The organism is Dielma fastidiosa, assembly GCF_003475485.1.
Taxonomy (GTDB): Bacteria; Bacillota_I; Bacilli_A; order Erysipelotrichales; family Erysipelotrichaceae; genus Dielma; species Dielma fastidiosa.
This window is the reverse complement of record NZ_QRQL01000003.1, coordinates 114,351-345,036: the sequence shown is the minus strand read 5'-3', so window position 1 is coordinate 345,036 and position 230,686 is coordinate 114,351. Positions and strand designations below refer to the sequence as shown.

At 40.3% G+C, this 230,686-nt stretch carries 203 protein-coding genes, 1 tRNA gene, 1 pseudogene and 1 riboswitch (1 of these 206 running past the window's edge); of the genes and pseudogenes, 56 read left to right on the top strand and 149 right to left on the bottom strand.

Going from position 1 to position 230,686, the window contains the following annotated elements; translation table 11 throughout:
- The first annotated feature begins 77 nt into the window (after positions 1-77).
- A complete protein-coding gene (locus tag DWZ33_RS09610) occupies positions 78-440 on the top strand; it encodes a tyrosine-type recombinase/integrase (RefSeq protein ID WP_220452422.1) in 363 nt (120 codons plus the stop codon).
- A 19-nt stretch (positions 441-459) separates the two neighbouring features.
- Here DWZ33_RS09610 and DWZ33_RS09605 read toward each other — a convergent pair.
- The 4 genes from DWZ33_RS09605 to brnQ form a co-directional block, all read right to left on the bottom strand.
- A tRNA-Glu gene (locus DWZ33_RS09605) sits at positions 460-535 on the bottom strand.
- 128 nt (positions 536-663) lie between these two features.
- Complete coding sequence (locus tag DWZ33_RS09600; RefSeq protein ID WP_118454657.1) at positions 664-2,028, bottom strand: MATE family efflux transporter; 1,365 nt, start codon at positions 2,026-2,028, stop codon at positions 664-666.
- 89 nt (positions 2,029-2,117) lie between these two features.
- Complete coding sequence (locus DWZ33_RS09595; RefSeq protein ID WP_118454656.1) at positions 2,118-3,107, bottom strand: asparaginase; 990 nt, start codon at positions 3,105-3,107, stop codon at positions 2,118-2,120.
- Between the two features lie 376 nt (positions 3,108-3,483).
- Positions 3,484-4,794 (bottom strand): branched-chain amino acid transport system II carrier protein, encoded by a 1,311-nt coding sequence (brnQ, locus tag DWZ33_RS09590; RefSeq protein ID WP_118454655.1) that lies wholly within the window; start codon positions 4,792-4,794, stop codon positions 3,484-3,486.
- A gap of 293 nt (positions 4,795-5,087) precedes the next feature.
- Here brnQ and DWZ33_RS09585 point away from each other — a divergent pair, with 293 nt between their 5' ends.
- Positions 5,088-5,963, top strand: coding sequence for an MBL fold metallo-hydrolase (locus DWZ33_RS09585; protein WP_118454654.1), 876 nt, complete (start codon positions 5,088-5,090; stop codon positions 5,961-5,963).
- 92 nt (positions 5,964-6,055) lie between these two features.
- Here DWZ33_RS09585 and DWZ33_RS09580 read toward each other — a convergent pair whose 3' ends face one another.
- The 35 genes from DWZ33_RS09580 to DWZ33_RS09415 all read right to left on the bottom strand — a co-directional run bounded on the left by DWZ33_RS09580 (position 6,056) and on the right by DWZ33_RS09415 (position 45,189).
- Positions 6,056-7,951, bottom strand: coding sequence for an FAD-dependent oxidoreductase (locus DWZ33_RS09580; RefSeq protein WP_182425623.1), 1,896 nt, complete (start codon positions 7,949-7,951; stop codon positions 6,056-6,058).
- 267 nt (positions 7,952-8,218) lie between these two features.
- Positions 8,219-8,686 (bottom strand): MarR family winged helix-turn-helix transcriptional regulator, encoded by a 468-nt coding sequence (locus tag DWZ33_RS09575; RefSeq protein WP_118454652.1) that lies wholly within the window; start codon positions 8,684-8,686, stop codon positions 8,219-8,221.
- 67 nt (positions 8,687-8,753) lie between these two features.
- Entirely contained in the window at positions 8,754-10,367 is a 1,614-nt protein-coding gene (locus DWZ33_RS09570) for an FAD-dependent oxidoreductase (RefSeq protein WP_118454651.1), read from the bottom strand.
- A gap of 1 nt (position 10,368) precedes the next feature.
- Positions 10,369-10,932: an alkyl hydroperoxide reductase subunit C gene (ahpC, locus tag DWZ33_RS09565; protein ID WP_022937887.1), complete on the bottom strand. Its 564-nt coding sequence runs from the start codon at positions 10,930-10,932 to the stop codon at positions 10,369-10,371.
- Between the two features lie 232 nt (positions 10,933-11,164).
- Complete coding sequence (locus tag DWZ33_RS09560; RefSeq protein ID WP_118454650.1) at positions 11,165-11,665, bottom strand: YjbQ family protein; 501 nt, start codon at positions 11,663-11,665, stop codon at positions 11,165-11,167.
- A complete protein-coding gene (locus tag DWZ33_RS09555; RefSeq protein WP_118454649.1) occupies positions 11,662-12,390 on the bottom strand; it encodes a triose-phosphate isomerase in 729 nt (242 codons plus the stop codon). Before DWZ33_RS09555 ends, DWZ33_RS09560 begins: the two co-directional genes overlap by 4 nt.
- 11 nt (positions 12,391-12,401) lie before the next feature.
- The gene (locus DWZ33_RS09550; RefSeq protein WP_118454648.1) at positions 12,402-13,229 is read right to left on the bottom strand and encodes a class II fructose-bisphosphate aldolase; all 828 of its coding nucleotides are present in this window, start codon (positions 13,227-13,229) and stop codon (positions 12,402-12,404) included.
- 16 nt (positions 13,230-13,245) lie between these two features.
- A complete protein-coding gene (locus DWZ33_RS09545; RefSeq protein ID WP_118454647.1) occupies positions 13,246-14,652 on the bottom strand; it encodes a PTS transporter subunit IIC in 1,407 nt (468 codons plus the stop codon).
- Between the two features lie 16 nt (positions 14,653-14,668).
- A complete protein-coding gene (locus DWZ33_RS09540; protein WP_118454646.1) occupies positions 14,669-14,947 on the bottom strand; it encodes a PTS sugar transporter subunit IIB in 279 nt (92 codons plus the stop codon).
- A 68-nt stretch (positions 14,948-15,015) separates the two neighbouring features.
- The gene (locus DWZ33_RS09535; RefSeq protein WP_182425621.1) at positions 15,016-15,348 is read right to left on the bottom strand and encodes a PTS sugar transporter subunit IIA; all 333 of its coding nucleotides are present in this window, start codon (positions 15,346-15,348) and stop codon (positions 15,016-15,018) included.
- Positions 15,345-15,470, bottom strand: a complete 126-nt coding sequence (locus tag DWZ33_RS18425; RefSeq protein ID WP_276330533.1) for a hypothetical protein — start codon at positions 15,468-15,470, stop codon at positions 15,345-15,347. Before DWZ33_RS18425 ends, DWZ33_RS09535 begins: the two co-directional genes overlap by 4 nt.
- Before the next feature lie 249 nt (positions 15,471-15,719).
- Entirely contained in the window at positions 15,720-17,441 is a 1,722-nt protein-coding gene (locus tag DWZ33_RS09530) for a BglG family transcription antiterminator (protein ID WP_182425619.1), read from the bottom strand.
- A 304-nt stretch (positions 17,442-17,745) separates the two neighbouring features.
- Positions 17,746-18,267: a YjbQ family protein gene (locus DWZ33_RS09525; protein ID WP_118454643.1), complete on the bottom strand. Its 522-nt coding sequence runs from the start codon at positions 18,265-18,267 to the stop codon at positions 17,746-17,748.
- Positions 18,268-18,285: 18 nt separating this feature from the next.
- A complete protein-coding gene (locus tag DWZ33_RS09520; RefSeq protein ID WP_118454642.1) occupies positions 18,286-19,461 on the bottom strand; it encodes an iron-containing alcohol dehydrogenase in 1,176 nt (391 codons plus the stop codon).
- A 195-nt stretch (positions 19,462-19,656) separates the two neighbouring features.
- Positions 19,657-21,261, bottom strand: a complete 1,605-nt coding sequence (locus DWZ33_RS09515) for a sulfatase family protein (RefSeq protein WP_118454641.1) — start codon at positions 21,259-21,261, stop codon at positions 19,657-19,659.
- A 375-nt stretch (positions 21,262-21,636) separates the two neighbouring features.
- Positions 21,637-22,746, bottom strand: a complete 1,110-nt coding sequence (locus DWZ33_RS09510; RefSeq protein WP_118454640.1) for an ADP-ribosylglycohydrolase family protein — start codon at positions 22,744-22,746, stop codon at positions 21,637-21,639.
- Between the two features lie 184 nt (positions 22,747-22,930).
- Positions 22,931-24,265, bottom strand: a complete 1,335-nt coding sequence (gene rlmD / locus DWZ33_RS09505; RefSeq protein ID WP_244925868.1) for a 23S rRNA (uracil(1939)-C(5))-methyltransferase RlmD — start codon at positions 24,263-24,265, stop codon at positions 22,931-22,933.
- A 51-nt stretch (positions 24,266-24,316) separates the two neighbouring features.
- Positions 24,317-24,898 (bottom strand): TetR/AcrR family transcriptional regulator, encoded by a 582-nt coding sequence (locus tag DWZ33_RS09500; protein WP_118454639.1) that lies wholly within the window; start codon positions 24,896-24,898, stop codon positions 24,317-24,319.
- Positions 24,899-25,009: 111 nt separating this feature from the next.
- On the bottom strand, positions 25,010-26,797 hold the full coding sequence (locus DWZ33_RS09495; protein ID WP_118454638.1) for an FAD-dependent oxidoreductase: 1,788 nt from the start codon (positions 26,795-26,797) through the stop codon (positions 25,010-25,012).
- A 246-nt stretch (positions 26,798-27,043) separates the two neighbouring features.
- Positions 27,044-28,261: a phosphopentomutase gene (locus tag DWZ33_RS09490; protein WP_022937907.1), complete on the bottom strand. Its 1,218-nt coding sequence runs from the start codon at positions 28,259-28,261 to the stop codon at positions 27,044-27,046.
- On the bottom strand, positions 28,258-29,415 hold the full coding sequence (locus DWZ33_RS09485) for a YhfX family PLP-dependent enzyme (RefSeq protein WP_118454637.1): 1,158 nt from the start codon (positions 29,413-29,415) through the stop codon (positions 28,258-28,260). Before DWZ33_RS09485 ends, DWZ33_RS09490 begins: the two co-directional genes overlap by 4 nt.
- Positions 29,406-30,506, bottom strand: coding sequence for an aminotransferase class V-fold PLP-dependent enzyme (locus tag DWZ33_RS09480; protein WP_118454636.1), 1,101 nt, complete (start codon positions 30,504-30,506; stop codon positions 29,406-29,408). The genes DWZ33_RS09485 and DWZ33_RS09480 overlap by 10 nt, the downstream gene beginning before the upstream one ends.
- Positions 30,506-31,495, bottom strand: a complete 990-nt coding sequence (locus DWZ33_RS09475; RefSeq protein ID WP_182425617.1) for an amidase family protein — start codon at positions 31,493-31,495, stop codon at positions 30,506-30,508. Before DWZ33_RS09475 ends, DWZ33_RS09480 begins: the two co-directional genes overlap by 1 nt.
- A gap of 2 nt (positions 31,496-31,497) precedes the next feature.
- Complete coding sequence (locus tag DWZ33_RS09470) at positions 31,498-32,376, bottom strand: phosphotriesterase family protein (RefSeq protein ID WP_118454634.1); 879 nt, start codon at positions 32,374-32,376, stop codon at positions 31,498-31,500.
- Positions 32,377-32,445: 69 nt separating this feature from the next.
- A complete protein-coding gene (locus DWZ33_RS09465) occupies positions 32,446-33,753 on the bottom strand; it encodes a YhfT family protein (protein WP_022937912.1) in 1,308 nt (435 codons plus the stop codon).
- A 3-nt stretch (positions 33,754-33,756) separates the two neighbouring features.
- Positions 33,757-34,125: a DUF2620 domain-containing protein gene (locus tag DWZ33_RS09460; RefSeq protein WP_022937913.1), complete on the bottom strand. Its 369-nt coding sequence runs from the start codon at positions 34,123-34,125 to the stop codon at positions 33,757-33,759.
- 18 nt (positions 34,126-34,143) lie between these two features.
- Entirely contained in the window at positions 34,144-34,485 is a 342-nt protein-coding gene (locus DWZ33_RS09455; protein WP_182425616.1) for a PRD domain-containing protein, read from the bottom strand.
- Between the two features lie 234 nt (positions 34,486-34,719).
- Positions 34,720-35,643 (bottom strand): GntR family transcriptional regulator YhfZ, encoded by a 924-nt coding sequence (gene yhfZ / locus DWZ33_RS09450; protein WP_022937915.1) that lies wholly within the window; start codon positions 35,641-35,643, stop codon positions 34,720-34,722.
- Positions 35,644-35,722: 79 nt separating this feature from the next.
- Positions 35,723-36,634 (bottom strand): hypothetical protein, encoded by a 912-nt coding sequence (locus DWZ33_RS09445; protein ID WP_022937916.1) that lies wholly within the window; start codon positions 36,632-36,634, stop codon positions 35,723-35,725.
- Positions 36,635-36,681: 47 nt separating this feature from the next.
- Positions 36,682-38,106: an Asp-tRNA(Asn)/Glu-tRNA(Gln) amidotransferase subunit GatB gene (gene gatB, locus DWZ33_RS09440; protein WP_118454632.1), complete on the bottom strand. Its 1,425-nt coding sequence runs from the start codon at positions 38,104-38,106 to the stop codon at positions 36,682-36,684.
- A complete protein-coding gene (locus tag DWZ33_RS09435) occupies positions 38,103-39,521 on the bottom strand; it encodes an amidase (protein WP_118454631.1) in 1,419 nt (472 codons plus the stop codon). Before DWZ33_RS09435 ends, gatB begins: the two co-directional genes overlap by 4 nt.
- The gene (gatC, locus tag DWZ33_RS09430) at positions 39,521-39,814 is read right to left on the bottom strand and encodes an Asp-tRNA(Asn)/Glu-tRNA(Gln) amidotransferase subunit GatC (RefSeq protein ID WP_022937919.1); all 294 of its coding nucleotides are present in this window, start codon (positions 39,812-39,814) and stop codon (positions 39,521-39,523) included. The genes DWZ33_RS09435 and gatC overlap by 1 nt, the downstream gene beginning before the upstream one ends.
- Positions 39,815-39,828: 14 nt before the next feature.
- Positions 39,829-41,010, bottom strand: coding sequence for a CamS family sex pheromone protein (locus DWZ33_RS09425; protein ID WP_022937920.1), 1,182 nt, complete (start codon positions 41,008-41,010; stop codon positions 39,829-39,831).
- Entirely contained in the window at positions 40,997-42,991 is a 1,995-nt protein-coding gene (ligA, locus tag DWZ33_RS09420) for an NAD-dependent DNA ligase LigA (protein ID WP_118454630.1), read from the bottom strand. Before ligA ends, DWZ33_RS09425 begins: the two co-directional genes overlap by 14 nt.
- A 14-nt stretch (positions 42,992-43,005) precedes the next feature.
- Positions 43,006-45,189: an ATP-dependent helicase gene (locus tag DWZ33_RS09415; RefSeq protein WP_118454629.1), complete on the bottom strand. Its 2,184-nt coding sequence runs from the start codon at positions 45,187-45,189 to the stop codon at positions 43,006-43,008.
- 198 nt (positions 45,190-45,387) lie between these two features.
- Here DWZ33_RS09415 and DWZ33_RS09410 point away from each other — a divergent pair, with 198 nt between their 5' ends.
- Complete coding sequence (locus DWZ33_RS09410; protein WP_118454628.1) at positions 45,388-46,956, top strand: LCP family protein; 1,569 nt, start codon at positions 45,388-45,390, stop codon at positions 46,954-46,956.
- A gap of 111 nt (positions 46,957-47,067) precedes the next feature.
- On the opposite strand, the gene DWZ33_RS09405 is transcribed toward DWZ33_RS09410, so the two are convergent.
- Positions 47,068-49,854: an InlB B-repeat-containing protein gene (locus DWZ33_RS09405; RefSeq protein WP_118454627.1), complete on the bottom strand. Its 2,787-nt coding sequence runs from the start codon at positions 49,852-49,854 to the stop codon at positions 47,068-47,070.
- A 283-nt stretch (positions 49,855-50,137) separates the two neighbouring features.
- Between DWZ33_RS09405 and DWZ33_RS09400 the strand changes: the two genes are divergently transcribed.
- Positions 50,138-52,003 (top strand): LCP family protein, encoded by a 1,866-nt coding sequence (locus DWZ33_RS09400; RefSeq protein ID WP_118454626.1) that lies wholly within the window; start codon positions 50,138-50,140, stop codon positions 52,001-52,003.
- Positions 52,004-52,086: 83 nt separating this feature from the next.
- On the opposite strand, the gene DWZ33_RS09395 is transcribed toward DWZ33_RS09400, so the two are convergent.
- The gene (locus tag DWZ33_RS09395) at positions 52,087-52,692 is read right to left on the bottom strand and encodes a hypothetical protein (protein WP_022937926.1); all 606 of its coding nucleotides are present in this window, start codon (positions 52,690-52,692) and stop codon (positions 52,087-52,089) included.
- Positions 52,693-52,729: 37 nt separating this feature from the next.
- Complete coding sequence (locus DWZ33_RS09390) at positions 52,730-53,893, bottom strand: alanyl-tRNA editing protein (RefSeq protein WP_022937927.1); 1,164 nt, start codon at positions 53,891-53,893, stop codon at positions 52,730-52,732.
- Between the two features lie 141 nt (positions 53,894-54,034).
- On the opposite strand from DWZ33_RS09390, the gene DWZ33_RS09385 reads away from it, so the two are divergent.
- A complete protein-coding gene (locus tag DWZ33_RS09385) occupies positions 54,035-54,910 on the top strand; it encodes a class I SAM-dependent methyltransferase (protein ID WP_022937928.1) in 876 nt (291 codons plus the stop codon).
- Between the two features lie 48 nt (positions 54,911-54,958).
- Here DWZ33_RS09385 and DWZ33_RS09380 read toward each other — a convergent pair whose 3' ends face one another.
- The 17 genes from DWZ33_RS09380 to DWZ33_RS09300 all read right to left on the bottom strand — a co-directional run bounded on the left by DWZ33_RS09380 (position 54,959) and on the right by DWZ33_RS09300 (position 71,447).
- On the bottom strand, positions 54,959-56,314 hold the full coding sequence (locus DWZ33_RS09380) for an MATE family efflux transporter (protein ID WP_118454625.1): 1,356 nt from the start codon (positions 56,312-56,314) through the stop codon (positions 54,959-54,961).
- Between the two features lie 51 nt (positions 56,315-56,365).
- Complete coding sequence (locus tag DWZ33_RS09375) at positions 56,366-57,790, bottom strand: glycoside hydrolase family 1 protein (RefSeq protein ID WP_118454624.1); 1,425 nt, start codon at positions 57,788-57,790, stop codon at positions 56,366-56,368.
- A 13-nt stretch (positions 57,791-57,803) separates the two neighbouring features.
- On the bottom strand, positions 57,804-59,063 hold the full coding sequence (locus tag DWZ33_RS09370) for a PTS sugar transporter subunit IIC (protein WP_118454623.1): 1,260 nt from the start codon (positions 59,061-59,063) through the stop codon (positions 57,804-57,806).
- A gap of 36 nt (positions 59,064-59,099) precedes the next feature.
- Positions 59,100-59,402, bottom strand: a complete 303-nt coding sequence (locus DWZ33_RS09365) for a PTS sugar transporter subunit IIB (protein ID WP_118454622.1) — start codon at positions 59,400-59,402, stop codon at positions 59,100-59,102.
- 2 nt (positions 59,403-59,404) lie between these two features.
- Positions 59,405-59,731 carry a PTS sugar transporter subunit IIA gene (locus DWZ33_RS09360; RefSeq protein WP_118454621.1) on the bottom strand — a complete coding sequence of 109 codons (327 nt, stop codon included), beginning with the start codon at positions 59,729-59,731 and terminating at the stop codon, positions 59,405-59,407.
- 363 nt (positions 59,732-60,094) lie between these two features.
- Positions 60,095-62,725 (bottom strand): PRD domain-containing protein, encoded by a 2,631-nt coding sequence (locus tag DWZ33_RS09355; protein WP_182425614.1) that lies wholly within the window; start codon positions 62,723-62,725, stop codon positions 60,095-60,097.
- A gap of 333 nt (positions 62,726-63,058) precedes the next feature.
- Positions 63,059-63,598 (bottom strand): LemA family protein, encoded by a 540-nt coding sequence (locus tag DWZ33_RS09350; RefSeq protein ID WP_022937937.1) that lies wholly within the window; start codon positions 63,596-63,598, stop codon positions 63,059-63,061.
- An 11-nt stretch (positions 63,599-63,609) separates the two neighbouring features.
- Positions 63,610-64,500, bottom strand: coding sequence for a DUF3137 domain-containing protein (locus tag DWZ33_RS09345; RefSeq protein ID WP_118454619.1), 891 nt, complete (start codon positions 64,498-64,500; stop codon positions 63,610-63,612).
- Between the two features lie 74 nt (positions 64,501-64,574).
- A complete protein-coding gene (locus DWZ33_RS09340; RefSeq protein ID WP_118454618.1) occupies positions 64,575-65,309 on the bottom strand; it encodes a sugar isomerase domain-containing protein in 735 nt (244 codons plus the stop codon).
- Between the two features lie 173 nt (positions 65,310-65,482).
- A complete protein-coding gene (locus tag DWZ33_RS09335; RefSeq protein ID WP_118454617.1) occupies positions 65,483-66,175 on the bottom strand; it encodes a Bax inhibitor-1/YccA family protein in 693 nt (230 codons plus the stop codon).
- A gap of 129 nt (positions 66,176-66,304) precedes the next feature.
- Complete coding sequence (locus DWZ33_RS09330; RefSeq protein ID WP_118454616.1) at positions 66,305-66,958, bottom strand: DUF1905 domain-containing protein; 654 nt, start codon at positions 66,956-66,958, stop codon at positions 66,305-66,307.
- A 58-nt stretch (positions 66,959-67,016) separates the two neighbouring features.
- Positions 67,017-67,523, bottom strand: a complete 507-nt coding sequence (locus DWZ33_RS09325; RefSeq protein WP_118454615.1) for a YcxB family protein — start codon at positions 67,521-67,523, stop codon at positions 67,017-67,019.
- 42 nt (positions 67,524-67,565) lie between these two features.
- On the bottom strand, positions 67,566-68,171 hold the full coding sequence (locus DWZ33_RS09320) for a DUF5052 family protein (protein ID WP_022937943.1): 606 nt from the start codon (positions 68,169-68,171) through the stop codon (positions 67,566-67,568).
- Positions 68,172-68,180: 9 nt separating this feature from the next.
- Complete coding sequence (locus tag DWZ33_RS09315; protein ID WP_022937944.1) at positions 68,181-68,624, bottom strand: GNAT family N-acetyltransferase; 444 nt, start codon at positions 68,622-68,624, stop codon at positions 68,181-68,183.
- Between the two features lie 89 nt (positions 68,625-68,713).
- A complete protein-coding gene (locus tag DWZ33_RS09310; protein ID WP_022937945.1) occupies positions 68,714-69,514 on the bottom strand; it encodes an ABC transporter ATP-binding protein in 801 nt (266 codons plus the stop codon).
- On the bottom strand, positions 69,514-70,428 hold the full coding sequence (locus tag DWZ33_RS09305; RefSeq protein WP_022937946.1) for an ABC transporter permease: 915 nt from the start codon (positions 70,426-70,428) through the stop codon (positions 69,514-69,516). Before DWZ33_RS09305 ends, DWZ33_RS09310 begins: the two co-directional genes overlap by 1 nt.
- Positions 70,429-70,436: 8 nt before the next feature.
- Positions 70,437-71,447 carry an ABC transporter substrate-binding protein gene (locus DWZ33_RS09300; RefSeq protein ID WP_022937947.1) on the bottom strand — a complete coding sequence of 337 codons (1,011 nt, stop codon included), beginning with the start codon at positions 71,445-71,447 and terminating at the stop codon, positions 70,437-70,439.
- A 201-nt stretch (positions 71,448-71,648) separates the two neighbouring features.
- Between DWZ33_RS09300 and DWZ33_RS09295 the strand changes: the two genes are divergently transcribed.
- Entirely contained in the window at positions 71,649-72,605 is a 957-nt protein-coding gene (locus tag DWZ33_RS09295) for a D-2-hydroxyacid dehydrogenase (protein ID WP_118454614.1), read from the top strand.
- A gap of 35 nt (positions 72,606-72,640) precedes the next feature.
- On the opposite strand, the gene DWZ33_RS09290 is transcribed toward DWZ33_RS09295, so the two are convergent.
- The 11 genes from DWZ33_RS09290 to DWZ33_RS09240 form a co-directional block, all read right to left on the bottom strand.
- Positions 72,641-72,961: a hypothetical protein gene (locus DWZ33_RS09290; RefSeq protein WP_118454613.1), complete on the bottom strand. Its 321-nt coding sequence runs from the start codon at positions 72,959-72,961 to the stop codon at positions 72,641-72,643.
- 22 nt (positions 72,962-72,983) lie between these two features.
- Positions 72,984-73,652, bottom strand: a complete 669-nt coding sequence (locus DWZ33_RS09285) for a CPBP family intramembrane glutamic endopeptidase (protein ID WP_182425613.1) — start codon at positions 73,650-73,652, stop codon at positions 72,984-72,986.
- A gap of 55 nt (positions 73,653-73,707) precedes the next feature.
- Positions 73,708-74,424, bottom strand: a complete 717-nt coding sequence (locus DWZ33_RS09280; RefSeq protein WP_118454611.1) for a hypothetical protein — start codon at positions 74,422-74,424, stop codon at positions 73,708-73,710.
- Positions 74,417-76,669 carry a M1 family aminopeptidase gene (locus DWZ33_RS09275; RefSeq protein WP_118454610.1) on the bottom strand — a complete coding sequence of 751 codons (2,253 nt, stop codon included), beginning with the start codon at positions 76,667-76,669 and terminating at the stop codon, positions 74,417-74,419. Before DWZ33_RS09275 ends, DWZ33_RS09280 begins: the two co-directional genes overlap by 8 nt.
- Before the next feature lie 2 nt (positions 76,670-76,671).
- Positions 76,672-77,523 (bottom strand): ATP-binding cassette domain-containing protein, encoded by an 852-nt coding sequence (locus DWZ33_RS09270; RefSeq protein WP_118454609.1) that lies wholly within the window; start codon positions 77,521-77,523, stop codon positions 76,672-76,674.
- A 95-nt stretch (positions 77,524-77,618) separates the two neighbouring features.
- The gene (locus tag DWZ33_RS09265; protein ID WP_118454608.1) at positions 77,619-79,079 is read right to left on the bottom strand and encodes a sensor histidine kinase; all 1,461 of its coding nucleotides are present in this window, start codon (positions 79,077-79,079) and stop codon (positions 77,619-77,621) included.
- Positions 79,063-79,725 (bottom strand): response regulator transcription factor, encoded by a 663-nt coding sequence (locus DWZ33_RS09260; RefSeq protein WP_022937955.1) that lies wholly within the window; start codon positions 79,723-79,725, stop codon positions 79,063-79,065. The genes DWZ33_RS09265 and DWZ33_RS09260 overlap by 17 nt, the downstream gene beginning before the upstream one ends.
- A 93-nt stretch (positions 79,726-79,818) precedes the next feature.
- Positions 79,819-80,196 (bottom strand): DUF2500 domain-containing protein, encoded by a 378-nt coding sequence (locus DWZ33_RS09255; RefSeq protein ID WP_022937956.1) that lies wholly within the window; start codon positions 80,194-80,196, stop codon positions 79,819-79,821.
- A 76-nt stretch (positions 80,197-80,272) separates the two neighbouring features.
- Positions 80,273-80,623 carry a DUF2500 family protein gene (locus tag DWZ33_RS09250; protein ID WP_182425611.1) on the bottom strand — a complete coding sequence of 117 codons (351 nt, stop codon included), beginning with the start codon at positions 80,621-80,623 and terminating at the stop codon, positions 80,273-80,275.
- A 22-nt stretch (positions 80,624-80,645) separates the two neighbouring features.
- Positions 80,646-81,218 carry a hypothetical protein gene (locus tag DWZ33_RS09245; RefSeq protein WP_118454606.1) on the bottom strand — a complete coding sequence of 191 codons (573 nt, stop codon included), beginning with the start codon at positions 81,216-81,218 and terminating at the stop codon, positions 80,646-80,648.
- Between the two features lie 60 nt (positions 81,219-81,278).
- Complete coding sequence (locus DWZ33_RS09240) at positions 81,279-81,701, bottom strand: TFIIB-type zinc ribbon-containing protein (protein ID WP_022937959.1); 423 nt, start codon at positions 81,699-81,701, stop codon at positions 81,279-81,281.
- A 173-nt stretch (positions 81,702-81,874) separates the two neighbouring features.
- Here DWZ33_RS09240 and DWZ33_RS09235 point away from each other — a divergent pair, with 173 nt between their 5' ends.
- Positions 81,875-82,393 (top strand): hypothetical protein, encoded by a 519-nt coding sequence (locus tag DWZ33_RS09235; RefSeq protein WP_118454605.1) that lies wholly within the window; start codon positions 81,875-81,877, stop codon positions 82,391-82,393.
- Positions 82,394-82,442: 49 nt separating this feature from the next.
- On the opposite strand, the gene DWZ33_RS09230 is transcribed toward DWZ33_RS09235, so the two are convergent.
- The gene (locus DWZ33_RS09230; RefSeq protein WP_118454604.1) at positions 82,443-83,822 is read right to left on the bottom strand and encodes a glucosaminidase domain-containing protein; all 1,380 of its coding nucleotides are present in this window, start codon (positions 83,820-83,822) and stop codon (positions 82,443-82,445) included.
- Between the two features lie 185 nt (positions 83,823-84,007).
- Between DWZ33_RS09230 and DWZ33_RS09225 the strand changes: the two genes are divergently transcribed.
- The gene (locus DWZ33_RS09225) at positions 84,008-85,501 is read left to right on the top strand and encodes a glycoside hydrolase family 10-like protein (protein WP_182425609.1); all 1,494 of its coding nucleotides are present in this window, start codon (positions 84,008-84,010) and stop codon (positions 85,499-85,501) included.
- A gap of 184 nt (positions 85,502-85,685) precedes the next feature.
- Here the strand turns inward: DWZ33_RS09225 and DWZ33_RS09220 are convergent, their stop codons facing one another.
- Together DWZ33_RS09220 and DWZ33_RS09215 are read right to left on the bottom strand one after the other, a co-directional pair.
- A complete protein-coding gene (locus DWZ33_RS09220; protein WP_182425607.1) occupies positions 85,686-87,719 on the bottom strand; it encodes an InlB B-repeat-containing protein in 2,034 nt (677 codons plus the stop codon).
- A 691-nt stretch (positions 87,720-88,410) separates the two neighbouring features.
- A complete protein-coding gene (locus DWZ33_RS09215) occupies positions 88,411-91,029 on the bottom strand; it encodes an N-acetylmuramoyl-L-alanine amidase family protein (protein WP_118454601.1) in 2,619 nt (872 codons plus the stop codon).
- A gap of 483 nt (positions 91,030-91,512) precedes the next feature.
- Here DWZ33_RS09215 and DWZ33_RS09210 point away from each other — a divergent pair, with 483 nt between their 5' ends.
- Complete coding sequence (locus tag DWZ33_RS09210; RefSeq protein WP_118454600.1) at positions 91,513-92,043, top strand: GNAT family N-acetyltransferase; 531 nt, start codon at positions 91,513-91,515, stop codon at positions 92,041-92,043.
- A 462-nt stretch (positions 92,044-92,505) separates the two neighbouring features.
- On the opposite strand, the gene DWZ33_RS09205 is transcribed toward DWZ33_RS09210, so the two are convergent.
- The 4 genes from DWZ33_RS09205 to licT all read right to left on the bottom strand — a co-directional run bounded on the left by DWZ33_RS09205 (position 92,506) and on the right by licT (position 98,242).
- Positions 92,506-93,849 (bottom strand): MATE family efflux transporter, encoded by a 1,344-nt coding sequence (locus DWZ33_RS09205; protein WP_118454599.1) that lies wholly within the window; start codon positions 93,847-93,849, stop codon positions 92,506-92,508.
- A 198-nt stretch (positions 93,850-94,047) separates the two neighbouring features.
- The gene (locus tag DWZ33_RS09200; RefSeq protein WP_118454598.1) at positions 94,048-95,454 is read right to left on the bottom strand and encodes a glycoside hydrolase family 1 protein; all 1,407 of its coding nucleotides are present in this window, start codon (positions 95,452-95,454) and stop codon (positions 94,048-94,050) included.
- A 2-nt stretch (positions 95,455-95,456) separates the two neighbouring features.
- On the bottom strand, positions 95,457-97,289 hold the full coding sequence (locus tag DWZ33_RS09195) for a beta-glucoside-specific PTS transporter subunit IIABC (protein ID WP_182425605.1): 1,833 nt from the start codon (positions 97,287-97,289) through the stop codon (positions 95,457-95,459).
- Between the two features lie 107 nt (positions 97,290-97,396).
- A complete protein-coding gene (licT, locus tag DWZ33_RS09190; protein ID WP_118454596.1) occupies positions 97,397-98,242 on the bottom strand; it encodes a BglG family transcription antiterminator LicT in 846 nt (281 codons plus the stop codon).
- A 445-nt stretch (positions 98,243-98,687) separates the two neighbouring features.
- Here licT and DWZ33_RS09185 point away from each other — a divergent pair, with 445 nt between their 5' ends.
- From DWZ33_RS09185 to DWZ33_RS09145, 8 genes are all read left to right on the top strand, one after another.
- On the top strand, positions 98,688-99,527 hold the full coding sequence (locus tag DWZ33_RS09185) for a PRD domain-containing protein (protein WP_118454595.1): 840 nt from the start codon (positions 98,688-98,690) through the stop codon (positions 99,525-99,527).
- A gap of 60 nt (positions 99,528-99,587) precedes the next feature.
- Positions 99,588-100,982, top strand: a complete 1,395-nt coding sequence (locus tag DWZ33_RS09180) for a PTS transporter subunit EIIC (protein ID WP_118454594.1) — start codon at positions 99,588-99,590, stop codon at positions 100,980-100,982.
- Between the two features lie 8 nt (positions 100,983-100,990).
- Positions 100,991-101,431 (top strand): PTS sugar transporter subunit IIA, encoded by a 441-nt coding sequence (locus DWZ33_RS09175; RefSeq protein WP_118454593.1) that lies wholly within the window; start codon positions 100,991-100,993, stop codon positions 101,429-101,431.
- Between the two features lie 51 nt (positions 101,432-101,482).
- Positions 101,483-102,223, top strand: a complete 741-nt coding sequence (locus DWZ33_RS09170) for an amidohydrolase family protein (protein ID WP_118454592.1) — start codon at positions 101,483-101,485, stop codon at positions 102,221-102,223.
- A gap of 243 nt (positions 102,224-102,466) precedes the next feature.
- Positions 102,467-103,306 (top strand): MBL fold metallo-hydrolase, encoded by an 840-nt coding sequence (locus DWZ33_RS09160; protein WP_118454591.1) that lies wholly within the window; start codon positions 102,467-102,469, stop codon positions 103,304-103,306.
- Positions 103,307-103,748: 442 nt separating this feature from the next.
- Entirely contained in the window at positions 103,749-104,921 is a 1,173-nt protein-coding gene (locus DWZ33_RS09155; RefSeq protein WP_118454590.1) for an iron-containing alcohol dehydrogenase, read from the top strand.
- Positions 104,922-105,075: 154 nt separating this feature from the next.
- Positions 105,076-105,663, top strand: coding sequence for a flavodoxin family protein (locus DWZ33_RS09150; protein WP_118454589.1), 588 nt, complete (start codon positions 105,076-105,078; stop codon positions 105,661-105,663).
- Positions 105,660-107,105, top strand: coding sequence for an aldo/keto reductase (locus tag DWZ33_RS09145; protein WP_118454588.1), 1,446 nt, complete (start codon positions 105,660-105,662; stop codon positions 107,103-107,105). The genes DWZ33_RS09150 and DWZ33_RS09145 overlap by 4 nt, the downstream gene beginning before the upstream one ends.
- A 104-nt stretch (positions 107,106-107,209) precedes the next feature.
- Here the strand turns inward: DWZ33_RS09145 and DWZ33_RS09140 are convergent, their stop codons facing one another.
- The 5 genes from DWZ33_RS09140 to DWZ33_RS09120 form a co-directional block, all read right to left on the bottom strand.
- Entirely contained in the window at positions 107,210-108,748 is a 1,539-nt protein-coding gene (locus DWZ33_RS09140) for a nitrite/sulfite reductase (protein ID WP_118454587.1), read from the bottom strand.
- 72 nt (positions 108,749-108,820) lie between these two features.
- The gene (locus DWZ33_RS09135; protein WP_118454586.1) at positions 108,821-110,101 is read right to left on the bottom strand and encodes a DEAD/DEAH box helicase; all 1,281 of its coding nucleotides are present in this window, start codon (positions 110,099-110,101) and stop codon (positions 108,821-108,823) included.
- Positions 110,102-110,248: 147 nt separating this feature from the next.
- Positions 110,249-111,019, bottom strand: a complete 771-nt coding sequence (locus DWZ33_RS09130; protein WP_022937984.1) for a hypothetical protein — start codon at positions 111,017-111,019, stop codon at positions 110,249-110,251.
- A gap of 30 nt (positions 111,020-111,049) precedes the next feature.
- Positions 111,050-114,073, bottom strand: coding sequence for an AAA domain-containing protein (locus tag DWZ33_RS09125; protein WP_118454585.1), 3,024 nt, complete (start codon positions 114,071-114,073; stop codon positions 111,050-111,052).
- A gap of 90 nt (positions 114,074-114,163) precedes the next feature.
- Entirely contained in the window at positions 114,164-115,006 is an 843-nt protein-coding gene (locus DWZ33_RS09120) for a hypothetical protein (protein WP_118454584.1), read from the bottom strand.
- 293 nt (positions 115,007-115,299) lie between these two features.
- On the opposite strand from DWZ33_RS09120, the gene DWZ33_RS09115 reads away from it, so the two are divergent.
- The 3 genes from DWZ33_RS09115 (at position 115,300) to DWZ33_RS09105 (ending at position 117,651) form a co-directional block, all read left to right on the top strand.
- Positions 115,300-116,016 carry a GntR family transcriptional regulator gene (locus DWZ33_RS09115; RefSeq protein WP_022937987.1) on the top strand — a complete coding sequence of 239 codons (717 nt, stop codon included), beginning with the start codon at positions 115,300-115,302 and terminating at the stop codon, positions 116,014-116,016.
- A gap of 98 nt (positions 116,017-116,114) precedes the next feature.
- Complete coding sequence (locus tag DWZ33_RS09110; RefSeq protein ID WP_022937988.1) at positions 116,115-116,600, top strand: RNA polymerase sigma factor; 486 nt, start codon at positions 116,115-116,117, stop codon at positions 116,598-116,600.
- Positions 116,590-117,651: an SHOCT domain-containing protein gene (locus tag DWZ33_RS09105; protein WP_118454582.1), complete on the top strand. Its 1,062-nt coding sequence runs from the start codon at positions 116,590-116,592 to the stop codon at positions 117,649-117,651. The genes DWZ33_RS09110 and DWZ33_RS09105 overlap by 11 nt, the downstream gene beginning before the upstream one ends.
- A 102-nt stretch (positions 117,652-117,753) precedes the next feature.
- Here DWZ33_RS09105 and DWZ33_RS09100 read toward each other — a convergent pair whose 3' ends face one another.
- Complete coding sequence (locus DWZ33_RS09100; RefSeq protein ID WP_118454581.1) at positions 117,754-118,620, bottom strand: AraC family transcriptional regulator; 867 nt, start codon at positions 118,618-118,620, stop codon at positions 117,754-117,756.
- A gap of 224 nt (positions 118,621-118,844) precedes the next feature.
- Positions 118,845-119,546, bottom strand: a complete 702-nt coding sequence (locus DWZ33_RS09095; RefSeq protein WP_118454580.1) for a hypothetical protein — start codon at positions 119,544-119,546, stop codon at positions 118,845-118,847.
- 122 nt (positions 119,547-119,668) lie between these two features.
- Between DWZ33_RS09095 and DWZ33_RS09090 the strand changes: the two genes are divergently transcribed.
- Positions 119,669-119,860, top strand: coding sequence for a hypothetical protein (locus DWZ33_RS09090; RefSeq protein ID WP_022937992.1), 192 nt, complete (start codon positions 119,669-119,671; stop codon positions 119,858-119,860).
- 101 nt (positions 119,861-119,961) lie between these two features.
- Here the strand turns inward: DWZ33_RS09090 and DWZ33_RS09085 are convergent, their stop codons facing one another.
- The 4 genes and pseudogenes from DWZ33_RS09085 to DWZ33_RS09070 form a co-directional block, all read right to left on the bottom strand.
- Positions 119,962-121,236: an ATP-binding protein gene (locus tag DWZ33_RS09085; protein ID WP_118454579.1), complete on the bottom strand. Its 1,275-nt coding sequence runs from the start codon at positions 121,234-121,236 to the stop codon at positions 119,962-119,964.
- A gap of 78 nt (positions 121,237-121,314) precedes the next feature.
- A pseudogene (locus DWZ33_RS18525) lies at positions 121,315-121,548 on the bottom strand (TnpV protein); the annotation flags it as partial.
- 170 nt (positions 121,549-121,718) lie between these two features.
- On the bottom strand, positions 121,719-122,561 hold the full coding sequence (locus DWZ33_RS09075; protein WP_118454578.1) for a coiled-coil domain-containing protein: 843 nt from the start codon (positions 122,559-122,561) through the stop codon (positions 121,719-121,721).
- Positions 122,562-122,655: 94 nt separating this feature from the next.
- Positions 122,656-123,510, bottom strand: a complete 855-nt coding sequence (locus DWZ33_RS09070; RefSeq protein WP_182425603.1) for a gamma-glutamylcyclotransferase family protein — start codon at positions 123,508-123,510, stop codon at positions 122,656-122,658.
- A 141-nt stretch (positions 123,511-123,651) separates the two neighbouring features.
- Here DWZ33_RS09070 and DWZ33_RS09065 point away from each other — a divergent pair, with 141 nt between their 5' ends.
- Positions 123,652-124,989, top strand: a complete 1,338-nt coding sequence (locus DWZ33_RS09065) for an MATE family efflux transporter (RefSeq protein WP_118454576.1) — start codon at positions 123,652-123,654, stop codon at positions 124,987-124,989.
- Between the two features lie 22 nt (positions 124,990-125,011).
- On the opposite strand, the gene DWZ33_RS09060 is transcribed toward DWZ33_RS09065, so the two are convergent.
- Entirely contained in the window at positions 125,012-127,417 is a 2,406-nt protein-coding gene (locus tag DWZ33_RS09060; protein ID WP_118454575.1) for a hybrid sensor histidine kinase/response regulator, read from the bottom strand.
- A gap of 231 nt (positions 127,418-127,648) precedes the next feature.
- Here DWZ33_RS09060 and DWZ33_RS09055 point away from each other — a divergent pair, with 231 nt between their 5' ends.
- From DWZ33_RS09055 to DWZ33_RS08965, 16 genes are all read left to right on the top strand, one after another.
- Entirely contained in the window at positions 127,649-129,112 is a 1,464-nt protein-coding gene (locus DWZ33_RS09055) for a GntR family transcriptional regulator (RefSeq protein ID WP_118454574.1), read from the top strand.
- A 72-nt stretch (positions 129,113-129,184) separates the two neighbouring features.
- Positions 129,185-131,644 (top strand): EAL domain-containing protein, encoded by a 2,460-nt coding sequence (locus DWZ33_RS09050; RefSeq protein ID WP_118454573.1) that lies wholly within the window; start codon positions 129,185-129,187, stop codon positions 131,642-131,644.
- A 636-nt stretch (positions 131,645-132,280) separates the two neighbouring features.
- A complete protein-coding gene (locus DWZ33_RS09035; protein WP_000420682.1) occupies positions 132,281-132,595 on the top strand; it encodes a YdcP family protein in 315 nt (104 codons plus the stop codon).
- Between the two features lie 15 nt (positions 132,596-132,610).
- Complete coding sequence (locus DWZ33_RS09030) at positions 132,611-132,997, top strand: YdcP family protein (RefSeq protein WP_000985015.1); 387 nt, start codon at positions 132,611-132,613, stop codon at positions 132,995-132,997.
- Positions 132,998-133,025: 28 nt separating this feature from the next.
- Entirely contained in the window at positions 133,026-134,411 is a 1,386-nt protein-coding gene (locus DWZ33_RS09025; RefSeq protein ID WP_000813488.1) for an FtsK/SpoIIIE domain-containing protein, read from the top strand.
- A 177-nt stretch (positions 134,412-134,588) separates the two neighbouring features.
- Entirely contained in the window at positions 134,589-135,794 is a 1,206-nt protein-coding gene (gene mobT, locus DWZ33_RS09015) for a MobT family relaxase (RefSeq protein WP_000398284.1), read from the top strand.
- A 42-nt stretch (positions 135,795-135,836) separates the two neighbouring features.
- A complete protein-coding gene (locus DWZ33_RS09010) occupies positions 135,837-136,058 on the top strand; it encodes a hypothetical protein (protein WP_001009056.1) in 222 nt (73 codons plus the stop codon).
- Positions 136,059-136,174: 116 nt separating this feature from the next.
- The gene (locus tag DWZ33_RS09005) at positions 136,175-136,672 is read left to right on the top strand and encodes an antirestriction protein ArdA (RefSeq protein WP_000342539.1); all 498 of its coding nucleotides are present in this window, start codon (positions 136,175-136,177) and stop codon (positions 136,670-136,672) included.
- An 88-nt stretch (positions 136,673-136,760) separates the two neighbouring features.
- Complete coding sequence (locus DWZ33_RS09000; RefSeq protein WP_000723888.1) at positions 136,761-137,153, top strand: conjugal transfer protein; 393 nt, start codon at positions 136,761-136,763, stop codon at positions 137,151-137,153.
- The gene (tcpF, locus tag DWZ33_RS08995) at positions 137,137-139,584 is read left to right on the top strand and encodes a conjugal transfer ATPase TcpF (RefSeq protein WP_000331160.1); all 2,448 of its coding nucleotides are present in this window, start codon (positions 137,137-137,139) and stop codon (positions 139,582-139,584) included. The genes DWZ33_RS09000 and tcpF overlap by 17 nt, the downstream gene beginning before the upstream one ends.
- 2 nt (positions 139,585-139,586) lie before the next feature.
- Positions 139,587-141,764 (top strand): CD3337/EF1877 family mobilome membrane protein, encoded by a 2,178-nt coding sequence (locus DWZ33_RS08990; protein WP_000804748.1) that lies wholly within the window; start codon positions 139,587-139,589, stop codon positions 141,762-141,764.
- Positions 141,765-141,766: 2 nt separating this feature from the next.
- Positions 141,767-142,762, top strand: coding sequence for a bifunctional lytic transglycosylase/C40 family peptidase (locus tag DWZ33_RS08985; protein WP_001842741.1), 996 nt, complete (start codon positions 141,767-141,769; stop codon positions 142,760-142,762).
- Entirely contained in the window at positions 142,759-143,691 is a 933-nt protein-coding gene (locus tag DWZ33_RS08980) for a conjugal transfer protein (RefSeq protein ID WP_001224318.1), read from the top strand. The genes DWZ33_RS08985 and DWZ33_RS08980 overlap by 4 nt, the downstream gene beginning before the upstream one ends.
- 274 nt (positions 143,692-143,965) lie before the next feature.
- Complete coding sequence (locus tag DWZ33_RS08975) at positions 143,966-144,052, top strand: tetracycline resistance determinant leader peptide (RefSeq protein WP_012386611.1); 87 nt, start codon at positions 143,966-143,968, stop codon at positions 144,050-144,052.
- Between the two features lie 15 nt (positions 144,053-144,067).
- A complete protein-coding gene (gene tet(M) / locus DWZ33_RS08970) occupies positions 144,068-145,987 on the top strand; it encodes a tetracycline resistance ribosomal protection protein Tet(M) (protein WP_000691736.1) in 1,920 nt (639 codons plus the stop codon).
- Between the two features lie 118 nt (positions 145,988-146,105).
- Positions 146,106-146,273: a cysteine-rich KTR domain-containing protein gene (locus DWZ33_RS08965; protein ID WP_000336323.1), complete on the top strand. Its 168-nt coding sequence runs from the start codon at positions 146,106-146,108 to the stop codon at positions 146,271-146,273.
- Between the two features lie 59 nt (positions 146,274-146,332).
- On the opposite strand, the gene DWZ33_RS08960 is transcribed toward DWZ33_RS08965, so the two are convergent.
- Entirely contained in the window at positions 146,333-146,686 is a 354-nt protein-coding gene (locus DWZ33_RS08960; RefSeq protein ID WP_001227347.1) for a helix-turn-helix transcriptional regulator, read from the bottom strand.
- A 504-nt stretch (positions 146,687-147,190) separates the two neighbouring features.
- Here DWZ33_RS08960 and DWZ33_RS08950 point away from each other — a divergent pair.
- The 4 genes from DWZ33_RS08950 (at position 147,191) to DWZ33_RS08930 (ending at position 149,803) form a co-directional block, all read left to right on the top strand.
- A complete protein-coding gene (locus tag DWZ33_RS08950) occupies positions 147,191-147,613 on the top strand; it encodes a sigma-70 family RNA polymerase sigma factor (protein WP_000804885.1) in 423 nt (140 codons plus the stop codon).
- Positions 147,610-147,840, top strand: a complete 231-nt coding sequence (locus tag DWZ33_RS08945) for a helix-turn-helix domain-containing protein (protein WP_000857133.1) — start codon at positions 147,610-147,612, stop codon at positions 147,838-147,840. The genes DWZ33_RS08950 and DWZ33_RS08945 overlap by 4 nt, the downstream gene beginning before the upstream one ends.
- A gap of 460 nt (positions 147,841-148,300) precedes the next feature.
- Entirely contained in the window at positions 148,301-148,504 is a 204-nt protein-coding gene (locus DWZ33_RS08935; RefSeq protein WP_000814511.1) for an excisionase, read from the top strand.
- Positions 148,505-148,585: 81 nt separating this feature from the next.
- Positions 148,586-149,803: a tyrosine-type recombinase/integrase gene (locus tag DWZ33_RS08930; RefSeq protein WP_001291561.1), complete on the top strand. Its 1,218-nt coding sequence runs from the start codon at positions 148,586-148,588 to the stop codon at positions 149,801-149,803.
- 173 nt (positions 149,804-149,976) lie between these two features.
- On the opposite strand, the gene DWZ33_RS08925 is transcribed toward DWZ33_RS08930, so the two are convergent.
- The 8 genes from DWZ33_RS08925 to DWZ33_RS08890 all read right to left on the bottom strand — a co-directional run bounded on the left by DWZ33_RS08925 (position 149,977) and on the right by DWZ33_RS08890 (position 157,864).
- Positions 149,977-150,795, bottom strand: coding sequence for a MerR family transcriptional regulator (locus DWZ33_RS08925; protein WP_118454572.1), 819 nt, complete (start codon positions 150,793-150,795; stop codon positions 149,977-149,979).
- Positions 150,796-150,946: 151 nt separating this feature from the next.
- Entirely contained in the window at positions 150,947-151,318 is a 372-nt protein-coding gene (locus tag DWZ33_RS08920) for a YjdF family protein (RefSeq protein WP_118454571.1), read from the bottom strand.
- Positions 151,319-151,506: 188 nt separating this feature from the next.
- The gene (locus tag DWZ33_RS08915; protein ID WP_118454570.1) at positions 151,507-151,893 is read right to left on the bottom strand and encodes a PTS sugar transporter subunit IIA; all 387 of its coding nucleotides are present in this window, start codon (positions 151,891-151,893) and stop codon (positions 151,507-151,509) included.
- A gap of 12 nt (positions 151,894-151,905) precedes the next feature.
- Positions 151,906-153,012: an SIS domain-containing protein gene (locus tag DWZ33_RS08910; protein WP_118454569.1), complete on the bottom strand. Its 1,107-nt coding sequence runs from the start codon at positions 153,010-153,012 to the stop codon at positions 151,906-151,908.
- Between the two features lie 22 nt (positions 153,013-153,034).
- Positions 153,035-153,856 carry a PTS system mannose/fructose/sorbose family transporter subunit IID gene (locus DWZ33_RS08905; RefSeq protein ID WP_022938004.1) on the bottom strand — a complete coding sequence of 274 codons (822 nt, stop codon included), beginning with the start codon at positions 153,854-153,856 and terminating at the stop codon, positions 153,035-153,037.
- On the bottom strand, positions 153,849-154,586 hold the full coding sequence (locus tag DWZ33_RS08900; protein WP_022938005.1) for a PTS mannose/fructose/sorbose/N-acetylgalactosamine transporter subunit IIC: 738 nt from the start codon (positions 154,584-154,586) through the stop codon (positions 153,849-153,851). Before DWZ33_RS08900 ends, DWZ33_RS08905 begins: the two co-directional genes overlap by 8 nt.
- Before the next feature lie 19 nt (positions 154,587-154,605).
- Positions 154,606-155,076 carry a PTS sugar transporter subunit IIB gene (locus tag DWZ33_RS08895; RefSeq protein WP_022938006.1) on the bottom strand — a complete coding sequence of 157 codons (471 nt, stop codon included), beginning with the start codon at positions 155,074-155,076 and terminating at the stop codon, positions 154,606-154,608.
- A gap of 61 nt (positions 155,077-155,137) precedes the next feature.
- Positions 155,138-157,864 carry a sigma 54-interacting transcriptional regulator gene (locus tag DWZ33_RS08890; RefSeq protein ID WP_118454568.1) on the bottom strand — a complete coding sequence of 909 codons (2,727 nt, stop codon included), beginning with the start codon at positions 157,862-157,864 and terminating at the stop codon, positions 155,138-155,140.
- 387 nt (positions 157,865-158,251) lie between these two features.
- Between DWZ33_RS08890 and DWZ33_RS08885 the strand changes: the two genes are divergently transcribed.
- Positions 158,252-159,001, top strand: coding sequence for a 6-phosphogluconolactonase (locus DWZ33_RS08885; RefSeq protein ID WP_118454567.1), 750 nt, complete (start codon positions 158,252-158,254; stop codon positions 158,999-159,001).
- A 53-nt stretch (positions 159,002-159,054) separates the two neighbouring features.
- Here the strand turns inward: DWZ33_RS08885 and DWZ33_RS08880 are convergent, their stop codons facing one another.
- Entirely contained in the window at positions 159,055-159,672 is a 618-nt protein-coding gene (locus DWZ33_RS08880; RefSeq protein WP_118454566.1) for a flavodoxin family protein, read from the bottom strand.
- 82 nt (positions 159,673-159,754) lie between these two features.
- On the bottom strand, positions 159,755-160,615 hold the full coding sequence (locus tag DWZ33_RS08875) for an aldo/keto reductase (RefSeq protein WP_118454565.1): 861 nt from the start codon (positions 160,613-160,615) through the stop codon (positions 159,755-159,757).
- A 111-nt stretch (positions 160,616-160,726) separates the two neighbouring features.
- On the opposite strand from DWZ33_RS08875, the gene DWZ33_RS08870 reads away from it, so the two are divergent.
- From DWZ33_RS08870 to DWZ33_RS08855, 4 genes are all read left to right on the top strand, one after another.
- Positions 160,727-161,110, top strand: coding sequence for a MerR family transcriptional regulator (locus tag DWZ33_RS08870; RefSeq protein ID WP_235696038.1), 384 nt, complete (start codon positions 160,727-160,729; stop codon positions 161,108-161,110).
- A gap of 98 nt (positions 161,111-161,208) precedes the next feature.
- A complete protein-coding gene (locus DWZ33_RS08865) occupies positions 161,209-161,619 on the top strand; it encodes a helix-turn-helix domain-containing protein (protein ID WP_118454564.1) in 411 nt (136 codons plus the stop codon).
- 168 nt (positions 161,620-161,787) lie between these two features.
- A complete protein-coding gene (locus DWZ33_RS08860; protein WP_022938013.1) occupies positions 161,788-162,318 on the top strand; it encodes a hypothetical protein in 531 nt (176 codons plus the stop codon).
- 8 nt (positions 162,319-162,326) lie between these two features.
- Positions 162,327-162,536 carry a helix-turn-helix domain-containing protein gene (locus tag DWZ33_RS08855; RefSeq protein ID WP_022938014.1) on the top strand — a complete coding sequence of 70 codons (210 nt, stop codon included), beginning with the start codon at positions 162,327-162,329 and terminating at the stop codon, positions 162,534-162,536.
- 68 nt (positions 162,537-162,604) lie between these two features.
- Here the strand turns inward: DWZ33_RS08855 and mgtA are convergent, their stop codons facing one another.
- On the bottom strand, positions 162,605-165,334 hold the full coding sequence (gene mgtA, locus DWZ33_RS08850) for a magnesium-translocating P-type ATPase (protein WP_220452421.1): 2,730 nt from the start codon (positions 165,332-165,334) through the stop codon (positions 162,605-162,607).
- Between the two features lie 240 nt (positions 165,335-165,574).
- A riboswitch (M-box (ykoK) riboswitch) is annotated at positions 165,575-165,746 on the bottom strand.
- A gap of 371 nt (positions 165,747-166,117) precedes the next feature.
- Complete coding sequence (locus DWZ33_RS08840) at positions 166,118-166,879, bottom strand: MBL fold metallo-hydrolase (protein WP_118454562.1); 762 nt, start codon at positions 166,877-166,879, stop codon at positions 166,118-166,120.
- Positions 166,880-167,430: 551 nt separating this feature from the next.
- Between DWZ33_RS08840 and DWZ33_RS08835 the strand changes: the two genes are divergently transcribed.
- From DWZ33_RS08835 to ftsH, 5 genes are all read left to right on the top strand, one after another.
- Complete coding sequence (locus DWZ33_RS08835; RefSeq protein ID WP_220452420.1) at positions 167,431-169,884, top strand: efflux RND transporter permease subunit; 2,454 nt, start codon at positions 167,431-167,433, stop codon at positions 169,882-169,884.
- On the top strand, positions 169,868-173,221 hold the full coding sequence (locus DWZ33_RS08830) for a coiled-coil domain-containing protein (protein WP_118454560.1): 3,354 nt from the start codon (positions 169,868-169,870) through the stop codon (positions 173,219-173,221). The genes DWZ33_RS08835 and DWZ33_RS08830 overlap by 17 nt, the downstream gene beginning before the upstream one ends.
- Positions 173,222-173,291: 70 nt before the next feature.
- A complete protein-coding gene (locus DWZ33_RS08825; protein ID WP_118454559.1) occupies positions 173,292-173,825 on the top strand; it encodes a TetR/AcrR family transcriptional regulator C-terminal domain-containing protein in 534 nt (177 codons plus the stop codon).
- A 127-nt stretch (positions 173,826-173,952) separates the two neighbouring features.
- Positions 173,953-174,378, top strand: coding sequence for a hypothetical protein (locus tag DWZ33_RS08820; RefSeq protein WP_118454558.1), 426 nt, complete (start codon positions 173,953-173,955; stop codon positions 174,376-174,378).
- Positions 174,375-176,186: an ATP-dependent zinc metalloprotease FtsH gene (gene ftsH, locus DWZ33_RS08815; protein WP_022938025.1), complete on the top strand. Its 1,812-nt coding sequence runs from the start codon at positions 174,375-174,377 to the stop codon at positions 176,184-176,186. Before DWZ33_RS08820 ends, ftsH begins: the two co-directional genes overlap by 4 nt.
- A 30-nt stretch (positions 176,187-176,216) precedes the next feature.
- Here ftsH and DWZ33_RS08810 read toward each other — a convergent pair whose 3' ends face one another.
- The 20 genes from DWZ33_RS08810 to DWZ33_RS08715 form a co-directional block, all read right to left on the bottom strand.
- Positions 176,217-178,523 carry a diguanylate cyclase gene (locus DWZ33_RS08810; RefSeq protein WP_220452419.1) on the bottom strand — a complete coding sequence of 769 codons (2,307 nt, stop codon included), beginning with the start codon at positions 178,521-178,523 and terminating at the stop codon, positions 176,217-176,219.
- A gap of 132 nt (positions 178,524-178,655) precedes the next feature.
- Complete coding sequence (locus DWZ33_RS08805) at positions 178,656-178,982, bottom strand: PTS sugar transporter subunit IIA (RefSeq protein WP_022938027.1); 327 nt, start codon at positions 178,980-178,982, stop codon at positions 178,656-178,658.
- On the bottom strand, positions 178,982-179,284 hold the full coding sequence (locus tag DWZ33_RS08800) for a PTS sugar transporter subunit IIB (protein ID WP_022938028.1): 303 nt from the start codon (positions 179,282-179,284) through the stop codon (positions 178,982-178,984). Before DWZ33_RS08800 ends, DWZ33_RS08805 begins: the two co-directional genes overlap by 1 nt.
- A gap of 2 nt (positions 179,285-179,286) precedes the next feature.
- Positions 179,287-180,549 carry a PTS sugar transporter subunit IIC gene (locus tag DWZ33_RS08795; protein WP_022938029.1) on the bottom strand — a complete coding sequence of 421 codons (1,263 nt, stop codon included), beginning with the start codon at positions 180,547-180,549 and terminating at the stop codon, positions 179,287-179,289.
- Complete coding sequence (locus DWZ33_RS08790) at positions 180,546-181,337, bottom strand: tyrosine-protein phosphatase (RefSeq protein ID WP_220452418.1); 792 nt, start codon at positions 181,335-181,337, stop codon at positions 180,546-180,548. The genes DWZ33_RS08795 and DWZ33_RS08790 overlap by 4 nt, the downstream gene beginning before the upstream one ends.
- A gap of 12 nt (positions 181,338-181,349) precedes the next feature.
- The gene (locus DWZ33_RS08785) at positions 181,350-183,233 is read right to left on the bottom strand and encodes a BglG family transcription antiterminator (RefSeq protein ID WP_022938031.1); all 1,884 of its coding nucleotides are present in this window, start codon (positions 183,231-183,233) and stop codon (positions 181,350-181,352) included.
- An 89-nt stretch (positions 183,234-183,322) separates the two neighbouring features.
- Positions 183,323-184,795 (bottom strand): family 1 glycosylhydrolase, encoded by a 1,473-nt coding sequence (locus tag DWZ33_RS08780; RefSeq protein ID WP_118454555.1) that lies wholly within the window; start codon positions 184,793-184,795, stop codon positions 183,323-183,325.
- Between the two features lie 247 nt (positions 184,796-185,042).
- Complete coding sequence (locus tag DWZ33_RS08775; RefSeq protein ID WP_118454554.1) at positions 185,043-185,792, bottom strand: nucleotidyltransferase domain-containing protein; 750 nt, start codon at positions 185,790-185,792, stop codon at positions 185,043-185,045.
- Position 185,793: 1 nt separating this feature from the next.
- Positions 185,794-186,996, bottom strand: a complete 1,203-nt coding sequence (locus DWZ33_RS08770) for an RtcB family protein (RefSeq protein WP_118454553.1) — start codon at positions 186,994-186,996, stop codon at positions 185,794-185,796.
- Between the two features lie 2 nt (positions 186,997-186,998).
- Positions 186,999-188,096, bottom strand: coding sequence for a slipin family protein (locus DWZ33_RS08765; RefSeq protein ID WP_118454552.1), 1,098 nt, complete (start codon positions 188,094-188,096; stop codon positions 186,999-187,001).
- Positions 188,097-188,537: 441 nt separating this feature from the next.
- The gene (locus DWZ33_RS08760; RefSeq protein ID WP_118454551.1) at positions 188,538-189,479 is read right to left on the bottom strand and encodes a WYL domain-containing protein; all 942 of its coding nucleotides are present in this window, start codon (positions 189,477-189,479) and stop codon (positions 188,538-188,540) included.
- Positions 189,451-190,695 (bottom strand): WYL domain-containing protein, encoded by a 1,245-nt coding sequence (locus DWZ33_RS08755; protein WP_118454550.1) that lies wholly within the window; start codon positions 190,693-190,695, stop codon positions 189,451-189,453. The genes DWZ33_RS08760 and DWZ33_RS08755 overlap by 29 nt, the downstream gene beginning before the upstream one ends.
- Before the next feature lie 82 nt (positions 190,696-190,777).
- A complete protein-coding gene (locus DWZ33_RS08750; protein WP_022938040.1) occupies positions 190,778-191,383 on the bottom strand; it encodes a bifunctional 4-hydroxy-2-oxoglutarate aldolase/2-dehydro-3-deoxy-phosphogluconate aldolase in 606 nt (201 codons plus the stop codon).
- Positions 191,384-191,397: 14 nt separating this feature from the next.
- Positions 191,398-192,258 carry a D-amino-acid transaminase gene (dat, locus tag DWZ33_RS08745; protein ID WP_118454549.1) on the bottom strand — a complete coding sequence of 287 codons (861 nt, stop codon included), beginning with the start codon at positions 192,256-192,258 and terminating at the stop codon, positions 191,398-191,400.
- A gap of 28 nt (positions 192,259-192,286) precedes the next feature.
- Positions 192,287-193,114: a PTS system mannose/fructose/sorbose family transporter subunit IID gene (locus DWZ33_RS08740; RefSeq protein WP_118454548.1), complete on the bottom strand. Its 828-nt coding sequence runs from the start codon at positions 193,112-193,114 to the stop codon at positions 192,287-192,289.
- On the bottom strand, positions 193,114-193,869 hold the full coding sequence (locus DWZ33_RS08735) for a PTS mannose/fructose/sorbose/N-acetylgalactosamine transporter subunit IIC (RefSeq protein ID WP_022938043.1): 756 nt from the start codon (positions 193,867-193,869) through the stop codon (positions 193,114-193,116). The genes DWZ33_RS08740 and DWZ33_RS08735 overlap by 1 nt, the downstream gene beginning before the upstream one ends.
- Before the next feature lie 104 nt (positions 193,870-193,973).
- Complete coding sequence (locus tag DWZ33_RS08730; protein WP_118454547.1) at positions 193,974-194,465, bottom strand: PTS sugar transporter subunit IIB; 492 nt, start codon at positions 194,463-194,465, stop codon at positions 193,974-193,976.
- A 60-nt stretch (positions 194,466-194,525) separates the two neighbouring features.
- Positions 194,526-194,957 carry a PTS sugar transporter subunit IIA gene (locus DWZ33_RS08725; protein ID WP_118454546.1) on the bottom strand — a complete coding sequence of 144 codons (432 nt, stop codon included), beginning with the start codon at positions 194,955-194,957 and terminating at the stop codon, positions 194,526-194,528.
- 27 nt (positions 194,958-194,984) lie between these two features.
- A complete protein-coding gene (locus DWZ33_RS08720) occupies positions 194,985-195,407 on the bottom strand; it encodes a threonine/serine exporter family protein (protein WP_118454545.1) in 423 nt (140 codons plus the stop codon).
- Positions 195,398-196,204 (bottom strand): threonine/serine exporter family protein, encoded by an 807-nt coding sequence (locus DWZ33_RS08715; RefSeq protein WP_118454544.1) that lies wholly within the window; start codon positions 196,202-196,204, stop codon positions 195,398-195,400. The genes DWZ33_RS08720 and DWZ33_RS08715 overlap by 10 nt, the downstream gene beginning before the upstream one ends.
- Before the next feature lie 165 nt (positions 196,205-196,369).
- Between DWZ33_RS08715 and DWZ33_RS08710 the strand changes: the two genes are divergently transcribed.
- Positions 196,370-198,277, top strand: a complete 1,908-nt coding sequence (locus tag DWZ33_RS08710; RefSeq protein ID WP_118454543.1) for a BglG family transcription antiterminator — start codon at positions 196,370-196,372, stop codon at positions 198,275-198,277.
- A 211-nt stretch (positions 198,278-198,488) separates the two neighbouring features.
- The gene (locus DWZ33_RS08705) at positions 198,489-199,586 is read left to right on the top strand and encodes an InlB B-repeat-containing protein (protein ID WP_118454542.1); all 1,098 of its coding nucleotides are present in this window, start codon (positions 198,489-198,491) and stop codon (positions 199,584-199,586) included.
- 78 nt (positions 199,587-199,664) lie between these two features.
- Here the strand turns inward: DWZ33_RS08705 and DWZ33_RS08700 are convergent, their stop codons facing one another.
- Positions 199,665-203,078 carry a right-handed parallel beta-helix repeat-containing protein gene (locus DWZ33_RS08700; RefSeq protein ID WP_118454541.1) on the bottom strand — a complete coding sequence of 1,138 codons (3,414 nt, stop codon included), beginning with the start codon at positions 203,076-203,078 and terminating at the stop codon, positions 199,665-199,667.
- Positions 203,079-203,143: 65 nt separating this feature from the next.
- Positions 203,144-203,713, bottom strand: coding sequence for a bactofilin family protein (locus DWZ33_RS08695; RefSeq protein WP_118454540.1), 570 nt, complete (start codon positions 203,711-203,713; stop codon positions 203,144-203,146).
- A gap of 252 nt (positions 203,714-203,965) precedes the next feature.
- On the opposite strand from DWZ33_RS08695, the gene DWZ33_RS08690 reads away from it, so the two are divergent.
- Positions 203,966-205,861 (top strand): sensor histidine kinase, encoded by a 1,896-nt coding sequence (locus tag DWZ33_RS08690; RefSeq protein WP_118454539.1) that lies wholly within the window; start codon positions 203,966-203,968, stop codon positions 205,859-205,861.
- Between the two features lie 4 nt (positions 205,862-205,865).
- On the opposite strand, the gene DWZ33_RS08685 is transcribed toward DWZ33_RS08690, so the two are convergent.
- The 17 genes from DWZ33_RS08685 to DWZ33_RS08605 form a co-directional block, all read right to left on the bottom strand.
- Entirely contained in the window at positions 205,866-206,585 is a 720-nt protein-coding gene (locus DWZ33_RS08685; RefSeq protein WP_118454538.1) for a LytR/AlgR family response regulator transcription factor, read from the bottom strand.
- Positions 206,586-206,606: 21 nt separating this feature from the next.
- Entirely contained in the window at positions 206,607-207,170 is a 564-nt protein-coding gene (locus DWZ33_RS08680; RefSeq protein ID WP_022938054.1) for an SWIM zinc finger family protein, read from the bottom strand.
- A gap of 566 nt (positions 207,171-207,736) precedes the next feature.
- Positions 207,737-208,216 carry a QueT transporter family protein gene (locus tag DWZ33_RS08675; RefSeq protein WP_022938056.1) on the bottom strand — a complete coding sequence of 160 codons (480 nt, stop codon included), beginning with the start codon at positions 208,214-208,216 and terminating at the stop codon, positions 207,737-207,739.
- The gene (locus DWZ33_RS08670; protein ID WP_244925866.1) at positions 208,213-208,920 is read right to left on the bottom strand and encodes a radical SAM protein; all 708 of its coding nucleotides are present in this window, start codon (positions 208,918-208,920) and stop codon (positions 208,213-208,215) included. The genes DWZ33_RS08675 and DWZ33_RS08670 overlap by 4 nt, the downstream gene beginning before the upstream one ends.
- A 342-nt stretch (positions 208,921-209,262) precedes the next feature.
- A complete protein-coding gene (locus tag DWZ33_RS08665; protein WP_118454537.1) occupies positions 209,263-209,916 on the bottom strand; it encodes an HAD family hydrolase in 654 nt (217 codons plus the stop codon).
- A complete protein-coding gene (locus DWZ33_RS08660) occupies positions 209,917-210,807 on the bottom strand; it encodes a DMT family transporter (protein ID WP_118454536.1) in 891 nt (296 codons plus the stop codon).
- Between the two features lie 29 nt (positions 210,808-210,836).
- Positions 210,837-212,081, bottom strand: coding sequence for an RNA polymerase factor sigma-54 (gene rpoN, locus DWZ33_RS08655; protein WP_022938060.1), 1,245 nt, complete (start codon positions 212,079-212,081; stop codon positions 210,837-210,839).
- Between the two features lie 36 nt (positions 212,082-212,117).
- The gene (locus DWZ33_RS08650) at positions 212,118-213,308 is read right to left on the bottom strand and encodes an amidohydrolase (RefSeq protein WP_244925865.1); all 1,191 of its coding nucleotides are present in this window, start codon (positions 213,306-213,308) and stop codon (positions 212,118-212,120) included.
- 10 nt (positions 213,309-213,318) lie between these two features.
- Entirely contained in the window at positions 213,319-214,137 is an 819-nt protein-coding gene (locus DWZ33_RS08645) for a PTS system mannose/fructose/sorbose family transporter subunit IID (RefSeq protein ID WP_029474453.1), read from the bottom strand.
- Entirely contained in the window at positions 214,137-214,886 is a 750-nt protein-coding gene (locus DWZ33_RS08640) for a PTS mannose/fructose/sorbose/N-acetylgalactosamine transporter subunit IIC (protein WP_022938063.1), read from the bottom strand. Before DWZ33_RS08640 ends, DWZ33_RS08645 begins: the two co-directional genes overlap by 1 nt.
- Positions 214,887-214,909: 23 nt before the next feature.
- Positions 214,910-215,401, bottom strand: coding sequence for a PTS sugar transporter subunit IIB (locus DWZ33_RS08635; protein WP_022938064.1), 492 nt, complete (start codon positions 215,399-215,401; stop codon positions 214,910-214,912).
- A gap of 5 nt (positions 215,402-215,406) precedes the next feature.
- Positions 215,407-215,811, bottom strand: a complete 405-nt coding sequence (locus DWZ33_RS08630; RefSeq protein WP_022938065.1) for a PTS sugar transporter subunit IIA — start codon at positions 215,809-215,811, stop codon at positions 215,407-215,409.
- Between the two features lie 110 nt (positions 215,812-215,921).
- Positions 215,922-218,705: a sigma-54-dependent transcriptional regulator gene (locus tag DWZ33_RS08625; RefSeq protein ID WP_244925864.1), complete on the bottom strand. Its 2,784-nt coding sequence runs from the start codon at positions 218,703-218,705 to the stop codon at positions 215,922-215,924.
- 291 nt (positions 218,706-218,996) lie between these two features.
- A complete protein-coding gene (locus tag DWZ33_RS08620; protein ID WP_118454535.1) occupies positions 218,997-219,815 on the bottom strand; it encodes an alpha/beta hydrolase in 819 nt (272 codons plus the stop codon).
- Between the two features lie 10 nt (positions 219,816-219,825).
- Positions 219,826-220,641, bottom strand: a complete 816-nt coding sequence (locus DWZ33_RS08615) for an alpha/beta hydrolase (RefSeq protein WP_118454534.1) — start codon at positions 220,639-220,641, stop codon at positions 219,826-219,828.
- Between the two features lie 13 nt (positions 220,642-220,654).
- Entirely contained in the window at positions 220,655-222,079 is a 1,425-nt protein-coding gene (locus DWZ33_RS08610) for a PTS transporter subunit EIIC (protein WP_182425601.1), read from the bottom strand.
- 129 nt (positions 222,080-222,208) lie between these two features.
- Entirely contained in the window at positions 222,209-223,042 is an 834-nt protein-coding gene (locus DWZ33_RS08605; protein ID WP_118454532.1) for a PRD domain-containing protein, read from the bottom strand.
- A gap of 397 nt (positions 223,043-223,439) precedes the next feature.
- On the opposite strand from DWZ33_RS08605, the gene DWZ33_RS08600 reads away from it, so the two are divergent.
- The gene (locus tag DWZ33_RS08600) at positions 223,440-224,336 is read left to right on the top strand and encodes an aminoglycoside phosphotransferase family protein (protein ID WP_118454531.1); all 897 of its coding nucleotides are present in this window, start codon (positions 223,440-223,442) and stop codon (positions 224,334-224,336) included.
- 337 nt (positions 224,337-224,673) lie between these two features.
- Here DWZ33_RS08600 and DWZ33_RS08595 read toward each other — a convergent pair whose 3' ends face one another.
- The 8 genes from DWZ33_RS08595 to DWZ33_RS08555 form a co-directional block, all read right to left on the bottom strand.
- The gene (locus tag DWZ33_RS08595; protein ID WP_022938073.1) at positions 224,674-225,303 is read right to left on the bottom strand and encodes a DUF4310 family protein; all 630 of its coding nucleotides are present in this window, start codon (positions 225,301-225,303) and stop codon (positions 224,674-224,676) included.
- Between the two features lie 11 nt (positions 225,304-225,314).
- On the bottom strand, positions 225,315-226,058 hold the full coding sequence (locus DWZ33_RS08590) for a DUF4311 domain-containing protein (RefSeq protein ID WP_022938074.1): 744 nt from the start codon (positions 226,056-226,058) through the stop codon (positions 225,315-225,317).
- Between the two features lie 12 nt (positions 226,059-226,070).
- Positions 226,071-226,373 carry a DUF4312 family protein gene (locus tag DWZ33_RS08585; RefSeq protein WP_118454530.1) on the bottom strand — a complete coding sequence of 101 codons (303 nt, stop codon included), beginning with the start codon at positions 226,371-226,373 and terminating at the stop codon, positions 226,071-226,073.
- Positions 226,363-226,728, bottom strand: coding sequence for an SFCGS family glycine-rich protein (locus DWZ33_RS08580; protein ID WP_118454529.1), 366 nt, complete (start codon positions 226,726-226,728; stop codon positions 226,363-226,365). Before DWZ33_RS08580 ends, DWZ33_RS08585 begins: the two co-directional genes overlap by 11 nt.
- Positions 226,710-227,090, bottom strand: coding sequence for a PRD domain-containing protein (locus DWZ33_RS08575; RefSeq protein WP_182425599.1), 381 nt, complete (start codon positions 227,088-227,090; stop codon positions 226,710-226,712). The genes DWZ33_RS08580 and DWZ33_RS08575 overlap by 19 nt, the downstream gene beginning before the upstream one ends.
- Entirely contained in the window at positions 227,050-228,192 is a 1,143-nt protein-coding gene (locus DWZ33_RS08570; protein WP_118454527.1) for an amidohydrolase family protein, read from the bottom strand. Before DWZ33_RS08570 ends, DWZ33_RS08575 begins: the two co-directional genes overlap by 41 nt.
- Before the next feature lie 165 nt (positions 228,193-228,357).
- Entirely contained in the window at positions 228,358-230,274 is a 1,917-nt protein-coding gene (locus tag DWZ33_RS08565) for a PRD domain-containing protein (RefSeq protein ID WP_118454526.1), read from the bottom strand.
- A 365-nt stretch (positions 230,275-230,639) separates the two neighbouring features.
- On the bottom strand, positions 230,640-230,686 hold the 3' portion of the coding sequence (locus DWZ33_RS08555) for a hypothetical protein (protein WP_022938080.1). 160 nt of this gene lie beyond the right edge of the window; 47 of the gene's 207 nt are visible here — the last part of the coding sequence; the start codon falls outside the window, past its right edge — the gene reads right to left on this strand; it ends in the stop codon at positions 230,640-230,642.

The window sequence follows — 230,686 nt, the reverse complement described above, 5'->3', positions numbered from 1 at the left end:
TGTAAAAACAAATACCTCTAAAAGAGAAATCGTTTTACCTCACAACCTTATCATATCAATGAATGAACTCCTTGAGCATGAAAAAAAAGAAGGAGGGATTTGAAGAAACATGGTTCATTTTTCCAACACCTTTATCCCATTCAATCTTACGAAGAAGGGCTGATGATGCTATGTTGGCAGTTGGTCTCAAATACATCACTATATATGGTTTTCGACATTCTCATGCTTCACTTTTAATTAATGGCAACATGAACATCAAACTTAAATCATCAAGACTAGGCCATTCTGATGTGCCAGAAACCCTTAATACTTACACGCACATGTTTCCTGATCAGCGTACAGTTTGTGTCAACTACCTGGATTCAATTATTAAAAATAACGAAAAAACTGGACACAAATTGGACATTGATAGCACTAAGCATAAAAAAAACGCCTTGTAATAGGCGTTTATTTATAATTTGGTGACTCGTACGGGATTCGAACCCGTGAATGCTTGCGTGAAAGGCAAGTGAGTTAACCGTTTCTCCAACGAGCCAGAACTGCAGTATCAGCAGTGCTTTTAGATTATAGCAAATACCCATAGATGCCGTCAATACTTTTTTTAAATTTAAGCTTACTTTCCTGAACAAATCAATTGTTAACATAGTAAAACAACCATTAGATTCATTTACTTTCAGCCGTCTGCGGCAATGCCCGGCTTACCTTTTGCCTCCACACTCCGCTGATGAAACGCAGAATAAACACACCGGCTCGAATCAACTCATCGGCTGCCATCGCAATCCAGATGCCAACCAATCCCCAGCCCCACTGCACACCTAACAGATAACCCACTCCGACAGCAATTCCCCATGCCGACAACACGCCGGCAATAACCGGCACATTCACATCATAGGTTGCGACTAACGTGCGGGTCATTGCAATGTTCACTGACCGGCCCACCTCCAAGGCAAATTCCACAAAAACAATTTGTTTCGACAATGCAAGAATTTGCGGATCATTTGTAAAGATGCCAAAAATCAAATCAGAATTAAAATAAATAATGCCCGTTAAGCCAACCGATACTGCAATCGATATAAATACACAGTTCCATACTTTGCGGCCAACCTCATTCAGCCGCCCGGCACCTACTAAATAACCAATGATAATTTGGGTAGCCTGAGCAATCGCCATTGAATAAATATAAGCTACATTCGCCATCATGCTGCAATACACCTTTGTCGCAATCACTGCCGTACCCATCATATTAATAAATTTCATGATGATCGTCTGTGACAAATTATAGGACAATGCCTCCGCACCTGAAGGCAGTGATATATACAGCAGCTTTTTACATGTCTCAACAGGAAAAGGCTTCAAATAAGACAGCTTCAGCTCAGCATAGCCTCTGAAACGAAAGAGCATGAATACCAACACCAAACCGATCAGCTTACTGAAATTGGTTGAAATCGCCGCCCCTACGATGCCTAATCTTGGGAAAAAGAAATAGCCATTGATCAGCATCGCATTGCCGATGATATTCAGCACATTCATCACCACCGATATAGTCATAACTTGCTTCATCAGTGCATAACTGCGCAAAATTGCTGAAAACGTCAAATACAATCCCTGTACTAAAATAAAGCTGCCGACAATCAAAAGATAAGAAGCCGCTTCATTGAAAATTTCTTCCGGTATTGAAAGCAGCTGGAAGACCGGCTTATAAAACAGAAACAATACAACCGTGAGCGCAACACTGAAAAAGCCCATAACAGCCAGAGACACATTACATACTTCAGAAACCTTATGCTCATCCTTAGCACCAATATATTGCGAAATCATGATCGTAATGCCGACACTTGTCATATTTAAAACAATGATAATCAAATTCATTATCTGATTGCCATTACCGATTGCTGCCACTGAATTTTGAGAAAACTGCGACAGCATAATCTGATCGACATTGCCAACCAGCATCTGCAGCAAAAGCTCGATAAAAATCGGCACCGACATCATAAAAACTTTACGTGAATCATATTTTTCTGACAGCATAAACAAGTCCCCTTCGCATTAAACATGTTTATGATACAGCAATTTCACTAAATGTAAATAATCAAATCAGATGATAACGCTAACACTTTTTAAAGACTTACTTCACCTACATAATTCACCTCAAAAATAGCCTTCACCACCTGCGGATCTAAGGTTTTACCAAGCGCCCACATCAGTTTTGTAACCGCTGCTTCACTGGTCATGTCAAAGCCTTGAATCACACCTTGCTTCAGTACCTTCTGACCAGTCTGATAGATAGAAAAATCGCTTCGCTCATACAAGCATTGAGAACATACCACAACACTGATGCCATGATCTACCAATAACTGCAGCTTAGCAATTAAATCACGGCGGATAAAATGCAGCCCACCGGCACCAAAGGCTTCAATGACAATGCCCTTATAGTGCATTGATACAAGCAGATCAAAGAAATCCGGATTAAAGCCAGGTGTCAATTTAATTAGAATCACTTCACTGCATAAATCAGCCTCCAGCTTAAAATCACCAGTACGCTTAGGCAGCAGTTCACGATGAATCGTTAAGCCACGGGCATCAACACAGCCTACGGGCTCACAGTTAACACTTTCAAACGCGTCAAAGCCCATCGTTCTCACCTTTACAGAACGCGAACCAAGAATTATTTTACGATTAAAAGCGACAAACACACCACAGCTATCACTGGCAGCCATCGCAATCGCACAGCGAATATTATCATACCCATCGCTTAACGGATGTGACAAAGGCAGCTGAGACCCTGTCAATACGACGGGAATCGGCAGATTGCGCAGCATAAAGCTTAAAGAAGAAGCGGTATATGCCATCGTATCTGTTCCGTGCGTCAGCACGATACCATCAACCTCATCAACATGGCGGGCAATTTCTCTGGCAATCACCTGCCATTCCTCCGGCTGCATATTAGAACTGTCAATCTTCATCAGATCAATGCAGTCAATACTAATATCGGATTGCGGCGGCAGAAATTCAAGCAATTGTGAACTGGTCAGTTCAGGCTCAAGTCCCTCCTCACCTTTAGCGGATGCGATGGTACCGCCCGTAGTAATCAATAATAATTTTTTCATAAACCTCGTATTATCAATATAGGAATCGTCTATATTGATTTTTCCTTCCTAGACCGAACTTTAATAAGTATATCTTACGGCCATCTGATATATTTTTAAGACACTGTGAATATTTTCTATAAATTTAAAGCTTAACGGTTACAATGAGCATCCTGCCACAGTTCTTTTCTAAAGCTGATTCGTTGATTAACAACTTGATGTTTTATAAATAACATATTTATTTGAACTGAACATAATGTGGATATTATCAAGCAGTTCCATTTATAAGGTAGTGTCATCATGACATCCTTTATTGGCATTGATTTTACCAAATATAAGCATGACTGTTTTATCATGAATCATAAGGGTGAAGTTATTCATGACTCTCCTTATTTTTTTATTTGCCAACCGCAGGCTTTTCAGACCGCACAAAATAACCGACCACACAACCTATTATGGCCGGTATCAGCCAACCCAGACCAAGATTAAACAAAGGCAATGATGATGCCCACGTGCTGATGCCAGGAAGCAGAATTCCCGCGTTCTTTAAACCATCAAGCAAAGAAAATGGAAATACACAAAGCATACCGCACAGCATGATTCGATTATGATTTTTCAGCCATGGATCAAGCAATGAAACTACAATCAGCACAACTACGATCGGATATAAAACAATCAATACCGGCAGCACGATTTGAATCAGCATGCTTAAGCCCACATTAGAAATCACAAAGGAAAACATGCATACACCCGCCAATACCCAGCGGTAAGCCAGCTTTGGAAAATGCGAACAAATAAAATCAGCGAAAGAAGTGGACAAACCAATGGATGTGGTAAGACAAGCTAAAACCACCGCGGCGCCAAGAATAAATCCGCCAAAACCGCCAAATAAAGCTCTTGAAGCATAACTCAGCAAAGCGCCGCCATTGGCAAATAAATCCATCGATGATGTTTGCAGGCCAATCAGCGCTAATGCCGCATAAACAAGAATCAGCAGCAAACCCGCCAGACAGCTGCATAAGAATGCCGATTTCACCATGGTTTTATGATCGGTAATCTGAAACTGCTTCAATGCCTGATAAACAAGAATAGCAAACACTAAACCAGCAAAGCCGTCTAATGCCAGATACCCCTCAATGATACCCTTAAACAGCGGAATCTCCAGATACTCACCGCGCGGCATTCCGATACTGCCCAGCGGATTCATTAACGCCGCGATAAATAATGCCAGAATGGTAAGCAGCAGAATCGGTGTCAGCACTTTACCGACAATATCTACAATTTTACCTGGTCGAATACTTAAAAGAAAGGTCAGGCCAAAGAATACTGCAGTAAACAATACTGAAAATAGCATCGGCTGATTGTTTATGTAAGGCAGCAGGCCAATTTCAAAGGATACTGACCCGCATCTTGGCAATGCAAAGAGCGGACCAATACATAAATACACAGCAAAAGACAGAAATAATGAGAATTTCTTTGAAACCCTTGAGGCCAGCTCATTCATTGAAGTTCCAGCGATAACGACAGCCATAACACCCGCTACCGCAATACCTACATCGCTTAAAACAAAACCTAAAAGGGCAATCGGCGTACTGCTGCCCGCAAGCTGAGCCATAGATGGTGGAAATATCATATTTCCAGCACCAAAAAAGATAGCAAAAATCATACAGGATAATCCTGCAATTTGTGATAAACTCAATTTTTTCATAATCGTCTCCCTCTCTTTAATTATATTAATTCAATCCAGCTTAGAGGCAGACTCGCACAAGAAAAGGATAACAGACGCTGACCGCATGCTTATAGGATATTATCGATAAATTTTTATGTAATTCATGACTCATGCCATACGTCCTCCGCTTTACTAATCATTATAGCATAAAAAGATTCCTATTCACTACAAATCATAATTTTATGTGTGCTGACTAGGGCATAAATGGTTCAGATTTTCTTTAAATTTATGATGAATATGCTATGATAATACCAAAAGAAATGAGGAATTGTATGAAAACCCAATTAGTTTTATTAGGCTGCGGAACTCCCAATGCATGCCCTAACGCATCTGGTCCTGCTTCCGCTGTAACCTATGGTGAAGACAGCTATCTTTTTGACTGTGGTCCAGGTATTGTCAGACAGGCAGCAAAGGCATATCATCAGGGAATTGATGCATTAAGAATGGATCGTTTAAAGTATGTATTTATCACCCATCTGCATTCTGATCACACGCTTGGCTTAAATGATCTAATCCTTACACCCTGGGTGCTTGAACGTCATGAGCCGCTGCATATTTATGGGCCTAAAGGTATTAAAGCGATGGTTAATCATCTGATGCTGGCTTATCAGGCTGATATTGAGCTGCGGATACATGGTTTTGAAAAAGCGGATGCGAAGGCATGCCAGCCAATCGTTCATGAGATTGAAGCCGGTATTGTCTTTCAGAATGACACGGTCAAGATAGAAGCCTTTAAGGTCAGTCATGGCGCATGGCCTTGCTATGCATATAAAATCATTACCCCAGATAAAACGATTGTCATCAGCGGTGATACTTGTCCGTTAGACTTAATGATTCAAAAAGCTGAAAACTGCGATATCCTGCTTCATGAAGTATATTATGCCGCCGGTCTTGCGCAGCGGACACCCGCGTGGCAGAAATACCATGCTTCGATGCATACTTCTTCCTACGCGCTGGCAAAAATTGCGCAGGCTGCCCATGTCAAATTATTAATTACTTATCATCGCATCTATCACATGAATATCCAGGATAACCATGAGGATATCACGATTAAAATGCAGGAACGCGACAAACTTATCGAACAGGAAATCAGAGAAATATACGACGGAGCTTTGGCTATGGGCAAGGATCTTGATGTATACGAATAACCACCAGCACATAGAAAAAAGGAAGCCTTAAAATCATTATAATGAATTAAAGCTTCCTTTTATTGTATGAGCTATTGCTCAGCTTATTAAACTTATTTAGCTAATGCTTCTTTAGCAGCATTCATACCGCCTAATTTACCTGAATTCAAGGCAAATCCTGTTGCCAGACCTTCATATGAAGGATAAGATGTAATATTGCCGTAGAAACCGCCAGCATCATTACCCACTACATATAATCCCTTAACTGGTTCAAGATCAATATTAACTGCCTGTAATTTTTCATTAACGCGTACACCGCCTAATGTACCTAAATTACTGATCTGCATCTTAACAGCATAGAAAGGACCGTCGCTTACCGGATAAACCAGGTTTTCAGCACTCTTGCCGAATGGATCCGCTTTAGAAGCGCATGCGGCATTGTATTCTTCGATGTTAGCAGCGAAACGTTCAGGATCCATACCAGTATTTTTTGCCAGTTCTTCTAAAGTTTCACCCTTAAATACATTTCCTTGCTTAACACCTTCTTCAGCTAATTCCACAAAATCAGCCAGATCAAAATTAGCGCCGCCAACCGCTGGGTCAGTCACTAAATGCTTGCCTTCTGTATAAGCATTTAAAGTCGCAGTATCGACAACGATATAATAGATACCACCCACTGAATAGCCCAGATTTGATGTATACGCTGTATCATAAACAGCTTCTTCATTACCAAAACGGTTACCTGAACGGTCAATCCATAATAATGGTGAACGCACAATCTGATTAAATGGTGAAGAAGCTAAACTTACTTCTGTTGGATTAGTCGCAGCTACAATACCTGAACCATGCAGCAGTGAAGATTGAATATCCCATTTTGCAGCACCGGCATTCCATGCCATCTGTACACCGCTGCCTGTTTCACCCCATGTAGAGATGTATGGTGTATGATAATATTCACTCATCATATCAGCATTGCCTGCAAAACCACCAGTGCCCAGCACTACTGAATCAGCATGTACAATTAATTTACTGCCATCTTCTTTAGTAGCGATAATGCCCTTAACAACACCGTCTTCGATGATTAATTCATCACATGTAGTATTCATTCTTAAATCAAGACCAGCCGCTACCATGTTATCTCTTAATACATCACTTGCGGAAATATCCGTAGGTGCATAAGAGAAAGTATCAAACCAGTGATAGATCCGCCATCTCAGACCATCTGCCTGATGAGCCAGCTGCGGTGCTTCTGGATTGACATGGAAAGTCAAACCATAGCTCTCTAAGAATTCAATCGTATCCGCACTTGTTTCAATAATTTCTTTTGTTAATGGCGCGTAATTAATAAAATGACTGTAATCATTTAAAGTTTGGAATAACTCTTCTGTCGTAATAGCCGCATATTCACCGCCAGCTTCTTTCTGCAAGTGACTTTCTACCGCAAAAGGTCCGCCGGAGAAGAATTTACTGATACCGCCGACATTGCTTGTCTTTTCAACACATAATACATTAGCGCCTTCTTTTAAAGCCGCTCCGGAAGCTGATAAACCAGATAAACCAGCACCAACTACAACTACATCGACAGTGATTTCTTCATCATCCGCCTTTACAACTTCTTTTTCTTCAACATCGACACCGGCTTGTTTCAAACAATCTTTACTGGCTTCGATGATAGCTTTGCTTGTCATTGTCGCACCGGATACCGTTTCTACTTCAACCGTATTGCCGTCAATGATTGCCTGCATAACTTCTGGTGCAGCTACTTGACCGATTTTATCGGTTTCAGTTGTGGCATTTACCTTGCCGTCAGTAATCTTTCCATTTTCATCAATCGTTAAGGTTACTGTTACATCACCGCCGTAACCGGCTGCCGCTGCTGTATATTCACCAGCCGTAATCTTACCTTCAGGCTGATCAGATGGTTTGTCATTATTGGCAGTACATCCGCTCATAACCATGAAGATTGAAAGTGAAAGCGCCGTCAACACTTTCCATGATTTATTCTTCATATGTCCCTCCATTTTTGTTCTGTTACCGAACAAATACACTAATAATTTAACAATTTCACATTAAAATGTCAATAAAATTTTGATATATTTTTCACATTTTAGTATGATATACGAACATTATAATTAATACACACATAGGTTGATGATGTGAACATACTTGTATTATGATTCATCTTACAAAATGGCATGGTATTATGAAAAACGTTGATACTAACAAAGCGCATTGCATAAAGCAAGACTGCACTCAATGTCCTGAATGCAGTCTTGTTAGTTTTTATAATTAAATTTAGTTATCAGCTTCTGAAAAACTTCAATCTCTTCTTCACTGAAATTCTTATAACAGCGGGCGCAGTATTCATCAAAATATGTTTTGATAGCGGCCGCGGTTTCACTTCCTTTAACAGTCAAATAGATGCGGGACACACGTTTATCACTGGCATCTCCGCGGCGTTCAACAAGCCCTGCTTTGACCATTTCCGTAATAATTTCTGAGGTGGTTGAACGCTTCATCATAGAAACATTGGCAATCTCCTGTTGGGTAATTCCCTCATGATCAGCAATCAGATGGATAATTTTCGCATGTGTTTCTTTAATCTTTAACGCGTCGATTTCCATTTCATAATATGTATAAAAACGGCGTACAACATCGGAAAAGCCAATCAACAGATCAGGCTGTATTGCGGTATACATCAGCATCACTTCCTTATACCAGCATTTTATCACAATCAGTTCCATTTTGCATTACAATCCGCTCAGTCTATTTGATAAGATAAAAGGTACTGGTTCTCAGACCAATACCCATTTACAGTAATTCAAGGATTTCTTTTAATGATTTCTTACCAAAATGTACCTTTTCATCATTGATTACCATACACGGAACACTCATGATTTTATATTTCTCTTTTAATTCAGGGAAATGCGCAAGATCATAGATTTCCGTATCAACATGATGATTTTCCAGTGCGATTCGCTGGGCAGATTGGACTACTTCCGGACACATCGTACAGGATAAGGATACCATGACTTTGATGTTCTGCTTAGCTGTCATTTTTTGAATGGCTTCTAAGAGACTTTCATCAAGCGGCTGCTTTGGGCCTGCGGCATTATAGACTGCCAGCGCAAAGGATGTGAACTCATGGCCGCCGGGAACCGCATGATAGATCAAGCCCAGCGGTTGTTTATCAGCATCACAGAACACAAAGCAAGGCTGTGAATGTGCGGCATCAAGCGGCTGCTTAGTCACCTTGATGTGGGGGCTTGTCTGAACAAATTCATCGATGAAATTACTCATCTCCAACCCAAACTTACTCTCATCAACATAACAGCTGATCCATACATCTTTATCCAGCTTTTGGTAAAGTGTTTTGAGCTGGGCAGTCATATCACTGCTGATAAAGCTGTCTGCGGATGCCGCTGCTTCAACAGTATCTGCCAATGTATTTGCTTTTACTTTCAGTTTTTCAGTTTTCAAGCCATGCTTTTCCACCACTGCCTCAATCACCCGTTCCAGTGAGGTAGCAGCGATGGCGCCATCACTCACTGCCGTTACCACCTGACGCAGATTTTTTTCACAGATATCACCCGCCGCATAAACACCATCCAGGGAAGTTTTGCGGTTCATATCAGTGATGACATTACCAACTTCATTAAGCTTAACCTGATCCTTAAATAAGGCATTGGCCGGTTCATAGCCGGCAAAAACAAAGATACCAAAGCTTTCATTTGCTTTTGCTTCATAAGTCCATGTTTCTTTAGTTTCATTGTTGATGAAGACAGCCTTCTTCAAAGAGCCTTCACCGCTGGCCTCAATGATTTCAGTGTTGGTATAAACCGTGATATGCTCATTGGCACGTGCTTTATCAGCGATCGTCTTGGCGCATGTGAAATCTGGTTCACGCACAATGATATTTACATGACGAGCATATTTAGTAAGGAAAATGGCTTCCTCAGCTGCCGCAAAGCCGCCGCCGATGACAAAGACCTCCGAACCGGTGAAGAACTCGCCGTCGCATGTAGCGCAATAGGCGACTCCGCGTCCCTGAAACTCTTTTTCACCTTTAAAACCAAGCTTGCGCGGACTTGAGCCGGTTGCCAAAACGATGCCTGCGCATTGAAAAGTACCTTTGTCTGTTTTAACGGTTTTGATTTCATCCTCAAGCTGTAATTCTTCAACCTCAGCCAGCAGGAATTCGGCGCCAAACAGACTCGCCTGTTCCCGCATTTCCGCTGTCAGTTTTTTTCCGTCGGTTTTAATTACCCCCGGATAGTTAACCACTTCTGAAGTAATCGTTATTTGCCCGCCGAACTTTTCTTTTTCCAGTACCAGTACACTGAACTTGGCACGCGCCAGATAAATTGCCGCCGATAAACCAGCCGGCCCGCCGCCAACGACGATAGCATCGTAGGCTTTATTCATATTAGATAATACCTACCAGATCTAAAGATGGTTTTAATGTATCAGCACCTGGCTGCCACTTAGCCGGACATACCTGATCACCGTGTTCATGAACAAACTGAGAAGCCTGAACGCGTCTGAATAATTCATCAGCGTTACGGCCAACATTACCAGCGATTACCTCATAAGCTACGATCTTTCCATCTGGATTAACGATAAAGCTGCCTCTTTCTGCCATACCGTCAGCTTCGATATAAACCTCGAAATTTTTTGCTAAGAGAGCTGTTGGGTCCGCAAGCATTGGATACTGAATCTTTTGAATTGTCTTAGAAGCATCATGCCATGCTTTGTGTACAAAGTGTGAATCACAGCTTACTGAATAAATTTCACAATTAATTGCTTTGAATTCTTCATATTTGTTGGCTAGATCTTCTAATTCAGTTGGACATACAAATGTGAAATCCGCTGGATAGAAGAAGAAAACACTCCATTTACCTAATACATCTTCTTTACTTACTTCTTTAAATTCATTATTTACATAAGCCTGAACTTTAAAATCTTCAATTGTTTTACCGATTAATGACATATTTTATATCCTCCATTGTCGTATAGTCTATGAATATGAAGCATAAACCTCATGAATCAAAGCACCCTTATTAGCATGCTTCGACTTTATGCTATTATTCATTAGTTAGTCTTAACTAACTGTATACAGGATACCATGGCTGTCGACATCACGCAACTTTAATGCTCTGGGTTAAAAGAAAAAATCTCTGACTGATGTCAAAGACTTTTCTCAAAGTGATTCTACTTAGTTTTCATTCACCGTTAATACAGAGAACACATTTCCTTTTTCTTGGCCGTGTCGTATCAAAATCAACAAACCAGATGGAACCAAAGGGGCCGCTTTGCAAAACACCTTGATCGATTACAAAGGTTTGACTTGCACCAATCATTGTAGATTTTAAATGCGCAGGCCCATTTAGACTTATGCCTTGAAAATCAAAGTGCGGACGGCCTTCGCGATTCATATGCTTAGGTCCCGGATAATAATAGTTGTCATTAAATGCAACCTCATCGGGAAATATTTTTCTTAAACAGCGGTTCAGATCCAGCTGCAGATAATCGGTGCCATTCGGATCTTCATCATGCACATATTCTTCAAAGAATACCGCGCACGTCGTATGCAGCGACTGAACTGTAACAGTGCCATTAGAAATCCCTGATTCAGCAATCCGCGCTTTTATTTCATCGGTAATATTAAAGAAATATATTTTAGGATAACGGGTTTCAAGCTCAATATAATTTATTTTTATCATGCTTCATCATCCTGTACGATTCTTGAGCCAAAATCTTTTCTGGCTTTAAGAATGCCGGTTAAAAAATCATCAATTTTTGCCAGCGGATCATCGCTGCAGAAAATACCTGAAGCGCCGCCGCCTGATTCCGAGCCATATTTGATATTATGATAAATATCCTCGCCATTTTTAATGCCGGCTCCCTGTAAGACCATGATATTGGCATCATAGTCCTTAATGGCTTTCGTTGTCGCTAATAGATAATCTTCAGAGGCCACTATACCGGTGCCGATCAGTTTTGATTGTTCGCAGATAATGCCGGTTGGATGCAGTGATGCGATAATCAATGCCTCCTCAACCGAATCAGCACACACAAAGGTATACAATCCTGCTTTTTTAGCCAGCTCGATGGATTTGATTAATTGACTTAAGGTTATCGGTTTGGCGGATGCATGATTGAGAATCACACCATCAGCGCCAGCCTGTGCCAACGCCTCAGCAAGCACGCCGCCCATCGTACCGCCAGGTTCAATTGGGTCCATGAACTGAGCATTGATGATTACATGGGGGGCCGCCTGCGCAATGCAGTAGATATCAACGATAGGTACATTCAATGTCACTGTTACATCATTATCAACCGCAATCTTTTCGCAATATTTCGCAATTGTCAGCAATTCCTCTCCCCACATATAAGCTTTCGCATTTACTCCCAAAGTAGGTGTTTTAATCTGTTTTTTATGTTTCATTTCACAACCTCCTAATCACAGTTAAAGACGTGATAATAATGTTCAAGAACAGCCTTGATTGCCTTATCGGCGGTACTCATCATCTGCTTATAATTATTTGCATGCTCCTCATTGATTGCCTGCGCGCCGGCTGTGCAGAAATCCGTGAAAATATTAATCTTGCTGATGCCTGATTCAGCGCATCGCCGTAAGTTTTCATCACCGGTCGAAGAGCCGCCATGCAGCACTAATGGAATCGATACCGCGGCTTTCAGCTCAGCTAAGCGGTCAAAATTAATCTTGGGTGTTCCCTTATAGAAGCCATGAGCGGTGCCGACGGAAACAGCAACTGAATCAATGCCGGTCGCATTCACAAACTCCACCAGATCAGCCGCTTCAGTATAGACAGAAGCATCCCCTTTTTCTTCTTCATAATTGATTCCCGCTCCCACATGGCCGATTTCTGCTTCTACACTCACATTACGCGGATGTGCATAATCAACGATAATCTTGGTTTTTCTGATATTCTCAGCAAGCGTATCGGCAGAGGCATCAATCATAACAGACGTAAATCCCAAATCGATTGCTTGCTTCACAAATTTAATAGATTTGCCATGATCAATATGCAAAGCTACTTCTACATTGGCTTTTTCAGCATAATAGCGGCCGATAAAATACGCATCCTCCAAAGAGAGTACTGACTGCATCGCTTCACTATATGCTAAAATTACCGGTCTGCCGACAGATTGCGCGGCTTCAACATACGCTCTTGCCATATTCATGTTGCAATAATCCGGTGAAGGGATTGCATAATTACTGTCATTAGCCGCCATCAGCATGGCTTTTGTATTTACGAGCATATCTTACCCTTCTTTCCTAATCATCCTGTTTTTCAGCCTTGGCAAGCTCAGCTGCTGACTGCATTTTCTTCTTGAAATAGATTTTTTGTAAAACAACACAAGCGATGATAATTGCTAAACAGCAGACTGCCCCTATCGTAGAATTGATATTAAACAGCAGAAACAGCGGGAAAGTTGACCATAAGGTACCTGATATAGCTGAAATCAGCGTATACTCACTCTGACTCCACGTATAACCGCTGGATAAGGCAACCTCCGTGATTTTCGGTGCCATGAAGGAAGCGATCACTAAGGTTAAGGCTAAAAATATCGTACAGGATAACAAGGTTCTGCCAACCTTGCCGCGATGCACAACATTCAGCATGGAACAATTGTAACCGCAGGCCGCCAAGGAAGCGATTGGAATGATTCGATTGCCTGGCACGATCGCACATAACGCGACACAGACCGGAATCGCAATTACTGAAATCAGCATTACGGTTGTATGTCCTAAACCAACAGCATTATCCATACCAATATATAATTCACCGCTCTTATTCTTCTCAGCCATAATCTTACTGCATGCCTGAGAAATCGGTACTAAGCCTTCCATTAAAATCTTCACCATTCGCGGGGTTAAATATAATAAAGCAGCCATTGCCATACCTGTTGTAAAAGATGTTTTCGCATCCTGACCGCCGATAAACGCAATCACGGTACCTAAGATAAATCCCAGATAAATTGGATCTTTAATGACCTTTAATACCGGATTATCCTGCAGCTTCTTAGCATTTGTCTGACTGATTGTTTTCTCTTCACCCGTTTTCCCTTTGCCGAGTAAATTATATAAAGGCTCAAGAATAAAACCGACAATCCACTGACCAAGACAGCCGCCATGCGGAATTGAAATCCCCGGAATACCGATAACCTCCTGAACGCGTTTTGCTGTTCGATCCGCAATTAAGAAGATAACAGCCGCGTGCGCCAGCGCTGCCAGTAAACCAAAGAATAAATTATTCGTAATGACATAAATCAATGAACCAGTTAACGCATAATGCCAGAAATTCCAGATATCGATATCCATTGTTTTCGTTGCGCCGACAGCTAACATGATTAAATTAAACGCCAGCATAAGCGGAATGATGAAAGCACCGATTTCTGTGCCATAGGCAATCCCCGATAAAGCGGTCCAGCCTACATCGATGACATCAAGATTCAAATTAGCTTTACCGACCAGTCCAGTTGCTACCGGCCCCAGATAATTAGAAACAATGGACAAGGCTAAATCCAAGCCAAATAAACCAATACCAACGGTTATACCACCCTTAACTGCTTTATTAACATTACACTTGAAGGCAATACCGATCAATGCAACCATTAATGGAACCATCAAATATTTGCCTAAGCCAGAAATCGTACTGAAAAATGTACTTAGAAATTCCATAGAATCCTACCTCCTTTTATTTATCTAAGATTTCTAACAGTTTACTTGCCGCTTCTTCTGCCCCTATGCCGGAAATAAACCCAATACCCATGACCGACGGAATTGAATATTCATTTTGTAACTGAGTGGAACTGACAATAACATCACCGCGGTCTTCATAGCTTTCAATCTCATTAATGCTGCATTGAATAATTTCATGAGAAATATTATGATCATCTAACAATTCATCGATCCGCATGGAAATCATCGTCGAAGTAGCAATGCCACTTCCACATGCTATAATTACAGTCTTCATCTACGCTGCCTCCTTTCTTTTTTTTATTTTTCAATCATAAAAACCTAAAAATAAACTGCCGGATAAAACTACTCAGCTTCAGCCTGCTTAACCAAAGCCACTAATTCCTCCTTACTTTTCACAGACAAGACAGCATTCATGAATGTCTGATTGAACCAGAGCTTTGCCAAACTGGAAATGGCTTGAGTATGTACCGATATATCTTTGATCAGCAGCATAAATACAATCTTTACATGGATCTGCTCATCAAGCTTATCCATCCGCACATAATTGATCGGATGGTTTAATACAGCGATGATTAAAGCGTTTTTCTTCACATGCACAGCATCGACATGCGGCAGAGCGATGTTGTAACAGGTGGCGATAATTCCCGTTGGAAATTTTGCTTCCCGCTCTTTCAAGGATCCTGCACATAATTTTGCGCATATAAATCATCTGCCAAATACGCATATAAATCATCTCTGCTTGTGAAATCACAAAAGTAAACCTTGCCATTTTCAATTAATTCACTGATATGTACCATTCTCATTCTCCTAACTTTCAACGATTATAAGCCTTCCTTTCAGCTTATTAAGTGTAATCATATACACAGCTGTATTTATTACTTATACTCTTTAATAAAACGAACAAATTTATCATATGTGTTGATATAGCTGTGATGCGCCATCCATCTTGATGATGAAAACATCTCAATTAATTGTTTTAAAATCTTTAAAAAATTATTCTTATCCTTCTGTGATACTGAAAGCAGGAAAATGATATTAATATCATTCTACCGCCAGCGGAAAGGTTTTTTAAATATACCAACCGTTATGAACGTACTCTTTTCATCACACTGAATGGGATGCAGCACCGCGATGTTCAGATATTCTGAGGGTGATATTTCCTCTCTGATCATGACACGCTTCAAAAAATCATCATCCAGCTCTTTATGTGCCGCACATAGCTGCTTTATTACTTCTTCATAATTCTTTGCATGTTCAAAGTAACAGAAAGTACCATCAAAATATTGCAGCAGTGAATCATTCTCCATCATGCGTTTCTTCTTGATATCACTGATAGCCGCAAAAATATTTTCGATATCCTTTTGTGAAATAAAGACGGTGACATCAACAATCTCACAAGTGTAATAGCCTTTCAGCGGCATTGTAGTCAAAATTAAATCGATGTTTTTACTGCCGATTTTCGCTAGTTCACTTTCATCAGAAACCATTGTGATACTTAGATCATTCAGAAAATTTGTTTCCAATTTCGAGTAAATCAGGGCATTTAATTTCAGATATTCCGGATTGATGACTACCGTCTTGATTTTTGTCAGTGTCTGCTTTTCAATTTGAGCGCCGACATGCAGGGCAATATAGGAAATCTGATGATCATTCATATCGATGCCGGCATATTGATCCTGAATTCGCTTGGCTATAAATACCGATATTTCATAAATTGTCGGATAAGAATCTTTAATGCTGGTCAATAATGGATTGCGCAGTGACATTTTACGGTTAATGATGTTATTTAAATGTAATGCGAAATTGGAAATGAATTCATCATTGTCTAGGTTGATATAGTATTCATTGTAAATTTCCACGATTAATTTCTTAACAAAGCTAATAATTGATGGTTCCACAAATTCATTCAGCCGTGCATAGTTTTCCTTTACACCTATTTTTTTCATACTTATCAGCAGAAACGCATAGATGCTGTCAAAATCATTTCTGCTAGCCTTAAAATCATATTTATCCGTTATCCGCGCTAAGATTTGAGCAGCACATTGAGAAGGTGAGTCAGCGTCAAGCAGCGCTGGATTCATTTCAAAAAGTTCTGGCTGAAGCTCATACTTATTACGGTCAATGATGATGCATACATGCAGGACGATGTTGTTTAAGGCAAAGTCATTGATTTCAAACTGCTGTTCACTGATGATTTTAAAAATGGTATTTTTTATTTCAAAGACATCAATATCCACGAAGAAAGCATTGAGAATGGCGGTATTTAAAATGCTGTTTTCAGCTTCTTTATAAACCATGTCACAGAACAGACGGCGGATGTTTTTCTCAGTCCCTTTCAGCGCAAGTGTTGTCTTACGGCGGATAATAGTAACTTCATAGGGTGCAATGATTTTCTTTAATGCGGTGATTGAGGTCAGCAGTGTCTGTTCACTGATAAATAAGGAGTTGGCTAAATCAAAGTAATCGAGAGGCTGTTTACTGATTAATAATTCCTTGAGGATGATTAATTCACGATTATTTTCATCAAGGTTTTCTGGCTGATCTCTATCCTGAAGCAGTTCTTCAATTTCTTTCGTCTTTTTAATAATCCGATACCCTTGATTCGACGAAAGAATATAGCTGCCTGATGTATTGATGTTTTTGACATCGCTGCGCAGTGTTCTTAATGATATGCCGAAAAAGGATACAATTTCATTGGATGAAACCCAGGCATCCCTTTGCGACAGATATTTGATTAACTTTTTTTCTCTTGATGTGAAAACAGACATAATGGTTCCTCCAATCACACGGTGACAATCTAACTTATAATAAGCACTAAATAGGGTTTTAAGTTGGTTCAGCATATCGTTGATCCTAATTATGAAATTACTTCCCCTTTGATGAGCGGCTGAGCCTTTCTTATGAGATCGGTTAAGCGGCTGCTTATTTTAAAAAGATGACATGAATATTGTGCGTTGACTGAATTCTGAATATACTGTTTTAAATGTTATAATTCCTTGACTGGCTGGGCAAGGCAACGATATTCTTGCTGAATCATATTCTGTTTTCTAAATTGTTTTTGTATGATGCTTTTTAGATACCCATGGCGCAAAGATGGCAGTTTCTTTTGCGGGAGCGGTTGCCGTCATAGTCAACAAAGTAGATATAGCCATAGGTGCCGGTCAGGATTTCACCATTTTTGATAATGAAGGTTTTATCTGAACCTAATAATGTAGCTTTGCAGTGGGCATCGCCATTTAATAGGCTGGCCGGACGTGTGGCCATGGCGCCGCCATTGTCTTTGGAGAATTGACGATGGAGCGGGCCTGGATATTTATAATCGTCATCGTAAGCAAGCTGTTTTGGAAACAGTTTATTGAGACCTTTATTTAAGTCAGCCTGCAGATATTCATCACCGAGTGCATCAAAGTCATGGACCATTTCTTCAAAGAAGACAGCGCAAGTGGTATGCGGTGACTGTACGACAAGGATGCCATTTTGGATTCCTGTTTCATTGACAAAGTCGCGGCAGTCTTGACGTATTTCAAAATAGGTGGCCTTATTCCCCTGTGTTTCAAAAGTCAGCTGTTTATGATAGATGTGAAATTCATTCATAGTATCCCTCCTTTTGGTCTACAGACATTCGTTGAGTATTTGAACAATGTCTTGTTTAGATAATTTGCGATAGCCACTCGTAAAATAACCGTGGTCTGAGGCAAGCTTGGCAGCCATTTCATCAAAGTATCGGTTGTCGATGCCTAATGCCGATAAATGTGATTCAAGTTGCAGCTGTTCATAGCAGAAGGCTTCAATCGCTTCAATGGTTTTCTCAGCCAAGGTGATATCGTCATTTTCACAGCTTAGGCCGAAGGCATTGATGCCGAGATTTCTAAAGCGTTTTAGGCTTTTCTCATCAATGATGTGACGAAGATAACGCGGCATAATAATTGCAAGTCCTAAACCATGAGTGATGTCATAGTAGGCTGAAATTTCATGTTCAATGGGGTGCATCGTCCAGTTATTTTCTTTGTCATAGCGTAAAAAGTCGTTGATTGCCCATGGAGCGGCCCACATCAGATTGGCTCTTGCTTCATAATTATCAGGCTGTGCATAGGCTATTGGCGCATATTGAATCACGGTACGGACTAAGCCTTCCATAAAGGTGTCAAGCATGAACATGCAGTTATCACTGGAAAAGTAAGTTTCAAGTGTATGACAAAGAATGTCAACGGAGCCGCAGGCCGTTTGAAATTGCGGAACGGAATAAGTATATTCAGGATTCAAAAAGGTAGCCTTAGGCCGTTGGCTGGGTTTGCGCAGGCCCAGTTTATCTTTAGTTTCAAGATTGGAGATGATAGCACCGAAGTTCATTTCAGAGCCTGTGGCAGATACCGTGGAAATTGTGAGTAATGGCAGACTGTTTTCCACTGGATATTTACCTAATACGACATCCCAGATGGGGGCGTCGATCAGCACACCTGAAGCGATTGCCTTGGCACTGTCAATAGCGGAACCGCCGCCGGCAACAAGAATTAAATCACATTGTTCTTGACGGCAAAGGTCGATGCCTTCCTGGACATCGCTATGACGCGGGTTGGGCTGAATCTTGGTGAATTCAACAATTTCAAAGCCGTATTCTTTACCAGTGCTGATGACTAAATCATAGATGCCCAGCTGTTTGATAAAGTCTCCTTGATAAATGAAGAAGAGTTTATGACCATAGCGTGTGATTTCCTGTCCCAGCGAGGACTTATCAACAGGGCCGAAATATACTTTCGTACCAATATCATAGACAAATTGCTTAAACATGTGATCCCTCCTTAATGTTGATGGTGTATCAACCTTTTTCTTAATTTCATTATCATGGAAATAGGGGGATAAAAAAAGTTAATAATTGCACAAAGTCATGCAACTAATCTTTACCTGTTAATAAATGGAAGGCATGAAAAGCGCTGAAATAAAAAATCTTCAGATTGCTCCAAAGATTTTTGTGTTAAAACATATTTATTTTTTGACAGGCTGATTGTCATTGGCATGTTTCAGCAATTCTTCTTTATTTAAAACATGGCGTGTGGCAAAGTAGTCCAGATCAAGCTTGTTTAGATCTACAACTGGTTCGTCCTTGATTGCTGCCAGCAATTCTTTTTCCAAGGGCCATAGCTGTTGGCATTCTTCTTCATGAGCCAGATGGGATGGAAAGAAAGGCGGATTGCATTCACGATAGAAGTTCAGTGTGAAGTCTGGATAAGACACAAAATCATCATTGACGATGCAGCCTTCAAGTCCCCATTTTTTCTCATGGGCAATCAAGTCACGCCGCAGTTCAAGACGTTTGGCATTATATGCTTCAGGCTTTGTTTCCAATAGGTTCTCTGTTTCCTGAGGGTCATTTTGTAAGTCGAATAATTCCTCACGCGGGCCGCCATAGTAGTAATTGTATTTGAAGCTGCCTTTGCGCAGGCTAACCCAGCGGCGGGCTCCATGCTGATGTTCGACGTATTGCATGCTGCGGTCTTTCTCGTTTTTAAGCAATGAGGCACCCGGCAGTTCTTTATTTGATGGATAAGGGACGTTGGCGGCATCAAGGAAGGTTGGCAGGATGTCGTTGAGATCCACAAAGTCATCGCAGAAGGTGTTGGGTATAACTTTTCCTGGATAGCGAAGAATCATTGGTACGCGGCAGGAAGGGTCATAAGGCAGGAATTTTTGATATGTACCCAGATCGCCCAGCATTTCGCCATGATCGCTGGTGAAGAGGATCAATGTATTGTCAAGTTCACCCATGGCTTCCAGCTGGTCGAGAATCAGGCCAATGTTTTTATCAACAAAACTGATGGAAGCATAGTACAGCTCCCTTGCACGCATGAGCGTTTCCATGTCAGGATAATCGGCGATATTTTTGTTTTCTTCTGCAAGTGTTGAAAGTGTGGTTTTGGTGATGGAAGGCTTAGGGATTGCTTTACCTTTGTACATTTCAGCATAAGATGCCGGTACGTCAAACGGCGGATGTGGTGCGATGAAGCCAGCCCATAGCATGAAGGGTTTATCCTTGCTCTTGTTTTTGAGGTAGTTGATGGTTTCTTTGGCTACCCAGCTTGAGCCGTGATCTTCTTCTTTGACTAAGGATTGCTGAGGCTGCATGTACAGCGCGTGACGGACACCGTGCAGGCTTTGCAGGTGCGGATATTTTTCTTTTAGATAGAGTGCGTATTCATCATCTTCTCTGAATCTTGGTATTTCATCCATTAAGAGCAGGCGGTGGAAGCCATTGTGTCGGCGATAAGGCTGAAAGTGCATTTTACCGACAGCGATGGTGTCATAGCCGGCGTCGCTTAAAATCTGCGCGAAGGTAGGCAGGTCATAAGGGATTTGATGGGAGTCATCGAAATAGTTGTCGTCAAAGGTGTGTTCTTTGCATGGCAGGCCGCAGAGGATGTTGTGACGAGCTGGGATGCAGACGGGGTTTGGTGAAAAGGCGTGCGTGTAGCTGCAGCCTTCGTGTGCCAGGCGGTCGAGGTTTGGCGTATGCATAAATTCATAACCGTGAGCGTGGATGGTGTCGTAGCGCTGCTGGTCGGTTGTGATAAATAAGATGTTTGGTTTGTTCATGAAAAAAAGCCTCCTGATATGAGTACATCATAGCATATTGGAGGCGTGGGGGAAAGGGACTGAAAAATTTATATTGATTTTTGGAAAAAATTATTAAGCTGATATTAAGATCTCATATCGTTATAAGTTGGTAGAACACATTTAAACGATAAGTTAGGTAAAAAAGCCTTTAAATCGAGAGTGGAACTGATGGCTAGGTCATTTGTTCTTACTTTTGAATATTGTTTATTTGTAAGTAGCATTTTACCATTTTATGTATATTTAAAATCATAATTTAAATTTGCATATTATTTAAACAAATTAATTAATAAAGATAAGTTTTATTTAGAGTTTACCTCACAAGTATTATTTACCAATTACTAATTATATTTTGTCCTATTTTGAAGGATATTGGCTGTAGATATATTTTTGTTCCCAAATTTCATCATGATAATGCGAGAATTCTGAAATTTTACAATCATTATACAAATCATCTGCCAGCTCAATGATAATATCTTTTAATTCAAGATTGTCTAAATATTTCTGTGGAATGGCTTTTAGCCCTAAATAGGCTCCTAATATGTTTCCAGTGACTGCTCCGGTTGAATCACTATCACCGCTATGATTCACAGAGGCAATAAGTGCTTTATCAAAGTCATCACTATATTTTAATGAACAATAAATAGCAATCGCTAAAGTTTCCTCAGCTACCCAACCTTCACCTATTTGCTTGATGGCATCCAAGTCATTAATATCACTTTTTTGAGATAATTCGATAGCTTTATCCACTAAATCAAGGAAATCTTGTAAAAACATTTTATCAGAAAATAGTTGAGCAATAACTCTTTTCATATCTTTAACCGCATCTATAAGTGATATATCATCATTATGAGCAACAAGATTAATAATGTGAACCAATCCTGCTGCAGGAATGTAGCCCAGCGGATGTCCATGTGTTAAAGCTGCAACTTCAGCTCCAATCATATCAACCTTTTCGCTACTCCATTTTTCACTAAAATATAGACCAACAGGAGCGACCCGCATCACACCGCCACAACCTTTGCTTTTATTGAGCGGTCTATTTATTGTCCCGTTTATGCCATTTGAAATTGTAGAAATACATGTATAGCCAGGATCTCTGCATACAAATAATTCAGGAATATCTACTAACCAAGAAGTGTGTTGTTCCTTTGGCAAAGGATAACGCTCAATTTGGGTTCTATACCAATCTTTATAGCTTTCAAATACATAGTTAGGATAACTCCCCATTATGCCTCGAGTCATTCCTCTTGTATGACCATATAAAAGACCTGTAGCGGTAAATAAGGTCATCTGGGTATCATCAGAAATTTCAGCAACACCATTCTCAAGCGAATATTCAGTAATGCCATTATTCCCGTATTTTGAAAAGATATCAGAGTCTTTCATAAACTCCACGGGATAGCCTAAAGCATCACCAGCAGCACCGCCAATTAAGCAACCTCGATATTTGTCAATGTCCTTCATTACAACACCCTCCTTTTAGCTTAACGTCTTCTATATCTAATTGTAAATCTAATTCTATTCTCTTTAACTCAGAAATGTTTAATTTGCATTATCTGTAATTTTCAGCAATTATCAATCACTGTAATTAATTTGTTTTCAATGATTTTATTTCATAATGAGCATAATTATATGCAGGCATAACCATTCATTTTTCTCTTCTTAAAAGTACAACGGTCTCCACATGATACGTCCACGGAAACATATCCACCGGCTGCAACCGCTCCACCCCATATCCTCGCTCCCCCAAATACTTCAAATCCCTCGCCAGCGTCGACGGATCACACGACACATACACAATCCGCCTCGGCGCCATCGTCAGCATCGCCTCCAGCGTCCGCTCATCACAGCCCTTACGCGGTGGATCCACACAAACCACATCCACCCTTTCCCCGCTATCCGCAATCCGCGCCGCATACTCTCCAGCATCCGCGCACACAAAATCCACATTCACAATCCCATTCCGCGCCGCATTCCGTTTCGCATCCTCAATCGCCGCAGCCACAACCTCAACCCCCTGCACATGCGCTGCCTGCCTTGCCATAAACTGCGTAATAGTCCCAATTCCGCAATACAGATCAACCACACGATCATCCTTCGATAATCCCGCAAACGCCACCGCCTGATTATACAGCTTTACCGTCTGCACCGGATTCACCTGATAAAACGACTTCGAAGAAATCTCAAAACGCAGCCCATCCAACTCATCTACAATCGTCGGCCGCCCATAAAGCAGCTCCTCCTCATCCCCCAAAATCACATTATCCGCACGCTGATTCAAATTCAAAATGACACTCTTAACCTCTGGTACCTCAGCCACCAGCACGTTTGCCATCTTCTTCAGCTCAGCAACCCTTTTCTCCCTAACAATAAAAACCACCATTACCTCGCGGGTACTGAACCCCACCTTCACCAACAAATGCCGAAACACCTCCGCGTTGCCAAACTCCCCAATAAGCCGCTTCATGCACTGCACCGTCTTATTAATCAGCTCATGCTGAATCAAACACACATCCATATCGATAATATCATTGCTGTTGATCCGATAAAACCCACACACCGTCTTCCCAGCCTTATCCACACCAACCGGCACCTGCCCCTTGTTGCGGTAATACCAGCCATCCTCCATCATCAGCGCATCCTCAACATGACAATCCAAACCGCCGATCCGCTCAAGCGCATCCTTCACCCGCTGCGTCTTAAATCGCTGCAGCTCCACCAACGAAAAATGCTGCAGCTGACAACCGCCGCACTGCTTAAAAATCTTACAAGGCGGTGCTGCCCGCTCAGGACTCGCACTAATCAGCTTCATCAGCCTGCCGTAGCCAAAATTCTTCCTCACCTGCGTAACCACAATCTCTCCGCATTCACCAACCAGCATATCCTTCACAAAAAGCGGAAAACCATCCACCTTCACAACTCCGAGACCTTCAAAAGTATAATTCAGGCACGTCCCTGTAACACGATCATTTTTCTTCATCATCAACACTCACTCTCATCATTAATTATCACCATTATAACATAAAAAAGCCGCCTAATTTTCATCAGGCAGCAAGTTCGGCAGCAGATTTTTAATATTCCTCAAATTCGTAGAATCCTTACTGATCCAGCAGGAAATCAAATTTCCATGAATCAGCGTCAGCAACATCTTCGAATACTGATCCGCATGCATCTCATCATAACCGCACGCCATCAGTTTCTCACGATACAAAACCTCCCACTTTCGATACACTTCCTTTGAAGCCGCATCCAGCTCCTCACTGATATAAGTAGCCTCAATCCCCATAAACGTGATAATCAGCGACTTCAGACCTTCCCTGCCATTTTCAATATCTCTGGCAAGACATTCCGCCATCCAGCAAAAAACCTCCACCGCATTATCAGAGACTGAAAATATATTCTTGCGAATCCCCATCTCCATCTTATCATAAGCGTCATGAACAACAGCCACCGCCAGCTGATTCTTACCGCCAGGAAAATAATGATAAAAAGATCCTTTGGGAATATCACATGCACTTACGATCTCATTGATACCAACACCAAAATAACCCTTCTGCGAGAATAATGTAGACGCCTTTTCAAGAATCATCTCCCGCTTTTCCGCACTGTGATTCATACTGCCACCACCCTTACAATTAAATATATAATAAAGGGGCTGACTTCTAATATCAACCCCTTATTTATAAAATTTTCGCTTATTTCTTCTGCTTTTTTACATTCACAAGCATTATTTAATCATTGAAGAAGCAGACACACCAGCATTTCTACCGCTAGTCATAGCCCAACCGAACAATGAACCGCCATAATAGATATCGCCTTCAAGACCGCCGACAACCTCACCGGCAGCAAACAATCCATCAACAGCCTCCTGCTTCGTATTCAGAACCTGCATCTGATCATTAATATGCAAGCCGCCTAATGTTGCATAATAACGCAGCCACATCTGCACTGCATAATAAGGACCATCATTGCTGATTTCAACCGTTAGCTTTCTGCCGAATTCATCAGTACCTGCAGCCACATCAGCATTATACTTCTCTGCCGCAGCAGTTAATGAACCTTCAGGCAGATTCAATGTCTTCGCAAGATCTTCAAGCGTTTCACCCTTGACCATCACTGGATTTGATGAACCATTATTTTCAAGCCATTCCTTAACATTCTCTTCAGTATAAATTGCACTGCCGATCATTCCCTTATTGAAGGCATCAAAAGAAGCCTGATCAAGAATTAAATAATTAGTCTTATTCTGTTTCATAGCCTGAATCAGATCATAAGCCTTACCTTGTTCATTCGCAAAACGAACACCGTTTTCATTTACTAAGAATGCACCGCTTGTCGCATAAGCACCGCCGACACCTGGATTGCAGTATTGACCTAATCCGCTAGGCATCACAATACTGTTAGGCTGTACATTCACAAATTCCATATTGATCAAATCAGCATCAACAGCTTTAGTCATTTCAATTGCATCACCTGTCGCACCAGCTGCACCGGCATAAACAAATTCCTGATATTCAGCCGGAACTAACTCGTCATTAGCACCAAAGCCGCCAGTCGCTAAAATAACAGCCTTCGCATTAATTGTATAAATCTTATCCTTGCTTTCAGCTTTAGCACCCACAACCTTGCCATTTTCAATAATCAATTCAGAACCTGCAGTATTCAAATAAACTTCACCGCCGGCATCCTCTACACGCTGAAGCAATGTCTTAACAACACCAGCACCGCGTCCAACACCTGAGTAAGTACGTCCCGGTTCAGAATTATCGTATTCAACATTAGCGCCTTCCGGATCAACCAACCAGTCAAAAGCAGCACCTACTGTATTTACGAAAATATCCAAGGTAGCTTCATCATTATAATTATGTCCATTAGCCAGCATATCCGCCTTCAGCATTTCAGGACTGTCTTCATAACCTGATTCAATCTGCCATTTACTGCCTGTCGCCGTCGTTCCAGCGCCAGCCATTGATGACGCACCACCGGCAAAAGACATCTTTTCTAATAATACAACTTTATTACCTTCCTGAAGGGCTGATAATGAAGCTGTCAAACCAGCACCACCGGCACCAATTACCAAGATATCCGTTGTTAATTCAACTGTTTCCTTCTCAGTATTGCCAGTTACAGCCTGGCTCATCTTATCCAGATCAGCACCAGCCTGAGTCAGTGCATCCTTTAATGCTTCAATAAAGCCATTGCTTGTTACTGTAGCACCGCTAACCGTATCAATCGCAATACTTTGACTATCCAGCACTTCCTGTACCAAAGTTGGCAGTGCCGCACCGCCAATTGCTTCAGTTTCTGAATTCTCTAATACATCAATAGCCGTGATCTTATCAGCATCCACAGTCACCGAGATCTTTAAATCACCGCCAAACCCTTTTGCTGTTGCTTCATATGTTCCAGCTGTCATCCCTGTTTTGTCATCGACAGGTGCATCGCTCTTAGGCGCACAACCGGAGAACAACATTGCTCCAGCTAAGCATAAACTCAATAATTTAGCCTTTTTCATAGTTCCTCCTATCCCGTTTGCATTTTACTAGACGAACGGTCTACTATTAGTATACCTGAAGTTGCTTCAATGTCAAGACAGTTTTGTGAATTGTTTAGCTTACAAGCATCAATAATCACTTGTGGATTTATTATCCCTTACATGTAATGTCATCATAGATCTATCAAAAACTCAGCTCCACTTACAAAGAAAAAGAGAAATGCATAATACATTCCTCCACAAAAAAGCCCCAATTTTTCGAACCTATTATTTCTGCTTCAGCAATCCCATAAACGAGCTGCCATTCTGCGGCGCCGCCACTCCAAAGAAATCGCAGACGCTCGCACCCACATCCGACAATGACTTCCGCAAGCCTAACTCAACGCCATGCACCTGCCCATGCCATACCAACAGCGGCACATTTTCACGCGTATGCTTATTATGACCGATATCCGGATCGTTGCCATGATCTGCCATCACGACCAGCACATCCTCATCATTCAGCAGTTCAATGATTTGAGCAATCTTCGCATCCGCCAGCTTCAGCAATTCCATATACCACTTAGCATCCTGACTGTGACCGGCAAGATCGGTCTCCTGCACATTGGTACAAATAAAACCATGCTTCATAGACTTCACGGCATCCAGCGTCAGATCCAGCACTTCACCGGTATCCACACAGGAAATCGACTTGCCATCATCATTTGCGACAATATCTGCCACCTTACCAAGCAGCGTTACTTCAATCCCTGCCTCACTCAAAATCGTCGGTGCCTGAACGCTCTTATCCACACCATAACCAAGATGGCGGCACATATAACCTTGTTCATATGACTTTGACTTCACGGCATGAATCCCGATAAAACGATCCTCACGCGTCTCCTCGGCAGCCAGAATATCCTTAATCGTATTACCTGTACCGCCAAAAGGAATCACCCGGTTGACCGTTACTACCTCTCTGACCTGCCGGGCCAGCTCCAGCTCTTTTTCAAACGGCATGACATCCAGCGGCGCCGTACAATTATACGCCATGCCAAAATCTGCATCAATATTATCCGCCACCGTACACGCATCATCCACTAACAGATAACGCAGCTTGCCGCGGCTGATAACATCAACCTTATGACCCAAGGAAAGCAAATGCTCAGCAACCTCATCCACCTTATCCTGAAAAGGCTGTACCTTTGGAACCTTTGGCAAAGTGCCCATAATTTCCTGATGTCCCATAAACGTATCAGCGCCAAAATGCATCAACTCACATTTCCCAAAATTAGCTTCCTTGCTGAAATGCATATTTTTGCTTGTCTTGCCAAACGCATTCATCAATCCCAGCCGTTCCAATGCCGGCAGCTTTAAATCCGGATAATCATTCAAAATACTGCCTAATGTAGAGCTGCTTTCATCGCCGGGCCGCGCCGTTGCCGCATCACTCATCGCGCCGATGCCAAAACCATCCAGTACAATGACTACAAATCGCTGATTCATTTTATTTCATCTCCCAAGCTGTTGTAAATTCCAAGCAGCTTCATCTCGCCTGTATGGATGCCTTCAACAACCGCTACATTGCTGCGCGTCACAAAAATCTGAAAACGGAAAGCCATCACCACTGTATCACTCACCGTACAAGGCTGATCCAATTCAAAATAATAATCAATACTTTCCAGACTCGGCGGTTCTACATGGTACAGCCTTGCATGATCCGCGGACTGACCAACCAAAGCATTCGCAACATGAGAACGGCGATAAAAACCACCGCCATAACAATAGGAACGCTCATCAAAATTATGCGATATCTCACTGACATAAGTCACGCAGGGAATCTCCACACACTCCTTATGCGCATGAAGCGGCGTTGTTCCACTCAAGCCATGCCCTGGTTCACCGCTGTTTACCGGATAGCCCTTCATTTCATTCAAGGTAAAGGTACAAGTCGCTGACGGCGCATTCACATTTTCAATCTCGATGCCATGTTCTGCCAGCATTTCCTGTGCCTTCAGCAATGATTCCATATTCGGTGTCGGTGCAATCGTATCCTTTTCTTCATCATAAAGAAAGCATGGGAACGAAGTCACACCGGCAATTTCAATCGCTTCAAGTTTTTTTAATTCCTCAATAACCGCCGGCAAAACATCTAAGCGAAAGCCCGCTGTCTGGCCGCTGTAAATCATATCCCTTGGACCGACAACTTTCAGCAAAACCTTTTGCCTGATACCAAGCGCTTTCGCACATTTATTGATTTCATGTGCCTTTTCCACAGAAAATATAGTGAAATAATGACAGCCATAGGCTACTAATGCTTTAAGCATCGCTTTCGGTGCCTGAACCAGATGACCGACATTGGCGATTGGTATCTGATGATCCATCATCACCTTGGCTTCTTTAAAGTCTACCACCACAGCTCCTTCAAACCCTAATTCAACAAGCGCCTTCGCAATCAAAGGATTACGGCCCAGCTGTTTCAGCATAAAGTACAAAGCGATATGCTGCTGATTTGCAGCCGCCAGCATCTGTTTCGCATTCTTTTTTAATGTATCAAGATCTACCACATACGTATCCGGCAAAATAAGTCCCTGCTGATGAAGCTGAAACGATGCCTCGATAAGTTCACGGTTTCTTCTTAACGTAGAGCTTAAGAACATTCTTTCACCTTCCTTATACTTTCCTTTAAAATCCGCAGAATAGTCTCACTGCCGCCGCGCATTGGATTGATACGAATCATTCGTTTTTTCAATGTCGGATCGTTTTTAAGGAAAGTTCCCGATACCCGATAAAACATCGGTACCACTTCATATTTAGATTCAGCACCAACCGGATTTGGCGCCGCACCCAGTTTTTGCGCTTCTTCTAGTACAGCTTCCGCAATATCTTCCCTAAATTCAACCAAAAGTACCTTTGATTGGGCATTTGCCAAGAAGGCATCTTTGATTTCCGGGATTCTGCCATCATTCAATGCATGTACGATTCGTTCATTTTCCCCTGCCTGAATCGCCAGAGCTACCGGAGCATAGACAAGCATTCTCAGCAGCTCCATCGCCTGCCAGCCCTGTACCTTACTGCCGCCGGAATAATTATTGCGTTCTACCTCATCAATGAGTTCAGCCTTGCCAAGCAGGATGCCGACACCTTCCGGGCCCAGCAGTTTGAATGCTGAGAAAGCACTTAAATCCGCCCCTAATTCAACACCGATTTTGCTGACCTTCATCGCTGCGTAATTATCATCAGTGATAATTGGAATATCCTTGCACGCTTTAATCGTATCAATGACCGCCTGCATTTCATAGCTGTCGTCAGGCTTCTGCCTTGTGTACTGCACAATGGCTCCATCGACATCCTGTTCCTGCATCACTTTGCGAATATTCTCTAAATCATTAAAATCAGCCTCTATCAAGGTCGCATTCAAACCATTTAAAGAAGTCAGCGTAGTTGGATAAACCGGTGCTTTATGTACCAGCACACGGCTGTTTGGCTTCAGCATTGCGGTTAAGCCCCAGCGAATCGCACCAGTACCGGCACCGGTTACCAGAATTGCTTTCTCCGCATGGAAAAAACGTGCCAGCACCCGTTCAGCTTTTCCCGCATAGGTTGGCTTATTACCTGGCTGAACAACACCTAAATCACCCAGATTCAAAAATTCTGCGCCTTCAAATTCACGGCATATTTCATCAACCAAAGCAAATTGCTTTTGTTTAGCTTCCTCCAAAGAAATGGAGTGCAGCGGATATGTTTTCATCATCTTTCCTCCTCGCTGAGATAACCTTTTGAAAAATACATTGATAGATTTTGGAAATAGCGGTGTACCATCACATCTGGTTCCCCCGCCAGCTGACCTGCCAGTGCCAGCATTCCCGCAATCTTTGTTTCTTTACTTTCACATATTAATACAAACCCACAGCCCAATGCCGAAGAAGGTACGCACAGCGCTGTAGCATTTACCATATTGACAACCCGGATCAGCCCTTTTGAGGCTGCCTTTTGAATTGCCTGCGACCGTTTATCAAAATGACCGAATAACGTATCGCCATACCCCTCCAAATCAATAGGACCTTCGTAGGAAATCAAACAATCGCATGTTGGCAGCACGCTATTCAAAAAATCAATCAAATCCAAGCGGCTGCCGCCAAGATCAGGAAAGGAACAAGATCTAACTGCAAATGGATAGTTCTGCGAATCCCTATCGCTGATTAAAATATCGCTTTGCGTTTCTGCCTCAGGCAATGGATAAGCATCCTTTACAACCTTGATCATGGTCTCATAATCTCGGGTCATGAAACCGATAGAAGGGGTAAATGAAATTCCATCCGTTGATTGCTTCATATATCGCTTCATACTTTCCGCCTCAATCAAGGGGGAAATAAAACCAAACAAATTCACTGACATAGCCGGAGCCAGCACAGAACCGCCGCCATCAGTCCCAATTCCCACATCATTAATATAAGTTAGCACATTGATGGCTGTACCGCTTGAACTGCCGCTCATCCACCGCCCGCTGATTGGATTAATCAATTGAAGATCAACCGCTCGGCCGCCCAATGCATGAGCATCTAATGTATGCAGCGCATAACGATCCTTGCTCTGCAGACGCTTTAATAAAGAAGCAGGGATTTGTTCAACATTTTTAATACCCACCAAGAGTTCATTATGATGCACTTCAAAACACTGTTCCACCGAATGATAAGGATTTAATTCAGCTAACGCATGACGCTCTTCAACATCAGGCATCATCATTCTCCAAAAATCCTTTGCGGATTATGAATCAGCATCTGATCCAGTGAAGCCTTAGATAAACCAGCTTCAAGCAGCTTGGGAATAAAGCTTTCAAACAAGTAGCAATAACCGATGCCGCCTTTATATTTCAGATGGGATTTGCGGGTCAGATCCTCCGACAGCACCACCTGATTCAGCAAGCCGTCTTTTTCTAACGCAAGCAGGAATTCAATTCTTTTTTCATCTGGGAGATAATTATTTTTGCCAATTGTGTCAAAGCCAACTGTAACCCCGCATGCTATAACGGAACGGATCATATCAAGATCACCGCTTAAATCAACATGCCCAATTACAACCTTATTTGGATCTGCGCCATGATCAACTAAATATAATGCCTGATCTTTTGCCAGTGTAGCCAATGTAGTATGGGTATAAATGGGTTTATGTGTTTCCTTATGGGCGATTAATGCCGCTTCAAACAATTTGTGTTCATTCGCTGTCCATTCATTTTTACTTGTTCCTATCTCACCGATGGCATCTGCTTTAACTGTACTTCCATCAATGCCTTCCATGATCTCTTTAATCATGAAATAAGCCAGCTCTTCTGCTGTCAGCCGATTCATCGCCTCTGGAATAAAAGGATCCTTATAGCAGCCGGTAGAGATCATAAAATGAATGCCTGATGCCTTTTCCAGTTTTAAAATCGTATCTACATCACGGCCCATGCCAACATTAGTAACTTCCCAAATATTGCGTACCCCATAAGCATAAAGCTGTTTCAATTCAGCACAGATTTCATCAAAACAGTCAAGACAGCAATCCTGATCTTTTTTCACACCGGATAAATCAATATGCATATGCTCATGCATCATCGTATAGCCATCGTTTAATTTCATTATTCTTATCCTTTCTTAAAATAAATGACGAGCAAGTGATTGTCACTTTACCCGCCATTTTCATGAAATTTAAGCTGCCAGTGTTACTAATTGAATAACAACCAGCAGGTTAATCAAAATACCATAGAGAATACAAGCAACCGGTCCAACGGCAAGTTCAACAATCGGTTTCTTGGAAACACGGTTCAGCAGCAGACAGCCGATTACAAATAATGCACCGATACCGCTCAACCCAACTGCCGCAGACATAGCTTCAGCTGATGCGACAGCACCAACAAGTAAGGCAACCTCTAAGACTTTATTCATTGAAGTACGGATATGCTCACCCATGTCTTTTACACCTGGGAACTTATCCATGCCTTTTGCGAAAACATTGATCAGCAATAATTCAATAATCATAACCGCCGCGCCGGCAATCATTGCAACTAATGGATTATTAAAGAATAACAGACCCATAACGAAGACAAATGTACAGCCTGCCGGACCATAAACACCAGTAACGATTGCTGTTGTGAATACCAAAGGAATGAAACCAATAGCCCGTGCCGCCGCAGCCATAGCTGCTTCAGAAATTGCGCCATTGCTTACTAAAGCTAATGAAATTGGGTCACCGGCAATCATTGCCATACTTGTACCGCAAGCCAGCAAGCCGCCCATGATAGCAAGCAAGAACCAATTCTTTCTGATTTTAGCTACTTTTTCTGAGAACACATTTACCAGATCCGTATTGGCCGTACCTGCTTCTCCCTTTACAGAAGCCGCGAAAGCCAGCATCGCAATCGTACCTGCGAGCATTGCCATACCCTCGCCATTTAACGCGATACTAACACCTTCACCAAGTGTAATAACACCAAACTTTTTAATCAGGAAATAAACGGCAACCACAATACCTGCCGTAATCGCGCCTTTTTTAAAGCCATGCTGATAAGCAACCGCGAGAGCTGGGAAAATGGCAAACGCAACTGTTACATATTTAGAAACACTGCCTAATGCATCAAGGAAATTATATGGCAGATAACTAAATGCTGTTACGACAAAATCAAGTCCGACCAGAATCAGCAAACCATACAGAGCACCGATTACACCAGCCATGATTGTACCCTTATTATTATCAGGACACCATGTACCAATGATATCCGTAGTCAGAAGCAAACAGTGAATTAATATAATTGTAGCCGCAATTGAGGTTGGAATACCAAAACCAATAACTAAACCAAAGCTAATTGCGAAACTCATGGTAGCCAGTTCTTTACGTGAAATCTGACCATCAAAATACTGCGGAACGATGGGTCTGAAACCATCATTAAACACCGCAATCCCCTTGTTCGCCAGAATTGATGCCAACGCACCAATTGCCGCGATGATAATGTACTTCATTTTCTAGTCCTCCATTTTTTCTAGAATAGCCTTCATTAATACTGGCAGCACCTGTTCAGCATGCTGGGCTGTAAAGCCAAATGCCTTTTTGCCCTCTTTCACTGCCGCGATGATTTCCTCATCAGGGAAAACCTTGCCCGGCATTGAAATCGTCTTGCATTGATTCTGTCCCAACAAAGCAATTGCCATTGCCAACGCACCGCCGCCGCCCGTATTACAGGCACCTACATAATAATCAAACTTCCCCATCTTTAAAGCATTTACTGCGTCCAGATCATTCTTAACAGCTAATTCAATGCCTTCATAATTTTTTTGAAGAAAGTCATGAATCTCCTGCTTATTGATCTGACCGCCAACTACGATTCTCACCATCCCGCAAATCCTCCTTTCTTATTGATATAGATTGCATAGATGCATCAGCAGAAAGCGTTTCTCACCTTCCGGGAAAGTACAAGGCGACTTTTCCATCAATGTTTCATAAAGCTTTTCTGCCTGATGAATACCCGAACTATTCACTACCTCATTCCAGATGCTCTCATCTAATGTTTCTACTTCCTGACCTGTGCATATCCGTTGGGCAGCCATTGCCAAGTGAGTCGTAAACATTTCAAGAACACTTTCTTTATCCATGAATGCCACCAGATCCTCATCGATGACTTGGTTCACAAACTCTGCAACTTCCGCTGAGATAACTCCTGCATTTTCTAAAATTGATATACGCTCCTTCAGCATAACTCCTCCTCTAATATACATTTTTTTGTATATTGATTGAATGAATAAGATTTGCATGATGCAAATCAATATTTATAATTTCCAATATACATTTTTTTGTACAAATAAATTATAGACTGATTCCCAATGAATGTCAACCCTATTATTCGCAAGTATTCACATTCACATTAATAACTGTATGCTAATAAAGTAAAAGGCAACGTAATACCGTTACCTTTAGTTAGATTTCAAAAATTAATAGCTTGGTGTGATCTTCCCTTCCAGTACCAGCTTCTGATTATCCAGTACGATCTGTACATCAATCAACTCACTCAGCAAGCCAGCCATTTCACGCCGCCGTGCATTCACTACCATAACAGCTTCCGTATCATCAATGTTATCGGATGGCAGCGATACATAATTGATATGCAGATGCTTATCAGTAATTTCATCTTCGTTCCAAATCGCCGCATCAAGCTCACCGCTGATAATTTTCTCAAGGATTTGGTTATATTCCACCTGAACAAACTCCACCTGCCTGCCTTCACATGCATGCTCGGTCAATACCTTTTGGTCAATAGAATCATTATCGATACCAATTTTCATGCCATTTTCAATTGCCTTGCATTTGGCATCATGAAATACAATCACATGCTCCGACAAATAAGAATGTCGGCCAAAGGCTTTCACAATCTGTACGGAATCATTCTTCTTCATAATATTATTCGCCGCATAGCGGGATATAATCGCAAAATCATACCGATCCGCAAGCAGCATCGCGATACGGTTGGTCGCTCCGCGCATATAGGCCATGGATGCCGGTAAATTATACTGGTTTTCCATCGCCACAATCAAACCCGTCGCAAATCCCTCATAGCGTTTTGAATACGGCAGCGGCATAACTCCGACAATCGATGTAATGCCGGCAAAGGCCAATAAGATCGCCGTGTTCTTCGCTATCAGAAAGGTTCCCAGATGTCCCTTAGATTCAAGTTTGATTGCACCATTTTCCTGAAGGAATTTAATTGAATTTTGAATTGTCCCCCGTGCAAGTCCTACTTTCTCTTTTAGATCAGAAACGGTTGGTATCTTCTCCCCAAGCTGCCAAAATAAAAACTCCTTCGCTAATGTCATTGTTGAAAGACCGTTTTTACTCAATAATTTCTGATGGTAATCCATCCCCTCACCTGCTTCCTCTTATAATTAATTTTAATCAGCAATTGGCAAGAAAAACCCGGATCACTCCAGGTTTCACTTATTAATTGCTGTCGGCTTGATTAACAACCGACCAGTCCGCGGCATCAGCCATCTTTGCCTTTACATAATAGATCTGCGGCAGATCATCTGATCCCTCCGCTATATTATAAACATGGACCTCAAGATTCATATTCTTAGCATCTTCCGCATCTGAGAAATATGTTTCGATCGGCAATACTGAAACAACCTTTTCAGCGGCATCATTTAAAAGCCAAAGCAGATCATCTTCGCCAATGTTATCATTAGCGTCAATGCTGACCCGCAGAAGATTGTCTATAACACTGACCCGAACACTATCGACATTGTCATAGCTTAATGCAGCCTTCACATTTTCAATATCGGTATCTGTAATATTGGGATCAAGAATTGATTTTGCCAATTCAGGATTTTTGGCCACGGTATAATTATCAATGACCCAATCCTCATTAGCCGCATTCTTTGTTTTCACATAATAAATCTGCGGCAATGCTTCACTGCCCTTGGTTGTGTTATATACATGAATTTCAAGATCATACATCTTGGTCGCAGCACTGTTTGTGAAATAGGTTTCTATCGGCAGTACCGCAGCTATTTTATCAGCAGCATCGTTTAAGATCCAAAGAAGATCTCCCTCTGCCATATCATCACTGGTATTAATCATCACTCTAAGCGTTGCGCTGATCAGATTTACTTCCAAATTATCGATATTGTCATAATTCAAATTACTTCTGATACTGGCAAGATCAGTTTCGGTAATTGCCGGATTCAACTCGTTCTTAAAACGATCCGCAACCACTGGTTCACGGCTGTTTTCTAATGAGTTCATCAGCACGACACCAAGGATGATACATGGTACCAATACAATGATAATGCCCAGCCACAAGATAACGTGCGGCTTTTTCAGCTTAACGGGATTCGATGTTTTTTTAGCCATCAACTCACTCCTTCACGTACTATTGTACTTCAAATTATGCTGTTTGGCTATCTTTTCTTAAGCTCTTCCTGAACCATCTTATTGGTCATAGCCGGATTAGCAGTACCCTTGCTGGCCTTCATAACCTGACCAACTAAAAAGCCGACTGCCTTATCTTTACCATTTTTAAAGTCTGTTACTGACTGCGGATTGGCTTCAATAGCGGCAGTAATCAATGCCAGAATTGCAGACGGATCACTCATCTGCTTCATGCCCTTCGCTTCCGCAACCGCTTTTGGATCTTTACCCTGCATCATTTCCTCAAAGACAACCTTAGCCTGCTTGCCGGAAATCTCACCCTTAATGATCATATCAATCATTACTGCAAGATGTTCTGGCTGCAGCTTATTTTCTTCAAAGCTGATGCCTTCCTTATTCAGATAAGCTACCATCTCAGTAGTCACCCAGTTGCTGGCAAGCTTATACTCATTAGTATGCTTGATTACCTCATCATAGAAATCAGATAATTCCTTCGTAGCAGTCAAGGTAACGGCGTCATAATCACTCAAGCCATATTGATTCATATAACGCTCTTTGCGCTGTTCAGGCACCTCATTCAAGTTCTCCTGAATACTCTTAATCCATGCCTCATCAAGCTGAATCGGGAAAATATTAGGCTCTGGGAAGAATTTATAATCGACATTGCCTTCCTTTTTACGCATTGAAATGGTCGTTTTGCTCGCTTCATCAAAACGGCGGGTTTCCTGAATCACCGTACCGCCTTCAAGATAGATTTTACTTTGCCGCTGGATTTCTTCATCCACTGCTTTCTGTACGTTGCTTAATGAATTCAGATTCTTGATTTCCGTTTTTGTGCCATAGCCGTCATAGCCATAAGGGCGCAGGGAAATATTTACGTCACAGCGCATGCTGCCCTCTTCCATCTTACAATCTGATACACCCAAATAATAAAGCATATTGCGCAGCTGTTCCACATAGGCAGCCGCTTCCTTACCGCTGCGGATATCCGGTTCTGAAACGATTTCCACAAGCGGCGTACCGGCACGGTTGAAGTCGATCATCGTACCATTAGCAGTATGGAACTGCTTAGCCGTATCCTCTTCCATATGAATGCGGTTAATGCGGATCTTTTTCTTACCGGCTTCTGTATCGATGGTTAGATAACCATTGCTGCCGATTGGGTGGAACTGCTGAGTAATCTGGAAGCCCTTTGGCAAATCAGAATAATAGTAATTCTTACGATCAAATTTAATCAATGGATCAATCGTACAGTGAGCGCCGCTGCAAGCGCGGATTGCTAATTCTACCGCGTGCATATTTAAACATGGCAGCGTACCCGGCATACCCAGATCAATTTCATTGGTACAAGTGTTCGGCGCCGCACCAAAGCGTACCGGTCCGGCGGAGAACATCTTGGTATTGGTTTTTAATTCACAGTGGATTTCAATCCCGATGATGGTTTCAAAGTTCATGCGTTTACCTCCACAGTCTTTCCTTCTAATCCTGTTTCTTCTTCAATTGCTTTTGCGATATTCAATAAATTCTGTTCATCAAATGCCTTGGCTGTCAAATTCACACCGATTGGCAGACCTTCCACAAAACCGCACGGCACCGTAATACTTGGATATCCGGACAGATTGCCCAGCACCATATGGTTTTCAGCAACCAAATAAGTATCTGACATCTTTTCATCATTCGATTCATCCGGTTTCGGTGCTGTTGTGCTGGCAGCACTTGCCAAAACCACATCATAATCCTTTAATACATCCGCATAAGCATCAACGATTACACGGCGTACCTTCTGAGCTTTTCTGAACAATTTCTCCTGGTTTTCTACAAACAGCGACCAGCTGCCTAAAACAAAACGCTTGCGCACTGCGGATGAGAAGCCCTTGGTTCTGGAATTGATCATGATTTCTTCCAGATCAGCACCCTCTTCACGCATACCAAAACGCACACCATCAAGGTTAGAATGGTTTGCACATGCCTCCGCATTCGCGATAATCAAATATACCGGCAGCAGGGTTTCTAAGAGCTCATCATTCATTTTAACCTTTTCGACGATCGCGCCGCGGGCTTTAAGCTTTTCACATAAAACGTCAAAGTTTTTTAAGATAGCCTCATCCTTGATGGAATCCATCACATTGGCAAGCACCGCAATACGTTTTCCTTTTAAATCACTGTTTAACGCTTCAGCATAATGTCCGACTGGTTCATAGGAAGAAGTCATATCCCGATCATCTCTGCCCGCCAGCACTTCTAAAGCGGCAGCCGCATCTTTAACACAGGTTGTGAAACAGCCGACATGGTCTAAAGAAGAAGCATATGGAATGACACCATAGCGGGAAATACGCCCATAAGTAGGTTTAAAGCCAACAACCCCACAATAGGCTGCCGGTTTACGAATCGAGTCACCGGTATCGGTTCCCAGTGCTAACGCAACAACACCCGCTGCGGTCAATGCCGCGCTGCCGCCGCTTGAACCGCCCGAAATACGTTCAAAGTCATATGGATTATTCACCTTACCGGTATAGGCATTCAGATTAGTTCCGCCCATACCCAGCTCATCCATGCTTGTTTTCACAGCAACAACGGCCCCGGCCGCTTTCAGCTTCGCAATGACATGGGCATCAAAAACCGGCACATAGTTATCTAAAATTCTTGAAGAAGCAGTGGTACGGATACCCTTTGTGGAAATATTATCCTTAACCGCCACCGGTACACCATAAAGCGGTAAATTCTGATCCAGCTTTTTAACTTCTTCAATCTGCTTTTCACAATCGACAAAAGTAACAACCGCATTCAGCTTATCCTGACTCGCGTGAGCCTTAGCCAGCACACATTCTACATTTGCTTCAACATTCTTTCCTAAATCATTCAGCTTCATTATTTCACCACCTTTGGCACTACAATATGATTCGCTGCCACCCGCGGAGCATTCGCCAGCGCATCTGCCGCGCTTAATGCATACTCATGCTCATCATCACGGATAAATGTTGTAGGTGTTTCAAACGGATATACCATTTCCTCTACATTTTCCGTATCTATGCGGTTTAACAAATCCATCTGCCGCACATAAATCTCAAACTCTTCCTGCAATTCGCTGATTTCCTGATCATTTAAATCAAACATGACATCATTGGCCAGTTTTTTCAGCATTCCTTTTTCAAATTTCTCCATCGATCTTCCTCCTGTTAATTCAGCATAATATCGATATTGCTGCTCCCCTTCTGCCTCGATAAAAGAGCAACTGTTTCATCATCCGATTTGATATCCACCTGAATAGAATAATTCGTATCGGTAAATAACGAACATAATTGTACCACATATTGAATCAGACTTTGCGTTTCAACGTAAGTTTTAGCCTGCATATTCACACTTAATTCAAGCTTGCTTAACGCGCTGTCCTCAAACAGCCCCATGCCAAACAAGCCGACATCTGTTGGGAAATGCTGAAACAATGACTGCTTCATCTGATTAAACTGAGAAGCAATTACCCCGTTGATCGCGTTGGCATCATCACTTGGAAAGTAAATCCATTCCTGATTGATCGGCGTATAGGATGATGAACGGTCAGTCACATAAGACTCTCCGATTACCACTCCCGGCGTTTTTGAATCAGCCGCCGGTGCCATATAGAGCACTACATGAATCGGCAGACTGCCGACTTCCGGGTGATTGTTGCGCAGATAATTAACCAAACGCTGCCCCGCCTCTACACTGCCGTATGTATAAAGCTGTTCCTTCGATACCTGAGTGGTCTGACTGCCGCCTTTTAAAAGCGTCTCACCATTCTCATCTGTTTTCACACTGCCGTCATCATTCAATTCTGCCTCACGATAAGACACATAACTGTTTAATACAATCACAAAGGTAAAACCGGCATAATCATACTGACCGTTTTCCTGCTTCATAAAATCAATTTCATACAGATCTGAAATCAGAATCGGATTATACATATTGGTACCGAATCCATTTGAAATAGCAATTCCTTTTTCCGGATTCAAGCCTTCGGTGTTTTCGGTTGATTTAAACTTCAAAAGTCCGCGTGCCGAGCCGTCAGTTTCATAGCGTTCAAGCTCTAAAGCACTGACAATCTGACCCTCCTTCACCAAATACTCACCCGGATCAAAATATTTCTTGGCCAGCTGCTGGGCAAGATAGCCCATCGACAGCGGATCATATTTTGAGGAGCGATAGCTGTTATGCACAATTCTTGTGTCACTGGCTTCATAATCCAAAACATAACCATATTCACCGCTGATTACCGGTTTAATCTCAGTGATTTGATCCTGATCGTCGATCTCCTGCTTCGTACATGCACTGCCAAAAAGCGCGGCACAAAGCAGCAGCACTGCCGTTTTATGTAGTTTCATAGCGGTTCACCTCGCTTATAAATGAGACTTCATCCATTGTTTCTATGTTTAATTGTAATGCTTTTTGCAGCTTACTGCCAGCGTTTTCGCCATAAATAACCAGATCGGTTTTTTTGGAAACGCTGCCGGAAACATTGGCGCCGTATTTTTCAAGCAGGTCTTTCGCTTCATCTCTTGTCATTCGTTCTAAGGAACCTGTCAGGACAACCGTTTTATTCGTGAAATAGCTCTCCACTTTTTCAATTTGATCACTGTCCATACGAAGCCCTTCATGCTTTAATGCTTCAATCAGCTGCTGATTCTTTTCTTCCGCAAAGAAAGCCAGTATCGCATCAGCGGTAATTTCACCGATATCATGAATCTTAGTCAGCGTTTCTTTTTCCGCGAGCATTAGCTTATCCATCGTCTGAAATTGCTGCGCTAAAATTTTCGCCGCCTTTTTACCGACCTGACGGATTCCTAAACCAAAGATCAAATCCTCCAAAGGATTCTGTTTACTGTCTTCAATCGCATTTAACAGCTTATCTACTGATTTTTCTTTATAGCCTTCACATTGCAGAAGATCCTCACGGTGATTTTTCAGCTTATAAATATCTTCAACCGTATTCAGCCAGCCATGGTTATGTAGAAATTCAACCTTTTTATCACCCAGCGTATCAATATCCATCGCATCACGGGAAGCGAAGTGAATGATGCTTTCCACAACTCTGGCCGGACAGTCCTGATTGATGCAGTAATGATTCGCTTCATCTTCAAAACGGACTAATTTAGAACCGCAGATTGGACAAACCGTTGGGAATACATAAGGCTTTGAATCAGCCTCACGGCGTTCAGGCAGCGCTCTGACCACCTCTGGAATAATGTCGCCGGCCTTGCGGATTACCACAAAATCATTTACCCGCACATCCTTGGCGTTAATCATATCTTCATTATGCAACGTTGCCGCTGACACACTGGTACCCGCAACTCTTACCGGTTCCAGTACCGCATTAGGGGTGATTTTACCGGTACGGCCTACGGTAATCATAATATCATGCAGCTTTGTAATAACTTCTTCAGCCGGGAATTTATAAGCAATCGCCCATTTAGGTGTTTTAATGGTAGCCCCCAAACGGCGCTGATCAGCGAGTGAATTTACCTTCAGCACCATGCCGTCAATATCAAAAGCCAGATCATTGCGCTTTTCTGTCATTTCCTGAATATAGTCCCAGGCATCCTGAATTGTTTTACACACGCGGCGTTCCTCATTGCAGTGAAAGCCCAATTGCGCAAAGCGCTCTAAGCATTGTTCATGCGTCGTCATGCCATCATTTTCCGCATTGACATAAGTATACCAGAAAGCGTCAAGCTTACGGCTGGCCGCGATTCTGGAATCAAGCTGACGGATTGAGCCGGCAGCCGCATTACGCGGATTCGCAAATTCATCCTCACCGCGTTCACGGCGAATCGCATTCAGATGCTCAAAGCTGGCCTTGGGCATATACACCTCACCGCGCAGCTCCATCGGCCCTTTAAACTCAATAGTTCTTGGAATTGATCGAATCGTTAACACATTATTTGTCACATCTTCACCCACTGTACCATCACCGCGGGTAACCGCCATCTGCAGCTTACCTTCATCATAAATCAAGCTCATCGCCAAACCATCGATCTTGCATTCCACAACATATTCCACATTGCCGACTTCATTGCGCACCCGCTCATCAAAAGCCTGCAGATCCTCAAAATTATAAGCATTGCCTAAAGAAAGCATCACTTCTTTATGAGCTACCTTATTAAAGCCTTCCAATACCTTGCCGCCAACCTTTTGAGTCGGTGATTCAGAATCATATGCCTCTGGATACTGATTTTCTAATTCAATCAGCTCCTGCATATAACGATCATATTCCTGATCACTGACACTAGGCGCATCCAGTTCATAATATTCACGGGACAGTCTGCGTAAAATATCCCGCAATTCATTAATTCTCTCTATGCTCATACCGATACCTCTCTTTATTTTTTAGTGATTGAAGGATGATTCGCCATGATCTTGCGGATGCCGAATTTATTATTGAAAGCAATTTTCCAGACACCCTGGGATGTATCAAGCACGACACCCTCCCCAAAACTAGTATGTACCACTAAATCACCTTTACGGATGCGGCCCGATGTTTTTACCGGCGCATGACCTTCTTCATCCACATAGGTGAGCGCTTTGGCAGCTTGACCGGAAGGCAGCTCTTCCTGCCGGGAAGCTGTATGCTGAGTCGCATCCTGCACACCAAAATGTTCAATCGTATCCGGATCAATCTCTTTGATAAAACGCGATGGCAGTTTAATGCGGTCCATAACATAACTATACCCCTGCGCATCAGATATAAACAGCTGCTTACGCGCTCTGGTAAAAGCCACATAAGCCAAGCGCCGTTCTTCCTCAAGCGCCGTTCTTCCGCCTTCACTGATAGCTTTCTCACTTGGGAAAATACCATCACACATACTGTAAACAAACACAATATCAAATTCCAGACCCTTGGCCGCATGAATTGTCATCAGCTGCACAAACTGACCGTTATTTTCCTGTTCCTTATCGGTATACAAAGCAATCTGCTGGAGATATTCATCCAGCGTACCATCAGGATTGGCGGTTTCAAAATCCTCGATATCATTAATTAATTCCTTAACGTTCTCAATTCGCTCAGTTTCCTTATCATCCTCAAGCATCTGCATATAGCCGCATTCATCCATTAAACCCTCAAGCAGCATCGAAATAGACATTGAATTTACTAAATTGCGATATTTCTCTATCAGCTTAATAAAATCATTCAGCGCCGTCTGCGCTTTGCCGCGGGCTACATCATGATTTTTAATCACTTCATACATATTCATATTCTCACTGCGTGAATAATCTTCAATCGTCTCTACCGTCTTATTGCCGATACTGCGCTTAGGCACATTGATAATACGTTTTAATGCCAGGTCAATGGCCGCGTTATCATGTATCAGCATTCTTAAATAAGAGAGTGCATCCTTGATTTCCGCACGGTCATAGAATCGTACACCGCCATAGATACGGTAAGGAATCCTTGCTTCAAGCAGCTGTTTTTCTAAAGAACGCGACAGATAATTGCTGCGGTAAAGCACCGCGATGTCACGATAAGCCGCGCCGCTTTGAATGCACTTATTGATCTGCTGGCAGACCCAGGCTGGTTCAAGCGCTTCTTCAAAAGCAGAATAATGAATAATTTTATTATCCTCCTGCCTTGATGTATACAAATCCTTATCAATACGATTCTTATTATTTTTAATTACGCTGTTGGCACCCTTAAGAATCGACGGGCATGAGCGGTAATTCTCATTCAGCATCACGGTATGAACAGGCGCAAAATCTTTCTCAAAATTCATGATGATATTTACATCCGCCCCGCGCCATGTGTAAATCGTCTGATCAGGATCTCCAACCACACAAAGATTGCATGTATCCGATACCAGATAGCGGATAATGCTGTACTGAATCTTATCAACATCCTGAAACTCATCGACATGAATATAATCAAAACGGCGCTGCCACTTAACCCGTACCTCTTGATCCTTCTTTAAAAGCCGATTGGTAAACAGCAATAAATCATCAAAGTCAAGCGCCTTCATATGCTCCAGACGCTTTTCATAATAATCATAAACCTGAGCTTTGATTTTCTCACTCGTAAACTCATTGGCAATGCTCATAGCTGCCTCCGGGGAAATTTCTTCACCCTTGCAGGCAGAAATATAAGAGAGTACATTCGCATAGCTGTAGCTCTTTACCTCAATGCCGTACATCTTGTAAGCTTCCTTAAGAATACTTTTCTGATCATCGCTGTCTACGATTGTGAAATTGCGCGGATATCCATCGCCCATTTTATGTATATCTTCTCTCAATAAACGAACACAAAAGGAGTGTATCGTTGAAACAAACATCCCTGACGCATCATCACCAAGGATGGAATAAACACGCTCTTTCATTTCATTAGCCGCTTTATTCGTAAACGTTATCGCTAAAATACGATAAGGCGCAATCCCTAACGATTCAATTAAATAAGCGATACGTGTAGTTATAACTCTGGTTTTTCCTGAACCCGCACCGGCAATGATCCGGATATGGCCATCTGTGTATGTTACCGCGTCATATTGACTCGGATTTAAACTATCTAAATAAGACATGCGATCACCTCTGCGTATCATTATACCAAAAAACCTGTCTACTTTTTTAGTGAATTACATAGAAAAGATTCCTTTTCTATATATTTTAAATATCTCACATATATAATGGCAGTTTAATGTTTCTTTCAATTTTCTGAAACTGCTGTTAATCTTTATTTGCTTAGGGTATAATGATACATGAAATAATTGGAGGTTTTTATGAAGGCGGAAAAAAGACCAAGAAGGAAAAGGACAAGGATTCCTGATCTGATTCTATTACTGATCCAAGTCAGTGTTATGATTTTATTTATTTATACACTGATTAATTTGAATATGCTGAATTTTAAATGGCTGGTATTAATTATTGCCCTCTTACTCGTCTTATTGGCAATGTTTACTGTATTAATGATTATGAAGCTTGGACGCAGTGTTACCACGGTAAAAAGAGTAGTTCAGGTTCTGCTGATAGCTGTCATGCTGGTTGGCAATCATTATGCCGGAACGCTGACCAATACGCTTAAAACTATAACGAATGAGACACAGACGCGCATTGACAAAATATCACTGCTGACATTGGCTGATAACGAAGGTAATTCAATTGAAGATTTCAATGGCAAGACTATTGGTCTGCAGACAGGGACGGATAAAGATTTAACTGAATTTGCGCTTGGCAAGATTGATCAGCGCATTGAATACGGCAAGTATGAGTATGTTGATTACTCGGTGATGATTAATGATTTCCTGCTGGGCTATGATGACGCAATCTTAATTAATGACGCATACATAAAAATGATGGCTGATTCAGTTGAAGGGTTTGCTGGTTCTTATAAGGTAATCGAAACATTTACTAGAGAGATTGAGCTGACACCGGCAGAAGTTAATGCAAAGCTGCCTGATGAACCATTTGCGGTCTATCTCTCCGGCATGGATGAATTAGGCGATCCGCATCAGCAGCTGCGCAGTGATGTAAATATCCTGATGCTTGTTGACCCGGTGGCGAATCATGTTACGATGATTTCAATACCGCGTGATGCCTATGTGCCGAATCCTGCTAAAAATGATCAGCTGGATAAACTGACACATACCGGACTTTACAGTATTGATACCACGATAGCAGCCGCCGAGGAGTTGTTTGGTTTCCCGATTGATTATTATGTGAAGGTGAGCTTCTCATCACTGATAGAAATTGTTAATACTGTGGACGGTATTACGGTGAATGTGCCGGTTACCTTCTGTGAACAAAATGCTGAGCGTTCTTATTTATGGGATGATCAGATTTGTCTTGAAGAGGGAGAGCGTTTCATCTATGGGCCAGCGGCTTTGGCACTGGCAAGACATCGTGCCAGCTATGCGAATGAGCTGACCCGCAATCAAGTACAGCAGGATATCATTAAGGCTATTGTTAAGCGAATGATGACACCGGTTGGCTTCAGCCGCATCCCTGATGTGCTGAGCATTATTCCGCAGTATATGGTAACGAATATGCCTTATTCAGCTATTACCAACTTTGTATCCGCGGAGATGAATAATATTGGTGACTGGACATTTGATTCAATCGGACTGACAAACGGCATCTCCCAGCTGATGCCAACGGCAAGTGTTCCTGATCTGTATCAGGATGTGATGATTCTCAGTTATAGTGATGTCGTAAAGGTGTATGAGCGCTATCAGGCAATGCATGATCCGGTGGAGCTTAATGACTTAAAGTTTGATTTGAATGATTTGAATCGTTATGTGAAGCAGATGCCGTCAAATCCAAATTTAGTTTGGGCTGAGAATTATGAATAGTCATTCATTGGCATTCGCAGAATAGTGATAAGCATATAAAAGGAAGATTTGAAGTTATTGAATATTCAATAGCGACAAAGCTTCCTTTTTTTTATAGCTTATATTTTATATTTAAGATAATGGTACTTGAATATCCACAATAAATTGATATTTCTTATCATTTATTGTGGTTTTAAAATTTACTCTGCATCTCAATTTAACAGTATCAATATTGATAATACATGTTTCGCCGTCACTAATGTAGGTATATGAACCATCCAGACTGTTACTTCCATACCATGAATAAGATATATCTTCTATTATACTTTCAAAGTTAACTTTATTTGTCACTTTGAATTTTTTATGTTGATTCACAGATCCTGCATATTCAATTAAAATATTATCATCTAGCATTTGTGAAATGCTTACCCCATCAACACGGTAGCCATTAATAATTTCATATTCTTCATAATCGTCTCTGTTGTGTTGCTTTTTTTCAAAATAGATCAATGGAATATCATCATATCCTGTCATTTTAACCTTGGATAATGATATACCATATCCATCATTTTCTATACTAGAATATTCTTTATTGAAATAGGCATTTGTTAAAGTAATTGGTTTGGTATATTCAAAATCATTAATTAATGAACCACCTCCCATATTAACATAAAAATCACAGTTTACAACAGTTAAAGCAGAACGAATACTCTCTAATTCGCTTAGCTCATTATATGAAGAATTAATTAGTTGTGTTCCAGATATACTTACATTACCATCCTCACCATATATTGATTGCAGATATACAGGGCTGTTTCCCTTAATAGTGGATTCTTCTACGTGTATATATCCATTTTCGATATCTTTAAACCATAATGTGTGTGTAAAAGGTTTTTCATTTATTAGATTTGATTCTACTATTTCTATATCCGTAGATTTGATTCCCATCATTCTTATAATTCCATCTGCAGCACATAAATCTTCATCTTCAATTGAAATATTATGTAAAAACAAACCTATACCTATATGTTTATTCACACCAGTATAATCACCGCCAAATATTGCAATTGCGGTTTTGTTTTCTTCAGAAGATTTATTAAGCCTGATTACCACATCTTCCAAACTCATATATTCTCGATCATTATTTGCTTTAATGCCTGAAACAGGAAATATTATTCCATCTTTTTCAATATCTCCAGCAGTAACTTCTAAAATAGAATTTTTCATATGTAATGATGATATACCAAACATATCTATCACATTTTGGTTATATAAGTTGGATCTAATTAAGGTATTAATAAATTTTACTTTAGATTCAATTTCATTTCCTAATATATTAATTTTAGCATTTATAATGATATTTTCATTCTCGTTTCCCTCAAATGTAACTGATTTGTCTATTATTAATGTATCCAAACTTTCAGATAAACCATAAGAACCAGCTGAAAGTTTAATAATATCACCATCTTTAATATCATTCATCATTTTATCTAATGGTGTGTTAGTATCAAAAACTCTGACCCATTTTGCTGTAATAGTTCTACTGTGTTTTGAAGATGAACGTACTGTCATTTGATTATTTGGGAATGTACGCGTTTTTCCAACATCCATATACCAACCATCAAAAACATAGCCCGTTTTTACTAAATTGGTTGGTAAATTTATAGTAGTTCCCACTGTCGCAATTATACTCTCCAGTTCAGTTTCTGCCGAATCAGTATCAAAAATAATTTCAACTTTCTCAGCATCGGGATCAGTATCACTGCCACTGCCGCCTGATGAGCCTCCTGAAGAGCCTCCTGACGCACCGCCGCCTGATGAGCCGCCAGCGCTTGGTTTATTAGCTTCCGGAACATCAGTAACCTCTTTATTCTTTTCAACTTCATTTATATTAATGCTTGAAGATGATTTAATTCCGTTTGCATTTGCTTCAAGTTTATTAACAGTCCCCTTGCCGTCAATTGATATTATTGCATCAGCAATAATAGTCTCGACAGTTTTCCCACTTGCGATTTCTACTTGACTATGCGCCGCAGAGCCAGTGATTACTATATTTTTAACATCAGCCGCTACTTTCACATCCGTAGTTGCATTCATTATAAGCATTTCAACCGGTGATTGAACTTCTATATTCGCATAGGATCTAGTGACAACATTCAATGCTGGCGCGTTAATTACGATTGTATCTTTGACTGTTGATTGAATTTCAATATTTCTTATCGTCTTTTTAAAGCTCTTATCAGCTGTAATATTACCTGCTTCCTCTAATATCACATTTTTAATATCCGCATCTTTAAATAGAACGATTTCAGTATTCCTGTTTTGATTACTAATCGTTTCAATTACTGAGTTTTTAATATTAATATTTGCTGATGAAGCGTTGTCACCAATAATCACTAGCTTGCCTTTTACTGTTACATCGCTCAGTTCAATATTTTTCTTGTTGGTAACATCAATGTATAGATTGCCTTCAATAACGCTACCCTTTAAAGCTTCAATATCATCGGCAATGACTGAATTAGAATCAGCTAAAGGAATTGCCTGTCCGTAATCATTTAATTCATAATCATCTTTGATATAATCTTTAGCCATTTGCCCTGTACCTTTTACATAGTACATACTGCCTTGACTTTCAATCCACGTTCCTGACTGCATAACACCTGATTCACCCATATAATACCAGTGTTCATTCGATGCAACCCAGCCTGTACGCATTACGCCTTCACTATTAAATGCATACCAGCAATTTCCATCTTTCAGCCAGCCCGTCGCCGGTTCACCATTTTCTTTAATGTATGACCATTGACCGTCTTTCTTAACCCATTGAGCTTCTGCCGCTTTAACATTTAATGTTGTATTAAAGACTGTAAATGCCATTGAAATAGACATAATTGAGCATATTTTATTTTTAAGTTTCATTTTTTATCCCCCTTAATTTAACATTTGTCTCATAATGTATACTTTTTAAGACACTAGAAATCATGAGTAAATTCATTAATTTTAGCGCAAATTTCATTTACAAACATAGATATTCAGCTTATAATTAATTAAAATTGAGTGTCTCAAAAAGTATACTTTTTAAGACACTCTTCATTTTGTCTTGGATACTTTGTTACTGAAAACTCAATAAAATTATGGAAAATTATCTGAAATCCTTTCAAATAGGAACTTTTAATGTATAATAAATAAACGAGGTGATTGAATGCATATCGATTCACAATTAATAGAAAAGCTGAAAAGAAATGCTTTAGATATCGGACTAGATGTCTTTTATATAATTTGTATGCTGATTTTTATGTTTGAATGCTTCCATTTAAACATGATACCTACTAAATTTCTTGTATTAATCATAGCCGCTTTACTGATTTTAGCCTTTATCCTTATTATTATAGATATCCTTGAATATAAGGGCTGGATCAAGATTACTAAACGAGCGTGCAGTGTCGTGCTCAGCATCTTCTTATGCTTTGGGGCTTTCTTCATGTGGAAGGTCAACAGCGCGATGGCCAGCATTGACAATAGTCCTACGGTTATGACAAATCGAATCACTGTGATGGTACCCGCTGATTCATCCGTTAATGCCTTAGCTGATTTAAGCAATGCCAAAATCGGCTATCAAGAGGGTAATGACGCTGACAATGCGAATTATGTAATCGATCAGCTGCTGAGTGATACAACACTTGTCAATCCAACATATGAATCCTACACTAATTATCTGACTTTGGCTCAAGATGTGCTGAGCGGTAAAGTAGAAGCGATGATTTTTACTTCTTCTTACGCATCAACACTGAATGAACAAATTGAGGATTTTGATACTAAATTTAAAATTATCGCAACCTTTGATCGCGCGAACAGCAACACCGCTTCACAGTCAACCAAGGATATCAGTAAAGAACCCTTTACAATTTACATTTCCGGCATGGATGAAGTAGGTGAACCAACCATCAATTTACGCAGTGATGTCAACCTTCTGCTGCTGGTAAACCCGCTGACCAATCACATTGAAATGGTCTCCATCCCGCGTGATGCTTATGTTCCAAACACTGCAGCCGCAAATTTCCCGGACAAGCTGACACATACGGGCATTTACGGTATTGATACAACGATTTCCACCATGGAGAAAGTATTTGGCTTCCCTATTGATTATTATGCCAAGGTAAGCTTCACTTCACTTATTGAAATTGTTGACACACTGGGCGGTATCAATGCGAATGTGGCCGTTACTTTCTGTGAACAGGATGAAAACCGCAGCTTTGCCCCTGAGGATCTGATTTGCCTTAATCAAGGTGAACAGACGCTCAACGGAAAACAGGCACTTGCTTATGCCCGTCATCGTAAATCTTATGGTGATATTGAGCGAACCATGGCTCAGCAGGAAATCATTAAAGGCATTATCAATAAAGTATTATCAGCCGATGGTATCAATAAGGTTCCTACCCTATTGGAGATTGGCCCTAAATATGTATCAACAAATATCCCTATGGATCTAGTAAAACGGCTCATCAAGTCAGAAGCCGAGGAAATTCAGCCATGGACATTTGAAACACTGCATATGGAAAATGGTTACTCTGATATGTATCCGACCGCCAGCATGGGAGCGGATCTGCCGCTGAGCGTCTATATTTTGAATCGTGAGGATGTGCGTACAGTTTATCGCAAATACCTGCAGATGTTTGAAACCATGAAGCTAAATGAATTTGCATTCAGACTTGACGATTTAAGTGATCCTGTTGAATATCCGCTTGAAAGTCCATATATGCTGTGGACAGATAATGTTACAACTAAAATATACCAATTCTATTCTTTGGAATATCCAGAAACTGAACCAAGTGAAGATGAGGAAAATCCTGAGGGTGAAATTGATCCAAATGATCCTGAAGGTGAAAAACCAAATGAAGATCCGAATATGCCGGATCATCCAGGTGAACCTTCCGATCCAACCGATCCTGAACCAGGTACTCCAGAACCGCCGGCTGAAACGCCGGATCAAGATCCTGAAGCACCGGTTATTGATCCGACATTGCCTGTCGATCCGACACAGCCAATCGATCCAACGCTTGAACCATAGTCCAAACCCGCTGTCTAACAGCGGGTTTTATTTATCAATAAGCCGCAAAAAAGCCCCACATTGAAATGAGGCTTTTTGAACTTTTATTCTACTGCAATTAATCCTACGATGCCGTTATCTACAATCATTGTGGCTGTAATTTCAGTCTTTAATGTAGTTTCATCCATCTTGGTTTTCTGATATTCAATGGATGCCTTGACCACATAACCATCATATGCATTGCCAAGGTACTGCACCTGCTGAGAAGTTGTGGAATTAATCGTCACCGACTTAACGCATGGCAGTGATTCCTGACCATAATCATTTACGATTGTTGCATAATTTTGATAATAATGTGAGACAGCATAAGTTTTAAATTCTTCAATGCGGTCATCTGGCAGATAAGTTAAGCCGCCGACATCATCCTGACCGGTTTTATTCTTCATAGAGAAGAAATCAAAGGCGAAACAGATCGCAACATTTTTCGCAATCTCTTCTGTATTGCCGCTGGCAACCGCGTCCGTCAGTGCATTAAATGCCAAAATCTGTTCATTGGTCGGATTAACTGGTGACGCGTAGGCATCATTGCCGCGCAGCGTCTCAACTACATCTTCTATCGGAGCAGGTTCTTCCTCCGGTTTTGAACATCCGCTTAATACAAGGGTTAAAGCAACCCCCATGCTCAGCAATGTTTTTATCTTCATTTTCATGCTTTACCTCCAAACCGCATTAAGTATATCATATTTATTAGAATATCGGACTATTTTTAAGAAATTCAAGAATTTGCGGATCATATTTCCCGCCGCCCTGCGCAAGAGCCGCGTTGCCGCCGCCATGCAGGCCGAACTTCTCTGCCAATAATTTAAAGAATACCTGAGAATTAAAAGCGATATTCGGACTATGACCAATCGTTATATGCATATTTTCAGAATCTGTATGAGTAATAAAAATTGCCACTCGATCATAGTTATTGACAAACGCTAAAGTGAACTGACTCAAATCCTTAGCATCAAAGTCTGTAAACTCATGAATTACTGTATTCTTCTTATTTGTCGTTGCTATTTCCTTCGCAAGATAAGTATAATAATTATTCTTCATTTCCACAAGCTGCTCAGTCAGTTTCTTTTTGTCATTCATTAGCTTATTGACACCGCTCATCACGTACAGATGCGGCAGTGCTAATGTATGAGACATTTCTTCCAATACATCATAGCGCTTTTCAAACGCGTCTAAAAACTGATCACCGCACAGATATTTAATTTTGATACCGCGTGTTGTTTTCTCAAAGCCCAGTATTTTAATCATCTGAATATATTTCAGACTTGGCACATGAATGCAGCCGCAGAGATTATAATCAAGATTGCCAATCTTAACGACACGAATCTCATCATGCTCACATTTATCCTTTGGAGCAAATTTCATCGCTTCAGCCTTGCTAGGATAAGTGATCGTTACCGGCAGATCATCACGGATCAAGCCGTTGGTCAGAATCTGTAATTCACTGCATTGCCGCTGCGTAAACGATGTCATTTCAAACTCTACATCATTCTCATCATCACCTACATGATGTGAGATTGTCTTAGCCCCATAAATTCCCCCAATAAGCGCTGAAATCAAATGCTGGGCAGTGTGTACCTGCGCTTTGCGGAAACGCTCATGCAGATTCACTGATAAAAATACTGTTCCATCAAGCTTTTGATCCAGCAAATGCCAGACTTTATTGTTTTCAACTTTCAATCCAAGTACCGGAAGATTGTTGATCGTTCCTATATCACTGCGCATGCCGCCTGACTCTACAAAGAAAATTGTATTATCCAAATAGTGCCAATAAAAGTCCTTTTCTTCAACTACTTCTTTGACACGGGCAGTACACTCACAATGAAAGCACTGATCATAATTCTTATTTATCATACGACCCCTCCTTTTGTTCTTACTTTTTATTATACACCCAATCAGGGTCAAAATTGAATCATATCATCAAAACAATGTGTGAAATTGTCGTAAATCCTTTCTTATCTATGCTATAATGATTAAGCAAAATGAGGTGTACCTATGAATCAAGTCGCAGAAAATTGGAAAGATTATGAATGTATTGATACTGGCAATGGTGAGAAATTAGAACGTTGGAAGGACATCATTTTAAGACGTCCTGATCCTCAAACCATTTGGCCGATCGATCATGAAGATAGCTTATGGAAACATCCCCATGCGCATTATCACCGCTCATCATCAGGCGGCGGCAGCTGGGAGTTTTTAAAACCGGTAAAGGATACTTGGACCGTCAATTACCGGCATTTAACCTTTAAAGTAAGTCCTACGGGTTTTAAACATACAGGTTTATTTCCTGAACAGGCAGCAAATTGGGATTGGATGATGAAAGCCATTCATGAAGCTGACCGTGAGATTCGTGTTTTGAATTTATTCGCTTATACCGGCGGTGCAACTATGGCTTGCGCAAGTGCCGGTGCCGCGGAAGTCGTTCACGTTGATGCCAGTAAGGGAATGGTTCAATGGGCAAAGGAAAACATGGCCTATTCGCATTTGGAGGATAAAAAGATCCGCTTCATTGTTGATGATGTATTAAAATTTGTCGCACGTGAAAAGCGCCGCGGGCATACATATCATGCAATCATCATGGATCCGCCTAGCTATGGCCGCGGGCCTAATGGTGAAATCTGGAAGATTGAGGAACAGCTGTATCCTTTAATCAGTGCATGTTTGGAAATTCTGGATGATGAGCCATTGTTCTTCCTCGTTAATTCATATACGACCGGATTCCCGCCTACGGTATTAAATAATCTGTTAGTCAGCACGATCGGTAAGAAACACCCTGAGGGCAGCATTACCGCCGGTGAAATCGGGCTGCCGATTACGCGTTCCCATACGGTACTGCCATGCGGTATCTTTGGCCGCTGGATTCAAAAATAGCAAAGAGTCATGTTTGAATATAAACATGACTTTTTCTTTATCTCTTTATTATGATTTAGCTAGATTCTTTATCCAATGCTCCTGCTTAAACAAGCCGGTAGCTACCAGAAACTTAACCATTTCCGCAAAAATATTGACACCCATCAAAGCATAAATATTTAAGCCGGTATAATAGGCCACACCTACCAATAATGGCACATGAATGATCCAAACCAATCCACAGTCCATGATGATGATAGAGCGGGTATCTCCGCCAGCTTTAAAAATATAATAATTCATCATACTTAATTCATAAAACAGGAAGCCCGCGCTTTGCAGAAGAATCAGCTTCTGACTTACCGAAATTACTTCCGCCGGTGAACCGCTGTAAACAACTGGTATGATTGTACAGCTGCAAAGCATCATGATGAATAATATCACAGCGGCACTCATGCTGAACCCTTTTGCCTGATAACCGCTCTTTTGAGCATGGTGCAGATCTCCATTACCGAGCTTCTGAGATATAAATACGGTCACCGCACTTCCTATTCCGCCATCAAAAGTATGGAAAATATCCATGATTGTCGAGGCAATCGCATAAGCGCTGTAATTCACTTCCCCGCGGGTACCGAAGCATTTTAAAATTACTGAATTGCTGGCCTGCCAAAGCATATCATTCAGATAGAAGGGAACTGCCTTATATACAATTCTTTTCAGCAGCGGCCATGTGATTTGATGCATTTCACGCAGCTTCGTCGCAAACACAAACGCATTGATTTTCATTGCCGCCGCATATAAGCCTGCTTCAATAAAACGTGTAATTACTGTCGCGGCAGCGGCTCCTTCTACACCCATCCCCGGCATTCCAAAAGCACCGAACATAAAGATAAAATTCAAAAGAAGCTTAATTGTCACGCTGATACCACAAATCGTCATCGGCATCTTCGGTTTGCCAATTGATCGCATTGCACTGCCGACAGCTGATGAATAACAAAGCGGAATGTAAGAGAAGCCCATGATCCGCATATAACGTACACCCACATCTATAATCTGGGGATCATCAATAAAGAAAGAAATGATTAAATTAGGAAAAACCCAGGCACCAATCAGAAAGGGAATCATTAACAGAAAAGAAATCCAAATCGCAATGCGAAAGCTTTCTTTTATCTTTTCCTCATTATTTGCACCATAGAACTGTGAAATAAAAATCCCACACGTACCGGTAATGCTGGCAGTGCCTGAATTCATGATTGCAAAGAAACGATTTGATGCCGCAATACCGCCGATTACCGCACTGCCTAACTGTCCTACCATTAAATTATCAATGAAATTCAGGCTTGAATTGATCACGTTCTGAATCATAATCGGCATTGCCAGCTTCAATAACTGCCCATTAAATTGCCGGCTGCCAAAATACTTGCGCATCCTTGAACCTCCTTAAGAAGAAAGTCTGCCGCTTTCGCAGCAGACCAATCATTATCCTAAATCTTCGCCGTTAGAAGCGATCACCCGTTTATACCACTCATAGCTGTCCTTAGGCATGCGTTTACCAGTGCCATTATGATGATTATCATAATCAACATAGATAAAGCCATAGCGCTTTTCCATTTCTGAGGAAGAGCAGCTTACAATATCAATAGGCCCCCAAGGATAATAGCCAATTACTTCAACGCCATCATAAACAGCTTCCTTCAGCTGTTCAATATATTCCTTCAGACAAGCAATTCGGTAATCATCATGAATCTTTCCATCATCACTGATGTTTTCATAGAAACCCATGCCATTTTCTGCGATAATAATCGGTAATTGATAACGGTCATAATATTCATTCAGCGCATAACGCAAACCAATCGGATCAGAAGTCCAGCCCCATTCATTCACTGCCTTGCAGAATTTATTACGCGTGCGGGTACCATGCTCATCCAAGGTTGATGAACCATAGTAGGAAAAGCTTACAAAATCAACCGTATGCTTCAGATCCTCAATATCCTGCTCAGTAATTTCAATATGATAATTATTCTCTTCATAGAAACGATACATATAGCCAGGTATTTTTCCTCTTGTTTCCACATCTGTGTAATAAAATTGAAGCTGATTATATTTCAAAGCTGCCATTTCATTTTCAGAACTGCCCAGCTCAGAATATACATTTCCATAGCATGGCATAACTCCCAGTTTAAAATCAGGATTAATTTCACGAGCAGCGGCAATCGCTTGTCCGCAGGCAACTAATTCATGATGCAGCGCCTGATATTTGGCTTCCATCAGATTATCAACACGATCGCTGGGGATGCCGAGATGATTAAAGCTTTCCACATCGAATAAGTTGATTTGATTCACTAAGATCCAATATTTTACCTTACCGCTGAAACGTTCAAATAAAGTTTTGCAGTATCTGACAAACAGCTCAATTGTTTTACGGCTGTACCAGCCATTATATTTCATACAAATATTTAAAGGTATTTCATAATGTGAAATAGTAATCAGCGGTTCCATGCCATGTTTAAGCATTTCATCAATCACATGCTCATAAAACTGTAAGCCTTCTTCATTGGGTGTCTCATCATCACCATTTGGGAAGATGCGGGCCCAGTTGATAGAGGTTCTTAAGGTATTCATCCCCATGCCGGCCAGCATTGCGATATCTTCTTTATAATTATGGTAAAAATCAATACCGTAGCGTTTTGGGAAATATTTATCGCTGCTGTTCAGCAACTCTTCAACTTCGATTGTACTCAGCTCTGTATTACAGCGTTCTTCTGGGGGCAGATTGCCTTTAAATTCATTAATATCCGCGACGCATAAGCCCTTGCCGCCAGTCTTATAGGCACCTTCCCATTGATTGGCAGCAGTAGCGCCGCCCCACATAAAATCTTTTGGAAATTGCTTTCGATTTGACATTGTATGTCCTCCTTTAATTTGTTTCTATTTCTGCAGTTTCTTTAGCTACCATATCTTTCTCAACAATGCGGTAGAATGGAATATATAATAAGCCTTGGATCAGCATATTCACAAAGAGCAATACAACCGCCTGCCAGCTGAAGGTTGAAATAGCAGCCGCAATGGGCGCCGGCAGATTCCACAGCGCAGCTTCTGGATTTACCATCGGTGGTACAATACCGGAAGCAAATGCCAGCCACGTTGTAAGTACGGTCGTTACCTGACCGATCAAAGCCGGAATAATCAAAGTTGGATTCAATACGATTGGCAGACCGAACAGCATTGGTTCATTAATATTGAACAGCCCTGCCGGTAATGCGAGTTTAGCCAGATCTCGGTGCGTTTTACTCTTAGATTTCAGCATAATGAAGTTAAGTGCCAGCGTACCGCACTGTCCGCCGATGAAGACAAAGGTGAAGAAGAACGGTTTCACAAAGATATGAGTTGCCGGCATGCCAGCCGCATAGGCATTCATATTGGCCACTGACATAATTGTCCATGCCGGTGTAAGCAATGAAGCTAATACTTGCGGATGCAGACCTGCGAACCACATTAAGGTTGCCAGAATAACATAGATTAATGCAGTAAAGATTGAATCGCCTGCCAATGTGATAATCGGTGTTAAGACAGTGGCTAAAATGGAATTTACATCAAAACCGATGAAGTAAATCAGTACGATTGTCATCAGCGTTGAAAGCGTACATGGAATCAATGCAGTAAATCCGCCGGCAATATTGGCCGGAACTGCTTTCGGCATCTTGATTGCGATATTTTTTGCGACACAGAAACGCGTTACTTCCACATTGAAGATTGCCGCGATAATTGCGGTAAACATCCCCTCAGCTCCTAGATAAGAACTGTTGATACCGCCAGCCATGATCAGGAAAGTGAACAATGCGGTAATACCGCCAACCAGTTTATTCAAATTATAGCTCTCTGACAGATAATAGCCGATGCCAAAAGCTACATAAACGGAAATGATACTTACAGATAAATTAAATGGTATCATCAGAATTGACTGTAATTCAGGATTAGTAGCTATAAATTCTACATAGCTTTGCGGAAATGGAAAGGTTGCGATTAACAGACAGAGAGAACCGATAATTGTCAGTCCCATAGTGGCGATCAGTGAATCACGAATAGCGCCGAAGTATCTGTTGTTAGCCATTTTATTCATTACGGGTACCAGATGCTTTTCAAGCATAGTGGTCAGCTTATTCATTAGATCTTGCATATTATTTCTCCTTATAGATAATGGTATTTAAGCTATTTACTTGCCAATCACTTCTAGGACATGTTTCATGACTTTTTCGCCCTTCATCATGCCATAATCCATCATATCCATCGCTTCTACGGGAACCCCTGGACATTGTACTTTTATTTCATCCATACTGAAACGAACCTGCGGCCCAAGCAAGATCATATCCGCATCCTTCGCATTTTTAGCCGCCGTATTCACCGCATAAGCATTTATTTCACATTCAAAGCCAATTGAGTCAGCGTAATCCTTCATTTTCGTAACCATCAGACTGGTTGACATTCCGCCGGCACACAATAAAACAATTTTTTTCATAATCAGTTAGTTTCTCCTTTCAAGCTTTTCCACAGATAGACAAATTCCTTGGCTAAATCGATGGTTGTGATCGAGTTCATCATGTGATCCTGCGAGTGAGTCAGCAGCAGACTGAACTTAAAGTCCTGACCGCTTGCCTCCAGCGTTAATAGCTGCGTCTGGATGTTATGGGCAAGATTGATCGCATCTGATGCTTCACTGATTTTGGCTTCAGCTTCCCCTAACTGATTGCTGCGTGCAAACTTGATAGCCTCCATGGCTAAGCTTTTAGCATTGCCGCTGTTCATAATCAACTGCATGATGAGTGCTTCCATCTCACTATTATTCATAATGTCACCTCCTCTTTCATAATTGTGTATTTTTTTGATACAACTATTGATGACTCCATTGTATATTCACTAAATTCCTTTGTCAAATCGGCTATATAAAAGGAAAAGATACAAACTTCACCGAGTTTGTATCTCTTTTTTTATATTTATCAAAACTTATTTCCATAAATTACATATACACTTTTTGTCATAAATTCATACAGTTATTTGATTCTTCAAACCGTGTATAGAAAAGCCTGTGTTTTTCCTCATTAAATGTATACAAATAAAATTTTAAAATTTTTTTATTTTTTTTTAATATTACCGATAAAATCATTCAAAAAAGCGTAATTTCCTAATTATCCGCCAGCCTAAGCAATATCGCTAGCTGCGGCTTTTCTTTAAAATATAGATGATATTGCAGATTTCGTCATCACTGACATTAACTGAAAATGCCTTTTCTAACTCAATCATATGCTTCACGATAATTCTGTAAAGGTACATATTTTTTCTGATGACTTCCTCTTTATTTAAATTATTAGGCGTGATATTGCCGGCCTTTAAACGATCCAGCGTACAGGCAAGATGAACAAGCAGACCGATTTTCTCATTCATTTCCACTACGATTCCCATATCCTTTTCCACATCAAATATGAATTGAATCAGCTTATCTTTAGCTTCAAGAGCATCAACATTTTTTAATTCTTTAGCAAGATGTTCAAAGATTGTTTCAGAATTACTTAGAAAATCCTGCTTATTCAGATTATCTTGGTAAAGCAGCTGACTGAGGTCATGATTATCGCTGTTGAAGATATCCTCAATAGGAATGAATGGGATACCATAAACATTAGGATTAAAGGTTCCGACAATGCAAAGAATCTCTTTCTCTTTACTGATGGTATTCAGCTCCTGAAGAAAGAGACTTTGTTCGGCAAGCTGCACCGGAATGATTTCAATTCCCTCAAGCTTAAACTGCTGTTCAATATAACGCTTGATCTGTACCGCGCCGCCCTCGCCGGTCATGCAGAAGCTGACAATCACCTTGGACTTTTTCATGGTTTCATACTCCGCACTGGCATCTAATGATTTGAAGCGATTCACAAGTACATCATAAGCATCATTCACGTTTTCTGAAAGCATGAGCTTGCGGCAAAAGTCCATCAGCATCAGTGTTACCGGCAGCTCAATCAGCTTGATGCGAATCCCTGTTTCAATCGCAACCATGTTGAATATATCCTTCAGCGATCCCATGTCATAAACAATTAGAATCCCGTTTTCATACGGTATATTTAAGACTGTTTGTTTGATATCTTCATATGCATCCAGCGGTTTCTTATTCAACGACAGATCATAGGAATAAATGGTCATATCATTAAGTATCTTTACTGTTTCCGCCAGTGCTTTTGCAACGCCGACACCATGCATCGCAACTAACAGCGACGGATGGCGGCTTTGATCATCACCAACATTATGCGTGCATAAAAACATAGCGATAATCACTATTTCATCAATTGGCAGTTCAATATCATAAGCAGCTGTAATGCGGTCGCAAAGACTCATTGCCAATGAATACTCTTCCTTGTTATGTTCAATAAATTCCATCATTTTTTCAATTTTTATTGGATGCGTAGCCACTCGCTTCCCTACCAGTGCCTGAATGTGAAGACATAGACCATAATGGATAGAAGCAGCATAATATCGGTTCAGCAGGCTGCTCGCTTTCGCAAGCAAATCATCCACCAACTCAATGATTTTAGAATCTACAAGCTGGGAAAGCTGTTCCTTATTGATCGTATTATTAAAGAGGTTTTTACGATACTTATTAAACTCAGTCTCAATGCCGACATTAACAATCGTATTAATCTCTGATGATGAAAACCCGCGCTTATGCAGCTCCAGCTTCTTTGCGTTAATCCAGTCATAGATTGACTCGTTTTCTTTAGGTCTAATATCTAAAATAGACAGCTTATCAGAATTAAACACATAATCTGATTCTTCACGAATGATATTATCCACATCCATCCGTTTATTCTTATAATTCAATAAACCTGAACGGACATTATGTGAGAAGTCAACAATTAAGACATTAATGGCTTCCTTTTCAACCTCTAATTCGCGTGAATAGGCGCTGGCGCACGCTTGCCGTATGTCGTGAAACAGCTGCTTAATGTTATCACACGGATACAGTAAGAGAGCAATCAGCACTTCAGAATTAACCTTTATCTGACAGCCGCTCTCATGAGCTTCATTGCAGAAAAACTTTTCGATAAACTTGAAACGCTCATATAAGCCCCGCTCATTTAATTCAGGCAGTGAAATAATGATTGAGATTTTTGAAGTAATATTGTCAAAGAATGCATCGGAGCTCATCATTGGCGGCATTGAACAAACAATAATCGGCGCATGATCAATATCTGGATTCTTCACATAACTGTTATCAAGAATTGTTGAAAGATGGGTTTTAGATTCCGCATCAAGAAAATGGCAATTATCAATGAAAAAGAAACCATTTTCACTTGCGATCAATCCTTCATTAAATTTCGCATTCATCTCTTCTGCATTGTCTTTATAATAAAGACAGTTCATTTTCACAAAAGGCGCGTCTTCAGCACAGACATCAGAAGCAACCGCAAATTCAAAAATCTTTCTGATGAATAAATCTTTGCCTGTGCCATGCTTCGCCAGCAGCAGCATATTCAGACTTTTCTTAGGATATAGGACTGCTGATTTAGCAAGATGCACAGCACGCTTTAAACTGCCGTCATAGCCGATCAGCGTTTCAAAAATCTGTGCCTCCCGCGATTTCCCCATTTTAGTTCTTCGATAAATTACCGGATAATTGGTACTGTCTTTCTCAACAAGACCTTCCGCACACAATTCATTTAACAGCTTGCTGACATTGGTCCGCTGCATCTGAAGTGTTTTAGATATGTCAGAAGTCGTCGCGCCGCGGCTTTCATTTTCATAACACTTACCCAAAAATTCTAAAATTAGATCACGGTTTTTTATTCGCATATATTTTGAAGAAGCCGCCTGCCGGCTCTCCGATTCCCTCCCTTTCCTTTTTTGGATTGAATTACCGCTCATTCACAATAATACATTCCCAAGGTTGTATTCATTTTATCACACTTTTCTGACAATAATAAAGGATATCGGCCTATATTCATACACATTATTTATTCAATACTAAAGCTGAGGACAGTATAAATCGCAGTATCTGTTATTATTAAGCCATTATTTAGACTTTAAAGACAAATGCATAAAAAAAAGATTGTGTTATAAAGTGTATCAAACAGCTGTCTGCTTTACACCTCTTCACAATCTTTTTTTATTTCTCATACTTCAATTTTACAGCTCAACCTTAACATTCGCCTTCACATCTTCTTCAGCCGCAAAATATTTTCTCGTCTTCGCCTTCATAGCCTTAGCCACCAACGCACTTGGAAACGTCGTTACCCGATTGTTGTAATTCGTCACATTGGCATTATAGAAACGGCGAGCAGCCTGCAGCTGTTCCTCAACATCGCTGAGCTGTTTCATTAATTCGAGATACAACGCGTCAGCCTTCAGATCCGGATACCCCTCAACAACAGCCAAAAGCTTAGTTTCCGCCTCATTCAGTCCCTCATTATACTTATTCTTATTTGGTTTAACATGACATGTATTTCGCAGTTCAACAACCTTGCTTAATACATCCTCCTCATATTTTGTATAACCCTTTACCACCTCTACAAGATTCGTAATCAGATCAAAGCGCTTATTCAACAAAATATCAATTGTTGATCCGCTCTCATCCATCTTCAGTCTTGCTCGGATGACCATGTTATACAACATTGTAATAATAACTGCCAATATCAGCAGGAGTACCGTCCCAATACTTAATTCCATAAAAATGCCTCCTATGTATTCCATTCAATCTGGTTAATCAGATTCAGAATTTCGCATAAATCCGCGCAATCCCGATGCAGCTTTCTGAGCAGTGACTCATCAATAGTATCATGTAACTTAATTTCAAATGGATCATTTTCATCAGCTACCGCCACATATAACTTATTATCATAAAAACTGACACTTAAATCAAGCCTTTTTTTCAAATCTAACAGAATCTCCATCACTTTTGGTGTCAGCAGATAAAAAGCCTCATGACCATCCTCACTATAAACTACAAACTGCCGGTTAAATTCAACACTTTCAAGCTTTACCTTTTCTGTTTGCGGCGTATCATCAAAGAAGCCGCCGGAATGGTTATCATTGCCGATCAGCACTTTTGGATACACCTGAGTCAGTGAATGAATCTGACGGCTGATATCAAGAATAAAGAAATGACCCTTAAATATATCTACGGTAACCGTAGTTTTACCAGCCGAACGCACTTCATTGATATAAACATCACTGCAGATAAACGCTCGTCCCTGATACCGCGCGCGGATCAAATCGTTGGATTTATAATTCGTATAATGATTATACAGTTCAGCCGCATCAAAGCGTGACTGAGATAAACCATTAGGTGAATACGTTAAATCGGTAAATTTTTCCGCCAGTACATTCTGAACCAGCAATTGCTTGGCATCCAGCTTAAATTGTTTTATCTCTGGATTGATAGCTCCATAATAAACGGCTAAAGCAATAAGCAAGACAATCACAAAAGGTATTAAAAGCAGCATTGAGGAACAAATCATTGACAGCATTAGAAAAATCACTGCCAGCACGCCGGTTAACGCAAAGAAGCGGCTGACCCGTGAAGAGAGCTGACGTCTTCTGATTTCAAGCGCCTGAATATTTGTTTCCATAAAAAAATCCCCCTTTATGTTTTCTATTATAAAAGAGGGATTTCGACATTTCAATCTTTCTTACAGAACTGATATTATAGGATATCTACCTTACCGTGGTAGTTTTTAATGTATTCCTGATTCACAGCATCGCCGCGGTCAAGATTGCCGCTGACCCAAATCGGTACTTCAATGCCCTGATCCGCTAGCTTAACGATAACCTCACCTACTAAGCCAACCAGTATTGACATGCCGATGATGGTTGACGGTGAACAGAAGTTTTCCTTCACATTCTCGCGATGCAATGCTGCATCACCCTTAATGCCGCCCATATCGATAACAATATCCGCTACATCACGCACCAGCTTCCCAGATGAATGCCGCGAGGTTACACCATTGGTATACTTTAATGAAGTCAAGGTGATAACCTTCATACCCATGGCCTTCGCTGCCAGCGCCATATCCACACCAGCCGCATTGCGCCCAGATACTGAAACGATAATCATCGTATCATAACTGCGCGGATGCATCGCTTCTAAAACACCCTGTGCAAAACCTTCTGTACGCTCCATCATCTGTGAATAGCGAACCTTGGGATAAATATTATACTGTGGGATCATAATCGCATTCACAGGCACCAAGCCACCGGTACGGAAACATAGCTCCTCACCAAACATCTGAGAATGACCGCAGCCAAATACATGGATAACACCGCCTGCCGCCACAGTTTCACTCATTACCTCTGCAGCTTGATTCAAAACCTCCTCTTGTGCCAAGGAAGCTGCCAGCTCCTTTTCAATCACTTCATAAAATTCCTTCATGACTTTCATATTTGTACCTCCGCTTATAAACTATTATAAGAGTTTATGACAGCGTTTACAATGCGTTTCCCTTACCTCTCGCTCACCTTTTTAATACCAGTCATATAAATCCACAATTAAAAGTCACTTTCAGTACAAAGAAAAAAAGACCACATCCGGTTAACCCAGATATGATCTTAAACTTATTTACGGCTGTTTCTTCCTAAAATTTGAACAATACGCAGGAAGATATTAATAAAATCAAGATATAAATCAAGAGCGCTGAAGATTGCTAATTTATTCAAAGCCTCATCATTACCCTCATTTGCTTCATATAAGCGTTTCATCTTCTGAATATCATAAGCCGTGATACCCATAAACAGAATAATACCGGCATAGCTTAATACAAGATCAAGCCCTTGAAGACGCAGGAAGATATTAGCTACACTGGCAATCAGCAGAGTAATCAAGCCAGCCATCACAACGCTTGAAAACCTCATTAAATCACGCTTCGTTGTAAAGCCGATCAGAGCCATACTGCCAAACAGCAATGACGTATAAGCAAAAGCGACGAATGTTGTATACATTCCAAAGATAAACGTAATACCTGCCACAGTCAGCCCTGTCATCACAGAATAAAGCAGAAAATAAACTCTTGCCGCACCGGCTGAAATCTTATGCAGACTTGCACTGATTTTAAACACCAGGAACAATTCAACGATGAACATTCCCCAATAAATCAGCTGATTACTGAAAACAACCATCCACAGATTAGTTTCCGTAAACACTAAGGCGCTTGCCGCTGTAACCATCAATCCTATAAACAGCCATAAAAATACTTTCCTAGCATATGAATTCTCACTCACGCCAGGTACATAAGTTGGACTTTCGTACATTTTTAACCCTCCATATATGCAATATTATAAACTTTTTCGATGATCTCAACAATACTTTCGCAAAAAACTGCCGGATATTTGCATTATTTGTCTGATCAAAAAGCCATACTATTGATAAAACGTCCTTTTCTACTCAACAATAATTTCTAAATAATTAATAATATCTTTGAAATGAATCTCTTTCGAATCATAATAAAGCCCTTGATAATACAAGACATAATGACTGACACGCTCATCTCTCACATTAACAATACAGCATTTAGGTAAAATAAATTCTTCACCATGTGTATAAGTAACCCGATCCCCATGCTGAATTCCAAAATAATCAAGTGTTTCAATCAGCTTGGCAAATGAACACTGCCATGCTTTCGCATTCATAATATCTATGATTGCCTCTACGCTTTGTCCTGTCAGCATCGCAATACATGTCTGACCGCAATAGCCCTCTTTCGGATATACTAGCTTTTGAATATTATCAATTTTTCGTATTGGATGCTGCTTTGAATACGGACTGTCATGATTAATTCGTGTTAAACCATCAATGATTTGAAAGGTACCCTCTGCTGCTTCATCCATGATTTGAGAAACCAATTTCTTTAATATCGGGATGTAATAAACACCATTGCCTTTAGGTACCAGACGGCATTCAAAATGAGTGCTGCCAATTGAAACCTCCACAGGTATTAAACCCTTTTGTCCGCATTCTTCCCACACATTAAAGGGAACTTTGACAAAATAACGATTGCCTTCTTTAAATATTTCATTCTTAAATGTGTACCGCATGAGCTTCACTCCCATCGTGTAGATGAATCAAATACTTGCTATTGCGTAAATCACAGTCCTATATCCTTTTAATCAATTTCAGCTTTGATTGGACAAGCTCTTCAAAAGCCTGTTGCTCATCTGAGTCTTTAAAAACTCTTTTGGGAATTAATGTATACATCCGTACAGCTTGGATTAAATAATAGAAATTATCGTTATGCCAAAGCTGTGAATAAACATTCCACTGCAATTCTGAATCAATGCTGTCGGTTTTGAAATAAATCGCATCCTCTGAAAATATCAGAGTATATGCTTCATGAAATTTTGAAGTGTTTTTATACTTAAGGATTGGCATTAAAAAATATAAACAGCAACCCATTATGACAACAAGAATCACTATCCCAAAGAGTATTACACTCAGGGTACTGAATGCAGAAGCAAGCATATAAATCATCGCAATTAATAAGCATAAAACCGCTAAAACAGGATCATACTTATGTGAAATTTTAGCTGCAATTAAATACTGTCTTTCTGCACGCACATACTCACTTTGTGTATATTGAAATCTTAATTCTATCCTTGCCAACAAAATCCCCCGCTTTCTTTAAATTACAGCCTATGATATGCCTCAGTCAATCATTTCTGAATCAAGAATAACATAATTAGCCCGATGAATATATAGGCTCTTGCCATCGATATTCAAACGTGTCATTTTAGGTAAATCGTTAGGAATCTCTACATACACACTATTTCCCTGATAAACAGCGATCGGTATTCCCTGCTGGGATGAAATCAGGATCGTCTTAGCCTTGCCGATATCATTCTTATATTGATTCAGCACCCGATCAAATGGGATAAAATTAATAATCCCGTCATCGGTATCGATTTCATCCTGCATTTCAAAGTCAGTGATTTGATCCAGTCCCGCTTCCGCGAAAACCATCGTATTGCCGATCTGCAGCATTTGATTGCCGTCAATCGTAATTTCAAGCACCTCTGAGGTAAAATCAGCATTTTCACTGGCTCCCTCTTCCTGCTTGACTTCAACCTCAACATTCTTGCCATGCACTGTTAATGTCGTATTGCCATAATCATCATAGGTATAAATATCAAATTCAAGACCGATCAGTGATCCCTTCCATTTCTGAAAAGCATTTCTGATTTTAGCACAGCCGCCAACCCCGCCAAGCATCAGCAATGCCGCTAATGTAATACAAATTGTACGTTTTTTCATCGCTGGCTCCTAAAAGTTCTTCACAAAATTTTTGTGATCCTTGCGATGTGTATAACCGCATTTTAAATAAAATTGATGAGCGCCGGTACGGGCAAAACCACTGATCAATCTAACACCGGCAACACCGCATTCACGTGCCCATGCTTCTGCCTCATTCAGCAGTTTACGGCCGATGCCATAGCCCTGATAACCCGGCAGCACAGCCAGTTCCTCAATATCTTTATACGCTTCCATATACGTACATTCATAATCTGTCGCATGAATGTAACCAGCTGGCTGATCATCAACACATGCCACCAGAAATAAATCCTGCGGGAAACGATCCATGATATCATGAACCCTGCGGATCGTATCTTCAAGGGCAAATGTATATCCCAAGCCTTCACAGTTACATTGCCAGATCATTTCTGCATCTGACTTTTCAGCCTTGCGAATGGTAACCTTTTTTTCCATAATTTCACCTCTTGCGACCATTATAGCTAAATCAATACGCTAATACAATAACAATGTCGTCATTTAAAACAAGTAAAAAGTCAGATGCTTTACATCTGACTAAATGCTAACTTATCCCCGATATCATCGATCACATTTAATGAATTAAACTGTTCAATCAACTTTTCAGTAGTCAGTTTTTTCTTTTCTTCACCGCTGATATCAAGGATTACTTTTCCCTCATGAAACATCAGCAGCCGATTGCCATGCTGGATGGCATGTTTTAGATTATGTGTGATCATGATCGTCGTTATTGCCTTTTCTTTTACAATCTGTTCAGTCAAATCGATGATTAAATCACTCGTCTTCGGATCAAGCGCCGCTGTGTGTTCATCAAGCAGCAATAGATCCGGAGTAATCATCGTTGCCATCAGCAGTGATAAAGCCTGCCGCTGACCGCCGGATAAAGCCCCGACTTTGACATCCATTTTGTTCTCAAGATTAAGATGCATGCCGGCCAGTTCTTTTGAAAACAGCTCTCTTTGCTCCGGTTTAACACCGCGGCTCAAACCATAAAACTTCCCCTTATTATAAGCCATAGCCATATTTTCAAGAATCGTCAATGAAGGTGCAGTCCCTTTCAGCGGATCTTGGAAGACTCGGCCGATAAACTTTGAACGCTTATGTTCACGCAGGTTGGAAATATCCATGCCTTTAAACAGAATTTTACCCTTATCCTGACGAATATTGCCTGACACAATATTAAAGAAGGTCGATTTGCCGCTGCCGTTAGATCCGATGATGGTCACAAATTCACCCTGCTTGATTTCCACATTCAGATCGGTATAAAGGACAACCTCATTAGCCAGTCCCTTGTTAAATGTTTTTGCGATATGCTTCAGCTCCAGCATTACTCTTTGCCTCCTTTAGGCAGCCATTTGGTAAAGACGCCATTGTTGCTGATTAAAGCAAGAATGAAAATCACCGCCATAATCAGCTTCAGATAATAAGCCGGTAAACCGAATTTTAAGGCAACTGCAATCGTCAAACGATACACAATAGCGCCTAAGATTACCACACTGGTTGATTTCAGATGCTTGCTCTTGCCAAAAACGGAAATACCAAGAATTACGGAGGCAAGACCCAGTACGATAATACCGTCCTTTAACTGCATATCAAAGTATTTTAATACTTGGCATACCACCGCACCCGACAATGCCGCATAGCCATTGGAAATTGCCAATCCGATAATCTTGATCAGACCGATATTCTGTCCGAGTGAAGCAACTAACTGCGGGTTGTCACCGGTGATGCGAAGCATAAAGCCCAGCTTCGTATTCAAGAACCAGTCCAATAAGAATTTAGCCAGCAGCACCAAAATCAAAAGCAGGAAAACCGGATAAAGCTTAGCCAGCCAGATTCCCAATTCACCATCAATCTGTTTAGCCAGCTTGGTACCGATCGTAAAAATCGTATCATAATTAAAAATTGGCAGATTACTTTTCTCGGCAGTAATAATCAGATTAATTGAATACATGCCGGTCATGACCAAGATACCGCTTAATAGCGATGATATTTTAAACATCACATGCAGCAGGCCGGTCACGCAACCCGCCAGCAAACCGCCGATAAATGAGACAATCAGCGTGAGAAACGGATTCCAGCCATTGATGATACACATCGCCGCAATTGCCGCTCCCATCGGGAATGAGCCCTCAACACTCAGGTCTGCGTAATCCAAGACCTTATAAGTAATATAGACGCCAAGGGCAAGAAAGCCGTAGGCTAGCCCTTGTATCAGTACATCTAATATGAAATCGGCCATAAGCTCACCTATTCTTCAAACAGAGAAGCACGTTTTAATAAATCTTCCGGAACTTCGATGCCCAATGTTTCCGCAACCTTCTGATTTAAAATCAAAGTCGTATCCTTAGCTGTTTCTACCGGAATATCAGCTGGTGCTTTGCCATTAATAAGAATATCATAAGCCATCTGTCCAGCCTGCTCACCCAGACTGTAATAGCTGATTGAATCAGAAGCCAGCAGTCCCTGCGCCATTTGCCCATCCTCTGCAGCAAATACCGGCAGGTTCTTCGCGTTAGCCTTATCAACAACACTGGCAGTCGCATTTACTACCATGTTATCGGTAATATTATAGAAACAATCAACATCACCGCTTAACTGTTCAGCCGCCGTAGGAATTTCCGTCGTCGCGCTGACACCTAATTCTTTCACCTCAAAGCCATAATCAGGCGCCATTGCCTTTACCTGATCGACCTGTATTTTACCATTTACTTCACCTAAGTTATAAAGCATACCAATCGTTTTAGCTTCCGGCAGCATTTCCCGGATCAGTTTGATCTGTGCCTCTAAAGGCGCCGCGTCACTGACACCCGTAACATTGCCGCCCGGCTGTTCATTGCTTTGAACGATACCTGCCTCCACAGCATCGGTAACCGCGTTAAAGATTACCGGTACCTCAGTATCCATTGTCGCATTGTAGGCTGATTGAGCCGCCGGTGTCGCAATCGCATAGATCAAATCAACCTTATCACTCACAAACTGCTTAGCGATCAGATCATCAGTGCTTGCCTCACCCTGCGCATATTTGATTTGAAAATCAACTTTGGTTTCATCATAACCTAATTCCTTCAGCTTTGCCAAGAAGCCTTCCCGCGCTGAGTCAAGCGCCGGATGTTCCTGATGCTGAACAATACCGATAGTCAGCTTATCATCACTTCCTGAATCATTATTCGGATTTGCCGCGTCCTGCGAGCAGCCGCTTAACCCTGCCAGACACATGCTGAATGCCAGAATTAACGGCATGATCTTTCTATTTTTCATATTCGTCCCTCTTTCATAAAGTATATCGTTATTTTACCGCCCTTTGAAAAGCAAATCAATAGTAAATATGTAATTTATTTCACATTATTCAATATTTTTCATAATTTTCATCAAGTTATCATTCAGCCAGCTTAATTCATTGAAGAAAACACCTTTTTATGATACACTGAGTCCGACAATTAACAGGAAAGTTGGGATCTTATGAGAAATATATTATATCTGCTTGAGACAAATGAGGAGCAGCGGCAGCAGCTCCAAAAAAGATTTGCGGATTGTTCGTTTACCTTTAAATCAAAGCATGAAGTCAGTGATGAAGAAATCCGTCAGGCTGAATGCATCATCGGCAATCTGCTGCTGAATCAATTAGACCTTTGTGAAAATGCGAAACTGATGCAGTTAGGCAGTGCCGGTTCAGATGCCTATGCCGCGGCTTTAAATGAATCAGTAACATTATGCAATGCCAGCGGCTGTTACGGCGCGGCAATTTCTGAATATATGATTGGTGTCTGTCTGTCATTGATGCTGAGATTGCCAAGCTACCGCGATCAGCAGCATCTGCGCGCATGGCAGAATGCAGGCAAGGTATCCTCCATCCTAGGATCAAAGGTTTTAATCGTTGGATTAGGCGATATTGGCTCACAGTTTGCCATTAAAATGCGTGCCTTAGGCGCGAAGATCACCGGTATCCGCCGCAATACTGCCGATCAGCCGGACTTTGTTGACGCGATTGCGGCTTTGGATCAGCTTGATGAGCTTTTGCCTGAAATGGACATCATTGCTTCATGCTTGCCTAACTCAAAGGCTACTGAAATGGTTTTTACCGCTAAGCAATTTAAGCTGATGAAGGACTCCGCGATTTTTATTAATGTTGGGCGCGGACAGGCGGTCGATACCGACGCCTTATGTGATGCTTTGAAAGCTCATGAAATCTATGGCGCCGCCCTTGATGTCGTTGATCCTGAACCGCTGCCTTTAAACCATCCGCTGTGGAACTGCGGCAATTTGCTGCTTACCCCGCATATCGCCGGCGGCAGCAATCTCAAGCTGACTACCGAGCTGATTTATACGCTTGTCAGTGATAATCTTGAAGCTTATTTAAAAGGTGAACCTTTAAAGAATGTTGTTGACCGCGCCACCGGTTATCGTAAGCATCAATAAAAGAGCATCCATTAAAGGATGCCCTCAATCTCTTATCAGCCAAGCATACTGCCCAGTGTCTGAGTAAGCCAGTTAATGAAAATATCAATGTACCAGCTTGTTTCACGCATGAACATAATCCCTGGCAAGATAATCAAAAGATCTTTGAAAGATCTTTTTTCTTTATAGCCGATGTTTTCTTCAACATAGTGTTTATCAAACTTGTATAACACAAACAGATACGCCGCCGGCACAATCAACAGCCAATTATTCAACATGCTGATCAGATTGGCAATGCCAAACAAAGCAAAACTGACACTCCAATAAATTGCCTGTTGGCGATGATTCGTAATCCTTATCACTTTTTCCTTTTTCATCCTGCTTCCCCCTGTATCATACTTAACCAATCAATAAAATAGAGCCAAAATCTGACCAGAAATGAATCAACATCGCAGGCAGAATATTCTTGCTTTTTTTAAATAAATAACCAAATACCAAACCGAGAATCAGCACATAAACCGCCTGTGTCAGCATTGCGGATAACGCCAATGAGCCCTCTAAGTACCAATGGATAAAATAGCTTGGAAAATGAAGCAAAACAAAGTAGCCGCTGGCGATGAGATTCGCCTTATTCTTACGCATCGAAGCAGCAAGCACATTCATTCCCCAGCCGCGGTATACGATTTCCTCACTGAAACCCACAATCAGAAATTTAGGCAGTTCCTGAAGCAGATTCAATTCATGATTGACCCAAAAACCACCATGATTTGCGGCCATGCCAGCCAGCAGATAAAGCGTAATCAAGAGGAATACAATGCATACTGAACGCCAATCCGGCCGCTGTGTAAACAGCGCTTTAAAATCAACCAACAACTGATCAGAATATTTTATAATCAAGAGGATAAAAGGCAAAGCCCAAACAAGTCTGCTGAGATATCCGTATAAATAGCTGTCCCACTGATTGGGAAGGGTGCCAAACACAAGGGCAGATGTTCCCCATGCATTCGTAAGTACCGCCCATAACAGCACTGACATCAATAATGTGAAATGAATTTTTCTTGTCGACATAAATATCCCTCTATCTGTCTTCATTCTAAGCCGCAAGTGATAGGTTGTCAAATACTTACTGCGCAGACGCTGAATTTTTCAAACGCGATGCTGCCAGTACCATAAGCAAACCGGCACCAATCAAAAGCAGACGCTGAATCAATTGATCCAAGGGTATCTGAAAAATTGGATCTAACAGCTTTAAGGTAAGCGGATATGACGACAGAAAACGCAGCCCATACAGATCAAAGGATATCGGCAAGGCATCAAGTACCAAGGCTGCCGCCATACAAGCATAAATCAATAATGGCTGCAGCCGCCCCAGCAATAAGCCAAGACCAAGGGTAAATACCGCGGCCGGCACCAGTGTATAAAGACACGCGGCGGCTTGCTCAAGCGAGGGGCCCAGATGAAAATAAGCGGCATAGAACCAACTGCTGATAGCGATCGGCACCAGACTGATCAAAATAAAGGCAGAAGTGATTGCTGATGTTTTAATCAGCCGATAAACCGATGCTGAAAAGGGGGCTGCCTGCGTCAGTACCTTAACCTGCAGTTCTTTTCTTAAATAAAGAAAGCTGATAAAAAACAACAGACTGACAAGCAGCAGCGGCAAGACCTTCGCCAGATAAACGCCATAGCTCCAGCCCGAAAAAGGCGCCGTATCCGCGATACCGAGAATGATTTCACCGCTCATGGTCTGATAGCTGTAAAAGGCGGTAATCAACAACAGACACAGAAAGAATTTATTGACCAGCAGTCTGCGTAATTCATAATAATAAATCTTAAACATTAAATTCCCCTCCTAAGCTTTCAATAAAGGCCTGATCTAGCATTAATTCTTCCTCCGTTAAATTACATGCGTCAAGGAAATCCTGCCATGTCACATATGGCGGCATTTCTGTCCCGCCATTTTCAAACAGATTGGCAAGCACTTCATCCATTTTAGCTTCACCGATCAGCTGTTCAGCTTTCAGAATCTGCAGCGGCATTTTATTATAAATTGTAGCATCAAAGACTAGCTGCTCAAGACTTAATAGATATTTATCCGGCAGCATCGCCTGCATATCCGGATTGCGCAGAAAATAATTATTACGCAAAGCCGCCAGACTGTTCAGCCATTGATCAATATAGAACTGCTTAACATATGCTTCTCCGTATTTTTCCTTCATCATTCGATAGGTAGTATAAACTGTTAAGCCTTCCGAGCTCCAATCCGTATTTTCCATATCCATTAAATAACTATGAACACCCCACCACTGATGAATAATTTCATGGGCAATCACCTCGGCGGCACTGGCACCCTTGCTTGGATTGCTTAGATTCTCTTTACTGAAATAGATTTCACCCATAAAGCTGAAATTACCGTTAGCAGCGCCGCCCATAAAATGCGCGCTGATCATGATAATATTCAGCGGATAATCTTCACTGTAAGGCAATAGCCCAAATTGTTTCGCACAATAATTTAATGTATCACTCAAAACCTTATCAATATCCATTGCTTCAAATTCCTGCTGATGACGGCGGCTGTAATAAAAATATACCGGGAAGGGACTGTCTTTGACAGCCAGCTTTACATAATCACCGGCAATAAAGCGCAGCTTGCTTGAGGTATTGGTAAACCGCCATGTTTTAGTTGAAGCATTTTCACTGACTACTTCTGCCTCATTCCCTAAACTGATCAATTCCAGATTTGCCGGCAGCACCACTTCCCCCTCATTGATAAAATTTTCAGCTTCATTTAATGACAATTGCGGTAGGATTGACAGGGAATTCATAAAAAGATAATCAGCGCTGATTTCATTTCCCATAAGTGTTGAACGTGCCGCGTTGGCGATTTTAGGATGACCGGTGTAGCTTACTTCAAGCTCAATCCATTCATCAGCCGGCAATTGAATCTTGATCGGATGCTGACTGTACTCCTGGTCAATGCCTGGATCTACATATTCGATCACTTTGCCGTTAGCGGTAATCGTATTGATTGTATATCCCGGCAGCAAAAGCATCGTCACCCATTGACTTTCACGCGTTTTATTATGCAGCTGATAACTGGCATTACCATCGACATAGCCTATTTGCGCGTTCACTGACAATCTGACATATTGATTCAGAAGGTCGATATCCGGATAGTCAGTTTCATCATCAACAGAAACACTGTAAACCATACCGCCGCTGACTGGCCCATCATCTTTTTGGACAAGCGCCGCCTTATCAATATAGGGCTCTGAAACAACCATCCAAACACTGCCCATTGCCAGCAGACAAGCCAATAAAGGCAGATAAATTTTACGCAGATGAATCTTGAATGAGCCGATGATGCCTAAGCCATGGCTGCGGACACAGATCAATGAAAATACATAGAACGCACTGAATATTAAAAGCCAAAGCAGACGGCTGTATGCCGCCAGCCGATAGAACAATGTGTTATTGAAATCGTTTGAGAATACTGTTACTAATGGATTGATCCAGCGCATCAGATACAGGTCACTGCACCATTTACTCATACTGAATAAAGCCAAAGCAGTAAAACTGATAAAGCTTAAATCAATACGGCGAAAAAGCTGGTAAAATGCCGCTGAAGCCAATACTCCCATCCACAATGCCGGAAGCATCATCACACTGAACGCCAGCAATGTTTCACTGAGTATAAACGCTGTACCCAATGCCGCTCTCATAATTGGCAGATAGAGACAAAGGGCTGCCAGCCAAGTCAGAGATGCGATTAATAAAATAGACAGACATTTGGCAAAACTGATAATTAATGGTGAAATGATGCTGTCCATTACTGCCTCACACTGATATTTATTGATCCGATCATACTCAATCAATGTAAAGACACTGAAACAAAAGGCACCGCCCAGACCGCCGGCTAAAATTGGATTTGCCATTTGAGCGCTGAATGCCGTTGCGGTACTTGCCGGAGTATAAAAAGAATAACCCAACAGCGGCATACATAAGCTGCATGCCATCACAAGCCATGTACCTTTAGAAACAAGCAGACGCTTAAGCTCTACAAATAAGATATGAAGAAAAACCATCTTTACGCCCCCTTATACTGAATCAGATACATATAGGCATCTTCTAAGGTAGGCTCCACAAGCATGCTGTCAGCAGGCATATTTTCCGCTACGCCGCGGCATTGAATCCCTTCCGCCGTATTGATTCTGGCAGTTATATGAATCTTATCGCTTACCGGCTGATCATTAAACAAAGCGACATGACCGCGGGCCGATGCGATCAACTGGGCTGGCGTACCGATAAAAAGGATTCTGCCGTGATCAATGACAATCAGCTGGTTGCATACCGACTGCACATCATCAATAATATGTGTTGATAAAAGGACTAAGTGATCCTGTGCCTTCTTAGAAAACAAATTTCGAAAATCAAGCCGTTCCTTAGGATCAAGCCCTACCGTCGGCTCATCTAAAATCAAAAACTGCGGATCATCAAGCATCGCCTGCGCAATTCCTACCCGCTGCCGTTCACCGCCCGATAAACTGCTGATTCTGCTTTTCCTTTTCGCATTTAGATTCGTATCCCGTATCGCCTGTTCAATCGCCTTTGCCGGCTGATTAATCTGCTTCAATGCCGCCATATAATCTAAAAACTGCCAGATTGTCAATTCATCATATAAACCAAAGGCTTGCGGAAGATAGCCAAGCTGCTGCTTCAGCTGCTGTTCATGTTTCAGCAAGGGTTCGCCATCGACAAGAATTCTGCCCGATGTAGGTACAAGTGCAGCTGTCAGCAATTTCATCAAGGTTGACTTACCGGCACCATTAGGCCCTAATAAGCCAATCAGATTAGGACTTTCCAAGGTACAGCTAATCTGATCAAGCGCTGTTTTGCCATTGGGATAAACCATTGACAGGTTTTCAATTGTTATTTTCATAAAGTTCTCCTTTTTAACTGCCCTTAGTGTATCAGCTAAATATGAAGCCTTTATGTAGCCATTGTGGAGATTGAATGTAGATAAAAGATCAGCGCTTACTGATCCTGTTTCAATTCATTCATTATTGATGGAAAGCTTAATGTAAAACAGACACCCTTTGCCGTATTCTGAATATCGGCTTGGGCATGATGAGCATCGGCAATCAGTTTTACCAAATATAAGCCTAAACCGCTGCCGCCGCTGCTTCGGCTGCGTGATTGTTCAACGCGGTAGAAGGCTTCAAAAAGATGCGGTAATGAAGCGGCAGGTATTTCGGTATCCGAATTGACGCATTCAAAATTGATGAAGTGTTCCTTTTGATACACACGAACGGTTATCTTTGCATGCATCGGTGAATAAACAATAGCGTTGCAGAGAATGTTATCCAATGCTTTCTGCATCAGCGCTCGATTGCCGACAACCATTAATTCTTCCTCAATCACACACTCCCATTGATCATGGCGCGATAAGGCTAATTCATGGCATGCCCCAATGCATTCCCTGCACAAAAGGCCCAGATCAAAGCGGTCTTTTTGTAAATCAAAATCATTTTTTTCCATCTTAGATACGGCAACGATCTGCGCGACCAGCTCTTCCATGCGGTTGACAACCCCTAATGAACGGCGCAGATATTTATCACGGTCAGCATAGACACCGATCCCATCGCTCATTCCCTCAAGCTGTCCCTTCAGCACGGTCAGCGGGGTTTTTAATTCATGGGATACCGCCGTAAAAAAGGCCAGCCGCTGCTCTTCAAGCTCGCGCTCTCGGTCAATATCCGCCTGCAGCGCCTGATTAGTCCTTTTTAATTCATTCATCGCTTCCGACAATCTTTCTGACAATTCATTTAAGCTGCCGCCCAAGCTGCCAATTTCATCCCTGCGCTTATCATCACAGCGCCAGTCAAATTCAAGCTCCGACATCTTGCGGGCAATAGCGGAAATCTGCACGATAGGCCGAGTCAGATAGCGTGAATAAAACCATGAGCTTAAGATTGAAATAATAAAGACCGATAAAACCAGCCAAGGCCATGTTTTCTTCAAAGCCTCGACAGCCTGATTCACCGCCTTCATGCTGCCCTTGGCAATCAGCGTGTACGTCGTACTGTCACCCTTAAAGGTGAAAGAAAAGCCAACCGTCGTATCGATTTCATCACTTGGCGCAATATCGATTGACTCTAAATCATCGGTAAGCAAAAACGCGTTATACTTGGAATCAAAGGTTTTATCCTTTGCCGGTGTCAGCAGATTTCCCTGATTATCAGACAGCTGCACTTCTACGCTATGCCGTTGTGAAAATTCTTCAAGCAGCTGAGCGCTTTCTTCTAAAGTATGCTGATTCAGTGCTGCCGCCAACGCCTCAGCATCAGCACTCAGCACTTCACTTTGCGCGGCTTTATAGGTAATCGGCATCGTCCATGATATAAAAAGATAAGTCAGCATACTGGCACTCATCAGCAAAACAAAGGTAATCATAAACACCTTTAAGGAAAGGTTGCTTTTAATTGCTTTTATCAATGCGGTATCCCACCCCTCGTATCGTTTCAATATAATCACGGTTTAACTTCTTGCGGATATTTTTAATATGCGTATCCACGATTCGCTCATCACCGAAATAATCATAACCCCATACCCGATTTAACAGGCTCTGACGGCTCATAACCTTTCCCTGATTCATCAACAAATCACTAAGCAGATCAAACTCACGCTGTGTCAGCTCTATGATCTGATCATTAACAAAAGCCTGATAAGCACTCAGATCCATGACCAATTCTTTATAGGTGATAAGCTTAGAGACCGGCTGCTGACAGCGCCGCAGTACAGCTTCAATTTTCTTTAACAGCACTGACATTGAGAACGGCTTTGTAATATAATCATCAATCTTTAAATCAAAACCACGCAGCTGATGCGCCTCACTGTCTAATGCCGTCAGCATCAAAATAGGCAGATCAGATTCTCTGCGGATCACCTCACAGACCCCAAAGCCATCAATCTTTGGCAGCATCAGATCCAGCAGCACTAAATCATAGCTGCCCTTATGAAACAGCTCCAATGCCTGCACACCATCCTCCGCCACACTTACCTGATAGCCCGCATGTTCTAAATAATTCTGCAGCAATTCCTGAATATCAAACTCATCCTCTACGACTAACAGATGCTTCATGCACTCACCCCGTTTCCAAAAGTATACCATGTGTTTATGGAGGTTGTGTGGAGTTATGTCAAAATCAGAAAAAAAGCAGGCGAACCTGCTTGATTATTCACGATCAAAACCGAGATAACGAGTTCCCTGAAAGGTCAGCTTCCCCTGATCATTCACAATCAGATAGCCATATTCCTGCCGGTCAACCTGAAACACCAGCCGTTCACCGCCCTCAACCGTAAAAGTAACATAATAGGATGTACTTGATGTTGAATGCGACATGCCATTATCATTATGATGATGAACACTGACATCCTCATGCTTATCCGCTACAATGGCATTCACAACCAAACGCGGTGAATTATTATTCTTATGCCATGTGGTAATACCCCTAACAATAGTAAAAATAAACGCCCCTATCACAATAGCAAAAATGGTAAAAAACATAATTGGAAACAATGTGTCCATCAAGCCAAACATTCCCATACTCATACTTTCACTCTCCTATCCTATATCTACTTCTATTATACCGAAAGTTCCGCCTTTCTGTCTCACACTTTTGTCATAATCAGCGCTCAAAGGTGAGCATTTTCTTGCCTTTATAGACCAACCTGCCTTCCTCGCCGACGGCATGAGCGGCATAAACCTGCGGATTCACCTTAAATTCCAGCATTCCTGAATCTGTTTCAAATATAAAAGAGAAGGAAACCGTCATACTTTGTGAACTGATGCCGCCCTGATGAATCGGCGCTGAATTCTCATGCTTATCGAGCAGCCTTGCATAAACAGTGATTTTGGGTGCGCGGAAGTTATCATATAAACGTTTCAGCTTAACGATGATCAGCAGCAGAAAAGCAGCGAGAATTAAGCCAAAAAGAATCGGCCAAAATATTGAAATATCACCATATTGAGTTTTCATTTCACACCTTCTTCCACCCTCATTATACCTGATACTCATCAGTCTTGCCTGACACTTTTGTCAGATTTCTAGCCGTAAGTTTGAGCAGATTTGATACCGTGATTGATAAAAAGATTTCAACCAGCGTATTTACACTGGCATATTTAAAATAAATTCCCAACGCGATGACACAGATCAGCAGAAACACGCTCAGATAGGGAGCCATAAGCGATGGGTAAAGCATGCGCAGATCCATAAAGATCATAAAGACAGCCGCAAGCAGACTCAAGGGTGCCGCAAAGGATAAAAGGATATGAATCAAAGAGAGCAAGGGCAGATCTAAAGGCCGATACGGCAATGTGACAGCCAGCATCAGCAAACAAGCCGCAAGCATCACTAACATCCGGTTGCGTTTCTTAAATAAGGAATGATCAATGCATGTCCGCAAGCCTAAAGCCAGCGCGAGAACAGTCAGCAACCCCCAAAGGATAAAAGCCCAATGCAGGTGATCCAGGTTTCCCACATAGGAGAGATTTTCATCAAAAATTGACGCATGATTGGCAAACCAAAATGTATATATCGGATAAACAACAAGCAAATATAAACCTTCCAGCATCTTCTCTCTCCTCTCACTACTCAACCATTTTAACCAAAATAAAGACAGCATTCAAGCTGTCTATGATTTACGGTCGAAAGACTGTTTGCATTTAGGACAGGTAACGGTAATCTCACCGCGGCCTCTTGGCACCCTTAACTCCTGCTTACAGTTAGGACATTTAAAATACTTATATTCCTTACGCGTTTTAAATCGTTTGATTTTCCGATTAAAGAAGCCCTTAATTTTATCCAGTAAATCATAGACTGGACTCATCAGATTTGTATAAATACGATTTTCATTATAACGCTTAGAAAAATTCTTGGAAAACATCCGGTAATAGCTTAAAATCATTGGGATCAGCGCGATCCATGTGAAAATGGTATTGCGAGTCAGAATACCAATTAGAATTAAGATAAAGAATAAAAATACTAAACCGTTAGACAGCTGATCAACCCCATAACGGCCCCGCATAAAATTACGAAAACGATCACTCATTTTCATTTAAAACACCTCCAGCATTGGTTTAATTATAGACCTTTAAGCCTGAGATTGCCACTTCTTTCATTAATTTCCACACTCTCACATAATTTTCACAGAAACTTGCATTCTCTGATTAATTCAGATACTATTAAGATAAAGAAATCAGTAAATGATTTATAGGGGAGGAAATAATAATGAAACGATTCATCAGCGGTATGTTGGCGTTAACCCTCATGCTGAGCGGCTGTGCTGTAAAAAAAGAAGATGTGACAATCACTTTGCCAAAGGAATATTTTGAAATGGCGGGGACTGATGCCGCAATGGCATTAAGCAATAATGATGCTTATAAGTCAATGACCACCAACGAGGATGGTTCCGTGACACTCGTCTTTGACGCCGATAAATATGCAAAGTATTTAGAAGAATACAAGACGCAGATCAGAACCTCATTGGATGAGATTGAAAAGGATACAGAAACCTTCCCCAACATTACAAAAATTAGTGTGAATGATGATTTCACCCAATTTGATGTAACTTTAGAGAATGGTCAGGTAGGTTTGATGGATTCGTTATCAATCTTGATGCTGTATATGTATGGCTTCATGTATCAGGTATTGCTTGGTGAAGAAGCCGGCAGCAAGGATATTATTGTTAATTATCTTGATCCTTCGGGAAACATTATCGATACACTCAACAGCAGCAACATGGAATAACTAATAAAATGCACCCATTTTTAATTGAATGAGTGCATTTTTATTATGCTTATTGAAGCAGTGGAATAAAATTTTGAGAATGTACATAACCGATAGAATTACTTAATGAATATGGGATAAAAACACCGTTAAATTCATGCAGCTCATGATTTTCATCAAGCACGGAATCAACTTGAATTTTATACCAGAGTGAATTCCCGGATATTGATTCACCCTGTATTTCTTCTAATACAAGGATTGGCACATTAGCGGCCGATGACAGCTGGCTGATTGCGGCTATCTGGGTTGACGCGTCTTTTCTGACATTTACGCTGCCGGTATCGGTTTTGATCATAATTTTATATTTATTATAATCTTGACTGAAATAATAGCTATCTACTGAATAAGCATAACCGGCGGCTTTTTCACCCCAATAAGGATCTGAGGCATACATCACATTTAAACCGCTGCCCTTATCGCCAAGATGGCTGCCATGATAGCGAGAATCAAGGGCATCGAAAAAGCCCCAGTTCAAATGGGCGGTCGTATAAGTAAGCAGACAATCATAAACGGATTCATAAGTATCTGCAGCAGCTGTATTGCCATCAACCGCATTATATCCAAATAGATTGTAACGATTGACTGCGAAATCACTGGTGCCGAAGCGGCTCTCATTCATCGCAACCGCATATATTAATAAGGCATTGCAGCCTGATTCCTGCTGGGCGGCAATAAACGCTTCACCGGCATCCGCTAATACTGAAGCCGCGGCGTAATCAGCTTTTTCATTATTCAGCCAGCCATTCAGCTGACTGCCGCTTAATGAGGTTGCTGAATGCATCGGCAAATACTGATAATAATTGTAAAACGGGATTGAATTAATGCTGTTGGCCATCTGGCGGTTATTCAAATCCGCTAAATATTGATCTAATGAACGATAAAAATAATGTCCGTCATAACTATAAACAATCTCGCCCTGCTTCAGCCATGAAGGCGCTGCGCAAAGCACGATTGGCATATAAATCGGTTCATTAAGATTGGTACTGACCATATGGATCAAATTCTGCCGCTCATCAACCGTATAATAAGAAGGATAGTCATATCCCTGTTCAGACAGCTCAGCATTCTCCATTTTAATCCAGCCGCGGCAGCCGGCAAGCATGATTTCATAACGATGTCTCGACTGACTGATCAGTGCCGCATCCGCTCCATAAGCGCTATCAGCAGTGACATAGGTAAAAGGTGTTTCAGAGGTGCTTGTTTCATAGATTGGTATCGTGGCATCAGCAGATACAAGGCGGACAATCTGCGGATCTGTATGTTCAAAATAACCCTCAGATAACATAAAAAGCAGTGTGCCCATCAAAACAAAAGCCGCGCAGATGACACCTGCCGCTATTTTTCCCTTTTCAGTCAAACGGTAACGTTTTCTTTTTCTCTTTGCTGCCATAAATTCACCCTTTTTATTTATTATAAGCAACAAACTGCCGCTTTCAAAGTCGTTCGTTAATTTCACATAATTTCACAAACGCTTATTTTATCAATGATGAGCTTGATTTGGAAGGATCTGGGAGAATTTTCTAATGAAATTAGTGATTTGGTAGTGTATACTTGATGAGAGGAGGAAGTTTGAATATGGTAAAAAAACTTTTTAAAGGGTTCGTGGCAGCTTTAGTCATGCTGGCGGCATTTAATGTTCCAACCGCCGTAAAAGCAGAAGATGCCATGACATCAAGAGCTGTCTGGGTCTCATATCTTGACTTTCAGCAATATTTGAAGGATAAGAATGAAAGTGAATTTAAATCAGCATTCACCGCGATCTGTGACAATGCCCTTGACAACAATCTGAATACACTGATTGTCCATGTGCGTGCATTTAATGACGCGGTCTATCCAACGGCAAATTATCCATGGGCAGAATGGCTGAATTCAGACATGAAAGATCCAGGCTATGATCCATTGGCTTTGATGATTGAGATTGCTCACCGCAAGGGATTGAAATTTGAAGCGTGGATCAACCCATTCCGCATTTCATTAAAGACATCTGAAACACAGCGTTTCGCAAGTTCAGAATACTTTAAAGATTTTGCGCAGGATGATTTAATTGAATATGACAATGACGGTCAGCATAAAATGATTTTAAATCCGGCCAGCAAGACAGCGCAGAACGCGATTGTCGAAGGGGTCAGAGAAATCGTTGATAACTATGATGTTGACGGCATTCACTTTGATGATTATTTCTATGTATCCGGTACATACGGCAACACTTCACAGCAGGAGCGCAAGGATTATGTTAATACACTTGTGAAACGTGTCTATCAAACGGTTAAGAATGCCGGTTCGGATAAAGTCTTTGGTATCTCTCCGCAGGGCAATCTGGATAATGACCGTGATCATGGTGCTGACATTGACACATGGCTGTCAACAGAAGGCTATGTAGATTATGTTATGCCGCAGATTTACTGGACTGATCAATATGGCACCAGCGGTACGACAACAATGTTCTCTGATCGTGCCAAAGCATTCAAAAATATTTGGACGAATAAGAACATTGATTTAAGAGTTGGCTTGGCACTTTATAAAGTTAATGGTCAGGGCAGCGGTGACGCCGGCTGGGCATGGTCTTCAGACAATCTCGCAACACAGGCTGAAAAAGCGGCAGCATTAGGCTACAGCGGTTATGCGTTATTCAGATATGATCAATTAGTAGCTTCCGGCTCACAGACTGAATTAAACAATCTAAAAAAAGTTTTCGGTACGAATAACAATCAAGGCAGTGAAAAACCGGCTGGCAAGAATGGCTGGGTACAAAGCGGCAATACTTGGTATTATTATAAGAATGATCAAAAGGTAACCGGCTGGTTCAAGGATGAATATCAATGCTGGTACCTGCTTGATTTTGTGACTGGTGAAATGCAGACGGGCTGGATTGCCGGTGACAGCACTCATTGGTATTATTTAAATCCAGCAAACGGCATCATGCAGACGGGCTTGAAAACTATTGACGGTGTTCAATATCTGCTTGAAAATACTGGTGAATTTGCTGGCAGCATGAAACGTTCAGGTACATATACAGTTGGTAATGATACTTGTACTGTAGCTCAGGACGGCAGTGTTATCAGCTGTTAATTATCGAAATGAATCGGCGCTTAGGCGCTGATTTTTTTACACCATTAAAAAGCTCTTTCAGTCACCGCTTTGGACTCAAAGAGCTTTTTTCAATATCTGGGAAGTAAATTTGTTGAATCGAATTTTATCGAATGCTCACAATTTACAGCTAATCATTTGCAAATTTGCTGCATATTTTTGATTATTACTTATAATTTGCTATAAATTCAGGATCAGAATAAATCGGACTCCAATAAATACCTAATTCATTGATCCAGCAGCCATCAACCCACTGATTTCTAACCATTTTACCCTCTGCATCAAAGTAATACCATCTGCCGTTATCTGTTGCATGCCATGTATTCTTTAGATATGAATAATTATCAAAATAATACCAGTCTTCATAATGAGCCTGCCAATATTCATATTTTGCCGAGAAATCCGCATTGAAATAATACCAGTTATTTTCTGTATCCTTCCATGATCTGATTAGTTTACCATTGGCATCTGCCAGATATACTTTATATTCATTACCATATTGCTTCTTAAACTCACCAAGCGGCAGGGTATCAATCAGTTTGCCGTTTTTATCAAGAACGATCCATTCCGCCTTAGCAACTGTACCATCAGGTTTAGCATAATAAGCCTTATAATCGGAATCTGATAATTCCTCCATATTATCCGGCTTGATCGTTTCAACCAGTTTATCCTTATCGTTTACAACCACAAAGCCATTCTGCACTGGTTTACCTTTTTCATAGAAGTAGGTTTCACCTTTTTTATTCACAAAACCGTTTGAAGATGTAGGGGATGAACTAGAACCTGAAGAAACAGATTTCCAAACAGCGGTAAGTATAACATCAGATTCTGGAACAGTGTAATCACTGCCTGGCGCATAAGTAGTCGTGCCATCGCTCCAACCCGCGAATTCATAACCTGAACGTGTAGGTTTTGGTAATTTTACTGCATCTCCCTTTATCTCTAGTTGTGGTTCAAGCATTTGACTTGTTCCAGTTTCCAAAGTAATCATCATTACATCCTTATTTGCTCTGCCAATAACTATTTCATTCTGATCATTCAAAACATAACCTGTATTTTTTAATAAATTAACACCTTTATACGAATCAGCATTAGTCAATACAATACTTTCATCAGTTGGTTTTACAATAACCGTTCCTAAGGCCTTAATTTCTGGCTCAATATTTATTCCGTACCTACTATGCTCAATTACTGTATCACTAGGATCGATAACTACGTCTTTATTTAAATATATTACAGAATTTTCATCGCAAGTTGAGATACCGCCTGCCTTAATTGTAGCATCAGCCTTGTCACTTGTTCTAACATCACCATAGAAGTGTGAAGCGCTCAGCGTATATTTAACTTCGCCGGTAATTGTTGCTTTTGAACTATCAAGATCATAAATAGTATATCTTTGATTTGGCTGAATCCAGAATTCAAAATCGCCATTAATTGTTGTACCCTCACCGCCTGCATATACACCGCCGCTTGTTGGGCTATATGCAGAATCACCAAAGACTCCAGCTATTGTAAATGTTTCGTGTGAGCGAATCATTACGTTACCATTGACTATTGTTTCAGCATTCTTTGATCCGCCATATACTTCATGAAATGGAGTTTCTCCATAGATTACCATTGTGATATTCCCATTCCATGTACCAGCGCCAGCTCCTTCTATGAACTCAACTTCACCTGTATCTCTGCCCATTGTATTAAATATAAAATCGCCTGTCTGTTCACAGCCACCTGTAGACCCAACGATACCCTTAATGGCACCGCCCTTATAAGTAATCATAACATTGCCAGTATGCTCTGTATAATAATCATCATTGAAGCCGCCAACACCATAAATAACAACATTTGTGCAATCATAACCATTATTTGGATAAGAATCAATATCGATTCCAACCTCTTCACCTAAAGACTTAATATCAATTTCTGGATCACTGCTATCAAGTAAACCATTATGATTTTTATCATCATAAATTTTGGTATATGTATCATCAACTCGGCTTGTGTCAATAAATATTGAATGTCCATGCAGTAATAAAGCGTATTCCTCTTCACCATCCGCATTTGTATGCGATACCATCTCAATATTTCCTTCTTCATTAAATTCGTCTGATTCAGCAAATATTTCATTAGCATAACTACCTGAAACTAACACTGCTGCCATTGCAGAAGATAAAATAATACCAATCATTCTCTTGAATTTCATCTGTTTCCCTCTTTTCATTCGTTTCTGCGCATTCATAAACAATTCCAGATTATGTATAGCTATCCCTCTTCTCTTCCACTTCTAAAATCATTTAACGGGGAAACATGCTAATTGTAATTCTTTCATAAATTCCCCCGCATAAAATAAAACTGTCTTATAAGGTATACCTTACAAGACAGTATAAAAATGGCTAAAATTATACAAAATATGGTAAAAATCGTTTTACAAATGCTATAAACAGGCTTATAATTAAGGTAAATAAAGTGTCTCATAATGTATACTTTTTGACACAATATTTCGTTTTGTTATATAAAAAGAAAAGTTAGAATACTTATAAAGCAAATTTAAATACTAAAGAAAGACAAAATTAGCAGCCAAAAAATGTATATAATAGACTTAAACAACATAAAATCATAATTAATATTGTCTTTATGATAATGGAATATTTGTTTTTCCCTTTTCACTATATTTAATCGTTATGTAAAAAACATCAAAGTATATATTTACTATATATTATATTTCCTATTTACTCGCAAAAAGGTTCATAATTTCAAGTTTTCTGTTTTAGATCATGTGAGCAAAAACAAAATAAATTAATTTTTTATTTAAACAGCATGAATTAACATACAAAATAATCATGAAAAAACTCCAAGCATAAAGTCTGGAGTTTTAACTGTATATTACCCTGTGTTTACTTAGCAGTACCAATTGCGATTACTTTACCATTACTATCAATTGCAGTAACCGTTACTCTTGCAGCACTGTTCAGCTGAATACCATCATAATCAGCATAAATACCAAGTTTCACAACAATTAAATCTTTATCTGTATCCACATAATATTCCATGCCATATGAATTAAGCGGTGTGAATTCGCATTCAGAATAATCATTAGTATAAGCTATCATTCTTAACATTCCATACTTCGATTCAGTTAAACTTAAATCATCATTATTCAATTCAACACTAATCATTACTGTGCCGTTATCATCTCTAGCGTAAGCCGTATAAGTTACATAATATTCGACTGCATCTTCTTTACTGAATTTATACTTCTTTGCGGTTTCATCATAACTGATATTCATTTCATCCACATTTGTATAATTATTATCCTTTAGATTATCATTAAGTGATTTCATATCGGCAGTTAAGTTACCATGACCCATAGCCGCAAAAGGTTCTGATTCTTGATAGCCATTTATCACACCCGTGTTAGTACAATCATTTACCTCAATGACTAGATTATCGCCTTGGCTGCCATTACCTAGATATAGAGAAGCATATGTTACATCCATATTACCGTGATTAACACAATTATTGAATTTCAAATATTTTGTACGGTTTAATCCAATGTCTCCAAGTTTTGTTTGTACATAGCCACCAACATAGAATGACACATAAACATTACCTGAAGTTCTCTTAACGCTTAAATTATTCTCAACATCATTAAATACAGTATTCAAAACGCCTGAGAAAGTTATTAGCGGTGCTTCATTATTATCATTAGCAGTTACCTCAACCACTTTATTATCTTTAGAATTAATTGTGATTGAATCAAATAAAATAGTATTTTCATTTATTACTGATTCATAAACTTTACCATCTGAGCTATTAATGATATTCATATTAGCTGTTTCCAATAATGATAAAATTCCTTGTGAACCATGCTCAAGTGTGAAATTTTTAAATGTAGCATCTCCGTATGAACTTGATGCAAACCATGAATAAGCAATACCACCTTTTGCATCTTTGATAACTGAATCACTATCTGGTAATGTAATAGTATGATTATCCCCATCAAACACTCCCGTAAAATTGCTCATTTGGATATGTCCAGCTGGAATGGTAATATCTGAAATCAATTTATAATTGTAACTATCTTTAGTACTAAAGTGATCTCCGATTTTAGTTATTTGTTCATGATTTTCAATTAGATATGGAAATTGCTCACTGCCATTCCCACCTGCAAAATCATTATTTGTCAGAATTAATGTTAACGTCATGCTGTTTCTAATCTTACTGCTGAAATCAAATGGCTTGCCATCAGAAGTAACCCATTTGTATGAATATCCTTCTGGTGCATCTGCTGGTTTGGCAGGTTCTGTTATAGTTGAACCACTTGTTACGGTAACCGCTGCTGGTACATCGAATGAAATTGAACCATCAACTGCATATTTAACAGTATAAGAACTTGTACTAGAACCACCCGATGAACCACCAGTTGAAGGTTTATTTACTTCAGGTGCTTGCTCAACATCTTTGCCTGTTTCTACATCTTTAATTACTGTATCCTTGCCAGCTTCTACGCCATCAACGTTAGCTTCAACTTTGTTAATTGTTCCGCTTCCTTCAATTTTTACCGGAGCATCTGCTGTAATAGTACCTACTGTATTGCCTTTTGATACTTCTACCTTCGTATCTTTTGCACTTTCTGTTACTACCACATTCTTAACGTCGGCATTTACCTTGATTTGTGTATCGGTCTTTACTTCAAGACTTTCTACCGGTGCCTGAATATCGACACTTGCATATGTCCGTGTACTTACTTCTTGTGCAGGGACTTCAATCACGATTTCACCTTTGGTTGTTGATTGTACTTCAATCTTTTCTACTTCCCCTTTGAAGTTCTTATCCGGTGTTACCGCTGCTGTTTCTTCCAATACTATTGTCTTAACTTCTGTTTCACCGCTTAATACGACTTCTGTATTTCTTGTCTGTGTGCTGATTGATTCAATCTTTGAATCAGTAATCGTTAACTTACCGGCCGTTTGGTTGTCACCAATGACAACTAATTTGCCTTTTACGGTTACACCTTTCAGCTCTAATGCTTTCGCGGTTGTCACATCGACATAGAGGTTACCTTCAATGACTTCACCTTCTATTGCTTCTGGATCTGTTAATACTACGGATTTTGATTCAGCTAATGGAATAGCTTTGCCATCTTCAGTCAACTCATAACCGTCTTTGACATAATCCTTTGCCATAACACCGGTACCTTTAATATAATAGCGGGCGCCGTTATCCTCTACCCAAGCATCTGCCTGCATAACACCAGATTCACCCATGAAATACCAATGCTCATTGGAAGCGATCCAGCCAGTACGCATTGCACCGTTATCATCGAAAGCATACCAGCAATCGCCATCTTTGATCCAACCCTTGGCTATACTGCCATCTTCCTTAACATAAGACCATGTGCCGTTGTTATTGACCCATTGGGCCTCAGCCGCTCTGATTGGCATTGCTGCTGAACAGAGCATTGCAGCTACGACTAAAGCAGTCATCGCTGACTTTGTTTTGTTTGATTTCACTTTAATTACCTCCCCAGGTTTTTTAATTTGTCTTATAATGTATACCTTATAAGACAGACAAGAAAAAGCAAAATCATGCTATGAAATGTCAATAAAAGGTCTAAACATGTTTACATATATCGAAAATCATCCTATAATAAAGGTGTATTTTAGTGTATCAAAATGTATACTTTTTGACACAATATCTCATAACTGTTACAAATCTCTGTATTTCTAACACGCAAGCATCATATATAATGAAACGATTTCCAGTTGATATAAAAAATAATTATCTTTCCGGCTTGTTGCGGCGTCTCTATAAGCTGAAAAGCGCTGACCAAACGAACAAAAAGAGTTATGGACAGTAACATGAAGTTATGACACGAAATGAGTTGTTTGACATTTCCGCACGCAAATATTAGAATGGAAAAAGCTAAGTTATGTTTGGTCACCTTTGGCGGATAAGGTGTACTCGACAAATCGCAATTTGTGAGGATGAATGTTATGTGTGAATTGATGTTGGTTAGACCATCTAAACTATATGCAGAACAAGTTATGTCATATAAAGAAGAAATGTTGCAATGTGGAGATAGTTTTGATGGTTGTGCAGGGCTTGAAGATGTCCAATCATTTGACGAGTGGATTGATTTTGAAAGAAGATTAAGAGAAAAATATAGAAGCGGATATGTTCCATCAGAAGTCTTTTTAGCGGTAAGGCGAAACGACGATTTTGTTGTTGGCATGATTGATTTTCGACACCCATTATCGGATTTTCTTAAAAATTTTGGGGGTAATATCGGATATAGTGTTCGTCCGTCAGAAAGACGAAAAGGTTATGCGTCTGAAATGTTAGGATTGATTTTACCCTTTTGTCGTGAGTTTGGAGAAAGCAGGGTTTTATTGACCTGCGATAAGGGAAATGTAGCTTCGCAAAGGACGATTATTAAAAATGGTGGAGTGATCGAAAACGAAATTGCCGATACAGTTGGATTAAGTAAGAGTGGCATTATTCTAAGATTTTGGATTTCAATATAGCGTCTTTCTCAACCATTTCCCATTTGTCGGGCTGATTTATCTGCGTCTTATTGGGTTAAACAAAGTTGTTAGTATCAGCAGTTCAATAGCGGCAAGCAGGGCAAGTGCATATGCACTTGCGGTTTTCACCGAAAATCCGCTTGTTGGGGAGGTCATGCGGATCGATAGAAGCACGTTTTCAAGGATTCAGGATAGGTATGGTATACTATGCACATCAGCAGGTTTGACAAGAACTTGCTGTTTTTGTATTTCTTGGTGCCCAAATTTACAAAACCGTACTGTTACAAATTATGCCGCTTTATTCGTAGGATTTGAGAAAACACCCATTTCATGCGGGTTTGCGGGCCTTTCCTGTGGAATGATTTGACATATTATGGCTGCTAAAATGGATATATAGGCAATAAAAAAATGCCGGATAAGTTCAGATATCACTCTGTCATTCTCCGGCTTGTTATTTGATTATTAATTGGTTTGTTCAATAAACACCTTATCCGTTTTATGAATCTTCAAATACAAGATAAAGGCAATGAGTGCAGCTGCACATTCAGCAATCGGGAATGCAATCCATATGCCAGTTAAACCAAGCACAGGTGCCAATAAATACGCTGCCGGCAAAGTGATCACCAACTGACGGGTCATAAAGATAATAAAGCTGTACAGCCCTTTGCCCATTCCCTGAAACAGCGTTGGGAAAATCATACCCAAGGCAGCTGGCAGATAAGACAGCGCGATGATTCTTAATGCCGGAATACCCATTCTCAGCATTTCATCATCAGCATTAAACATTTTCAGCAAAAGACCGGGTGCTGCTTCAAACAGCAAAGTCCCCAAAGCCATAATCAATAAGGCAACCATCAGCGCGTATTTCAGCGTATCCTTTAAACGCTGATGATTTTGAGCGCCATAATTATAGCCAAAGATTGGCAAAGCTCCCTGTGTCAGACCGCTGACAGGCATAAATACAAAAGTCTGCAGCTTATAATAAATACCAAATAATGATACTGCCAGATTAGAGAATGTAACCAGCAGTGAATTCAATCCCATAACTAAGACTGAGCCTAATGAATTCATCAATATAGTAGGCACTCCTACCGCATAGATCTGTTTAATGCAATTAAAGTCTAAATGGAAAGATTTTAAATCAAATTTTACCTCATTCTTCTTCGCAAAAAGCATATAAATTGCAATACTCATGGATGTAAGCTGACCAATAACTGTGGCAATCGCCGCACCTCTTACCCCTAAACCAAAAGTAAAGATAAATATTGGATCGAGAATAATATTCACAATACAGCCAACTGCCTGCATAATCATCGGCAGTGACATCTTGCCTGTTGCCTGAAAAACCTTTTCTATTGCTATATGAACCATCTGACCAAAAGAAATCAGCATGATGACTTCTATATATTGCTTACCCATCTGAAAAATAACAGGATCATCCGTAAACAGATTAAAAAACGGTGTAATCACAAAGAAAGACGCAACTGCAAATACAATAGAGCTGATTACAGCCAGCAAAATGCCATGTGTTACCGCATTATTCGCTTCCTTGATATCCCGCATTCCCAGCTTTCGGGAAATATAAGAATTCATGCCGACACCCGTTCCCACGGCAACCGCCAGCAAAAAGTTCTGAATCGGAAAAGCAAGCGATACCGCCGTAATCGCATCCTGTGAAATCTGCGCTACATAAACGCTGTCGACAATATTGTATAATGACTGCACCAGCATTGAGAGCATCGGCGGAAAAGCCATTGACATTATGAGTGGAAAAACCGCTTTGGTTCCCATTTTATTTTGTTCCATATATACCTCCTCAAACAAATAAAAAGGTCATGCTTTTCTTCGTTTTGGTAATGGAAAACGAAAAAAAACATGGCCGTTACGACATTAAATTTACCATGGGTAATTTTAACTTATCTGGGCAAAAAAAACAAGTAGTTTCTGAAAAATAAATGCTTAATCAAAAGAAGACATCTCAAGTCCATGAGATGCCTAGTTATTTTATTCGCAGATTTCTCCCTTTGATAGAATGCAGTCCCGATACCAATAAAAGCTTTTTTTACGGTACCGCTCAAGTGATCCGCTGCCATCCGGCTGCAAATCTACATAGACAAAACCATAACGTTTGCTGATTTCTGCTGATGCTGCACTGATACAATCAATTGGGCCCCATGAAGTATAACCAAATACTTCAACACCATCATCTATCGCTTGTTTCATAGCGGCAATATGCGATTGATGATATGCAATGCGATAATCATCATCAACAGTTTTGACCCCCTTTGCATTCACAATCAGCACATCCTTAGCACCAATGCCATTTTCCGCAACAAACAGCGGCTTATGAAAATGATCATAAAGATAATTCAGCACATAGCGCAGTCCCTGCGGATCAATGGGATAATCGTAATCCGTATACTCTACATATGGATTTTTTAAACCACGCATAATGTTGCCATTTGCCATTTCATATTGACTCTCATCAGCAGCGACAACCTTGCTGCTGTAATAGCTGAAAGAAATAAAATCAACAGTATTTTGAAGCACTTCCGCATCACCGTCAGCAAACTTCACTTCAACATTATTTTCCTTCCACAGCCGCTTAGCATAATACGGATATTCCCCAGTGCAATGAACGTGAATGAAATAATCTAATTCATGCTGGGAATTCAGCATCTCCATCATGTCATCAGGCTTACATGTCATTGGATAGCGCGGTGCGGAAGCTGCCATACAGCCAATTTTTAAATCAGGATCAATCATTCTCGCAAGCTTTGTAGCCTTGGCACTCGCTACTAATTGATGATGTGCAGCTTGATATTTATCTTGTTGAGTTAATTCATTTTTAGGTGTTATTATACCGGCACCCAGCAATGGCGATATCAGCGTTACATTAATTTCATTAAAGGTCAGCCAGTATTTTACCCGATCATGATAACGTCTGATGACTGTTTCTGCATAATGAACAAAGCAATCAATGGTTTCCCGTGAACGAAAGCCATCATACTTCTGACATAAATGCAGCGGCATCTCATAATGGGAGAGCGTAATCAATGGCTCAATACCATATTTCAAACACTCATCAATCACCGCATCATAAAATGCTAAACCTTTTTCATTCGGCATCTCCTCATCACCCATTGGAAAAATACGGCTCCAAGCGATTGAGAAGCGAAAGACATTGCATCCCATTTCTGCTAATAAAGCAATATCTTCTTGATAGCGATGATAAAAATCGGTTCCCTTTAATTTAAGATTGTCAGCCGTCGGCGTTGCCGTCATTGGGGCGCGGACGCCTTTAGGCATCACATCCTGCTGAGAAAGTCCTTTGCCGTCTTCAAGATATGCGCCCTCACACTGATTAGCGGATAACGCGCCGCCCCATAGAAAATTATCTGGAAAGCTCATAATTATCGAATGGCTGTAAGCAGCACTGTCTGTAAATCTGCATTATCCTGATCAGTTTCCACAACATCTAAATAATTATTTGAATTCGTAATGATGATTGGTGTAATTACATCATAACCCTTATCCTGTATTGCGTTTAAATCAGCACTGATTAACTTATCACCGCGTTTTACCTTATCGCCGGTTTTCACATGAGCAGTGAAATATTCACCATTTAATTTTACCGTATCTAAGCCAAAATGAATCAGAACCTCAGTGCCATCTTCGGATGTTAACCCAATCGCATGTTTAGTTTCAAATAACATCACTACTGTACCATCAAAAGGTGACACAATTTCCCCATCTACCGGTACAATGGCACATCCCTTACCTAATGCTTCACTGCTGAAGGCGTCATCCTTAACTTCTGACAAAGGCAGTACAGCTCCCTTAAGAGGTGCATAAATTTCTGTTTTTTTATTCAAACTGCTTGGTTCAGCTTTTTTTTCTTCTTCAAATTCAACCGGTTCTTTATACAATACCCATGAGAAAATAAAACCTAATACTAAAGCAATCGCAACCGTGATACATGCATTCATAAATGAATTATCAGCACCGATATAGATTGGCAAAGCGAAAATGTTTGAAGTTCCTGCTGACCAAGCTTTCACACCCGTTATACCGGCATATAAACCCGCACAGCCGCCGGCCAGCATTGTTGCATAAAGCGGCCGTTTCAATTTCATATTTACACCATACAGCGCTGGTTCAGTAATACCGCAGATCGCTGTTACAGCACAAGATGAAGCTAATGCTTTTAAATCTTTATTTTTAGTCTTCACAGATACCGCAAAAGTAGCCGCTGCCTGAGCCATGTTGCTTGAAATCATACCCGGCGCTAAAATGGTTGCATAGCCTACGGTTGCACGCTGAACAGACTGAGCCGCTCCCAGACTATAATGCATGCCAGTCATTACCAATAACGGTGCCAAGCCGCCTACCAAGGTAGGTACGATCCAGCTTGCTTTAGTATCCAAGAAAGTAAAGAACGTACTTAAATAACCGCCTAAGATAGCTCCTAAAGGCCCTAGCACAATTAAACCTACCGGCGCCACAATTAATATTGTCATCATTGGCACAAAGAAAGTCTTAATCGCATTAGGAGTAAATTTCTTAACATATTTTTCAATAATTGCCTGAAAAGCAACAATCAAAATAATCGGTATAACACTGGATGTATAGGTGGCCATATTCACTGGCAGCCCTAAGAATGAAACAGCTTCTCCCGCGCTTTTCAAGCCTGTGAAAGTAGGATGAACAAGCATACCGGCAAAGATTAACGATACATATGGATTAATCTTAAATTTCTTTGCGGCTGAATAAGCAAGAAAGAACGGCAGATAGTAGAACACAATATCAGAAATCATATATAAAAGCGTATAAGTCTGAGATGTCGTATCAATCCAGTTAGCTGCTACGCAAACGGATAATATTGCCTTAACCATACCAGAACCAGCCAGCGCTCCGACAATCGGCATAAAAATACCGGCTATTAAATCAAAGACCTGAGATAATTCAAATTTCTTTTTGGTTTGCGTATTACCGTTTTTAATACCAACAGTTCCACTCAATTCCTCATACACCTCGGCAACATGAGTACCGATAACAATTTGAAACTGACCGCCTTTATTAACACAGCCTACAACACCTTTAATATTTTTGACTGCTGAACTGTCTGCCTTGCTGTCATCCTTTAAGACAAAACGCAGGCGGGTCATACAATGGGTCACTGATTCAATATTAGCTTCACCGCCGATATGAATAAGTATCTCTTTAATCATTTCTTGATATTTCATATTTTTTCTCCTTTTTAATAAAAATAAAAGCCTGAATTTCATTCAAAAAGCATGTGATCAGCACATTCTTTTGAAATCATCCAGGCTTTGCCCTTACGGTTACAATCCTATTTTGTTTGGTTTTTCACACGATCTGTCAATCTTCGGATATGCAGCATGAAGTATAACATTTCTTCATTTGACAAATCAATTGCCAGCTTATTATCCAAATATTTCTTGACCCTTAATACACACTCATATGTATCTGGATACTTTGTCTTTATTTGTTCATAAAGATAATCATCCTCGTTATCAGAGGGCTGATGTGCCCGCTGCAGAAAGAAACGAATATGAGTGATAAAACGACTGTAATTGATTGATTCTTCATCAAGATCAATCTTATAATGAAATTTAATAATATTCAGGATGTCTTGAATTACATTGGTTGCCGCTACTGTGCTTCTTACGCCTTCACCACTTTGCTGGCCATTTACAAAGTGCATGGCAATAAAGCTCGCTTCATCCTCACTCATCCGGATACCCTCATAATACTCAATGATATCCAGACATTTGAGAGCAGTATCAAATTCCTTTTTATAGAATTTTTTGATTTCCCACAATAACGCGTTATTTAAACTGTCATTCTCTTTAGCTCTTTTAACAGCGAAATTGATATGATCAGCCAGACCGATAAAAATCGAATAATCAAACTGGGTATTCAAATCCTGTTCCGCAAAATCAATAATCCGTCTTGTCAGTTCTAACTGATTAACCGGAATATCATCAACAAGCTTAACAAACTGATTTTGAAGACCCTTAGAATCAAGTTTAAAAATTTTATCAATCTTACTCTCATCGGGTGTATCGCCTGGCTTCATTGCAAAACCAATGCCTTTACCCATCAATACTGTTTCCAGCATTTGTTCATCTTCAGCTAGCAGAATATTGTTATTGAATACTTTCTTGACTTTCAACTTTTACACCCCCTTAAAACTATAAAAGCCTAAACTACACCCAATAGAATTATGGTTATAGTTTAGGCTTTGCCTTGTCTCAAGTTACAATCCTAAATACGAGTTCATTATAGCGGCTGAAAGCGCTTATGTCAAGCACCATTCCAAAATTTATCGAAAATTGAGATAAAATAATGCTGACTATACTATATGAAGTAAAAAAGATAACCGCAATTCATACTGTAAATTATATTAAGCCATTATGATTTTGTCAGTGTTCATTTTGTCTGCTTATTTATAAAACTGCATCACAGTTATTTATTTCAGAAATATTTACTTTTTTTACCGTTTGACAAACCCATTATAGATGCTATAATAGCTGTGTAAACGGATTGTAACTAAAGGCAAAACCATACATGTTTTCATGCAGGTTTGCCTTTTTTTGTTATTTTGGAGGTGATCGACGATGTTGATATATAAAAAACTAAATAATAATGCCATCATCTCAAAGGATGAAAATCATAAAGAGATTGTTGTTATGGGTAAAGGCATAGCATTTAAAAAAGATATTTATGATGAAGTGGATGAAGAGCTCATTACTGGTATTTATGCCCTAAAGAGTAAGAATCAGCAAAGCAAACTGCAGCAGCTGGCTTCTGAAATACCCTATGAATTCTTTGCTATAGCCTCAGATATAACAATGAACGCCAAAAAGATTTTAGAATCTGAATTAGATGAAGGGCTGCTTCTTCATCTGGCTGATCATCTGCATTATTCATATGAAAAAGATAAGAAAGGGATCAAAACTCCCAATCTGATGCTTAATGAAATCAAACAATTTTATAAAAAAGAATTTGAAATAGGCATCGCCGCGGTTGGCTTAGTAAATCGAAGACTGGGTACTCGTTTAGGTGAAGATGAAGCTGGCTTTATCGCTTTTCATATCGTCAGCTGTGAAAGTACATCCGGTACTATTGATGCCAATGATTTGCTGATTAAAATGCAGAAAATTATCAAGGCTTTTGAAAAATATCTGCATGTCACCTTGGATAAAGAAGGCTATGAATACTCACGTTTTATCATTCATTTAAAATTCTTTATGACTAAAATGATTACCAGTACATCCCGCAATGATAAAAGCTTGAGCGATGATTCACTGTATCAGATGTTAGTTGAGAAATATAAAAATATTAATGAATGCTTAGACAAAATCAGTGCTATTACACTCTTGGATTTTAATTATGAATTGACGGATACAGATCGTATGTATCTCATTATCCATCTGGCAAGATTGGTTAATAAATAGGTCATTACAGCATAAGGCGCCAACGCTGTTTGATATAAATGCAACATAAGGAGATTAACTATGGATAACAATCTACGATTAGCTAAAGAGATTATGAGCCATGTTGGCGGCAGTGATAACATTACAGCCTTAAATCACTGTTCTACACGCTTACGATTAAAAGTTAGAAATGAAGAAATTTTTGAATTTGATGAGATTAAAAAGATTGATGGTGTCTTGGATGTGGTAAAAGCTATTGGCGGATATCAGATCATCGTGGGCAATAATGTTTCTAAAGTATATAAAGCAATTACAGAAAATTACAGCATTAAAGCCAGCGGTGAAACCGGCAGAGTAGCCGCAAATCCTTTTGAATTGTTATTAAATACATTAGCGGATATTATGGGACCGGCAATTCCTGCGATTGTTGTCGCGGGATTGATTTCAGCATTGCTTACCCTCTGCACATTTGCCGGTCTATCTACGGACAGCTCGACCTATACCATTTTATATGCGGCATCGCAGGCGCCTTTTTACTTCCTGCCGGTATTAACGGCCTATACTTCCGCCAAACACTGGAAGGTCAGTCCGATTTTGGCGCTGTTCCTAGCCGGTATCATGCTTTACCCTACGCTGATTGAAGCGGGTAACGCCGGCGGTATGATCAGTTTGTTTGGTCTGCCGGTAACTGCGGTTAATTATTCTACTTCTCTAATTCCTATTATTCTTACAATTTGGATCATGCATTATGTAACGGCATTGGTTGAAAAGTATTGTCCGGATGCAATCCGTTATATCCTTGCCCCTTTAGGTGTAATGCTGATTATGATACCGATTATGCTTTGTGTCAGCGGTCCAGTTGGTGCTTGGGTTGGTGACTTGATGTCACTGCTGGTTACTTGGCTGAATAGTCATGTGCCATGGCTGACAGTCCTTGTGCTTAGCGCCATCGCACCTTTCCTTGTCTTAACTGGAAGTCATTTGGCATTAATGCCGCTGTTAGTAGCCAATTTTACCAATTTGGGTTATGACAACAGCTTATTGATTGCTTTTATCGGCATGAACTTCTCACAATTCGCGGTATCAGCAGCCGTATTCTTCAAGTCGAAAAAACCGGCGCTGAAATCAACTGCCTTCTCTACCGGCTTGACAGCTTTTCTGACCGGCACGACAGAACCAGCATTATATGGATTATGTCTGCGTTTAAAGAAACCTTTGATTGCAACCTTTATTGGCTGTATCGCAAATGGTGTCTACTGCGCTCTCACACAAGTTAAAATCTACTCATTCGGCGCGCCTGCCTTTTTAACCTTAGCCAACTTTATTGATCCCGCGGGTTCAAATAACTTTTATTTGGCATTAGGCGCAGTTGCCGTCACCATTATTGTAACCTTCATCGCGACTTGGCTTCTGGGCTTTGATGAAAGCGGCTTTGAAGATAGTGACAGTGAGGATTCAGAACCAAAAAAAGCTTAAACGAATCAATAATCGTCAGCCCAGTTGCTGGTTCGTTAATTCCCCTAAAGGAAGTGGGAGATCCTGTTTTCTCAACAGGATTAATGGGCGAAGGAATTGCTGTACTGCCTGAAGACGGTAAAGTATACGCACCATGTGATGGTGAAGTCATCGTTATTCCGCCATCACAGCATGCGATTGGCTTCAGGACGAAGAACGGCATTGAAATCTTAATTCACATCGGTACGCAGTCTGAATTGATTGAAAATGAATTCAAATGCAAGGTAAAAGAAGGTCAAAGAGTGGAAAGAGGTGATTTAATTATGACCTTTGATATTCAGAAGCTAAAAGCTAAAAACTACGATTTGACCACCCCTATTGTAATCACCAACACAAAGGAATTCACGGATATCCTCGCTGTTGATGAAAATAAAGTAAAGGCTGGCGATAAAATAATCGCAGTCATCTGATTCATGAACCACTGAAAGACAAATTGTCTTGCTTTATAAGGAGGTCCCGGCATGATTATTGATGCCCATACACATATCTGCACAAATAACACAAATCCCATCGCATCCGTTGATCATTTACTGGAAGAAATGCATGCAGCAAATACCGATGCGGCAATTGTATTCCCGCTTTCAGATGCATTTTCAGCAAACAAAGAATTAGTTGATGCAATTAAAGGTCATTCAAATCTTATCCCCCTCGCCTTTATTAATCCCAATGAAAAAGAGGCGCTCCTGCAATTTAAACAATGCATTGAGGAATATGGCATGCGCGGTTTGAAGATTCACCCAACCTTGAGTAATTTTCATATTGATGACCGCAGTAAATTGCATGAATTATTTAGCTACTGCAATGAACATCAGCTGAATATTGTGATACACTGCACTTCAGATGACCACCGTGTTCATCCTTACCGTATAGAATCAATGGCAAAATGCTATCCGCATGCTACCTTTCAAATCGCTCACATGGGAGCTATCTGGTGCGCAGATCAGGCGATTGAAACAGCAAAGCGCAATGATAACATTTATCTGGATACCGGCATTGCTTCTTTCAATGCCCTGCGCAGAGCGATGAATGAAGTCCCTGACAAAGTATTAATGGGAGCCGACTTCCCTTTCTATCTTTATGAAATGGAACAAATAAAGGTTAAAAAAGCAGCAGAATATTCTCAGAATGATACCGCGGAAGTCTTTCGCCTTGCTGCCGGGGAGAACTGCCGAAAGCTATACAGGATTGAGGAAAACCGATGAGCTTCCCTGAAAATTTTTTATGGGGCGCATTTCCGCCTGTCAGAGTGAATGTAACTATAATGTTGACGTTGGTTATATGATGTGGGAACTCATCGTTCGTATATCGTCAGGCAGCTCTGAAATGTCTAAACGTTACAGCTTTATCTAGGTCGATTAGAACGAAGAAGGAAATGACATAGGAAACGATACTGCAAAAATAGTTTTTATTGAGCATTGCATTTAAACCAATGGAGGTGAGTTATAATGCTCGTTAATCAGGATATTGAACAATTAAATGAATATTTATACTGTATAAAAGAATGTGATTCAGTGAATCGCTATGTTGTGGTGGGCAGTGATCAAGCGATGCTGATTGATACTGGCTATGGCTTTGTGGATTTCCGTCAGCTAATTAAAAAAATCACTGATAAGCCATTAATTACCGTCTTAACGCATGGCCATCCGGATCATGGTCTGGGTGCTTATTTGTTTGATGAAGTATGGGTACATGAAAAAGATTATCTGCGTTTATTAAAAGATGACAATCAAGAAACTAAAGCATTGGCTGTGAATCATCGTTTAAAGAAGATGCCTGAATTAATCAATCAGATGAATCCTGAAGTCTATAATCAGAAATTGATTAAGCAGACCACATTCCGATATTTTAAAGAGGGTGATAGTTTTGATCTGGGCGGTATTGTGCTGAAAATCATTGAGATTCCGGGTCACTCCTATGGTTCTGTCGCCTTGTATGAAGAAACAAAGGGATGGCTGTTTACCGGCGATACATTGGCTCATTATAACATCTGGAATCAAATGGATTTTGTTGATTCACCGCGGTTAAGTGTCTTGATGGCGACTTACAAAAAATTGGCTCAGATGCAGAAGATTGAGGAAATCTACCCCGCGCATGGCGAAAAACCAATTGATCGCGGTATCATTGATGAATCAATAGATGGTTTGAAAGACTTGCTGACACATTATGATGAAGACGAGAAAATTGATACCTTCATGGGAATTGCATATAGACACGTTTATAAACATTTCATCCTGTTATATTCTAAGGCACATTTAGAAGATGCGTTAGAGAATGGTTTGGAATAACATTTTCAACAGCTTATTGCCAATCAAGGCGAAATTATTTATTAGAACAAAACAAGCAGAATCACTTCACAATATATGGTTCTGCTTTTTTGCTGTGCATTCATTACACTGCCCGATGAAGTAATGTAAATCATTGATTTTTATGCATCTTCCAACTAAGTTTTTCAAAGCAATTATAGACATAAGAATTTCTTCAGCAAATCATAATGAAGCAAGGTATTCATATAAAGCATATCAAAGTATAGATTATAAGTATTAGCTATATCTCAAAACATTATTTATAATGAAATCAGGATGTACAACATGATGGCCGACGCGAATGATGAGCAGATGACAAAAACATGTATGTCCTATGTAAAATAGTCAGCTCAGCTTACAAGGACGGGCTGAACAAAATTCTAATTTCTAAAATTCAAAAAGTTACAATTTAGGAGGTATTTTTATGATGAGCTTTAACTTCAGCAATCCCACAAATCTTTACTTTGGCAGCGGTTCATTAAAACGCTTAGGAAGTCTTAAATTGCCAGGAAAAAAAGCGTTGGTTTTAATTTCAAATGGAAAATCTACTAAAGCCAATGGCTATCTTGACCGAACGCTTGCCGAATTAAAAAAGGCCGGTGCTGAAACTGTTGTATTCGATAAAATCATGGAGAATCCAGTTAAAGATGTGATTATGGAAGGTGCCGCTTTCGCGCGGGAAAATGACTGTGATTTCATTGTAGCACTTGGCGGCGGTGCGGTGATTGACGCTTCTTCTGCTATTGCCGCAATGGTAACTAACCAAGGCGATTTATGGGATTATGTGTTTGGCGGCACTGGTAAGTGTCAGCCGCTTTCAAATGCAGGATTACCCATTGTTGCGATTGCGACAACCTCAGGTACAGGTTCTGAAATGAATGGGTTCGGTGTTATTTCCAATTTAGAAACAAAAGAAAAAATTGGTTTTGGCAATTCCTCACTGACACCAGTAATCGCGATTGTTGATCCTGAATTAATGCAGACAGTTCCCGCAAAATATACCGCTTATCAGGGCTTTGATGCGCTGTTCCATAATACTGAGGTCATGATGTCAAAAGGAATCAATAAATTAAGTGAAACCATAGCCCTCTCTGCGATTGAAAGCATTGCCGAATATTTACCTAGAGCTGTTAAAAATGGTAAAGATTTAGAAGCAAGAGAACAGATTGCCTATGGCAGCACGATGGCAGGTATTACCATGCAGCTAACCTCAACAACCGCTCAGCACAGCATGGAGCATTCAATGAGCGCTTACCATCATAATCTGCCGCATGGCGCAGGATTGATTATGATATCTAAAGCCTTTGCTGAATTCTTTATTGAAAAACATGCGTGTGATGAACAATTTATTAAAATGGCAAAAGCAATGGGTATGCATCAAGCTGATAAACCTGAAGATTTCATTACAGCCTTACTTCAATTACAGGAAGCCTGCGGCGTTGTCGACTTAAAAATGAGTGATTATGGCATTACAATTGATGAAGCTATGACATTGGCAAAAGGCGCGCGGTCTATGCAGGGCGGTTTATTTGAAGCCAATCCCTGTGAAATGACAGATGAGGATTGTGCTGGAATCTTTGAAAAATCTTATCGTTAGGCACAGGATAACACTATGAATATCGAGATGTTTTTAAACAATCTAAGACAAGGAAAACCTATTGCTAAAGATTCCAATGAACAGCAGCTCATGCATCAGCTTGCGGATAATGCTATGTGATAAAAGAAGTAATCAAATAATGGAGGTCGCAGCAATGAAAGTTTTGGCAATTAACGGAAGTGCAAGAAAGGACGGTAATACCGCCATTCTTATCAACACTGTATTTGAAGAATTGAACAAAGCCGGAATAGAAACTGAAATGATACAACTTTCCGGCCATGTTATCGAGCCTTGCAAGGCGTGTTGGGCGTGTGCGGGGCAAAAAAATTGTGTTCACCGCAAGGATATGTTTCGGGAAGTATTTGATAAGATGATAAATGCTGACGGGATCATTCTCGGATCGCCCGTTTACTGTGCAAACATATCCGCAAATATGCAGGCATTTTTAGAGCGTGCAGCCGTTGTAGGTGATATGAATAGAGGATTACTTAACAATAGGCATAAGGTCGGTGCTTCGGTTGCCGCCGTTCGCAGGGGAGGCGCATTGCAGGCAATAGACGCTATGAATCATTTTTTCCTAAATCAAGAAATGATTGTCGCCGGGTCTACTTACTGGAATATGGTTTACGGGCAAATGCCAGGTGATGTTCTAAAAGACGAAGAAGGCCTTGCAAATATGAGGAATCTCGGCGAAAACATGGGTTGGCTTCTAAAAAAGATTGAACAGGAGGACAGAAAATGAAAAGTCTTAGAACGCTTTTTCTTTTGCTTACGCTTTTATTCAATACATCTTGTAGTAACGGCAAAGAAGCACAAGCAAGTGTGCTGCCGAGTAGTGAAAATACCCAAATTGTAAGCGAGGAAAACACAATGGAAAATGAGAAAAACGACATTTTGGTTGTCTATTTTTCGGCCACAGGTACAACAAAGCAGGTTGCCGATTATGCCGACGATATTCTAAATGCAGATATTTACGAGATTGTCCCCGAAGTACCTTATACAGATAAAGATTTAGCCTATTACACAGGTGGCCGAGCCGACAAGGAACAAGACGACCCAACAGCCAGACCTGCCATTTCTGGTAGTGTTGAAAATATGGAACAGTACAATACCGTACTTTTGGGTTATCCGATCTGGCATGGTCAAGCCCCAAGAATCATCAGTACCTTTTTAGAAAGCTATGATTTCTCAAATAAAACAATATTGCCATTTTGCACATCACAAAGCAGTGGTATCGGCACAAGCGATACGAATCTTCATTTGCTTGCTGACAATGCGAAATGGCTTGAGGGCAGACGCTTCGCAGCTGATACGACAAGAGAAACGATTAAGGAATGGTTAGACAGCATGGCTATAAAACCAGATAAGAGCGCGTTTGATTTTGATAAACATGTTGTTAAACTCAACAGCGGATATGAAATGCCGATGATGGGGTTAGGGACATACAGCCTTTCTGATGATGAATGTTACAATTCAATCATCGCCTTGCTTGAAAACGGCGGACGTCTTATTGACACTGCTTATATGTATCATAATGAAGCAAGTGTCGGCAGAGCGGTGCGTGAATCAAATATAGCTCGAGAAGAAATCTTTGTAACAACCAAACTTTACCCCACTCAATATTCAGATGCCGCAAATGCCATCGATGAAGCATTGGAGCGTCTCGGTTTAGATTATATTGATTTGATGCTGCTTCATCACCCAGGTGAAGGTGACGTCGAGGCTTATAAAGCAATGGAACAGGCGGTTAAAGATGGAAAAATTCATTCCATTGGTTTATCTAATTGGTATGTGGAAGAATTAGAAGCCTTTTTACCACAGATAAGTATAACACCTGCCTTAATACAAAATGAGATTCATCCATATTATCAAGAAAATGATGTCATTCCCTATGTTCAAAATCTAGGCATAACAATGCAGGGGTGGTATCCCTTTGGCGGCAGAGGCCACACATCTGAATTACTCAGCGATAAGACAATTACAACGATAGCGGCTGCTCATAATGTAACCCCTGCGCAAGTGATCTTGCGCTGGAATTTACAGAAAGGTGTTACCGTAATTCCTGGTTCAAGCAATCCCAACCATATTCAGGAGAACCTTGACTTATTCACTTTTGAATTATCCCAGGACGAAATGGCGCAAATTAACGCGCTGGACAGAAATGAAAAACATGATTGGTACTAATAGTTAGAATGAACTAAAATAATTATCTTCCCAAATAAAAACCGATATTTTAAACTGATCTTAGTATCAATTTAAACATTATCGGTTTTTTTATGAACTTCTGCTTAAGCTGTATACTTTTCGCAAAGCATTATGAATTCATCAGGATGAGCGGCTGTCCAATCAGCAAAGGTACTGCCGGCATTTTGAATCGTTGTGCCTAATTCAGTAAAGAAAGGAATCATATCTCTTTTTAAAATGGTTCCGATACTTTGTCCAAGCCGGCGTTCTTCTAAATTTTCCCTGCCGTTGACAACCATCACAAATGCCTGATGCGGCTGCTTATCGATGACCTTTACACTGCCTTGGAAACCGATGCTGCCGATTTGATGAGTTCCGCATGAGCTTGGGCAGCCGGAAATATGAATTTTAGGCAATACATGATCCTTAAAATTCAACTCCCGCATAGCCATAATCAATTCATGCAGCATTTCCTGAGAATCACGCAGACCCACCTGACAGATTGAAGCACCGATGCATGCAATACTTGTTTCAAACTCATTTTGCGCGCTGTCATCTGTCAGTGCCAATACTTTTTTAGCTTCATCCGCAGTCAGATTAATAATATACATTCCCTCATTAGCAGTAATTCGACATTCCACTGACGGCATATCAGCAATCAGCTGATCCAGTTTAATGAAACGATCAATATCGATATTGCCGCCGATCGGATGGTAATAGACTGCATATAAACCCGGCTGCTTCTGTTCGATAGCTCTAGGATCAGACAATACTCCGCAAGGTGACTTGTTGATTGTTGATTCCTTAACTGATAGTTTCAGTTCAGGTTTTTGACGCGCTAAATCCACATAACGGTCAAATTCACTCTGCAGCTTTTCAAGACCTAATGATTCCTGCATATAACGAGTTCTTGCCTTAGCGCGGTTTTCATAATTGCCATGTTCCTTAAATAATTCAATCATCGCATCAATATAGATCAAAACATCCAAAGGATCAATATGCTCTGCCACTTTCACACCCAGCTTAGGATTATTGCCTAAACCGCCGCAGCAATAAACATCAAATGTATGATCCGAATTAGCCATAAAGCCTAAATCACGGAAAGAAGCATGAACGCTGTCTTTAGATGAATTGGCAAAAGCGACCTTAAGCTTGCGCGGCAGTTTAATATCACTTACTAAAGTGATCATATATTCACCGGCAGCCATCGCATACGGCATAATATCAAAAGCCTCGCCCTTTTCAACGCCGCTTAATGGTGAGGCAATTACATTTCTCGGATAATCTCCGCCGCCGCCTCGGCATACGATATCATGATCCAGTGCCTGATCCATGATAATCAAAGCTTCATCAGCGCTTAAATCATGCAGCTGAATCGTTGAACAAGTTGTGAAATGCGCTCTTTTAATACCATATTCAACCATCCTTCTGGCAGTAAAATGCATTTTATCCTTACTGAGAACACCGGCGGTCATTCTTAACCGCAGCATCATCGCGTTCCCGCCGCGCTGAGCATAGCAGCCAAAACCGCCAGACATCCCCTTAAAATCTTTAACACTTAACTCTTTATTAAAAAATTTATTCACCGTTTCCCTAAATTCCTGTATTTCATTCTTAATTCTGTATTTTAATTCATCCTGCATAACATTTCCCTCCGGCTCATTGTTCTAATTTTACCACTCACGCACCCTCAATTCAACCCAAAAGAACACGTTCTAATAACGTGTTCTTGATTTTGTTTCTGCCTGTCTGAGAATTTGTTCCACCTTATCGCTGGCCCGCTGTTTTACACGCTTTGGTTTAGCGCTAAGCTGCTTATTGACCGCAGCCTTTGGCTTGCTGCTTTTTTGCGGCTTAGCCTTCACAGCCTTTTTAATTTCCATCTGCTGATAATGATCATCATCAACAACTTCAATTTTCTTACCGATCAGCTTTTCAATATCCTTAAGGTAAGCGCGCTCCTCTTCATCACAGAAGGAAATAGCGGTGCCGCTCATGCCTGCTCGGCCGGTACGGCCAATGCGGTGAACATATGTTTCTGATATATTCGGTAAATCATAATTAATGACATGACTTAATTCATCGATATCCAAACCGCGGGCGGCAATATCGGTAGCCACTAAGACACGAATCTCATTGCTTTTAAATTTACTGAGTGCCTCAGTTCGCTGATTCTGTGACTTATTGCCATGTATCGCCATCGCTTTAATGCCATTGCCTTCAAGATCACGCACAACCCGGTTCGCAAGATGCTTCGTTCTTGTAAATACGAGCACCGAGCGCAGTTCTGGTTTGCGCAGCAAATAAATCAAGGCTTTTTTCTTATCATTTTTACTGACAAACATCACTGACTGCTTTACCAATTCTGTGGTAGAAGATACCGGTGCTACACTGACATATTTAGGATTTTTCAACAGCTGATCCGCCAGCTTCTTAATCGCGGGCGGCATAGTTGCTGAAAATAACATTGTCTGACGCTTGGCCGGCAATTGACGCATGATTTTTTTCACATCATGAATAAAGCCCATATCCAGCATTCGATCCGCTTCATCTAAAACAAATATTTCAATTGTATCTAAAGTGATAATTCCCTGTGATACCAGATCATTTAGACGTCCCGGTGTCGCAATTAAAACATCACAGCCCTTTTTTAATTCATTTTCCTGACCGCGCTGTTTAACGCCGCCAAAGATAACGACCGAGCGCTGCTTCGTATATTTCGCATAAGTAATGCAATTATCATAAATCTGCGCCGCTAACTCCCTTGTCGGTGTCAAAATCAGTGCTTTAATTCCCTTTTTATCCGAAATCCGCTGTAGAATCGGTACCGCGAAGGCACAGGTTTTACCCGTTCCCGTCTGCGCGCAGCCAAGCAGATCCGCACCCTTAAGCAAATGTGGAATTGCCTGCTCCTGGATTGGTGTCGGTGTCTTATATCCACAATCAGTCAAAGCCTTTAAAAGCGGCTTGCTGATATTTAATTCATTAAAATTCATTGTGTTCCTCGTTTCTGTATTTGGCTATTATAGCACAGAATCCGATGAAATACACGATAAAGTGCAATGCATCCCCTATATCCAAGGACTGCTTCGTAATAAAAACATAAAATAATAAGAAAAAGAGAGCTTTTAAACTCTCAATGGCTATAACACATTAAATAAGGATTCATTCCAATAGCTGATAAAACGCCGGTAAGAACGCTTATCCAGCAGATAAGGCAAATATTGAGTAACACTTAAACGATGGATCGGCACCATTTTCACTTCTTCCTGATAAGCCCGATATAAGCGATGAAAACCATCCGCGCACACATACTGACCAATCTTCTTCTCAATAAAGAGTAAGGGCTGATGCAGATCCGTTTCATTCATCGCATAAGCCACATCAATTTTATCTGGCTTACAGGCATGCCAGAAAACCCAGTCTGCCTGTATTTCACTGATTGGATAAGCCTTTGGATTCTTTTCAATATCCGCCATAAGCGCGGTGATATTAATATTGATATCACCCATGGAATAGACCTCTGTTTTAGAATCATGCGGTTTGATGATAAACTCATCATCATAAATCAGCAGCGGAATCATTCCATTTTTAATTCGCTCATAAGTATCAGCCGCTATTTCATAAGCTTCACGATCCATCATTTTAACTCTTTGATTATTCAATATCAGCGTCAATGCCTCCACAACAAAATCCCCTTTAAGCATTGCCTTCACTGCCGCGAACCGTTTTTCTGTCACTGTGATATTGACATCATGAATTTCATCAAACAAATTGGCAATCATTAAAATCTCTTCCGGATAAGTTTTGGCCCCCGTCATATAAAATTCCATGATGCGATTCAAATATCGCGCAGTAAAAATCAACCCCGCTTTTTTCAAAGCTGCCAGTCCCGCCTCTTTTTCTAATTTCATACTATCAGCTCCTGTTACAAGTATATCATGCTAGCTGCTTTTCAGCGTATTTAAAATAATATTCTTAATATATTGATAACGTCTTACATAATCATTATGGATCGATATGAGCTTTAAATTACATTGCCGGCAGATTTCCTGCTTCCGCTCATCTCTTTCCCTTACCTTGATCTCACTGAAATGCTCAAGTCCCATAACTTCAATGGCTAATAATGGTTTTTTCATCATATCATACACAACAAAATCAAAATGTGCCTGATTGCCATAGATAAATAATTTTTTAGATACACTGTCCAGATCAAGCACATCGCTGACCTTTACCTTAACCGCTACCTGAAGCTGACCGAATACTGTTTTCAGATGCATTAAAGTACCCAAAAATTCTTCTTCGCAAGCTGTATTATAATATTTGAAATTTTTAACCTTTGAATTAAAGATTTCATTTTCTTTATAGCTGACTTCTAATTTGCCATCTTTTGCTATGTAATCTGCCAACTCAATAAAATCGTTAGTCTCATGCTGACTGAGTTCATGCAGCTGACGCATGTCTGTCACCAGCACCAGGTTTTCTCTGGCACGGGTAACCGCAACATTGATCAGTTCCTGATTATTTTTCAGCCAGTTAAAGGTAGATGGCTTGGTATTCTTTGTCACGGCACTGCTGACAATGATTTTCTGTTTTTCGTCACCTTGGAATGTATGAATTGTGCCTACCTTGACAAAATCAAGACCCGCCTCATTTAATTGCCGTTCCAGTAAATCGGCTTGTTTTCTGAAAGGTGTAATCACCGCGACATCCTGACTTTCACCCTTTCTGATTTCATTGATAATCGCCTCTGCCTCCTGAACACTCGTATTTTTCTCATTGGTCAGTGATGAATCGATATCAATCAGCTTTAATGGTTCAGGATTGCTGCGATGGGAGCATAGATGCAGCTCACTGCCGTAATATTTCTTATTAGAAAAATCAATGATTTTATCATGAGAGCGGTAATGGTCACGCAGCAGGATAAAGGTAGACAGCGGATCAACCTTCAGCATCGTACTTAAGATTGAATTGCTTTTATAATCATATTGCGGCGGTATATCATAGGCATCCAGCAACAGACTGTTTTTGACGCCATCCATGACAATGACCGGCTGCAGCTGATTCTGATCACCGACAAATAAGGCGCGCTTGCTTCTTACCATCGGCAGCAGGGCATATGGATTGCTGCACTGACTTGCTTCATCCATAATCATTAAATCAAATTGCGGTTCACAGCTGCCAAGCTTTAATGCTGACATATTCGTTGATATAATGATTGGAAAACAATCCAGCAAGCTTTTCAAGCCATCCTTGCTGCTGATATATTTTTTAAATTCAAGCATCCGCACCTCTTTCTCCTCCCTTTTCAGGATTGCGAAAAGCGCTTGATTTCCCTTCTTGTAGAGATGATTTATACATTCAAGTGAGCGCAGATATAAATATTCATAAACAATAGCTGAATCAACCTGCAAGGGTGCTAAATGCGAGCTGACATTTGCTGCTGGTATGTTGGCCATCTGCGCCTTAATGCCGGCACTCATCATTGCCTTGGATACTTCATCAGCCTCAGCGTTACTGTTCAGTTTGGTTAAAACCTCCTGCAGAGACTCCCGCTGTTCGCGGTTTTGAATCGCTTCCTCATAAGCCCTCAGCTGATCGCGGATGACTGCGAAATGTTCAATCACAGCTTGTTCAGCCTGCGTTAGACGCTGCTTCATAGCCTTATCAAACGGCTTGTCAAAATAGCTGAATAACAGCTCATGAGCCGCCTGCAGCGCTTTTTCAATATAGGCATTGGCACCAAGCCGCAGCATCGGTATTTGAATCAATTCTCCCTGCCGCATAAAGCTGCTTAACTTACGGTAAATATTATTAATGGCTTCATTATTATTTGAAACAATCAATACCTTTTGACGATTCAATAAACTTGAAAGAACCACATTCACAATGGTCGAAGTCTTACCGGTACCCGGCGGCCCCTGCACATAGGTAATCGTCTGATTCATCGCATTGTATATTGTCCGGTACTGATCCATATTCACTTTAGAATCCACCGCCATGATTGGATTGGCATGATACCGGCGTTTATTCGCACTCATCCCAAAGAACACCCGGGCTGGTTCACTTAACCTATTATCCTGATAAGCAGCACTGATTTTGCTGTATTCATCCTTCAGATTGATTGCAAATGTCTTTTCAAAACGAAATACATACGGCATCTCATTCAGCCTCTCACCCTTTTTAAGATTGGTCTGAAGATTTTCAATCAGCGCCTCACGATTTGTTTCATATTGAGTCATAAACTGGCGGACATCCCCATCATAATATCGGCTTAAATTAAAGCACGGATTATCCTGTTTATCCTTCAGCTTCAGATTATAGCTGATATAGGGAGCCGCCAGCAGCGTGCGTTTTTCCACATTAAATAACAAATCCCGATAAGCGATAGGAAAAAGTCCTCTTGAGGTTTGAATCGCCAGCAGATTTACTGCCAATTTCACCAAATGCTGATTTGTGTCATTCTTATCCTCTTTAATTTGAAGCTTTAATGACTGAATCATTTCCTTTAGATTTTTATCATTCAGACGATACTCATTCCCCTGCAATATATCATCATCAAGTCCCTCGACAAGCTTAAACTGACGGATGCTGGCTTCCTTATCATGCTTACTGCATTCAAGATAATAAGCCAATACCCGCTCATTAACACCTAGATATTCAAGAAAGGCATAGGCCTGATAATCGGAGGTGATCTTCTTTATCAGCGCGCTTTGTATCTCACAAGTAGTCCCCTCAATTACCCGGGCATCAAGAATCGCATCATAATAAAGCAGGACATTATCCATCACAGTCATTGATAATTCCGAATTAAACATCTGAACCTTTAAACGAACGTTCGGCTTTACAAACACATCAATGACGCGGGCCCAGAAATAAGTGATCCGCTGTTCAGATTTACTGTCATACTCAATGGACAACCATTTACCCTCACGAATTGACCGGGATATTTCTAACGCTTTCCCCATACCCTCACTTCCTTTTTAAATATTATATCATTTTCACAGACATTACGAACAATTGATTATCTTCAAGAAAAAATCAGCCGCTGGCTGATCTTAATCATTCATACATACTTCATAGCTGGCTGCTGGTGTACACTCATGAAAAATCAGCTCGCTTTTTTTATACAGCCAAATTTCTCCCTCACACATGACCGCCTCATGTATAATCCGTTTCATACTGCCCGCGTCAGGTGCCTTCAGCGGCACGCCTTCACGGAAATGCACCTTGATGCGCAGATAATAGCTGCCCTGCTTCAGCCGCAGATGCGTCTTATCACACTGCAGAAGCTCTGCTCCCAGATAGGTTGCGAAACGATATTCCTTTACCCCATCATAAACAACCGCGAAATGTCCCCAGAATTTGAAACCGAGATAAGGAATGCGGGCCATCGCAAAAAGCACACAGGCTTCTGAATTAAAAGCGTTAGACTGAAACCAGCAATACTCACTGGGAAAGGAAGTTCCCTTATCCTTTTCAATATAACCAATACCATCTACCTTAATCTCTTCACTATCCCAGCATATACGGCCATACACATTATGATAAAGACTTAAAACACCATGACTGCACTCCATTCTAGGCAGCCATACAAAAGGCCCCATAATATCATAACGCAGCGGTTTAAACTCACCATATGACAAATCTGCCAAAATCCACTCATTATCAAGATGAATTCCATAACAGGTAAATATATTTTTACCCAATTCAACACAAGTATCACTCACGGTACCGATTTCATCCTCAGTAAACTCCAAATAACGATTCTGATCCCTGAACACAAGCTGAATAAAACCGCGCCGCACACCTTCTTCATCATGAATACCCGGAATACAGATCAATGTATCATCCTTAAACTGATGCTTATAATACCAACCTTCAAAATAATTCTTTGCCATTCCATATCCTCCATACTGACAGTATATGAAACAAGACTCAATTTAATTGTCGAATCAGACGAAAGAATCAAAGTGAATCATGCACCTGTATATCAATATATCTAATCTTAAATGACTATCATAGCTACTCATTGTGAATCGCTTATCATATGTATTAGAAATTAAGCAAAACAATGATACATTTCATTAAATCACTATTAAATATCTCTTCATTTAAACATAAATCAATACATTTCATTGATAAACCATTGTTTTTCACTTATAATACATTTAAGAAGAAAGAGGGCAGAATGATGAGCAATTCTAAAATTCCATTATATAAAACAATTGAAAATGACCTGATTGAAAGAATCAATACCGGTTATTATAAAAAAGATGATCTGATCCCTACGGAGCTTGAATTAGCTAAAAAATATAATGTATCAAGAGTCACCGTCCGCAAGGCAATGGATAATCTGGTTGCGAAAGGCATGCTGAGCAGAACCGCGGGCTTAGGCACCTTTGTCAAACACAGCATCGCCTCACAGAAAACAACCTCACAGCGCAGTTTCACTGAAGATATGAAATCTTTAGGCATGACTTGTAAGACCATTGTAAATACCTTTTCACTGAAAGAAGCAGATGCGCAGATTGCCAGTATTTTAGGTATTGAGGAAAAGGATATGGTTTATTACATTGAACGCAGCCGTTATGGCAATGATGATATCCTTATGTTTGAAATCACCCATATGGCTATTAAAAAATTTCCGGATTTAAGCATTCAGTATCTTGAAAAGAGTAAATTTGATTATATTGAAAAAATCAAAGGGCTTAAGATAGATTTCAGCTTCCATAATACGATTCCTATGCTGCCAAATGAAAGGATCCAAGCGATGTTTAATATCGACCGTGATACACCGATCATTAAAGTCAATAATACAACCTTTCTTGAAAATGGTGATGTAATGGATTTTACGGAACAGTATATGAATTCTCCTAAATATCAGCTGAACTATATCCGCAAACGCTGAAAACTCAAATTAAAAGCTGGCTGCCAGCTTTTTTTATTTAAATTTATTGTCACATTTCATACAGCTTCATTGTTTTATTAATAGAGAGGGATGAAATTATGTTCGCAATCAGGGACAGCGGCTGGATTGAGAAAATCATCGAGGACTATGGTGATTATGTCTTCAGACTTTGCTACATGTATATGAAAAATCGCAGTGATGCGGAAGATATCTATCAGGAAACATTTTTAAAGCTATATGATTGCGGCAAGACCTTTAATGATGAGGAACACTGTAAAGCATGGCTGTTAAAGGTAGCTGCCAATAAATGCAGGAATGCCCTGCGTTTTTCGCTTTTCCACGCACATGTGGAGCTGGATGAACAGCTTTCTTCACCTCCCCAGGCAGACAGTGACCACGGTTTGATGGCTTATGTATTAAAATTACCCGCCAAGTACCGTGATGTCATTTATTTATATTATTATGAAGGATATCCAACCTTAAAAATCGCGGAATTATTAAATACCAGCGATGCTGCTGTCAGAACACGGTTAAAACGCGGAAGAGAAATGCTGAGAAATGAGGTGAGCTTTGATGAAGAATAAACAATTAAATGAATTTGATCACCTGCATGTTTCCAAACAGGCAAAAACTGAATTGCTGACGCAAATACAAAAACGGCAAGCTAAAAATTCACGCCGATTTCCGCTCTTGTCAAAGGTTCTCATATCATTTGCGTTGATTGGCATCTTTATGATTTATACCGCCTCACAGAGTGGCAGTCAATTCCTTGATTATGAACGTTATCTGACCATTTCAGCCAGTGAGGTTGAATACCCGCTGCAAAAAAATCAGCAGGCGATGGAGGAGCTTGATGTGCAATTTGATTTGGGACTTATCTCAGAGTCTGAGTATCAGCAAAAGATGGCTGCTTTAAGAAAAGATCAAGCGGAATTGTTGAAAAAACAGGTTGAATTGAAGCAGGAGTACAAGCTTGACCAGCCGCTTGATCTGAATCAAATAAAATTCAGTCAAGATAACGCAAGAGATCAGCAGCTTAAAGATTTTTATTTACAGAAAACAACCTTAGATAATAAAACCGCTGATCTGCTTAATAAAAATGATGAGTTAATGGCATTATATGAATCCGGTCAGATTGATTGGCAAACATACATTGACAGAAAACAGCCGCTAGAACAGCAGCAGCATGATTTAAGCGCTGAAAAAGAGCAATGGGAAAACAGTTATGCACAGACTGACAGCAATTATCAAAAGCTTTATGAGCAGAAAAAATTATTGGAGCAGCAGGCAGAAGCGCTGGAAATTGAAGAAGATCAGCTTAAAGAACAATATAAACAAGGGTCAATCAGCAAAACCGAATACCAACAGCAAAAAGAAGCTCTTGAACAAAAAGAAGACGCTTTGGATCATCAGGAGGATCAGCTTGATGATTTAGAAGATGCCATAGAAGATCAAGAAGATGATGATGAATATGATATGGATGATGATGAAAAAGGGCCCGATAAAAAAGATAAAGATAAGGAAAATAGGAAAAATTTAGAAAAAGAAAAAAATAAAGAAAAAAAGGAAAAGGAAGAAAATAAAGAAACTGAGACAGAAGATGATGATATCGAAGACGAAAACGATGATGATTAATTAATGCAGCACATATAAAAGAACCTTGCCAATGTAGTGTTTATTAATGTGACAAGGTTTTTTTATGCTTAATGATGAAAGTATTTCCTTAAGGTAATTATATTAAAGAATCGGCACCCAGTATTCAATATCACTTTCCCCTCTGTCATCCGATTGCTCATTGTATTTCACAAAATCATAACAACAGTTTTCATTAAAGATTAAGGTTGAATTAGGAAACCATTGCCCGTAAATATATTCAGCAACTGGCTGCATACTGTCCTCATTCCTGCCGTGAAAAGTAAATACAACATATTTGCTGGCTGGCAGAATAAGATGATTCATGCCTTTTGGCACTGCAATAAAGGATGTCGTCTCAGCAGCAGCCATTACTTTGAAAATCGGATGCTGTTCCTGTTTTTCAAATGCTGAATAATCATTAACACCTATCAGAAAGTCTGGTTCAGCGCGGTTAATAATCTTATGCTTGTACTTATGAAGTTTGTGCCAACAGCGTCCGATAGCATTGAAACCATGTTTTGTATTGCCAGTAAAACCAACCAATTTCATTTCATCATGTTCAATAATACGGATATCCATAACCCTCTCCCTTTGATTTGACAGTTCATATACATTCACTTTCAGCTGTACCGGCATAAATTCTCTTTGTTTTCTAAAAGCTGCCGGACTGTTTTTGAATACTGCCTTAAAGGCACGGGTAAACGTTCGCTGTGTATCATAACCAGCTTCCTGGCTTATTTCAATTATTGTTTTATCTGATTCGATAAGCTGTCTGCCAGCTTCATTCAGTCTGCGGCGTTGAATATATTCATGCAGCGAATAGTGGGTAACAGCACTGAACATGCGATGAAGATGATATTTTGAATAACCAATACTGGCAGCTAATGATTCAAGATTCAATGATTCATCATAAAGCTGTTCTTCAATCAATGTCAGCACCGTGTCAATGATTTCATAATTATTTTTCATGCAATCCCTCCTGCCTTTATCTTAACAAATTTCACAAGCCTGCCTTTCACTTATCTTGCGCATTTGCTGACATTTATTTTAAAAATAACATATAACCATAAGAAAAGGCGCACACAGCACCTTCTTTTAATTATTCACAGCTTGTTAATCATCAAGCTCTTCCTCTTCATCGTCATCATGATCATCATCTTCATCGATATCATCATCAAAATCAAGCTTATCCTCTATTTACCGTAATCATTATCCATATCAAGTGCAATTAGATCCTCGGCGCTCATTCTAAGAACATCTGCTTTCGTTTTTCCACAAGGGGGATGCTCCAAGAATTTTATGCGCAGCACTTCCTCAGCGTGCAGGCGCTGATAATAATCATCACAAAAATTTTCTAAGTCACATATTATTTTTTCAAGGTGAGGCAGATCTTTCTGACCGTAAGCATCCACAAAAAAATGTTTTCTGATTACAGGTACCAGTGCATCAAACAAATCGTGCTGCAGAAGATATTGACTTTCAAAATCCATGTCTTCAAATTGTGAGAAGGAGATATCAAATACAGAAAGAATCTGTTCCAATAGCTTTTCTATAGACTGTTGGCTCAGATCCACTTTCCTTTTACGATAATAAGGATATCTTTCGGCTTTCAACTGAGCCAAATACATCATTCTAAGGAAATCGTCATTATACAACGCCGCTTTTCCATGAAGTTCACCTGATAGCAGACGAGAATCAACATCCAAGTGCTTAGCAATTTGATCCAAGAAACAAGGGGTCATTTTACCTTCGTTTAATGATCGACGGATGGTTCTTTCAGTACAGTCTATTTTTTCGCATTCACCCAGCTTAATAATGCTGGAGCCACACTCCTTCACAATAGACATAAATACTGTTTTATCGACCGGGATTTTATAAATTATTCCTTTTGGCATAGTTCCCTCACACGCGGACATTTTAACTAATTTATCAAGTTTTCGCGGATATTATAATCTGCTATTATAATATCACGAAAGCACCAAAAATTAAGATAGAATTTGCAAAAGGAGTCTATAACATGAAAAACGAAATCTTAAAAGCCGCATCCCATATCCCTAATGTTTCTGTCGATACACACCTTGATTTCAAATTAGAGGACTGGCCCGCTTCAGCAGCGCTCATAACACTTTGTCTATCGGGGGTAATCATATACTGGATAAAAGTATGGGGCGAAGTTAACTCAATACATACAGCTCCAGCTGCGGACTAGAAGCGAAACCGGGCTACCTTTTATGGGGAGTCCGGTTTTGGTTTAATAACAGCAAATAAAGAATGCTGAATAATCGAATTGCCTATAACAAGATGCGTTGGTCAAAACAGTTCAACACGGTCAAGCAAAAAGTCAATCAGATTGCAATGGAAAATGCCGTTGTCATCGTAGAAGTTGTGGGGAATATCCATGCGGACGATGATCTTCTTGAAAAAGTCCTTTGTCAGCAGCAGTGATGCTAATTCTGAAGACTCCTTTTTTGTTGTATCCATTTGGAATGCGGATTGGATATAGATTTTCTTATCCGCATCATTTACAACGAAGTCAATTTCCTTTTGCAGATTTGCACCGCTGGTGCGGTCGGTAACGACGCCCACATCCACGGAATATCCCCGCCGCAGGAGCTCGTTATAAATGATGTTTTCCATAATGTGACCGGGGTCGTATTGACGATAGTTGAGTCGAGCATTACGAAGCCCGATATCTGTATAGTAGTATTTGTTGGGGTACTTGAAATAGGTTTTACCCTTGACATCGTAACGCTTCGCCATTGAGATAAGGAACGAGTCTATGATATGCTGAATGTAGTTTGAAATCAACGTAGGATTGACCTTCTCGTTCTTCATGCTCGCCAGTGCGTTGGCAATATTGGTTGGATTGGTCAGAGAGCTGATCTGCGAAGCAAGAAAATCCAAAATGTCACCAAGAATATCCTCACGCTCGATGCCGTTGCGCTCCACGATGTCTTTCATATACAGTTCCTTATACAGGCCAGTTAAGTAATCCTTTTTGTCCTTTTCATCCTTTAAGGCTGTTACACGGGGCATACCGCCATAAAGCATATACGCATCCAGTGCCTTCCGCTCATCGCCGCCCACATGGGAGTAAAACTCTGCGAATGATAGAGGATACACATGGATTTGCGTTGCACGACCACGAAACTCCGTAGCAATATCCTTGGACAAGCCCTTAGAATTGCTGCCCGTTACATAGACATCCAGATTTTTGTAGGCTTTGAGTTCATTCAGCATATCGTAAATGGATACTTCAATGCCGCCGTTAGCTTCGTCTATTACCTTCATGGTAAGCTGAACCTCATCAATGAACAGATAGAATTTCTCGTCCTTTTGCTCCGCAACAAGAGACTCCGCATGTTCACAAAGCGTAATGGGGTTTCTGAATTTATAGAACCGGCGCTGATCCAACTCAATCTTAATGATGTGATCCTCCGTAACGCCCTGAGAGATGAGATATTCATAGAACAACTCAAAGAGCAGCACAGATTTCCCACACCGACGTATACCGGTAATGACTTTTACTTCGTCATTCCACATATTATGGACAATGCGATTCAGGTAAGAATCTCGTTTAATCATAGTTTTCACCTCGAACTTGCGACATTTTCGTCGTTACTTTCATGTATAGGATAGCACAGAAATCAAAAAATATCAGTATCATTCAGAAAAGTTTACAACAAAGTTTCGACATTTTCGTCGCAAGTTCGAGGTGAAGCAAATTCGGTTCAGTTCAGCCAAGCAATAGATTGATATGTAAAACCTCATTGCACTAAGATACAGAGCATTGAAGCAGATGGGATGGTGCTCTTTGAGATAGTCTCTGTATAACCGACCCCAACAACCAATAGGTTTGTTTTCCTCCGGTAAGTGAATATTGTAAATATCGTAATTACCACGACGAGTTTAGTTCAGTTCTTGCATCGTATGTACCTCCAGTAATAGTTCCAATAATTCAGATAGAGATAGAAAAAGGCAATCCCTGGTTGTGAAAACCAAGTATCGCCAATTTTTCTTGTTTGGAAGCTATCCCAAAACACCTTCTTTTAATTATTCACAGCTTGTTAATCATCAAGCTCTTCCTCTTCATCGTCGTCATCATCGTCTTCGTCATCATGATCATCATCTTCATCAATATCATCCTCAAATTCAAGCTTATCCTCTAACTCATCAAAATTACTGGTTGTTTTCTCAAATTCTTCTTTTTCCCTATCTAATTGATCATCTGCTTTATCTAGTGCCTGCTTTGCCTTTCGATATTCCTCATAGGTTAATTTACCGCTTTGATAATCAGCCTTTAAGCTATGCTCTGCCTGTTCCAGCTCTAATTCTCTTTTCTTTAATTCAAGAAGCTTATGCATCACTTTCTGTTCTTCTCCGCTATAATTTTTCAATTGAGCTTCCATTAATTTCAGCTTGTATACTTCAAGTTCCAATTTATCGGCTTCTGCCTGCTTCTTGACAGCAAGCCATTCAGCCCGGGTAATCTTACCATGCTTATAGTCGGCTTCTGCTTTTTCTTGACGCTGCTCTGCCGCATCCTCTTTTTTATCAATTTCATGAGCCAGCTTTTTCAATTCCTCTGCAGAAATCTCATAATCGTTCAGATTATCAAAAAGCTTAGCCTGCGCCTTAGCTATTTCTGCCATAGCTTTTTCTAATTCAATTACCTTTTTTTCTGCCTGCTGCTTTGTGAGTTTCCCCTGTCTCAGCTGCTTTTCAACCTTGGCTATCTCATTATTCACTTCAGCTTTGGCTTTTTCTAATTCTTTTAATTCATCAATTCCTTTATCTTTCTTTTCCTCATGATAACTGAATGATTTAGCTTTTAATGCTTCTGTGAATACCGATACTGATCCCAGTGATAAAGCGGCTGCCAATGCACATTTCATTATTATATTTTTCATATTTCCCTCCGCGCGTTTAAGCGATTGACTAAGGCTTTGCTTAAGCCTTTTCACCTATATCACACATGAGAATATAAAAATGTGACAAAAGTTTTTACCTTTTATCACATTGAATTGCTTCTGACAAATAGCTTTCAATTTCTTCATCAATCATATCCGGATAGGTCTGTCTTATCCCATGCCGTATCACTTCTAAGTAAGAATCATGCGGCTGATGGTTTGGCATGCGCTGTGTATCAGTAAAGGTAATGATTGGCAGACCCTGATAGGTACCGAGATCCAGTGACTGCTGATACCACAAGCCTTCCTGCGCTTGAATATCCATAAACTGTTCTCTTGTCACAAGATACATCCTGCCTAATGTCATGCCCGGCTGACAGACATCTAAAAACGCCACGCCGCCATTTCCCCATTTGGCAGCTGAACGTGAAAAATACAATTGATAAGGTATCGTTGTCGGACATGATGTCAGATAACGGCTTTGATCTTTACATCCCTTGTATTCTGTATGGTCAAAGACTGAACGGCCGCCCGCTAAATAATACATAAACCGTTCTTCAAGCAGATTTGAGCCATAACAAGCATACCATACATAATCCGCAAACCATGGCTGCTTATCATAAGCAATCCTTCTTGATTCGTCCACCGTCAGCAGATAAACATAGGCTGACGCTTCCACTGTTTCATTTCCAAGCTGAATCTTAACCAATGTACGCTGATATTCAGACCCTTCATCCTCTAAGTCATCAAGGGCGGGCAGCATTGCTTCATCGACCTCATATAACTCCCCTTTAACTTTGGCACCCGCTTCCGGTTTAATTGCCGGATAGGTAATCAAATGATAAAGCGCATAATCATGCAAAACCGCTTCACCTATAAATTCCGCATTCTCCATAAATCCATGATTCCATCGATTTTTCATTAATGAGCCATATACAAATAGTTTCATAATCATCCTCATTTCTAAGCATTAGTTTAACGTAAACGCTGTCATTTGTATAGTATGTTCTTTTTTCGTTAAATTATCATTCACAGACTTTTACTTCCCTGTTATCTATTGTATAATGAATTGTATTTTATGGAGGTTTTTATGACAAAAGATATGACAAGCGGCAATCCAACACAGCTTATCCTTGGCTTTGCTGTTCCTTTATTGCTGGGTAATATATTTCAGCAGTTATATAATATGGTTGACAGTATTATTGTCGGCCGCGGTATCGGTGTTGACGCATTAGCCGCTGTCGGTGCTACCGGTTCAATAAATTTTTTAGTATTGGGATTTGTAATTGGTCTGACAACTGGTTTTTCAATTCTCATCTCTCAATATTACGGTGCCAATGATCTTGATGAAATGAAACGCAGTGTTACCATGTCTGTTTATCTTTCAATCGGTGCAACAGTCTTGATAACAACCATTTCGGTACTTGGCGCACGGCCGCTTCTGGAAGTGATGAATACCCCTGCCAACATCCTTGAAGATGCTTTAACCTACATCATTATTATATTCTGGGGCATTGGCGCAACAATAGCCTTTAATTTATTTTCCGCGATGCTCAGAGCGTTGGGTGACAGCCGTACACCCCTGTACGCGATGATTGTTTCTTCATTAGTCAATATCGGTCTTGATCTCTACTTTGTCATCAGTTTGGGTATGGGAGTTGCCGGTGCAGCCTATGCGACAGTAATTGCTCAGATTCTGTCATGTTTTTTCTGCTTTTTCAGAATCCTCGGCATCAAAGATCTGCATCTGAAAAAACAGCATTGGAGCTTTCATCCGGAATTGCTGCTCCGTTTATTTAAATTGGGTGTACCCGTAGCCTTTATGAATTCCGTAACGGCTATCGGCGTCATGGTTCTGCAGTTTGTTGTCAATGGTTTTGGCTCCATCTATGTAGCTGCTTATTCCACTGCCAATAAAATCATGAACCTTGTCGAACAACCCGGTGTTACCTTTGGCTTAGCTATGGCAACTTACGCGGGACAAAATCTCGGTGCCGGTCAATATGAGCGGATTAAACTGGGACTGAATAAAACAATTCAGATATCTACCGGTGTCAATATCGTATTAGCCTTAATCATGCTGTTTTTCGGCAAACAAATCTTAGCGCTGATGGTTTCCGGCAGTGAGGTTGAAGTGATTCAAATCGCTTATCAATATATCGTTATCTGTGTGCTGGCTTTATGGGTATTAGGACTGCTGTTCATCTATCGTTCATCGCTTCAGGGAATGGGTGATACCGTCATTCCAATGGTATCCGGCGCTGTAGAATTTATCACCCGTATCGTTATTGCTGTCACACTGCCCGGCATCATTGCTTTCCACAGCATCGGTATTGCGGAAATATCCGCATGGATCACTGCCACAGCCTTATTGATGGCTACCTTCTACAAGCGGATCAATGTATATTTAAAAATAAAGAATAATTAAAAAGGAACGCGCGTTCCTTTTTTCATATTTCAATATGATCAGTAATTGTTTGATAAAGCTGATCCGGATCAATCGGTTTAGAGAGATGTCCATTCATGCCTGCTTCACTTGCTTTTACCACATCTTCATGAAAAGCATCAGCGGTCATTGCGATAATTGGAATGGTACATGCTCTTGGATGCGATGATTTTCTGATTCTCTCGGCGGCTGAATAGCCATCCATGACCGGCATCTGAATATCCATCAAAATCAAATCATAAAGATGCCCTTTAGCCATAAATTTATCTAGTGCCTGCTGGCCATCAGCCGCCCAGTCCACACTGATGCCTACCATTTTTAATAACTCCACAGCGATTTCACGGTTCAGTTCATTATCTTCCGCAAGCAGGATATGACGGCCGCGCAAGGATGGATATTGCACCCTTTCCATTGGCGGGCGCACTGCTTTTTCAATGCCGGTAATCGATAAGAGTGTATTGTATAAGGAAGAGGCAAACACCGGTTTAGATAAAAATGAATTAGCTCCCGCCGCTCTGGCACTTTCTTCAATAGCGCTCCAATCGTATGCTGTGACAATAATGATTACCGTGTTCGCATCCGCAAACTGACGGATACGGCGCGTTACCTCAACGCCGTCAATATCCGAAAGCTTCCAGTCAATCAGACACACATCATAGCCTTCGCCGCTTTGATACGCATCATATACCTTATCGACACATGCTTTGCCTGTCAGTACCCAATCAGCACTGATACCCAGATTTTTAAGCAGCAATGAAGTATGAATACAGCCATCTTTATCATCATCCGCAATCAGCACCTTTAACGATTCGATGACATTTGGTTTAATAACTGTCAATGGTTTATCAGGCAAATCAAAATCAAGCTCTACCGCAAATGTTGATCCGCTGTTTTCTTTGCTGCTGACGGTGATTGTACCGCCCATTAAGGTAACCAGATTTTTGGCGATTGACATGCCTAAGCCAGTACCGCCGTATTTTTGACCGGTGGCGGCACTTGCCTGCTCAAAAGGTTTAAATAAGCGATCCATGAATTCCTCATTCATGCCGATTCCTGTATCACTGACCGTAAAACGCAGGCGCAGACGCTGATCGTGGCGCTGCAGCTGACGTATTTCCAAACGGATCGTACCGCCTTCAGGCGTGAACTTCAGTGCATTCGATAATAAATTCAGCAAGATCTGATTCAAACGCAGGGCGTCACCCAAAAGCTCTGTCTGCACAAGATCAATCACCGGTACTGAAAATGTCAGTCCCTTAGCCTCTGCCTGTGGATAAATAATGGAAAAAATTGAATCCACCACAGTTTCCAGATTAAATGGCTCATGCGCAATCAGCATCTTACCTTCATTAATCTTAGACATATCTAAAATATCATTAATTAAAGTCATTAAATGCTTAGAAGCATAACCAATCTTTTCAAGACAGTCACTGACACGCCGCTGATCATCAATATAAGCTGCCGCAATCGTCGTCATACCAATAATCGCATTCATCGGTGTGCGGATTTCATGACTCATGCGTGACAAGAAATCAGTTTTAGCTTGATTGGCCTGTTCAGCGGCATTCAGTGCGTCCTGAAGAGCAGCCGCCTGACGGGTTAATTTTCTTTGAATCTCTCTTAATTCAGTCACATCAGTAATATCAATAAAGATACATAAATAAATCGGACAGCCATTCTGCCAGTCAATACATGAAGCATTCACCTGAAGCCACAGCGTATCCCCCTGCTGACTCTTAACATGCATCACAAAACGAACCGGCTTGCCAGCCAGTAATTCATCTTTGTGTTCACTGATAACCTCTAAATTATTTTCAATATTATTCCGATGCAGTTCATTGCCATTATTTAAAGCATCACCGCCGAAATAATTCATGAACCGCTCATTACCATCTAACGCCGTTAAGCGCAGATCTTTTTCAATTCGATATTTGGCCACAAAACCCGGCAGATTTTCATAAGTGACAGACTGCTCCTTCTGGGTACGTACCAAATCATCAATATTGGTAAGCACTGAATAAGCGACCTGATAACCATTGATGTATTCATCAGCAAACTGGGCTGAAAACTGCACCCAGACATCCTCACCGCCCTTACGGCGCAGACGGGATACCATTTTATAACCGCTTTGATGCTCCTCAAGCGCCTTCATCACGGTTTTGCCAAGCTTCTGCCATTCTTCCTGACAGTCCATATATTCATAGTATAAATCAGGACGGTTATGAAAAATCGCCTCATATTCATCCTTCGGCCAATCAATGAGCTGATAATAAAAATCATTGGCCCAAATGAGTGTAAAATGATCATCTAAAAGATGCTTACTGACACTGACGCCCAATAATTGCATTAATGTACTATACTCATAATCCGAAGCTGTCTGCATCGTATCGGATATTTCTTTTTCTGTCATCGCAAGACCTCCCGCACCTTCATCTTAATTATTATTTAAAATTTGTCTCATTCTGCAGCGCAAACAGAAGTATGTGATCATCCAAACAGAAGAATGCACGATCTTATATAACCTTGTTCATAAGCATTTCTTTAATTATAACGCAATTTCTAAAAAACTCAACTATCCTATGGAGTCAAATCATGGTAAATGTTAAAATAATAAGTAAACAATCACTAGGAGGTATCATCCTTGAGAAATGAACAGCAATTTTCAAATCTGATCTATGAATATCTACTTCAAAAATTCCATTTTCAGCACTATCAGCTAAATGATACACTGCCAACTATTGATAGTTTCTGCCGCGAATTCAGCGTTTCGGCGCAAACTGTGCAGACCGCGCTTAAACGGCTGCGTGATGAGGGTTATATAACGATGCGCAACGGTCAATATACGAAAGTGATTTTCAGCCAGAGTGAAGCGGAAGCACAAGCATTTAATCTGCGCTTTTTTGCCGAGCGCAGCGCTGCTTTTGCGGATTTAAGTGAGGCTGGTCGATTAATCTGGATTCCCCTGCTGATTGAGGGAATGAAACAGCTGAATGCGGATGAAATTCATTATCTTTCTTCACTGGCCGAATGTACCCATGTGGAAGATCCGGTTTATTTCTATTGTTTTATTCTGCAGAAGCTGGAAAATCCATTGGCTATGAATCTCTTTTGGGAATTTACACTCTATCAGGGATTCCCTATCACTCATCGCAACAATACCGATAATTTTTATAATCTTGATTTGATTCGTCAGGGATTAAAAGGCGCTGTGCATTACCTCAAAATAAAAGCATGGCCTAACCTCTTAGATCAGCTGCTTTTGCTTCAGGATAATATTTATGCCCGCTCTGCCGATTATATACAAAAAGCCCAGGAGGCAAACAGCAGCGCGCCCCAGCTGCCTTTCCGATGGCGGATTTATCGTGAACGTCCGCAGCATTGTTACAGCTTGGCGGTGCGTTTGATGCATGACATTTATCTGGGTGAATACCGAGCTTCACACTATCTGCCCTCTTATGAAAAAATGGCAGAAAAATATGGATATTCCATCAGTACGATCCGCCGAACAATTAAATTGCTGAATCAGCTTGGCACATGCCGCAGTGAAAATGGCAAAGGTACCCGTATCTTCACGATTGGCGAAAAGGGTGATTCACCGGATTTCAGCTGCAAGGCGATCCGCCGCAATCTCGCCTACTTTTTTCAGGCCTTTGAGTTAATCATCTATTCATGTGAAAATGTCTTTATGATGACTCTGCCGACGCTGACTGTTCAGCAGTACAATGATTTAATCAATCAGCTGAAAATCTATGCAGACACTGATCAATGTGAATTATCGCTCTGGTGTCTGCTGATCACGATTGCTGAGGCGTGTCCGCTGCACAGCATCCGTGAAATATACGGCAAATTATATGGTTTATTCCTATGGGGACACCCGTTAAAAGCTAATCATGAAAGAGGCGGGCATAATATCAGCGATCAAGATTTTACTCTGGCACTGATACATACTCTTGAAAATAAAAATATTAATGAAACAGCGCTGCTGATTAAAGATTTTGTAAGCCGTCAGTTTATCCGTGCAGAAAACTATCTGCTGAAACAGGGAATGCAGCCTGAAGAACTGCGGCTGCCAATCTCCTTCCGTCTGCTTGTTCCCGCTGAATGATATCGTTTCCTTGCATTTTTTGGTAAATAAAGATAAGATAAAATATATAGAAGGACAATAAGGGGTGATTCTGTGAAACTTGATAACTTTTATGTTGATGACAAAATGGTCAGTAAGGCTTTGATGAGCAGTATCGATGATTATATCTATTTGGGAGATCTGACAACCAATGTGTTTTTTGTTTCACAGAATATGTATGATGATTTTGATTTACCCGGCCGTTTAGTAGAGGATCTGGTTAATGTCTGGGGAAGATTGATTCATGAAAAAGATAAAGAACGCTACTTTAAATCCATTGATGATATGCTGGCTGGCAAAGCGGATTCACATAACGAGGAATATCAGATCCGCAACCGCAAGGGTCAGTATGTTTGGGTACATTGTAAGGGATGTCTGTATCGTGATCCGCAAACACAGGCGCCGCTTTCATTCATCGGTATTGTAAAGAAACCATCATCACTTGGCAAGGTTGATTCTATAACCGGACTGCTTGCCCATGAAACATTCCAGGAAACGCTGCAGAATCTCTCGGCGGACGGCATGCTCGATAACGCCGGTTTTATGATTCTCGGCATAGATAATTTCACCAAAATCAATACGCTGAAAACACACCATTTTGGTGATATCGTACTGCGCAATACGGCTCAGGATCTGACAGGTTTATTGCCTGAAAGCGTTCAGCTCTATCGTTTTGACGGTGATCAATTTGCCATTTTTACACCCGACGGCACCCGCTGCTCATTACGGGCAATCTATGAAACCATTCAGGCTTATACATCGCACAGTCACAGTGCGGAGGGCCAGACCTATGATTTCACTATGTCAGCTGGGGCGGTACGTTTTGCCGATATCAGCGATATCGATGAAAAAGCTGAAAAATGCGCGGCTATCGCTTTAAAAGAAGCAAAAGCGAACGGCAAAAATCAGTGTGTCTTCTTTGAGGAAAGCATGCTGGATTATAAAGTAAGAGAACAGGCTATCCTTCAGGATCTTCAGGAAAGTATTGCCGATAACTATGCAGGCTATCATCTTGTCTATCAGCCAATAGCCGATGCGGCAACGCTGCGAATCATCGGCGCTGAGGCACTGCTTCGCTATCAAAGTAAAACCTATGGCGCCTTATATCCCGATGAATTCATCCATCTGCTTGAAAATTCCGGCTTGATTCTGCCGGTCGGGCGCTGGGTACTCAGCGAAGCAATCAAAATGTGCGCGAAATGGCGTCAGCGGATTCCGGAATTCGTCATGAGTGTAAATGTTTCATGTCTGCAGCTTAAAGATGATGATTTTCCTCATATCGTAGAAACGGAGCTTGAGAAAGCCCATCTGCCGGCCGACAGCCTGATCTTAGAAATGACTGAATCTTATTTCGTGAGTGATAGTGATATCATCGCAGACGCGTTATCAAAACTGCGGAAACTGGGCTGCAACATTGCTATGGATGATTTTGGCACCGGATATTCCTCATTGGGAAGACTGACAAACTTTAATATTGATATTGTGAAAATTGACCGTTTGTTTGTACAGCAGCTCTATGCCAACCATTTTAATCACAGCTTTATTGAAGCGGTCATCCGACTTTGCCACAGTGCCGGTATGAAGGTATGTGTGGAAGGTGTGGAAACCTGTGAGGAACAGCAAAGCATCAGTTCACTTTATTCAGATACTTTACAAGGCTATTTCTTCTCAAAACCTATACCGCCGCAAAGCTTTGAAGAGAATTTCATCGCGCAGCCAGACTGTATGGGTAAATATGCGATTAAAGAGGAATTGCCGCCATACTGCATTAAAATGTCCAGCAATAAGGATTTGTTGTTAATGATGATGGATGCGGTACCTTTAGGCTTTAACTTATGGAATCACAATTATCAGAATGTAGAATGCAATCATGCCGCTGTTAAGATGTTTGACTTATTAAGCGAAGAGGAATATCTCGATCATTTCTATGATTTATCCCCAGAATATCAGCCTGACGTTACACCCTCCATGCAGAAAGCAAAGGAATATATCAGTAAAGCCTTTGAAAAAGGCAGCTGTGTTTTCTATTGGCAGCATCAAAAACTGAATGGTGAGCCAATGCCTTGTGAGGTTACTTTAGTTCGCATCCGATATAAAAATGAATATCTGGTTGCCGGTTATACGCGTGATTTAAGAAGACAGTTACGAATTGAAGCACTATGTGAAAGCAAGTGTCATGTCTATGATCCGCTGCCTGAGGCAGTGATGATTTTTGACATTGCAAAGCATGCTTGTGTCTATGCAAATCCATTCATGCTTGAATTTGTCGATGCGAAAGCTTACCCGCTGCAGCTGGATCAATTTCTGATGCCGCCGCTGAGTATGAAGGAGCTCATTGATCTTTCATGTCATCAGCTGAATATCGGCAAATGTATCTTTACCTTTGAATTCAACCTGCTGATTAAAGGCAAGCCAACGCCTGTTTTAGCAAGCAGCACATATCTCAGTGATCATCATGACTATTTGATGATTACCTTAAATCGCACTGAATTAAAACCAGAAGTCAGTTTATAAGGAAATATCAAAAAAGCAGGCTATAATTCAATCACTAGAACCTGCTTCATTTTCTTTTAATACTATTGTCCATTATCCATAAAATCGTCACCCGCAAAAAGTGACGATTTTTATTATTTAATTTTAATGAATGAGCCAGCCATAATCCTGCCGACAATCCACTACATAATCTGCATATACAATATCATCAATGATTTGAGAGATTATCATATAGTGTTTCTCAAACACAATAAAACCAACGTCAATGTACACATCCCTAATAGTTCTGTTTTTAATTAATCCCTCAATAATTTTTCTATGAAAAATAGCATAAAAATCTAGTTATCCGCATAAAAACTGGACTTATCACACTTTATCAAGGTCAAAACCACTCAATTTACTACTAATTTACTACTTATGAATGAGCTTTGATACGACGATTTATCCTTGAAAAGTGAAGATATAAAGATACTTCCAATAAAATTTGAATATTTAATAGGTAGACACTTCAAAAAATGAGGTGTCTATTTTTTTACCCGATTTTGAAAGGAAGTGAACTTATGAAAACAAAAAATCAAGAATCAAAAGGTCGTTCCCCACTCTTTAAGACCATCAAACATTCATTCAGCCAATAAAAAAGAAAGGATAGGTAAAAATATGGAACTTAAATTTGTGATTCCCAACATGGAAAAAACATTCGGCAATTTAGAATTTGCTGGCGAGGATAAAGTCGTTCAGCGAAGAATCAACGGACGGCTAACTGTCTTATCAAGAAGCTATAATCTCTATTCTGATGTTCAAAGAGCAGATGATATTGTGGTGGTGCTTCCTGCTGAAGCTGGCGAAAAACATTTCGGCTTTGAGGAACGTGTGAAGTTAGTCAATCCACGTATTACCGCAGAGGGCTACAAAATCGGCACTCGTGGTTTTACAAATTACCTTTTACATGCTGACGACATGATAAAAGAATAAAGAAAGAGAGGAAAAATGATGAGATTAGCAAATGGCATTGTATTAGATAAAGACACGACTTTTGGAGAATTGAAATTCTCTGCTCTACGTCGTGAAGTGAGAATCCAAAATGAAGACGGGTCGGTTTCAGATGAAATCAAGGAACGTACCTATGACTTAAAATCCAAAGGACAAGGACGCATGATTCAAGTAAGTATTCCTGCCAGCGTGCCTTTGAAAGAGTTTGATTATAACGCACGGGTGGAACTTATCAATCCCATTGCGGACACCGTTGCTACTGCCACCTATCAAGGAGCAGATGTTGACTGGTATATCAAGGCAGACGATATTGTGCTGACAAAGGATTCTAGTTCATTCAAAGCTCAACCACAAGCAAAGAAAGAACCGACACAAGACAAATAGTCGCTAGGTAGAAAGGAGACTTTTTCGCATGAAACAGCGTGGTAAAAGGATTCGCCCATCTGGTAAAGATTTAGTCTTTCATTTTACGATAGCGTCACTCCTGCCTGTTTTCCTGCTGGTTGTCGGACTGTTTCATGTGAAGACAATCCAGCAGATCAACTGGCAGGATTTTAACCTATCACAAGCAGATAAGATTGACATTCCCTATTTAATTATCAGTTTCAGTGTCGCAATTCTTATCTGCTTGCTGGTAGCGTTTGTATTCAAACGGGTTCGCTATGATACGGTTAAACAACTTTACCACCGTCAAAAACTGGCAAAGATGATACTTGAAAACAAGTGGTATGAATCTGAACAGGTCAAAACAGAGGGTTTCTTTAAAGATAGTGCTGGTCGTACAAAGGAAAAGATAACCTACTTCCCTAAAATGTATTATCGACTTAAAAATGGCTTGATACAGATACGGGTGGAAATCACGCTGGGAAAATATCAAGACCAACTCTTACACTTGGAAAAGAAATTAGAGAGTGGCTTGTACTGTGAGCTGACGGATAAAGAGTTAAAGGATTCCTATGTGGAATATACTTTGCTCTATGACACCATAGCCAGTCGTATTTCTATTGATGAAGTAGAAGCTAAAGATGGTAAACTTCGCTTAATGAAAAACGTATGGTGGGAATATGATAAGCTCCCTCATATGTTGATTGCTGGTGGTACAGGTGGCGGTAAAACTTACTTTATACTGACACTGATTGAAGCCTTGCTTCATACAGATTCAAAACTGTATATTCTTGACCCGAAAAATGCTGATCTTGCGGACTTAGGTTCTGTGATGGCAAATGTCTACTATAGAAAAGAAGACTTGCTTTCTTGCATTGAAACATTCTATGAAGAAATGATGAAACGTAGTGAGGAAATGAAGCAGATGAAGAACTATAAGACTGGCAAAAATTATGCTTACTTAGGTCTCCCGGCACACTTCTTAATCTTTGATGAATACGTCGCTTTCATGGAAATGCTGGGAACAAAAGAAAACACCGCAGTTATGAATAAGCTGAAACAGATTGTCATGTTAGGTCGTCAAGCTGGCTTCTTTCTAATACTGGCTTGTCAACGTCCAGACGCAAAATATTTAGGCGACGGAATCCGTGATCAGTTTAATTTCAGAGTGGCTTTAGGTCGTATGTCTGAAATGGGCTATGGCATGATGTTTGGCAGTGACGTACAAAAGGATTTCTTCTTAAAGCGAATCAAAGGTCGTGGCTATGTTGATGTAGGAACAAGTGTCATATCAGAGTTTTATACTCCCCTTGTACCAAAAGGATATGATTTCTTGGAGGAAATTAAAAAGTTATCCAACAGCAGACAGTCCACGCAGGCGACGTGCGAAGCGGAAGTCGCAGGTGTGGACTGATCTTGCTGGCTGGTGTGGCAATAGCCACGCCAGCACTTAACCCCCCGTATCTAACAGGGGGGTACAAATCGACAGGAAACAGTCAAAAAAACATTAGAAAATCCTTTGGTTACAAGGGATTTACAAAATTTCAGCGTATGTCAAATGGGCTTTAAAAGTTGACATACGCCTTTTTGATTGGAGGGATTTTTACTGAATGAACAAACTTGGTTACAGCATTTAAAAGAAAAACGCTTGGCTTATGGACTATCTCAAAACCGTTTAGCTGTTGCGACTGGTATTACAAGGCAGTATCTAAGCGATATTGAAACAGGAAAAGTCAAGCCATCAGAGGATTTACAGCAGTCCCTTTGGGAAGCTCTGGAACGCTTCAATCCCGACGCTCCCCTTGAAATGCTGTTTGATTATGTAAGAATTCGCTTTCCGACAACAGACGTACAGCAGGTGGTCGAAAACATCTTACAACTGAAACTGTCCTATTTTCTTCATGAGGACTATGGTTTCTATTCTTATTCAGAGCATTATGCTTTAGGCGACATATTCGTCCTTTGCTCCCATGAACTGGACAAAGGAGTTCTGGTGGAATTGAAAGGTCGTGGGTGCAGACAATTTGAAAGCTATCTTCTGGCACAACAAAGAAGCTGGTATGAGTTCTTTATGGACGTTTTGGTGGCTGGCGGTGTGATGAAACGCCTTGACCTTGCCATTAACGATAAGACAGGGATTTTAAATATCCCTGTACTCACTGAAAAGTGCCAACAGGAAGAATGTATCTCCGTCTTCCGCAGTTTTAAAAGCTATCGCAGTGGCGAACTGGTACGCAAAGAGGAAAAGGAATGTATGGGAAACACCCTCTATATCGGTTCATTACAAAGTGAAGTTTATTTCTGTATCTATGAAAAGGACTACGAGCAGTACAAGAAAAATGATATTCCCATTGAAGACGCAGAAGTAAAAAACCGTTTTGAGATTCGATTGAAAAATGAGCGTGCCTATTATGCAGTCCGTGATTTACTCGTCTATGACAATCCAGAGCATACCGCCTTTAAAATTATCAATCGGTATATCCGTTTTGTAGATAAAGACGATTCCAAACCTCGTTCTGATTGGAAACTGAATGAAGAATGGGCTTGGTTTATTGGGAACAATCGTGAACGATTAAAACTAACCACAAAACCAGAGCCTTACTCCTTCCAAAGGACGCTGAACTGGCTATCTCATCAAGTTGCCCCGACCTTAAAGGTTGCGATTAAACTTGATGAAATCAACCAGACGCAGGTTGTAAAAGACATTCTCGACCATGCGAAACTGACAGACCGACACAAGCAGATTTTGAAGCAACAGTCAGTAAAAGAACAGGACGTGATAACAACAAAAAAATAACTCAAATACAAATTCATTGAATATAGAGAGGAGAACATTTTTATGAATTTTGGACAAAACCTTTATAACTGGTTTCTATCAAACGCTCAATCACTGGTGCTTTTAGCAATCGTTGTGATTGGCTTGTATCTTGGCTTCAAGCGTGAGTTTAGCAAACTGATTGGCTTTTTAATTATTGCGATTATTGCGGTTGGCTTAGTCTTCAACGCTGCTGGAGTAAAAGACATTTTACTAGAGCTATTCAATCGCATTATTGGTGCTTAAATAAAACCGTTCTTTTGTGGAATATAAGTGGTTTTCTTATGTTCCGCAAAGGAATGGTACACCAAACGAAGTGCGGTAGGGATTTTTGAATCTCTACAAAGAAAGGACGTGAATATATGGACGATATGCAAGTCTATATTGCGAATTTAGGCAAATACAATGAGGGCGAATTGGTCGGTGCGTGGTTTACCTTTCCCATTGACTTTGAGGAAGTCAAAGAGAAAATCGGCTTGAATGATGAATATGAGGAATACGCCATTCATGACTACGAGTTACCCTTTACGGTTGACGAATACACTTCCATTGGCGAACTCAATCGACTATGGGAAATGGTATCGGAATTACCCGAAGAATTACAATCGGAGCTATCTGCTCTGCTCACTCATTTTTCAAGCATTGAAGAACTAAGCGAACATCAAGAGGATATTATCATTCATTCCGATTGTGATGATATGTATGACGTGGCACGCTACTACATTGAAGAAACGGGTGCTTTAGGCGAAGTACCAGCTAGTCTTCAAAACTATATTGATTATCAAGCCTATGGTCGGGATTTAGACCTTTCAGGAACGTTTATCTCAACCAATCATGGGATTTTTGAAATCGTCTATTAAATCTGTCGGTACATTACTACTGGCAGATTTTCTATTTTACGGGGTGGCTCAATCAGCTACCCCTATTTTTTATGAAAGGATTGATTACATGAAGAAAATACGAAGCTATACCAGTATCTGGTCTGTGGAAAAGGTACTGTATTCTATCAATGATTTTAGACTTCCGTTTCCCATAACCTTTACGCAAATGACATGGTTTGTCGTGTCACTCTTTGCAGTGATGATACTTGGCAACTTGCCCCCTCTTTCCATGATAGAGGGAGCATTTCTCAAATACTTTGGGATTCCTGTGGCTTTCACATGGTTTATGTCTACAAAAACTTTTGATGGTAAAAAGCCTTATGGATTTTTGAAGTCTGTCATTGCTTATGCACTGCGACCAAAGCTGACCTATGCAGGAAAAAAAGTAACGCTTGGCAGAAACCAGCCACAAGAAGCCATTACAGCAGTTAGGAGTGAATTTTATGGCATATCCAATTAAATACATTGAAAACAATCTCGTCTGGAATAAAGACGGGGAATGTTATGCTTACTATGAGCTTGTTCCTTACAATTACTCATTTCTAAGTCCAGAACAGAAAATACAAGTGCATGATTCTTTCAGACAGCTTATCGCACAAAATCGTGATGGCAAAATTCATGCTTTACAAATCAGTACAGAATCCAGCATACGTTCTGCACAAGAGCGTTCCAAAAATGAAGTCACTGGCAAGCTCAAAGCGGTTGCCTATGACAAAATCGACCAACAGACAGACGCTTTAATATCCATGATTGGCGAAAATCAAGTGAACTACCGTTTCTTTATCGGCTTTAAGTTGCTTCTCAACGATCAGGAGTTTTCTATGAAAAGTCTTACCGTTGAAGCAAAAAATGCTTTGTCTGATTTTGTCTATGATGTGAACCATAAGCTGATGGGCGATTTTGTTAGTATGAGTAATGATGAAATCCTGCGTTTTCAGAAGATGGAAAAGCTCTTAGAAAATAAAATCTCTCGTCGTTTCAAAATCCGCAGGTTAGATAAGGACGACTTCGGCTATCTGATTGAACACCTTTACGGACAGACAGGCACTGCCTATGAAGAGTATGAGTACCATCTATCAAAGAAAAAGCTGGATAATGAAACGCTGATTAAATACTATGACTTGATTAAGCCTACTCGCTGTTTGGTGGAAGAAAAACAGCGATATTTGAAAATCCAGCAGGAAGATGAAACCGTCTATGTAGCTTACTTTACCATTAACAGCATTGTCGGAGAACTGGACTTCCCGTCCTCTGAAATCTTCTACTACCAGCAACAGCAATTTACATTCCCGATTGATACGTCAATGAATGTGGAAATTGTAGCGAATCGTAAAGCCCTATCTACTGTCCGCAATAAAAAGAAAGAACTGAAAGACTTGGATAACCACGCTTGGCAAAGTGATAATGAAACCAGCTCCAATGTGGCGGAAGCTCTGGAAAGTGTGAATGAGCTGGAAACCAATTTAGACCAAAGCAAGGAATCTATGTACAAGCTGTCTTATGTGGTAAGGGTATCAGCAAATGATCTTGACGAACTCAAACGTCGTTGTAATGAAGTGAAAGATTTTTATGACGATTTAAGCGTAAAACTGGTACGACCATTTGGGGATATGCTCGGCTTACATGAAGAATTTTTACCTGCCAGCAAGCGTTATATGAATGATTATATTCAATACGTGACCTCTGATTTCCTCGCTGGTTTAGGTTTTGGTGCTACTCAAATGCTGGGGGAAAATGAGGGGATTTATGTTGGCTACAGCTTAGATACTGGACGCAATGTCTATCTGAAACCTGCTCTTGCCAGTCAAGGGGTTAAGGGTTCAGTAACCAATGCGTTAGCGTCGGCTTTTGTTGGTTCGCTGGGTGGTGGTAAATCCTTTGCGAATAACCTTATCGTCTATTATGCGGTGCTTTATGGGGCACAAGCAGTGATTGTAGACCCAAAAGCAGAACGTGGCAGATGGAAAGAAACCTTGCCAGAGATTTCCCATGAAATCAATATCGTCACTCTGACTTCTGATGAGAAAAACAAAGGCTTACTTGACCCTTATGTGATTATGAAAAATCCCAAAGATTCTGAATCACTGGCTATTGATATTCTGACATTCCTTACGGGGATTTCCTCTCGTGATGGGGAACGCTTCCCAATCCTTAGAAAAGCCATTCGTGCAGTAACCAATAGTGAAGTACGAGGGTTGATGAAAGTGATTGAGGAATTACGGGTTGAGAATACGCCACTAAGTACCAGTATAGCCGACCATATCGAAAGTTTTACAGACTATGACTTTGCACATTTATTATTCAGTAATGGTTATGTGGAGCAGTCTATCAGCTTAGAAAAACAACTGAACATTATACAGGTTGCGGACTTGGTACTTCCCGACAAGGAAACTTCCTTTGAGGAATATACCACTATGGAGCTTTTATCCGTTGCTATGCTGATTGTCATTAGTACCTTTGCTTTAGACTTTATCCATACAGACCGAAGCATTTTCAAGATTGTAGATTTAGACGAAGCATGGAGCTTTTTACAGGTAGCACAAGGAAAAACACTATCTATGAAGCTGGTTCGGGCTGGTCGTGCTATGAACGCTGGGGTATATTTCGTGACCCAAAATACAGACGACCTCTTAGATGAAAAACTGAAAAATAACCTCGGCTTAAAATTTGCATTTCGTTCCACTGACCTTAACGAGATTAAAAAGACCTTAGCCTTTTTTGGTGTAGACCCAGAGGACGAAAACAATCAGAAGCGATTGCGTGATTTGGAAAACGGGCAATGCCTTATCAGTGATTTATATGGTCGTGTCGGTGTGATACAGTTCCACCCTGTATTTGAAGAACTGCTCCATGCCTTTGATACCAGACCACCTGTGCGAAAAGAGGTGTAAATGTGAAACCATCAATAGTAAACAGAATAAAATCAAACTGGACGCTGAAACGTCTAGGTAAAGTGGCAATGACAGTGGCTTTCACACTTGTGATTGCCATTTTTCTTTTAGCCATGCTGGGAACGGTGGTTCAAGCTGCGGGCTTGGTAGATGATACGGTCAATGTGGCAAATGAATACAGCCGATACCCACTTGAAAACTATCAACTGGATTTTTATGTGGATAATAGCTGGGGCTGGCTTCCGTGGAACTGGTCGGACGGGATTGGAAAACAGGTCATGTATGGACTATATGCCATTACCAATTTTATTTGGACAATCAGTTTGTATGTTTCCAATGCGACAGGTTACTTAGTACAGGAAGCCTATTCCTTAGACTTCATTTCCGCTACAGCAGATTCCATTGGTAAGAATATGCAGACCTTAGCTGGTGTGAGTGCAAACGGATTTTCAACAGAGGGTTTCTATGTTGGATTCCTCTTACTCTTGATTTTGGTTCTTGGGGTTTATGTTGCCTATACGGGACTGATAAAGAGAGAAACCACAAAGGCAATTCATGCCATTATGAATTTTGTGCTGGTGTTTATCCTATCGGCTTCCTTTATTGCCTACGCTCCCGACTACATTAAAAAAATCAATGACTTTTCATCAGACATCAGTAATGCCAGTTTATCACTTGGCACGAAGATTGTCATGCCCCATTCCGATAGTCAAGGCAAGGACAGCGTGGACTTAATCAGAGATAGCCTGTTTTCCATACAGGTTCAGCAACCGTGGCTACTGCTTCAATACAACAGTTCAGACATTGAAAGTATCGGTATTGACCGTGTGGAAAGCCTGCTCTCCACCAGCCCAGATTCCAACAATGGCGAAGACAGAGAAAAAATTGTTGCGGAAGAAATTGAAGACAGAAGCAATACCAATCTAACCATTACAAAGACCATTAACCGTTTAGGTACAGTCTTCTTCCTATTTGTCTTCAATATTGGGATTTCCATATTTGTATTCCTATTAACAGGAATCATGATTTTCTCGCAGGTACTTTTTATCATCTATGCTATGTTTCTGCCTGTGAGCTTTATTTTAAGCATGATTCCATCATTTGATGGTATGTCAAAACGAGCCATAACAAAGCTCTTTAATACCATTTTGACACGAGCTGGAATCACATTGATTATTACGACAGCATTTAGTATTTCAACCATGCTCTATACCTTATCGGCTGGTTATCCGTTCTTTTTGATTGCTTTTCTACAGATTGTGACCTTTGCAGGAATCTACTTCAAGCTGGGCGATTTAATGAGTATGTTTTCTCTACAGAGTAACGATTCTCAAAGTGTGGGAAGTCGTGTGATGAGAAAACCTCGTATGCTTATGCACGCTCACATGCACCGTCTACAGCGGAAACTTGGACGTTCCATGACTACTCTAGGGGCTGGGTCTGCCATTGTTACAGGTAAAAAAGGACAGTCGGGTTCGGGGAGTTCTGCAAGGACACAAGCAGATCACTCCCGACCAGACGGAAAGGAAAAATCAACACTTGGAAAACGTATCGGTCAAACCATCGGTACAGTAGCTGATACCAAAGACAGAATGGTAGACACTGCTAGTGGTTTGAAAGAACAGGTTAAAGATTTGCCGACCAATGCAAGATATGCAGTATATCAAGGAAAATCCAAAGTAAAAGAGAATGTCCGTGATTTAACCAGTAGTATTTCTCAAACCAAAGCGGACAGAGCCAGTGGACGCAAGGAACAGCAGGAACAAAGGCGAAAAACCATTGCGAAGCGTCGCTCTGAAATGGAACAGGTCAAACAGAAAAAACAGCCTGCTTCTTCTGTTCATGAAAGACCGACTACAAGACAAGAACAATATCATGATGAACAGACCTCAAAACAGTCTAATATTCAGACTTCATATAAGGAATCTCAACAAGCCAAACAAGAGCGTCCAGCAGTTAAGTCCGATTTTTCAAGTCCAAAAGTGGAACGCCAAGGCAATACCGTTCAAGAAAAAACCGTTCAAAAGCCAGCAACTTCAACCACTACAGCAGATAGAACTTCACAACGTCCAATCACAAAAGAACGTCCGTCTACTGTTCAAAGAGTACCACTACAAAATACAAGAAGTAGACCACCAATCAAAACCGCCACCATTAAGAAAGTCGGTAAGAAACCATGAAGTTGAAAACTTTAGTGATTGGTGGTTCTGGATTATTCTTGATGGTCTTCTCACTGCTTCTGTTTGTTGCCATTTTATTTTCAGATGAACAGGACAGCGGAATTTCCAATATTCATTATGGAGGTGTGAATGTTTCCGCAGAAGTGCTGGCTCATAAGCCTATGGTAGAAAAATATGCCAAAGAATATGGCGTTGAAGAATATGTCAACATACTTCTTGCGATTATACAGGTGGAATCGGGCGGTACTGCGGAAGATGTTATGCAGTCCTCGGAATCCCTCGGTCTTCCACCTAATTCATTGAGTACAGAAGAATCCATTAAGCAAGGTGTGAAGTATTTCAGTGAATTATTAGCCAGTAGCGAAAGGCTCAGTGTAGATTTAGAATCGGTTATCCAGTCCTACAATTATGGTGGTGGTTTCTTAGGGTATGTGGCTAATCGTGGAAATAAATATACCTTTGAACTGGCTCAAAGTTTCTCAAAAGAGTATTCAGGTGGCGAAAAAGTGTCTTACCCCAATCCCATAGCCATACCTATCAATGGGGGCTGGCGATACAACTATGGCAATATGTTTTATGTGCAACTGGTAACGCAGTATCTTGTCACAACAGAGTTTGATGATGATACGGTACAAGCCATCATGGACGAAGCACTGAAATATGAGGGCTGGCGATACGTTTACGGTGGAGCTTCCCCGACTACTTCTTTTGATTGTAGCGGACTGACACAATGGACGTATGGAAAAGCTGGAATTAACTTACCACGAACCGCACAACAGCAATATGATGTGACCCAGCATATCCCACTATCGGAAGCACAAGCTGGCGATTTGGTTTTCTTTCATTCTACCTATAACGCTGGCTCTTATATTACTCATGTTGGGATATACCTTGGCAATAACCGTATGTTTCATGCAGGCGACCCAATCGGTTATGCCGACTTAACAAGCCCCTACTGGCAACAGCATTTAGTGGGAGCAGGACGAATCAAACAATGAGAAAGGAAGATTTAATGATGAAATTTAGAAAAAATCAGAATAAAGAAAAACAGATACCAAAGGAAAAGAAACCTCGTGTCTATAAGGTCAATCCTCATAAAAAGGTTGTGATTGCCTTGTGGGTACTTTTAGGGCTTAGTTTCAGCTTTGCGATATTCAAGCACTTTACAGCTATAGATACTCATACTATTCACGAAACAACTATCATAGAAAAGGAATACGTTGATACTCATCATGTAGAAAATTTTGTAGAGAACTTTGCGAAAGTCTACTATTCATGGGAGCAATCCGATAAGTCCATTGATAATCGAATGGAAAGTCTAAAAGGCTATCTGACAGATGAACTTCAAGCTCTCAATGTTGATACAGTACGCAAAGATATTCCTGTATCGTCTTCTGTAAGAGGATTTCAGATATGGACGGTAGAGCCAACTGGCGACAATGAGTTTAATGTAACCTACAGTGTAGACCAGCTCATTACAGAGGGAGAAAATACAAAGACCGTCCACTCTGCTTATATAGTGAGTGTCTATGTAGATGGTTCTGGAAATATGGTACTGGTTAAGAATCCGACCATTACCAACATACCTAAGAAATCAAGTTATAAACCAAAAGCCATTGAAAGTGAGGGGACGGTTGATTCCATTACAACCAATGAAATCAATGAGTTTTTAACGACGTTCTTCAAGCTCTATCCTACAGCGACAGCCAGTGAACTTTCCTACTATGTGAATGACGGGATATTAAAACCAATCGGAAAAGAGTACATCTTTCAAGAACTGGTAAATCCTATTCACAATCGTAAGGATAATCAAGTCACGGTATCGCTGACAGTGGAGTATATCGACCAGCAGACCAAAGCAACGCAGGTATCTCAATTTGATTTGGTACTTGAAAAGAACGGGAGTAATTGGAAGATTATAGAATAACAAATATTGGTACATTATTACAGCTATTTTGTAATCACGTACTCTCTTTGATAAAAAATTGGAGATTCCTTTACAAATATGCTCTTACGTGCTATTATTTAAGTATCTATTTAAAAGGAGTTAATAAATATGCGGCAAGGTATTCTTAAATAAACTGTCAATTTGATAGTGGGAACAAATAATTGGATGTCCTTTTTTAGGAGGGCTTAGTTTTTTGTACCCAGTTTAAGAATACCTTTATCATGTGATTCTAAAGTATCCGGAGAATATCTGTATGCTTTGTATGCCTATGGTTATGCATAAAAATCCCAGTGATAAAAGTATTTATCACTGGGATTTTTATGCCCTTTTGGGTTTTTGAATGGAGGAAAATCACATGAAAATTATTAATATTGGAGTTTTAGCTCATGTTGATGCAGGAAAAACTACCTTAACAGAAAGCTTATTATATAACAGTGGAGCGATTACAGAATTAGGAAGCGTGGACAAAGGTACAACGAGGACGGATAATACGCTTTTAGAACGTCAGAGAGGAATTACAATTCAGACAGGAATAACCTCTTTTCAGTGGGAAAATACGAAGGTGAACATCATAGACACGCCAGGACATATGGATTTCTTAGCAGAAGTATATCGTTCATTATCAGTTTTAGATGGGGCAATTCTACTGATTTCTGCAAAAGATGGCGTACAAGCACAAACTCGTATATTATTTCATGCACTTAGGAAAATGGGGATTCCCACAATCTTTTTTATCAATAAGATTGACCAAAATGGAATTGATTTATCAACGGTTTATCAGGATATTAAAGAGAAACTTTCTGCCGAAATTGTAATCAAACAGAAGGTAGAACTGTATCCTAATATGTGTGTGACGAACTTTACCGAATCTGAACAATGGGATACGGTAATAGAGGGAAACGATGACCTTTTAGAGAAATATATGTCCGGTAAATCATTAGAAGCATTGGAACTCGAACAAGAGGAAAGCATAAGATTTCAGAATTGTTCTCTGTTCCCTCTTTATCATGGAAGTGCAAAAAGTAATATAGGGATTGATAACCTTATAGAAGTTATTACTAATAAATTTTATTCATCAACACATCGAGGTCCGTCTGAACTTTGCGGAAATGTTTTCAAAATTGAATATACAAAAAAAAGACAACGTCTTGCATATATACGCCTTTATAGTGGAGTACTACATTTACGAGATTCGGTTAGAGTATCAGAAAAAGAAAAAATAAAAGTTACAGAAATGTATACTTCAATAAATGGTGAATTATGTAAGATTGATAGAGCTTATTCTGGAGAAATTGTTATTTTGCAAAATGAGTTTTTGAAGTTAAATAGTGTTCTTGGAGATACAAAACTATTGCCACAGAGAAAAAAGATTGAAAATCCGCACCCTCTACTACAAACAACTGTTGAACCGAGTAAACCTGAACAGAGAGAAATGTTGCTTGATGCCCTTTTGGAAATCTCAGATAGTGATCCGCTTCTACGATATTACGTGGATTCTACGACACATGAAATTATACTTTCTTTCTTAGGGAAAGTACAAATGGAAGTGATTAGTGCACTGTTGCAAGAAAAGTATCATGTGGAGATAGAACTAAAAGAGCCTACAGTCATTTATATGGAGAGACCGTTAAAAAATGCAGAATATACCATTCACATCGAAGTGCCGCCAAATCCTTTCTGGGCTTCCATTGGTTTATCTGTATCACCGCTTCCGTTGGGAAGTGGAATGCAGTATGAGAGCTCGGTTTCTCTTGGATACTTAAATCAATCGTTTCAAAATGCAGTTATGGAGGGGATACGCTATGGCTGTGAACAAGGATTGTATGGTTGGAATGTGACGGACTGTAAAATCTGTTTTAAGTATGGCTTATACTATAGCCCTGTTAGTACCCCAGCAGATTTTCGGATGCTTGCTCCTATTGTATTGGAACAAGTCTTAAAAAAAGCTGGAACAGAATTGTTAGAGCCATATCTTAGTTTTAAAATTTATGCGCCACAGGAATATCTTTCACGAGCATACAACGATGCTCCTAAATATTGTGCGAACATCGTAGACACTCAATTGAAAAATAATGAGGTCATTCTTAGTGGAGAAATCCCTGCTCGGTGTATTCAAGAATATCGTAGTGATTTAACTTTCTTTACAAATGGACGTAGTGTTTGTTTAACAGAGTTAAAAGGGTACCATGTTACTACCGGTGAACCTGTTTGCCAGCCCCGTCGTCCAAATAGTCGGATAGATAAAGTACGATATATGTTCAATAAAATAACTTAGTGTATTTTATGTTGTTATATAAATATGGTTTCTTGTTAAATAAGATGAAATATTTTTTAATAAAGATTTGAATTAAAGTGTAAAGGAGGAGATAGTTATTATAAACTACAAGTGGATATTGTGTCCTGTATGTGGAAATAAAACACGATTAAAGATAAGGGAAGATACTGAATTAAAAAAATTCCCCCTCTATTGTCCGAAATGCAGACAAGAAAATTTAATTGAAATAAAGCAGTTCAAAGTAACTGTGATTACAGAGCCAGACGCAAAGACGCAGAGCCGATAAAATGAGATTAATACAATCTCATTTTATCGGCTCTTTCCGTTATGTATGGATTCTTTTAATTAGTCTTCGATGTTTCTTGCTTCGTTGATACCGCTGGCTAAAGATTCCATTAAGGATAGTTCTTTGTCTGTAAAGCTATCCATGTATTTCTCTATCTGTAATCGTCGGGTGCTTTTTACCAAGTTATTAGCAGGTAAGAAAAATTCATCAACGGAAACATGAAGTAACGATACAAGGTCATAAAGAACTTGTATGCTGGGGTGTTGCCCTTTATTTTCAATATTAGTTAAGTACCGTGGGTCAATTTCAATCAATGCTCCCACTTGTTCACGAGTTAAACCTCGTTTCAATCGAGCTTCTTTAATGGCTAAACCAAAGGCTCTAAAATCATATTTATCTTCTTTTTTACGCATAGTAGACCACCTCTATACATTTTATTGTTCCTACTGAATTAAAAACAGGTATAGAAAAACGTGTTATATGGTTTATAGGTTTATATTTAATAAAAAGCACTACTAAACGCCAATAAAAAAAACCGTTATATGGTAGTGCTATTTACGCTGTTAAAATATTGTATATTACTTCCAAATGGCGGTTTGTTGGAGGTCAACGTCGCCATGAAGTACATCATATACAATAAATTTCCTTACATTGGGTTCTTGTCAAAAAAAGTCGTCTATCTGCAATAGATAAGTACGTCCACCAATGTGGTTTTATAAATCATATAGATAGAATAACAGAAGCATGTAAACAGAGAAATAAATCTGTTTATATGCTTTTTTGGCTATTCAGAACTTTTTTACAAAGTTTATTTATCAGTAATGCAACAAATCCCCCTTTCACATTGGGACTAAGAGTGAAAGGAGATAAACGAGCAAGGCTCACTTCCTTTCCTAGACAGAAAGGGGGTGAGAAACATGAAACCATCTTCTTTTCAGACCACAATAGAAAATCAGTTTGACTATATCTGTAAACGTGCTATGGAAGACGAGCGAAAGAATTATATGCTTTATCTTTCAAGGATTGCAAAGCGTGAGGTGTCCTTTTCGGATGTTGGCGATTATCTTGTTAGCCAGTTTGCGACAACAGATAACTATTCAACTGACTTTCAGATTTTTACACTCAATGGGTTATCAGTAGGCGTTGAAAATGATTTGTTGAGTGAAGCATTACGTGAGTTGCCAGACAAGAAACGTGAAATTCTACTGCTGTTTTACTTTATGGACATGAGCGATTCAGAAATTGCAGACCTGTTGAAATTGAACCGTTCTACTGTCTATCGGCATAGAACCAGTGGACTAGCCTTAATTAAAAAGTTTATGGAGGAATTTGAAGAATGAAAACACAATATCCTATGATTCCCTTTCCTCTCATTGTAAAGGCAACAGATGGCGATACCGAAGCGATTAACCAGATTCTACATCATTACAGAGGGTACATAACGAAGCGTTCCCTACGACTTATGAAAGATGAATATGGCAATCAAAGTATGGTCGTTGATGAAGTCTTACGTGGAAGAATGGAAACCAGACTGATTACAAAGATTTTGTCATTTGAAATTAAGTAATATCCTCTCTCCTTTCGTGGAAGCGTGCTAAACCATTCCACGCTTCCCGAACAGGGAGGTTTGTTATTCCACCAAAGCATATTGAGCTTTCAATGTGTTTTGATAGGCTAACGAGCCATTGTTCTTTGAAAACTGAATAAAAGTAATCGAATACGTTTCGATAAGAAAAGAGCCAACGGAACTAACCGCCATGACCTATCTTATAAAGATAGCGAGCGATTCATGTTAGTGATCCGAGAAGCAATCTTTAGCAGGATTGCCTGCAACGACATTCTTATCGTGATAATGATACTCCCATACAGTCAATAGTCCGAGCGTGATAAAACCGTCGCAGGCAATGAGTATGGCTACATGAGAACCATGCAGGGGTGGAACTCCCGTGAGCTTTGCTAAAGCTGTTCGATTGCTGGTAAAACAACTTTTATGAAATCCAAATAAGTGATTTGGAAAGGAGGATTTTATGAAGCAGACTGACATTCCTATTTGGGAACGTTATACCCTAACCATTGAAGAAGCGTCAAAATATTTTCGTATTGGCGAAAACAAGCTACGACGCTTGGCAGAGGAAAATAAAAATGCAAATTGGCTGATTATGAATGGCAATCGTATTCAGATTAAACGAAAACAATTTGAAAAAATTATAGATACATTGGACGCAATCTAGCGTCGCCAAAGGGTCTTGTATATGATAAAATAGTATTAAGTCGTATCAAGGCTCTTTCCATAAAGGAAAGGAGCAAATGCCATGTCAGAAAAAAGACGTGACAATAAAGGTCGAATCTTAAAGACTGGAGAGAGCCAACGAAAAGACGGAAGATACTTATACAAATATATAGATTCATTTGGAGAACCGCAATTTGTTTACTCGTGGAAACTTGTGGCTACAGACCGAGTACCAGCAGGAAAGCGTGATTGTATCTCACTTAGAGAGAAAATCGCAGAGTTACAGAAAGACATTCATGATGGTATTGATGTTGTAGGAAAGAAAATGACACTCTGCCAGCTTTACGCAAAACAGAACGCTCAAAGACCAAAGGTTAGAAAAAACACTGAAACTGGACGCAAATATCTTATGGATATTTTGAAGAAAGACAAGTTAGGTGTAAGAAGTATTGACAGTATTAAGCCATCAGACGCTAAAGAATGGGCTATTAGAATGAGTGAAAATGGTTATGCTTATCAAACCATCAATAACTACAAACGTTCTTTAAAGGCTTCATTCTATATTGCTATACAAGATGATTGTGTTCGGAAGAATCCATTTGACTTTCAACTGAAAGCAGTTCTTGATGATGATACTGTCCCTAAGACCGTACTAACAGAAGAACAGGAAGAAAAACTGTTAGCCTTTGCAAAAGCTGATAAAACCTACAGCAAAAATTATGATGAAATTCTGATACTCTTAAAAACAGGTCTTCGTATTTCAGAGTTTGGTGGTTTGACACTTCCAGATTTAGATTTTGAGAATCGTCTTGTCAATATAGACCATCAGCTATTGAGAGATACTGAAATTGGGTACTACATTGAAACACCAAAGACCAAAAGTGGCGAACGTCAAGTTCCTATGGTTGAAGAAGCCTATCAAGCATTTAAGCGAGTGTTAGCGAATCGAAAGAATGATAAGCGTGTTGAGATTGATGGATATAGTGATTTCCTCTTTCTTAATAGAAAGAACTATCCAAAAGTGGCAAGTGATTACAACGGCATGATGAAAGGTCTTGTTAAGAAATACAATAAGTATAACGAGGATAAATTGCCACACATCACTCCACATAGTTTGCGACATACATTCTGTACCAACTATGCAAATGCAGGAATGAATCCAAAGGCATTACAGTACATTATGGGACATGCTAATATAGCCATGACGCTGAACTATTACGCACATGCAACATTCGATTCTGCAATGGCAGAAATGAAACGCTTGAATAAAGAGAAGCAACAGGAGCGTCTTGTTGCTTAGTAGTACAAATGAATTTACTACTTATTTACCACTTCTGACAGCTAAGACATGAGGAAATATGCAAAGAAACGTGAAGTATCTTCCTACAGTAAAAATACTCGAAAGCACATAGAATAAGGCTTTACGAGCATTTAAGAAAATATAAAAAGATAATTAGAAATTTATACTTTGTTTTAATTATAAAAATTCATAATTGCATGGCTGATTGCCAATGCGCTTCCTTTTCCATAACGCTGATCTAATACAGAGAGCATTTCTTTATCCTTAACAAACAGTTCTGCTTGTTTGCACAACAGCGCTTTGACATCAACAGCCTGATAAAGCTGCCGGCAGACAAACTCATATTCACCAATCATTCGCTTAGCTGATAACTCATCGCCGCCCAATCGTTCATGCTCTGCGATACGCTTAAACAGCTCATCAATACGTCGCTGATATGAATTAAGAAGCTGATTATTTTCACCCGGTTTTCCATACCATTCAATCATTTTCTTAAAATTCTGCTGTGCCTTAGACTCTCCTGCATGATTCATATATACTTGCCGATATGCTTCTATACTGCCAAATTGATCAGTAAGTGCCTGTAGCTGTTCTTCTCGCATATCTGTAATTAATTCCTGAAACAATTGTTCAATTTCAAGCTGACTGAATTCCTTAAAACTCATTGTATTTTCTCCTTTCATTACATCATCAATTAAATGAATCAGATTACCAAGCCGATGTTTTTTCATTTGTAATAATCGTTTCTGTTTAATCAATGCTGCTTTTTTATCAAAGGATGGATTTTCTATGATTATCTTAATTTCCTTCAGCGGCAAATCAAATTCTTTAAAAAATAAAATCTGTTGGAGTTTTGCCAGTGCTTCTTCATCATAATAACGATATCCTGATACACTATAAGCTGTCGGCTTCAGCAAATTAATTTTGTCATAATAATGCAGTGTGCGCACACTGATACCGCTGATTTCAGATACTTCTTTTACTGTTTTCATATTATCCCTCCCTTGATATTAACAATTTACACTATGACGCTGTGTCAGTGTCAACAAGAAAATAATATCTTCATACTATAAATCAAAAAGCAGTAATTCCCTAGATATAGAATCTAAGCCTTTACTGCCTCATTTATCTTTGTGTAAGCTTCTATTTCCTGCCTTTTTGTTTTGCCTGCTTCTGTTCTTTTCGCTCTGCTTTGCGCGCATTCAGCAATTCCTGCTGTCTGAGCTTTAGCGCCTGCTGTGCTTTCGTGCAGTGTGATGCGTTTTGTAACTCACGGCGGCTTTCTTTTAAACGGCGTTTATAATTCTTTGACCGCTCTTTAACCTTGATACTGACCGCCGGACTGAATGGCAGTTCTCTTAAGCGCGGCAGCATGGCTAACAGCTCCGTTTCTTTTGGTTCACTTCCAAAAGTAATCTTACAAGCTTCAAGCTTATGATCCGCATGCCGCTCAATAACGCCAACCCAAAAAGGGTCTTCAAAGTAAACCTTAAGACACTGTGATCCTTTGTTCATGATAAATCCTCCTTTAACTATACATGAACAAAGAATGGACGACCTAAGGAGGAAGGTTACTGACAGTTTCCTGCAACTGGACTACCGGCCAGTTCGTGTTTTTATCTTTGTATAATAAGTTTATCGTGTTTCATGATAAACGTCAAGCTCACAGGCTGTATGCAAAAAAGGACCATTGATATGATCCTTTAGTTTCTAAGTATATGATTGATGCAAAGTATCTGACGGCGGGCTTCTTCGACGATTTCATCGATCCGCTGATCATTTAATGCCTCACCGGCAAAAATACATTCCATGACTAAGCCCAGATTAATGCCTGTGATACAAACGATATTATACTCACCGATCAGTCTTGATACGACTTGTGTGACACTGCCGCCGATAACATCAGTAAAAATCAGAACCTTTTCCCCTGCTTCAAACGCATCCAGCAGTGATTTCAAAGCAGCGGTTACATCAAACTGTCCATCTACATAGGCATTAAGCGTATAAATATCCTGATTGCCGCTGAGTACCTTGATTGCGCTGGCATATCCGTCAGCCAAATGTCCATGTGTCGCGATTATATATTTCATTCATTTACCTCTCTAATTCACATGTGTTTCCAGCTGACTGCTGGCGCCATCATTGCGGGCATGAATCGTGCTCAGACCCATATCCATTGCCATCAGATGCGCAATCATCTGAAATGGAATCAGATATTCAAGTACATAAATATACTCTTTATCAAGAAAATCTGCATGCAGTGAGACAGCGTCCAGATCGGGATGATCGTTATGCGCAATCAGCACGCAATTGTTTGAATACTGTCTGCACCATTTCAAAAGCTGACTCAACCGCTGTGATTCTTTTGCTTTAGGCGCGATCAGGAAAATGAGCGAATCCGCTTCGATCTGCGTCGTTCCCTGATGCATAAATTCTTCCATTTCATAAACGACAGGTGCTAACGCCGTGGCTTCCGCAATCTTTAAACTGCCTTCAAGCGCTAAAGCATAGCCTGATCCAAAGCCGATATAACGGGCGGCTTTAGAATGAATCAGCATATGTTTATTAGCTTCATACCATTTTTTAGTTTGTATGATGCAGTCCTCACAAGCCGCCGGCAGCTTTTCAAAATCACTGATCCATTGTTCATATTCGCCTTGACTCAGCTTACCATACGCATAAGCGGTTTCTAAGATACAGAGAAAGAAAATGGTCAGCGAAGCGATATGTCCCTTCGTTTCAATATAAGATGCTTCCTCATAGGACATTTTGTCAATTACCACTGTGCTGCGTTTCGCTAATTCAGAATGAATATCATAGGTGGTACAAATGACGGGAATCCCTAATTGCTGAGCGATTTCAGCCATTCTCACTGGTCCCTTTGTAGATCCTGAATGCGCCGGACATAGCATGGCCATTTCATCAGGACGATAAACACCATTCACATTAAACTGCTCATGTTCTAAAAAAGCAGCTGGATTTGTAACGGTAACTTCGATTGCCAGCAACTCCTCAATCATCGGTTTCAGCATCATGCCGATATAAGTGCCTGAAGCCTGACCGCTGAAGTAAATCTTCTTAATCGGATGCTTCAAAAACAATGCCACAAATTCTCTGCTTAATTGCTTGCGATGCGCAATCAGGGTGCGGATCAATTCAGGCTCAGCCATGATGCATTCCATCATCGCGTGTTTATTCTCTTCTTCCATACCTTACAAATCCTTTCCGACTTTAAATAATACCAAAAGCGCCAAGAATAACGCCTACCACAATAACCGTAACCATCAGCATCGGTGCCTTCACATTCTTTTTGCGCATCAGCCACGCGCAGAACAAGGTGAGTGAAAGCGGCAAAAGATTCGGACAGATGCCGTCAAGAATTGCCTGCAGAGAAACCTCCGCCTGATCATAAGTAATAGACAGGTTCGTTGACAGGAAGACATACGATGAGGTCAGCGCGCCTAACACCGTCAAACCAACGGTCAAGGCGATATCCGTCACCTTCTGCAGCAAGCCGGACGCCACTACTTTATCAATGAAACTGCTGCCCAGCTTGAAGCCATAATGAATGCCGTACCAGTGACAGACATAATTAGGCACGTTGAAGATTAAGAAATACACAAGGATACCAAATGGATTGCCGGCGATACACATCGCAGCGCCGACACTGGCCGCAATTACACGGAAACCGCTCGTAAAGAATAAAGTATCGCCGATTACCGATATCGGGCCCATTAAGCCTGTTTTGATGGCTGTAACCGTATCACCCATCTGATTGCCCGATTCCGCATTCTGTACCTCTAAGGCAGCGGTAATGCCAACTACCCATGGTTCAATCTGCGGTGTTGTGTTATAAAATTCCACATGGCGCAGCAATGCCTGCTTCATGCCTTCCGGATCATCTTTATAGATTTTCTTAAAAATCGGCGTTAGAGAATAAATATAAAACAAATTATGCATTCGTTCACTGTTGTATGAAAGCTCTACCGGCATACTGCGCCAGAAAACTTTATTCAGATCTGATTTGGTTATCTCAAACTTTTTCTCACTCATAGTCGGCTTCTCCTTCCTTCATAAACATACGGTATAAGGCTAGACATAATGTAATGATCGTAATTGCCATCACATCTAAGCCCAGATAGGCAGCCGCCGCAAAGCCGACAAAGTATAACGGAATAAAGCGTTTATCCCACATGATATTGATCAGCATCGCAAAGCCGACAGCCGGCAATAAATCAGAGGCCTTGCTTAAACCATTCATGATACCCTCTGGAATCATGTTGATCAGATTGGTAATGGCATCTGTACCCAGCCATACCGCAAGTACAACCAATGAAGTCATAAATAATAATTTAATTAACCCATAACAGATATGAAAGCGATTGATTTTCTCAAACTCACCCTCTGCGGCCCAGCCATCACATTTATGCATGACATAAGAACCAATCGTATTAAAGGTGGTGGAAATATTGGCGCCCAGAATCGCTACCGGCAGCGCGATCGAAATAGCAACTTCAAATGAATTTCCTGTCGATATCGCAAAGTATGTTCCCAAAATGGCACCAATTCGTGTTTCACCGGTAATCATACCGGCATAAGGCAGAAAGCCCATCCAGGCAAGCTCCATTGTTCCGCCAATGATTAAGCCCTCAGTGAATCTTCCCATAACTAAACCTGTCAGCGCGCCGACAACGATTGGACGATCCATATAGGAACTGCCCGCAAAGTTATCAGAACACCAGGCTAACGCATAAACTAACCCTAATAATAGTGCTGTTGTCATAAATCCTCCTCATTTTTATTTATAAATATTTTTCAATCGGTACCGGCCGATCATCCGGAGCCACATAAGATTCTACCCGTATCCCTTTGGCTAAGATTTTTCTGAAATTCTCAAAATCTTCTGGTGCAAAGGCTAATGACGGACTAACCATCTTTTTGCCTTCACCGCCCTTCATCAGCGCCGCATTTAAAGCTGTGATGCCTTCTACCGCCTCCGCGATCCGCAGTGCGTCATGGGTGGTTTCCACAAGCAATTCAATCTTGCGTTCCTTGCTTGCCTCACTGTTCAGATATGTGATTGCCTCCGCAACCGGTATAATTTTAAGTTTACAGCCATGCGGAGCTGACATTTTCATCAAACTGATTCTCAGCGCATCCTTGGCAACACTGTCATTGGCGACAACGATCTCATTGGCGCCGGTTTTCTGAGGCCAAACCTGTGCTGTCTGAAAGTGCAGCAATCTAAAATCAATGCGAAATAATGTAATCATAAGTTCCTCCCTTTCCGGCAGTCTCTGAAGCTGTGAGCTCAAACAGCCGCATAAGATCTGCCTAAATTCCTAAATCCTTAAAAATATATTCATAAAGATAGAGTATTTCATTTAACGGGATCACCACCCGGTAATGATTTAATAAATCCGTGAAGCTTTCATTAAACATCTTCACAAAACGCTTTTCATCCTTATTCAACAAACCCGCTTCCGCCAGCTTCTTGCCGCTGTCATCCTTCGTAATCAGCCGTTCCACTAAACAGCTGATATGAATATACATACCAACCATCGTTTTATTCGGCAGCATGATCCCCATCAAATTCTGCAGCTGTGACAAAGCCGCTTCAATATAAGTAATCAGCTTATCGGGATTGAGGATTGTCAAATAATTCATCACATTCTCAAGTGTAAAATTCTTCACTAAATTCTTATTGAACTGTTCCGCCTCCGCTTCACTGAAATAACGAGTCAGCATTAAGGAGATACGGTCAATATCCTTAAAAGCAATCACATCCTCCAGCGATACATAAGCAACCTTAGTCAAAGGCAGCTGAATCGTACCGGCAACGAAGATCACATCAAACTGAACAAAAACCTCATCATCATCTAAATTTTTTGACAGGCGGTAGTAATCATAAGTAAAGATACTGATATCCACCGGTCTTGGCAGGCTGTTTTTAAATAGCTGCACAACTCTCTCAGCCGCTGTTTCACCCGTTTCAGAAGTAAAGATTATCGCTTTTTTCCGTTTCACATTACTGATAATCTTGGTATCTAAATAGGTTTCCTTGGTAATGCTTGAAAAAATCTCATTCATTTCAAGTCCCTGCTTTACCTTATAAGCGATATTGACGGCAATTTTAGTAGAAACATTGTTGATGACGCCGATCCGCATATTCGCGATATCACTGATCTGATTGCCGATATCTTCTAAAGACCCCATATCCACCATTAATATCAAATCTTTATTCTGATTGCGGCGGCGGATATATTTTCTTAAGGTGCAGATTAATTCATCCACCGATGTATTCAGCGGCATATCAATCGCGTCCATCACATGTGAGCCGACCAGCTTATTCGCCGCATCAGCAATCGAGGAAGCAGTGGAATATCCATGCGCGAGAACCATACAGTTATATAGATAACGATTCATTTCACGGTTATAAAACTGAATATTCAAGATCAGAAAAGCGAGATTCATCATATTTAATTCAATATCGAGCGTTTGCCTGATTTTAAGCTGCACATCAACAGCCACACTTGCCTCCGCGGCATAATTTTGTTTAAGACAATTTAAGAGATGCTGAATGCTTTCCTTATTTTTTAGTTCCCATGCCTTAATGCTTGATACCATCTGCATCATATTGTAAATGATTCTGGCAATGACAAAGGCACAGTTGGCAGGAATATAAATATCATATTGATCCAGCATATTCTCAAAGATATTCACAATTAATTTTTCATAAGCGGAAACTCTGGGATTGGTATATTTTCTTTCAAATACAATGTAGTCATAATACTGATTCATGCCTTCAAAGCATTTCTCACTGAATTGCTTATCACTCAGATTCCCCTTTTCATACTCATGAAATAATTCAAGCATATAATCAAAGTAACTCAGCAGCTTACCGCTGATGCTGTGATTGATCGTCTGATCGACGCAGATCAGATTTTCTTCCTCACTCACTGGCAGAACGGTACTGATTGCTGATACCGGTAAATGATACAAATAAATTTCCAGTTTCTTCATAGCTTGATCACTGGCCAGATAGGCATTCGCACAGCTGGTCTTAATGCAGCCGATCAATTCCTCAATGTTATTCTTATAATGTCCCTCAATTAAAGCCGCAAATGCTTTGCTTGAGATATAAATCTGCTTGCGGAGATTCTCCTCCTCTTCTTTTAGAAAGTGAATCACAAACGCTTCCTTATCCTCAAGCGGCCGTTCTTCCAATGACGGTATCTGACATAAAATCGGTACATTATGAAGAAACAGACTGTCAATATTTTCTTTTGGATCAACACAGCTTGTCATGACTAAGCGGGTCGCGGAATGAAAGCTGCCATAGTTTTCAACCGTATAGTCTCCGCTTTTCATATAACTCATCAGCTGCCGGTAACATTTATCCGACAATGTTTCCGCATGATCAATCACCAAAATACCATTCTTCGCTTTAGCCAGCAGTCCTTCCTGAAGCAGTTTCTTATCGCCCTGAATACGAATCGAGCCAAAGATTTTTTTATAATCATCAAGATTGCTGTCAGCTTCATGAAGAAACATCAGCTTCGCGTCATCCGGAATGATTCTTTCTTCTAAGGCATACTGATAAATCAAATGACTCAGATAAGTCTTGCCGACACCATGCTCACCGTAAAGGAGAATCGGCAGTCCATTCGGCGGATATTTGATGGCAGACTGACACTGCATGATGCAGTAAGCCAGTGATGTATCATGGCCAATCGCCTGCAGGAAGCTTTTCTGCGCAAGCAGTCCCTTTTCAACAAGCTGAATCAATTCATTCACATCATAGAATTCATTGCTTTTTAAATCGATGCGAAAACTTTTCTCCACGGTTTTCTTATCCAGAAAATAAACCGGCCGTGTTGATATCTTAATGAATGTGCCGTCTTTAAAATATTCATTGAGATATTGTGAAGCTAAAGATCTTGATATATTCAGACGTTCCCCCAGTGTTGCTGAATCACTGTTCAGCTTTTGTGAACTGCAGAATTCTAAGGTACATTGAAGTATCAAATCATAAATTTCACTCTTTGTTGCTTTATCCATCGTAGATCCTTTCTTAAAGACAGCCCTTCATCTGCCTTTATCATAAACAAATGACTTCCCCTGTGTGGCATGTGTTGACGGTTTCAGCACAGTGCCGCTTAATTTCATCATAGACTGAGGTTTAATTTAATTTTACTTTAAATAGATGTACTGTTGTCGACACTAATCTGCAGTTAGCTTGGAAGATTTTGGCAGCATCACAGAAAAAAAGAGCATTTATGACAAAAATTTCAGGTTGTGTTGAGAAATAATACAATCTGAAGAATTAGGTTTAGTCTTTAAATAATAGTGATGATTTTACCAATGATTGTGTTTAACTTGCTGACAGTGACGCTAAATAAAGCATGGATGCGATAGAGTGAAGTTATTAATAAAGGGAGGTTCATTATGCGTTTTATAGTTACCAAAGATTATCAGGAATTGAGTCAGGTGATGGCTCAGCTGATGCTGAAGCACATGCACAGCACAAAAAAAAGGGTGAACATTGCGATCACCACTGGCGAAACACCGGTTGAGGGCTATAAGCTGCTTGCCGCGCAGACAAGAGATAAGGCTTATTTCAATCATGTGCATTATTATATTTTTGATGAATTCTGGTATAAGGATGATCCGGTGGGAATCTGCCGTGCCAGTCTGGACAGCAAATATTTCAATCTGGCAAATGTTGCGGATGACCATATTCACAATCTGACTGAAGTGAACAAAGATTTGGTTGATGATGAAATCAAACAGGACGGCGGACTGGATTTGGTGCTGATGGGAATTGGCACAAATGGTCATTTCTGCGGCAATCAGCCGGAGACATTTAAAAGCTGGGATGAGGGTGTACACACGATTGATGCCCATGCGACCAAGGTGATTGAGGATCTGATGGTTCAGCTGCTTCATGAGGACCTGAATTCTGATGATGAGACAAGAATTCCCGAGCATTATATTACAATGGGGCCAAAAACGATCATGGCCGCTGATAGCATCGTCTTCATCCTGTCTGGCAAAGCAAAGGCAGAGACGGCGCGAAAGGCATTCTTTGAACCGATTACGCAAGATTTTCCGGTTTCAATTTTTCAGCTGCATCAGGATGTAACCGTGATTCTTGATCAAGAAGCGGCCAGTGAGATCATCGACAAAATCAAATAAGCATACAAAAAGGCATACACCCGTATACCTTTTTTTCTGATTCTTTTTGAAAACTATCTGATGAAGTGAGTATGCACAGCCGCTTCCTTAACCGGCAGGCCATAAGCCGCTTTACCCAACTCGATGCTCTTCATTAAAAACGCCATATTTCTTGCTAACGTGCGCATTGTCTGAAGACCCTCGCCATCCTGCAGCGCTTCATTGGCACTTCTGCCATGAACACTGTTCCAATATTGACTGGAAGCAACCGGCATGCCGGAAATAGTAAAATACTTATTCAATTCATCAAAGGTTGAGGATAAACCGCCCCGTCTTGCCACAACGACACTGGCGCCTGTCTTCATCGTTTTATCAAAGCTCGTACTGTAAAATAAACGATCCAAAAAGGCAATCAGCGTCGCGTTTGCTGATGCATAATAGACCGGGCTGCCGATCACCAGGCCATCGCATTCTGCAAATTTTAAAGCTGCTTCATTGACGCTATCATCAAATACACATCTTCCTAATTCATGACACCGTCCGCAGGCGATGCAGCCGCGGATTGCCTGGCTGCCAATCTGCAGGATTTCTGTATCAATTGATTCATCACTGAAAATCTTTGCCATTTCATTCAGCGCGATTGAAGTATTCCCTGTCGGATGCGGACTGCCGTTAATCATTAATACCTTCATAGTGATCCTCCTTTTTTCTTAATCTTAAACCTTTTCACAAAACGGTACAATAGTTCAACCATTAATGATGCTCATCAGCTTTTTATATTTTATTCTTACGATCCTGAATCATTTTCACAAACATATCAACTGTTTCTGGTGTTTGATGGTCAAAAAACAAACTGGTACCTGTATCTAATTGCGCAATTTTACACATTTCCTCTTCTGAAAGCTGAAAATCAAAAATATCTATATTTTCTTTCATTCGCTCAATATGTATCGATTTAGCTAATGCTACCACATTTCGCTGCATAAGCCATCTTAAAATAACCTGTGCTACTGACTTACCATGGGTATCTGCGATTGCTTTTAATACCGGATTCGCAAACATATTGCTTTTACCTTCCCCAAACGGAGCCCATGCTTCGATCTGCACATCTCTTTTCACCATATTCATCTGTGCTTTGATCTGTTGATTAAGCGGATTTGTTTCTACTTGATTCACATGTGGCTGGATACGGTTAAACGCAGCAATATCCACTAAGCGATCAGGCGGGAAATTGCTGACACCAATAGCTCTGATTCTACCTGCCTCATATAATTCCTCTAATGCACGATAGGAACCATAAGTATCATTAAAAGGCTGATGCAATAAGACTAAATCAATCACGTCCGTCTTAAGCTTTTCCATCGACAAATAAATTGAATGTTTTGTCTTATCGTAGCCATAGTTATCGATCCACACCTTCGTTGTGATAAAAAATTCATTTCTTGGTATTCCACACTTACTAATGGCATTCCCAACCTCTTCCTCATTAAAATAAGATTGTGCAGTATCAAAATGGCGATAACCTGCTTGTATTGCATCTAATACACATTGTTCACAATCCTCTTTTGCTATTTGAAAAACACCAAAACCCAACTTGGGCATTTTAACACCGTTACTTAAGTATACATATTCCATAAATATTTCCTCCTTGACAGCTGCTTTATTTCAGCTACAATTGGATTATACATGTCGGTAGTAACTACCGGTCAATACTTATTTAAAAAAAGGAGAAACAAAATGTTCAACATGAAAGAAGCTTGTCTAAAAACAGGTCTTACTTATGAAACGCTGAAATTTTACTGTAATGAAGGCCTTGTTCCCAATGTGAAAAGAGATAATCATAATTATAGAGTATTTGATGAAAGAGATATTGAGTGGATAAGAAGCCTATCATGCTTAAAAAACTGTGGAATGGGAATTAAAGAAATGCAGCATTATGTCACTCTTTGCTTAATGGGAAGCTCATCAATTCCAACCCGTAAAATGATTTTAGCCGATAAAAAACAGGCATTGCTTGCACAGTTAAATCAAATCAATGAAAGTATTGCCTATATAGATGCTAAACAGCAATATTATGATGATGTTTTGAGTAATAAAATTGAATATACCAGTAATCTGATTAATCAGTAAACTGCAGGTAAACCAAAAAATCTGAAAGGTAAACTGATGGTCGGTTGAGCCGCTGAGCGCATCTGTTACAATGAGCTTATGTTAAAGGAGAAAACAAAATGAAAAAACAAACACTAGGTGAAATGATCGCGTCACTGCGTAAGGAACAGGGAATGACGCAGGCAGTGCTCGCAGATAAAATGAATGTGACAGATAAGGCAGTATCAAAATGGGAACGCGATCTGTCATGTCCGGATATTAATTCAATGCCTAAATTAGCAGAAATTTTAAATGTCACAGTTGATGAGTTAATGCAGGGAAAAGCATGTCCTAAAAATGAATCCATCATGAATCGTATCAATGAAGTGATACAGATAGTTCTCAAAGCAATCGTCGTGGCTATGGGTACAGCAGTCTTAGTTTTATCGATTCTTGACAAGCTTGATTTGCACACCGGCTTCACATTACTGGGCATCGGTATGCTTTGTATTGGCATTGTCCTGCTTCAGGATCGTCAGCATCTTTCATGAAATCGCAGCTGTATGAAGGACACACTGTTATCCAGCCAGCGTAAAGTTAATCATCAAGCATAAATAATTAATCGTAAAACAGATATTATTTAATGTTTATCGTTAAATTTTATTTGACTATCGTAACTATGAGTGATATACTTCAAGTATCAACAGGAGGTATTCTTCATGCAGACTTTAGAGGATAAGTTAAAAAAGAGAAGTGGTATCATCGCAGCTGTGTCATTAGTTATCGGTGCGTTTTTACTTTTGGATTTTATTGTTTCATTGATTGCCCTCTTATGGCTATTAATCAGTTCGCCTGAAAGCAGTCAGTTCTATCAGTTTTTATTGATTGCACTTCATGCGAATTCAAAAGGTGTTTTATGTGCTGAAATTGGCATCGACATGGTATCAGCCTTGATGCTGATGCTGATCATACGCCATGCTTATTTATTTTTCAAATCAACTAAAAACGATGCCCGTCCCTTTAAGGCTGACAATATTATTAAGTTAAAGAAAGCAGGTATCGGTATGATCGTCTATGCCTTTGTAGAGGTCATCGCACGTAAAGGCTTCTATGCTTCCTTTGCAGACTCTGCCCCTGCTTCACAAGTCCCTGACCCGGCTTTTATTATCGCTGCCCTGCTGCTTTTTGCAATCGCTTTAATATTTGAATACGGCGCTTTGCTTCAGCAGTTATCTGATGAGACATTGTAAGTGATATTATGGCTATCATATTAAGATTGGACAGGGTTATGGCAGATCGCAAAATTTCATTAAATGAATTATCGGAAAAAGTCGGGGTAACCAATGTCAATTTATCCAAGATCAAAACCGGTAAGATCAGCGCGATCCGCTTTTCTACATTAGAAGCTATCTGTGAGGTACTGGATTGTCAGCCGGGCGATCTGCTTGAATATAAGAAAGATGAGTGAATTTCAACAAATGAAAATCTGCTGATTAAATATTAAAACAACATCGGGCCCAAGACCCGATGTTTTACTTATAATAATTCCCCATACCGGCGGATATAGAAAACCTTCACAACTGTAGTAATAACCAGATAACCAGCTACGATCAGCAGCAGCCAGCCATAATACATCAAAGGCATGCTGACTAAACCTAAGGCCTCGCCGATTTGGGTGGATGGCAGCAGCGTCAGCAGGAAGATGCCCGCTAATGACAGCAGAGTAACCGGCTTAGAAGCTCTTGTCTGTATAAACGGCAGCTTGGCTGAGCGCAGTGTATGCAGCACAAGCGTCTGTGTCCACATGGATTCAATAAACCACCCGGTTTGAAAAACAGAAATAAACAAGGTGATGCTGCTTTGATCAGTAAGCGTATGATAGCCACCTTTCACTGCCATTGGAGCAATTACAAAATAAAGCAGAAGATAGGTGCAGATATCAAATACTGAACTGATAGGGCCCATCCAAAGCATAAATTTGCTGATGCTCTCAGCAGCCCATGGTCTTGGCTGACGCAGAAATTCTGAATCTACATTATCCCATGGAATTGCCGCGCAGGAGAGATCATATACAAGTGAAAGCAGGATCAGCTGTATCGATGTCATCGGTAAGAAAGGCAGAAATGCACTGGCGCAGAGCACTGAAAACATATTGCCAAAGCTTGAGCTGGCCGTCATCTTAATGTATTTAATCGTATTCGCATAGGTGCGGCGTCCCTCAAGAATACCTTCCTTCAAAACCATTAAATCCTTTTCAAGCAAAATGACATCAGCCGTTTCCTTCGCGATATCCACCGCTGTATCTACTGAGATGCCGACATCTGCTTGGCGCATTGCCATGGCGTCATTAATGCCGTCACCCATATACCCCACGGTATGGCCATTCGCCTTTAGCTGTGCGACAATCCGCGCTTTTTGATCCGGTGACAGCTTTGCGAAAACCCTGCATTCCTCAACCAGCACTTTCAATTCATCATCACTCATCGCTTCAATTTCATAACCCAATACAATATGACCGGTATCGATTCCCACCTGTTCACAGACACTGCGGGTAACCCGATCACTGTCACCGGTTAGAACCTTTACCTCAGTACCATATTCATGCAGACTGGCTATCGCGCTCTTTGCACTGCCTTTTGGCGGATCAAGAAAAGCAAGATAACCGATCAAGATCATATCCTTTTCATCTTCTACGCCAAACATACCAGCCTCCCGCGGATTGGTTTTCTGCGCGACAGCCAGTACCCGCAGTCCCTGATCATTAAAATCAGCAACGGTTTTTAAAATCTGAACACGCAGCTCTTCACTCATCATAACCGATTGATGATTAATTTCCACATGGGTACAGATTTTTAAGATTTCCTCTACAGCACCCTTAGTAATCAGCTGTGTCTTGCCATTCCCATCCTTAACAACCACACTCATACGGCGGCGGTTAAAATCATAGGGAATTTCGTCTACCTTTTCATACAGATTGCTTAAAGCCGCAAAAGCTTCATCATGCTCTGCCTCCGCAAAGGTTCTTTCAATGATTGCCACATCAAGCAGATTTTTCAATCCTGTCTGAAAATAGCTGTTTAAAAAGGCATGACGCAGCACTCTTGAATCTTCATTGCCTAAAACATCAAGGTGATATTCAAGGGCAACCTTATCTAACGTCAGGGTACCGGTTTTATCAGTACACAGAATATCCATCGCGCCAAAATTCTGAATAGCGTTTAAATCTTTAATAATCGTCTTTTGCTTCGACATCACTAACGCGCCCTTGGCCAGACATGTTGTTACAATCATCGGCAGCATTTCCGGCGTCATGCCGACAGCAATCGATACCGCAAACATGAAGGCACTCAGCCAATCATGCTTAGTAAAACCGTTGATTACAAATACGACAGGTACCATAACCAGCATGAAACGCATCAATATTTTAGTGACCGCATTCATACCCTTTTCAAAGCTGGTGGCATCCTGCGGTTCACTGAAGCTTTCTGCCATACTGCCAAAGAAAGTATCAGAGCCAACAGCGATAACCATACATAACGCTGAGCCGCTGATTACATTGCTGCCCATAAAAGCAAGGTTCTCACTGTCGGTTACCGATGCCGCCGGCTCACTCAAAGCAATCCCCTGCTTCTCAAGCGGATCACTCTCGCCGCTTAATGAAGCCTGTGAGATAAACAGATCCTTAGCCTGCAGAATTCTTACATCAGCAACGACTAAATCACCAGCTGCCAGCCGCACCAAATCACCGGCAACTACTTCATCCGCGGGAATTTCCTTCGCACTCTGATTTCGATAAACCAAGGTTGTTGTTTCTACCATTTCATTCAGCTTCTCAGCTTCCCGGCTGGATTTAGTCTCCTGAATAAAACGTATAACAGTGCTTAGGGTAATCATCACAAAAATGATAATGATCTTAGAAAAGTCTTGATCCTTAGCACTTACCATCACAACATCAGTAATAACGGAAATCCCCATCAATGCGATCAGGATTAAGGTAAAAGGTGTAAATAAGCAGCGCAAAAGACGCAGTCCAGCCCAATCAGCCTTCTGCTTCGGCAGCGTATTCGTCCCATATTTTTCACGCATGAGTTCAGCTTGTTCCTCATTAAAACCATTCATGCTTTGATTAAATTCCTGCAACAGCGCTTCTTCACTCAGTAAAGATAACGCTGATAAACGCTGTTTTAATTGAAGTCTTTTTTTATCTGCTTCATTTTTTCTATACTTAATTAAATTATTTTGTGTTAATAACTTCTTGAATGTCATTTTCTTATCCTCCTTTGCTTTAGAAAACGACATAAGCCAAGAAGGTGAACCTGCCCACGATTAAAGGTCAGAAAGGATCAAGATGCAGGTTTGATCACTTTCTGTCAATAGGATACTCACTCGGGCATGTCCATCATCATGTCCTATGCCACTGCAGCCTGATTCCATTTCTGTCACCCCTTTCCAGACAAATAAAAAAACTCCCTGTGCGATGACAAAGAGTCTTTATGCGAACATAAAAAAGATTGTCTGTCATCCAAGCTTTAGCTTTACAGGGCGTGGTTTGTTGACCATGAAATTGCATTAGACTACGCCTTGAACCGACGCAGCCTGCTAACCAACGCATAGTGTCTCCACTATTTTGCGGCAGCAACCCATATCCCTGTAGTAGCCTCACCTACCACATATTTATTTGTTTTACTAATTCCATTATATGCGCAAAGCACAGAAAGTCAACTCATTCAATTTAAGAATTATATCTCTTTCAAGCTTCATGCAATTAATCATTAACCCTTTTTCCACAGTGCTGACAATAATCGCCGCTGTTTGGCCAAGATGTCTGCCGCAATGCGGACACTTAAAGAAAAGTAAATTACACACAACCGAAGAACCTTCCACTAGGATGCCAAGCGGCAGCAAGAGGATAACTTAACAAAATCAGAATAAAACCGGTGATACACAAACTATAAATCAAATTTACAGCATCTTTTGGTTTCAGCTTATGTACTCCATGATTCACGGTTCGCTGTACTGCTTATTCATGCTTTTCTAAATTCATTCCTCTTAAATGTGAATACTGAAATGTTCAAAGTCAAACTGTCCGCTTCCCTGCTTCAGCAAGCCCTTTGCTTCAATCATCGTAAAGCCTTCATCAATTTCATCAATTAACGATACTGGTATATCCAAAGCATAATGAGCTGGCAATAACCGTTTGACATGTAAAGTTTTCACATGTTGTATTGAAGCCCGGAAAGCGATTGGATCGGTCGTTGGATAAAAAGCATAGAGACAGCCGGCATAGATAAGGTCACCGGAAAATAATTGTCCTCTTTCCTCATCAAAATAACAGACATGACCTGGTGAATGGCCGGGAGAGGCCACTACCCGCAAAGTTCTGCCGCCCAGTTTTATTTCATCATCGTCATGCAGAATACGCGTTGGCTCACCCTGAAAAACCGTATAAGCTGATGGATCAAAGGATTTTGGAAAGCCACAGGGATCGCGCAGTAAATTAGCCTTTACCACTGGCAATGGAATCGGAAAATGCCGCAGCCAATCAGCTTCCTTTTCATGAACCGCAATCTGATCAAAAGCGTGATGTGAACCGATATGATCCCAATGCACATGGGTGGTCGCTGTCATTATCGGCAGGGATGTCAGCTGTTTACAAGCTTCGTGAATATTCTCCACACCCAAACCACTGTCAATCAGACAGGCCGATTCATCACCTATTACCAAATAAGAATGCACCTGTTCCCAATGCTTATATTCACTGATGGCGTATGTCTGATCATCAATTTTTTCAATAGTAAACCACTCACTCATACTGATTTCCTCCTGCAAACACACATTCGCACACACGATTACATCACACCTTCATGCAGCTATATATAAAAGTTCATCATTTACCTCATAAATCTCTTACCCTATCCAACTATCTCAGGCCAAAATCATCGCCGTGAGTTGCATACCGCCTCATTTTCCTCAATATAATTCAACAGGACAAACAGTCATCCTTTAGAGCTAAGAAAAATCATTCTGTTTAAATAACCAAACGCCCCGCGCACTCATATTATGAGAAGGATAATCAAAGCAATCTTATTAAATGGCGGCTGTTTCAGCTTTTATCAAGGCAGCAGCCAGTTATGTATTATTTTATAGCTTCCGCATGAAAAGTATATCACTTGCATAGCTGTTATACAAATGCTTCATTTTGTCTAAATTCAGACAAATCAAGAAAGTTGTCGATTTTCTTCATGCCATGACAGTGCTAGTATACATTCATAAAAGCATACCTATCGGCAATTACGTTAATTGCTTGATCATACAGATAACGATAATGAAAAATCGTATCTTTCATCAAGGGAGGAATGGGTTTGAAAAAGGAAACAGGAGAAGCAAAGCCAGGTTTTGTAGACACTGCCGCGGCTTTTATTGTTGATAAACGGAATGGTTTCTTTTTGGCATTCATCGGGTTTGCCATTTTTTGTGTTTTTTCCACAGGCTGGGTTCAGGTCAATGATGATCTGACATCTTATTTACCGGCAGAAACTGAGACACGGCAGGGCTTGACAATCATGGATGAGGAGTTTGTGACATTTGGCAGCGCCGAGGTCATGGTTGATAATCTCACCATCCAGCAGGCAGAGAAAATAAGTGATGAATTAACTAAAATTCAAGGTGTTAAGAGTGTGGAGTTTGATGAAAGTAAGGATCATTTTAATAATGCATCAGCTTTATTTTCTGTCACCTTTGATGGTGAAAGTGATGATGAAATCAGTATTCAGGCGATGAATGAAATTAAAGCGATGCTGGTTGATGAAGATGTGTATATCGTCAGTGAGGTAGGCAGCTCACAGTCTGATGAAATTGCTTCTGAAATGAATGTGGTAATGATTATAGCCGTTGTGATTATAATTGCCGTCTTACTGTTTACTTCGCATACTTATATGGAGATCCCGGTGCTGCTGATTACTTTCGCTGCCGCCGCGATTTTAAACATGGGTACTAATTTCATTTTTGGTGAAATTTCCTTCGTATCCAATTCGATCGCGGTTGTGCTGCAGCTGGCACTGGCCTTAGATTACGCAATTATCCTTTGTCATCGATATACCGAAGAAAGAACAACCAAACCAGCCAGAGAGGCAGTGATTACCGCATTAAGCAAGGCGATACCAGAAATATCCGGAAGCTGTCTGACTACGATTTCCGGTTTGATAGCTATGATGTTTATGCAGTTTAAAATCGGTTATGATATGGGATTAGTTTTGATTAAAGCGATACTGTTCAGTATTCTTTGTGTCTTTACGCTGATGCCGGGACTGCTGATGCTGTTTAGTCCATGGATTGATAAAACCCACCACCGCAGCTTTGTGCCCAAGATCAGCGCATGGGGGAAGCTGACGGTAAAGACAAGGAAAATCGTGCCGCCGATCTTTGTATTCTTGCTGGTTGGGGCGTTTATCTTTTCTAACCGCTGTCCTTATGTGTATGGATACAGTACACTGACAACTGCCAAACAGAATGAAAGTCAAATTGCCGCGGATAAGATTGAAGCTAATTTTGGCAGTACCAACATGATGGCGCTGCTAGTGCCAAGCGGCGATTATAAAACGGAAGCTAAATTGCTTGCCAAACTGGAAGCAAAGGAACATGTCCAATCAGTGATGGGTCTTGCTAATATTGAGGCAATGGATGGTTATGTATTGACGGATACATTATCACCGCGCCAGTTTGCGGAACTGACGGATTTAGATATTGAAATTGCCCGCCTGCTTTATGGCGCTTATGCTGCGGATCAGAAAACATATGGTCAGATTGTCAGCGGCATTGATAATTACAGCGTTCCTTTAATTGATATGTTTATGTTCCTCTACGATCAAAAGGAAGCTGGCTATGTGAGTCTGGCCGCCGATTTAGATGAAGAGCTGGAGGATATTCATAATCAGCTGACTGATGCTCAGGTACAGCTTTTGGGTGAACATTACAGCCGTATTCTGATTTATCTTGATCTGCCTGAAGAAAGCCCTGAAACATTTGCTTTTCTGCAGGAAATCCATCAGTGTGCAAGAGAGTTTTATGATTCTGAAGATCTCTATCTGGTTGGCAATTCAACCAATGATTTTGATCTTTCCGCCTCCTTCAGCAATGATAATATTCTGATCAGTATCCTATCAGCAGTTTTTGTCATTATCGTATTGCTGTTTACCTTTAAATCAGCGGGTCTGCCAATCTTATTGATTCTGGTAATTCAAGGCAGTATCTGGATGAATTTCTCCTTTCCATATCTCAGTAAAACCAATCTCTTCTTTATGAGCTATCTTGTTGTCAGTTCAATCCAGATGGGCGCCAATATTGATTATGCCATTGTCATAACTAATCGCTACACCTCTTTGAAAAAGGAAATGCCGATTGCGGATGCGATGGTTGAGGCACTGAATCAGGCGTTCCCAACGATTGTAACCTCCGGCATGATGCTGGCATCTGCGGGTACGCTGATCGGTCAGCTGTCCAGTGATCCGGCGATTTCTTCCATCGGTACATGTCTGGGCCGCGGCACAATTCTTTCCATTCTCTTAGTGATGGGTGTTCTGCCGCAGATTCTGATGCTTGGTGATATGATTATTGAAAAAACCGCGTTTACATTGAAAAAGCCATCCCGCCTGCAGACACAGACTGGATCAATTAAAATGAACGGCCATGTGCGCGGTTATGTTTCGGGTATGATTGACGCAGATTTCAAAGGCACGTTACAAGGTACGATCAGCGCTGCCATTGAAGCCGGCAAAATTGAGACAGCAAGTGAGGTGATTGATGATGAGAAGGCTTAAAAAATGCATCTGCATAATCACTACATTCATGATGATCTTTGCTTTATTCCCACAGAAACTGCAGGCGGAAACGGAAATGATACACATCAAATCCATCGAAGATTTTAATGAATTTGTGCAATTAAGCAGGCTTGATACATGGTCGCGCAATAAAAGCGTCTATCTGGACTGCGATCTCGATTTCACGGAACAGGAATTTACATCGGTTCCTATTTTCAGCGGTATGTTTGATGGGCAGGGACATACAATTACCGGCATTCAAATTGACGCTAACGTACCCATTAAGGGCTTATTCCGCATCATAGAGGCTGAGGGTATTGTTCAAAATCTCAATGTTTCATCAGCGATTGCCGCTGATGAAGGACGGCAGATTTTCGGTGGTATCGCTGGCGAAAATTATGGACGGATTATTAATTGCAAGTTTTACGGCAAGATCTATGGCGACGCGATCATCGGCGGTATTGCCGGTATTAATCAGGACAGCGGCAGAATCGCCAACTGTGAGGTATCCGGCACGCTGGGCGGTGAAAAGTATACCGGCGGCATCAGCGGCGAGAATTTCGGCAGTATTATCAAATGTGTAAATCGCTGCCGAATCAACACATCCGCAAAAGAAAATACGCTGGATCTGGAAAACCTCGATTTGAATCAATTGGAATCCTTTAATAACGTGAAGCCGATCAATACTCATACAGATACCGGCGGCATCAGCGGTTATTCCTCCGGCATCATTCAAAGCTGTATCAATTACGCGATGATCGGTTATCCGCATATGGGCTATAATGTCGGCGGCATCGTTGGGCGGCAGTCCGGTTATTTATCCGGCTGCAGCAATTACGGTCACATTTTCGGCCGTAAGGATGTCGGCGGTATTGTCGGACAGATGGAACCGGCTTTTATCCAGCAGATTTCCCGAAACCAGCTGCAAAGTCTTGGCGATGAGCTGGATCAGCTGCAGCGGATGATTGATAATGCCATGAATCATGCCGATGCGTCATCCTCCGCGATCAGCATTGAAATTAACACCCTGGCAAATTACGCAGACGCGGCGGCCGACAGTTCAAAACGGGTTTTGGATCAAAGTGCTGATTACATCGACTCCACGATTGAAACAATCAATGATACAAGCACTTTAATCGTCGATGCACTTGATCGTCTTGATCCAATCATCAAAAAGTTAAAAATCACTTCTGATTCATTCACTCAGACTTGTTCACAATTGGAAAAGGCCATCAAAGAGCTGCAAATCATCTCTGATGACAGCGGTGCTGTCATTCATCAAGTCAATCTGGCTCTTGATGATTTAAAAAAGGCTAATCAAGCCTTAGCCAGCGCTGCCGATAAGCTTGATAAGGCTCTGCAGCTATTGAGTGACGCGGCGGCCAGCGGTGATCAGGAAAAAATAAATGAAGCGCTGAACCAGCTGAATGAGGGCATGCGGGAATTAAGCGATGCCGCTCATCAAGGCAGTGAGGCGATGAAGCGGTTTGCGGATGCGATGAAGGGCAGCGGCAATGCATCTGATGCCCTTGAAGAGCTGTCACTTTCCTTATCGGCAATGAGCGGCGCGATCACTAAAACCAATGACGCACTAAAGACGCTGATTGATGAAATTGACTGGACAAAGGTATCAGAAGCGTTAAAAGAAGCATCAGATGCGCTGGCTGATGTTCAAAAGGCAAGCACTGATTTTAATGAAGGTCTAAAGAAATTGGGATCGGCGCTGGATGAATTAGAAGCACTCAATGATGATTTAGCGCCATTATATACTCAGCTGCGGAAAACTACACGCGCACTCGCATCAACAAGTGATGATTTTTCGGATATGGTTCGTGAGATACGCAAGCAAGTTAAAGCGCTTGCCGATAAGGAGCCCATTCAGTTTACACGGCTGCCATCGGGATATCAGCAGGACAGCAATCAGCTCCATGCTTCGATCAGCGGCATATCCGCTTCCCTGAAATCATTGAATCAGGAGGTTGAACGTTCATCGAAAACCCTGACTGCCGATATCCGTGCGATCAGTGATCAGTTTAATGTCATTATGCATCTGATGATTGAAGCCCTTTCCCAGCCGGATACAGTGAGTGATGTCTTTGAGGATACCTCCGATCAGGATATTGATGCCACAACCAACGGTAAGGTTGCTGATTCAGTCAATTACGATATTGTGGAGGGTGATGTGAATATTGGCGGCATTGCCGGTTCAATGGCCATCGAGTTTGATCTTGATCCTGAAGATGATTTATCATCGGCTGCCGACAAGCTGAATTACCGCTATGAAACCAAGGCTGTCATGAGCGGCTGTATCAATAAGGGTTCAGTCATTGCGAAAAAGAATAATGTGGGCGGTTTAGTCGGACGCCTTGATTTAGGGACAGTCAGCCAATGTGAAGGCTATGGCATGGTAGAAAGTACAAGCGGTGACTATGTCGGCGGCATTGCCGGATATGCCGATGCCAAGATTCAGCAATGTATCGCCAAAGCTGAGTTAAAAGGAAATAATTATATTGGCGGCATCGCTGGCATGGCCTCAACGCTCATTGATTCCTATGCCTTAATCAAAGTCAGTGAAGGCATTGGCCGCATCGGTGCGATCGCCGGCGCTTCAAACAAGCACAGCCAGATCAGCGGCAATTATTTTGTCGATACTGGATTTGCCGGAATTGATGGCATCAGCTATGCAGGTATCGCTCAGCCAATCGACTATCAAGCCCTAAAAGAGCTGAATACACTTCCCAGCGCCTTCTTTGAATTCACTTTAACCTTTAAGGCAGACAATCAGACAATCAAAACAATTCCGTTTGATTTTAATGAGGATTTAAGCTCGCTGACACTGCCGGCAATTCCGGAAAAGGCCGGCTATTATGCCAGCTGGCCTGCATTTGATTATCATCGCATGCAATTTTCAGAAGTTCTGAGAGCACAGTATCAGCCAATGATCAGCGTCCTCGCCAGTGATGTCTGCATCGATGAAAAACCGCTGGTTTTAGCACAGGGGGCATTTACCGATCAGGATTTATTGACAGTGAGTCAGTTTAAGGATGATAATTGCTGGCAAGTACAATTAAGAGCCAAGCAAAGTGAAAACATCACACTGAGACTTTTAAAACCCATTGACGGCAAGGTTAGCTTATGGGTCTTAAACGATGCGGGAGCATGGGTTTCTAAGCCGTTTACCGACTGCGGCAGTTATCTTCAAATCGATATGGAAGAGAGTGAATTGATATTCTGCATCACACCCAAGAAAAGCTATACGCTCCTATTGGCTGGCGGCCTGACGCTGATACTGATAATTTTATTTATCATCAAAAAGCGCTATTCGCATAGCCAATAATCCCTCTGCCTTGATTAGACATTTAATTTTAAGTATGGTAAAATTTTAGTAAAATCAAGGAGACACAGCCATGCCGATCAATATGAAAGCCGTGATTGCCGATGCCTTTGTTTCACTGGCACAGCGTAAAAATGTCGATAAAATAACCGTTAAAGATCTGGTGGAAGCATGCGGAATTTCACGTCAGACATTTTATTATCATTTTCAGGATATTTTGGAAGTAATTGAATGGTCGATGCAGCAGGCAATGCAGGAAATGCTCGCGCAAAGTCTAGCTGTCGATGATCCTGAAAAAGCACTGCGGATTTTCATTACCGCCGCCGCTGAAAACCAAGAGATCATTAAAAAGCTGATGCATTCACAGCGCCGAGAACAGGTTGAACGTATGATGTTTCATGCGATACAAGACGGCATGATGCAGCTGGCCCGCGACAAAGCACCTCACGATCTGAGTTTCAGCGATTTAGAGATGGCTGTGCATTTCTATACCTACGGCATTGTCGGTCTGCTGCTTGAATACAGTTCGATGAAACAGCTGGATATTAATCGCTTTGCCCATCAGCTGAATCTGCTTTTATCCGGCAGGCTAATCAATTTTAATTAATCTAAACAGAATCCCCAAAGTGTAACAAATCCTTACATTTTGGGGATTTTGTTAATACAGATTGCTGAATCTGCGAATGGCGGCAGCCCTAGCTTTCCTTTATAGTATTCATGAAAGGTGTGATAGAATGCGTCAGACCCTGCTGAATATCAAATTGATGGAATTACAGCAGCAATTCTGCCAGCTGACAAATCAGTTGGCGCTTGATCAACAAACAGATAAGCATGAGCAGCTTTGCCATGACTTCAGGCTGCTTGCGGATGAATATCTGAGAAAGGAAAAAAGTCTTAATGAAAAAGCTCAGACTAGTCATTCAGCTGCCGCCTGCGCGTTGTCAGCGCTTCAGGAAAGCTACTGTCAGCAGTGCGACAAGCTGCTTAAGCAGGCCGCAAGCGCTTGTTTAAGCGATGAAAAGAATGCGGAAATGATGGCTTTATATGCTGAATTTGCCCTTGATTATGCCGCCCTTGCCATGGATCACGCAAGACTGGCAGCATTAAAGGCAATCGATATGCAGATGACAATTGAAGAAAAAGAGGAGGTCATAAAATGAATGAAATTAAACCGCCGAAAAAGCCGCTGATTTATTATTACGGCATTGTGATGCTGGTTCTGATGCTGTTTAATCTATTTGCGATGCCTTATCTGATGCAGCGTCAGATTAAAGAAGTTGATTACGGCACCTTTATCAGTATGAGTGAAAACGGTGAAATCGGTAAAGTTGAAATTCAGGAAAGTGAGAACCAGATTTTATTTACCGATCCTGAAAATAAGGTTGTTTATAAGACCGGCATGGTCAATGATCCAGAGCTTTCACAGCGTTTATATGATGCTGAGATTCCTTTCTATGGTGAAATCATCGAACAGACTTCTCCGATTCTTAATTTTATCTTATCATGGGTACTGCCGATTCTGCTCTTTGTCGGTATCGGGCAATACATGTCTAAGAAGCTGATGAATCGGGCCGGCGGCGCCAATGCCTTAACCTTTGGCAAAAGCAATGCGAAAATCTATGTCAAATCATCCGAAGGCATTAAGTTTGCCGATGTAGCCGGAGAAGATGAGGCAAAAGAAAATCTTGCCGAGATTGTCGATTATCTGCATAACCCCGATAAATATCAGCAGATTGGTGCTTCAATGCCAAAAGGAATCCTTTTGGTCGGGCCGCCGGGTACTGGTAAAACCATGCTTGCGAAGGCAGTTGCCGGAGAAGCCAATGTACCTTTCTTCTCAATTTCCGGTTCAGAATTTGTGGAAATGTTTGTCGGCATGGGTGCTTCTAAGGTGCGCGATCTGTTTAAACAGGCAAAAGAAAAAGCCCCTTGTATTGTATTCATCGATGAAATTGATGCCATCGGTCAAAAGCGTGACAACAAGATGGGCGGCAATGATGAACGTGAACAGACGCTGAATCAGCTGCTGACTGAAATGGATGGCTTTGAGGGCAATAACGGTGTCATGATTCTGGCTGCTACCAACCGTCCTGAATCATTAGACCCGGCATTAACCCGCCCCGGCCGTTTTGACCGCCGTGTACCGGTTGAATTACCGGACTTAAAGGGACGAGAAGAAATCCTGATCGTGCATGCGAAAAAAATCAAAATTGCTGAGAATGTTGATTTTGGCAAGATTGCCCGTATGGCTTCCGGAGCTTCCGGCGCCGAGCTTGCTAATATCATTAATGAAGCTGCCCTAAGAGCTGTCCGTGACGGCCGCAGCTGTGCCTCACAGGCAGATCTGGAGGAAAGCATTGAAACCGTTATTGCCGGCTATCAAAAGAAAAACGCGATTCTTACCGATCATGAAAAGCTGATTGTTTCCTATCATGAAATCGGCCACGCGCTGGTTGCCGCCTTACAAACCCAATCAGCACCGGTTACCAAAATCACGATTGTACCGCGCACTTCCGGAGCTTTAGGCTATACGATGCAGGTTGATGAGGGTAATCATTATCTGATGAATAAAACTGAAATAGAAAATAAGATTGCGACCTTAACCGGCGGCCGGGCCGCCGAGGAAATCGCCTTTGGCTCTATTACCACCGGTGCTTCAAACGATATTGAACAGGCCACCAAGCTGGCACGCGCGATGATTACCCGTTATGGCATGAGCGAGGATTTCGGCATGGTAGCTATGGAAACCGTCACAAATCAATATTTGGGCGGTGATACCTCACTTGCTTGTTCTGCGGATACACAAGCTAAGATCGATGAGAAGGTTATGGAATTAGTGAAACAGCAGCATGACAAGGCGCTTGAATTACTGCGCGCTAACCGTCAAAAGCTCGATAAGCTTGCCCAATATCTCTATGAGAAAGAAACCATTACCGGTGAGGAATTTATGCGTATTTTAAATAGCTGAGTATAAAACAGCCCTTCCACATGGAGGGCTTTATTTTATCTTCAGTGCCTGCTTCAGCCGCAGCTTCATCAAAAAAGCTGACAGCACATCGGCTGTTAATTTAAACGCGGCAATCTGTTTAGATTCCCAAACGCGATGCTCCCGGCATTCATCAAAACCGACATAGCCCGCAAACTCCCCCTCATCCAATATCGCGCATTGAAGCAGGGAGCAGCAATCCTGGGCGGCCAAGTAACTGTGGTAATGTTTAGACATCGGTTTTACTTCCGCGCAATAAAATAAGCCTTGTTCATCAAAACGCTGAGCGGTTTCAGCCAGTGAAACGGATATTGAGGAATTCATCGGCTTGATTCCCTTCGCGCACCATTCAAAGGTATTAAAACATGAGTGTCCGTCATTGCTTTCAAAGATATAGACACGGCTTACATCATAGGCATGACCGATGATTCCTAATAAACGCTCAATAGTTAAATGAATATCCTTTGCCGCATATAATTTACGGAACGCATATTGGGCGAGCTGTTCCTCCATGATTTCTACCTGGTCAATATTGCTTTCCTCATTCACCGCGCTCATCAAATGATCGGATGAACATTCCTTAACCGCTTGGTAAAAGGTAACTCCCTTGCGGCCGCTTTTCTTACGGATATATAAAGCCTGATCGGCACATTGAAAGAACGTATGATAATCACCCTCGCCATACGAAAATACCGCCGCGCCAATACTGCATGTGATCGGCAAGGCATTCGGCAATGGGGTTAATTCTTCCAGCGCTGACAACAGCTTTTCAGCTTTACGAAGTACATTTTCTTCATCATTGATTGATGCCATATAAATCAAAAACTCATCGCCGCCGATTCTGCCCGCCAGATCTGAGCTGCGGATCTGTGACTTTATGACGGCCGCCACACTGGCCAGCAAGCTGTCACCCGCCAAATGACCATAAGTATCATTGACTGATTTAAAATGATCGACATCTAAAATCAAAAGCGCCTGCTTCCCAGAAGCTTCACAATTCTGCATCCGGGCGGCTACTAATGAATCGATTGCGGCTTTATTATAGAGACCGGTCAAGGCATCCTTCTGAGCCATATCCAGCAGCACTAAATGCTGCCTTTTTTCATCATCAATATCGAGGATGACGCCAACTGCTTTAATTGCCTTGCCATCAGCATCAAACTGCGCGGTAGCCCTAATCCGGCACCAATGATACTTACCTTGCCGATCACGGATACGAAATTCAGTTTCGGAATATGGAACTCCCGCTGCCGTATCCTTCATGATTCTCATAAACGCATGCATGTCATCAGGATGGATATTTTCAGAAACGGGAATCCGCTGGCTGATCTGTTTACTGATGGCCGCGTAGCCGAATTTTTTATACCAATTAGGGGAGAAAAACAGCGTATCCCTGGCGATATCCCACTCAAAAATAATATCTGTCGCCTGATCCATAATTACCTGATAACGCTCTAAGGACAGCCTTAACGCTTCCTGTGCCTGTTTGCGCTGCGTGATTTCGATAAGTAAGCTGAAAAAGGTTTCACTGCCGTCACGCTCGGTTAATAATCTGCCCTTATCCAGTACCCATATGGGTTTGCCGCTCTTACATAAAACCCGATATTCAAGCTCAATATCACTGCCCTTTTTCAGCTGTTTATGAATCATTGACAGCATCATTGAACGATCATTGGGATAAACCATCTCAATAAAATGATTATGGAAGCGATTTGCGATTTCCTCCCGTGTATAACCAAACATTGACAAAAAACTGTCAGACATGGTAATCAACGTAAAATGAGCGTCTTTCCTGCATTGATGAGCACTGCCGGGCAGACTGTTGTTTAACAGTTCAAGCTGGCGGCTGCGTAATACCAGTGTTTGTTTCAGATCCTGTAAATTCGATCTGTCACGGCTTTCAACATAATAATGGGCAGCCTTTTGATCCATATCCGGATAAGAGAAATGAAGATGCAGAAGCTTCAGCTCCTTGTCAAGAACGATTGAAAAACGCAGCTTCTCAATCGCAAACATCTTATCCTCAGGCTCCGCCTCAAGCATCCCATAAACAATGCAGGCATCATCAAACGGCACAGCATATACTTGCCGCTGGCGGATGATAAACGAACCGCTGTATTCCTTTAATTCGGCTTTTAAGGCTTGCTTGGCTTCCATCAGATTCTGACAAAGCTCATTTTCACCAGTACCGATCCATGATATCTTTTCATTCATACAAGCCGGCAATCGATCAAGCCTGCGGTCGATAAAATAAAGCTCGATCAGTTTATCGGCAAAAGCAAGCGCCGCCTGCTTCAGATTAAATTGTTCCCGCTTCAAGATAACCCTCCTATCTGCCGCCATGCCCTTGACAACTTAAATTAGTAATAGTTATGTTCAGTTTATCAAACAATTTTAATAGAAAAAAGAAGCTATTCCTGAATGGTCAGAAATAGCCCCTAACTGGTATATCTATTTTTCTTTTTTCAGCTGAGCGACTTCTTTCTGCAAGGCGATAATTTCAAGCAGATATTCCCTTGAAATCTCGGCATTCATCAATTGATCCTCAGCATGGATCAGCAGCAGTGTCGGTGTCACAGCCTCATTATTCGCTTCTTTTTGAATCAGCTGGGTATGCACCTTATGAGCCTCAATAAACAGCTCCTGCCCTTCTTTTAATAATAATTCCGCTTTCTCAAAATCACCGGCTTTTACCGCCTGCAGTGCCTCATAGCATTTTGCCTTCGCGCTGCCCGCATAGCTGATAATCTGAAAGCTTACATTTTCTAATGCTTCCACTATTCATCCCCCATTAGTTTTAATGCCTGAAGCAATACTTTTTTGCCATCCATCAAACCGTATGCCATCATATCAATCGCGTCAATCGGACAGCTGACATACTGTGCTACATCACTTTTACGATAAGAAACCTGCGGTCCTAACAGCACACAGTCAGCATCCTTTGCCACATTGGCTGCTGAGTCGATTGAGAATGCGTCAATATCAAATTCTTTGCCGATGGAAGCCGCGTGAGCTTTCATTTTATTAACTAAGATACTCGTAGACATGCCGCCGGCACATAACAATACAATTTTTTTCATACTTATGCCTCCTGTTCATTTAAAGCTTCTTCAGCACATGCGAATTTGTCTTCTCTGCGCATGAATGGAATATAGATAATATAACATAAAACCAGCTGTACTAATTGCGCGATGATACCCTGCCAGCCATTAGTGAAGAAACCGCTGATAATTACCGGGAAACCTGTTGGCAGTGTTACACCATTAGTATAAGGGAGAAAACCAATAATTGTAAGTAAATAAGCAGATAATACGGAAACCGCCGGTGTCAGCATTAATGGCAGCAGCATACGAATATTCATAACCTGAGGAATACCAAATTTAATCGGCTCAGAAATACCGAATAAGGCAGGCACTAAACCAAGCTTACCAGTTGCCTTAAGTCTTTCTGATTTACAGTTAAACATACAATGAAGTGATACTGCCAATGATCTTGCGCCGCGGTTGCCAAGTACAAAACCATAAGTGAATAAATAAGGCAGTGTTTCACCAGCCGCGTAGGCGGATAAGTTAGCCATCTGCGGTTCCATCCACAGCATCATGATGATTGGCATCATCGTAACTACACCATGCATACCAAAGAACCATAAGAGTTCAATGAATGCCACAATAATCATTGCTGAGAAAATATTGTTGCCTAAATGCATGAATGGTGTTTGAATGAACTTCATCAGCATTGCGGTTACTGTACCATATGGTGTTAAGGTCATCACATAAGCAATGATTGCGAAGAGAACAGCAACAAAGATACCCGGAATAATTGCCGCAAATGAATTCGCAACAAACGGCGGTACTGAATCCGGCATCTTAATCGTTAATTTATGATCAACTGCCCAGATATATAAGCGAGCCGCCAACAGTGAACCAAACAGCGCTGTAAATACACCCTGACTGCCGAAATTGCTGACAGCGAAGGCTTGACTTTCCGATACGGTCAAGGTTAACGGACACAGGATAAAGAATGCCAGCAGACCCATAATACCGCAGTTCAGCGCGTCTTTCTTCATAATATCACCTAATTTATAGGCAACTAAGAAAGCGATATATACTGAAATGATATCAATCGTCATCGTAGAAATTAATTTACAGATTTGCAGAATACCGGTACTGGCCATAAATGCCTGTGTCGGCCCAATATCAATTGCGCCAATCAAGGTAAAGACAGAACTGATCATCATTAATGACATCGTACCCATCATACCCTGAGACAATGCTTTCATATATACATTATTCGAGAAGGCTATTGAAAATTTATTTAAGCCATCCTTTAAATTGTCAAATTTCATATTTTTTCCTCCAAATAAATTTGTTTTAATGTTTGAATATTTTCCCTGCTGAAATTTAATTCATTGATTGCGTACTGCTCGATACCGCCATAGGAATTATTAATAATATCTAATGCCCCTAACAGGAATTCCTCTCTGGCTTCTTTCAGATAACGCAATGCTAATACAAAATCTTCATTGTGTGTTTGCTCATAGGCCTCTGCCAAGCTGCGTGTATTCTTCTCATGCTTGCATACATTGGTAAGCATGTAATCTTCCACAACGGTTTTCTGATCCACACCCAGCAGCAGCAAGATTAAGGCAATCCCATAACCTGTGCGGTCTTTACCGCCGCGGCAATGCTGGACAATCCCACAGTTTGCCGGATCTAAAACCAGCTGCAGCATCTGCGCGTAGCTTGCTTTGGCACTCGGTGCTAAAACAAATTCACGATTCTGTGAAGACATCATGTCATAGGCCTGTTTTGCTGTAATCTTGTCGGTACGCTGTTCAAGCAGATGCTTGTTATCCGAACTTGCCAGCGCCGCGACATCCGCCTTAGGATCAAGATAGATCACTTTGGCACCCGGAATGGGCTTATCCTCATTATTGACTCTTTCCCGCTCAGAGCGATAATCAATAATCGTTTTAATATTCAGCTTGCGGATCGTTTCAATATCTGCCTCACTCAGCTTGCTTAATTCATCTGAACGAAACAGTAAACCTTTCTTCACCACAAGTCCCTCATTCGTATCATAACCGCCTATATCTCTGAAATTATAGGCTTTCTCTAATCGTATTTGATTCACAATCTTCCTCCTTTAATTCAACCGCATCAATTCCTCAACAAACGTTTCATAATTAGCGTTATCAATCAGCCGCTGAACCGTGTTGTTTTTTGACAGCAGCTTTATAATCCATTCATACAAGAACTTATATTTCTCACTGGATGTTTTACTCATCGAAATCAGAAAGATGATCCAGACCTTCTGCTTATTCCATTCGATAGGCTTTTTCAGCATCGTTACAGAAATGAAGGTTGACTCTGTACATGTTTTGTTGGGGTGCGGCAGCGCGACATGCGGCAGCAAATCCGTGGATGAAAATTTCTCTCTTTCCAATACTAGCTCCTCAAACTCATCCGGCAGCTCGATATTTTCACGCACACGCTTAAAGATAGCAGCCAGCGCTTCATCCTTATTCGCTGCTTCCACATTCGTAAAGAATAATTCCGGTTTAAAGAACTGTACGATATCCTTGATTTGAATTTCATTGGTCAGCACCGACTTGATTTTCTGAATGCTGTCCTCATTCAAGAAGAATGAAAATTCAAAGATTGGAACGGATGTTTTTATTTTCAATGGCACGGTTGTAAAGATATAATCAATCGGATGACTTTCAAGCATTGCCTCTACCCGATTCACATCACAAATATCTATCGTTTCAATGAATTGGGAGAAGTATTGCTGGAAATTATAATAAATCAGCTGTGAGCTGGCGCGGCCGCTTCCGCAGACTACCAGCACCTTCTTTTTGGATATCAGCTGTTTTTCCTTCTTTAAAGCTACGTCAAAATGCAATGCGAAATAACTGATTTCTGATTCAGAGATTGAATAACCCCATGCTTCTTCAATCATATGTGTCGCGACAATCGCCAGGTCATAGCCGCTGATGCATTGCAGCCGAACCTCCTCAATAATCGGATTTTTCAACACGATGCCATGCTCAAGCCGGAATTTTAAAGGGACTAGATGCAGACCGAGCATGATTCTGAGATTGAAGTCATTCAGAAAGTTAAAATTCATGGTATCACGCAAATAGATCAGAATCTTTTCAACAAGTTCGTTGATTTCTTCAGGTACCTGTGAGCTGTCTTTTTGATCTATTTCCTGCTTAGAAAGCAGCTGCAGCAGCACATATTCCTGTTCTGAATCATTAAATTGAATGGAGAATTCCGCTTCCAGCTGCTGAATAATCAGATCCATCAGCTTATCTTCATTCTGTGAACAATGCGCGCTTTCTAAACTGAAATCAATCGTATTCCCTTTCATAATTCTTTTGATTGAGATGTATAGATGGCGGATCAAGCCGTCGGTTAAATACTCCGGCAAGCTGTAGTTACAGGTTATAAAAGCATTGTTCACGATATTTCTTATTTTTTCATAAACATCGTTATCTTCATCAATGGATTTAAACATTGATTCTTTTACTAAACATTTCTGTACATAATTACTGGAAATAAAACGGCGGTAATCAAATTCATTGCCATGGATTCTAAGTCCATAATGAGGCTTTACCTCAATTTCAAGGTTATAGTTTGCTAAGATGCCCCGAAGCTGATTCAGTGCTTTGGTTAAGGTTGATTTAGAAATATACAGACTTGCAACTAAATCATCAGCCTTGATATAGCCATCCGTTTTAATCAATTCCTGAATGAGCTTATCAATGACATCATCCTCAGAGGCTTCTTCATGCTGCCATATCATATTAAATAGGTCTTCGTCATCAATTTTTAATTCATAACCGATACCCTTTTTGACGAGAATTGTGGCGCCATAAGATTTCAATTCATCGTTTAACAGCGGGATGCGGTTTTGAATGGTTTTAGAGCTTTTAGATAATGAAAAGGATATGCTCTTGCTGGACATGCCTTCTTTATTTTTAGCTAATAGTTCCAAAATTTGATAGTCGATTTTATTTAACATGTTATCACCTTGATACCATTATGCCACTTTTTACTATTTCCTTCCAATGCTTTATATTCCGCATAGAAGGAGAAAAAATCAATTGGAAATTAATCTAAATCCTTACCATTGCTGGCGATAACCTTTTTATACCAATAGAAGCTGTCTTTCCTGCTGCGCTCAAAGCTTCCCTTGCCTTCATCATCTTTATCTACATATATGAAGCCATATCGCTTCCGCATCTCGCCGGTTCCTGCGGATACCAGATCGATACAGCCCCATGTCGTATACCCGATCAGGTTGACTCCCGCTTCGATCGCCTTATCCATATCGAGGATATGTTCTCGGATGTAGTCGATGCGGTATGGATCATGAATCGCTCCGTCACTTTCCACTTCATCATAAGCTCCCAAGCCATTCTCTACCACCATTAACGGCAGCTCATAGCGGTCATAGATCATTTCCAGATAATAGCGCAGTCCCTTTGGATCTAAAGCCCAGCCCCAGTCCGAATACGTGAGATATGGATTCTTTGCTCCGGCTGAGAAATTGCCGCTTACCGTTTCCTTTACTTCATGGCTCGTTACCACGGTCGACATGTAGTAAGAGAACGTATACAGATCTACCTTACCTTCTTGCAAATCGATCAAGTCCTGATCTGTGATATCTAAATGCACATCATGCTCATCCCACAAACGTTTCGCAAAGGTTGGATATTTTCCCTTGCACTGCACATCGCCGCAATAGAAGATTCCCTTTTCCCATGTATGACGGTTCAGCAGGATATCTTCAGGATCACATGTTCCCGGATAGAACGTGATGCCGCAGATCATGCAGCCTACCACATAGTTCGGATCTATTTCATGTGCCTTCTTTACCGCATGCGCGCTCGCTACAAACTGATAATGCAGCTGCTGATACGCTTTCTGATACATTTCATCACTTGCTGTATTGCCAAACATTTCAAGGAACATGACTGTGTTATTGATTTCATTGAACGTCAGCCAGTATTTTACTAACCCTTTGTATTCTTTAAAGCACGTTTCCGCAAAACGGTCATAGAATTCGATCAGTTGACGATTGTTCCAGCCATCATAATGCTCCTCTAAATATAACGGCGTATCAAAGTGGTGAATCGTAACCAGCGGTTCGATGTTGTACTTTTTACATTCTTCAAAAACGGAACGATAGAATTCAATCCCCATTTGATTAGGCTCTAATTCATCACCGTTAGGGTAGAGACGTGACCATGAGATCGACATTCTGAACATTTTAAAGCCCATTTCCGCAAACAAAGCGATATCCTCTTTATAGCGGTGATAGAAATCGATACCGTCATGATTTGGATAATAGCGATCATCAAGCACGGCATATTTAGCACCCTCAGGGAGCGCTTCGCCCATACTTCTGATCTTTCCCGGTTTGCCGTCAGCACCGATATAAGTGATCATTCTTGGTTCCTTGACTGAACCGCCGGTAGTGACATCCGTCAAAGCCATGCCGCGGCCATCTGCGTTCCATGCACCCTCACACTGATTAGCAGCGGTTGCGCCGCCCCAGTAAAAATCTTTTGGAAAACTCATAAACAATACCTCCTTGCCTTTATTATTCCATTTCTGCGAATACTTTTCCGCAACGCTTTTTTCTTTTGAGTAGAGAAAAAGCGTAAGAGAATCATTAATAATAGCGATAATGGCCGCAAAATAAGGGATATTTTGACTTTAGAGCAACAGGGATTTGTACATAATTGCGAAAAAAAACATCGATTATGCTCAACAGGGATACATAACCGATGGTTTTTGTTTATTTAATTTATACTAATCTCGATATTTATGATTGAAGAATACGCATAAAGCAATCATTAAATGGCTCCCATGATTGTACATCCTGTTTAACCAATGCTTCAGCCTTTTGGTTTAAAGCAATCAGCTGACTTTCAATGAATAGATCCAGCGCTTCAATTCGATTTATTGTATCTTTTTCACATGCTTGCTGCTTTGCTGCCATTAAATCGAGAAGTATCTGACTCAATGAATCGTTCAGTTCAGCTGTCATCAAATCGGTAAAGCGCACGGGCGGCGGACAGGCTTTTTCAAGTATCCACTGACACGCGAGAAGTCCTCGCATTACATAGAGATATTTTTTAGGATGGATCTGACTGCTGCTGCACTGGGCATATACATTTTCAGCAATCTTCAAATAATGAAACGCAGCACGGCGGATATTAAAATTTTGTGAACAATGAAGCAATTGTTCTGCCGCGTCTGAGGTTTGGTAAATAATCGGCGAATGCAGCCACTCTAAAAGCGTAGGATTGCCATCATGCAGCAGCTTCAGCGCCTTTTTCAGATCCCAGCCGTTGATATCCCAAACCGCATCTACCGGCAATTCAATCACATCCCGCTGTTTCTCTAATTTCAAATAATCGGATAACTCTCTCGCATAGATAAAACGCACATCAAAATCACTGTCCGCAGAGGCAAAGCCCCAAGCTCGGCTGCCTGATTCAGCCGCAAAGAGAATACGCACATGATGATCCAAAGCAATCTGATTTAATTTTTCCTGCACCTGATTACGCATTTTATTCACCTGCCTTAAAATTGTAAATTGGTTTTATAATTCTTATAAGCTCCACAGTGGGTTCTATATTCTTTATAATTTCATTCATATCTTTGTAAGCCATCGGGCATTCATCCAATGTCTCCGGTTGAATTGAGGTTGTATAGATACCTTCCATGGATGCCTTAAAAGCTTCCAGAGTAAACTGCTTACGGGCAGACATTCGGCTGAATAATCGGCCGGCGCCATGCGGTGCTGATTCATTCCAGTCAGGATTTCCCTTGCCCATGCAGATCAGTGAACCATCACGCATATTAATTGGAATCAAAAGGATTTCTCCCTTTTTGGCTGACACTGCTCCTTTTCTAAGAATCATCGTTTCAGTATCAATATAGTTATGAATGGTTGTAAATTGATCAGCAGCATGCAGATTCATCGCCGTCATAATTTCATCAGCGATTGCCTGACGGTTCAGCATCGCAAATTGCTGAATAATCATCAGGTCATGAAGATAGTCTTCAAACAAATCCTCCTCAACATAAGCCAGCGAAGCCGGAATATCTGAACGCTGGATATTTTTCATGCGTTCAATCTCTTTTTGTATTTCCTGTTCACGGCCGCTTTGACGATATTCCACAATCATATCAGCAATTGTTTTAGGATCAAAATGATTCATTCGCTGCCAGCCAAGCCGCTGATAATGATGCGCCGCCTCATTGCCTAAATGCCGGCTGCCTGAGTGGATCACCAGATACAGCTGTCCCTCATCATCTTTGTCAATTTCGATGAAATGATTGCCGCCGCCTAATGTACCGATACTTTTCACCGCTCGATCAAGCTTGACAAAAGGCGCGCACTTCAGCTCATGAAGATTAATTTTTTCACTGTAAGCATGCGGCTGGGTACGGATATGAAAACCAGATGGAATGTGTGTATGAATGATCTGATCTAATTTTTCAAGATCTAATTCAGTTTCTGCCAGACGCACAACCTCCATCCCACAGCCAATATCTACACCTACTAAATTCGGCACCACTTTATCTTTAATTTCCATCGTAGTTCCAATCGTACAGCCAGCACCGGCATGAACATCAGGCATGATGCGGATTTTCAGACCCGCTGTATAAGGCATATCACATAAAGTCTGAATCTGTTCAATCGCTGATTCTTCAATGGTATCGGTAAATACCTTTGCATGATTGTATTTCCCCTTAATTTCTAACATAGTTAATCTCCTTTCATCAGATTGCGAAGATTGGCAAGCAGATCATTGCCGCCATTGACGGTAATCGTGCCGACATTTTCACAGATCTTCTCTAAATATTCGAGTTCTTTTAATTTATATAACGTCTGATTCTCATCCATGAGCTTCGCGGTATTCAACAGGCTTCTTGTGGAAGCGACTTCTTCGCGGCGGGTAATAACATTAGCCTGTGCCTTTTTCTCCGCAATTAACACAGTATTCATGATATTGCGGATTTCACCCGGCAGAATAATATCCTTTAAACCGGCATCCTTGATGCTGATATAGAATTCATCTTCTCTTGCCTTGACTGCCCGATAAACATATTCCGACATTTGTTCTTTATTCTCTAAGATTTCATCAAGGCGGTACTTTCCGACAAATTCACGCAGCACTTGCTGGAAGACAACATAGATCTGATTTTGAAAGTCGGCAATCTCCGTACAAAGACGCACAGCATCCTTCACCACATATCGGCAGACGAAGTTGATGCGCAGTGTAACCTTATCCAGCGTCAGCATTTCCTGACCGCAGATATCCATCTGCAGAAGCCGTGTATCAACATGCTGAACGGTAATTTCTGATTCATTATTCCAGAAATAGTAAGTACCGCCATTTAATACGCGATTCAATTTCTTATCAATATAAAGGAGTGCCTTTTCATGAGCCGCTACATCAATTTTCGTATAAAGCTGCTTTGAGATTTTAGCGAATAAATACTTTGGAAAATCCTCTGCCACTTCTGCATTAGACGTATCTACGGTTACAAATGTATGTTTATCATAGACATTCCAGAACGCGCGGCGGCCTCTTGTCAGACAGCCTACAAAGCAGTCATTTACAAAGTGCAGTACAAAAGTTTGATCCTTAATCTCAACAAGATCAAGCTGAGCCGCTAACTCAGGGTTGCTGAGGAAGATGTTTAAATCATAATCTTCGATATGAAATTCATCATTCAGCGACACAATTTTGATTTCTTTAGCTTTACCAAAATAACGGACACAGCCCGGCATCAGCATCTTCACAAATAAACCTTTTTTAAATAATAAGCCTCTTTCATTTTCATTTATAATCTGTTTCATCACAGTTCCTCCTTTAATTAGACTCGTCTGCATAATCTGAATGCGGCAGCTTTCTTAAGATGATGGAAGCAATAAGCGGGAGCTGAGCTATGGCTTAATGATCTCATCATCGGTATCCGAAAACCGGCAAGGCAGACAGATTATTTACAGCCCGCAAATGGCGGCTGTGTGCAGCTTCGTCTCTACAATGGGCCTTGCGGCTAAGTTTTCCTTACCAAGACGGATGGTTAAATCCGAACAGGAATCGAACCTGTATCCAAGAATCACCAGCATACCTTTCGGGAGACCTCAGGCACTGCGGGAAATGAAACGCCCAGCGTATCGATGACCTTGTACCCATAGTTTACGGGATACTGTCTGGATAATCATGGAAAAAAAGCTGCGAACTTATAGAATGCAGAAAAAAACGTCATCGAATTTCTCAATGACGCGGATATTCATTTAATCATGATTTTCAATAAGTTCATAATCCTTAATCAGTTTAGCCTGCCTTAGCAAACGCTCATTTATTTGTTTAACAAATGATGCTGGTTCTAAAACACGCAGCATCGGCCCAAAAGAAAGAATCCGAATCAGCACCTCTGTTTCATCGCTTTTATTATAAGAACATTTCATATGATACACCGTATCTGAAATCTGCCGTGTTTCTTTTTCATAATTGGCAAAATGCAGCATTGCCCGTTCCAGCGCGTTTCTGACATCAATGATTTCAACAGTCACAGATGCTTTCTTCATTTTGGGCAGTGATGATATACAGTTATCAGAAAGCTCACTGCATTCAACTATACGGGCAAGATTTAAGATGATTGAACGTCCTTCCCAGTACGCAATCAGTCTGAATTTATCGTCTTTTAGTGAGTATTCCAGTTTAGATGGATGAACATTGATATGACGGCGTTTCGCTTTTCCCTGATAAATGACTGACAGCATTTTCTGATGCTTTAACGCGTGATGAATTTCTTGAAAATGCCTGCGGTATTCCTCGGATTTATAAGGGTCGCCATCCTTGATCTGATCAAAATAATAAATATCATCAGCCGTATATAAGGGTTCAATATCCTCAGGCAAATCAATGATATTGCCAAATAAGGATAAGCGGGGATCAAGGGTTATGGTTTTAAGAAAACGCAGCTGCAGCAATGAAAACGGCTGGCTCGGTACGTTGTGCAGCGGTGTTTGATACTGCCGGTTCATCAGCAGCCATTCCTCATTTCTGATAGCATCTAATATTACTGTAAAGCTTTCCTTAAAAGCACAGTGATTAATAATCTCCATGGCTTTCGCAGTATCCAAGGATTCATCAAGAGCCGAGGTAAGCAGCTCTGCCATCGCTTTGAAATAAGCGTTATATATTTCACTGAACAGCACTTGTATCAACTCCATTCATATTCAGCATCAAATTAAAATCCTTATAAAAAGTAGCTGTCACTAATGGATTATCGCATTCAAGCTTTACAATCCGGCCGATAAAGGTTCTGATCCACGGCAGCATTTCCATGGCATCATAAAGATCAATACTGAATTTGTAAAGTGTATCGCTGACTGCCTCGAGCTTTCCCATGCGGCCTTCTCTTTCAACGCGATGAAGAATGTATTGTTCATATGGCTGTATTTCTAATATCATTTCAAGATGCTCAAGACGTCTGCCGTCTTTAAATGATACTCCCCATGTATGCTCCAACAGGTGATTCAGCTGTTTTAAGGCATGTTCAAATTGTACGCTGTACTCACATACCGCAATCGATTGGATATTATCAAGACGAATCGACATAAAGCGATGCTTTAATGTATTATAGGCACATACATATTGACGGCCGCCCTGTACGCTGATTAATATTTTTAAAGGAATCAATGAATGCTTAATATTTTGGGCACGGCCTGTATAACAGACTGCTTCAATTCTTTGATGATGATGAATCGCTTCTAATAAGGCATAACAGACTTCACTCTCTAATGCATGTACAATGTAGTGATGCTTAAAGCCTAAAGCGATGGATGGCTCATTAATTCTATCAAGAAGAGTAGAACCGATGACTCCTAAAGGTGAAACTTCAGAAAAATAGCGTACCGCGTCAACAGCTGGTACTGGATTAATCATTGAATCTGTCCGCATATAGACCTTTTTCTTACCTATCATTTTTGATTGCAGCAGCCCTAACTGTTCATACTCTTGCAGCTTTTTGCGAATGGTTGACACATCAAGCAGCACAGGCTTTTCAAAAAAGGACATATATTGATCGGCAATGGCACTTTCAAGCTCTGATGCACTCATAGCCGTATCATTTTGAAGCAAATCAAGAAGATAGAAATGCAGCATAATATCATTGCGGGTGAATGATTTTGCCTTGAACGCGCGGTAAAATGGATTCTCATAAATCTCACTGCTGTCAACAGATAAAAATACCTTTTTACCGTTCTTTTCCTGACGGAAAGCCATCGTATCGCCGAGATAGCTTTCTATCCTGCGCCGTTCATTATCATAGCTGCGCAGGCTTTTTCCTTTGAAATCTTCACGGCCTTTAAACCCATAAACATAAAAGTCACGCATATATTCACGCAGCGGTTCAAAATGTTTAATCAGTTCAGAATATTCACTCATCCTATCAGCTCCCTTTAATTCCTATTATAAAGCATAAAGAAAAAGCAGGATATGTCAATCAAACAATTCCTGCTTAATATTGTTATAAACCTTTAATAAATGAGCTTAAGCCTTGCCAATCCTTTGCTTTCAGCAGCTCCTTGGGTAGTATAAAGCTGCCGCCAACAGCTTTGACATAATTCAAGGCAAGATACTCTTTATAATTTTCAAGCGTAACACCGCCGGTCGGTACAAAAGTCGATTCAAAGAAAGGGCCATGCAGTGCCTTTAATGCTGAGATACCGCCATATACATCTGCTGGAAAGAACTTCAAACATGTTAAACCTAACTGATTAGCCTGCATAATTTCAGAAGGTGTCACAGCACCGGCCACAATAGGTACATTCTGCTCTTTGGCATATTCCACGACTTCTGCGGATAGGCCAGGGGTAACAAGAAACGCCGCGCCGCTTTCAATCGCCTGCTGTGCCTGTGCTGTTGTTTTTACAGTGCCGGCGCCAACCAGCAAACCATCAATTGACGATAAAGCCTTGATCCCTTCAGCCGCATAATCAGAACGAAAAGCAACTTCAATAATTGGCAGATTACCTTCAACGAGGCATTTGCCTACCGCTAAGCATTCTTCTAAATCTTTGACTGTATACAACGGCAGCAATCGGCGTTGATCCAGTACCTCATTAAAGTTCATATGACTGCCTCCTGCTACATTACTTTGCCGCACTGCTCAATAATTAAATTCTTATATTCATCATCAAGCAGCTTAGTAACTGGCCCGCGCTGACCATTACCAATAACCTTATCATTGATTTTTATAATTGGACAAACTTCTGTTTTTGAATCGGTAACAATTACCTCATCAGCATCCAGTAATTCATTGATTGTAAATTTGCGTTCTTCATAAGGAATACATTTTTTACGGCAGATCTGCAGCACAAGCAATTTAGTAATACCCGGCAGAATCTCAGGTCCATCAAGTGTGGTGAAAACTTCACCATTTTTAACGATAAGAACATTACCCGCACGTTCTTCAGTGATATAACCATCGCGATACAGAATCGCTTTATCAGCACCGTGTTTTTTTGCTTCAGCAATTGCCATACAGTTAGGAAGCAGATTCAAGGACTTCGCATTGCAAAGAAGCCAGCGTTTATCAGGATACAAGATTGCTGACACACCATTTTCAATCTTATCCGTACCGCGGTAATAATGAGACACACAGCCGGATACAACCGATTGCTGATCTTTAAAATCAGGATAATTATGGTTTCTTGGTTTACCATCACCGCGAGTAAACTGCATGTATACATTGCCGCTGTCTAAATCATTTGCTTCTACCAAGTCATAGAAGAATTGACGGATTTCATCACGTGTGTAATTCAAATTCATATCCAGCAGACGGGCAGAATTTTCAAAACGATCCAGATGCTCTTCCAAAGCGAACAGCTTTCCGTTATACACTCTCACAAACTCATAAATACCGTCGCCGAATTGATAACCGCGGTCATTGAAATCAATATTCATCTCTTGCTGTTCAACAAGCTTACCTTTCCATAAAAACTTCATTATACTTCCTCCTTCCTGCATCAGCAGTTTATAAAATACCTAATAATGATCCTACAACTGAAACAATTAAGATAACCAATAAAATGCGGTTAAAATTTTGTCCCTTCTTAGCCATATAAATATAAATTGCGAAAACTGCGGCTAATGGCAGAATACCGGGAACTACACTGTCTAAAAATGCCTGTAAAGCAAACTCAGAACCACTGGCAGATAGACTTAACGGCGTTGAAATAGAAACATTACCCGCTGTCAAAGCCCCCATCATCATTAAACCAACTACATTGGCAAAGAAAATTACCGCCTGCATTGACCCGTTCTTCAAAATTTTCAATACGGATTCACGGCCCAGCTGATATCCTTTCTGCGTCATATATTTCATCAGATAATATGTACTGATTGGATAAATCAGCAGCGGCAGGATACCGCCAATCGGATTGCCATTTTTCGCAAAGGGCAGGAATAAAGCAATTAGAATCGGCATGTATGCAGCCCAAATCAACGTATCACCGACAGCCGCTACCGGCCCCATCAAACCTGTTTTAATACTTGTGATGGCATCGTCAGTAATACTGCCGCCATTTGCCTTTTCTTCTTCCATACCTAATGTGATACCTAATATTATACCACCAGGAATAGAATCTGTGTTATAGAAAACCAGATGCCGCTTTAATGCCTGAACATACTCTTCCTTTTCAGGATAAAGCTTCTTTAAAGCAGGAATCATGGAAGCACAAAATACTAATGCCTGAAGACGTTCATAAGAATTGGACATCTCAGCACCGATATATAATCGATTCATACACCGATTAACATCTTTTTTAGTTAATCTTACTTCATTCATTTTAGACTCTTCCATTATGATATTTCCTCCTTCCTGAATAAGAATAAATATAAGAGTGATGCCGTAGCTACTGCAAAGATAGCGACTGCCATAACATCAAGACTGAAATATTTAACCATAAAGAAACCGATAATAAAGAATGGAATTAGCTGCTTCTTACCAATAACAGTTAACGTAATTGCAAAGCCTAAAGCCGGTAAGATACCGCCCATAACCTCAAAGGAATGCAGCAGCCAATCAGGAATCATAGTCAATACCTGTTTAGCAAACTCTACACCATAGAAATCAATAACAAATACGATTGGAAAACGGATGATGAAGCCAACAATCGTAGGTAAAATATAAGCACATGTAAAAATACCGCGTGAATTTCCTTCTTCAGCATATTGATCTGCTTTATGTACCCATAAGGTATTCGTTGTACGGCGAATCTGATCAACAAATACACCAATAACCCCAAAAGGAACTGCGAGTGTAATCGCTACTTCTGGACTCATACCGGAAAGTACACCGATCGGAATAGCAATACAGCCAGCTAAAGCCGGATCATTAGGCACATTACCGCCCGGTGTTGATGTCACACCAAGATAAACAAGCTGTAAAGCCGCGCCGATCTGCATAGCCTCAACCATTTTTCCTGAAAGCACCCCTACAAAGATACCAATTACTACTGGCTGAAGCAGCATGCTTGAAAAAGTATAACCAAAACGCAATCTGCAAATCCAATAATACAACCCCATACATATGGCAATAATTAAAGTATTTCCCATTTGATTTACGAAACTATTTAAGTTTCTGATCTCCTTTCTCTAAAAGCAATATTCATAAGCTAAGCTTTCGCATACGAATGCCTTAAGATCATCCCGTCGAATGATCAGCGTTTAAACCGATTTAATGCATCTTCAAATTTTAAAGGATTATCCTCTGGAATTGTCTGAAAAATAATATCCACACCCTGACTGCTTAATGCCTGTAAAGCATTTGCGTCAGCATCATCAAGGGTAATGTTTTGATAAACGACCTTTCGGCTCGGACCGCCGCCTAAGCCGCCAATCTGAACCTTATTTACCAACACACCTTTAGCCGCTAACTCACTCAGCGTTTTAATATCCGGAAGCAGCAATAAGATTTTACCTGTCTCAAATTCATGATTCTGCCATTTTTCAACGGCATCTTCAATGCCATAGCATTCAATCACGATGCCCGGAGGCGCTGACATTTTATAAATCTCCAATAAAAATAAATCCTTGGCAACAGCATCACTGATAATAACAATCTTATTCGCCTGTGATTGCTGAACCCACTTTGTCATGACCTGTCCGTGAATCAAACGGCTGTCAATACGGCACAATACAATATTGTTCATGTTACACCCTCCTTTTAAGTAACAAATAATAAATAATAAATAGCTTCAATATAATGATTTTTATTTCCCTGTAATCTTCTCCATAACATCAAAAATTGATGACTGGCAGCTGGCAAGTACCTTCTTTATATCCAACTTACCGCCAAACGAAATTTGTGTACAAGCCTCTATCAGCAGCGGACAATTAAGACCGGTGATTACACTGATTGCACAATCTTCCCGTTCTTTCGCAATCACTGCCGCAACATTAGTCGGTGTACCGCCAAAAACATCGGTCATTAATGTTATATGCAGCAAAACATGTTTTTCCTGAGCTTTTTTTACCTCTGCCAGAATCGCCGCCTCTACTGCCTGCCTAAATTCCGCCAGCAGCATTTCAGGGGTTAACGCTACCGCAGATACAAAATCTGCTTTTCCGAGAATCATTTCCACACTGGACTTAAGCGCTTTTCCCCAGTCCCCATGTGTCAGTAAGATAATTTTTTCTTCCATAAAAGTACCTCATCCTTATCTTGTTTTTTATAATGCCGCTTTTTTAATTAATCGCAGCAGCGCTTCTACGCTCAATGCGCCTAAGCCAATCATACCAGCTACCGTAATGGTCAATCCTAAATGATAAACAGAAAGCGATGACTGACCTTTCATCAAATAAAACATACATTTATATATGTCAGCGCCCGGTACAAAAGGTATAAAACTTGGTATCAGTATCACGGTAATAGGTGTCTTATATTTTCTTGAAAGCAATTGAGTACCCATTGACATACAGATGCCTGCAATATATGTACTGAAAGCCAGCCCGCACATATTATTAAGCAATAAAAAGATAAACCACGCAAATGCTCCGTTGACAGACGCCGGTATGATTTTATCGGAAGGAACCTGCATTACCAATGAATAAGCTACGCTTGTCATAAAAGCTCCAAAGACTTCTAAAACCATAAACCATCGCCGCCGATTCCCATTCCAAATCCAATACCTACCGCAATCGTACCCGCAATAACCAATGCCTCCAATAAACGGTTAGATCCTGATACAAAATCACCATTTAATAAATCACGCAGCGCATTAGTCAGCGCAATGCCAGGCACCATTGGCATAATTGATGAAATTAAGACAATGGAACCATCGAAAGACATTCTAAAATAAGTGAATAAGGCAGTTAAAGCAATTACCGATAACGATAGAACCAATGATGCCAACAAATCAAACATAAGCTCAGACAATCCTGCTGCATCATTTAATACCAAAAGCAATACATAAATGCATCCATTCAGAAATGATGCAATAAATTCATTAAAGCCGCCCTTAAAGACGAGAGAAAAACTGCACCCAAGCATCAAGAAGCCAAGCTTATACAGCCTTTTATTACGGCTTGTATTCGATGATTTAAGCAATTCATCCATCGCATTGGCAGCCTGAGATAAAGTATATTTCCCATCAGTAAGATTCCGTGATATGCTGTTGATTGTATGAACATGATTGAGATTTGTCTGATGTTCATTAACACGCCGTATCACCGTGATAGTTTGCTGATCAGGGAAGCGGATCGTTGCGATTAAGCTTGTCGATTGAGCAATGATGTCAGCTTGACACTTATAAGCAGAAAACATTCGCTTTAAACTGTCTTCGATACGGTATGCCTCAGCATTTGCCTTAATCAAAATTTCTCCGGCTGTTAAAATCACTTCAACCAACGCTTCATTTTCAGGCTGAATTGAATCTAAATATTGCTTCATAATTATCCATAATTTTCATGCCTTTCTTATCACGCTTTCACTATAACATTAATTTTTTATAACGTGTTTCTTCATATTTTCGCGAATCATTACGCAAATCAGAAGAAATTAATTATTTCAGCTTATGGTATTATATAAATAATAAAGGACTGTGGAGGTGAGCGCATGCTGACAAAAAGACAAATCGAAATTTTCATGGACTATTATGCTCATCATGATGAAATTATTAAATCAAAAATACTTGCCGATAAATATAAAATCAGCATTCGGACAATTCAAAACGATATTCAAGTCATCCGCGATGAAGTTGAAAAAGCCGGTGCTGAACTAAGATCAATCAGCTCAAAAGGTCATGTCCTGCTGATAAAAAATCAAGCATTATGCGCCAGCTTTGCCGACCATCTCACGCTTGATTATAATAGTAATTATTTTTTTGATGTACAGGCATCACGGGTAGACTATCTGCTGTCTACACTGATTACATCCCATGATTTTATTAAAAGTCAGGACCTTGCAGACGCAATGTATATCAGCCGTTCACGGATATCTGTTGATTTGGCTCTGCTTAAGGAAGTCTTAAAAAAATATAATTTATCGCTGGTCAGCAAACCTTATTACGGTTTAAAAATTGAAGGCAGCGAAATCAATAAAAGACAATGCATCATTAAAGAAAATTTATGTTTCGCGCATAATTTTATTCAGAATGAAAAGGATGAGCCAATTATCAATGAGGTAAAAAACATCGTAACGCAGATTCTTGTAGATTCACATTATAAAATTTCTGATATAGCACTGCAGAATCTGATCATTCACATAGCTACCGCTATTGAACGTATGCGCAGCGGTAATTACCTTGAACAGCAGTCCATCAATTTAAAGGATGATGATGTTTTTCATCATGTACTTGAAATATCCAATAAAATCATACAAAGCTGCTGCAATAAATATTCACTCCCATATACTGAGAGTGAGGTCATCTTATTAGCCTTAAATCTCCAAGGTAAAAGAGAATATGATCAGCAGGAATACATATCCGATGAAATCAACAAAAAAATCTACCATGGACTTCAGCAGATTAATAAGAATTACAATCTCGATTTAACCAATGATCTTAATTTAAGAATTTCTTTGGGGCTTCATATTCTCCCATTATTATCACGTTTAAAAACTGGGATGCTGCTTAAAAACATTATGACTTATACCATCAAGCAGAAATTCCCCTTTGCGTTTGATATAGCGTCAACCTTTACCTATTCAATTCTGCCTGAATATAAAGAGCGCCTATCTGACGATGAAATATCATATTTAGCACTGCATTTTTCAGTAAGTTTGAATCAGACTACACCCGTAGCGAATCGAAAGGACATCCTGCTTATCTGTTCCCAGCAAAAAAGTGAAACGATATTAATTCAACAGAAAATCAAGCAATGGTTTAATAACATTAACGAGATAAAAACTGTTTCCGCTTCAATGGTTAAACCTGAAATATTTGATGATTACAATGCTATTCTTACTACGGAAAGCAAGATTGCAGAAGCTTATCCAAAAGCAATGCTGGTGAATTACTTTTTAACTGATACTGATTATCAAAAGATTGAAATGGCATTGAATGGCTTTACCAGTGTGAAGGATATTTTAGATAAATTTGATGAAGATTTGTTTTATTATGGTAATGTAAAAGATAAGTATGAAATGATAGATATTTTATTTAAGAAAGCAAAAAAGAAATTCAAGCTGTCAGATGAACTTTACGATTCTGTAATGCTTCATGAAAAAATCGCTTCTTCCTGCTTTGGCAATAAACTTGCAATTCCACATCCTGAGCGTTTAATCACGGACTGCACCTTTATTGCTGTCGGCATTCCTAAAGAAGAAATAATCTGGGAAGGCGATACGAGTATTAATTTAGTAATGTTGGTTTCTATTGATAAAAACAATGTCAGAGCTTATCAGCTATGGTATTATTTATCGTTTTTGATATCCAATAAAGACATGCTGGATCGAATTACAAAGGTTCCTACTTATGAAAATCTGATTTCCATTATTAATGATGTGTATAAAAATTTGTTTTAATCTATTATTTCGTTACCCTAAACAATACAATTGATAAACAGGTACCCATTGAGTATATGTCAATAGGGTACCTGTTTCTTAGTTTTGAACTCATAATGGATTACTTTATGTAAGTCATTTAAGCACTGAATATTCATGGTGTTTAGCTTTTAATGCTTCAATAATACATTCAGTCTTATCGAAACCATATCTGGAATTAACGCTTGATTCATTGATTAAAAATGATACTGTTTATAAGAAAGAAAGCTATAATGATAGTCATGTGAACTTTTACGGTAATGATCAAGGTATAGAAAAAAAAGTTTATAAATATTCAATCACTGGAAATGAAAGTGAAAAGACAATAATTAAAGCAGATTCTGATTTATCACAATTTTTCTCATTAACTATCGCAGCAGATGAAACAGCGGAAGAAATCGTTATGAAAGTCGAATTAGTCGATCATCCTGAGATTTTTGTTACTCATACATTAAAAGTTTCCGGTAATGAAAGATATGCAGTCACTGTTGAAAATAGCTATGCTGCAGATACTGGTGCTGACAAATACAGACAAGGTGATACGGTTACTATTGATGCCGGTAAACGCTCTGGATATACCTTTGATAAATGGGTAAGCAATGATGCAGAGCTTAGCTTTAAGAACGATAAAGAAAGTACAACTACCTTTATTATGCCAGACCATGCAGTAAAAGTGACCGCTCAATGGAATTCAGTTAGCAGTGGTTCAAGTTCATCGAATTCACATACAGGTATCGTTGAACGAAAAGATGAAAGTTATTGCTACATTAAAGGTAAACCAGCAGACCAAGGCTTCGTCTTACTTGATGAAAAAGATAAGTTAATTGATAAGCTGGCAGCCGATGAGTTTTTAACTATACCAGTAAAGGCTGATGACGTATATTTCGTAAAAGCTGATAAAACTATTGCTAAATATGAATGGATAATTTTAAATCAAAACGGGGAAGTAGAAAAAATATTGCCGGTAGGTACATTCTTAAAGCAATATGATTCGAAATATAAAGTGTATTTAGCTGATAGTGATGGTAAATTAGTTAAATCATGGACAGATATTGAGGGCAATATTTATTATTTCAATAATGATTATACAGCTAAGAATAAATATTGGACGCTTTATCAAAATGAATGGTATCTTTTTGATAATTACAGCTTAGTAAGAAGTCAATGGTATGCTGCTTCTAATGGCCGTTGGTATTATTTGGATCAGCAAGGTAGGATGCTGAAAAATCAATGGATAGATGGCTGTTGGATTAATGAAGATGGAATTTATTGGAGTCCTTATGTTAAATAACAATCATAAATTTATGTGATAGTGAATTTCACACTAAAGAGTCAGTCTGTTAAAAGGCTGGCTTTTTAAATGTTAATACTAGAAGTATGGAATCAATTTCGATAAGACAATATCTATACTCTTACCCGTATCACTCAGTTTAGCTTCGAATCCTTTTTTATCAAAGGTAATCGCAAAATCATCCGTATCCAATTTATCATTATAACTTTCTGATACCTTTACAATAGATTTTCCTTTACTATCCTTATCAACACTAAGCTGAATAGGGATCTTTACACCACCTGTCAATTTACTGTTAACTGTCACATATGTACTTGATTCAAATGATATATTATCATAAATCTTAACAGAATCTCCAATTTCAAGATTTGTACTTCCCATAAAATAAATACCATTACCACCGTTTTTAGACTGATTTTTGTTAAGTTGACCGCCAGTTAATGCAAGTTTACCAGTAGTTATGTGGATTCCACCACCATATTCAGCACTATTATCAATAATGGTTCCACCCTTGACAGTACAAAGTTCATCACTAGAAATCAGGATGCCTCCGCCGTTACCATTAGCACTTGAATTACCAGTAATACTGCCACCTGTCATAGTGAACTTTCCTTGTACATATATTCCTGCGCCACCATTTTTAGCTTGATTATTATAGATTACACCCCCTTCTGCTAGCATTACTTCACCAATGTATATAAAAAATGCATCACCAGCCATTACCTTCGCATTATTAACAACAACTGCACCACCATATCCTTTTGTGTTATTATTATTTTTGAGACTTGTACCACTATTAATCGATAATTTACCACCAACAACATTTATGATAGGACTCTCTGATATAACAGCTGAATTACCATCAATAATAATATGATCAAGTATTAAGTAACCTAGATAATTAACATTAATTAATTCACCAGTTTTGAAGCTGCTGTCTCTTTTAATCATTGCACTTTTATCTACCAATGACCAAGCTTGTTTATCATTAACAGTAATAGTACCTGTTACATAAATAATGCCTTCATCTGCTACTAATTTTTTAGCTTGTTCAAAAGTCTTCACTGCCCTATCAGCAGTATCACCAAAATTTGCATCATTTCCTTTTTCACCATCAATATAAACTGTGTTTAAGAATTCAGGCAATCGAGTAAAATTAATAGTATATGTGTTTTTGGTCTTACCATCCTCCGCAGTAACCGTCGCTTGCCAAGTGTATTTTCCGTCTTTTAGACAAAACACATCTGAACCATCGAATTCAGCATTTTTGTCACTTATCTTCTTATCGACATATATTGTCTGCGTATCTGTAACACTATATGGTAACATAACATTGTAAACTGGATTTTTTGCATCCTTGCTAAATTCCGGAATAAGTACATCACCTGGGTCACTAGCATACCAATAAGTAAGTTTTGAAAGTTGTGCATTACTAGATTTTTCCACGGCTTCTACTGTAATATCTATATCACCTTTGATAGCAGAACTCTTAATGCTGATAACACAGCCATCCTCATAATTCCATAATTGGAAAGGTTGAATAACTGTATTATTTACTTTTACTTCCATTTTAACTTCATCCACTCCAACTTTATAACCGTCTGTTGGCACAAGTTTGATTGATAAATCTTTTCCTTTTTCTAAAAATGTTGGTAATGTAGCATCTCCTTTAACACCAACAAGATAATAATTTACAGTATAACCCATATTTCTAAGCATAATTTGATTGTTTACATCATCAAGTTCAAAACTAAATGCTTTATTTCGATAGCTAAGCTTTGCTATATCATCAGCTGTAATTTCATAATCATTTGCCCCTGCTGCAACTAAAGTTCCTACTCCAGGGTTATCATAAATACCCTCAATCTCAATCGCATTTTTCAATGCTGAAGAAATATAAAATTTTGAATCACTGCCTAATTTCAAATACAAACCATCAGGTATATCAGCTTTACCTCCTAATGTAAAAATACATTGATTCACATAAACATTAGCGCCACTACCACCTGTTACACTCATATCTCTGGCAGTATTATTTTTAATTATACCACCAGTCATTGTGAATGTAGTATCTAATCCGCCTGTTTTAAACACACCGCCGCCGCGGCCAGTTGTACTATTATCAGTGATTTCACCGCCATTGATTATTAATGTTGAACCACTATAAATTGCGCCTCCCCAAGCCTTGGAAGAGTCTCCATTAGCAGCATTGCCTGTAATCTTGCCTGCATTGATTGTAATCGTAATTGGAGCATTCGTATTATCAGCAATGGCTCCTCCATATTGAGCAGTATTATTTTTAATAGTTCCGCCGTTCATCGTAAATTCAATGTTCTCGTTACTTTTATATCCAGCATATAAGTTTACTGCACCGCCTGCACCAGTTGTAATATTGTTTTGCAGCACAGCTCCCTCTTGCAATATAATTGCTGTAATTTGATTAGCTGAACCTGTAGCCCTAACTAATGTACCATTACTAGAAATACTTTTACCATCTAAAGTAATGTTAGCTAATGTTAGAGAACCACCATTAGTAACTTCAATCATATTTTTAGTAAAGCCTGTTCCTCTGGTTAACGTTCCGCCTGTAAGCTTTACATGCTTGCCATTGATAGTGATTGTATCAGTAACTGTTATCCCTGCCGAATCAATATTAATTTCAGTCGGGCTCTCTTTTGTCCCTTCTGCGACATTAATCGCAGTTTTCAGTGCATCAAGGGTAGTAATAACGCTTGAATTATCAACTGTAAACGGATGCGTATTCGTTATTGCTTGATTTAGCTCCATAAGAGCTACAAGTAAATCGTTATGTTCTTCTGTGAATCGCTGATAATCTTCATCACTTAACATATCCAACGCATTCATTGCTTCATTTATTTGTTTTAATACTGCCTTTATTTCTTCATCAGAATTATGGTTCTCAATACTTACCGGCAGATTCTTAAAAAGTTCTACAACTCTCTCATAATCCGACAGTTCTGGTTCAGTATAATAAGGGCAATCTGGGTTTGTATGAACACCCTCATTCTCAATCACCGGATCACATAAACATTGATTCGTTTGCGAATCATCAAGATCATTTTCCTGGTTGCTATCATCAGGCGTGCAATCAGTACATTTCAAATCATCCTCACAAATACCATCTATGCATTCCGTTTCGGTTATTTTATTATCGGTATCCAGTATTTCCTCCTCGGCAAACACTGATGTTGGCATCAAATTCACCACTAAACATAAACTTAATGCTGCTGCGGATACACGAACCATACTTTTAGTATGATTCAATAAGATATCAAAACTTAATTTCGGCGGCAGCAAAAAATTCTTCATAAATAACCATAAAGTATGAAGCCCTTTTCCAATCAAATCAACAAGTCCGCTAATGGCAACATGACCATAGAAAACTATAAATAGTACAATAACAGAATAGGTTCTTAATCGTTTATGCTCTTTCCCAAATATTACAATTGCATTTAATAGCCTTTCAAACACGCTTATACCCCCTAACTGTATATCATTTGTGAATGATTTTCTATATCAAAATCATATTCCTTAACTCATTCTGCTTTTTTCTTATTCTTAACATCAACTCCTGTTTCAACTTTACCGCTCAACTGCGCTCCCTGCCTAATATCAATCAAACCCGTTGAGATATCGCCCTTAATCACAGCCTGCTCCTGTATCAGCACTGATTCCTCAGCAAATACATTTCCTTTAAGATTCCCGCCAATTATAATTGAACGAGCCGTTAAATCTCCCACAACTTCCGTATCCCTATCGATACTAATTTGATTATTTGATGTGACATTGCCATGTACAATGGCATTTTGCAGAATAAGATTATCTGCTTTTATATTTCCTTCTGCTTTTCCATTAAGCTGTAAAATACCAGCTGTTTCAATGTTACCCTTAATTTCACCACAAAATTCAATATTCTGCCTTGCTTTGATATCCCCGGTAATTACAACATCTTCAGCAATAAGAGTACCTTTTTCTGTTTGATGTGGCTGCATCAGCGGCGGCTGTTTCACAACCTCACTCTTTTCTGTTTCAACGACACTTTCCTTTGTATCATCAAAACCCATTTTCTTTACTAACTCATTAAAATTTGGTTTTGAACTACCCATAAGACCCTCCAGTTTTTTAATTTAGATAATTCCAAAAAATCAGACATAGCCGCTGATCTTCTCACGCATTAAACATCGTCTGATTACAATAAAAAATTACCTATGATTTCACTTTCATTCTATCAAAACGCTTTTTGTTTAAAAACAGCCCTTTCCTAAGTGGCACCTTTTTCTGCTTAAAAGGGAATGTTGTGAATCTTGACGGCTTTCTGAATCTCATATATCCTTAATATATAGAAAGCGGGGAGTGTCATGAAAAAGCTGTCAGATAAAAAAAACTGGATCATTTCTTTTCTTTTCGCAGGCATTGTATTAGCATTCATTACATTATTTTTCAACTTCACGCTCATTGATTCACAAATGCAAATACTATCACCAAACTTAGATGATACAGTAGGCTGGGATATGTACTATTACAATGGAGATGAAAAGACTTCTCTGACGCCCCGTGAATTATTTGAAACCCAAAATGAAGTTTATTATTTATCACGTACACTGAGTGAATCTGAACAGCAAGCAGGTATCACAACGATTAAGCTAAATTTTTATAATCCCTGTGCTTTATTTCTTGATGATGTTCTGTTTTATACAAATATTTCCAATCTAACCGGAGAAATTGGCGCACTTGATTTTCCGCAAGAAACATTTGCGGTTCCATTTATCGCTGAAAATATAACAGTTACACTGCCGCCTGATTATGTTGGAAAGGAATTAACACTTGCTTCTATGAATGTTGAATACTCAGGGCTGCCGATGATTTTTCTATCCAGCATTGCCCTTGATAGAACCGAGGTTACCGCGGCAGTAAACCGCATTATCATTCCAGCGGCAGCTTTGGCAATAGCCGCCTTACTTTTAATAGGACTGTGGTTTTACACCGGCATCAGCGGGAAATGGAATTTCTCAATTTTGCTGCTGCTGTTAGCTGCCTTGGTACAGACCTTTTATTATCTGCGCAATTTGGGTTATTACTTACCGAACAACCAGCTCTTTGATATTCCAATGCTTGGACTTGGACGGCCGTTGTTTGTTTATATGCCGATGATTTATCTTTGGCTGCAAATGGACAAATACCGGAAAATTTATGCCCCTTTGCTGCTGATTCCCGCATTCTTTACGACTTTATTTGAATATTTAGGCCTGCTGGGCGTAGACGTATGGGATCTTGTTTATCTTTCATGGCAGCTGCTGATCCCTGAGCTGATTCTCTTAATTATTTTTTCTGTCCTTGAAATGCGTGATGAAAACAGTGTTTTCAAAATATTCGTACCCGCATTAACAATTACCGCCGTATGCGTCTGCGGTCTATATATTGGCTCGGCTTTATTTAGTGACGGCTTTTATACATCCTATATTAATTCAATGTTCGCTCAATTATTTACTTTAATAATACCTAATATCATAATCAACTGGACTGGCACCTTGCTTTTTCTGTTTTGCATGCTGATAAGCTTTATCGAATTGATACGCCGTTCAATCAACTTCCAAACTGAAATACAGGCATTGTCACTTAAAAATCAATTAGCTTATGATAACCTCAGATTAATGAACCAAAGCAGTGAAGAATTAGCGAAAATGCGCCATAATGTACTGCATCATTTTAATATTCTGTCCGATTTGAATCAGCAGGGAGAAACAGAGCTTGTTGCCGATTATCTGAAGCAGATAACCAATGATTCTGAGAAAATATTACCGATGAGAATTTGTGAGCAGCCGATTGTCAATGCCATTGTTGTCAGTGCCTTAGAACGCGCGAAAAAAGCAGGCATTGATATGACCTATCAGATCAATCTGCCTGCAGAATTATCGATTAAGGATGTCGATTTGTGCAATTATCTTATGAATTTACTGGATAATGCTATTGATGCCTCTGCCATGCTGCCAATAAATCAGCGTTGGATCAAATTAACGATGCATGTACGCGCAAATTATTTATATATTGAAGCTGAAAATTCACGCACCGGCGAGGTTCTGCATGATGCCAAGGGAAATATTATCAGCAGCAAGGGTAAAAATCACGGTTATGGCATGAAAACCATGCTGGATATTGCCAGACGCTATCACAGTGATCTTCAGGTGGATATTCTGCCGGATCGTTTTGCTGTGCAAACTGCCCTTTTACTCTTAATTGACCAAAACAGCGATTAAATTTCTAATTCTTTAAATATGCAAAATACTGTCTGAGAGCTGTAGCATAAAGCCGCTTGCTGACGGGAAAACGAGCGCCATTGTCCATTTTTATTTCCTTGCGGTCTAATTCCTGAATATGTGTCAGATTTACAAGAAAACTATTGTGACAGCGGCAGAATAAATGACTCGGTAAATGCTGTTCAATGGCGGACAAGGTTCCGTTCCATGCCAGCTGACTATCTTTCAGCCAAATACACACCTTATGAGACGTTGCTTCAAGAGCATAAATATCATCATAAGCCAGCATCACATGTTTGCCTGATAATTTTAAATTCAGCTTGCTGCCCTGATAATGCTCATGGTAATTCTTTAATATCACATCACCAAGCTTCTGCCAATCAATAGGCTTCAGCATATAATAGAGCGGCTGTGTATCAAAACAATCATAAACATAATCACGATAGTTTGTCAGATAAATTAAGCCGCATTTTAATTCCTGTTCACGCAGCTCTTTCATAATCGCTAAGCCGTTTTTTGAACCGAATTCAACATCGAGCATTAAAAGCTGACACGCATCCTTGTTTTGATGCAGATAATCGATCAGCCGCTGAGGTTCATTAAACGTTAACAGTTCATAATCAATGCCCTGTCTTATTCCATTATGTTCCATTAGCGCCGCTGTTTCAACCGCCGCTTCTTTTAAAAATGACTGATCATCATCACCGATTATAATTTGATACACAATTCAACTTCCTTTCTGCAGCTATGATACTTTTTTGTAATTAGCATCATAGCTTTTTTTAATTACATCCCGATACCGTAAATATAAGAAAGCTCTCAGCAAATCTGAAAATTGATCAAAGTCCTTCATTTCAGACAAAAGCTGCCGCTTAGAAAACAAATCCAGAAACTGACCCAAATCAAAATCTCTGGCAATCTGCGCCTCTTCTTTAAAAAGATATTCCATCAGACTTTGCTGCTGCGGATATGCCTCATCCAGCCATTCATTAAAAGTTGCGGCGGTCGCTAAAATATCAAGATCAGGATCAAATTCATTCAGCAATACAAGCAATGCCGCAATTTCATGCTTACAATAGCCGCCATGCCCATAAGGACACGAGCAATCCATATGCATCACTTCATGCTCATCATTCAGATAAATATTCGTCTGATAAACACCCTGCTGAGAATTATGCACATGAAAACTGTAAACATTATTGCCAAACTTTTTATTCAGCGTCAGTGCATGCTGACTGAATATCTCTAACCCCCGATAAAATACGACCCGCCGTGTATTTTTCAATACTTTAATCAGCTGCGCTTTCATGTCCTCACCTTCTTACTCTTATTATATCAAAAAAACATCTAGTTGACATTGCTCATGACACCCAAATGTTTTAGTTTTATCTTAAAACTCTCAAATAACTTATTCAAAACAGCTGTGAAAGCTGCCTTGTATTTCACAGATTGCTTGATTTATTTCTTAGATTTGCTTATAATAATAGTGAAGAAAGACATCTTTCAGGTGTCTGCCTTAAACAATGTTAAAAACAAGCACTCTGTCTAAACGGTCAAATTTAGAAAACAGAGTGTTTTGTTTTTATTTTTCCTTCTTTGAACTTTCAAAGAGGATGTAAAAACAAAGATGCATCAAGTAAATCACTATCGCTGCACCAGACAAAACCGATGCTATAACAGCAATTATAAGTGATAAATCCATACCGTTTATCCTCCCTTCCAATCCCAAAAGGAAAAAAGAGAGAGGAGCTTATCGGCAGTCACTCTGTTAGATGTTTTCTTCTCTATAATTTTATCATATCAACACTATTTTTGAGATATAAAAATAGTTCTCATATTGATATATTTTATAACCGTATTATTTTATTCGTGATGCTAATCCAATTTAATTAATTTCAGCAAAGCTTCATTTTTCATTAAGGCTTTGAAAATCGGATAGCCGATGCATGTCACAACAACGAATTCACCCAGCATAATAGTAAAGGTGGTAAACAGAAACGGCAGATCCGAGACTACATTTAATTCTACGCCGATGATAACACAAAATAGCGTAGGCCAAAGCGTCGCAATGAGTAATGACTTACTGCGTTTGATACATTCCACCGCGCAGAAGGTTGCCGCTGTACCAAATATAACATCAACAATACCCAGCGGGCTGAAGCAATTAGCTAATGCGCATGCCAAAATCATCGCCGGACCGTACCGCTTATCAACAAATACAAGCAGGATCATTATTTCAGAAAAACGAAACTGTACAGCGCCAAAGCTTAACGGCGCCACCGCCCATGTCAGCACTACATATAATGCGGCTACAATTGCCTGCATCGCAATGGCTCTTACTGATTGCTTCCTCATGACAATACCTCGCCAACACCAAAATCAGTATTGTTCCACAGCACTTCAATTTTTGGATCAGCTTCTAAATAAGCATATTTTTCTCTGAACCAAGCAGCAAGCTGAGGGTCCTCCTTAATCTTTGTCGTATTATTTACATACATATTAACACAGCCATATTCAAAATATTTTTGAAGATATTCCATATCACGATCAATCATTTCCTTACTCTGACCTTGAATACCTACCATCAGACAAATCGACTTAAAATACTTCGCAACCTCTTCCGGTCCGCTGAATATCGTTCCCTTTTTTAAAACACGATTCCTGAAATCATCGTCAAACGTTTCTACACCATTTTTAAAAATAATAGGAATTTGAAAATAGTCTTCAATCTCAGATAAACGCTCACGATAACACCAATAGACCTCAAAGAATAATTTTTTGATGCCTTTATCCTGAACAATTTCGCGTAGTTCCGCTAATGTTTGTGTCGGCAATTCAAACACACTGCCTGAATTAATAACCTCCAAAACACCAAACTCACCTGTAATCTGCCGCAGAACATTGCGGTTAAACTCAACCATTGCTGCTTCGTCTTCACCATTATCAAGGGTATAATCGCAGAATGCACATCTGCCCCAAACACAAGGTCTGCCTTTCAGCAGTACGATTTCACGCTGGTTTTTAGCTGTTACTTTACTGTAACGCACCATATCGCTCATTAAATTTTCCTCCCTGTTTTTTATTTATGAGATGGTTATGCAAGGAACATCTCATTCCTTTAGTTAAAGGCTAATTTGTTACTAAATATAATAATTTATCATCCTTTAACCCGCATATTATAGCACATTTATCTATAATACAAACTATAAAATAATATCTGATTCAGCTTGATGAAACGTCGAACTTTGTACTTATCAGTTAATTTACTACCAATTATTTACAGGTTTATGCCAAAAAGCAAAAGAATCACTGCATTGAGTGACTCACTTGCTTTGATCAAATGAAAGGGATGTCTGATCAATTATTTCAACAGTGAGATCATCACTTCCCACCGCAGAAATCTAATCCTTAAATAAATACTTTAAGACGGCTGTTAAATCATTAAGCACCACTTCAGGGCATGCAGTCATTTCAGCATCCGGACTGATTAAATCAGGTACCAGGATCGACTTGATTTCTGCCTGTTTTGCACTTAGCAAACCATTCTTTGAATCTTCAATGACGATGCACTCATCCTTGTTTAGATGATAGCGCTCCATAGCTAATAAATATATATCCGGTGCTGGCTTGCCATGCATAACCTCATCACCGCAGACAGTCTTCTCAATCAAATCCGCTAACCCTGCCGCCGCCAGCTTTTCACCTACACTAACAGTATAAGAGGAAGTTACCACAATACATTCAACATCTTCACGCTGCGCCTTAAGCAACAATTCCCGGGCGCCTTTTTTGGCTTTGATTCCCTGCTCTTTTAAAATCTGCGCCATGATCTGATGCCGATAAGCTTGAAAAGCTTCCACATCAACATTTTCAGGCAATACCTTTTTCACTAAGCCCTGAGCGGTTTGCTTTGTCATGCCTGTCAGCTGATTTAAAAATGTTTCATCGGCGGTAAAGCCAAAATGCTCAGCCGCTTTTTGCCATGCCATTCTGGGAATCCGCTCAGAATCAATCAATGTGCCATCTAAATCAAGAAGTAATGCCTTTATCATCATTTACGCTGCCTTTCTTCGCTGCTTCACCTTGCGATTTTCAAATACTACCAGTAAAACGATAGCTGCTATTATTATCGTACATCCCAGCAATTTAGAAAAGGATAAACTTTCATTTAGAAACAGCCATTCACAAACCACACTGTTAATTGGCTCAAACAGACAGAAAATGGAAGCCGTTGTCGCACCCAGCTTTTTAATTCCTACCTGCAGCAAGGTAATCGCAAATACCGAATTTAGAATCGCCAATAAAACGATTAAACCAAGACAGACTAGATCCAGCCGCCAAATAATTTCATGAGTAAATAAATTCAGCAGCAGCATGCAGACACATATAATCAAGGAAATATTAAATGAATACACAAAGGGATTGATTTCCTTCAGATTCTTTTTTTCAGTCAAAACCATATAAAATGCATAGGTGCAGCCAGAACCAACTGCCATTAAAAGGCCGCCCATTTTCTCCATATCATGCAGATCCATAAAGCAGCAAGTGCCAAGCAGCGCCAAAATCAACGCGAGCGTCTTACCGCCGCCCAGCTTTTCACCGTAACAGAAACGGCAAAGCAGAGCCACAAAGATCGGATATAGAAAATGCAGCGTAGTAGCTGTACCTACAGAAATCCAATTATAGGAATAGCTGAGCAAAAGGGTTGTTCCAGTTGAACCAATTACACCGGTTATCAGCATATTTAACCGCATATCCCCACGCATTTGAAACGACGCATGCTGACGCTTGGCCAGTAAATACAAAACCGGCATTATAATGAGATTTCGATAGAAAATCACAGTCATCGCATTACCGCCCAGCCCATAAATATACTTTGTCAGAACGGGTGTAAAGCCAAAAATCATGGCGGAAATCACCGTCATTAAGATACCTGCGATATTCACGATCTCACCCCTCTGCTTAGATATCTATTTTAAAAATTCTTACGTTTATACGCAGGAGGAATATTTAATATTTTGCGATACTTCGCAATCGCACTTCTTGATATTTCAACTCCCTCATCTTTAAGGATCAGCATTAGTTCCTGATCACTATACGGATGTTCCTTATCCTCATGCTTAATGAATCGCTGAAGCTGTTCCATGATTTGCTGATTACTTTCACCGCTCTTAACAGCAGCAGTAAAAAGCTGTTTAATTTCCATGAACTGCCCGTCAAACTGCAAAGTCTTATCCTTGATACATCTTGATATCGTTGATTCATTCAAATTAAGTGCATTGCTCAGCATTTTTAATGACATGGGCTTCAGATCACCCTGATGCAGAAAATAAGCCTCCTGAATAATCAGAATCTGTGCCATCACATTCAGCAATGTCGAACAGCGGCGGGTTATACCGCTGATTAGCTGCTGAGCATCTAATACATATTTTTTGCGTACCGCTTTTACGCTCTCGTCTTCATCATCAAGACAGATTGTCGATATCTGAAGATGGTAGACAGCACGATCCTTCAATTCAACACAGAGTCCCTCATCATTATGCTTGATAATTACATCCGGCTCAATCGGCGGAGACATTGAAGCATACCGCGCGCCTGGTTTTGGATCAAGTGAACGGATCAAAGCTACTGCCTTAACCACATCATCCAGTTCTTCCTTCAGCTTAACCGCAAGCTGTTTTAATTTATTCTCAGCCAGCAGCTCTAATTCCTGTTCGACAATTTCAATTGCCAGATCAGCATAAATATTATCACTGTGAATCAGCTGTAAAATCAGACAGTCTTTTAGGTTAAAGGCACCGATGCCATAAGGTTCAAAGGATCTCAGATCAGCCAATGCTCTTTCTGCTGTTTTCGCATCACTGTTCAGCAGACGGCATATTTCATCAAGTGTCATATTCAGATAACCATTTGAATCAAGAAGCAGGATGAGCGCTTCAATTAACCGCTCATCCTCATAATCACCAATTCTCAGCTGGCTCATCAGCACATCCGTTAAAGTTTCTTCTGGCTGGATATAATTCAAAATTAAATCAAAATCAGGATCACCCTTAAAATAATTGTCATCCATCTCTAAAAAAGGATTATTCTCCAGTTCCAGCTCAACCAGTGACGATAATTCATCACTGCCCATTTCCAAAAGACGCAGCTCTTGAATCTGCTGCTTGGCATAAATTTGCTTCTGCTTTTGTTTCTGTGCTTGGGTTGTCTGGTATTTCATCTTCAACACATCCTACTTTCTGCCAACTGACACAACCTAATCTTCGTTTTTCAAACGTTCAGCAAGTTCTTCTTTCGCGGCTTCAAGAATTTCCGGATGGGTCAAGAATTCCATCGCCGTTCTGCCCATTGCCTTAGAAGCAATTTCCAGACAATGTTTGCCATTCTCTGAAATTGCCAATTCTCTGAACTGCGCGGTATGATTACTGATTTTATAATCAGGGAATATTGTTACATATGGATTACAAATCGGTATTCGCCGGGAAACATTCCCTAAATCTTCGCCGCCGTAATCAAACGGCATGCCCTCAAGCAGCGGTTCATTTAAGGCCGTCAATTCTTTGCGGCACACTTCTGATAAGATTTCATTCGGCACCCGTCCCTGATAACCTTCTTCAATCGTAATTTTAACTTCACAGTCAAGCGCGTGAGCACAGCCTTCCGCGCAGTGTCTTACTTTTTCCGCATTCATTTTCAAATCCTTCAGACTGAAAGAAGAAATACTGCCCTTCACATGCGCATAATCAGGAATTAAACCGGTACCCTTGCCGCCCTCGGTAATAATACCGGAAAGTCGCATATCACCTTTAAAATGCTGGCGCAATAAGCCCGTGGCCACAAAATATAAATTAGCCGCGCTTAACGCGTTAATACCATTTTCTGGATGACTGCCGGCATGGGCAGACTTCCCGAAAAATTCAATATCCAGACGCATTGATGACATGCAGGCACCTGCCAAACGAGTTGGAGCACTCGTCGGATGCTGCATAATCACCGCATCCACCTCATCAAAAATACCTGCTTCCAGCAATTTGATCTTGCCGCCGCCGCTTTCCTCTGCCGGTGTTCCAATAACATACAGCGTACCTGTCACAGACTGTTCATCAAGAAAATGCTTAGCCTCAATCGCCGCGCCTAAAGCACTCGTACAAATCAGATTGTGACCGCAGGCATGCCCCAGCTCCGGCAATGCGTCATATTCTGACACAATCGCCACCACCGGTTTGCCTGATCCGGTTTTAGCCGTAAAGGCGGTAGGCACATTGCCTGCCCCCTCAACGACTTCAAACCCCATTTTCTTCAGATAATCACACTGTACTTTACAAGCCTTATATTCCTCATAAGCTAATTCAGGATTGGCATGTACATAACGGGAAATCTCCCACAGCTCATCAAGATGCTCGTCCAAATAACGATCACACTGCTGTTTGATCCATGACATTTCCATTTTGCTGACCTTAACCTAAAATGCCAAAGAACGCGGCAATAATTGAAATCGCAAGGATTGTAAATACAAGTTTAATATAATTTTGACCTTTATGCGTAAAATACCAATAAATACCAAATACTGCCAATAATTGAAGCATACCAGGAAGAATAGCATCCAGGTTCGCCTGCAAACCAATTTCTGCACCGGTTGAAGACATTGTCCATGCCAATGGTGTAGAAACCTTAACATAAGAAGCGGATAAAGCTCCCATCATTAATAAACCTAAAACTGATGCGGCAGTAATTAAAGTATTCATCGTACCTGATTTTAATAGCTTCGGTACTGCCTCACTGCCTAATTTATAACCTAAATTACAAGTATAACGGCCAACCACAAAAATCATGATTGAGAAAATCGGCGGGAATAATAAAGCTACCGGGCTTCCCTCAAGAGCGAAAGTACATGCCATGCCTAATAAGATAGCTTTAGACATACCCCAGATTAATGTATCACCGATACCGGCAATAGGGCCCATTAAACCAAGCTTGATACCTGTAATAACATCACCGGTAAGATTGCCTTTGGCTTTTTCTTCTTCCATAGCCAATGCGATACCAACGACTACAGCACCAATCGTACCCTCTGTGTTATAGAATTCCAAATGACGCTGTAAAGCTTCCTTATAAGCTTCATCGTCATCCTTATAGATTTTTCTTAAATTCTTTGCCATCGCGGCACAGAATGAAGGTGCCTGAAGACGTTCATAAGAGTTATTTGTTTCAGCAGCTAAATACCAATATAAGTGAGCCTGATTGACTTCCTTTTTAGTTAATAAACGTTCTGACATTATGCTTGCGCCCCTTTCTTACTATCTCTATAAATCATCAGTGCAGCGATACAGATACCGAATACCGCACATGCCATATTGCCGATACCTAAATACTTAACCGCAAAGAAACCGATGAAGTAATAAGGCAGCAATTCATTACGCCCAATAGACATGATAATAACCGCGAAACCAATAGCAGGCAGAATACCGCCGGCTACTGACAGACCCGTTGTGATAAAGGCAGGCAGATAGTTAAGCAATACTTGCACAGCGTCAGCACCAAACAGATTTACTGCGAACACAGGAATAAAACGAATAAAGAATGCGGTAATTGTAGGATAAACCATCGCACAGCGATAGATTCCCTTTTCATCACCCTTAGCGGCAAAATCATCAGCCTTATGTAACCAGATCAGGTTGCTTGTACGGCGGATCTGATCGACAAATGAACCAAGAATACCAAATGGAACCGCAATTGTAACTGCTGTATCAACATCTAAACCAAGCTGTAAAGCAACCGGAATCGAAATACAAGCTGCCAATGCACCATCACTCGGTACGTTGCCGCCGGTAAATACAACCCCTAAATATAATAGATTGATTGATGCGCCGATAATTAAACCATTCGCTACATCACCAAAAAGCAAACCATAAATAAAGCCTAAGAATACCGGTGCGCCCAATGTGCTGGATATACCATATCCGATTCTCGAAGTACCCAGAAAATAAAGGATACCGCTGATGACTGCAATCATGAATGTTGTCATAATTTCTTTCTCCTCTTTCTAATTTAGAATTTTACTTTTTCCATTACTTTGTCATATTCTGCAGATGGATCATCCGGTACCTGATGGAAATAAACCCGAACACCGGCATGCTGCATTTCGCTTAATTGATCCGCGTCACTCTTATCTAAAGTGATCGGTCCATAAACAATCTTACGTCCCGGCTGTGCGCCAAGTCCGCCAATCTGCAGTTCTTTGATTTCAAAACCCTCTTTGAAACAGCGGTAAGCATCAGGCACACTCTTAAACAATACTAAGACTTCACCCTCGCCAAACTGATTTTCTTTCCATTCTTTAATCGCATCATTAATGCTGTAAACCTGAACATCAACCCCTGGAGGCGCTGCCATGATATACACGCTGCGCATAAATTCATTTGATGCCAGTGAATCATCAATTACCACGATCTTATTGGAACGGGTAATTTTGATCCATTTGTTTACAACCTGTCCGTGGATCAAACGGAAATCAATACGAATAAGCTTAATGTTTGCCATATTTATTACCTTCCTTTCAGATATGAAAGCACATCTCTGCCGCTTTCTTTTAAGGTATTTAAACCTAATTCAATCAATTCCTTGCTTTCTAAATTATTCTTTTGTGAATCCATTTCCAATAACATTGCCAGATTAACACCGGTTACGATCTGTAAATCATAACGCTGAGTCAGCTGTGCCACAGTATTGCACGGTGTACCGCCAAATAAATCAACAAGACAAATAATCGACTGTCCCTTTAGCTCTTTTAGCTTTTCCTCGATTTGTTGCATGTAGATTTCAGGTTCAACACCCTGCAGCAGTGAAAACGCATAAACATTCTTTAGTTGTCCTCCAATCATTTCCGCGGATTTGATTAATTCCTCACCGAAGCGTCCATGTGTGCAAATCAGGAATACATGGTTACTCATTCAAACTTCTCCTTTCAAAGTTAACTTTCACCTATATACTAGCAAGAATCGTGGCAACTTAAAAAAGATGCGATATTTCCGCATCTTTTTCGACAATTTTCTTCTGTGTGTTATTCTGTGTCAAACAAATCCATAACATAACCTATTTCTGTGTCAGGCACACTGCATTTGAATTCTTCTTCTAAAATCATCATTCCCAGTTTAACCGCATGATACAGTGCCGGTTTAGCCGCAATCAGCTCATCAATCTTCTCATAATTAAGAATCTGGCCTTGAATGCAGCGCTCTGCCATGCTTCCCACATGCAGAATATAATTCACCAAAATACGGTTATAATCCTGAATATCAACCATCTTTTCAATCAGTTTAAAAGACTTTTGAATTACATCTTCAGTTTTATCCAGATCGAGGAAAGTCAATGATTCGGCAAGTACCGTATGCGTGATATAATTCGGTACTTCCTGGATATCAGATTTCGATCCCACCATTCGCTGTATAATCTGATTTATTTCATAAAGTCCATTTTCAAGGATCATTTTATCAGAAGGGATGTAAGGAACATTTTCCAGCAGCAGATCAACAGCGCCGACAATTGCTAGAATCGTCTTACCTTTCAGATCAATTTCTTTGAATGTCTCTTTGTTGCAGCAAAGCACTTCAATATCATATTCCTGAATTAAAGGAATCGCTGAGCGTAATAGATTGCCCAGTTTAATTGCCGCCCCTTCACCAGTCAGACATGTGCAGATAATCGCATAATTCTGCTGGATGCGGTTTTTCATCTCCAAAGAAAAGGAACGGCCGATATAAGGCAGCATATCCTTAAATTCTTTTGCTAATTCATCTAATGTATATTCAACCATCATCGTTTTGCGGGTGGCCTCAAGCACTAAAGGCGTAGAAACCATCTCCACCGTGGCAACCGGAATATTGGTTTTCTCAGTAATTAATTCACCAAAGGATAATAGAGAGCCCATATCAACCATCAGCAGGACGCCCTTGCCTTCATCAATTTCTTTAACCTTATCACTGACAACTTCTAAAAATTCCTGAACATTCTGTTTCAGCGGCATATCAAGCGCATGCGCGTGATGTGTACAGAGTAAGGTATTTGCTACATCAGCCATATTGCGGGCAACCCCATTGCCATGGGCAAGCACTAATAAACCGATATGACTTGATTCTGTCTTGCGTTCCTCTTCCATACTTAAAAATAAGGTAATGAAAATGATTTCCTGCTCCGGCAGTTCAATATCAAGTTCACTCTGTAATATCGTTCTGACCGTTTTGGCTGTTTGATATTCAAGCGGATGATCCATTGCCATTGTATATTGATTGGCGCTGAATGCTGAATGAGTTACATGATTCTCAACAATGGCAGACATATGCAGAGCCATCGCGGCATAAGCCTTCTTCGGTATACTGCGGTTAATGTGATGCTCAGCAATCTGCATGGCAATCTCGACAGAACGATAAATGCGCGGTGATACAATCTTATATAATTCTTCCTTCTGTGAGATGTCAGTATTTACCAGCTTATTCATCAGACGCGAGATATACTCCTCAATCTGCTTCTTAATCTCACGGCTGATCGTATCGGCAGAATAGCCTTCAATCTCATAACGGGAGAAGGATTTCTCAATCAGACCGTAGATATCCTCAAGATCACGGAAATCAAAGGATTCAAAATTAATTTCCTGATTATAAATGAAGAGATTACCAGCATGAGAATCGATGATTTCCATAATTTCCGGCTGTTTCTCTGATTTAAAGATACCAGCATAGGTTGAATCCGCAAGCAGCGATGAATTGATTTCAACACGGGCTAAATCACGAGCCTTATAATCGAGGAAAGCACGGGCACACAGCAGCCGGATATCCGCCTTCAGCTGACCGATATTGCCGGGACAGTCATAGCCCATCAAAGCCTTCATACCCTTTTTAGTTACTTGAATCGGTATTTTAAGCTGACTGTATTCCTGACGGAGAAATTTTTCAATCAGGTCATAGCGTTCTTTAATTGTACGCTCCTGAAGACTTGGAATTGTTATCGTCATCGGGATACGCCGCAGAAAGGTTTTCAGCAGGGCTGAGTCAGTATTTTCAGTGGTAGCGCCAAGAATCAGTACATTGGCCTTCGTATTCTTAGAATCACCCATGCGGCGGTACTCACCCTTATCAATCAGCATAAAAAGCATCTCCTGACCTTCCGGTGAAAGACGGTGGATCTCATCTAAAAACAGAATGCCGTTGTTGGCACGATGAATCAGGCCTTCCGAATCATGATCAGCACCCGTATAGGCACCCTTTACATAACCAAACAGCTGACCTAGCAGCAGCTGTGGATTATCTGCATATTCCGCACAGTTAAATACTACAAATTCAGCTTTTTCATTTAAAACACCCTGCTCCTTGGCAAAAGAATACATGATTTCCGCAAACATTGTCTTGCCGACACCCGTAGGGCCAATTAATAATGTATGCAGGCCAAAAGGCGGATAAATCATCGCGGCCTTTGCCTTTTTAATAATGGTTTTTAAACTGCCTTCACTGCCGATAATTAATTCAAAAGGATCACTGACATGCTGCTTATGTTCTTTAATCAACAGATTCAGATGATCAGTTTCAAACACTTCGTTTTTGCCATGAGTAAGCTTTTCAAATACTTCCGCGTCAAAATAATAAACGGGGCGGCCGATTACCTTAATTACCCGCTGTTCCAAAAATAAAGTATTCAGTTCTTTACTGACATTGGCACGATCCATAGCTAACTGATCTGCCAGCTGCGTTGCACTGAAACCCTCAAAGCCATTTTCAATATCCTTTAATGTGTATTTTTCACATGCTTTCTTAAGCATTTCACTAATTTTTGATTTACGAAGCAAAAAACTCACTCCTTCCTGCTTATCTGATAAATAGTACACCATAGAATCAAAATTGTAAACGTTATCAAGCTTCTGATCAAAGCCTTTGTTTAACATTATAACATAAAGCAATAAATGATTATAAAGATTAAAAAAAGCAGACTGACGCTGCCCCACATCTTTATTGCTTTGAATCTATCCTTATCATCATTCTCCCTGATTTGATGATAATACCCAGTTTCTAATATCAGTCTATAGCCTGAATGCAGACTTGTCAATGCACATTCAAAAAGAACAGCTAGTATTCAGCTGTTCTTGATTTTATTCTGATACAAATGTTTTGCGCACCTTCAGCCATTCAAATATAGCTTTAAGCTGCGGGTCCCAAAAATCCCAGTCATGTGCGCCTTTCCCCTCTACATAAGTCAGCTCAATCGGCAGCTGCTGTAATTTGTCAACAACCTTTTTGCTTGCTTGATAATACATGTCTTCACTCCCTGATGAAGCATATAAACGAGGGATTTTTTTGCCTTCATTAAGAAGATTCATTGCCATAGAGTAAAGATCGTGTTCTGATGGATTATAATATTGGCGATGATCACCAAAAACACAGCCGCTGATCTGCTTATACCATTCGCTGATACTTACAATGCTGCCAAGTTCATCTAAATCAAGAGCGCCGGAGATTGAAAATGCCGCTTCATACTGATCAGGATTTCTTAATGCAGCCGCAAAAGCACCAAAACCGCCCATTGAGATACCACCGATAAAATTATCTTCTCTGCGCTTCGATAATGGGAAAAGCGAGCTCATGATCGCTGGTAATTCTTTGGTATAATAATCATAATAATTGCCGTGATGAGGCAGATTGCAGTAAAAGCTATTGCCCACACTCGGCATCACAACAGCAACCTGATTTACTTTCGCATAATGCTCGATACGGCTGCCCCTGATAAACTTTGTATGATCACCGGCACCGGAATGCAGAAGCCAAACTACTTGATACTTTTCATTTTCCGCAGGATAGGTACATCTAGTTCCATATTCCATATTCGTAACATTCGGTAATGGAAGAATCAGGGAACAGCTTACATCCTGCATCAAGGTATCGGAATAAACATGAATTTGAAAAATTGCCATATGGTGCCTCCTATTCCACAAATTCTCGGTTCAGCTGAAGCCATTCGATAGCCTTGCGTAAATGAGAATCCCAATAATCCCAGTCATGCCTGCCATGTCCCATCACATAAGTCACATCAAAGCCCATTGCTTGCATTGATGCAATTACCCCTTGACCGACATGACGATACAAATCCTCTTCCCCGCAGCATGCGTAAAAACGCGGCTGAATCTTGCCTGATTCTTTTAAATCCTGAGCGATTACTTCCAGATCATGAATATGCGGATCATAATATTCATTATTTTCACCAAATAGTGATTGTTTGATTAATGTAAACCATCTTTCAGTATTTTTATTAGTTCCTGCCAGTTTTAGATCCAAGCCGCCAGCTAGTGATATCGCGGCAGCATATTGTTCAGGCCGCCGCAGTGCCAGCATAAAAGCCGTATAACCGCCTATGGAAGGCCCGGCAACAAAATTATGCTCCCGCTTTCTCGATAAGGGCAGCACCGCACCCAATTTAGCCGGCAGTTCTTCAGTAATAAAAGTGAAGAAATCGCCGTAATAAGGAATATTATGCCCGCAGCTATTTTCTAAACTCGGCATCACAACTGCTAATTGATGTTCCCTTGCATAAGTTTCAATCCGTGAGCTGCGCAGGCATTTTGTATAATCACCGGTTGCGGCATGCAGCAGCCATAAAGTCTGATATTTTTGATGATGATCTGGATAAGCAACGTGATCGCCATATTCCATATTCGTAATTGTCGGCAAAGGCAATATAACTGCTAAACTAACTTCCTTCATTAATACTTCTGAGTATAATTGTATTTCTAACAGAGCCATACCATCACCTTATTTAGACTTGCTTTTGAAGCAGCGGGTCATCCGCTTTGAAGCCCAGGAAGTAAGTAGCCGCTGTGGATGTTACAAAGCCGATAGCCAAAGCAATTATACCTTTAATGAAGTTACCCTCAGCTCCGCCGATAAACATTGAAACTAATAATAAATTAGCTGTCGGATACACTGAATAACACGTTACCTTAAAAATGCCCAATAAAGCACCGCCGACAAATCCGCCTAATACCATACCGATAAATGGGCGCTTATGTTTCATGCCGATGCCATATAAAATAGGCTCAGTCACACCGCCGACAATTGCTGTAATAAAATAACCAATACTTAAACTCTTTTCCTTTTTATTCTTAATTCTTAAGGAAGCACCTAATGCCATACCCCAAACTGCGGCACCGCATGCCATTGTACCCGGCAAAATCACTGAATCCTGACCCGTTGCGGAAATTACCATTATTAACGCTGCCATTAAAACATGATGCATACCGGTCATAACTAAAAATTGATGTGAAGCTCCCACTAAAGCAATGGCTAAGATTGCAAAGATGCCGCCAAATTCTGAAAGACCCATGATCGAATTGCTGATAAAAGTTCCCAAATAATAACCGATCGGAGCAATCGCGCATAAAGTGATTGGCAGCATAATAAACATTGTCAGCGTCGGTACTAAAACAACCCGTAATGTATCCGGCATATGTTTCGTTAGAAAACGTTCGACATAGGACATCAGCCATACAGAAATAATACTTGGCAGGATGGCGCTGCTATAATTCTGAATATTGGCTGGGATGCCATAGACTGTAAACGAAATTCCCTCATTCGCAATATTTATAAGCGTTGGATGCAGCAGGATAGCACCTAAAAACATCCCCATGATCGGACTGCAGTTAAACTTTTTAGCGGTGGCATAACCCGTAAAGATTGGGAAAAAGTAGAAGCCGGCATCACCTACTAATGTAAATAATGTATGTAAGTCATCGCCCTCCACAACCAGATTCAGCATTGTCGGTCCTAAGATGGTTAAGGCAACACGAAACATTGAAGCGGCAATAATAACCGGCAGCAAAGGAATCATACATGCTGATAATGTTTCAAAAAAGCGGCTGATTAAAGTAAGAGGTGTTATTTTCTGCTTTTCATCCTCTTGAAAAATCCCCTGAATTTCGGTGTTTAAATCGTTCATTTCACAAATTTCATCATAAGCCCTGCCAACATCCTGACCAATGACAATCTGATACTGCTCACCGGCCCACTGACTGCCGACGACACCACTCAAAGCAAGTATCGCTTCATTCTTTACTAACCCCTTATCCTTCACATTAATGCGTAATCGTGTAATACAATGAGTAAAAAAAGTAATGTTATCCATACCGCCAATCAGATCAACGATATTCTTCGCTAAATCCTCATACTTCTGTTTCTTTGTCATAATTTCCTCCTTGAATTTTATATATGCAAACAATAACATCGCGCGCTGATTTATTGATATTGCCTAAAAAGAAAACCCCAACATAAGTCATGACAGAAACATATGACATTATGCTGAGGTTAAGCCCGTTTACCGGTAACAATCCTCACGTACACATAATCGATTGATATGCATCATTAGATATAAGAGCTCTTCCTCATCAAAAGTGAATCCACAATCCTGATGCAAATATTCATTAATTTTTAAAGCACATTGATAACAATCCGGAAAGCTGTCTTTCATGGATTGGTACAATTTATAATTTTCACTGGAAATGCTTTTACCCTGTTCACCGCGTTTTAATAAATACTGCAGATGAGAAACAAAACGGGAATAATTAAAATCATCTTCAGATATTTCAATATGGAATTTATTTTCAATCAAATGCTTAATATGAGCAATGATCGCCTTGTTACTTTGCTTCTTTTCAGAATTTCTGGCCATTGCAGCTGAATTGATCAGATGCAAAGCGATACTCGTTATTTCATCCCTCGGCAGTTGAATTTGAAACTTATGATTGATTAAATTCAACGTATAGACACCTATTGCATACTCTTTTTCATATAGTGATTTTACATCATAATAAATCGGCATATCGATACTCAACCCTTTTTGATATCGCTGAATCGCAAAGGCCAGATGATCAGCTAAGGTAAAGACAATACTGGAATTTAATAAATATTCTACTTTTGATCTCGCATAATCAATGACTTGGGCTGACAATTCTATCATTTCTGTTGGTATATTCTGAATCATTTGAATATAAATCGGATCAATGTCATAAAAGGTTCGCTGTATTTTTGCCATCGGCAGCTCATAAGGCGGCTTACAAAAGCCAATGCCTTTGCCAAAAACAACTACCTGAGCACCAGTGCTGTCCTGACAGACTGACACATTGTTATTGATATTTTTTATAACTTTCATCTGACATCTCACTTCCTTACTTTTCATCGCCTATTTTCATTTAATGTTGCCAAAAGTAATACAGGTAATAATTTTGCTTCATTAAGCTAATTCTAGCATAGTTCTTCTAAAAGAAAAACTCTTCAAACCATCCAAAAAACACCAAGTGTTTTTAAGGAGAAGCCTCGAAGAGTAACAAACCTTAAATCATACATATTCTATTTTTAAAACATTCCCTTATGCCTATTTTTATTCTAGTATGCGCTTTCATAAATGTCAAGAGGGAATTTTTATATGCTTTTTCATTACGATAGGTACCATTACCTCTAAATATAAAATGGAAAAGCAAAGTATTATATGATATAGTTTAGCTAACAAAATATGAAGGATGCTGATTTTGTTTTAAGGGGTGAGTAATTTGCTAGATATTCCAATGGCAGCTGATTTTAAAGACATTCAGCCTATCAATAAGGGCATGTCAAGCGATAAAAAATACTTTGTCACAGCTAAAAATGGCGAACATTTTTTATTACGGTTAGCTGAATATAGAGAATTCGATCGAAAAAAAGCTGAATATGAACTAATAAGAAAACTTTCCCAGTTGAATATTCCTATGCCGTCAGCTATTGACTTTGGTGTTTGCAATAATAATGCGAATGTATATACTTTGTTATCTTGGATTGACGGTGAAGAAGCTGAAATCACTATACCAAAGCTAGCAAAAGAAAAACAATATGAATTAGGGAAAGAATCAGGCAGGATATTACGAAAGATTCATTCTCTGAATTCTCCACAAAACATTTCTGATTGGGAGACACGATATTTTTCAACCATGGACGAAAGACTGGCAGCATTTCGCAGCGAAGGTATTAAGTTTGCTGGAAACGAGATTATTTTAGACTATATCGATACGAATAGGCATCTGCTTCAGAACCGACCACAGTGTTATCACCATGGTGATTATCATATGGGGAATTTAATTCTATCAAAAAGCGGACAGCTCTTTGTTATCGATTGGCATACTGTTGATTTTGAGAATTATGGTGATCCATGGTATGAGTTTAATCGAATCGGTATTGAATATCCTACTTTTGCATCAGGACAAATAGATGGTTATTTTGACAATAATGTACCTGAAGAATTTTGGAAACTCCTTGCTTTTTATCTTTCTGCCAGTGCAATTACTTCGATTGTGTGGTCTAAATATTTTGCGCCAGAGCGACTGACTTCGATTTTGGAATTGAATCAAAATGTCTTAAAATGGTTTAACAATATGACTAACACTAAACCAACATGGTATACCCCAATAAAATGATCAATTATGCAAGGCAGCAATTATGATTAAGTTTCACTCACTTATCTCAATAAGCAGTTAGTGAGATCATTCTCTAACTAACAGATTAATTAAAAATGATGCATACCCGTTAATTATAGGATAATGCATCATTTTTTTAATTTTATCATAAAGATTTATAGATTTTCAATATGCTTTACCATAACGCCAGCAAAAGCAATGACACCCTGATTTCACAAAGCCATTTTAACCAAATGAGCTTGATACGATCATGGTGTCAATCTTTTAAATTATTGAAAGGGGAAAATTCATATATTTTTAGTGAAAGCAATCATCACTTTGCAGTCACAATATATAATTAGAAGAAGAAAGCCGCTATAAACATACCAATTATGATACCGCCGACACAATTCTTACCTTTAATATAAAATGCAATACCGCCCAAAGCACCAGCAATACCGATAGGAATCGAATATTGAAGAGCACTTAACAGAAACAGCGGTGCCAAAAAGTTACTTAACTGATGACCGACACCCATCATAATCGCTGTACCGCCAGCCGTAACACCGCTTGGTATTAATTTACGAACACCCATGACAATTAAACCAATGACTAATCCAATGACGCCGCCAGTCAAAATGGCTAATGGGAAATTATAAATTAGGAAGCCCCAGCCCATACTGAATATCAAAGCACAGACGCCGCAGCCTACACCATGCATCATCGATCCGCCAATATCAATCAAACCTACCAATGGTCCTTCAAGAATTCGAGCAATCAAGAAACCGCCGCCAAAACCGACTGCTGCACCAAAATCACCATTTTCAATACCTAACTTCAGCATTTGACCGCCAGCAAAACCATTAAGATAACCAGTGCCGTCAACAATATAAGTATGAGTACCACCGACAACTGCCGCACAAATCAACATGCAAATCAAAATAAATGTCCAATCCTTCATTAAGAATTTATTCAATTTTTCAATCATGATTCAACCTCCTAACCGATCATGGCCACTGCCGCTGTAAATGCATCAATCAGCTGTGGAAAGAAGCCTCTAAAATATGCAATCAAGCCCCAAATAACGATCATCAACACGATAAAGATAATAGAAATCTTACTCTTTACGCCATTATTCTCAATCGTCTGACCTGTAATAATTCCTAAAATTAAACCAGGTGTCGCATTGCCGGTAACTAAGAATGCGATTGAACCTAAAGCAATACCCCAACAGCCAGTAATCTTACCATTATCTAAAGCCGCGATTAGGAAAAGAACCTGCATAACGATTATAAAATTGTTGATGGCTGGTGTGAAGATTTCCGTTAAGGTCGTTGATACATAAGCAGGTACAATACTTACCGAACTATTTAGAATTACTAAACCGATAATACCAACGATTGCACCTACGACAGCCATCTTGGCAGGATTTTGGATTGTTTCTTTTACATCCTTATTCTTTGTCAGCAAGACACCGGCACTGATATTAGGAATCACACGATGCAGGAAATCCTGATCAAAACAACCTGTTGCCAGACCGTTTGCCATACAATTTATATAGAAAGAAAAACCAAAGCTGAAATGTGATACTGGATCGCCCTGACACGCATTCATTTCACCAAGTGTTCTGAAAGCACCGGCCGCCTGTAATTCAGGCGCATAGTACATACGAGCCGCGCCAGCCCCTACACCAGCACCAGCCAAACCGCCGATAACGATGGACTTAATAATTAATTCAAACATGCTTCTACCTCCTTACAGTTCCATATATTGAACTTCAACACTAATTTTTAAACGAATTGTAACCTCTTCTTTAATTCTCGGCATAAAGATGAACAGGAAATGTTCCTTTGAAGTTGTAACCTTTTCCTCAAGAATCTGAACATTGGTTGGTTTTAAATAAATAATTGCACCATTTACCACTTCATATACACGTTTGCGCATATCTGTAAAAGCCTTAGAAATAGCATCTGCCCGTCCCTGCTTTGAACTGGCACTGACTTCAATATCAACCACTTTCTGTTTTAAATCATTACCGTCCTGTTCATTATTTTTCATACTTATCTTTCCATGCCTTAACAATCGTTTCACCCAGCTCTTCGCTGTCCATAAACGGGAAGCCAATCACCTGACAGCCTTCCTTAACACATTGAGCGCCAGCTGCCGGCGTCCGCTGATACTGCTTATATTTATAACCATATTTAGTAGCTGCCGTAACCGCCCCAGCACCGCCGCTGCCGCAGAAGCTCAAACCAAGATCCGCATTATTCTCATGCATGACATCGCCTAGCTTCATATCCGCCAGCATACCTGGAATTAAAATAGCGGTTCCGCCAGCTGCTTCAATTCCTTTCGCCGTTCGCTTTCCATCACCCATCCGATGACCAATTACAATTACTGGTTTATTTGACATGATCCATCCTCCTTTGATATCCCTGTCTGTAAATAAATTGCAAATAAAACTTTTTCTGCTTGATTCAGCAAAATACCATATTTCCTGCAGATTGGTGTCAGACATTCTTCAGCATAATCAAGGCTTCGCTTTGAAACTTGCCGATATACATCTTCATTAACTTCAATCTGCGCGCATTCATTTGTTTTAAACCTCAGCAGCATCACATTGATATGATTGCAAAGCGTCACCTGAAAATCATCAGGAATGATGATTTGATGAGCTTCAAGATAAGCATTGATGCTTTCAAAATCATCACTGACAGCTGCGATTTCTTCATGATTAAGCTTTAGAATATCCCTCAGTACACTGATATAATTCACTTTCTCCACCTCCAGATACCATGACTTTTTCCGGCACTATACATTGACTGACTTTCTGAAGGTTATAATAACAATCTTCTAATTCAAGATTTACTTCTTTTATGTCAAAGAAAGTGAAATCTGCTGATTTGCCGATTTTAATTTCCCCCAGCATATCCAGATGATATGTTTTGGCTGCCCGATAAGTAACGCAGTCTACTACATCCAAAAGATTCATACCCATTGCCATGCATTTACTCATTACTATTGCCAGTGAATAAGCCGGCCCATTAATATTTGACAGGCGGATATCCGTACTGATCAAATCTGGTGTAAAGCCTTTATGGAATGCCCTTGCTGCTACCGGATAACAGAAGCTGGCACTGCCGTGACCCACATCGAATAATACACCTCGATTTCTGGCTCTCACAAAGCTGCGTTTCGGTGTTCCATCTTTTTGAAAGAGAGATACTTCCTTGCCATGATAAGTATGCGTTATGACATCACCTGCTTCCAGAAACTCAACCAAGCCGCAGGGATCAGGCGGGAATGTGCCAACATGAACAGTTACCGGCAGACAGCGCTCTTTCGCAATAGACTTTGCCTTTTTCACTAACGCATATCCCTGATCGTTAGTAATCGTATTGCTGCAGGCAACCTTGATGCCTAAAAAGATATCGGGATAGCGGTCGAAGCATTCCAGATAATGGGCAGGATTTATTTTTTCAACATCCATGTCAGCCATATCTTTTGAAAAACCATGCTCACTATGACCGCTGAGCAGCGCATAATATTTTGTCTTGGCAGCCTTAGCTTCAGCCGCAAATTTATCAGCTTCATCCACCGCTGCCGAACCGCATTCAATCATCGCCGTCACACCCCGATAAACACCGAGCTTATCCACATCCATTACAGCCTCACGAAGCCGATTGTGCATGTGAATATCAATCATCCCGGCACTGACATAAAGTCCCTCTGCATCGATTACCTGGGCGTTTTCATCATTAATCACATCCTGGATATCGGTAATCAGACCATCTTCGCAAAGGATATCCTTCTTTACTTGGTGCAAATCATTATGTTTATCTACAAGAATACCATTTTTAATCAAAACTCTTTTCAAATTAAGACACCTCTTTTCCAATTTATGAAGATAAGTATTTTCACCCTTTTTCTCTAGTTTTATCAGGTGTTTCTTTATCTGATATCAGAATAGCATTGAATTTGTAAAATTAAAATAACAAAAACACCACATGATTAGTGCAATCAAATGGTGTTATTAAAGAATTCAAATTAAATAACGGAGAATCGCTATTGCTTCAATTGGGTCAATATAGACACCGAGCTTTTCTTCCATGACATGCAGAAACTTTACAATAATTTCATATTCCTTGGAATATGCTTTTTTCATTTCTTCATAATCAGAAGCACTGATGAAACGGCCATTAACCCAGCGCGGCACCGACATAACAATATGGGCGAGAATCCCTGAGAACCGATGGTAATCAACGACTTTGCCATGATTGGCCGAACATTCTGACATCATGATACAAGCCTCAACACATGTTTCCGCATAGAGTTCAGCTGAAAGTGAGGCTGGTTCACTCGCCGCAAAATTGAAATTGATTAAGCTTCCCAGACGGGCTGAAAATTCATTGACTTTGCTGCCAGGTACATATTGTGTAATCAGTGAATTCATTAAATCTGTGGCATCTGTTAATGAAGGCCGACTATGAGTTTTACCTTCAACAATAACCTCTTTTATCTTCAATATTTCCTGTTCACTGACAAAGGGACTAACCAAAACAACCGGTTTTTTAATATCATGAAGCGGTATTGTGGATAGAATCAGATCCGCATTATCCACTAAATCTGACTGCCTTTCTAAATCAAGAATTGGAATCATGCCTACAATATGAACTTCCGGCATATTGTTCATAATGCGGGCAGCCAACAGCTTGCTAGCTCCCCGTCCTGTATTGCACACCACCAGGATACGAGCTTCTGCTAATTGATGACTTTTCTCTAGGCTGCGGCAGAAATAAAGCGTTAAAAACCCGATTTCATCTTCATCCATCGATAAGCCATACACATCCTCAAAAGCCTTTGAAGCATGTTCAACCACACCGTAAAGCTCTCCATATTTAGCTTTTATTTGTGTCAGAATTGGATTTGTATTTGGTAAGTTCAGCTTATAGCGATTTAAAGTTAACTGAATATGAGTCAGAATGTCATTTTTCAGCTGATCATATTCAACAGCCAGTTCAGGATATACATGCTGCGCCTCTTTCAGCATTGCCTCTACTGCTTGTACCAGTTTACTGGTTTCTTCTTTGACAATCTTATCATCAACCCAATAGGTATAGTTCGCAATGATGAAAGTCAAAAATTCAATTTGTCCATCGTCAAGACACAGGCTGAATAGATTATTGATTTCCTGCGTCAGCCGTTCAATTTTTATATGATTCTCATCATTGAGTACATCAGCATAATAATTGTGATTCAACTGTAATGAATTACCATAAGAACAGCGTTTAATAAAAAAGGCAAGCCATATTTTCAGCCTAACATAATCATTAATCATTAAAACGAGGTCATCATTAATAAAATTAAGCAGCTGATCAATCTGCATCTTTTCCACATTGTTTAAAAAGGTGTCTTCACTTTCAAATAGCAGATACTGAATCTTTTTCTTATTAGCCTTTTCAATCAATGCATTGATTAACGATATAACATCGATTTCTTCACCTTTCAGATAGAAACCATGATTCTTTCTGCCAACAACCTGCAAGTGATAATCTGTGAGCTGTTCATTGACAGCCTTTAATTCATTCATGACGGTATTTTTTGATAGCTGCATCTTTTCAGCCAAAGCTTCTGCGGTAATTGGATTAGGCAGCAGTAAAAAGCAGAACAGCAGGACATGACTGCGGTCTTCGGCACGGTAAATGCTTAGGTTTTCAAGATTGATTTCCTTTTCTAATTGATTATATATATTTTGTTTTGCATCAATTCGCATTCCAAGACCTGGTACTTTAATAAAACTTACTCCCTCAAGAGTATTAACATAATCGCTGATTTCATTGATATCATTACGAATCGTGCGCAGTGATATGTTATATTTAGCAGCCAGAGCTTTGGCTGTAATCGGCTCTTTAGCTGCCTCTAAATCTTTTAGGATAAAGCTTTGCCGCTGATTCAGCATACTATCACCTCTTCCAATAGTATAACATTATAAGCTGATGATGAAATACTCAGCGATGATTTAAGATCAAATACCGTGTTAGTTTTATTCATTACCTTTTTCATTTACACAAATAAGTATTCCAACACGATCTAATATTTATCACTTTTTTTATTTTCTATGCTAGAATGAGAGTAAGATAAACATCAATAAGAAAAGAGTGATACAAATGCTGTTGCAAGCGATTCAAAATTACAGTTCATCTGTTATCGATTTTTATGGATTTGATTCATTCACATTTTGGTTTGGCATAGTGATTGTCATTATCATTCTTGTATGGCTGATAAGAAAAAGAAATAAGCACTCCTGAAATAAAATACGATTATTTATGATAATTCCAACATCATAAATACTATCACAATGATGATCATTG

Coding starts and splice junctions, on each gene's coding strand:
- DWZ33_RS09170 (WP_118454592.1), top strand. CDS start 101,483: ATGATTATTGATGCCCATACACATATCTGCACAAATAACACAAATCCC.
- DWZ33_RS08945 (WP_000857133.1), top strand. CDS start 147,610: ATGAAAACACAATATCCTATGATTCCCTTTCCTCTCATTGTAAAGGCA.
- DWZ33_RS08580 (WP_118454529.1), bottom strand. CDS start 226,728: ATGTCAAATAAACCAGTAATTGTAATTGGTCATCGGATGGGTGATGGA.
- DWZ33_RS08725 (WP_118454546.1), bottom strand. CDS start 194,957: ATGGAAGAAAAAATTATCTTACTGACACATGGGGACTGGGGAAAAGCG.
- DWZ33_RS09355 (WP_182425614.1), bottom strand. CDS start 62,725: ATGCGAATAAAAAACCGTGATCTAATTTTAGAATTTTTGGGTAAGTGT.
- DWZ33_RS09550 (WP_118454648.1), bottom strand. CDS start 13,229: ATGCTCGTAAATACAAAAGCCATGCTGATGGCGGCTAATGACAGTAAT.
- DWZ33_RS09405 (WP_118454627.1), bottom strand. CDS start 49,854: ATGAAACTTAAAAATAAAATATGCTCAATTATGTCTATTTCAATGGCA.
- DWZ33_RS08930 (WP_001291561.1), top strand. CDS start 148,586: ATGTCAGAAAAAAGACGTGACAATAAAGGTCGAATCTTAAAGACTGGA.
- DWZ33_RS09340 (WP_118454618.1), bottom strand. CDS start 65,309: ATGAAAGTCATGAAGGAATTTTATGAAGTGATTGAAAAGGAGCTGGCA.
- DWZ33_RS08750 (WP_022938040.1), bottom strand. CDS start 191,383: ATGAACTTTAATGAGGTACTGGATCAACGCCGATTGCTGCCGTTGTAT.
- DWZ33_RS09095 (WP_118454580.1), bottom strand. CDS start 119,546: ATGCCAAAAGGAATAATTTATAAAATCCCGGTCGATAAAACAGTATTT.
- rlmD (WP_244925868.1), bottom strand. CDS start 24,265: ATGATGAAGAAAAATGATCGTGTTACAGGGACGTGCCTGAATTATACT.
- DWZ33_RS09385 (WP_022937928.1), top strand. CDS start 54,035: ATGAATCAAGTCGCAGAAAATTGGAAAGATTATGAATGTATTGATACT.
- DWZ33_RS09335 (WP_118454617.1), bottom strand. CDS start 66,175: ATGTACGAAAGTCCAACTTATGTACCTGGCGTGAGTGAGAATTCATAT.
- ahpC (WP_022937887.1), bottom strand. CDS start 10,932: ATGTCATTAATCGGTAAAACAATTGAAGATTTTAAAGTTCAGGCTTAT.
- DWZ33_RS09135 (WP_118454586.1), bottom strand. CDS start 110,101: ATGAATTTTAATGAATTAAATATCAGCAAGCCGCTTTTAAAGGCTTTG.
- DWZ33_RS09145 (WP_118454588.1), top strand. CDS start 105,660: ATGAAAAGTCTTAGAACGCTTTTTCTTTTGCTTACGCTTTTATTCAAT.
- DWZ33_RS09490 (WP_022937907.1), bottom strand. CDS start 28,261: ATGAATCAGCGATTTGTAGTCATTGTACTGGATGGTTTTGGCATCGGC.
- DWZ33_RS09125 (WP_118454585.1), bottom strand. CDS start 114,073: ATGGGGAAAGCGTTAGAAATATCCCGGTCAATTCGTGAGGGTAAATGG.
- DWZ33_RS09065 (WP_118454576.1), top strand. CDS start 123,652: ATGACAAAAGATATGACAAGCGGCAATCCAACACAGCTTATCCTTGGC.
- DWZ33_RS08895 (WP_022938006.1), bottom strand. CDS start 155,076: ATGATTACATTATTTCGCATTGATTTTAGATTGCTGCACTTTCAGACA.
- DWZ33_RS09585 (WP_118454654.1), top strand. CDS start 5,088: ATGAAAACCCAATTAGTTTTATTAGGCTGCGGAACTCCCAATGCATGC.
- DWZ33_RS09485 (WP_118454637.1), bottom strand. CDS start 29,415: ATGTTCTTAAGCTCTACGTTAAGAAGAAACCGTGAACTTATCGAGGCA.
- DWZ33_RS08950 (WP_000804885.1), top strand. CDS start 147,191: ATGAAACCATCTTCTTTTCAGACCACAATAGAAAATCAGTTTGACTAT.
- ftsH (WP_022938025.1), top strand. CDS start 174,375: ATGAATGAAATTAAACCGCCGAAAAAGCCGCTGATTTATTATTACGGC.
- DWZ33_RS08755 (WP_118454550.1), bottom strand. CDS start 190,695: ATGAGTGAATATTCTGAACTGATTAAACATTTTGAACCGCTGCGTGAA.
- DWZ33_RS09475 (WP_182425617.1), bottom strand. CDS start 31,495: ATGCCTGATGTTGAAGAGCGTCATGCGTTAGCTGAATTAAATCCTTAT.
- DWZ33_RS09270 (WP_118454609.1), bottom strand. CDS start 77,523: ATGAAAATAACAATTGAAAACCTGTCAATGGTTTATCCCAATGGCAAA.
- DWZ33_RS09245 (WP_118454606.1), bottom strand. CDS start 81,218: ATGCTGGAAGGTTTATATTTGCTTGTTGTTTATCCGATATATACATTT.
- DWZ33_RS09205 (WP_118454599.1), bottom strand. CDS start 93,849: ATGGAACAAAATAAAATGGGAACCAAAGCGGTTTTTCCACTCATAATG.
- DWZ33_RS09580 (WP_182425623.1), bottom strand. CDS start 7,951: ATGAAGAATAAATCATGGAAAGTGTTGACGGCGCTTTCACTTTCAATC.
- DWZ33_RS09210 (WP_118454600.1), top strand. CDS start 91,513: ATGTGTGAATTGATGTTGGTTAGACCATCTAAACTATATGCAGAACAA.
- DWZ33_RS08855 (WP_022938014.1), top strand. CDS start 162,327: ATGGCTATCATATTAAGATTGGACAGGGTTATGGCAGATCGCAAAATT.
- DWZ33_RS08620 (WP_118454535.1), bottom strand. CDS start 219,815: ATGGCAATTTTTCAAATTCATGTTTATTCCGATACCTTGATGCAGGAT.
- DWZ33_RS08710 (WP_118454543.1), top strand. CDS start 196,370: ATGCTGACAAAAAGACAAATCGAAATTTTCATGGACTATTATGCTCAT.
- DWZ33_RS08795 (WP_022938029.1), bottom strand. CDS start 180,549: ATGAAATTTGACAATTTAAAGGATGGCTTAAATAAATTTTCAATAGCC.
- DWZ33_RS08980 (WP_001224318.1), top strand. CDS start 142,759: ATGAGAAAGGAAGATTTAATGATGAAATTTAGAAAAAATCAGAATAAA.
- yhfZ (WP_022937915.1), bottom strand. CDS start 35,643: ATGGATTACCATCAGAAATTATTGAGTAAAAACGGTCTTTCAACAATG.
- DWZ33_RS08640 (WP_022938063.1), bottom strand. CDS start 214,886: ATGACAACATTCATGATTGCAGTCATCAGCGGTATCCTTTATTTTCTG.
- DWZ33_RS08650 (WP_244925865.1), bottom strand. CDS start 213,308: ATGGAAATGTCATGGATCAAACAGCAGTGTGATCGTTATTTGGACGAG.
- DWZ33_RS09185 (WP_118454595.1), top strand. CDS start 98,688: ATGTTGATATATAAAAAACTAAATAATAATGCCATCATCTCAAAGGAT.
- DWZ33_RS09515 (WP_118454641.1), bottom strand. CDS start 21,261: ATGAACAAACCAAACATCTTATTTATCACAACCGACCAGCAGCGCTAC.
- DWZ33_RS09375 (WP_118454624.1), bottom strand. CDS start 57,790: ATGTCAAATCGAAAGCAATTTCCAAAAGATTTTATGTGGGGCGGCGCT.
- DWZ33_RS09560 (WP_118454650.1), bottom strand. CDS start 11,665: ATGATAAAAATAAATTATATTGAGCTTGAAACCCGTTATCCTAAAATA.
- DWZ33_RS09225 (WP_182425609.1), top strand. CDS start 84,008: ATGGTAAAAAAACTTTTTAAAGGGTTCGTGGCAGCTTTAGTCATGCTG.
- DWZ33_RS08695 (WP_118454540.1), bottom strand. CDS start 203,713: ATGGGTAGTTCAAAACCAAATTTTAATGAGTTAGTAAAGAAAATGGGT.
- DWZ33_RS09350 (WP_022937937.1), bottom strand. CDS start 63,598: ATGGAATTAAGTATTGGGACGGTACTCCTGCTGATATTGGCAGTTATT.
- DWZ33_RS08865 (WP_118454564.1), top strand. CDS start 161,209: ATGAAAAAACAAACACTAGGTGAAATGATCGCGTCACTGCGTAAGGAA.
- DWZ33_RS09005 (WP_000342539.1), top strand. CDS start 136,175: ATGGACGATATGCAAGTCTATATTGCGAATTTAGGCAAATACAATGAG.
- DWZ33_RS09460 (WP_022937913.1), bottom strand. CDS start 34,125: ATGGTGAGAATCGTAGTTGGCGGTCAGATCAATAAGCAGGAGATTCAT.
- DWZ33_RS09280 (WP_118454611.1), bottom strand. CDS start 74,424: ATGTTTAAGATTTATTATTATGAATTACGCAGACTGCTGGTCAATAAA.
- DWZ33_RS09530 (WP_182425619.1), bottom strand. CDS start 17,441: ATGTCTGTTTTCACATCAAGAGAAAAAAAGTTAATCAAATATCTGTCG.
- DWZ33_RS08720 (WP_118454545.1), bottom strand. CDS start 195,407: ATGGTTTTAGAAGTCTTTGGAGCTTTTATGACAAGCGTAGCTTATTCA.
- brnQ (WP_118454655.1), bottom strand. CDS start 4,794: ATGAAAAAATTGAGTTTATCACAAATTGCAGGATTATCCTGTATGATT.
- DWZ33_RS09060 (WP_118454575.1), bottom strand. CDS start 127,417: ATGACAGAAAAAGAAATATCCGATACGATGCAGACAGCTTCGGATTAT.
- DWZ33_RS09300 (WP_022937947.1), bottom strand. CDS start 71,447: ATGAAAAATAGAAAGATCATGCCGTTAATTCTGGCATTCAGCATGTGT.
- DWZ33_RS08885 (WP_118454567.1), top strand. CDS start 158,252: ATGCGTTTTATAGTTACCAAAGATTATCAGGAATTGAGTCAGGTGATG.
- DWZ33_RS08565 (WP_118454526.1), bottom strand. CDS start 230,274: ATGCTGAATCAGCGGCAAAGCTTTATCCTAAAAGATTTAGAGGCAGCT.
- DWZ33_RS09410 (WP_118454628.1), top strand. CDS start 45,388: ATGAAGGCGGAAAAAAGACCAAGAAGGAAAAGGACAAGGATTCCTGAT.
- DWZ33_RS09140 (WP_118454587.1), bottom strand. CDS start 108,748: ATGCAGGATGAATTAAAATACAGAATTAAGAATGAAATACAGGAATTT.
- DWZ33_RS08675 (WP_022938056.1), bottom strand. CDS start 208,216: ATGAGGAAGCAATCAGTAAGAGCCATTGCGATGCAGGCAATTGTAGCC.
- DWZ33_RS08645 (WP_029474453.1), bottom strand. CDS start 214,137: ATGTCAGAACGTTTATTAACTAAAAAGGAAGTCAATCAGGCTCACTTA.
- DWZ33_RS18425 (WP_276330533.1), bottom strand. CDS start 15,470: ATGGTACATATCAGTGAATTAATTGAAAATGGCAAGGTTTACTTTTGT.
- DWZ33_RS09400 (WP_118454626.1), top strand. CDS start 50,138: ATGCATATCGATTCACAATTAATAGAAAAGCTGAAAAGAAATGCTTTA.
- rpoN (WP_022938060.1), bottom strand. CDS start 212,081: ATGAAATACCAGACAACCCAAGCACAGAAACAAAAGCAGAAGCAAATT.
- DWZ33_RS08860 (WP_022938013.1), top strand. CDS start 161,788: ATGCAGACTTTAGAGGATAAGTTAAAAAAGAGAAGTGGTATCATCGCA.
- DWZ33_RS09250 (WP_182425611.1), bottom strand. CDS start 80,623: ATGAAAACTCAATATGGTGATATTTCAATATTTTGGCCGATTCTTTTT.
- DWZ33_RS08840 (WP_118454562.1), bottom strand. CDS start 166,879: ATGAGTGAGTGGTTTACTATTGAAAAAATTGATGATCAGACATACGCC.
- DWZ33_RS09230 (WP_118454604.1), bottom strand. CDS start 83,822: ATGGCAGCAAAGAGAAAAAGAAAACGTTACCGTTTGACTGAAAAGGGA.
- DWZ33_RS08975 (WP_012386611.1), top strand. CDS start 143,966: ATGCTTTGTATGCCTATGGTTATGCATAAAAATCCCAGTGATAAAAGT.
- DWZ33_RS09085 (WP_118454579.1), bottom strand. CDS start 121,236: ATGATTAAACGAGATTCTTACCTGAATCGCATTGTCCATAATATGTGG.
- DWZ33_RS09010 (WP_001009056.1), top strand. CDS start 135,837: ATGAATTTTGGACAAAACCTTTATAACTGGTTTCTATCAAACGCTCAA.
- DWZ33_RS08665 (WP_118454537.1), bottom strand. CDS start 209,916: ATGATGATAAAGGCATTACTTCTTGATTTAGATGGCACATTGATTGAT.
- DWZ33_RS09240 (WP_022937959.1), bottom strand. CDS start 81,701: ATGAAAATGAGTGATCGTTTTCGTAATTTTATGCGGGGCCGTTATGGG.
- DWZ33_RS09435 (WP_118454631.1), bottom strand. CDS start 39,521: ATGAAGCTGAATGATTTAGGAAAGAATGTTGAAGCAAATGTAGAATGT.
- DWZ33_RS08830 (WP_118454560.1), top strand. CDS start 169,868: ATGATGAGAAGGCTTAAAAAATGCATCTGCATAATCACTACATTCATG.
- DWZ33_RS09305 (WP_022937946.1), bottom strand. CDS start 70,428: ATGGCCGATTTCATATTAGATGTACTGATACAAGGGCTAGCCTACGGC.
- DWZ33_RS09425 (WP_022937920.1), bottom strand. CDS start 41,010: ATGAAACTACATAAAACGGCAGTGCTGCTGCTTTGTGCCGCGCTTTTT.
- DWZ33_RS08785 (WP_022938031.1), bottom strand. CDS start 183,233: ATGTTAAATAAAATCGACTATCAAATTTTGGAACTATTAGCTAAAAAT.
- DWZ33_RS08960 (WP_001227347.1), bottom strand. CDS start 146,686: ATGCGTAAAAAAGAAGATAAATATGATTTTAGAGCCTTTGGTTTAGCC.
- DWZ33_RS09380 (WP_118454625.1), bottom strand. CDS start 56,314: ATGCGCAAGTATTTTGGCAGCCGGCAATTTAATGGGCAGTTATTGAAG.
- DWZ33_RS09115 (WP_022937987.1), top strand. CDS start 115,300: ATGAGCAATTCTAAAATTCCATTATATAAAACAATTGAAAATGACCTG.
- DWZ33_RS09525 (WP_118454643.1), bottom strand. CDS start 18,267: ATGAATGAATTTCACATCTATCATAAACAGCTGACTTTTGAAACACAG.
- DWZ33_RS09480 (WP_118454636.1), bottom strand. CDS start 30,506: ATGAAAACATATCCGCTGCACTCCATTTCTTTGGAGGAAGCTAAACAA.
- DWZ33_RS09495 (WP_118454638.1), bottom strand. CDS start 26,797: ATGAAAAAGGCTAAATTATTGAGTTTATGCTTAGCTGGAGCAATGTTG.
- DWZ33_RS09285 (WP_182425613.1), bottom strand. CDS start 73,652: ATGTCGACAAGAAAAATTCATTTCACATTATTGATGTCAGTGCTGTTA.
- DWZ33_RS08730 (WP_118454547.1), bottom strand. CDS start 194,465: ATGAACAATATTGTATTGTGCCGTATTGACAGCCGTTTGATTCACGGA.
- DWZ33_RS09200 (WP_118454598.1), bottom strand. CDS start 95,454: ATGAGCTTTCCAGATAATTTTCTATGGGGCGGCGCGTTATCCGCTAAT.
- DWZ33_RS08585 (WP_118454530.1), bottom strand. CDS start 226,373: ATGAAAAATAATGAACAGGACGGTAATGATTTAAAACAGAAAGTGGTT.
- DWZ33_RS09570 (WP_118454651.1), bottom strand. CDS start 10,367: ATGAATAAAGCCTACGATGCTATCGTCGTTGGCGGCGGGCCGGCTGGT.
- DWZ33_RS09610 (WP_220452422.1), top strand. CDS start 78: ATGAAAAAAAAGAAGGAGGGATTTGAAGAAACATGGTTCATTTTTCCA.
- DWZ33_RS08825 (WP_118454559.1), top strand. CDS start 173,292: ATGCCGATCAATATGAAAGCCGTGATTGCCGATGCCTTTGTTTCACTG.
- DWZ33_RS09540 (WP_118454646.1), bottom strand. CDS start 14,947: ATGAAGACTGTAATTATAGCATGTGGAAGTGGCATTGCTACTTCGACG.
- DWZ33_RS09545 (WP_118454647.1), bottom strand. CDS start 14,652: ATGGAATTTCTAAGTACATTTTTCAGTACGATTTCTGGCTTAGGCAAA.
- DWZ33_RS09600 (WP_118454657.1), bottom strand. CDS start 2,028: ATGCTGTCAGAAAAATATGATTCACGTAAAGTTTTTATGATGTCGGTG.
- DWZ33_RS09455 (WP_182425616.1), bottom strand. CDS start 34,485: ATGCTGAAGGAGCGTATATCAATTTTAGAAAATGCAGGAGTTATCTCA.
- DWZ33_RS09360 (WP_118454621.1), bottom strand. CDS start 59,731: ATGAATAATAGTGAGATGGAAGCACTCATCATGCAGTTGATTATGAAC.
- DWZ33_RS08770 (WP_118454553.1), bottom strand. CDS start 186,996: ATGTTAGAAATTAAGGGGAAATACAATCATGCAAAGGTATTTACCGAT.
- DWZ33_RS08630 (WP_022938065.1), bottom strand. CDS start 215,811: ATGAGTAACCATGTATTCCTGATTTGCACACATGGACGCTTCGGTGAG.
- DWZ33_RS09155 (WP_118454590.1), top strand. CDS start 103,749: ATGATGAGCTTTAACTTCAGCAATCCCACAAATCTTTACTTTGGCAGC.
- DWZ33_RS08870 (WP_235696038.1), top strand. CDS start 160,727: ATGAAAGAAGCTTGTCTAAAAACAGGTCTTACTTATGAAACGCTGAAA.
- DWZ33_RS09000 (WP_000723888.1), top strand. CDS start 136,761: ATGAAGAAAATACGAAGCTATACCAGTATCTGGTCTGTGGAAAAGGTA.
- DWZ33_RS08880 (WP_118454566.1), bottom strand. CDS start 159,672: ATGAAGGTATTAATGATTAACGGCAGTCCGCATCCGACAGGGAATACT.
- gatB (WP_118454632.1), bottom strand. CDS start 38,106: ATGAACTTTGAAACCATCATCGGGATTGAAATCCACTGTGAATTAAAA.
- DWZ33_RS08610 (WP_182425601.1), bottom strand. CDS start 222,079: ATGACAAAGAAACAGAAGTATGAGGATTTAGCGAAGAATATCGTTGAT.
- mgtA (WP_220452421.1), bottom strand. CDS start 165,334: ATGACATTCAAGAAGTTATTAACACAAAATAATTTAATTAAGTATAGA.
- DWZ33_RS09025 (WP_000813488.1), top strand. CDS start 133,026: ATGAAACAGCGTGGTAAAAGGATTCGCCCATCTGGTAAAGATTTAGTC.
- DWZ33_RS08765 (WP_118454552.1), bottom strand. CDS start 188,096: ATGAAACAGATTATAAATGAAAATGAAAGAGGCTTATTATTTAAAAAA.
- DWZ33_RS09035 (WP_000420682.1), top strand. CDS start 132,281: ATGGAACTTAAATTTGTGATTCCCAACATGGAAAAAACATTCGGCAAT.
- DWZ33_RS09260 (WP_022937955.1), bottom strand. CDS start 79,725: ATGAAGCATCTGTTAGTCGTAGAGGATGAGTTTGATATTCAGGAATTG.
- DWZ33_RS08920 (WP_118454571.1), bottom strand. CDS start 151,318: ATGAACAAAGGATCACAGTGTCTTAAGGTTTACTTTGAAGACCCTTTT.
- DWZ33_RS09235 (WP_118454605.1), top strand. CDS start 81,875: ATGAAACGATTCATCAGCGGTATGTTGGCGTTAACCCTCATGCTGAGC.
- DWZ33_RS08935 (WP_000814511.1), top strand. CDS start 148,301: ATGAAGCAGACTGACATTCCTATTTGGGAACGTTATACCCTAACCATT.
- DWZ33_RS09390 (WP_022937927.1), bottom strand. CDS start 53,893: ATGATAAATAAGAATTATGATCAGTGCTTTCATTGTGAGTGTACTGCC.
- DWZ33_RS08605 (WP_118454532.1), bottom strand. CDS start 223,042: ATGAAAGTTATAAAAAATATCAATAACAATGTGTCAGTCTGTCAGGAC.
- DWZ33_RS08635 (WP_022938064.1), bottom strand. CDS start 215,401: ATGGCAAACATTAAGCTTATTCGTATTGATTTCCGTTTGATCCACGGA.
- DWZ33_RS09315 (WP_022937944.1), bottom strand. CDS start 68,624: ATGGAAAAAAAGGTTACCATTCGCAAGGCTGAAAAGTCAGATGCAGAA.
- DWZ33_RS09130 (WP_022937984.1), bottom strand. CDS start 111,019: ATGAAATTAGAAAAAGAGGCGGGACTGGCAGCTTTGAAAAAAGCGGGG.
- DWZ33_RS08680 (WP_022938054.1), bottom strand. CDS start 207,170: ATGAAAGCGCAGCTGATTAAAGTATTGAAAAATACACGGCGGGTCGTA.
- DWZ33_RS09320 (WP_022937943.1), bottom strand. CDS start 68,171: ATGAAAAAACGTACAATTTGTATTACATTAGCGGCATTGCTGATGCTT.
- DWZ33_RS08740 (WP_118454548.1), bottom strand. CDS start 193,114: ATGGAAGAGTCTAAAATGAATGAAGTAAGATTAACTAAAAAAGATGTT.
- DWZ33_RS09180 (WP_118454594.1), top strand. CDS start 99,588: ATGGATAACAATCTACGATTAGCTAAAGAGATTATGAGCCATGTTGGC.
- DWZ33_RS09395 (WP_022937926.1), bottom strand. CDS start 52,692: ATGAAAATGAAGATAAAAACATTGCTGAGCATGGGGGTTGCTTTAACC.
- DWZ33_RS08925 (WP_118454572.1), bottom strand. CDS start 150,795: ATGAAAACAGTAAAAGAAGTATCTGAAATCAGCGGTATCAGTGTGCGC.
- DWZ33_RS08900 (WP_022938005.1), bottom strand. CDS start 154,586: ATGACAACAGCACTATTATTAGGGTTAGTTTATGCGTTAGCCTGGTGT.
- DWZ33_RS09415 (WP_118454629.1), bottom strand. CDS start 45,189: ATGTCTTATTTAGATAGTTTAAATCCGAGTCAATATGACGCGGTAACA.
- DWZ33_RS09595 (WP_118454656.1), bottom strand. CDS start 3,107: ATGAAAAAATTATTATTGATTACTACGGGCGGTACCATCGCATCCGCT.
- DWZ33_RS08905 (WP_022938004.1), bottom strand. CDS start 153,856: ATGAGTGAGAAAAAGTTTGAGATAACCAAATCAGATCTGAATAAAGTT.
- DWZ33_RS09110 (WP_022937988.1), top strand. CDS start 116,115: ATGTTCGCAATCAGGGACAGCGGCTGGATTGAGAAAATCATCGAGGAC.
- tcpF (WP_000331160.1), top strand. CDS start 137,137: ATGGCATATCCAATTAAATACATTGAAAACAATCTCGTCTGGAATAAA.
- DWZ33_RS09030 (WP_000985015.1), top strand. CDS start 132,611: ATGATGAGATTAGCAAATGGCATTGTATTAGATAAAGACACGACTTTT.
- DWZ33_RS09275 (WP_118454610.1), bottom strand. CDS start 76,669: ATGGTTTTTCTTCATATCTTATTTGTAGAGCTTAAGCGTCTGCTTGTT.
- DWZ33_RS09465 (WP_022937912.1), bottom strand. CDS start 33,753: ATGAAGTACATTATCATCGCGGCAATTGGTGCGTTGGCATCAATTCTG.
- DWZ33_RS08760 (WP_118454551.1), bottom strand. CDS start 189,479: ATGGAGTTGATACAAGTGCTGTTCAGTGAAATATATAACGCTTATTTC.
- DWZ33_RS09510 (WP_118454640.1), bottom strand. CDS start 22,746: ATGAAGGACATTGACAAATATCGAGGTTGCTTAATTGGCGGTGCTGCT.
- DWZ33_RS09195 (WP_182425605.1), bottom strand. CDS start 97,289: ATGAAATATCAAGAAATGATTAAAGAGATACTTATTCATATCGGCGGT.
- DWZ33_RS09345 (WP_118454619.1), bottom strand. CDS start 64,500: ATGGAAACAAATATTCAGGCGCTTGAAATCAGAAGACGTCAGCTCTCT.
- DWZ33_RS09365 (WP_118454622.1), bottom strand. CDS start 59,402: ATGAAAAAAATTGTTTTATTGTGTGCCGGCGGAATGTCAACCAGTCTG.
- DWZ33_RS08910 (WP_118454569.1), bottom strand. CDS start 153,012: ATGGAAGAAGAGAATAAACACGCGATGATGGAATGCATCATGGCTGAG.
- DWZ33_RS09120 (WP_118454584.1), bottom strand. CDS start 115,006: ATGGCAAAGAATTATTTTGAAGGTTGGTATTATAAGCATCAGTTTAAG.
- DWZ33_RS08875 (WP_118454565.1), bottom strand. CDS start 160,615: ATGGAATATGTATACTTAAGTAACGGTGTTAAAATGCCCAAGTTGGGT.
- DWZ33_RS09520 (WP_118454642.1), bottom strand. CDS start 19,461: ATGTTTAAGCAATTTGTCTATGATATTGGTACGAAAGTATATTTCGGC.
- DWZ33_RS09575 (WP_118454652.1), bottom strand. CDS start 8,686: ATGGAACTGATTGTGATAAAATGCTGGTATAAGGAAGTGATGCTGATG.
- DWZ33_RS09290 (WP_118454613.1), bottom strand. CDS start 72,961: ATGAAAAAGGAAAAAGTGATAAGGATTACGAATCATCGCCAACAGGCA.
- DWZ33_RS09330 (WP_118454616.1), bottom strand. CDS start 66,958: ATGCGGTACACATTTAAGAATGAAATATTTAAAGAAGGCAATCGTTAT.
- DWZ33_RS09090 (WP_022937992.1), top strand. CDS start 119,669: ATGAAAAACGAAATCTTAAAAGCCGCATCCCATATCCCTAATGTTTCT.
- DWZ33_RS08800 (WP_022938028.1), bottom strand. CDS start 179,284: ATGAAAAAAATTGTATTGTTATGTGCCGGCGGCATGTCTACGAGTATC.
- DWZ33_RS09370 (WP_118454623.1), bottom strand. CDS start 59,063: ATGCAAGATCTAATGAATAAGCTGACCACTATGCTTGAAAAGCATCTG.
- DWZ33_RS09160 (WP_118454591.1), top strand. CDS start 102,467: ATGCTCGTTAATCAGGATATTGAACAATTAAATGAATATTTATACTGT.
- DWZ33_RS09075 (WP_118454578.1), bottom strand. CDS start 122,561: ATGAAAAATATAATAATGAAATGTGCATTGGCAGCCGCTTTATCACTG.
- DWZ33_RS08690 (WP_118454539.1), top strand. CDS start 203,966: ATGAAAAAGCTGTCAGATAAAAAAAACTGGATCATTTCTTTTCTTTTC.
- DWZ33_RS09470 (WP_118454634.1), bottom strand. CDS start 32,376: ATGAAATTAAACGATGGCTATACGATGATGCATGAGCATATGCATATT.
- DWZ33_RS09100 (WP_118454581.1), bottom strand. CDS start 118,620: ATGAAAAATAATTATGAAATCATTGACACGGTGCTGACATTGATTGAA.
- DWZ33_RS09070 (WP_182425603.1), bottom strand. CDS start 123,510: ATGAAACTATTTGTATATGGCTCATTAATGAAAAATCGATGGAATCAT.
- DWZ33_RS08780 (WP_118454555.1), bottom strand. CDS start 184,795: ATGAGTTTTCCAAAAGATTTTTACTGGGGCGGCGCAACCGCTGCTAAT.
- DWZ33_RS08820 (WP_118454558.1), top strand. CDS start 173,953: ATGCGTCAGACCCTGCTGAATATCAAATTGATGGAATTACAGCAGCAA.
- DWZ33_RS09310 (WP_022937945.1), bottom strand. CDS start 69,514: ATGCTGGAGCTGAAGCATATCGCAAAAACATTTAACAAGGGACTGGCT.
- DWZ33_RS09500 (WP_118454639.1), bottom strand. CDS start 24,898: ATGAATCACAGTGCGGAAAAGCGGGAGATGATTCTTGAAAAGGCGTCT.
- DWZ33_RS08915 (WP_118454570.1), bottom strand. CDS start 151,893: ATGAAATATATAATCGCGACACATGGACATTTGGCTGACGGATATGCC.
- DWZ33_RS08775 (WP_118454554.1), bottom strand. CDS start 185,792: ATGCGTAATCAGGTGCAGGAAAAATTAAATCAGATTGCTTTGGATCAT.
- DWZ33_RS09295 (WP_118454614.1), top strand. CDS start 71,649: ATGAGAAATATATTATATCTGCTTGAGACAAATGAGGAGCAGCGGCAG.
- DWZ33_RS08595 (WP_022938073.1), bottom strand. CDS start 225,303: ATGATTGAAAAATTGAATAAATTCTTAATGAAGGATTGGACATTTATT.
- DWZ33_RS08670 (WP_244925866.1), bottom strand. CDS start 208,920: ATGAGCGATATGGTGCGTTACAGTAAAGTAACAGCTAAAAACCAGCGT.
- DWZ33_RS08890 (WP_118454568.1), bottom strand. CDS start 157,864: ATGGATAAAGCAACAAAGAGTGAAATTTATGATTTGATACTTCAATGT.
- DWZ33_RS09150 (WP_118454589.1), top strand. CDS start 105,076: ATGAAAGTTTTGGCAATTAACGGAAGTGCAAGAAAGGACGGTAATACC.
- DWZ33_RS09445 (WP_022937916.1), bottom strand. CDS start 36,634: ATGGCTAAAAAAACATCGAATCCCGTTAAGCTGAAAAAGCCGCACGTT.
- gatC (WP_022937919.1), bottom strand. CDS start 39,814: ATGGAGAAATTTGAAAAAGGAATGCTGAAAAAACTGGCCAATGATGTC.
- DWZ33_RS08735 (WP_022938043.1), bottom strand. CDS start 193,869: ATGGGAAATACTTTAATTATTGCCATATGTATGGGGTTGTATTATTGG.
- DWZ33_RS08715 (WP_118454544.1), bottom strand. CDS start 196,204: ATGAAGCAATATTTAGATTCAATTCAGCCTGAAAATGAAGCGTTGGTT.
- DWZ33_RS09555 (WP_118454649.1), bottom strand. CDS start 12,390: ATGAAACATAAAAAACAGATTAAAACACCTACTTTGGGAGTAAATGCG.
- dat (WP_118454549.1), bottom strand. CDS start 192,258: ATGAAGTTTTTATGGAAAGGTAAGCTTGTTGAACAGCAAGAGATGAAT.
- DWZ33_RS08615 (WP_118454534.1), bottom strand. CDS start 220,641: ATGGCTCTGTTAGAAATACAATTATACTCAGAAGTATTAATGAAGGAA.
- DWZ33_RS08590 (WP_022938074.1), bottom strand. CDS start 226,058: ATGTTTGAATTAATTATTAAGTCCATCGTTATCGGCGGTTTGGCTGGT.
- DWZ33_RS09220 (WP_182425607.1), bottom strand. CDS start 87,719: ATGAAATTCAAGAGAATGATTGGTATTATTTTATCTTCTGCAATGGCA.
- ligA (WP_118454630.1), bottom strand. CDS start 42,991: ATGAGCATAGAGAGAATTAATGAATTGCGGGATATTTTACGCAGACTG.
- DWZ33_RS09255 (WP_022937956.1), bottom strand. CDS start 80,196: ATGAGTATGGGAATGTTTGGCTTGATGGACACATTGTTTCCAATTATG.
- DWZ33_RS09105 (WP_118454582.1), top strand. CDS start 116,590: ATGAAGAATAAACAATTAAATGAATTTGATCACCTGCATGTTTCCAAA.